Source organism: Flavobacterium sp. LC2016-12, from assembly GCF_015351595.1.
Lineage (GTDB): Bacteria > Bacteroidota > Bacteroidia > Flavobacteriales > Flavobacteriaceae > Flavobacterium.
In genome coordinates this window covers 1-230686 of the sequence record NZ_JADKPT010000003.1, presented here as the reverse complement: position 1 = coordinate 230686, position 230686 = coordinate 1, and the positions used below count along the sequence as shown (strand labels likewise).

General features: G+C 35.1%; 159 protein-coding genes (1 of these 159 cut by a window edge). 115 read left to right on the top strand and 44 right to left on the bottom strand.

Annotated elements, in window-relative coordinates:
• Window positions 1-220, bottom strand: partial view of a sensor histidine kinase gene (locus tag IRZ99_RS07450; protein ID WP_194656668.1) — the start only. The gene continues 839 nt to the left of window position 1, outside the view; only the first 220 of its 1059 coding nucleotides appear in the window; its start codon is at window positions 218-220; its stop codon lies off the left edge, out of view.
• 429 nt (window positions 221-649) lie between these two features.
• Here IRZ99_RS07450 and IRZ99_RS07445 point away from each other — a divergent pair, with 429 nt between their 5' ends.
• The 8 genes from IRZ99_RS07445 to IRZ99_RS07410 all read left to right on the top strand — a co-directional run bounded on the left by IRZ99_RS07445 (window position 650) and on the right by IRZ99_RS07410 (window position 14161).
• On the top strand, window positions 650-2527 hold the full coding sequence (locus IRZ99_RS07445) for a sodium:solute symporter family protein (protein WP_194656667.1): 1878 nt from the start codon (window positions 650-652) through the stop codon (window positions 2525-2527).
• A 195-nt stretch (window positions 2528-2722) separates the two neighbouring features.
• Window positions 2723-3688, top strand: a complete 966-nt coding sequence (locus tag IRZ99_RS07440) for a glycoside hydrolase family 130 protein (RefSeq protein WP_228519043.1) — start codon at window positions 2723-2725, stop codon at window positions 3686-3688.
• 7 nt (window positions 3689-3695) lie between these two features.
• Window positions 3696-4763, top strand: coding sequence for a carbohydrate-binding family 9-like protein (locus IRZ99_RS07435; protein WP_194656666.1), 1068 nt, complete (start codon window positions 3696-3698; stop codon window positions 4761-4763).
• A gap of 6 nt (window positions 4764-4769) precedes the next feature.
• Window positions 4770-5852, top strand: a complete 1083-nt coding sequence (locus IRZ99_RS07430; protein WP_194656665.1) for a putative glycoside hydrolase — start codon at window positions 4770-4772, stop codon at window positions 5850-5852.
• A gap of 216 nt (window positions 5853-6068) precedes the next feature.
• On the top strand, window positions 6069-9206 hold the full coding sequence (locus IRZ99_RS07425) for a glycoside hydrolase family 2 TIM barrel-domain containing protein (protein WP_194656664.1): 3138 nt from the start codon (window positions 6069-6071) through the stop codon (window positions 9204-9206).
• Window positions 9207-9210: 4 nt separating this feature from the next.
• Complete coding sequence (locus tag IRZ99_RS07420) at window positions 9211-11532, top strand: beta-N-acetylhexosaminidase (protein ID WP_194656663.1); 2322 nt, start codon at window positions 9211-9213, stop codon at window positions 11530-11532.
• A gap of 31 nt (window positions 11533-11563) precedes the next feature.
• Window positions 11564-13798, top strand: a complete 2235-nt coding sequence (locus IRZ99_RS07415; protein ID WP_194656662.1) for a GH92 family glycosyl hydrolase — start codon at window positions 11564-11566, stop codon at window positions 13796-13798.
• Between the two features lie 72 nt (window positions 13799-13870).
• Window positions 13871-14161: a hypothetical protein gene (locus IRZ99_RS07410; RefSeq protein WP_194656661.1), complete on the top strand. Its 291-nt coding sequence runs from the start codon at window positions 13871-13873 to the stop codon at window positions 14159-14161.
• 117 nt (window positions 14162-14278) lie between these two features.
• Here the strand turns inward: IRZ99_RS07410 and IRZ99_RS07405 are convergent, their stop codons facing one another.
• The 4 genes from IRZ99_RS07405 to IRZ99_RS07390 form a co-directional block, all read right to left on the bottom strand.
• Window positions 14279-16402: an alpha-L-fucosidase gene (locus tag IRZ99_RS07405; protein WP_194656660.1), complete on the bottom strand. Its 2124-nt coding sequence runs from the start codon at window positions 16400-16402 to the stop codon at window positions 14279-14281.
• A 15-nt stretch (window positions 16403-16417) separates the two neighbouring features.
• Complete coding sequence (locus IRZ99_RS07400; RefSeq protein WP_194656659.1) at window positions 16418-17866, bottom strand: alpha-L-fucosidase; 1449 nt, start codon at window positions 17864-17866, stop codon at window positions 16418-16420.
• Between the two features lie 32 nt (window positions 17867-17898).
• The gene (locus IRZ99_RS07395; RefSeq protein ID WP_194656658.1) at window positions 17899-18906 is read right to left on the bottom strand and encodes an isoaspartyl peptidase/L-asparaginase family protein; all 1008 of its coding nucleotides are present in this window, start codon (window positions 18904-18906) and stop codon (window positions 17899-17901) included.
• Window positions 18907-19035: 129 nt separating this feature from the next.
• Entirely contained in the window at window positions 19036-21492 is a 2457-nt protein-coding gene (locus IRZ99_RS07390; RefSeq protein ID WP_194656657.1) for an alpha/beta hydrolase-fold protein, read from the bottom strand.
• A gap of 267 nt (window positions 21493-21759) precedes the next feature.
• Here IRZ99_RS07390 and IRZ99_RS07385 point away from each other — a divergent pair, with 267 nt between their 5' ends.
• The 9 genes from IRZ99_RS07385 to IRZ99_RS07345 all read left to right on the top strand — a co-directional run bounded on the left by IRZ99_RS07385 (window position 21760) and on the right by IRZ99_RS07345 (window position 37063).
• Window positions 21760-22635: an AraC family transcriptional regulator gene (locus IRZ99_RS07385; protein WP_194656656.1), complete on the top strand. Its 876-nt coding sequence runs from the start codon at window positions 21760-21762 to the stop codon at window positions 22633-22635.
• 417 nt (window positions 22636-23052) lie between these two features.
• The gene (locus IRZ99_RS07380) at window positions 23053-24477 is read left to right on the top strand and encodes an alpha-L-fucosidase (protein WP_194656655.1); all 1425 of its coding nucleotides are present in this window, start codon (window positions 23053-23055) and stop codon (window positions 24475-24477) included.
• A gap of 83 nt (window positions 24478-24560) precedes the next feature.
• Window positions 24561-24908, top strand: coding sequence for an L-rhamnose mutarotase (locus tag IRZ99_RS07375; protein ID WP_194656654.1), 348 nt, complete (start codon window positions 24561-24563; stop codon window positions 24906-24908).
• Entirely contained in the window at window positions 24895-25749 is an 855-nt protein-coding gene (locus IRZ99_RS07370; RefSeq protein WP_194656653.1) for an amidohydrolase, read from the top strand. The genes IRZ99_RS07375 and IRZ99_RS07370 overlap by 14 nt, the downstream gene beginning before the upstream one ends.
• A gap of 24 nt (window positions 25750-25773) precedes the next feature.
• Window positions 25774-26553, top strand: a complete 780-nt coding sequence (locus IRZ99_RS07365; protein ID WP_194656652.1) for an SDR family oxidoreductase — start codon at window positions 25774-25776, stop codon at window positions 26551-26553.
• Between the two features lie 491 nt (window positions 26554-27044).
• Window positions 27045-28391 (top strand): alpha-L-fucosidase, encoded by a 1347-nt coding sequence (locus IRZ99_RS07360; protein ID WP_194656651.1) that lies wholly within the window; start codon window positions 27045-27047, stop codon window positions 28389-28391.
• A gap of 59 nt (window positions 28392-28450) precedes the next feature.
• Window positions 28451-31120 carry a glycoside hydrolase family 3 C-terminal domain-containing protein gene (locus tag IRZ99_RS07355; protein WP_194656650.1) on the top strand — a complete coding sequence of 890 codons (2670 nt, stop codon included), beginning with the start codon at window positions 28451-28453 and terminating at the stop codon, window positions 31118-31120.
• Window positions 31121-32123: 1003 nt separating this feature from the next.
• The gene (locus IRZ99_RS07350) at window positions 32124-35459 is read left to right on the top strand and encodes a SusC/RagA family TonB-linked outer membrane protein (RefSeq protein WP_194656649.1); all 3336 of its coding nucleotides are present in this window, start codon (window positions 32124-32126) and stop codon (window positions 35457-35459) included.
• 32 nt (window positions 35460-35491) lie between these two features.
• Window positions 35492-37063 carry a SusD/RagB family nutrient-binding outer membrane lipoprotein gene (locus IRZ99_RS07345; RefSeq protein WP_194656648.1) on the top strand — a complete coding sequence of 524 codons (1572 nt, stop codon included), beginning with the start codon at window positions 35492-35494 and terminating at the stop codon, window positions 37061-37063.
• Window positions 37064-37463: 400 nt separating this feature from the next.
• Here IRZ99_RS07345 and IRZ99_RS07340 read toward each other — a convergent pair whose 3' ends face one another.
• The 3 genes from IRZ99_RS07340 to IRZ99_RS07330 all read right to left on the bottom strand — a co-directional run bounded on the left by IRZ99_RS07340 (window position 37464) and on the right by IRZ99_RS07330 (window position 41615).
• The gene (locus IRZ99_RS07340) at window positions 37464-38432 is read right to left on the bottom strand and encodes a M20/M25/M40 family metallo-hydrolase (RefSeq protein WP_194656647.1); all 969 of its coding nucleotides are present in this window, start codon (window positions 38430-38432) and stop codon (window positions 37464-37466) included.
• Between the two features lie 70 nt (window positions 38433-38502).
• Window positions 38503-39834 (bottom strand): alpha-L-fucosidase, encoded by a 1332-nt coding sequence (locus tag IRZ99_RS07335; protein WP_194656646.1) that lies wholly within the window; start codon window positions 39832-39834, stop codon window positions 38503-38505.
• A gap of 107 nt (window positions 39835-39941) precedes the next feature.
• Window positions 39942-41615: a GLPGLI family protein gene (locus IRZ99_RS07330; protein WP_194656645.1), complete on the bottom strand. Its 1674-nt coding sequence runs from the start codon at window positions 41613-41615 to the stop codon at window positions 39942-39944.
• 350 nt (window positions 41616-41965) lie between these two features.
• Here IRZ99_RS07330 and IRZ99_RS07325 point away from each other — a divergent pair, with 350 nt between their 5' ends.
• The 14 genes from IRZ99_RS07325 to IRZ99_RS07260 all read left to right on the top strand — a co-directional run bounded on the left by IRZ99_RS07325 (window position 41966) and on the right by IRZ99_RS07260 (window position 65908).
• Window positions 41966-42706 carry a GntR family transcriptional regulator gene (locus IRZ99_RS07325; protein ID WP_194656644.1) on the top strand — a complete coding sequence of 247 codons (741 nt, stop codon included), beginning with the start codon at window positions 41966-41968 and terminating at the stop codon, window positions 42704-42706.
• A 71-nt stretch (window positions 42707-42777) separates the two neighbouring features.
• Complete coding sequence (locus IRZ99_RS07320) at window positions 42778-44559, top strand: class I mannose-6-phosphate isomerase (RefSeq protein WP_194656643.1); 1782 nt, start codon at window positions 42778-42780, stop codon at window positions 44557-44559.
• Between the two features lie 88 nt (window positions 44560-44647).
• A complete protein-coding gene (locus tag IRZ99_RS07315) occupies window positions 44648-46039 on the top strand; it encodes a sugar porter family MFS transporter (RefSeq protein WP_194656642.1) in 1392 nt (463 codons plus the stop codon).
• 27 nt (window positions 46040-46066) lie between these two features.
• Window positions 46067-48448 carry a GH92 family glycosyl hydrolase gene (locus IRZ99_RS07310; protein ID WP_194656641.1) on the top strand — a complete coding sequence of 794 codons (2382 nt, stop codon included), beginning with the start codon at window positions 46067-46069 and terminating at the stop codon, window positions 48446-48448.
• Between the two features lie 47 nt (window positions 48449-48495).
• On the top strand, window positions 48496-49785 hold the full coding sequence (locus IRZ99_RS07305) for a hypothetical protein (protein WP_194656640.1): 1290 nt from the start codon (window positions 48496-48498) through the stop codon (window positions 49783-49785).
• 302 nt (window positions 49786-50087) lie between these two features.
• Window positions 50088-53018 (top strand): glycoside hydrolase family 2 protein, encoded by a 2931-nt coding sequence (locus IRZ99_RS07300; RefSeq protein ID WP_194656639.1) that lies wholly within the window; start codon window positions 50088-50090, stop codon window positions 53016-53018.
• A 333-nt stretch (window positions 53019-53351) separates the two neighbouring features.
• Window positions 53352-55508, top strand: coding sequence for a glycoside hydrolase family 3 N-terminal domain-containing protein (locus tag IRZ99_RS07295; RefSeq protein ID WP_194656638.1), 2157 nt, complete (start codon window positions 53352-53354; stop codon window positions 55506-55508).
• Between the two features lie 108 nt (window positions 55509-55616).
• The gene (locus IRZ99_RS07290) at window positions 55617-57875 is read left to right on the top strand and encodes a GH92 family glycosyl hydrolase (protein WP_194656637.1); all 2259 of its coding nucleotides are present in this window, start codon (window positions 55617-55619) and stop codon (window positions 57873-57875) included.
• 322 nt (window positions 57876-58197) lie between these two features.
• The gene (locus tag IRZ99_RS07285; protein WP_194656636.1) at window positions 58198-59103 is read left to right on the top strand and encodes a metallophosphoesterase; all 906 of its coding nucleotides are present in this window, start codon (window positions 58198-58200) and stop codon (window positions 59101-59103) included.
• Window positions 59104-59227: 124 nt separating this feature from the next.
• The gene (gene fucP, locus IRZ99_RS07280; protein ID WP_194656635.1) at window positions 59228-60517 is read left to right on the top strand and encodes an L-fucose:H+ symporter permease; all 1290 of its coding nucleotides are present in this window, start codon (window positions 59228-59230) and stop codon (window positions 60515-60517) included.
• A gap of 52 nt (window positions 60518-60569) precedes the next feature.
• Complete coding sequence (locus tag IRZ99_RS07275; protein WP_228519042.1) at window positions 60570-62189, top strand: UxaA family hydrolase; 1620 nt, start codon at window positions 60570-60572, stop codon at window positions 62187-62189.
• A 24-nt stretch (window positions 62190-62213) separates the two neighbouring features.
• On the top strand, window positions 62214-62978 hold the full coding sequence (locus tag IRZ99_RS07270; protein WP_194656633.1) for an SDR family NAD(P)-dependent oxidoreductase: 765 nt from the start codon (window positions 62214-62216) through the stop codon (window positions 62976-62978).
• A gap of 194 nt (window positions 62979-63172) precedes the next feature.
• Window positions 63173-64027: a fumarylacetoacetate hydrolase family protein gene (locus IRZ99_RS07265; protein WP_194656632.1), complete on the top strand. Its 855-nt coding sequence runs from the start codon at window positions 63173-63175 to the stop codon at window positions 64025-64027.
• 249 nt (window positions 64028-64276) lie between these two features.
• Window positions 64277-65908 carry a beta-N-acetylhexosaminidase gene (locus IRZ99_RS07260; RefSeq protein ID WP_194656631.1) on the top strand — a complete coding sequence of 544 codons (1632 nt, stop codon included), beginning with the start codon at window positions 64277-64279 and terminating at the stop codon, window positions 65906-65908.
• 153 nt (window positions 65909-66061) lie between these two features.
• Here the strand turns inward: IRZ99_RS07260 and IRZ99_RS07255 are convergent, their stop codons facing one another.
• Genes IRZ99_RS07255 through IRZ99_RS07240 form a run of 4 tightly spaced genes read right to left on the bottom strand, consistent with a single transcriptional unit; the run spans window position 66062 to window position 78214 of the window.
• On the bottom strand, window positions 66062-66910 hold the full coding sequence (locus IRZ99_RS07255) for an outer membrane beta-barrel protein (RefSeq protein ID WP_194656630.1): 849 nt from the start codon (window positions 66908-66910) through the stop codon (window positions 66062-66064).
• 51 nt (window positions 66911-66961) lie between these two features.
• Entirely contained in the window at window positions 66962-76426 is a 9465-nt protein-coding gene (locus IRZ99_RS07250; protein WP_194656629.1) for a T9SS type A sorting domain-containing protein, read from the bottom strand.
• A gap of 15 nt (window positions 76427-76441) precedes the next feature.
• The gene (locus IRZ99_RS07245; RefSeq protein ID WP_194656628.1) at window positions 76442-77578 is read right to left on the bottom strand and encodes an ABC transporter substrate-binding protein; all 1137 of its coding nucleotides are present in this window, start codon (window positions 77576-77578) and stop codon (window positions 76442-76444) included.
• A gap of 54 nt (window positions 77579-77632) precedes the next feature.
• On the bottom strand, window positions 77633-78214 hold the full coding sequence (locus IRZ99_RS07240; protein ID WP_194656627.1) for a phage tail protein: 582 nt from the start codon (window positions 78212-78214) through the stop codon (window positions 77633-77635).
• Window positions 78215-78579: 365 nt separating this feature from the next.
• Between IRZ99_RS07240 and IRZ99_RS07235 the strand changes: the two genes are divergently transcribed.
• The 9 genes from IRZ99_RS07235 to IRZ99_RS07195 all read left to right on the top strand — a co-directional run bounded on the left by IRZ99_RS07235 (window position 78580) and on the right by IRZ99_RS07195 (window position 88150).
• Window positions 78580-80724, top strand: a complete 2145-nt coding sequence (locus tag IRZ99_RS07235) for an alpha-N-acetylglucosaminidase (protein WP_194656626.1) — start codon at window positions 78580-78582, stop codon at window positions 80722-80724.
• A 318-nt stretch (window positions 80725-81042) separates the two neighbouring features.
• On the top strand, window positions 81043-82329 hold the full coding sequence (locus tag IRZ99_RS07230; RefSeq protein ID WP_194656625.1) for a HAMP domain-containing sensor histidine kinase: 1287 nt from the start codon (window positions 81043-81045) through the stop codon (window positions 82327-82329).
• Between the two features lie 14 nt (window positions 82330-82343).
• Entirely contained in the window at window positions 82344-82772 is a 429-nt protein-coding gene (locus tag IRZ99_RS07225; protein WP_194656624.1) for a response regulator, read from the top strand.
• Window positions 82773-82956: 184 nt separating this feature from the next.
• Complete coding sequence (locus IRZ99_RS07220) at window positions 82957-83526, top strand: Crp/Fnr family transcriptional regulator (RefSeq protein WP_194656623.1); 570 nt, start codon at window positions 82957-82959, stop codon at window positions 83524-83526.
• A 141-nt stretch (window positions 83527-83667) separates the two neighbouring features.
• A complete protein-coding gene (locus tag IRZ99_RS07215) occupies window positions 83668-84447 on the top strand; it encodes a type 1 glutamine amidotransferase domain-containing protein (protein ID WP_228519041.1) in 780 nt (259 codons plus the stop codon).
• A 106-nt stretch (window positions 84448-84553) separates the two neighbouring features.
• A complete protein-coding gene (locus tag IRZ99_RS07210; protein WP_194656622.1) occupies window positions 84554-84859 on the top strand; it encodes a putative quinol monooxygenase in 306 nt (101 codons plus the stop codon).
• Between the two features lie 109 nt (window positions 84860-84968).
• Window positions 84969-86363 (top strand): aldehyde dehydrogenase family protein, encoded by a 1395-nt coding sequence (locus IRZ99_RS07205; protein WP_194656621.1) that lies wholly within the window; start codon window positions 84969-84971, stop codon window positions 86361-86363.
• Between the two features lie 465 nt (window positions 86364-86828).
• Complete coding sequence (locus IRZ99_RS07200) at window positions 86829-87578, top strand: LuxR C-terminal-related transcriptional regulator (protein ID WP_194656620.1); 750 nt, start codon at window positions 86829-86831, stop codon at window positions 87576-87578.
• A 113-nt stretch (window positions 87579-87691) separates the two neighbouring features.
• Window positions 87692-88150: an RNA methyltransferase gene (locus IRZ99_RS07195; protein WP_194656619.1), complete on the top strand. Its 459-nt coding sequence runs from the start codon at window positions 87692-87694 to the stop codon at window positions 88148-88150.
• Between the two features lie 7 nt (window positions 88151-88157).
• Here IRZ99_RS07195 and IRZ99_RS07190 read toward each other — a convergent pair whose 3' ends face one another.
• The 3 genes from IRZ99_RS07190 to IRZ99_RS07180 form a co-directional block, all read right to left on the bottom strand.
• On the bottom strand, window positions 88158-88517 hold the full coding sequence (locus tag IRZ99_RS07190; RefSeq protein WP_194656618.1) for a hypothetical protein: 360 nt from the start codon (window positions 88515-88517) through the stop codon (window positions 88158-88160).
• Between the two features lie 198 nt (window positions 88518-88715).
• Window positions 88716-90437, bottom strand: coding sequence for a M48 family metallopeptidase (locus IRZ99_RS07185; RefSeq protein ID WP_194656617.1), 1722 nt, complete (start codon window positions 90435-90437; stop codon window positions 88716-88718).
• Between the two features lie 67 nt (window positions 90438-90504).
• Window positions 90505-91371, bottom strand: a complete 867-nt coding sequence (locus tag IRZ99_RS07180) for a class I SAM-dependent methyltransferase (RefSeq protein WP_194656616.1) — start codon at window positions 91369-91371, stop codon at window positions 90505-90507.
• A 312-nt stretch (window positions 91372-91683) separates the two neighbouring features.
• Here IRZ99_RS07180 and IRZ99_RS07175 point away from each other — a divergent pair, with 312 nt between their 5' ends.
• The 9 genes from IRZ99_RS07175 (at window position 91684) to IRZ99_RS07135 (ending at window position 107415) form a co-directional block, all read left to right on the top strand.
• The gene (locus IRZ99_RS07175; protein ID WP_194656615.1) at window positions 91684-91839 is read left to right on the top strand and encodes a hypothetical protein; all 156 of its coding nucleotides are present in this window, start codon (window positions 91684-91686) and stop codon (window positions 91837-91839) included.
• 187 nt (window positions 91840-92026) lie between these two features.
• A complete protein-coding gene (locus IRZ99_RS07170) occupies window positions 92027-92539 on the top strand; it encodes a PRC-barrel domain-containing protein (RefSeq protein ID WP_194656614.1) in 513 nt (170 codons plus the stop codon).
• Window positions 92540-93225: 686 nt separating this feature from the next.
• Window positions 93226-93759 carry an RNA polymerase sigma factor gene (locus IRZ99_RS07165; RefSeq protein WP_194656613.1) on the top strand — a complete coding sequence of 178 codons (534 nt, stop codon included), beginning with the start codon at window positions 93226-93228 and terminating at the stop codon, window positions 93757-93759.
• Between the two features lie 86 nt (window positions 93760-93845).
• The gene (locus IRZ99_RS07160; RefSeq protein ID WP_194656612.1) at window positions 93846-94967 is read left to right on the top strand and encodes a FecR family protein; all 1122 of its coding nucleotides are present in this window, start codon (window positions 93846-93848) and stop codon (window positions 94965-94967) included.
• Window positions 94968-95090: 123 nt separating this feature from the next.
• Window positions 95091-98603, top strand: a complete 3513-nt coding sequence (locus IRZ99_RS07155) for a TonB-dependent receptor (protein WP_194656611.1) — start codon at window positions 95091-95093, stop codon at window positions 98601-98603.
• Window positions 98604-98634: 31 nt separating this feature from the next.
• The gene (locus tag IRZ99_RS07150; RefSeq protein ID WP_194656610.1) at window positions 98635-100629 is read left to right on the top strand and encodes a RagB/SusD family nutrient uptake outer membrane protein; all 1995 of its coding nucleotides are present in this window, start codon (window positions 98635-98637) and stop codon (window positions 100627-100629) included.
• A gap of 563 nt (window positions 100630-101192) precedes the next feature.
• Complete coding sequence (locus tag IRZ99_RS07145) at window positions 101193-104387, top strand: glycoside hydrolase family 2 TIM barrel-domain containing protein (RefSeq protein ID WP_194656609.1); 3195 nt, start codon at window positions 101193-101195, stop codon at window positions 104385-104387.
• 282 nt (window positions 104388-104669) lie between these two features.
• Window positions 104670-105878, top strand: a complete 1209-nt coding sequence (locus IRZ99_RS07140; RefSeq protein WP_194656608.1) for a Gfo/Idh/MocA family protein — start codon at window positions 104670-104672, stop codon at window positions 105876-105878.
• A 109-nt stretch (window positions 105879-105987) separates the two neighbouring features.
• Window positions 105988-107415 carry a Gfo/Idh/MocA family protein gene (locus IRZ99_RS07135; protein WP_194656607.1) on the top strand — a complete coding sequence of 476 codons (1428 nt, stop codon included), beginning with the start codon at window positions 105988-105990 and terminating at the stop codon, window positions 107413-107415.
• Between the two features lie 89 nt (window positions 107416-107504).
• Here the strand turns inward: IRZ99_RS07135 and IRZ99_RS07130 are convergent, their stop codons facing one another.
• A complete protein-coding gene (locus IRZ99_RS07130) occupies window positions 107505-108872 on the bottom strand; it encodes a DUF1080 domain-containing protein (protein ID WP_194656606.1) in 1368 nt (455 codons plus the stop codon).
• Between the two features lie 528 nt (window positions 108873-109400).
• Between IRZ99_RS07130 and IRZ99_RS07125 the strand changes: the two genes are divergently transcribed.
• From IRZ99_RS07125 to IRZ99_RS07015, 23 genes are all read left to right on the top strand, one after another.
• Window positions 109401-110087 (top strand): SGNH/GDSL hydrolase family protein, encoded by a 687-nt coding sequence (locus IRZ99_RS07125; RefSeq protein WP_194656605.1) that lies wholly within the window; start codon window positions 109401-109403, stop codon window positions 110085-110087.
• Between the two features lie 290 nt (window positions 110088-110377).
• Window positions 110378-111316: an ROK family protein gene (locus IRZ99_RS07120; RefSeq protein ID WP_194656604.1), complete on the top strand. Its 939-nt coding sequence runs from the start codon at window positions 110378-110380 to the stop codon at window positions 111314-111316.
• Between the two features lie 36 nt (window positions 111317-111352).
• Complete coding sequence (locus IRZ99_RS07115) at window positions 111353-111868, top strand: phosphoheptose isomerase (protein ID WP_194656603.1); 516 nt, start codon at window positions 111353-111355, stop codon at window positions 111866-111868.
• A gap of 217 nt (window positions 111869-112085) precedes the next feature.
• Window positions 112086-113111, top strand: a complete 1026-nt coding sequence (locus tag IRZ99_RS07110; RefSeq protein WP_194656602.1) for a LacI family DNA-binding transcriptional regulator — start codon at window positions 112086-112088, stop codon at window positions 113109-113111.
• Window positions 113112-113608: 497 nt separating this feature from the next.
• Complete coding sequence (locus IRZ99_RS07105) at window positions 113609-116695, top strand: TonB-dependent receptor (RefSeq protein WP_194656601.1); 3087 nt, start codon at window positions 113609-113611, stop codon at window positions 116693-116695.
• 12 nt (window positions 116696-116707) lie between these two features.
• The gene (locus IRZ99_RS07100) at window positions 116708-118333 is read left to right on the top strand and encodes a RagB/SusD family nutrient uptake outer membrane protein (RefSeq protein ID WP_194656600.1); all 1626 of its coding nucleotides are present in this window, start codon (window positions 116708-116710) and stop codon (window positions 118331-118333) included.
• A 28-nt stretch (window positions 118334-118361) separates the two neighbouring features.
• On the top strand, window positions 118362-119486 hold the full coding sequence (locus tag IRZ99_RS07095; RefSeq protein WP_194656599.1) for a SusE domain-containing protein: 1125 nt from the start codon (window positions 118362-118364) through the stop codon (window positions 119484-119486).
• A gap of 57 nt (window positions 119487-119543) precedes the next feature.
• Window positions 119544-120725 (top strand): glycoside hydrolase family 76 protein, encoded by a 1182-nt coding sequence (locus IRZ99_RS07090; RefSeq protein ID WP_194656598.1) that lies wholly within the window; start codon window positions 119544-119546, stop codon window positions 120723-120725.
• 145 nt (window positions 120726-120870) lie between these two features.
• Window positions 120871-122676, top strand: coding sequence for a glycoside hydrolase family 2 protein (locus IRZ99_RS07085; RefSeq protein WP_194656597.1), 1806 nt, complete (start codon window positions 120871-120873; stop codon window positions 122674-122676).
• 10 nt (window positions 122677-122686) lie between these two features.
• Window positions 122687-124987, top strand: a complete 2301-nt coding sequence (locus tag IRZ99_RS07080) for a GH92 family glycosyl hydrolase (RefSeq protein ID WP_194656796.1) — start codon at window positions 122687-122689, stop codon at window positions 124985-124987.
• 29 nt (window positions 124988-125016) lie between these two features.
• The gene (locus tag IRZ99_RS07075; protein WP_194656596.1) at window positions 125017-126447 is read left to right on the top strand and encodes a glycoside hydrolase family 125 protein; all 1431 of its coding nucleotides are present in this window, start codon (window positions 125017-125019) and stop codon (window positions 126445-126447) included.
• Between the two features lie 28 nt (window positions 126448-126475).
• On the top strand, window positions 126476-128656 hold the full coding sequence (locus IRZ99_RS07070) for a GH92 family glycosyl hydrolase (RefSeq protein ID WP_194656595.1): 2181 nt from the start codon (window positions 126476-126478) through the stop codon (window positions 128654-128656).
• Window positions 128657-128719: 63 nt separating this feature from the next.
• Window positions 128720-130681 (top strand): glycoside hydrolase family 97 protein, encoded by a 1962-nt coding sequence (locus IRZ99_RS07065; protein WP_194656594.1) that lies wholly within the window; start codon window positions 128720-128722, stop codon window positions 130679-130681.
• Window positions 130682-130723: 42 nt separating this feature from the next.
• Complete coding sequence (locus IRZ99_RS07060) at window positions 130724-133411, top strand: alpha-L-rhamnosidase (RefSeq protein WP_228519039.1); 2688 nt, start codon at window positions 130724-130726, stop codon at window positions 133409-133411.
• 57 nt (window positions 133412-133468) lie between these two features.
• A complete protein-coding gene (locus tag IRZ99_RS07055; RefSeq protein ID WP_194656593.1) occupies window positions 133469-134794 on the top strand; it encodes a sugar porter family MFS transporter in 1326 nt (441 codons plus the stop codon).
• 354 nt (window positions 134795-135148) lie between these two features.
• On the top strand, window positions 135149-136387 hold the full coding sequence (locus IRZ99_RS07050; protein WP_194656592.1) for an AAA family ATPase: 1239 nt from the start codon (window positions 135149-135151) through the stop codon (window positions 136385-136387).
• Window positions 136374-137018, top strand: coding sequence for an HNH endonuclease (locus IRZ99_RS07045; protein ID WP_194656591.1), 645 nt, complete (start codon window positions 136374-136376; stop codon window positions 137016-137018). Before IRZ99_RS07050 ends, IRZ99_RS07045 begins: the two co-directional genes overlap by 14 nt.
• 172 nt (window positions 137019-137190) lie before the next feature.
• Complete coding sequence (locus IRZ99_RS07040; protein ID WP_194656590.1) at window positions 137191-137619, top strand: hypothetical protein; 429 nt, start codon at window positions 137191-137193, stop codon at window positions 137617-137619.
• A 238-nt stretch (window positions 137620-137857) separates the two neighbouring features.
• Entirely contained in the window at window positions 137858-138637 is a 780-nt protein-coding gene (locus IRZ99_RS07035) for a hypothetical protein (RefSeq protein ID WP_194656589.1), read from the top strand.
• A 183-nt stretch (window positions 138638-138820) separates the two neighbouring features.
• Entirely contained in the window at window positions 138821-139624 is an 804-nt protein-coding gene (locus IRZ99_RS07030; protein ID WP_194656588.1) for a hypothetical protein, read from the top strand.
• Window positions 139625-139785: 161 nt separating this feature from the next.
• Window positions 139786-140292, top strand: a complete 507-nt coding sequence (locus IRZ99_RS07025) for a hypothetical protein (RefSeq protein WP_194656587.1) — start codon at window positions 139786-139788, stop codon at window positions 140290-140292.
• Between the two features lie 160 nt (window positions 140293-140452).
• The gene (locus IRZ99_RS07020; protein ID WP_194656586.1) at window positions 140453-140908 is read left to right on the top strand and encodes a hypothetical protein; all 456 of its coding nucleotides are present in this window, start codon (window positions 140453-140455) and stop codon (window positions 140906-140908) included.
• A gap of 264 nt (window positions 140909-141172) precedes the next feature.
• Window positions 141173-141862, top strand: a complete 690-nt coding sequence (locus tag IRZ99_RS07015; RefSeq protein ID WP_194656585.1) for a hypothetical protein — start codon at window positions 141173-141175, stop codon at window positions 141860-141862.
• A 161-nt stretch (window positions 141863-142023) separates the two neighbouring features.
• Here IRZ99_RS07015 and IRZ99_RS07010 read toward each other — a convergent pair whose 3' ends face one another.
• The 10 genes from IRZ99_RS07010 to IRZ99_RS06965 all read right to left on the bottom strand — a co-directional run bounded on the left by IRZ99_RS07010 (window position 142024) and on the right by IRZ99_RS06965 (window position 152396).
• Window positions 142024-142896, bottom strand: a complete 873-nt coding sequence (locus IRZ99_RS07010) for a sugar phosphate isomerase/epimerase (protein WP_194656584.1) — start codon at window positions 142894-142896, stop codon at window positions 142024-142026.
• 15 nt (window positions 142897-142911) lie between these two features.
• Window positions 142912-143805, bottom strand: a complete 894-nt coding sequence (locus IRZ99_RS07005; protein WP_194656583.1) for a hydroxypyruvate isomerase family protein — start codon at window positions 143803-143805, stop codon at window positions 142912-142914.
• 21 nt (window positions 143806-143826) lie between these two features.
• Window positions 143827-145056 carry a nucleoside permease gene (locus IRZ99_RS07000; RefSeq protein ID WP_194656582.1) on the bottom strand — a complete coding sequence of 410 codons (1230 nt, stop codon included), beginning with the start codon at window positions 145054-145056 and terminating at the stop codon, window positions 143827-143829.
• 41 nt (window positions 145057-145097) lie between these two features.
• Window positions 145098-145808 (bottom strand): DUF1080 domain-containing protein, encoded by a 711-nt coding sequence (locus tag IRZ99_RS06995; protein WP_194656581.1) that lies wholly within the window; start codon window positions 145806-145808, stop codon window positions 145098-145100.
• 23 nt (window positions 145809-145831) lie between these two features.
• Window positions 145832-147295, bottom strand: a complete 1464-nt coding sequence (locus IRZ99_RS06990) for a Gfo/Idh/MocA family protein (RefSeq protein WP_194656580.1) — start codon at window positions 147293-147295, stop codon at window positions 145832-145834.
• 7 nt (window positions 147296-147302) lie between these two features.
• Window positions 147303-147662 (bottom strand): c-type cytochrome, encoded by a 360-nt coding sequence (locus IRZ99_RS06985; protein WP_194656579.1) that lies wholly within the window; start codon window positions 147660-147662, stop codon window positions 147303-147305.
• Window positions 147663-147680: 18 nt separating this feature from the next.
• Entirely contained in the window at window positions 147681-148733 is a 1053-nt protein-coding gene (locus IRZ99_RS06980; protein WP_194656578.1) for a sugar phosphate isomerase/epimerase, read from the bottom strand.
• Between the two features lie 184 nt (window positions 148734-148917).
• Window positions 148918-150072 carry a Gfo/Idh/MocA family protein gene (locus IRZ99_RS06975; protein ID WP_228519038.1) on the bottom strand — a complete coding sequence of 385 codons (1155 nt, stop codon included), beginning with the start codon at window positions 150070-150072 and terminating at the stop codon, window positions 148918-148920.
• Between the two features lie 18 nt (window positions 150073-150090).
• The gene (locus tag IRZ99_RS06970) at window positions 150091-151794 is read right to left on the bottom strand and encodes a GMC oxidoreductase (RefSeq protein WP_072973413.1); all 1704 of its coding nucleotides are present in this window, start codon (window positions 151792-151794) and stop codon (window positions 150091-150093) included.
• A 41-nt stretch (window positions 151795-151835) separates the two neighbouring features.
• A complete protein-coding gene (locus tag IRZ99_RS06965) occupies window positions 151836-152396 on the bottom strand; it encodes a gluconate 2-dehydrogenase subunit 3 family protein (protein WP_194656577.1) in 561 nt (186 codons plus the stop codon).
• A 726-nt stretch (window positions 152397-153122) separates the two neighbouring features.
• On the opposite strand from IRZ99_RS06965, the gene IRZ99_RS06960 reads away from it, so the two are divergent.
• The 19 genes from IRZ99_RS06960 to IRZ99_RS06870 all read left to right on the top strand — a co-directional run bounded on the left by IRZ99_RS06960 (window position 153123) and on the right by IRZ99_RS06870 (window position 185265).
• Window positions 153123-154265, top strand: coding sequence for a glycoside hydrolase family 76 protein (locus IRZ99_RS06960; RefSeq protein ID WP_194656576.1), 1143 nt, complete (start codon window positions 153123-153125; stop codon window positions 154263-154265).
• 33 nt (window positions 154266-154298) lie between these two features.
• Window positions 154299-155435, top strand: a complete 1137-nt coding sequence (locus tag IRZ99_RS06955; RefSeq protein WP_228519037.1) for an aldose epimerase family protein — start codon at window positions 154299-154301, stop codon at window positions 155433-155435.
• Between the two features lie 131 nt (window positions 155436-155566).
• The gene (locus IRZ99_RS06950) at window positions 155567-158116 is read left to right on the top strand and encodes a beta-L-arabinofuranosidase domain-containing protein (protein WP_194656575.1); all 2550 of its coding nucleotides are present in this window, start codon (window positions 155567-155569) and stop codon (window positions 158114-158116) included.
• A gap of 64 nt (window positions 158117-158180) precedes the next feature.
• Entirely contained in the window at window positions 158181-159002 is an 822-nt protein-coding gene (locus tag IRZ99_RS06945) for an alpha/beta hydrolase family protein (protein ID WP_194656574.1), read from the top strand.
• Window positions 159003-159042: 40 nt separating this feature from the next.
• A complete protein-coding gene (locus IRZ99_RS06940) occupies window positions 159043-161394 on the top strand; it encodes a GH92 family glycosyl hydrolase (RefSeq protein ID WP_194656573.1) in 2352 nt (783 codons plus the stop codon).
• 1191 nt (window positions 161395-162585) lie between these two features.
• Window positions 162586-163134, top strand: a complete 549-nt coding sequence (locus IRZ99_RS06935) for an RNA polymerase sigma-70 factor (protein WP_194656572.1) — start codon at window positions 162586-162588, stop codon at window positions 163132-163134.
• A 134-nt stretch (window positions 163135-163268) separates the two neighbouring features.
• Window positions 163269-164432: a FecR family protein gene (locus IRZ99_RS06930; protein ID WP_194656571.1), complete on the top strand. Its 1164-nt coding sequence runs from the start codon at window positions 163269-163271 to the stop codon at window positions 164430-164432.
• 162 nt (window positions 164433-164594) lie between these two features.
• A complete protein-coding gene (locus tag IRZ99_RS06925; protein ID WP_194656570.1) occupies window positions 164595-168179 on the top strand; it encodes a SusC/RagA family TonB-linked outer membrane protein in 3585 nt (1194 codons plus the stop codon).
• Between the two features lie 18 nt (window positions 168180-168197).
• Window positions 168198-169658 carry a RagB/SusD family nutrient uptake outer membrane protein gene (locus tag IRZ99_RS06920; RefSeq protein ID WP_194656569.1) on the top strand — a complete coding sequence of 487 codons (1461 nt, stop codon included), beginning with the start codon at window positions 168198-168200 and terminating at the stop codon, window positions 169656-169658.
• A gap of 29 nt (window positions 169659-169687) precedes the next feature.
• Window positions 169688-170860, top strand: coding sequence for a TlpA disulfide reductase family protein (locus tag IRZ99_RS06915; protein ID WP_194656568.1), 1173 nt, complete (start codon window positions 169688-169690; stop codon window positions 170858-170860).
• 148 nt (window positions 170861-171008) lie between these two features.
• A complete protein-coding gene (locus tag IRZ99_RS06910; RefSeq protein ID WP_194656567.1) occupies window positions 171009-173801 on the top strand; it encodes a pitrilysin family protein in 2793 nt (930 codons plus the stop codon).
• A 132-nt stretch (window positions 173802-173933) separates the two neighbouring features.
• Window positions 173934-174380 carry a protein-disulfide reductase DsbD domain-containing protein gene (locus IRZ99_RS06905; protein ID WP_194656566.1) on the top strand — a complete coding sequence of 149 codons (447 nt, stop codon included), beginning with the start codon at window positions 173934-173936 and terminating at the stop codon, window positions 174378-174380.
• Window positions 174381-174396: 16 nt separating this feature from the next.
• The gene (locus IRZ99_RS06900) at window positions 174397-176355 is read left to right on the top strand and encodes a protein-disulfide reductase DsbD (RefSeq protein ID WP_194656565.1); all 1959 of its coding nucleotides are present in this window, start codon (window positions 174397-174399) and stop codon (window positions 176353-176355) included.
• A 5-nt stretch (window positions 176356-176360) separates the two neighbouring features.
• The gene (locus IRZ99_RS06895) at window positions 176361-177368 is read left to right on the top strand and encodes a TlpA disulfide reductase family protein (RefSeq protein ID WP_194656564.1); all 1008 of its coding nucleotides are present in this window, start codon (window positions 176361-176363) and stop codon (window positions 177366-177368) included.
• Window positions 177369-177392: 24 nt separating this feature from the next.
• Window positions 177393-178913, top strand: a complete 1521-nt coding sequence (locus tag IRZ99_RS06890; RefSeq protein ID WP_228519036.1) for an aminotransferase class V-fold PLP-dependent enzyme — start codon at window positions 177393-177395, stop codon at window positions 178911-178913.
• 456 nt (window positions 178914-179369) lie between these two features.
• Window positions 179370-180317: a thioredoxin-disulfide reductase gene (gene trxB, locus IRZ99_RS06885; protein ID WP_194656563.1), complete on the top strand. Its 948-nt coding sequence runs from the start codon at window positions 179370-179372 to the stop codon at window positions 180315-180317.
• Window positions 180318-180398: 81 nt separating this feature from the next.
• Complete coding sequence (locus IRZ99_RS06880) at window positions 180399-182969, top strand: M1 family aminopeptidase (RefSeq protein WP_194656562.1); 2571 nt, start codon at window positions 180399-180401, stop codon at window positions 182967-182969.
• 80 nt (window positions 182970-183049) lie between these two features.
• Entirely contained in the window at window positions 183050-183613 is a 564-nt protein-coding gene (locus tag IRZ99_RS06875) for a Crp/Fnr family transcriptional regulator (RefSeq protein ID WP_194656561.1), read from the top strand.
• Between the two features lie 149 nt (window positions 183614-183762).
• Entirely contained in the window at window positions 183763-185265 is a 1503-nt protein-coding gene (locus tag IRZ99_RS06870) for a family 43 glycosylhydrolase (RefSeq protein ID WP_194656560.1), read from the top strand.
• Window positions 185266-185342: 77 nt separating this feature from the next.
• Here the strand turns inward: IRZ99_RS06870 and IRZ99_RS06865 are convergent, their stop codons facing one another.
• Window positions 185343-186239, bottom strand: coding sequence for an AraC family transcriptional regulator (locus IRZ99_RS06865; protein WP_194656559.1), 897 nt, complete (start codon window positions 186237-186239; stop codon window positions 185343-185345).
• Between the two features lie 162 nt (window positions 186240-186401).
• Here IRZ99_RS06865 and IRZ99_RS06860 point away from each other — a divergent pair, with 162 nt between their 5' ends.
• The 12 genes from IRZ99_RS06860 (at window position 186402) to IRZ99_RS06805 (ending at window position 198529) form a co-directional block, all read left to right on the top strand.
• A complete protein-coding gene (locus IRZ99_RS06860; RefSeq protein ID WP_194656558.1) occupies window positions 186402-187256 on the top strand; it encodes an aldo/keto reductase in 855 nt (284 codons plus the stop codon).
• Window positions 187257-187264: 8 nt separating this feature from the next.
• Window positions 187265-188407 carry an aldo/keto reductase gene (locus IRZ99_RS06855; RefSeq protein ID WP_194656557.1) on the top strand — a complete coding sequence of 381 codons (1143 nt, stop codon included), beginning with the start codon at window positions 187265-187267 and terminating at the stop codon, window positions 188405-188407.
• 30 nt (window positions 188408-188437) lie between these two features.
• On the top strand, window positions 188438-189421 hold the full coding sequence (locus tag IRZ99_RS06850; RefSeq protein ID WP_194656556.1) for an aldo/keto reductase: 984 nt from the start codon (window positions 188438-188440) through the stop codon (window positions 189419-189421).
• Window positions 189422-189456: 35 nt separating this feature from the next.
• Window positions 189457-191052 carry a carboxylesterase/lipase family protein gene (locus tag IRZ99_RS06845; RefSeq protein WP_194656555.1) on the top strand — a complete coding sequence of 532 codons (1596 nt, stop codon included), beginning with the start codon at window positions 189457-189459 and terminating at the stop codon, window positions 191050-191052.
• 14 nt (window positions 191053-191066) lie between these two features.
• The gene (locus IRZ99_RS06840) at window positions 191067-192152 is read left to right on the top strand and encodes an alpha/beta fold hydrolase (RefSeq protein WP_194656554.1); all 1086 of its coding nucleotides are present in this window, start codon (window positions 191067-191069) and stop codon (window positions 192150-192152) included.
• 20 nt (window positions 192153-192172) lie between these two features.
• A complete protein-coding gene (locus IRZ99_RS06835) occupies window positions 192173-192802 on the top strand; it encodes a flavodoxin (protein WP_194656553.1) in 630 nt (209 codons plus the stop codon).
• A gap of 14 nt (window positions 192803-192816) precedes the next feature.
• A complete protein-coding gene (locus IRZ99_RS06830) occupies window positions 192817-193524 on the top strand; it encodes a carboxymuconolactone decarboxylase family protein (protein ID WP_194656552.1) in 708 nt (235 codons plus the stop codon).
• A 17-nt stretch (window positions 193525-193541) separates the two neighbouring features.
• Complete coding sequence (locus IRZ99_RS06825) at window positions 193542-194591, top strand: alpha/beta hydrolase (RefSeq protein WP_194656551.1); 1050 nt, start codon at window positions 193542-193544, stop codon at window positions 194589-194591.
• Between the two features lie 11 nt (window positions 194592-194602).
• Complete coding sequence (locus IRZ99_RS06820; RefSeq protein ID WP_194656550.1) at window positions 194603-195103, top strand: cupin domain-containing protein; 501 nt, start codon at window positions 194603-194605, stop codon at window positions 195101-195103.
• Between the two features lie 130 nt (window positions 195104-195233).
• Window positions 195234-195701 carry a (2Fe-2S)-binding protein gene (locus tag IRZ99_RS06815; protein WP_194656549.1) on the top strand — a complete coding sequence of 156 codons (468 nt, stop codon included), beginning with the start codon at window positions 195234-195236 and terminating at the stop codon, window positions 195699-195701.
• 23 nt (window positions 195702-195724) lie between these two features.
• Window positions 195725-196339, top strand: a complete 615-nt coding sequence (locus IRZ99_RS06810; protein ID WP_194656548.1) for a hypothetical protein — start codon at window positions 195725-195727, stop codon at window positions 196337-196339.
• A gap of 27 nt (window positions 196340-196366) precedes the next feature.
• Window positions 196367-198529: a molybdopterin cofactor-binding domain-containing protein gene (locus IRZ99_RS06805; RefSeq protein WP_194656547.1), complete on the top strand. Its 2163-nt coding sequence runs from the start codon at window positions 196367-196369 to the stop codon at window positions 198527-198529.
• 191 nt (window positions 198530-198720) lie between these two features.
• On the opposite strand, the gene IRZ99_RS21290 is transcribed toward IRZ99_RS06805, so the two are convergent.
• The 3 genes from IRZ99_RS21290 to mnmE all read right to left on the bottom strand — a co-directional run bounded on the left by IRZ99_RS21290 (window position 198721) and on the right by mnmE (window position 201542).
• A complete protein-coding gene (locus IRZ99_RS21290) occupies window positions 198721-199161 on the bottom strand; it encodes an IS3 family transposase (protein WP_194656791.1) in 441 nt (146 codons plus the stop codon).
• A gap of 6 nt (window positions 199162-199167) precedes the next feature.
• Window positions 199168-199884, bottom strand: coding sequence for an IS3 family transposase (locus IRZ99_RS06795; RefSeq protein ID WP_194656546.1), 717 nt, complete (start codon window positions 199882-199884; stop codon window positions 199168-199170).
• Between the two features lie 257 nt (window positions 199885-200141).
• Entirely contained in the window at window positions 200142-201542 is a 1401-nt protein-coding gene (mnmE, locus tag IRZ99_RS06790; RefSeq protein ID WP_026983996.1) for a tRNA uridine-5-carboxymethylaminomethyl(34) synthesis GTPase MnmE, read from the bottom strand.
• A gap of 183 nt (window positions 201543-201725) precedes the next feature.
• On the opposite strand from mnmE, the gene IRZ99_RS06785 reads away from it, so the two are divergent.
• Window positions 201726-202559 (top strand): universal stress protein, encoded by an 834-nt coding sequence (locus IRZ99_RS06785; protein WP_194656545.1) that lies wholly within the window; start codon window positions 201726-201728, stop codon window positions 202557-202559.
• Window positions 202560-202624: 65 nt separating this feature from the next.
• Window positions 202625-204397, top strand: coding sequence for a DNA mismatch repair protein (locus IRZ99_RS06780; RefSeq protein WP_194656544.1), 1773 nt, complete (start codon window positions 202625-202627; stop codon window positions 204395-204397).
• A gap of 198 nt (window positions 204398-204595) precedes the next feature.
• Here the strand turns inward: IRZ99_RS06780 and IRZ99_RS06775 are convergent, their stop codons facing one another.
• Entirely contained in the window at window positions 204596-205225 is a 630-nt protein-coding gene (locus IRZ99_RS06775) for a DsbA family protein (protein ID WP_194656543.1), read from the bottom strand.
• Window positions 205226-205493: 268 nt separating this feature from the next.
• Here IRZ99_RS06775 and IRZ99_RS06770 point away from each other — a divergent pair, with 268 nt between their 5' ends.
• Entirely contained in the window at window positions 205494-206144 is a 651-nt protein-coding gene (locus IRZ99_RS06770; RefSeq protein WP_194656542.1) for a hypothetical protein, read from the top strand.
• Window positions 206145-206330: 186 nt separating this feature from the next.
• Here IRZ99_RS06770 and dnaN read toward each other — a convergent pair whose 3' ends face one another.
• From dnaN to IRZ99_RS06745, 5 genes are all read right to left on the bottom strand, one after another.
• Window positions 206331-207449, bottom strand: a complete 1119-nt coding sequence (gene dnaN, locus IRZ99_RS06765; RefSeq protein ID WP_026984000.1) for a DNA polymerase III subunit beta — start codon at window positions 207447-207449, stop codon at window positions 206331-206333.
• Window positions 207450-207555: 106 nt separating this feature from the next.
• The gene (gene gldG / locus IRZ99_RS06760; protein WP_194656541.1) at window positions 207556-209241 is read right to left on the bottom strand and encodes a gliding motility-associated ABC transporter substrate-binding protein GldG; all 1686 of its coding nucleotides are present in this window, start codon (window positions 209239-209241) and stop codon (window positions 207556-207558) included.
• Window positions 209241-209966 (bottom strand): gliding motility-associated ABC transporter permease subunit GldF, encoded by a 726-nt coding sequence (gene gldF, locus IRZ99_RS06755; RefSeq protein ID WP_194656540.1) that lies wholly within the window; start codon window positions 209964-209966, stop codon window positions 209241-209243. The genes gldG and gldF overlap by 1 nt, the downstream gene beginning before the upstream one ends.
• A 203-nt stretch (window positions 209967-210169) precedes the next feature.
• A complete protein-coding gene (locus IRZ99_RS06750) occupies window positions 210170-210466 on the bottom strand; it encodes a putative quinol monooxygenase (protein ID WP_194656539.1) in 297 nt (98 codons plus the stop codon).
• A gap of 295 nt (window positions 210467-210761) precedes the next feature.
• On the bottom strand, window positions 210762-211589 hold the full coding sequence (locus IRZ99_RS06745) for an S-adenosyl-l-methionine hydroxide adenosyltransferase family protein (protein ID WP_194656538.1): 828 nt from the start codon (window positions 211587-211589) through the stop codon (window positions 210762-210764).
• A 183-nt stretch (window positions 211590-211772) separates the two neighbouring features.
• Between IRZ99_RS06745 and IRZ99_RS06740 the strand changes: the two genes are divergently transcribed.
• The 7 genes from IRZ99_RS06740 to IRZ99_RS06710 all read left to right on the top strand — a co-directional run bounded on the left by IRZ99_RS06740 (window position 211773) and on the right by IRZ99_RS06710 (window position 218988).
• Window positions 211773-212723, top strand: coding sequence for a PhoH family protein (locus IRZ99_RS06740; protein WP_026984005.1), 951 nt, complete (start codon window positions 211773-211775; stop codon window positions 212721-212723).
• A gap of 156 nt (window positions 212724-212879) precedes the next feature.
• Window positions 212880-213365 carry a hypothetical protein gene (locus tag IRZ99_RS06735; protein WP_194656537.1) on the top strand — a complete coding sequence of 162 codons (486 nt, stop codon included), beginning with the start codon at window positions 212880-212882 and terminating at the stop codon, window positions 213363-213365.
• On the top strand, window positions 213362-213724 hold the full coding sequence (locus IRZ99_RS06730; RefSeq protein ID WP_194656536.1) for a DUF1801 domain-containing protein: 363 nt from the start codon (window positions 213362-213364) through the stop codon (window positions 213722-213724). The genes IRZ99_RS06735 and IRZ99_RS06730 overlap by 4 nt, the downstream gene beginning before the upstream one ends.
• A gap of 139 nt (window positions 213725-213863) precedes the next feature.
• Complete coding sequence (locus tag IRZ99_RS06725) at window positions 213864-214694, top strand: Cof-type HAD-IIB family hydrolase (protein ID WP_194656535.1); 831 nt, start codon at window positions 213864-213866, stop codon at window positions 214692-214694.
• 119 nt (window positions 214695-214813) lie between these two features.
• A complete protein-coding gene (locus tag IRZ99_RS06720; RefSeq protein WP_194656534.1) occupies window positions 214814-215401 on the top strand; it encodes a hypothetical protein in 588 nt (195 codons plus the stop codon).
• Between the two features lie 153 nt (window positions 215402-215554).
• Window positions 215555-217903, top strand: coding sequence for a prolyl oligopeptidase family serine peptidase (locus tag IRZ99_RS06715; RefSeq protein WP_194656533.1), 2349 nt, complete (start codon window positions 215555-215557; stop codon window positions 217901-217903).
• 128 nt (window positions 217904-218031) lie between these two features.
• A complete protein-coding gene (locus IRZ99_RS06710; RefSeq protein WP_194656532.1) occupies window positions 218032-218988 on the top strand; it encodes a phosphoribosylaminoimidazolesuccinocarboxamide synthase in 957 nt (318 codons plus the stop codon).
• 61 nt (window positions 218989-219049) lie between these two features.
• On the opposite strand, the gene IRZ99_RS06705 is transcribed toward IRZ99_RS06710, so the two are convergent.
• A complete protein-coding gene (locus IRZ99_RS06705) occupies window positions 219050-219589 on the bottom strand; it encodes an SRPBCC family protein (RefSeq protein WP_194656531.1) in 540 nt (179 codons plus the stop codon).
• Between the two features lie 326 nt (window positions 219590-219915).
• Here IRZ99_RS06705 and IRZ99_RS06700 point away from each other — a divergent pair, with 326 nt between their 5' ends.
• The gene (locus tag IRZ99_RS06700) at window positions 219916-220287 is read left to right on the top strand and encodes an ankyrin repeat domain-containing protein (protein ID WP_194656530.1); all 372 of its coding nucleotides are present in this window, start codon (window positions 219916-219918) and stop codon (window positions 220285-220287) included.
• A gap of 83 nt (window positions 220288-220370) precedes the next feature.
• On the opposite strand, the gene IRZ99_RS06695 is transcribed toward IRZ99_RS06700, so the two are convergent.
• The 7 genes from IRZ99_RS06695 to IRZ99_RS06665 all read right to left on the bottom strand — a co-directional run bounded on the left by IRZ99_RS06695 (window position 220371) and on the right by IRZ99_RS06665 (window position 229848).
• The gene (locus IRZ99_RS06695) at window positions 220371-220979 is read right to left on the bottom strand and encodes a DUF2238 domain-containing protein (RefSeq protein ID WP_194656529.1); all 609 of its coding nucleotides are present in this window, start codon (window positions 220977-220979) and stop codon (window positions 220371-220373) included.
• A 129-nt stretch (window positions 220980-221108) separates the two neighbouring features.
• Window positions 221109-224207, bottom strand: coding sequence for an efflux RND transporter permease subunit (locus IRZ99_RS06690; RefSeq protein WP_194656528.1), 3099 nt, complete (start codon window positions 224205-224207; stop codon window positions 221109-221111).
• 3 nt (window positions 224208-224210) lie between these two features.
• Window positions 224211-225296: an efflux RND transporter periplasmic adaptor subunit gene (locus tag IRZ99_RS06685; RefSeq protein ID WP_194656527.1), complete on the bottom strand. Its 1086-nt coding sequence runs from the start codon at window positions 225294-225296 to the stop codon at window positions 224211-224213.
• Between the two features lie 12 nt (window positions 225297-225308).
• Entirely contained in the window at window positions 225309-226556 is a 1248-nt protein-coding gene (locus tag IRZ99_RS06680) for a TolC family protein (RefSeq protein ID WP_194656526.1), read from the bottom strand.
• A gap of 107 nt (window positions 226557-226663) precedes the next feature.
• Complete coding sequence (locus IRZ99_RS06675; protein WP_194656525.1) at window positions 226664-228022, bottom strand: HAMP domain-containing sensor histidine kinase; 1359 nt, start codon at window positions 228020-228022, stop codon at window positions 226664-226666.
• Window positions 228019-228699: a response regulator transcription factor gene (locus tag IRZ99_RS06670; protein WP_194656524.1), complete on the bottom strand. Its 681-nt coding sequence runs from the start codon at window positions 228697-228699 to the stop codon at window positions 228019-228021. The genes IRZ99_RS06675 and IRZ99_RS06670 overlap by 4 nt, the downstream gene beginning before the upstream one ends.
• Window positions 228700-228759: 60 nt before the next feature.
• Window positions 228760-229848: a M42 family metallopeptidase gene (locus IRZ99_RS06665; RefSeq protein ID WP_194656523.1), complete on the bottom strand. Its 1089-nt coding sequence runs from the start codon at window positions 229846-229848 to the stop codon at window positions 228760-228762.
• Window positions 229849-229929: 81 nt separating this feature from the next.
• On the opposite strand from IRZ99_RS06665, the gene IRZ99_RS06660 reads away from it, so the two are divergent.
• The gene (locus tag IRZ99_RS06660; RefSeq protein ID WP_194656522.1) at window positions 229930-230610 is read left to right on the top strand and encodes a DUF4294 domain-containing protein; all 681 of its coding nucleotides are present in this window, start codon (window positions 229930-229932) and stop codon (window positions 230608-230610) included.
• Window positions 230611-230686: the final 76 nt, after the last annotated feature.

Below are 230686 nucleotides of genomic sequence, written 5' to 3'. Positions count from 1 at the left end.
TGTATTTCTTTCTATAAATAAGATAGGGCATAAAAATCAAGATATTCAAATAACATAAAGTCATGTGAATTGGAAAACCCAGCAAATTTGTTTTTAAGGAATACAAGTAATCATTGAAATAGCTTCCCCATCTAAAAGTATTAAATAGAAAGTAAGTAAGCCAAAAAAGAACGTGATAACGCAATGGTATCCTATAAAGTTTGTCAGAACTGAAATTCATAATATGAGTGTTTTTTGTGACTTTTTTTGATGTTTATCTTCGTTTATATGTCGTCCGTCTAAAATAGTTTTACTGAAAATCAAAATTTGTTTAGATTTAGAGTTAAATTAAGATTGTTTATATCTGAAGAAATCTGTCTTTTATTTTACTGCCAATTCTGATTGCAAGTTGTGAAATAAAAGTGTACAAAAATAAAAGTAGGTAAGTTTTTTTTAAACTCCGTTTTCTTCACTAAATCGATTTATATAAAAAATAATTGTATTATGTTAACGAAGAAGCAATATCGCATCATCAACAAGTTTTTCCTGAGGTTTCTAAAATCAATCTAGATTTTAGTTTATCCCAAAGATTTGCAAAAAAAATAACCAATCAGATAAAAGTCTGAACCAACAATAAAATTAACTAACCAACAAATAAATAATAAAATTAATGGATATCATTGACGTATCGATCATCGTAGCCTACATTCTGCTTTCAGTAGGAATAGGAATTTGGATTTCAAGAAAAGCATCAAAGGGATTAGATGATTACTTCCTTGGCGGAAAAACAATCAAATGGTATTTTTTAGGATTAAGTAACGGATCAGGAATGTTTGATGTTTCAGGAACTTCCTGGATGATTGGCGTTCTGTTTTTATATGGCGTAAAAAGTTTCATGTTTATGTGGCTTTGGCCTATTTGGAATCAGATTTTTGTGATGATGTTTCTCGCAGTCTGGATCAGAAGATCAAAGGTAATGACAGGTTCTGAATGGATTTTAACCCGTTTTGGAAACGACAGAGCCGGAAAAGCATCTCATATTATTGTGGCTATTTTTGCTATCATTTCTACCATTGGTTTTATTGCTTACTTCTTTGAAGGAATTGGTAAATTTATCACCATTATTCTTCCTTGGGATTTAACGCTTCAATATGGCGATTTAATTCTATTGACATCAGAGCGTTCTTATGCCTTAATAATCATATTCTTAACTACAATTTATACCGTTAAAGGAGGTATGTTTTCTGTTGTTGCGACAGAAGTGGTACAATATTTAATTATGATTATTGCCAGTGTTTTGATCGCAGGTTATGCTTTTGTAAATTATACTGATATTCAGATTAACTCTGTAATTAGCGAAGAATGGAAAAACGTTTTCTTTGGATGGCAGTTTGAAACCCAGTGGAGCGAAAAGTTTCAGACTTTCAATAATTTAATTGATTCTGAAGGTTATAAAATGTTTGGCGCTTTTATCGGAATGACATTATTCAAAGGATTTTTCGCCAGTGTTGCGGGACCTACGCCAAGTTATGACTTACAAAGAATTCTGTCTACAAAATCGGTAAAAGAAGCGGCATATATGAGTGGTTTCACAAACTTAATTTTGTTCATTCCAAGATACTTATTAATCACCGGAATTGTGGTTATCGCTTTGATAAACCTGGCGCCAGAATTAAATGCAAATACAGGTTTAACTGGAGCTGATTTAGAATTATTAATGCCAAAAGTGGTTAATTTATATCTGCCTGTTGGAATAAAAGGACTTTTACTTGCCGGTTTATTGGCGGCATTTATGTCTGGATTCTCAGCCTTTGTAAATGCAGGACCAGCTTATATTGTAAATGATATTTATAAAAAATACTTCAAACCGGTTGCTACAAACGCACACTATATTAAAGTAAGCCAAATCTCTTCTTTCGTGGTTGTAGGTTTGGGTGTCTTTATGGGATTTTTTGCAGATTCTATTAATTCCTTAACGTTATGGATTACCAGCGCCTTGTACGGCGGTTATGTGGCGGCCAATTTCTTAAAATGGATTTGGTGGCGCTTTAACGGCTGGGGCTATTTCTGGGGAATGTTTGCCGGCTTAATCGTTGCTTCTTTGCAGTTTGTTTTAGGACAATATAAAGGAACTTTTACTGAAGGATCATTTTTATATGATTTGTCAGAAGTACAGGCTATTTACTTATTTCCCGTAATATTTGGTTTCTCCATTTTAGGTTGTCTTTTAGGAACTTTCCTGAGCAAACCAACGGAAATGGATGTTTTGCGATCTTTCTACACCAATGTTAGACCTTGGGGATGGTGGAGTCCGGTTTATAAAACATTAAAACTAGAAGATCAGACTTTCGAAAAGAACAATGATTTCTGGAAAGATATGCTGAATTGTGTTATCGGAATTGTATGGCAGTCGAGTATGATTTTGCTTCCGATATACTTTGTTATTAGAGATTATCCAAAGGCTATTGCGGCATTGGTTGTGTTTTTAGTGACAACAACCATTTTGAAATTTACTTGGTTGGATAAGGTTCGTAAAATAGCGGATTAGAAAATAGAGAATAGAAAATAGAGAATAGACAATAGACAATAGACAATAGAATAATATTAAAACGCATAGGACATAGAACTTCAATTGTGAAAAAGAAACTAGTTTCCCACACATAGCTATGTTTTTTTTAGCATCTATGTTTCTATGTGTTTTTAAAAGAAGAGAATAAACAAAAAACAACAAAAAATAAAGAAGATGAGTACTATTCCTTGGCAAGACAGACCCGAAAACAGCAAAGATGTAATGTGGAGATATTCTGAAAATCCTATTATTGACAGATATGCTATACCATCGTCAAACAGTATTTTTAATAGTGCAGTAGTTCCTTTTGGAGATGGCTTTGCGGGTGTCTTCAGATGTGATAATAAGGCAGTTCAAATGAATATTTTTGCTGGTTTCAGTAAAAACGGAATCGATTGGGACATAAATCATGAGCCAATTGTAATGCAGTCCGGTAATACCGAAATGATCGAATCGGCATACAAATACGATCCTCGTGTTGTTTTTATCGAAGATCGTTACTGGATTACCTGGTGTAATGGCTACAACGGACCAACAATCGGAATTGGATATACTTTTGATTTTAAAGAATTTTTTCAATGTGAAAATGCCTTTTTGCCTTTCAACAGAAATGGTGTTTTGTTTCCACAGAAAATCAACGGAAAATACGCGATGTTAAGCCGTCCAAGTGATAACGGTCATACGCCTTTTGGAGATATTTGGATTAGCTACAGCCCGGATATGAAATATTGGGGTGAACACCGTTTAGTAATGAAACCAACTCCTTTTGAAGACAGTGCGTGGCAATGTACAAAAGTAGGAGCTGGACCTATTCCAATCTTAACTAACGAAGGCTGGTTAATGATTTATCACGGCGTTATTAACACCTGCAACGGTTTCCGCTATGCAATGGGATCGGCGCTTTTAGATGTTAATTCTCCGGATAAAGTAAAATACAGAACACAGCCTTATTTATTAGGACCAGCAGAACTTTACGAAATGGTTGGCGATGTACCAAATGTGGTATTCCCTTGTGCAGCTTTGCACGATACCGAAGAAGATAAATTGGCTGTTTATTATGGTGCTGCTGATACAGTTGTCGCTATCGCATTTGGTAAATTAAGCGAAGTGGTGCAGTTTACAAAAGATAACAGTTTATAGAAAAAATATGTGTTTAAAATCTAAATGTTTAGTAGTTGCTTTAGGGATGCTTTCGATAAGTGGTTATTCACAATCGAAAAAAGCCGTTGTGCCAAAAACGTATGTAGCTGCTAAAACTGCAACTCCAATTGCAATTGACGGGGAGGAAAATGATGCTTCTTGGAATAAAGTAGAATGGACTGCCCTTTTTGAAGATATCTCAACTGATGTAAAACCAAAATATGCAACTAAAGTAAAAATGCTTTGGGACGAAACCAACTTTTACATATTGGCAAAAATGGAAGAACCGCATGTTTGGGCTAATCTAAAACAACGGGATACCATTATTTTTTATAATAATGATTTTGAAGTTTTTATAGATCCCGACAGCGATACTTTTAACTATTATGAATTAGAAATTAATGCTTTAAATACAGCTTGGGATCTATTTTTAACAAAACCATACAGAGAAGATGATAAGGTTGTTCTAAACGATTGGAATATTCCGGGTTTAAAATCGGCTGTAAAAATCAACGGTACGTTAAATAATCCAAATGATACTGATGAAGGCTGGGTTTTAGAAATGGCAATTCCGTGGGCATCATACAAAACAACTTTTTTTGATCAAAATGTTCCTGTAGATAAATTCTGGAGAGTTAATTTTTCCAGGGTAAACTGGCAGCATGATATTAAAAATGGCAGTTACGAACGCAAGAAAGATGCGGAAGGAAAATTTCTTCCGGAGTACAACTGGGTTTGGTCGCCAATGGGTGTAATCAATATGCATGAACCTGAAAAATGGGGTTATGTTTATTTTTCTTCAAAAGAAGGAAAAGACAGTTTTGAAATCCCACAAGATGAAAAAGTCAAATGGGAATTGTACACACTTTACCGCGCACAGAAAGAATATTACAGCAAAAACAAAACCTGGGCAAAATCCCTATCAGATCTTACTAAGAAACCGATTACTGTTGATGGAAAAGTATTAAAACCAGTACTTGAAAATCATACAACCGGATTTAATATAGCTGTAAAAAGTCCATTTTCGAATAAAACTTTAATTATAGAAGAAGACGGCAAAATAATATCAAAATAAACCACTATGAAACTACCAAAACTATTACTTTTTTTACTGGCACTTAGTATTTTTTCATGTGCTAAAAAAGAAGAACAAACCACTTTTAAATTTGGAGTATGGACGACGGCAGATGCTAAAAAATCTGACGCGGATTACACAAAAGAATTCAAAAAATACAAAGAGGGAGGACTTGACGAAGTATTAATTAATACAGGAACTGATCCAAAACTTCTAACAAGAATAGCACCTTTAGCAGCAAAAGAAGGTCTAAAAGTTCATGCCTGGATTATGGCTATGAACAGACCTGGAGATTCAATCGCTTTACGACATCCTGATTGGTACCAGGTAAGTAAGGAAGGAAAATCTTGTTTTGATAACCGTCCGTATGTAGATTATTATCAATGGTTATGTCCAACCAGAAAAGAATCAAGAGAACACGTTTTGCATTTAGTGGAAGAACTGGCAAAAGTAGAAGGTATTGAAAGTGTTCACTTAGACTACATTCGTTTCCCTGACATCTTTTTACCAATCAGTTTATTACCAAAATACAATTTGGTTCAGGACGTAGAATTACCTCAGTTTGATTTTTGTTATTGTGATGAATGTGTAAAAGCATTTGAAAAAATCCATCATAAAAATCCAAAAACAAGTCACAACACTTCTATCGATATGGAGTGGAAAAACTTCAGACTAAATGCGATACAAGCTGTGGTTAATGACGCTTACAAAATTGTACACAAACACAATAAAAAACTAACGGCAGCGGTATTTCCTTATCCTGAAATGGCCGATCATATGGTGCGTCAGCGTTGGGATAAGTGGGATATTGATGAAGTTTATCCAATGATTTATCATAGTTTTTATGATGAAGAAATTGACTGGGTTGGTTACGCTACCAAACAAGGTGTAGCCGATTTACAAGGCAAACAAACGAAAGTGAATACCGGAATTTATATTCCAGGATTAAAATCAGACAAAGAATTAAAGGAAGCCATTTTACTAGCAAAAGAAAATGGTGCAATAGGAGTTTCTTTCTTTGATGGAGGTGCTTTATCGGAAAGCAATCTGAAAACAATTAAGGAAACAAAAGCAAGTTTAAATAATTAGTGGTTTTTTTGTTAAATCCGGATATCTGCTGAGTTGGTTAGTGCAGATATTCGGATTTTAATTAAAAGTAACTTTATATTTATATCCTGAGCCATAATAACAATTATGGTTCTGTTTGTTTTATTATAGTATGTGTTTTTATTTCGTAAGAAGAAGTGTTTTATTATTTTTCTCACGGAATAAAATTTAAGAATTTACAAGAGTAAAAATCAAATAATGAAAAAAAATATATTCATTGCCGCACTCACCATAGTTTCTATATTTTCTGTTCAGGCACAGGAAAGTACTCTTTTTTGGCAAAATGAAAAAATAAATGAAGATAATAGAGAGCCAATGCACTCGGCCTATTATGTTTTTGAGAATGAAAAATTAGCAGCAAATAACGACTGGCGCTCATCAAAAAACTATTTAGACATTAACGGAGCCTGGAAATTTAAATATGTTGACAGCCCGGCAGATCTTCCAAAGGAATTTGAAAAAAGTAATTTTAACGACCAGTCTTGGGATAATTTTAAAATTCCGGCAAGCTGGGATGTAAATGGTTATGGTTTTCCTGTGTATACCAATACAACATATGATTTTGCAAAATACATAAAAGTAAATCCACCTTTTGTTCCTACAAATTACAATCCGACTGGGGTGTACAGACGCGAAATCACAATCGATAAATCGTGGGAAGGAAAAGATATTTTTCTTCATATTGGAACTGCAAAATCAAATCTTACGGTTTGGGTAAATGGTGTTTATGTAGGTTATGGTGAAGATGGAAAATTGCCATCTGAATTTAATCTTAATAAATATGTGAAAATCGGTAAAAACACGATCGTTTTAAAAGTGATGAAATGGAGTGACGGTTCCTATTTAGAATGTCAGGATTTCTGGAGATTTAGCGGTATTACAAGAGATTCTTATTTGGTTGCACGTAACAAAACACATTTGAAAGATTATGAAATCGTTCCGGATTTAGACGCTTCTTATTTAAATGGAAGTTTAAAAATCTCCACTGAATTTTCTGCTGTAAATAAAAAAGACAATTATGCTTTAGAGGTTCAATTGAAAGAGGGTGATAAAATTATTACTTCTAAAACTATTTCCGCTTTAAGCGAAAAACAAACCTTTGACTTTGCTGTAAATAATCCGAAGAAATGGAGTGCTGAAATTCCGAATTTATATCAGGTTAGTTTCCTTCTGAAAAATAATAAAGGAAATATTATTGAAGTTATTAATCAAAATATTGGCTTTAGAAAAGTAGAAATTAAGGGTGGACAGCTTTTGGTTAACGGAAAAGCTATTTACATAAAAGGAGTGAATCGTCATGAAACGGACCCTGTTACAGGGCAAACAGTTTCAAGAGAACGCATGGAAGAAGATATTAAATTGATGAAAGAATTTAATATTAATGCCGTGAGATTGGCGCACTATCCAAACGATGAATATTTTTATGAATTATGTGATAAATACGGAATCTATGTGGTAGATGAGGCGAATGTCGAATCTCATGGAATGGGTTATGATCTTACCAAAACCCTTGGTAATAAACCGAGTTGGGAGCTGGCGCATTTACAACGCATGCAGCGCATGGTAGAACGTGATAAAAACTATCCTTCCATTATTATCTGGAGTATGGGGAATGAAGCGGGTAACGGTTATAATTTTTACAGAGGATATTTGTGGATAAAAGACCGCGATAAATCAAGACCTATTCAGTACGAAAGAGCGACTGCCGGAGCATGGGACGGAAAGGATCTAAAATACGAATGGAATTCAGATATTATTGATCCGATGTACAGTTCACCTGATAAAATGGAAGAATATATATTAGCAAACCCAAATCCGTCAAGACCTTACATTATGTGTGAATATGCGCATGCCATGGGAAATTCGATGGGGAATTTCAAAGATTATTGGGATATTATCAGAAAATACCCAAATTTTCAGGGCGGTTTTATTTGGGACATGATTGACCAGTCGGTTTATAAAACACAACCAGACGGAACGGTAGTATTGGCTTACGGAGGAGATTTTGGACCTAAGGATACACCAAGTGATAATAACTTTTTGGACAATGGCGTTTTTAGCCCGGAAAGAAAACCAAACCCGCATGCTTTTGAAATGCGAAATGTGTATCAAAATATCCTGACTTCTTGGGGAAATAAAGAAACGGCGACTATAAAAGTCTACAACGAATTTTCATTTAAAGATTTAAGCAATGTGAGTTTGCATTGGAAATTAATCCTGGATGGAAAAGAGACTGAAAGCGGTGTTATTGATGATTTAGAAATAAAATCTAATGAATCGAAATCGTATAAATTACCAGTTAATTTAGATGGAAAACAGTTTCGGGAGGCTTTCATAAATGTGACGTATCATATTAAACAAGATGAACCATTTTTACCAAAAGGTTTCCAAATTGCAACAGAGCAACTGGCATTTAAAGGAAGCTGGAAAAACGATATTAAAATCGAAGGCACTTCAAAAATAACGGTAGAGAAGAAGGAAAATAGTACCGTTTTTAAAAGCGATAAAATGGAAATTGCTTTTGATAAAAAAACGGGTTTTATAAATGGTTATTTCTTTCAAAATCAGATAATTATAAAAGAAGGTTATCAATTACGTCCTAATTTATGGAGGGCACCAAACGACAATGACTTTGGAGCTTATCTTCAGGAAAAATTGAAACCATGGAAAGATGCAACAGAGAACCCTACTCTTATAAATTGGTCTTATGTAGCAAAAGACAATAAAATTATTGTTACGGCAACGTATGATTTACCTCAGGTTGTTTCAAAATTAGTTTTGAATTACGAACTTAGCGGCAACGGAGAATTAAGCGTGAAAGAACAATTAAACATTGAGAAAACAAAAGAACAACCAATGCTGCCAAGATTTGGTATGGAAATAATTGTTCCGAAAGATTTTAGCAACATGACATATTACGGAAGAGGCCCACACGAAAATTACATTGACAGAAATTACAGTTCGCAAGTAGGGCTTTATACACAAACAGTTTCAGAACAGTATTATCCTTATATCCGCCCGCAGGAAACCGGAAATAAAACGGATATTCGTTGGGTTGAATTAGCAAACGATAAATTGAAATTAACAGTAAAATCAGATAATTTGTTGTCAATAACCGCTTTGCATTATTTAAATGAAGATTTAGATGACGGGTTGAAAAAAGATCAAAGACACGCAGCTGAATTAAAGGAAAAAGATTTAACCAGTTTGAAAATTGATTACAAACAAATGGGTGTAGGAGGTATTGATAGCTGGCAAGCGTGGCCAATGGAAAAATACCTTTTAAAGGACAAAAATTGTCAGTATCAATTTAAAATTACACCATCTTTAAAATAAATTTATGAGGACATTAAAACCATTATTTGTCTTAATCTTCTTAGCCGTTTTAACTGCGGGTTATAGTCAAAAAGTGTACACGGAAAAAGACATTAAAATTATTCCGAAACCAACACAATTAGTAATAAACAAGGGCGTATTTGAATTTTCTAAAAGCACAAAATTTATTGCTGTAACTGATTTTCAAAAAGAAATCTCCAATGCGCTGATAAGTAAGTTTGAAAAAGCAGGAGGATTTCGTCCTGAATTATCGACTGCGATTCCGAATAGCAATTATGTGCAATTTAAAGTAGATGAAACTTTAGAGAAAGAAGCCTATATATTAGATGTAAATTCGAAATTCATTACTATTACAGCCAAAGGGCAAGCCGGTTTTATTTACGGATTAGAAAGTATCAGACAATTGCTTCCGGTTGTAATTGAAAGTAAAAATGTTATTCCGAAACAAAAATGGCAAATTCCGAGTTTGCTTATTAATGATAAGCCTCGTTTTCAATGGAGAGGTTTAATGTTGGATTTATCACGTCATTTCTTTGATAAAAACTATATTCTGGCTACGATTGATCGTTTGGCAATGCACAAAATGAACGTTTTGCATTTGCATTTAGTAGACGATCAGGGATGGAGAATTGAAATCAAAAAATATCCAAAATTAACCGAAGTAGGAGCATGGAGAGTCGATCAGGAAAGTTTATCCTGGAATGCCAGACTTACCACAAATCCAGATGAAAAAGGAACGTATGGAGGCTTTTTAACTCAGGATGAATTAAAAGAGATCGTAAAATATGCTGCATCAAAAAATGTTGAAATTATTCCTGAAATCGAAATGCCGGCACACGTAAGCAGTGCTATTGCGGCATATCCTGAACTGGCTTGTTTTGATCAGCGCATTGGAGTTCCGTCAGGAGGTTTATGGCCCATTACTGATATTTATTGTGCCGGAAAAGAAACAACATTTGAGTTCCTTCAGAATGTAATCGATGAAGTGGTTACCATTTTTCCTTCAAAATACATTCATATTGGAGGTGATGAAGCGACTAAAACCAATTGGGATAAATGTCCGAATTGTCAAAAAAGAATGCAGGAAAATGGTTTGAAAAATAGCCATGAATTGCAAAGTTATTTTGTAAAAAGAATGGAGAAATACATCAATTCTAAAGGCAAAAAACTAATTGGCTGGGATGAGATATTAGAAGGAGGTTTAGCTCCTGAAGCCACTGTAATGAGCTGGAGAGGAACCAAAGGCGGTATTGAAGCTGCGGAACAGGGTCATGATGTTATTATGACACCGGAATCGCCTTGTTATTTCAATTTTTATCAGGGACCTCAAAATGAAGAACCTTTAGCTTTTGATGCTTATAATCCATTAAATAAAGTGTACGAATTTGATCCTGTGGTTTCGACGATGACACCAGATCAGGCAAAGCATGTATTAGGTGGACAGGCGAATTTATGGGCAGAATTTCTTTCGAGTCCAAGTGCTTCAGAATATATGATTTTCCCGAGATTGGCTGCTTTATCTGAGACTCTATGGAGTCCGAAAGAAAGCCGCAACTGGAATGATTTTACGACAAGATTAACGTCATTATTACAGCGTTATAATTATTTGGGAATCAATTATGCAAAAAGTGCTTATTTGGTAACGGCTTCTTCAACGGCAGATTTAGCTCAAAAACAAATTAATGTTACTTTGAAAAATGAATTTCCAAATCCTGATATTCGTTATGTTTTGGGCAATAAACCATTGGATCAACAGGCTTTAAAATACACAAATCCAATTCCGTTTAACGGAACAACGATCCTAAAAGCATCCTTATTTCAAAATGACAAACCAGTTGGAAAAACATTTACAGATACAATTGTATTTCATAAAGGAGTTGGACATAAAGTAAGTTACCTAACACCATACAACGGTAATTACAAAGGTGACGGACCTTTTGGAATGGTGAATGCAATTCGTGGTTCTAAAAACTTTCATGATGGGCAATGGCAGGCATGGTTAGTAAATGATATGGAAATCGTGATTGATCTTGAACAACAACTAAATATTCAACAGGTAATAGTTGGAACTTTGGAAAGTCAGGGAGCGGGAATAAATTTTCCGTTACAAGTAAAAGTCTTAGTTTCAAACGATAGCATCAATTACAAAGAAGTAGGAAAGGTGAATCGCACTTATGCATCAAATCCTGTATCGGAATTAAAAGATTTTATAATTACTTTTGACAAGCAAAATACCAGATTTATCAAGATCATAGCAGTTAACTTAAGAAAGAGCCCAAAAGGAGACAGTTCATGGTTATTTGTAGATGAAATTTTAGTCAATTAAAATAGCTGAAGTAATAATAGCTAAAAAAGAAATGAGAAATACAACAATCCAGACAGCATGCTTTTTTTGCATGCTGTTTTTTAGCATAAACACATTTGGACAAGAGCCTGTAGATTTTGTAAATCCGTTGATCGGAACTTCAAATTATGGTGCTGCTTTTCCGGGACCAATTGCGCCACGAGGAATGGCAAGTATTAGTCCTTTTAATGTGGCGGGACCTCAAAACCGACCTTTAGAAAAAGACAGTCAGTGGTTGTCGAATCCATACGTAAATGAAAACACTTTTCTGACTGGATTTAGTCAGGTGAATTTAAGCGGCGTAGGCTGTCCTGATTTAGGTGTGTTGTTGCTAATGCCAACAACTGGAGCGGTTGAAACCAATCATTTGAAATACGGTTCTACTTATTCTAAGGAAGTTGCCAAAACGGGTTATTACAGCGTTGATATTGATAAATATAAAATTAAAGGAGAATTTACAGCTTCGAAAAGAGTAGGAGTCAGCAAATTCACTTTCCCGAAAGGAAAATCTAATATCTTACTAAATTTAGGTTTAGGATTAACAAATGAAGAAGGCGCCATGTTAAAAGTGGTTTCATCAACAGAAATTGAAGGAATGCGTTCTGTAGGTTCGTTTTGTTATAATAGTCCGGAAGATGCTTATCCGGTTTATTTTGTGGCCAAATTTTCAAAACCGGCCAATCACTTCGGAGTTTGGAAAAAAACACCAAAATACGAAGGTACAGAAGCACAATGGATGGGTTACAATGGTAAAACCCGAATGATGAAAAACACCATTAAAACGGTTGTTGGAGATAGTATTGGAACTTATTTTTCCTATGAATTTGATAAAAAAGAAACAGTCGAAGTTAAAATAGGAGTTTCTTATGTAAGTATTGAAAATGCCCGTGAAAATTTAGAAAGAGAAACCGGAGGTAAATCATTTGATGCTGTTTATAAAGAAACATATGATGAATGGAACAAAGAGCTTTCTAAAATTTTAGTTGAAGGTGGTTCTTATCAGGATAAAGTTATATTTTATACCGCCTTGTACCATACTTTAATTCATCCTAACACTTTAAATGATGTTAATGGAGAATATCCTCAAATAAAACGGACCAAGATTGGAAGAACCACAGACACACGTTATACGGTATTTTCTTTGTGGGATACCTATCGAAATATGCATCCGTTAACCTCTCTGGTTTATCCAAAACAACAATCGGACATGATTAAAAGCATGTTGGAAATGTATGATGAAAACGGCTGGCTGCCCAAATGGGAATTAAATTCAACCGAAACATTTACCATGGTTGGAGATCCGGCGAGTATCGTTATCGTAGATGCTTGTTTAAGAGGGATTCAGGATTTTGATATTTATAAAGCGTATCATGCCATGCTAAAAGGGGCAGACCAAATTGAAGAGAACCCTTTGCGTCCGGGCCTTAAAGAATATTTGGATAAAGGATATTTATCAACCAATTATCCTGGACCGGTTTCTACAACACTTGAATATAATACTTCAGACTATGCGATTTCACTTTTAGCGAAAGCTTTAGGCGAAAAAGAAGATTATAAACGTTTTACTAAACGCTCATTATCCTACCGAAAATTATATGACAAAGATTTAAAACTACTTCGACCAAGAACCGCTACAGACAATTGGTACGAACCTTTTGATCCTATAGCAGGAGCTAATTTTCAGGCAAATGTTGGATTTATCGAAGGCAACGCCTGGCAATATGCTTTTATGGTTCCTCATGATATCAGGGGATTGATAAAATTAATGGGCGGTGATAAACCTTTCTCTGATCAATTGCAAAAAGTTTTTGATATCAAACAATTTGATATGGCAAACGAGCCGGATATTGCGTATCCTTATTTGTTCAATTATGTAAAAGGTGAGGAGTGGAAGAGTCAGGAAATGGTGAAGAAGTTAGTAAGAGAGCATTTCAAGAATGAGCCAAAAGGATTACCTGGAAATGATGATACAGGAACGATGTCGGCATGGCTGGTGTATTCCATGATGGGATTCTATCCAATATCACCGGGAGATCCAATTTATACGCTTACAACGCCAATGTTTGATAAAATAACGATTCAATTAGATCCAAGATATTACAAGAAAGAAAATATCGTAATTCAGCGCGAAGTCAATAGTGACGGGAAAATCAAAGAAATTCAGTTAAATGGAAAAACCCTTAATAGTTTCTTTATTTCACATGATGATTTTGTAAACGGAACAACGCTGAAAGTGATTCAGGAATAATATTTCTATATTTGTTTTCGCGTTCGTATTAGCGATGGAAAAGGGCTGTAATAATGTTTTAAAAATCAGGTTATGAGCTACGAAAATGTCAGAGAAGAATTTATTAAAGATGCAGAAGAATACATAAACGCAAAGCGACAACCGTTCGAAAAATTGTCAGGTACCGAATTGGATCTTGCAAAGTATCAATATCTGGAAAACTTTCAAGACTATATTAACTTTCTTAATTTTCGAATAATTGCCAGACTTGATGAAAATTTGATATCTTTTAAAAGCCTCGAAGAAGCAACTGCTTTTCAGGATTTTTTGAAGCCGACATTTGAAGTAGTTGCAAGAAAGTATACAGAAGGACTGATGGATTAATAGCACACAACCTTTGTAGCGGAATAAAAGTTTCTTTATATACATGATACAAAAAAGTCCATTCGATGCATCGAATGGACTTTTTTGTATTGTTTAATTTTGTAAAGGAAAATAGGATTATTGTGTTTTTATACCAATTTCTGCGATAGAAATATATCTTCCGTCTACACTGGTTTTTCCAATAAACTTAATATATCGGGCTTTCGCCGATGTTTTTAAAGTGATGTTTTGCTCCACCGGATTACTTTTGATATTAGCAAATTCACCTTCAGCAACCGTTCTCCAGTTTATACCGTCAGTGCTTATTTCCCATTGGTAATTTTTTACAATTCCACCTGTTCCGTTATGACGAGGCAAATAAGATAAGGTTGTGAATTCCATTTCCTGTCCCATATCAAGAACTATGAACTGAGGTAAAGGCGTTAATGATGTGTTATCAGCTGTACTCCAGAAAGTTTCGGCATTTTCATCAATAGCGTTTAATGCTGATTCCTTTTCCTCATTTTCAAAAGAGACAGTAACTATTTTCCAGTCTTTTTTATAAACGTTGAAGGATTGAATGGCAGTTTCACCAGATTTCATATCCGTTCCAAAAGATTTGGCTTTTATATCACCTGATGTTAAAAATGGAAATGGGCTTACAAAAATTGGAGATTGTGCAGTAGGTTCCGTTCCGTCAATGGTGTAACGAATTTGATTTACGTTTGTTTCCGTAGTGATCGAAACATTCCCATCCTTGTCTCTTTTAATTTTTGGAAGTGGCAATAGTTCCGGCTCTCTAAAAACACCAATATCACTTAAAGCAATACAAACAGGAGATTCTTTAATAGTAATTCTCAATTTTGTAGTTGTGATATAATTTGATAAACGTACCAGTCGATTGGCGCCAATACTTGTAGCTTCGCCTACTTTTTTCCAAATTCCACCAATAAAAGCATCAATTTCCACTTTCTCAATACGCTGACCTAATTTGATGTTTTCTCTTAAACGAATGATATTAAAGGTTTGTTCTTTATGCCATTCTAATGTAAGGGTTGCTTTTTTTACTTCATCACTGGTTGCCCAATAGGAATAGCGATCATTGTCTGTAAGATTTTTGGTTCCGTAAAAGATCTGATTTTCGCCTCGAACTTCAGAAGCCGTAATCACAGCCGATTGCGCAAGATTATCTGCGAATAATTTCTTTAGAAAGGCACCAAAATCTTTCAAACTCTTAACATCATTCTGATGCAATAAACCTTCTGTATTGGGCGAAATTCCGATATCCATTCCAGCACCTCTTCCAACTGATTTCAAGTAAATTTCGAATAACTCCGAAACAGATTTTACATTGTTATCTTCATTGGCATGATAAAACCATCCATTTCTAAGCGGTACATCACATTCAGCCGGTTTCCAGTACTTACCGTTTCGCGTCCCGCCCTGAGCTTTATCAGAATCCGTTTCTCCTGGAACAGCCACTGTTTTGCCTGCTATTGGTTCCGGAGTAAAAGTTGCCCATGAAGTTTCATTTGCAAAACCTCTTTCGTTCCCGACCCAGCGCACATCGCCATTATCAGCAAAAATAACAGCTCCGGGTTGTAATTCACGGGATATGCCCCATGTTTTATCCCAGCCGTAATAAGTTGCTCTGTCAATATTTCTTTTTTCATTTTTACCACCATAATAACCGTCTCCACCATTGGCACCATCAAACCAGGTAATAAATAAGTTGCCATAATTCGTGTACAATTCTCTCAACTGATTTCTGTATTTTTCTACATATTCAGGTTTTCCGTAATCTTCATTATTTCGATCCCAAGGCGAGCAATAAAGACCGAATTTCATTCCGGCTTTGCGTGCTGCCACTTCAAATTCTTTCACCATATCGCCTTTTCCATCACGGAAAGGGCTTGCGCTGATGTTGTAAGCAGTGGTTTTGGTTGGCCATAAACAAAATCCATCGTGGTGTTTGGCAACAAAAATAACGCCTTTAAAACCGCCATCTTTGGCAGCATTCACAATCTGACCTGCATCAAATTTTGACGGATTGAAGATTTTAGGATCTGCATCACCATAACCCCATTCTTTATTTTGAAAAGTGGTTGGTGTAAAATGTACCAATACATATTGTTCCAGTTCCTGCCAACGCAATTGCGGTTCAGTTGGCAAAGCTCCATAAGGAGCTGGTGGACCAATTTTCTGCGCTGTCATTGACAAAAAGGTAAAACAGGCTAAGAAAGTTAATACTAGTTTTTTCATTTGATCTTGTATCAATTATTGTGTTACTTTAATTACAACCGCTTCCTGATTGGCTAATGAAGTTCTCAATTCATTTGGGATTGTAACAACGATGCCACCGTCTACTTTTTTACTGGTCAGTTTTTGTTTGTTGTTTAGCAAAGAAGCCTTTAGATTGCCTTTAATAGCCGTTTTGATAGTAATTTCCGTAGGTAATTCTTTTTCGTCTTTGGCAGGCATATAAATTCCGTAAATTGACTTTTCCTTCTGCGTATAACCCACTTTTCCATCTAAGTAAGGCGCAACCGGTTTGGTGTCATAAATAGCTTCACCATTTACTGATAACCATTTTCCAACTTTAGCTAAAGTGGTTTCAATTTTAGGGTCAAATTCTCCTTTTGCATCTGGTCCAACACCTAATAATAGATTTCCGCCTTTTACTACAATACTTGTCATCAATTGAATTACTTCTTTTGAAGATTTATAGTGGTCGTTTGGTACCCATCCCCAGGCTCCGCCAAGAGTTATACAACTTTCCCAAGGCACACTTAATGGTTTCTCAGGTGTTTTTTGCTCAGGCGTTAGATAATTCTCGTATTCACTCGGAACCCAGCGGTCTACAACCAGCATTCCAGGCTGTTTTTTACGGGCTGTTTCTGAAACCAATTTCATATTGATATCCATATCATAAGGATATTTACAGAACTCTTCTACTTTTTTGTTGATGGTTGATAACGGACGAACCCAACATCCGTCAAGCCAAAGAATATCCACTTTTCCGTAGTTTGTAGTCAATTCGTTCAACTGATTTTGAGTGTATTGTACATAACTTTGCCATCTTTCCGGGAATTTTTTGATGTCATAAGTTGGGTTTCTGTCTTTTGGAGGATAATAAGACCACCAGAAATTTTCTGTTGTCCAGTCTGGTTTTGAGAAATAAACACCAACAGCCAAACCTTCTTTTCTTGAAGCATCCAATACATCTTTTAATACATCTGCCTTTGGATTTTTGGCGTATGGCAATTCTGGATTCGTGATTTTAAAATCAGTAAATTTCGAATCATACATACAGAATCCATCATGATGTTTCGAAGTGAAAATCATGTATTTTGCTCCTGCATTTTTGAACATTTTTGCCCATTTTTCGGAGTTTAAATTCGTCGGATTTAATTTGAATTTGGTGTTTCTGTAATCCGTAGCATATTTATAATAGTCGTCGTATCCATCTCTGCTAACCCAATCTTCCGGAGCTAATCCCCATGATTCTACAATTCCCAATTGCGAATAAAGTCCCATATGAATTAAAACCCCAAATTTGTAACCCTGCCATTTATCCAAATTAGCTTTCACTAAGGGATCTTTTGTCATAACGTAGCCTTCTTCTTCGGTTTTGTCAGCTTTCATACTGAAGTCACCCTGTGCATGCATTGAAAGCGCACTAGCGCACACAAATGCCGTATATAATAATTTGAATTTATTTTTCATTGTATGGTTTTTTGGTAATTAGTTATAACGGATTATTTTAGGAAAAACTCAGGGTTAATCAATTTGTTCCCGGTTTCATCATAAACAGCGTAGTTAAAACCACTTTGAACGCAATAAGAACCATAATCGCCTTTTTTGTTCAGGGCAATAAATCCAACCTGAATATCTTTTAAATCTTTGTTTCTGTTTTTCATCAGTTTTACCACTCTCAAAACAGCTTCCTCACAAGCTTTTTGCGGCGATTTTCCCTGACGCATCAATTCAACAACCAAATGACTTCCTGAAATTCTAATCACTTCTTCGCCATGACCCGTTGCAGTTGCAGCACCAATTTCGTTATCAACATAAAGACCCGCACCAATGATAGGAGAATCGCCTAAACGTCCGTGCATTTTAAAAGCCATTCCGCTTGTTGTACAGGCTCCCGAAAGATTTCCAGCAGCATCCAAAGCAATCATTCCAATAGTATCGTGATTTTCAATATTAGCAATTGGTTTGTATTCTGAAGTTTTTAACCATTCTTTCCATTCTCTTTCAGAATCCGGAACCAATAGATTTTCTTTTGGAAAACCTTGTGCCAATGCAAATTGAAGCGCTCCGTCACCCACCAACATTACGTGCGGTGTTTTTTCCATTACGGCACGAGCAACAGAAATAGGATGTTTAATAAATTCCAGACAACCAACAGAACCAATATTAGACATTTCGTCCATGATACAGGCATCTAAGGTCACTCGTCCGTCTCTGTCAGGTCTTCCTCCGTAACCAACACTTCTTTCTGTTGGATCACCTTCCGGAATTTTTACTCCTGCTTCTACAGCATCCAAAGCGCGTCCACCTTTCTTCAATACTTCCCAGGCAGCTTCATTGGCTTTTAAACCAAAATTCCAGGTAGAAAGTACAATTGGTTTTCTTATTTTTCCATCAGAAAGAGTGTTATCATGTTCTTCATTCTCTTCTGGTTTTCCAGTGAAAGAACTTAGCGCTACGGCGGCCGAAGCCATTGCAGCTGTTTTTAGAAAATTTCTACGATTGTTCATATTGTTAGTGTCTTTTTATTTGCTTTGGTTGTTAAAAATAAGTGTTTTTATTTAATTCCTAAATCGTATTAGTAAATAAATTTCGACACTATTTTTAACTCAGAGATTTTAGTTTTTAGTTTTTATTTTTTAATTAAAAAATGCCAGCGTTGTGGCTGACCAGTCATTATCAAAGAAACCGGTTACTTTCATAGCTGGTAACCCATTCAAAAGTAAATCTGCTTTAAATATCATTACATCTGGAAATCCGGTAATTCCGGAAATATAATTGTTTGCCCAGGTTGCTTTCATTCCTTTCTCAGAAGTTCCTCCCACAACACCGACCATTGCAGTTTTACTGTCATTTCTTGGTACGACAAAATAGGCAGCCAAGTCATCTCCTTTTAGGGTTTTTTCACCCACTTTTATTTGTTGATTGTCAATCTGAATTGGAGCATTTTGCAAAAGTAATTTCCACGCGCTATTGTTTAATGCATTTCCGTAAAGCACCACATTTCTGTCTTTGTATTTTTCTAATGAAAATTCTTTGTCTGAAATCACGTCGATACTTCCATTTCCTCTATAATAGAAAGTCTCTGAGTCAAAACGGGCTCTGTTTAAATACCATTCACGATCTGATTCAGAACCGCCCGTTGCATAGACAAAAACGACGTTATTATCAAAGGCAAATTTAAATCCGCCCTGACGTTCTGCGTACTTTTCGGCTGTGTTGATTTCGTTTATCAAAGCCCATTTTTCGTCTTTCAAATTCAGAATTGCTTTTTTATCTGAAGTTGTTTTTACCAGCTGATCATCAATATTTAATGTGATTTCTCCTTTTAAATCTAGTGAGGCCAGATCAAGTTCCATTATAGAAACATTTACCGTTTTGATGTTAATTTGTTGTTTATCAATTTTCGCATTGATATTGGAGAAATCGAAAGGTTTTATTTGCTGTTGTAATTTTATCCAGTAATCGGTTGAAGAAACAGCCGGAGTCGCAGTGTGAAAATCAATTTCTTTAACTTCTTTGTTTGCTGGAATCGTTTGACGTTTGAAGAATTCAAAAATCGGAAACCAGTCTACAGAATGATCGCCATACCAATGCTCACCTCCAGGATATTCGTAATAACAAAAGTTAGGATGAAAGGTACCTAAAATCTGGCGCATTTCACGTACTTGCGAAATTGGCACGGTCGAATCGGCATCGCCATGCAGCATATAAACGCCTCCTTGTTTCAGATTTTGTACAATGCTTTTAACGCGTCCGGAATTAGCCGAACGTTTGATTGGTTCGAAAGCTTTGAACATATCATGCATTTCATCTCCTTTGTCAGATCCGTACATTGAAATATCAGGATAGGAAGCACAAGGAGCAATGGCCGCAAATTTACCGGGATAGGTTGTTCCTAAAAACCAGGTACCATGACCGCCCATAGAGTGACCGGTTAAGTACGTTTGAGCGGGAATAGTGTTGAATACTTTTTTGGCTTGAGCCAAAACTTCGAGAGCATCAATTCTTCCCCAATCTTCCCAGTTAAAACCAAAAGGACGTCGATTGGTAGCCGCAACAATATGAACCCAGTCTTTTTGTTTGTAAGCTCTTGCCTGATTTCGGGCTTCAACAGAAGCGCCGTGAACAGAAAGAACAAGTGCTTTTTGTCCGCTTCCCAAAGCCGGAGCGATACTGTAATATTGAACGCTGTTATCTACTTTACTCACAAAAGTGCGTTCATGATGCACAGTCGCAGCGCGTTGTTGGATTGAAATTTCAGTTTTGTCGATTATTTTTCCGTTTTTGTCAGCGAGCGTTAGTTCCATTTTTAATTCTCCTGTAAAATCAGCTTTTGCTGCAGGAACTTTAAATTTTACTTTTCTCACAAACATAGGCATGATAGCATCCGTGGCATAAGTGGCTTTTTCTCCGCTTGATAAAGTGGCAGTGATGACAAGGTTTTTCAATTCTTTTTCAGTAGCGTTGATTACACGAATGGAAGCCCATTTGTCGTCTTTTTCGCCATTAATAACATCTGGAAGCGTCAAGTCTCGTTTGGTAAATTGAATGCTTTTTGAAGGAACAATGATTTTAGATTTTACACGTCCAAAACGACCTTTGGTGTAAACAAACTCGTTGACACCTTTTTTAAGTTTAAACGGAATCAAAGTATAACCAAAATCATAATGATCGCCTTCGTGCGGCAGACCATTTATATAGGTACGCGTACCACCTGTAGTTTCTAAAAGGACAATTTGTTCTTTTGAAGCATTATATTGTGTATAAAGAAAAGCGGAGCGCATTGGCTTTCCACTGAAAACCTTAGCAGAATCAACATGGATTTCCTGCCAGTCTCCTTTTTCTTTATTAGGATTCACAAATTTCCCTACCGCATATTGCCAGGCTATCGGATCTTGTCCGTTGAAAAGTGTACCTGTTCTGCTTTCGGTTTGAAGGGTATAGCCATTTATGAAATGATACAAGACATTTCCTTCGGCAGTGGTAATAATTTTTTCTTTACCAAAATATTCAACTACATTTCCGGTTGTTTTTGTCTGTGCAATCGAATTTATGCACAACATAAGAGAGAAAATTAAGAGTCTTTTTTTCATTTTTCGGGGTTTATTTTTTCTAATTTATTCCAACTTTTCAGACTTTTACTAAATCGATTTAATAAAAAAACGGCAAAACTGATGATTTAACAATTTATTTCCGATAATTTTACGTTTTTTTAAATTTGTTAAGCAGATTTAGGACTGCCGTAAAGATTTTTTGCTATTTTTGTTTTTTAGGGAATATAAAATTATATCTAAAATAATTTAGTAAATACTCCAATTTTATCCTTATTTAGTTATTAATTATCATTGTTATTCTAAAAAATGAAAATTGTTAAAACAAATATCGCTTCTTATACTAATACGTCGCTATCTGTGTTTTCACGTGAGGAATCTTTTTTTCAATCGCCTTTTCATTCACACCCGGAATTTGAGTTGGTTTATATTTTAGAAAGCCACGGAAAACGTATTATTGGAAACTCGGTAGAATCTTTCGAATCTGGGGATATGGTTTTTCTAGGAGATGATATTCCGCATGTTTGGCTTAATGATGAAATTTTTTATAAGGGAATAAATAGTTTAAAAGCTAAAGCCATGGTGATTTACTTTAGCAGAGATCTTTTTGGAAACTCTTTTTACGAGTTGCCGGAAGCTCAGGAGGTTAAAAAATTTCTCTCGCAGGGTGTAAAGGGAGTTTCGATTACGGGACAAACGAATGCAGTCATTGCTAAAAAGATGGAAAAATTACTAAAAAAGAAAGGTTTTGAAGTTGTCATGGGACTTATTGAAATTTTGTTTCTTTTATCAAAAAGTAAAGATCTCAGATATATTAATGACGATTCTTATGTTTCTGTTAGTGATGAAAATAAAAATGATCGGCTTGCAGCTGTTTTTCAGTATGTAAAAACAAATTATAAGGAAGAAATATCATTGGATGAAATTTCTAAAATTGCCAATCTGACACCTACATCATTTTGCAGAATGTTTAAATCTAAAACCAAAAAAGCATTTGTAGAATACCTAAACGAAATCAGAGTTTCAAATGCTTGTAAATATTTGATTGAAACCGATTTGGGAATTTCTGAAATTGCCTACGAATGTGGTTACAAAACAGCTTCAAACTTCAATAAGCTCTTCAAGAAATTAATTGGAACAACTCCAAAGGAATATAGAAGAAATGCTCTGGTTCAGGCTTTTTAAACTTCTTCTTTATTAATCTATAAGATTATTTCTGTCTTGTTTTTACACAGAATAATAAGTACAACTTTTAATTTAATAAATCGGGTTTATTTTAGTGCAAGCTACAGAGGTGCTTTTTGCGTTTTTATTCCATAAGTGAAATATTTTTTTTCAATCAATAAATTTATTCCTGGAATGCGAAGCTTTTTTGGGCTTTTTTAGGGAATTAATTATAAAGATAATAAATGCTTAATTAATGATAATTTTGAGCTAAAATTAAACTTAATAATGCAATAATTTTATTTTCTTTAGATTGTATCACAATGCTGTGTTCGAAAACTTAAAACGTTTTAGTAGATAGAGTTATTTTTTTAGACCAATCCGTTTTTAGCTCACTTTTTAAGAGATAATCTTTTATAGAAAATAAAAATATATAATATGAGAAGCAGAATAAAATTAGTTTTCACAGCTTGCTGTTTTGCGATAGGAGCTTTATCTCACGCGCAGGGCGATGTTATGGCGGAAAATGAAAAAATACCTGGTGACACTTATATTGGTCCAAAAGATCAGGCGGTAAAAGACAATCTGGCTAAGTGGCAGGATTATAAATTTGGTGTCTTGATTCATATGGGATTATACAGTCAATTAGGGATCTGTGAATCGTGGGGATTAGCACCTGAAGATTGGGTAACACGCAACGGCTATGATGATTATGATTCTTTTGCTTCCGATTATCGCGGTGCAAGATTTAGTTTAAATCCAACACAACTTGATTCGGAAAAATGGGCGAAAATGTTCAAAAATGCCGGAGTAAAATATTTGATTTTTACTTCAAAACATCATGATGGATTCTGTATGTATGATTCGAAATTTACAGATTTCAAAATTACAAATCCGAATTTGCCAAGTGCTAAAAACCCAAAACCGGATGTATTGAAAAATGTTTTGGATGCTTCAAGAAAAGAAGGATTATCAGTTGGAATCTACTTTTCAAAACCAGACTGGACTTCGCAGGATTTTTGGTGGAAATACTATCCGCCGAAAGACAGAAATCCTAACTATGATATTAAAACGTATCCTGAAAGATGGCAAAATTTCGTGAAATACACCCAAAACCAGTTAGATGAATTGACTACTAATTATGGGAAAGTAGATGTTTTATGGCTTGATGGAGGATGGGTTCGTCCTTCAGAAAAAAAAGGACGCCAGAATCTGGATATTAATATGAAACAAATTGCAGAAATGGCTCGTAAAAAACAGCCGGGCCTTATAGTCGTAGATCGTTGGGTTCCGGGCGAATACGAAGATTATCTTACTCCTGAACGAAAAGTGTTGGAAAAACCAATTCCGGTGCCATGGGAAAGCTGTGTGACACTAGGAAATGATTGGGGATGGGTACCAAATGATAAGTACAAATCAGGAACAGAAGTAATTCAGCTATTAACCGGAATAGTTTCTAAAGGTGGAAATTTATTGCTTGGCGTTGGTCCTGATGGTAAAGGTAATTTTGAACCAAAAATTGAGCAGGCTTTAGCCGAGGTAGGTAAATGGCTTGATGTTAATGGAGAAGCAATTTACGCTACCAAACCAATTGCTCCTTATTCTGAAGGTAATTTGTATTATACTTCAAAAGGTGAAAAAACGGTTTTCGGAATTTATCTTCCAAAAGTAAATGAAAAAGAAATACCCGCTGAAATCGTTATTAAAAACAATTTAAAAGGAAAACTAAATGTTATGCTTTTAGATAGTAAAACAAAACTAAGCTATAAAAATGTTGCTGAAGGAATTGCTGTCACAATACCAAAATCTTTAAGAGCAGAGCTGTCAAAAAAAGCTGGAGTGGTTATTAAAGTGGCCAGTTAATAATTTGATCTTTATCTTGAATGATTTTGTAAATGATAATGTCTAATTTTAGGTTTTTAACCTTCAGTTTTAAATAAAATAATATGGTTACTCAAAAACATTGTCTCGCATTAGATTTAAATGAGGATCCCGTTTTAATCGCGGAGTATAAAAAGTATCATGAAAAAATCTGGCCTGAAATCACAGAAAGTATTGTTAGTGCAGGTATTGAAAATCTTGATATTTATTGCGTTGGCAACAGATTGTTCATGATTATTGAGGCCAATGAAACTTTTACTTTTGAAAGAAAAGGGGAGATGGATGCCAATAATGCTGTGGTGCAAAAATGGGAAGAATTGATGTGGAAATATCAAAAAGCAATACCGGGAGCAAAAGAAGGTGAAAAGTGGACGATGATGGAAAAAATATTCGACTTGCATGAAAATAGATAGCCACCAACATTTTTGGAAATATAATCCTGTAAAAGATGCCTGGATCAATGAAGAAATGGAAGTTATCAGACGGGATTTTTTACCTGCTGATTTAAAACCTTTATTGTTTGAAAATCAGTTTGCAGGGTGTGTGGCGATACAGGCTGATCAGAGTGAAGAGGAAACTCGTTTTCTTTTAGATTTATCAAAAGAAAACGAGTTTATAAAAGGCGTTGTTGGCTGGGTTGATTTGCGTGCAGAAAATATTGAAGCGCGTTTGAACGAATACAGTAAATACGAAAAACTAAAAGGCTTCAGACATATCATTCAGGCAGAATCGGATATTAATTTTATGCTGCTGGAAAGCTTTCAGAATGGAATTTCGAAATTGGCAAAATACAATTTCACATATGACATTTTGATTTTCCCAAAACATTTGGAAAATGCGGCCAAATTGGTTGCAAAATTTCCAAAGCAAAAATTCGTTATTGATCATTTGGCAAAGCCGGATTTTAAAAATAAAGAATTTACGGAATGGGAAAAAGGCATTAGAGCAATTGCAAAATTTCCAAACGTAATGTGTAAGGTCTCAGGTTTAGTAACCGAAGCAGACTGGAACAATTGGAATGAAACAGACTTTTTCTATTGCCTAGATGTGATTACAGAAGTTTTTGGAATTGATCGCCTGATGTTTGGTAGTGACTGGCCGGTTTGCTTGCTTGCTGCTTCGTATTCAGAATCATGTGCTATTACAGAACACTATTTTTCGAAATTTTCGAAAGCAGATCAGGGTAAATTCTGGAGCAAAAATGCTATACAATTTTATCAATTGGAAGAAGTTTTACTTATTGAAAATTACTAACTATTCAACCAAAATAATAAACAAATGAATCTTAATCTTACTGACAAAATAATTATTGTAACAGGTGGCGCCAAAGGTATAGGATTGGGTATCTGTAAAGTTTTGGCCGCTGAAGGCGCTATTCCCGTAATAGTAGGAAGAGCTGAGGCAGATAATCAAATCGCTGTTAAGGAAATCGAAGCTGAGGGAGGAAAAGCATTGTCTGTTGTAGCAGAGTTGACAAATCCGGAAGCTTGCAAAAGTGCTGTCGATCAGGTAGTGGCGCTCTGCGGTCGTATTGATGGATTAATCAATAATGCGGGTGTAAATGATGGTATAGGTTTAGAAAGTGGAGATTATGAAAAATTTGTCGCATCGATACATAAAAATTTGGTACACTATTATTTGATGGCGCAACATGCTTTGCCAGAGTTGAAAAAAACAAAAGGGGCAATTGTAAATATTGGTTCGAAAACTGCTGATACCGGGCAAGGAAATACATCAGCTTACGCAGCTTCAAACGGTGGGCGTAATGCTTTAACCCGCGAATGGGCTGTTGAATTATTGAAATACGGAATACGTGTTAATTCAGTTATTGTGGCTGAATGTTATACGCCATTATACGAAACGTGGATAAATACCTTGGAAAATCCAGAGCAAAAATTAAAAGAAATCACAGCTAAAATTCCGTTAGAAAACAGAATGACAACGGCTGAAGAAATCGCCAATATGGCCGCATTCCTATTGTCTGATAAATCAAGCCATACTACAGGTCAGTTGATTTATGTGGATGGTGGTTACACACATCTAGATCGTTCGTTGTAATCTACAATTGTATGTTGTTTAAAAGGATATTTTGATTTTATTTTTTCATAAAATCAAAATATTCAATAACATAAAGGTATACGATTTGAAAAATCTGGCCTTTTTATAAAAAAGGAATACCAATAAGCACCAGAAATAACTTCCCTCTCTAAAATTATTAAATAAAACGTCATCAAGCCAAAAAAGGGCATGATGCGACAACAGTATGTAACAAAGTTTATCAAAACTGAAATTCATAATAAAAGTGTTTTTTGTGATTTTTTTTGATGTTTATCTTCGTTTACATGTCGTCCGTCTAAAATAGTTTTGCCAAAAATCAAATTTGTTTAGATTTAGCGTTAAATAATGATTGTTTTTATTTTAAAGAAATCTGCCTTTTTTTTAATACCAACTCAGATTACAAGTTGTAAAATAAAAATCGACAAGATTTAAGGAAAACATAATCAATCACTTTACTAAACATCAAACCAAAATAATTAAACCTAACCAATATGAATCGAAAGATTAAAAATATAATCTTAACTGCCTTAGTTGTCGGAACAACTATTACCGGAACAGCCCAGAACAAAATTGCGGCAGCGGATATTGCTCCAAAAATGAAATGGTTTGAAGACGCAAAACTAGGAATCTTTATTCACGCCGGAATTTATTCCGTTGCCGATGTTTCTGAATCATGGAGTTTTCACAATGGAAAAATTTCTGTTGAAGATTATATGAAGCAGCAAAAAAGCTACACTTTGAGTAATTATGATCCTGCAGCCTGGGCTGAGATGATCAAAGACTCTGGTGCAAAATATGCTGTAATTACAACGAAACATCATGATGGTGTAGCGATGTATGATACCAAATTAGGTAAACTGAGTTCGGTAAAAACGACTCCTGCTAAAAAAGATATGGTGAAGCCTTTTTTCGAAGAATTACGAAAAAGAGATATTAAATGTGGAGCTTATTTCTCGTTGATCGACTGGACACATAATGATTATCCGGGCTTTTTGAAAGACAAAGCCCGTTACGATATTAAAAAAGAACCAGCACGTTGGGAACGCTTTCAAAAGTTTTTCCAGGGACAAATCAAAGAAATTTCAGATTGGTATAATCCTGATTTATGGTGGTTTGATGGAGACTGGGAGCACAGTGCTGAAGAATGGCAAGCAGAGAAAACACGTAAAATGATGTTAGACAGAAATCCGAATACGATTATTAACGGACGCTTACAAGGATATGGAGATTATGATACTCCGGAACAAAATTTTCCTGTCGTTCGTCCAGCTTATAAATGGTGGGAATTGTGTATGACGATGAATGAAAACTGGGGGTACCGTGTGAGCGATACCAACTGGAAAACACCTTACGAAATTATCACGATTTTTGTTGATGCGGTTTCAAATGGAGGAAATTTATTATTAGACATCGGGCCAAAACCTGACGGAACTTACCCTGATACGGTTGTTTCTACATTGAAAGAATTAGGTGACTGGAACAGAAGAAATGGTGAAGGTATTTTTGGAACTATTCCGGGAATTCCGTTAGGACATTTCTACGGACCGACTACACTTTCTAAAGATTCTAAAACACTTTATTTATTTGTTCACGGAAAAACTTCGGGACAATTAATGTTGAAAGGGCTTGATAACAAAATTCAGGATATAAAGGTTCTGGGTTCAAATGTAAAATTGACTCATAAAGTGGTGGGTAAAATTTCATGGAGTGCCGTTCCGGGATTAGTTTACATTGATTTGCCGGAAACTGCTGATGATAAATATGTGACTTGCATCAAAGTTACATTAGATGCGCCAATTAAATTATACAGAGGTCATGGTGGTTTTTTAACAAATTAATATTTCTAAAATAAAAGATTATAATTTTCATGCCTTAGTGGTATTTCAATAATACGATTATGAACAAAAAAGCATTTTTAATAGCTTTATTTTTTGGAGTTCAAGCCTTGTTTTCTCAAAGCACTCCAAAATATAAAAACCCAAAATTACCCGTTGAAGATCGCGTTCAGGATTTATTGTCCCGAATGACGGATGAGGAAAAATTTTGGCAAATGTTCATGATTCCTGGTGATTTATCTGATGGTGCAGAAAATTATAAAAATGGAATTTTTGGTTTTCAGGTAAGTGCCAAAGGAAGTACTGATGCGAGCAACCAAATTTTAGATTACAGTGCGGCAAGTAATGCGAAGGAAACAGTAAAACTGATTAATAAAATTCAGAAATATTTTGTAGAGAAAACGCGTCTCGGTATTCCGATTATTGCTTTTGATGAAGCTTTACACGGATTAGTGCGAGATGGTGCAACCGCTTTTCCTCAGTCTATTTCCCTGGCTGCAACATTTGATCCGGCTTTGGTAAAGAGAGTTTCGACTGCTATTGCAATGGAATCGAAAAGCCGAGGAATTCGCCAGATTTTATCACCTGTTGTAAATCTTGCTTCTGATGTGCGTTGGGGAAGAGTAGAAGAAACCTATGGTGAAGACCCTTTTCTTTCTTCAAAAATGGGAGTGGCTTATGTGTCTTCTTTTGAGGAAAGAGGCGTGATTACAACACCAAAACATTTCCTTGCTAACAGTGGAGACGGTGGGCGTGATAGTTATCCAATTGATTACAACGAACGTTCTTTAGAAGAATATCAGCTTCCACCTTTTCGTGCTTGTTTTACCGAAGGAGGAAGCAGAAGTGTTATGACTTCGTACAATTCTTTAAACGGAAGTCCCTGTACAGCCAACGATTGGTTATTGAATAAAAAATTAAAAGGAGAAATGAATTTTAAAGGATTCATTATCTCAGATGCGAATGCTGTTGGAGGTGGAAATGTATTGCATTATACAGCAAAAGATTATCCTGAATCAAGTGCAAACGCCATTAATAATGGTTTGGATGTGATTTTTCAAACTGCCTTTGACCATTATAAATTATTTCAACCGCCATTTTTGGACGGAAGAATTGATATGAAAAATATCGATGAATCTGTAGCGAGAGTTTTGAGATTGAAATTCGAATTGGGATTGTTTGAAAATCCATATGCCGACGAAAAAGAGACAAACAAATGGAACGGAAATCCGCTTCATAAATTACTATCAAGAGAAACAGCTGAAAAAGGAATCGTTTTATTGAAAAATGAAAACAATGTTTTACCGCTTAAAAAGTCAATTCAATCAATTGCCTTAATAGGAAATGATATTACCGAAGCACGTTTGGGCGGTTACAGCGGCCCGGGTAACGGAAAAGTAAGCATGCTGGAAGGAATCAAAACGAAGTTAGGAAAATCGGTTGCGATTAATCTTGCTGAAGGTTGTGCAAGAAAAAGTACAGATTATACTGTGGTACCTTCAGCTAATTTATTTAGTGTTGAAAAAGGAAAATCAGTAAATGGATTAAGTGCTGAATATTTTAATAATGTACAACTAAGCGGAAGTCCCGTTGTAACAAGATTAGATAATGCCATTAATTTTGACTGGACCTTGTATTCTCCTGATCAGGTAAAAATCAACTATGATTTTTATTCGGCTAAATGGAGCGGAAAAATCAAATCTCCGGTAACGGGAAATTACAAAATAGGTTTTGAAGGGAATGACGGTTATCGATTGTATTTAAACGGAAAACTAATTATTGATAACTGGAAAAGCCAGACGTATTCAACAAAATTAGTCGATTTCAATTTTGAAAAAGATAAAGAATACGATATAAAAGTGGAATTTTTTGAATCGCAGGGTTATGCTAAATTCAAGTTGGTTTGGAATGTTGGCGTAAATAACGATTGGCAACATAAAATTGATGAAGCTGTAGCTGCTGCAAAAAAATCTGATGTAGCCGTAATTGCTGCGGGAATCGAAGAAGGAGAATTTAATGACCGTGCTTATTTAGGTTTGTTAGGACATCAGGAAGAATTAATAAACGCAGTTGCCGCAACGGGAAAACCGGTTGTAGTGCTTTTGGTTGGTGGAAGCGCCATTACCATGGACAAATGGATTAACAATGTACCATCGATTTTAGATGTTTGGTATCCTGGCGAAGATGGAGGTAATGCTGTAGCGAATATTTTGTTTGGAGATAAAAATCCTGCAGGACGTTTGCCTATTACTTTCCCTGTTTTTGAAGGTCAATTGCCATTGGTTTATAATCACAAACCAACAGGCCGTTCAGATGATTATACCAATTTAAATGGTGCGCCCTTATTTCCTTTTGGACACGGACTAAGTTATTCAACTTTTGAATACAGCAATTTAAGATTTGATAAAAAACAAATAGGGAAAGCTGAAACGACAAAAGTGTACTGTACGATAAAAAACACCAGTAATGTGGATGGGGATGAAGTAGTTCAGTTTTACGTTAGAGATGTTTTGGCCTCAATTGCACAGCCAATCAAGCAGATGAAAGGCTTTCAGAGAATTTCGCTTAAAGCAGGAGAATCAAAAGAAATAGCATTTGACATTAACAAAGAAACGTTGCAAATGTTAAACCAGGATATGAAATGGGTAGTTGAACCGGGTGATTTTAGAATTATGATTGGCGCTTCGTCGAGGGATATTCGATTGAGAGAAGTTCTTACGGTGACAGAATAAGCGTTTAATAATGGGTGAATTAATTTTAATATAACAGATTATCTGTTTTGTGCTTTTTTAAAGAATTACGGGGAAATTAAATATAAGAAAATACCTTGTTTTTAAGTACTGCTAAAAAAGATAAAATAAGAGAAAAAAAAGGGTTAATGAGGTTAGATTCTTCAATTAGAAAAACTAGAATAATTTTAGTTCTAAAAAAATAAAATGACGTGTTTTTAGTATGTTATTTGATTTTTTAAATAAAACAAAATTCATGTTAAATAAATCATAATTTTAACATTTTTATTCTGTTCTTTTTATGGGATTGATTAATATTCAAATAGGTGTTTTTTATTACTCATTTAATAAGAAATAAACTTGAATTTAAAAACTATATGTGATTTATATACAGATAGTTGACTGTGTTTAATTAAAATATTTGTTTAAAATGTTAAAATTAAAAGAAGCATTAAAAAAAAGCACTAAAACGTTTTTGTTAATTGATTTATTAGATTTATATTTGCTAAGAATAATTAACGAATCTTTAAGAAAAAGTTAACGTTTTTAAAAATATTTAATATCAAAAAATGCTCTTAGACAACAAATGAATTAGTCAATCGTTTTCATTCATTCCGGATGTTAAAGTAGAAGAAGTTTTTAAAAATATTGGCGGTATTAAATGAAATGAAGAAACAGAAAAAAGGTAGTGTAAATTATAAGATAGATTGTCTTTAATAATCGAGAAAAACTTTTTTTAAAACCAAAAAAATAAAACGTTATAGTTACAAGCGTTCGAAAATAAATTCAAAAAATGACTAAGAAAACTGAAACAAATTATTAAATAAACAAGAAGCTTATGATGTAAAAAAAAAAACAGAGTATTAATCAAGGGAATTATTGCCAAATTCTGATAAGGAGAAAACGGTAATTTGAAATTAAAGGTTTTAGTATTCAATATTTTTTAGAAATCGGAAATCTTTCAATTTAAACAAAATTTAAAAACCAAACCAAACTAATATTAATTATGAGAAAACTGTTATATGAATCGCTGTTAGTTTTTCTAATGGTATTGTGCTTTCAAAATGCGAAAGCCCAAAACACAACAATCTCTGGGGTAATTACAGACAATACTAATGCACCCGTTCCATCAGCGATTGTTAGAGAAAAAGGGACGAAAGTAGAAACAATTACAGACGAGAACGGAGCATTTTCAATCTCTGTAAGAGAAGGTGCTACTCTTATTGTAAGTTCAATAGGGTACAAAACAGCAGAATTAAAAGCTGCTGATGGAATGAAAGTCAGATTAGCGAGTGGTACCAACGAACTTGATGGTGTTACCGTTACTGCATTGGGGCAATCTAAAAAGAATAAATCAATTGGTTATGCTACAAGTATAATTAAAGCAGATGCGATAGTTAAAACGGCATCTCCTACAATTGCCAACTCATTATACGGTAAGGCACCAGGTGTACGTATTTCTTCTACTCCGGGTGGAGCAGGAGCAATTAACATCCAGATTCGTGGTATAAACTCGATTACAGGTAGAAATCAGCCGCTTATCATTTTAGATGGTGTGCCAATTCGTGATCAGGAGATTAAAAACGATGACTACTGGAATGCACCACGTGTTAAAAATAATGGTTTAGCAGATATTAACCCTGAGGATATTGAAAACATCTCTATTCTTAAAGGTGCTTCTGCTGCTGCATTATACGGTTCTGAGGCAGTAAACGGAGTTGTATTGATTACTACTAAATCTGGTAAAGGAAAAAAAGGTTTAGGTATTGATTTCAGTACTAGTTATTCAGGAAATCAAATTGCTTACTTGCCAAGATTTCAATACGAAAGAGGTCCGGGTTATGCCAATCCAGCCTTCAATCCATCAGCATACCAAGCGCCAGATGGTTTTGCACATAATGATAGAAATGAGGATGGTGTTACTGATATGAGAGAGGTACCTGCTAGTTCAGTTAACTTTGGTAACTGGTTTGATGGACAGCCGATTAGATCTTGGGACGGTACTATACGCCCATATTCAGCTCAAAGAGATGGATACAAAAACATGTTCCAAAATGCCTGGGATGCAACGACAAACTTTGCCATTACAAACAGTACAGATAATAGCAATGTTCGTTTCTCTTATACACATATTGAGTCTGAAGGTTTAAGTATGGGTAACCATAACAAAAAGAACAATTTTAACCTTAATGCATCATTCAAAACAGGTAAATTGAAAACAGATGTTATAGTAAGTTATTTAAATCAGAGTATAAATAACCGAGCTTTTGGTATGGATCGTCTGGTTAATAACTTTACTGGTATGATGAGCCCATTCGATAATGGTGATTGGTACAAAGCCAAATATAAAACCAGTTTAGGATATAAATATGTTACAGGATTATCAGGACAAAGTTTGACTCCGGATGAAAATATTATTTATAATGGTTTTAAAGCTGACATTGGAGATTATTTTTGGAACACAAATGCTAAACAGCAAACAGAGGTTACAAATCGTATAATTGCGAGTGTGACAGAAACGCTTTCTATTACTAAAGATTTAGCTTTGCGTGGACGTATTTCAACTGATTTAAGTGCAATAAATATTGAAGATAAAAATCCTGTAGAAATACCTTTGATTTATAAATTTGGAGGAGATAGCTCAGGTTCATTTTCGATGGAAGGACAGGACTATAATATTCTTTACGGTGATTTATTATTGACCTACAATAAAAAAATCAATGAGGATTTTGGAATAAATGCTGTTGCTGGTTATTCAGGTACACAGGATACTTTTAGAACGATATCGCGTTCTACCAATGGAGGTTTAAGTGTTGAAGGATGGTATGACATGAATTCATCTATAGGAACACCTACTAGTACTTCCAAAAGAGAAAAAACGATTAAAGATGCGGTTTTTGGAACTTTAAGCGGAAGCTATAAAAACTATTTGTTTGTTGAAGGAACGATCAGAAGAGATAGAACTTCTACAATGAATCCAAACAACAATGCATTTACTTATCCATCTGTAAATTCAAGTTTCGTACTGTCAGATGCAGTTGAGTTGCCGGAATTCATTAGTTATGCGAAAATGCGCGGTTCTTGGGGTATAGTAGGTAACTATCCGGATCGTTACAGAGCTAATGTTGCATTCAACCAAACAACTTTGGGATCTCAAGGGACTGTTAGTCCAGTTTTGATAACAACTTCAATGGATAAATACGGAAATGAGTCAATCAAACCTGAAATGAAAAATGAGTTTGAGCTTGGTTTTGAAACTAAATTCTTCGATAGGAGATTAGGATTAGATTTCTCTTACTACAATGCTAAGATTAAAGATCAAATTCTTGATTTGTCTTTAGCGCCAACTACTGGGGCAAGTGTAATATTGGCCAACGTAGGAGAGTTGAGCAATCAAGGTTTTGAAGTTGCTCTTACCGGTTCTCCATTTAGAACAGAGGATTTTTCATGGGATGTAACTTTAAACTGGGCAAAAAACACAAATAAAGTTGTGAAATTAGCTAACGGTGCAAATGAATTATTACATAAAGATTATGATGGATCTGCTGCACAGTTAAAATCGGTAGTAGGAGAACAGATGGGAGGAATTTACGCTCACCCGGTAAAAACAGATGCAAGTGGTAATAAAATGGTTGATGCAGATGGTTTTTATATGCTTGATGGAGACAAGTGGGAAAAATACGGATCAGCTATGGCTAAAGGCGTGGGAGGTTTGTTAAACTCATTTACCTACAAAAGTTTTACATTAGATGTAAGTATCGACTATTCTTATGGGGGTTATTTAATGCCTACGGGTCTTAGCTGGATGAATTCTAGAGGTTTGACCGAAGAGACTTTGAATTATAGTACTAATGAGCGTGGTGGTTTGACTTATTATTTGGATGGTGGAAAAGGAGTGCAGGTTCCTAATAGTGCTACTACAGGACCAGCCGGTCAACCATTGTACCGTGATGGTATGTTGATGGATGGTATTGCTCCAGATGGTACAAAAAATACAAATGTCGTTTCTCAGGCAGGTTATTATGCTCTTACTTACAACTGGGGTGGTCCTCAATATGGCAGTATTTCTCGTTATGAGTTGTATATTCAAAAGAATGATTATGTTAAATTAAGAGAAGTTTCTCTTGCTTTTAATGTGCCATCATCATACGCTAGTAAAATTGGAGCTACCAAATTAAGTTTGTCTTTCTTCGGACGTAATTTGTTTTATATCTACAGAACCATTAAAGATATGGATTCTGAAGCAACTACTTCAGGATCAAGATGGACTGAAAATGTGAACAATGCAGGATTAGGGCCATCAACCAGAAGTTATGGTGTAATGTTGAGAGCATCTTTCTAATTTTATAAATTATAATTAAAAAAATAGATAACATGAGAAAATTATTATATATATCATTAGCAACAGCAGCAATTTTTCTGGGCTCTTGTTCAGATGAGGATTTTGCAGATGCTTATAGAGATCCATCTACTGTAACACAGACAACTGTGCCTAAACAGTATGCAGGATTTATGAAAATTAACTTTGAGGATGTAATTCCGGCATATTGGAATTATTTTACAGTTCTAAGATCAACTTCTCTAAGTTATACACAAGGTCACGGATTTACTAATATCACTGGACGTTACGTTCCAGGTGCAGCTGTAAATGACAGATGGAGCAGATATTACAAATTTATTACCCAATACAGAGAGTTGGAAAAAGTTATGGCATCTTTGTCTCCAGGAGATCAGGCAGCTAACAGAATCTTCACAGTAACTTCAACGATTTACTTGTACGATCATACTGCAAAAATGATCGATAATTTTGGAGATATTCCTTTCTCTGAAGCAGGTAAAATCAGCTCGACAGGTGGAGATTATACTTTAGCATTAGCTAAGTATGACAATCAGACAGAACTTTATGTGAAGATGCTGGATGATTTGAAAGCTTTTTCTACTGAACTAAATACAATAACTTTAAATGAGGGAATAGAAACATCATTCAAGAATCAGGACCTTATAAACAAAGGAAATCTGGTAATGTGGAAAAACTATTGCAATTCTTTGCGTTTGAAATTACTGAACAGAGTTTCTGCTGTCCCTGCCTTTACTGCAAGAGCCAATAGTGAAATTGCTGAAATTATTGCTGAAGCGAAAATTGTAGATGAAAGTGCAGAAAATATTGCATTTAAAGTGTATACTCAGGATACAGATTTAGATACTTCTGGATTCTTTGATGCTTTAGAAGCAGCAGGTTATAATAACAATCTTGCTCCAAAACCTATGATTGACCATATGAATGCGAATAGTGATCCTCGTGAAGCCTGGTTGTTTGAAAAAGGAACAACAGCTACAGAATATACTGGACTTGATCCCGCATTAGGATCAGCAGCTCAGGATAATTTAATAAGCACAGGGAAAATTGCGATTTACAATAGATCTGTAATTAGTAGAAACGACTGGTTGCCAGGTACTTTGATCAATGCTGCGGAAGTTAACCTAATTCTTGCTGAGTATTATGCAAGAAGTGGAAATGCTGCTACAGCAAAAACACATTTTGAGAAAGCTATCAGACAATCTATCGAATATTACGTAAGATTAGGTGATAAAGCAGATGACACTCAATTTAAGCCAACTGTTGAACCAACGACGGCAGAAATTGATGCATATATTGCTAAAATTAACTTTGCAGGAGCTACAACACCTGTAACTCAATTGGAATTGATTGCTTTCCAAAAGTATATTCATTACAATATCATGCAGGTTGATGAATCTTGGGCTGAGCAAAGAAGATTAAAATTACCAGCTTTAACTTTCATGGAAGACGAAACAAGTCCTACTAGAAAAACGCCGCCAACACGTTGGACTTATCCAGCTTCTGAAAGTATTTATAATACAGATAATTACAATGCAGTTAAGGATAAAAATACTTTAGGGACCAAAATTTTCTGGGACGTAAAATAAGCTCCTTATAGATTAATATTTTGTTATTAGTGAGAAACCCCAAAGTCCCGAAATTTCTGGACGATGGGGTTTCTCTATTAATGTCAAATATCAATATCAATGGCAAATGTCAATGGCAAACGTCAATGTCAAACGTCAATGGCAATTTCAATGTAAATAGCAATGACAATTACTGTAAATAGCAATAACAATTGGTAATAAGACAGAGCTTGAAGCTTTATTTGATAGTAGTAAGATATTTTTTAAATATTGAAAACTATATTCCATAAAAAAAATCGACGAATTTGCAGTTTATTTCACTGCAGTTCGTCGATTTTTTATTTTAAAGATTCTATGCTGTTTTTTGTTGACGATTGCTCTAGAGAGCTAAAAAAGGCTCTTAAGGGAAAACGTTGTTGTTTTAATTTTGCTTGATAAAAGTTAGCGGTTGATTGTAATTAGCAATTGCACTTAAAGCATTATAAATGTATCTGCTAACTAAAATGCCTCCTTCGCTGTTAATTAAAGCAGTATCATCTTCAGGTGTATGATACTGGGGATGCCCTCCTGTGTGTAATCCTATGGCTGAAATGTCATTTTTATAAAAAGTAACGTGATCAGAACCACCTACATCTCCGGCAAAAACAATTGGATTTAATCCGCTGCCTTCGCCTAGTTTTTTCATCAGTTCGACACCGCCCGGAAAAGTTCCGGCACCGCCCATATAAAGCTCTTTCTTATCGTTTAAGCGACCCACCATATCCATGTTAATCATCACTTTTACCGCATTTTTAGCTACAGGAAGATGGTTAACAAAATACTTTGAACCCAATAAGCCTTCTTCTTCCGCACTAAAGGAAATAAAAATAATACTTCTTTTAGGTGCTGTTTTTTTGTGATGAAACTCTTCTAAAATGGATAAAAGAGCCGAAACTCCTGAAGCATTATCATCTGCTCCATTATGAATGGCAAGCGTATCTTTTTTCTTGCTGCCGGAACCTTTTCCGCCCCAGCCCCAATGATCATAATGTGCTCCAATTACGATATATTCTTTTTTTAGATTTTCATCAGAACCTTCAATATATCCTACAACGTTTTGAGTTGATACACTATCTGATTTCATTTTGTTGATATCGGGTTTTATGAAGATTTTAAAAGGCTGATAATAGTTGTCGTTAAATTTTTTCAAGCCATATTTTTTAAAATATTTCCTGATGTAAGCCGCCGCTTCGTTATTGCCTTTTGTTCCGGCAAGACGCCCTTCTAATTTATCTGAAGCTAAATAAGTATCATGTTTAAGAAATGTTTCAGATGAAAATGTTGATTGCGCGGTTCCCTTTTCAGTGGCAATAAAAGCTACAACAGAGAGGAAAAGAGTTTTTTTAAACATGTAATTAATCATTAATTTATTGAAATAAAATAGAAACCCATAAGGTTTGGATTCTTATGGGTTGTAAAATTTATTGTATTTGCATTTCGATTATCGTATCGATTGCATCGATTTTGGTGCCATCAAGGTACACAAAAGTACCTTCAGGTTGTTGTTTGAATTTCAGTTCTTTTTTACTGTCCATTAAATAACATTTTTTGATTTTTTGTTTCATCTCAGGAATAAAAATATATTCAGCCTGTTTTGGTGTTTTTATAATGTGCGCAAACAGGGTTTTGTCTTTCGCAGTAAATACCCCCCAATCTTGCTGTGGCATTACATTGCCTCTTGTTCCGTATATACTTTTTCCATTTTTATCCATCCAAATTCCCATTTCTTTCAATGTTGCAACAAATTCAGGTTGAATTGTTCCGTCTGCCATCGGCCCGACATTCAAAAGAAAATTAGCATTTAAACTTGCAGCATTAATCATATAATGCAGTAAATCTTTAGTCGATTTGTATTTTCTGTCGTTGATGTCAAAACCCCATGAATTGTTCATCGTTTCGCAGGTTTCCAAAGGCAATTGAGAAACAGATTGTCCTCCAAATCCAGTTGTGTTTCCTCCTGGTAAATCTTTTTCAAAGGCTTGAAAATCTTCTCCTTGTATCGGTAAAAGATGGTGGTTGTTTGAAATCAGACAGTTAGGCTGAAGAGAGTGAATCAATTTGTAAATTTCATCATAATGCCAGTTTACTTTAGACGATAATGTTTTATCCGTATCGTTATCCAATTGATCCCAATGTCCGTCAAACCAAATTCCGCCAATTTCTCCGTAATTGGTAAGTATCTCCGTTAATTGCCCTTTCATGAATCGAATGTAACTTTCCCAATCACTTTTGGCAGTTCTTCCTGTTCCTTTTCCGGTTTTTCCTGTTTCGTATTGATAGTCGGTTCTTGTCCAGTCTAAAAGTGAATAATAGCAGAATAATTTGATTCCTTCTTTATGGCATTCGTCAGCCAACTCTTTTAATAAATCTCTTTTGAAATGTGTATTTGTGATTTTCCAATCGGATAATTTGGTATCGAAATTACTGAAACCGTCATGGTGACGTGTAGTAAAAGTGATGTATTTCATTCCGGCCGCTTTAGCAGTGCCAACCCATTTTTTGGCATCAAAATCCTGAGGGTTAAAAACATTAATCAGTCTTCCGTATTGCGTTACTTTGATATTTTCATTGTTCATGACCCATTCTCCGTGGCCAAGAACACTATAAGGACCAAAGTGAATGAACATTCCGAATTTATCATCCTGAAATTCTTTTCTGTTTTTTAGGTTTCCTTCAGTGGGAGTGTAGGTTTGTGCCAACATTTTTAGGCAACTCATCGAGAAGAACAGCAGGAAAAGTGTGGTTTTTTTCATGTTTTTTTTAAGTTAGGTGGTTTGATAGTAACGTTTTAATCGTTTTTGAAATTTAAAAATATAAAGCCTTAAATAGTAAGTCGATATTATCTAAATTTAATTATCAATTACCTTTCTCCAATCAAAAATCCGGATACATTCCAGGCGCTGCTACTTGTTCCTTCTGGTTTACCAAGTGGAATTGATACGCGAATCGTGTGTTTTCCCGGTGAAAGATTTCCTAAATCAATAAGATTTGGATTGGTTGTAGTTCCCGGACACCAGTTGGAACGGCTTAAATCGGATGAAGATAATCCGCTGCCAAAATTCCCCGAAGCCGGATTACTCAATCGGTACGAACCACAATCGGTTCGCCATGGCGTAAATCCAAAGACTTCTTTTCCATCGATAAGAATACTATTTTTTTTCTGTAGAAATTCATCGCCATTATCCCAGCCTCCGTGGCCGGTTGTAGTGTAACTCAATTTGAAATTTTTATAACCTTCGGGTGCATCAAAAGTCATTTCCAATCCTTTTTCGTTGTCAAACATCGTAGCATATTCTTGTCCTGCCATTTCCATTACGTTAACCGTATTGAAAAGCGGTAAAATAAAATCGCCTTTACGATTGTTATCTTCGCCTTGGTGAATAGAAATATTCAAACTTGCCTTGTGTCCGCCCGCATCATAATTTCCAATAAACATTCCGATATATACTTCCTGATTACTCAATTTTGGCTGTAATGATGAAATATCCTGACGATAGAAAACGCTATCCTGCCAAACCTTGTTTTTTTGCTGTAAATAGTTGAAATGCTTCACACCAAAAGGAGTAAAGAAACGCATCAATTCCAATAAAGGTGTGTATTCATTTGTTGCTACAACACCCTGGTATTTTTTACCATTTCCATTTTCATAAACAGGCAATGTGTTGACTCCATTTTTTAATCCATCTAAAAAAGAGCTTTTTTTGTCCATTGGAATCATAAAAACGGATCCGGTTCTGTCGTAAGCATCACCATTTGATTGTTGGGTTACATCGACATAAACAGAACTACCTTTTTTAATTTCAGGGAATTTTACTTTTCGAACAATTACGGTACCGCTTGCGTATCTAAAAATGCTGTCATTCGATTTGGCATCACCTACAAAATGAATTTGTTCTTTGTCGAAAACAGAGATATTTACAAATCGGCTTTTCCATAAAAGATCTTTATAAGTCAATTGATCGACTTCAGAAACCTTTGGTAGGGTTAAAATTGCTGGTATCGTTTTTAAATTCTCAATTTTAGTAGCTGTCATAGAGCTGTTCCCGTTACGAATGGTTTCCAAAACTAAACCTAGATCCTGACCCAGAACACTTGGTCCGCCTTTTAGCCCCAATTCGTTGGTATACCAAATTTCTATTTTATTGGAGTTTACGGTGGTTATCGCTTTTTTACAGGTGAAATTCAGGATTTTTTTGGTCTCATCTGTAAGTTCAAATTTTTGTTTTCCCAAAGCTTCAGCATCGTGGTTCAGAATCGATTTGCCTGCTTTTAGATTTGCTAATTGGGAAATGGTTTTAGAATCAAAAGCCACAAAAGTCTGTTCGAAAGGAAAATCCGCTTTTTGTTGGATGATTTTCTCTGTTGTGATCAGACTCAAATCTTTAGACGTATATAAAAACAGTGGATCCTGATTTGGGATTATTTTTCCATTAGAACTTCTTTGGTACGTAACTTTAATTGCTTTAGTAGTCTTCTGTGCAAAAGTCAAAGAGATAAGACAAAAGGCAAAGCATGTAAATAAAATTTTCTTCATGTTATGATTTTGGTTGTTTAAGCGTATCGTCAATGTTACTAAATCGATTTAATAGAAAAACAAATAAAAAAACAGTGTTATTAAGTTTTAGCATTAAAAAATTGGGAAATACAATTGATTATGAGATGGTTTTATAAAAAGCTAAGATAGAAATTTTTGAGTTGTATTAGGAACATACTATTTCTTTTTTGATAAAATTACAGTGATTTTGATCTCAGTGCTTGATAATCAGTTATTTTGCTATATCGTTTTAGTAAATATCGTTATTGTTTAAAATCAGCTGCTTACATTTTTATTGAAATATTTTTTTGTTTAAATAAAAAAACTACATTTGTCATATGTATGAACATATGAACAAAATACCGTTATTAGATCACGACAGTAAAATTCCGTTGCACAAACAAGTAGAGGAATTATTACGTGAACTAATCAAACATCCCGATTTTAAGGATGGTGAATTATTTCCGAAAGAAGTGGATTTGGCCAAACGTTGGGGGATTTCCCGCAACACACTGCGTCAGGCGATTGCTATTTTGGTAAACGAAAAACTATTAGTCAGAAAAAAAGGTTCAGGCACCAGAGTTTCGCAAAGCAGAATTACCACCAATCTGAACAATTGGATGAGTTTTACGCATGAGATGGAGGATATGGGACTGGAATTTAAGAACCTTTCCTTGCATGTAGAAATGGTTCAGGCCACTGCTAAAATTGCTAAACATTTGCAAATTAATGAAGGAGATGAAGTGCTGCTTTTACAACGTACCAGGAGTATAGACGACAGTCCGATGGTTTATTTTGAATCTTATTTTCATCCCAGAATTGGCCTTTCAATTGATGAGAATTTCGAAACTCCTTTGTATGAAATTCTGGGGAATAAATACAATGTGGTTCCGGTGTATTCTCAAGAAGAACTTAAAGCTATTGCGGCCGGTAAACGAATTGCTGGTCTTCTTAAGATTGAAAAAGACCAGCCTGTTTTAGAAAGGAAAAGGGTAGTATTAGATACCGCCAGAAAGCCAATCGAATATAATATTTGTTATTACAGAAACGACTGGTTTACCTACACTATAGAGATTAAACGCACAATTTAAATACAGTAATTCATTAGCATAAATCAAATAAGATTTTCTGTGGAGAACATTTTAGAAAACACAAATCACAAATGAAGCAAACAATTCAGACTCAAAGGAAAACTTCACAGCCTTTATTACCCATAAATGCAATTGTTAAAACAAATGCGGAATACAATGTTTTTCCATCATTCAGCACAAATTCTGAGATTTTCACAGGATTTAGATCGTTGGCAAATGCTATTTCTAAGCAAAAAATAGTTGTTATTGACGGATTTGGCGGCGTGCTGTGGGAAAATTTTAGAAGCCATTTGAATGCCGTTTTGGTTGAGAAAAATTTGAATGTCCTTTGGTCAGATATTAATTCCTGTTTGAAATCATCGACAGAAATTAATGAAATGATTAAGCCCAATCTAAACGGAGATGATCCGGTTTTTGGTAAAAGATATTTGGGTGAACTTTCGGATTTTTTCGATAGTAAAAAATTGAATTCACTTCAGCCTGATACTACTGCTGATATTTGCATAGTTTACGGAACAGGAGCATCTTTAGCCAATTGGACAGGAAAATTGATTTATGTTGATGTTCCTAAAAATGAAATTCAATACAGAATGCGAGCAGGTTTAACCAAAAATATTGGTTGTACCGATACTTTGGCTTACACTCAAATTTACAAAAGATTATATTTTATTGAATGGCCAGTGTTAAATGCTCACAAAGCATCTTTACTGCCAAAAATAGATTTTATTATTGATGAACAGCGCATTAATGAAATTACCTGGATGCAGGGAACTGATTTTAGAAACGCGTTAGATTTGATGCTCGAAAGTCCGTTGCGTGCCCGCCCTTGGTTTGAAGCTGGTGTTTGGGGCGGTCAATGGATGAAAGAACATATTAAGGACCTGAATCAGGACGAGGTAAATTATGCCTGGTCGTTTGAATTAATAACTCCTGAAAACGGAATTGTCTTAGAAGGGAATAACCACTTATTAGAAGTTTCTTTCGATTATTTAATGTTTCAGGACAACAAGAAAGTATTAGGAAAAGCAGCAGCCCGTTTTGGAAATGATTTTCCAATTCGTTTTGACTATCTCGATACTTTCGACGGAGGAAATCTTTCGGTACAATGCCATCCGAGGCCAGATTATATCAGAGAAAATTTTGGTGAAACATTCACACAAGACGAGACTTATTATATTTTAGATTGTACCGATGATGCCGATGTTTATTTAGGATTTACAGAAGATATTAATCCGGAAGAATTCAAAAATGCTTTGATCGAATCGCAAGAGAAATCAGAAGCGATTGATATTGAAAAATACGTACAAAAATTCCAGGCGAAAAAACACGATTTATTCCTGATTCCAAATGGAACTATTCATGCTTCGGGGAAGAATAATATGGTTCTTGAAATAAGCAGCACCCCTTATATTTTTACTTTCAAAATGTACGATTGGGTTCGCCCGGGATTGGATGGGAAACCACGTCCAATCAACTTAGAGCACGGTTTTAAAAATGTTTATTTTGATAGAAAAGGCGAAAGGATAGTGGATGAATTTATTTCAAAACCAGTTGTCGAAGCAGCATTTTCGAATGGAATAAAAATAAGTCTTCCAACTCATGAAGATCATTTTTACGCCGTTGATCGTTACGAATTTACGGGTGAAATCGAAATCGAAACGTTTGGCCAATGCCACATCTGTATGTTGGTTGAAGGCGATATGGCCGAAGTATCCGCTGGAGAAAACATTCAAAAATTCAAATATGCAGAAACTTTTGTAATTCCGGCCAATGTTCCGAAATACAAGATTAATCACCAAAGCGATAAAAAAGCATTTGTTGTGGTTTCGTATGTAAAAGATAGCTGGTGTTAAAGCCGTAGAGTAACGTTAAATGAACCACCATTGTTGCTCTTTTACTATTACTATTAAAAATAATTTCTATTAATAACCAAAAACTTTTATGAAAACAAAAGGAACAAAATATTTTATATTTCTCATAACGCTTATAGCGGCATTAGGAGGTTTTTTATTCGGTTTTGATATGGCCGTTGTAAGCGGAATTATCGAACCATTAAAACTACAATACGGATTATCATCTGCTCAGGAAGGATTATTTGTTTCCTGTGCTTTATTAGGTTGTATTGTTGGTGTAGCTTTTTCAGGTTATCTCAGTGATAAAATCGGAAGAAAAAAAGTATTAGCAATCTCAGCCGTATTATTTTTAATCAGTGCCGTTGGTTTTGCCTTTTCGGAGGCTTATCCAATATTGATTTTGTTTCGTGTTTTGGCAGGTATGGGGGTTGGTGTAGCCTCAAATGTGTCTCCGCTTTATATTTCTGAAGTTGCTCCTTCACACAAGCGTGGACAATTAGTAGTGTTTTACCAACTCGCCATAACCATTGGAATTTTGGCTGCTTATATCAGTAATTTATTTTTGCAAAGATATGCTTCTTCACACGCTGGAGAGGGCGATGGATTGATACATTGGTTGTTTGTCGAAAATGTTTGGCGCGGAATGTTTCTTGTAGGTGTTATTCCCGCAACAGCATTTTGTCTGTTATTAATGATAGTTCCGGAAAGTCCGCGTTGGTTGGTACAATATGAAAAAAATGAAGAAGCCTTAGGTATTCTTACTAAAATTAACGGAGAAGAAACAGCACGATTAGAGTTGAACTCCATAAAAGAAATGGCGAATCAAAAATCAGGAGGTTACAAAGAATTATTGCGTATGCCATTACGTAAATTACTAACATTGGCTATGGTACTTACTGCTTTATCACAATTTAGCGGTATTAATGGTGTTATTTTTTATGGACCTACTATTTTAAAATCGGCAGGTATTGTGACCAGTGATGCACTGTTTTATCAGGTGATATTAGGATCGGCAAATATGCTTTTTACTTTTATAGCAATCTTTAAGGTTGATAGTTGGGGACGAAGACCTTTGTATTTAATAGGCTCTTTGTGTGCTGCTTTTGCATTGGCATTGACAGGCTTTTGTTTTCTGATGAATATAACAGGCTATTTCATGTTATTTAGCATCATTTTATTTCTTTTATTTTTTGCCTTTTCGCTTGGCCCATTAAAATTTGTGATCTCAACTGAAATATTCCCAACACATATTAGAGGAACAGCTTTGTCTATGTGTATCATGACAATGTGGGTTTCTGATTGGGTAGTGAACTTGTTGTTTCCTATGTTGAGAGATGGATTGGGCATTGCAGTTACATTTTTTATTTTCTCTTTCTTCTGTATTCTCTCTTTCGGATATGCCAAAAAGAAGTTGTTTGAAACCAAAGGAAAAAGTCTGGAGGAAATCGAGAAAGAATGGAATGCTGATTTGAAAGCATAAAAAATCAATGGAACTAAAATAAAATCAATGAAAACAATTTCAAGAATAGTTTCGCTGCTGGTAATGACCATTTTCTTTTTTTCGTGTTCAAAGAAAAAAGACAGTTTCAATCCGGCTTCCTGGGTAGATCCGCAAATTGGATCGGTACACGGACGTTGGTTTTTTTATACACCGGCTTCTTTGCCTTTTGGAATGGCAAAATTAGCGCCGCATACCAATGCTTACGGAAGTATAGGAAGTTGGGAACCTTGCGGTTATGATGATCGTCATACCTCGATTGAAGGTTTTGGTCATTTTCATGAATTCCAAATTGGTGGTTTGGTTGCCATGCCGGTAACAGGAAAATTGCAAACTACTCCCGGAACTTTAGAAAAACCGGAAACCGGCTATAGATCGACTTTTGATAAAAAAACCGAACACGCTGAGCCGGGTTATTATTCCGTTTTCCTGAAAGAATATGGAATTAAAGCCGAATTAACGGCAACGGAAAGAGTCGGTTTTCATCGTTATACTTTTCCTGAATCTAAACAATCACGTATCATTTTTGATATCGGTCATCGTCAGGGCGAAAGCAGCGGTGTGACAGAAGCGACAATGAAACTTTCAGGTAAAAATACATTAGAAGGAACAATCGAAACCTATCCTGAGTATTTGAAATTCTGCGATCCTGAAAAACGCGTGAAAATGTATTTTGTGATACGTATGAATAAAACACCTGAAAGTTATGGTTCATTTGTTGAAGATAAAACCTTTGATAATCAAGCTGAAACAAAAGGAATTGGAAACGGAATGTATGTGAATTTTGCGACCAAAAAAGGAGAAGTGGTGGAGATGCAGGTTGGACTTTCGTACACCAGTATTGAAAATGCAAAATTAAATTTGAAAGCGGAAGCAGATGGGCAAACTTTCGATGCCGTAAAGCAAATGGCACACGAAAAATGGAATGAAAAACTAGGGCGAATCACAGTTCAAACCAGGAATAATATCAATAAAGTAAAATTCTACACGGGTTTATATCACGCGCTATTAGGCCGTGGATTAGCAAGTGATGCAAATGGAAGTTATCCGAGAAACGATGGAAAAATTGGTCATATTCCTTTAAATGCAGACGGAAAACCAAAATACAATCATTACAATACGGACGGAATTTGGGGCGGATTCTGGAATCTGAGTCAGCTTTGGGCATTGGCATATCCTGATTATTTAAGCGAATACATTCAGTCGAATATTGATTTTGCAAAAGAAACAGGCTGGCTGCACGATGGAGTGGCTGCGGGCGCACATTCTAATGGTGTGCAAACGAATTGTTTCGGGTTGATGATTGCTTCGACATATAATTGTGGCATTCGCGATTTTAATGTAGAAGAAGCCTATAAGATTGCTTATAAAAATGAAACAGGCTACAGCGGTCGTCCATTTGGTTCAGGAAAATACGATCTGGCTTATTTTGTAAAAGAAGGTTATATTCCTTCAAAAGATACACTCTTGGCTAACGGATGGACATTTAATTTTGGAGCGTCACATACTTTGGAATTTGCTTACACTTCTTATGGCGTTGCGCAATTTGCAAAGGCTTTGGGTAAAAAGAACGATTATGATAAACTGATGAAACAAGCAGGAAACTGGAAAAATATTTTTGATCCGGAAACCAAATTCATTCGTCCAAAATATGAGAATGGTAAATTCATAGAAAAGTTCGACCCAATGCAGGCCTGGAGAGGTTTTCAGGAAGCAAATGGTTACCAATATACCTGGTATGTGCCACAAGATCCTGCGGGATTAATTAAAATTCTGGGTAAAGATTTATTTAACAAACGACTGGAAACAACATTTGAAGAAAGCCAAAAATCAACTTTTGGTGGCGGAAAAGGAGTGGACAGTTTCTCTGGATTGGAAATGCTTTATAATCACGGCAATCAGCCTTGTCTGCACCATTCTTTCCTGTTTAATTATTCAGGAAAACCCTGGCTGACACAAAAATGGTCGCGTACTATCTGCGATGAATTTTATGGCACAGAACCACTACACGGTTATGGATTTGGTCAGGATGAGGATCAGGGACAATTGGGAGCCTGGTTTGTAATGGCTTCAATGGGATTGTTCGATGTTCAGGGACATGCAGCAATGGACCCAACTTTTCAATTTGGAAGTCCATTGTTTGATAAAGTAACGATTAAACTGGATAAAAAATACTATGAAGGCAACGAATTGGTGATCGAAACCAAAAACAATTCAAAGGCAAACAGATATATTCAATCGGCTTCTTTTAACGGAGAAAAAGTTGAAAATGCCTGGATCTATCGCAAAAAACTAACAGATGGCGGCACTTTAATTTTTGATATGGGGGCAAATCCAAACAAAAAGTGGGGTATTAAAACACCACCGCCCTCGATGAGTACCAGTAAATAAAGAAATACTAACTTCTATATTCTAATCAAAACAATTTCGATTAACACATGAGAAAAATTCTTTCTTCAATAGCAAGTCTTGCATTTGTATTGACCACTATAGCACAACAAAAGCAGGTGATAGATAAGACATTATCAGATAAAATAAAAAACGATCAATACATGCCATTTGTAAAAAATAAGGCATTGGAAGTAATGAAAACAGGAGTAAATGCCGGCGATGGTTATCGCGAAGTCTGGATTCGTGACTACAATACTTTTATAGAATTGGCAGCGCAAGTCTCTAAAAAAGAAGATATAAAAGAAAATCTATTGGTGTTTTTCCGAATGCAGGGCGAGGATGGAAACATCATTGACGGCTATACGCCTAAAGAACAAATTGGTGCAGGCGAAACGGATTTCTCTTATTCAAAATTAGAACCAAGATATGCCGCTCATAAAAATACGGTCGAAACAGATCAGGAAACATCATTGGTACAAGCGGTTTACAAATACATTCAATTAACGGGTGACACCTCTATTTTGACAGAAAAAGTGGGAGATAAAACCGTTGCAGAAAGATTAGAGTGGTCAATGGATTTTTTAATGAAAAACCGTTACACTGCAAAATACGGACTAATTACCGGAGCAACAACGGCAGACTGGGGAGATGTACAGCCGGAAGAAGGTTATGGGGTTGATATAGATGGACATACTCATGTGGCCTGCGATATTTATGACAATGCAATGTTTATTGTGGCTCTGAATAACATGATGGAAATTATGCCATCAACTAAAAAGAAATGGGATAAAATCAGAAAAGACGTGGCAAAAAACACTCGCACTTATCTTTGGGATGCCAAAAAGCAAAAATACATTCCACATTTGTATTTGAATGGATCGCCTTTTCCTGCTGATTTTGATGAAGATAATATTTTCTATTTTGGAGGCACAACTGTAGCAATGGAAGCGGGCTTATTGAGTAAAAAAGAAGTAAAAGCTTCTTTAGACGAAATGGTAAAAAGAGTAAAAGAAGCGGGAGCGCCTTCTATTGGCTTAACGCTTTATCCTCCTTATCCTAATGGTTATTTCGTAAACAAAATTATGAATCCAGTTTACAGTTATCAAAACGGTGGCGACTGGACTTGGTTTGGAGCCAGAACGATTCAGCAATTAATTAAATACGGTTATGTTGAAGAAGCTTACAGAGAAGTGCAACCAATGTTGAAACGGGTAAAAGATAACAATGGTTTCTTTGAATGGTATTCCATAAAAAATGAGCCAAGAGGTTCAGGTACTTTCAGAGGCGAAGCTGGTGTTTTGTATACCGCAATTGTAATGTTTGAAAATCTGAAATAAGAAATAAAATTACCTAAAGGTGAAGTTGATAAAATAGCAAATCAATTTCACCTTTTTTGTTTTACTGGAATGAATACAAAAGCAAACATAAAGATTAAAGCCAATTCAAATTTCAAAGAATTAAAGAAAAAGTATCATATCCTTTTTTTGCCTCAAATTATATGAAAATGATTAAAATAGTTTAAGTATCCGTTAACGGAGCGTAGTTCCTCAACAAGTTTATGATGTAATTTCGAAAAAGTTTTTAAGAACAAAAAGAGATTAAAAGTAAAATTGATACTTACAATTAAACAGAATAATAAATGAAAAAGATTTTTGTATTTCTACTTTTCACAGTCATGGCTTCTGCCGTTAATGCGCAACAATTTATAGCAGAGGGCAGGAAGGCGCTCGCGGTAATTCCGTCAGAAACCAGTGCTGTACCAAAAGCTAAAGTCAGTTTAAACGGTTCTTGGGAAATAAGTATGAATCCGGGTAATGAGGTTTGGAAAAATGATTCAGGAAACTGGCAGAAAATTCAGGTACCAGGCGAGCCGGCGATGCAAGGCTTTAAAGTAGAAAACGACAAAGAATTCTTTTATAAAACAACAGTTAATGTTCCCGCGAGCGCGAAAAACAAAACGACTCTTATCCGTTTTAATGGTGTTTACAGTTATGCAAGGGTTTTTGTAAATGGTCATTTTGTGCGAGAGCATTTTGGAGGATTTACCGCCTGGGATGCCGATATCAGTGCATTTGTTGAACCCGGAAAACCTGCAATTGTCTATGTTGGCGTTACAGACAGAGCCGATGATATTTCATATGCTTCCGGTTATGCATTTCATCCTATTGGCGGAATATTGAGAGAAGTTCAATTGCTTGTAGTTCCTACTGATTATATCAATCGATTTTATGTGCAAACTGATTTTGAGAATGATTTTAAAGAAGCAAAACTTTCTCTTACTGTAGCCAAAAGCAAAGCCAAAGGGAATAGTAAAATTAAATTTCAATTGTATGACGCTAGTGGTAAAGCAGTTTTAAATCAGTCACAAACTTTTGATTTGGCAAATAATGGAGAAGGTAAATTTTCGGTTACTGTCTCAAATCCTATTTTATGGAATCAGGAACAGCCTTATTTGTATACGTTGAAAGCCGAATTAATTTCAGCTGGAAAATCAGAAGAAAAAATTGAACAGAAAATAGGTTTTAGAAAAGTTGCTGTAGACGGAAAAAGGGTGCTGGTAAACGGTCAGCCAATTAAACTTCGTGGGGGCTGCAGGCATGATATGCATCCTCTGTTAGGAAGAAGCACGAATCGATATTATGATAGTCTGGATGTTGCAATGGCCAAAAAAGCCAATTTGAATTTTATTCGTACCTCACATTATCCGCCTTCGCAGGACTTTCTGGAATTTGCTGACAAATATGGAATTTATGTTCAGGAAGAAACTGCTATTTGCTTTGTGAACGACTGGAGAGAAGGCGTTTATAAGAAATTAGGAGAAACCAGTAATGACCTTGCATTTACTTCAAGATATTTAGGACAGTTGAGCGAAATGATTGATCGTGACAGAAATCACGCAGCTGTTATAATGTGGTCAATAGGTAATGAAAGTGACTACGGAATTAATTTTCAGAAAGAATATGAATTCGTAAAATCTGTTGATTTGTCAAGACCAGTTTCGTGGTCATGGCCGGCGACTGCCTTTAAAGAAAATAAAAGATGTTTTGATATAGCTGTTGCACATTATCCCGATTTTAAAGGTAAAGACGAAGAAAATTTTGGGTTGGCAATTAAAAACATGGAACACGAAAGTTTGCCCTTATTAAGCGATGAGTGGGCGCACGTGGCCTGCTACAACACAACTTTATTAAAAGCTGATCCCAACGTAAAAGATTTTTGGGGGCAAAGTTTAGACCTAATGTGGGCCAATCGTTTTGATGTACCCGGAAATTTAGGTGGCGCTATCTGGGGAATGACAGATGAAACTTTTCACTTAAAAGACGGCGTAACAGGTTATGGACCATGGGGATTTATAGATGTGTGGCGAAGAGAAAAAACAGAATTCTGGAACACTAAAAAAGCGTATTCGCCTATTAGAGTTTTAAAAACAAAGTTTGAAAGCACAGAAGCAAATGCGTTCTTAAATGTTCCCGTTAAAAATAGATTTAACCATATTTCTTTAGATCAGATCCGATTGAAAATTACGATCAGCGGTAAAAGTTTTGATCAGCCAATGCCAGCCTTAAAACCACACGAAGAAGGAATAATCAAAGTGGCCATTAGCGACACAAATAATCCAGTTCTGTTACAGTTTTATGATTCGCAAAATAATCTGATCGATGAAGAGCAACTTACATTTAACAAACCAATAGCGCTACAAGCAAAAACACTTAAACTTAAATGGAATGTAAAAAAGACCGATAAATTAATTGCATTAGAAAGTGAGGGATTAACAGTAAAACTAGATGCTGTTACCGGAGAACTTTTAAGCTCTGAAATAAATGGAGAAAAAATAGTAACAGGAGCAACCAGAGTAATTGTAAATAAACCAAAACAACCGGATGCTTTTAAAGAGACGCCAGGTATCTATTCAGGTGAATACAAAGTCAAAAGTGCAATGGTAAATACGGATGATAAAAGTATAGTTACAGTTACATCTGAAGGTACAATAGATGATTATCCTGTAAAAATGACGACTGTTTACCAGGCCGATGGCACAATAAATATAGAGTATGAGATAGAGAATGTTCCGGAGTACACTTGGCAAATAGGATTGGCTTTGCCAGTAGCGAATACTTTTGAAACTATAGAATGGAAACGAAAAGGATATTGGAGTACTTATCCGTCGAATCATGTTTCCGCTAATGAAGGTAAAGCCAAACGTTTTTCAGATATAAAAGAAACCTACCGCGTTCAGCCTGCTTATGATGTTTCGCAAGGTATGTATGATTATTATTTAAAAAGCACTATTGATCCTGCAAAAGCAGATATGAAGGGAACTGAAATGTACAGAGGAACAAAAGAGAATATTTTGTCTGTGGATTTGACTTCAGGAAATAAAAAAATTGAAGTGATTTCAAATGGATTGCAAGCTGCAAAAATGAATATCCTGGAATCAGGTCAGCAGGAATTGCTGATTATGGATAAATCAGATTACTGGAGTTTGAGCTGGGGAAATTTTGCGGGTACCAAAAACAATTCGAAAAGTTTAAAAGGAATAGCAATTGTAAAATTAGTTCAAAAAAAATAAGCAGTTTGAATATCTCATTTAGGAGAATATCTGAATAAAAAATTGTAATAAAGTGGATTGGTTAATGCTAAAAAAGGGATATTTCTTATGAAGTATCTCTTTTTTTTCTTTAGTAGAAGGGCAAATAATAATTAAATAAAGATAATATCGACCTATTATATAAACAGAAGTAATTATATCTTTAAATTTCTAAAAATAATACAAATTTGGCAGCAAATAGGCAAGAATGATTTTTGGCTTGTCAGGAAAAAATTTGTTTTTAAAGCATCCTATTTTTTAGTTTTAATATAATTATATATGAAAATGAATTGTTTAAGAAGCTACAAGTTTATAATGATTTTTTGTTTTTCTGCTGGAATAATGCAGGGCCAGCAAAAAACGGTTGCTTATAAAAATCAGAATTTACCCGTCGACAAAAGAGTTGAAGATTTACTGAAACAATTGACTACGGAGGAGAAAATTTCTTTGTTGGGATTTGAAAGCAAAGCGATAAAAAGATTAGATATTCCACAATACAATTGGTGGAACGAATCTTTACACGGCGTAGCGAGAGCAGGAAAAGCGACTGTTTTTCCGCAAGCTATTGGAATGGCGGCTTCTTTTAATGATGAGTTGTTGAATGAAGTGGCAAACGCAATTTCAACCGAAGCAAGAGCGAAGAATAATATGGCTGTAGCCAAAGACCGTCGTTTGCAATATATGGGACTGAATTTTTGGTCACCAAACATAAATATTTTCAGGGATCCACGTTGGGGAAGAGGACAGGAAACCTATGGTGAAGATCCTTTTCTTACCGGAAAAATGGGAACAGCTTACATCAAAGGTTTGCAGGGAACAGATCCAAAATACATGAAAACAGCGGCTTGTGCTAAACATTTTGCCGTACATAGCGGGCCTGAGAAAACCAGACATTCTATTGATGTAATTGTAGATGAAAAAGATTTAAGAGAAACGTATTTGTACGCTTTCAAAAAATTGGTTGATGCAAAGGTTGAAACCGTAATGTGTGCGTACAATAGAGTGAATTCTGAACCTTGCTGCACCGGAAAAACATTACTTCAGGATATTCTAAGAAAAGAATGGAAATTCGGCGGACATGTAGTAACCGATTGTTGGGCATTACAGGATATTTACGAAGGACACAAAACATTACCAAACAGTGTAGTTGTTGCTGCTGAAGCCATAAAAAGAGGCGTAAATATGGATTGCAGCGGGTTGTTGCAAAAAGATGCTATCAATGCCTTAAACCAAAAATTAATTACCACTAAAGATATTGATAATGCGTTGGCTCCAACTTTACGCACCCAGTTCAAACTTGGGTTTTATGACAAACCGGAAGATAATCGGTATCGAAAATATGGTATTGACAGTATAGCAAATTCTTACCACAGAAATCTTAGCCGAAAAATGGCCGAGCAAAGTATGGTTTTGTTGAAAAATGGAGAAGTAGGTGAGAAGAAAACAAAGTTACTGCCTCTGAAAAAAGAGAATTACAAATCGCTGATGGTAGTAGGGCCAAATGCAGGTTCTTTGGATGCTTTGTTAGGGAATTATCACGGAATTACAGATAAAGCTGTAAATTTTGTTGAAGGAATTGCCGGCGCAGTTGATCCTGACACTCGTATAGAGTACGATATGGGTTGTGATTTTACGGATACAACCAATTTTGGTGGAGTTTGGGCAGCTTCTATGGCTGATGCAACGATTGCCGTAATTGGTTTTACACCGGTTTATGAAGGCGAAGAAGGGGATGCTTTTTTGGCTGACGGAAAAGGGGATAGAAAAAATATGGATTTGCCAGCTTCGCATATTGCCTATATTAAAGCACTGCGAAAAGGAACTAAAACTCCTCTTATAGCGGTAATCACCGGAGGAAGTGCTGTTGATATTTCAGCAATTGAACCTTATGTTGATGCGATTGTTTTTGCCTGGTATCCGGGAGAACAGGGTGGAACAGCTTTGGCAAATCTTCTTTTCGGAAAAGTATCTCCATCAGGACATTTACCAATTAGTTTTTATAAATCTTTTAGCGATTTACCTGATTATAACAGCTATGCGATGGCCGGCAGAACTTATCGTTATTTCGATAAAGAAGTACAATATCCTTTTGGTTTTGGATTAAGCTACACCACTTTTGGGTACAATTGGGTTCAGAAACCGGAAAACACCAAAACGTCTTCTGATAAAATTTCAATGCAAATAAAAATTGAAAATACTGGAGATTATGATGCTGATGAAGTAGCTCAGGTTTATATTGAATATCCAAATATAGACAGAATGCCATTAAAAGAATTAAAGGCTTTTAAAAGAGTATCTATTGCTAAAGGAAATTCTAAAACAATTACGTTGGAAATTCCATTGTCAGAACTTCAAAAGTGGGATGATACTAAAAAACAGTTTAAAATTTACGAAGGACAATATAAAGTGAAAATCGGTTCGAATTCGAGAGATATGATGTTGAAAACGGGTTTTGAAATTTTGAAATTTTGAAATAGAGAATAGAGAATAGAGAATAGAAAATAGAGAATAGAAGAAAGAAGAAAGAGGCAAGAGGCAAGATTTTTATCGCTTTGCTCTTTATATAATAACAGAAGAAAAATGAAAAGAAAATTTAAATCAGCATTTTTTGCAATTTTAGGGGTTTGTACGCTGCAATTGCACAGTCAGGTTTCTAAGCAAAATTTGACGCAATATGTAGATCCTTTTATTGGAACGGGATTTCACGGACATGTTTTTATGGGGGCGAATGTGCCTTTTGGGGCGGTTCAGTTGGGGCCGGTTAATATTTCACAAGGTTGGGATTGGTGTTCGGGGTACCATTATTCTGATCCAACGATTATCGGATTTTCGCACACGCATTTAAGCGGAACGGGAATTGGTGATCTTGGTGATTTTCTTTTTATGCCTGCAGTTGGTAAAATCAACCTTAAGAAAGGGACTGCTAAAGACATGGAAAATGGCTATATCTCCGGTTTTGATCATAAAGATGAAGTGGCTAAACCAGGTTATTATTCGGTTATTTTGAAGAAAAATGGAATCAAAGCTGAAATGACGGCTTCTGAAAGAGTGGGTTTTCAAAAATATACTTTTCCGGCTTCAGATAAATCGCATATCATTTTAGATTTAGTCGAAGGAATTGGCTGGGATAAAGCGGTTGATACGTACATCCATGTAAAAAATGATACTTTGATTGAAGGCTATCGTTTCTCAAAAGGCTGGGCAAATGACCAACGCATTTATTTCGCAGCAATTTTGTCAAAACCGGCAAAAAAAATTCAGTTGTACAACAGTACAAAAGAGATGATAAACAAAGTGGTTTTGGGTGACAGTGCCAAAGCCGTACTTCAATTTTCAACTTCAAAAGATGAAGTAATTAAAATTAAAGTTGTAATCTCGGCAGTGAGTACTGAGAATGCTTTAATGAACATTAAAAAAGAAATTTCAGGTTGGGACTTTGAAAAAACAGCAGCTCAGGCTGATGAAAAATGGAACAAAGAGTTGAATAAAATTTCGGTAAAATCGAATGATGAAGCCAAATTGAAAACATTCTACACCGCTTTATATCACACGATGATTGCCCCGTCTACTTACAATGACAGTAACGGCGATTATTACGGCTCAGACAAACAGGTTCATAAGGCTGCAGGATTTACAAATTTGACGACTTTTTCTTTGTGGGATACATACAGAGGAGCAAACCCTTTGTTTACTTTAACACAGACGGAAAAAGTTTCGGATATAATCAATTCAATGTTGGCAATTTATCAGGAAACAGGCCATCTTCCGGTTTGGCATTTGATGGGGAATGAAACCTATTGTATGCCGGGAAACAGTGCCATTCAGATTGTGGTTGACGCTTATTTAAAAGGTATAAAAGGTATTAACGCAGAGTTAGCTTTTGAAGCGATAAAAGCAACCGCTATGCAGGATGATCGCGGATTGAACTTCGTGAAAAAAATTGGTTATATTCCGGCAGATAGTTTGAGAGAATCAGTAGCTATCGGAATGGAATATGCTATCTCTGACGGAGCAATTGCCATGATGGCTAAAAAAATGGGTAAAACCGAAGATTACAATTATTTCTATAACCGCTCAAAAGCCTATAAAAAATATTATGATGCTTCGACCACTTTTGTGCGTGGTAAAGTAAGCGATACGCAATGGAGAACACCTTTTGATCCGTTTAAATCGGCACACATGAAAGATGATTTTGCTGAGGGAAATGCGTGGCAATATACCTGGTTAGTACCTCATGATGTTGAAGGACTGATCGCAATGTTAGGAGGAGAAAAGCCTTTTGCAAAAAAACTGGATAATTTGTTTGTGGTGAAAGGAGATATGGGTGCTGAAGCGTCAAGCGATATTACGGGTTTGATTGGGCAATATGCACACGGAAACGAGCCAAGTCATCATATTACCTATCTCTATAATTTCGTAGGACAACCTTGGAAAACAGCGGAGAAAGTACGCTATATCGTTGATAATTTATACAGCGATAAACCAGACGGATTGTGCGGAAACGAAGATGTCGGCCAAATGTCGGCCTGGTATGTTTGGAGTACTTTGGGAATGTATTCTGTTAATCCTTTCAATGGGATTTATGTTATCGGCAGTCCAAGCATGGATGAGTCGGTATTGAATTTATCTGATGGAAAAAGTTTTACGATAAAAGCTTTAAACAACAGTCCAAAAAACATCTACATTCAAAAAGCAACCCTGAACGGAAAAGCATATACAAAAAGTTATCTGCTTCATTCGGACATCATGAAGGGAGGAGAATTGATTTTTACTATGGGTGAAAAGCCTTCTAAAACCTGGGGTGTTGCAGTTAAAGACAGACCTTATTCTGCCGAATAAATCTTTCTATTGAACACTACTCATTTTAAGTAGTAAAAAAATAATTGCTTAATTAATTCAAGTTGCTAGTTTAATAATTCAGGAATCTGCAAACTCAAAAAAAGATTAGGTATAATCCCTACGGGATATTTTTATCCGGCGGTTCTCTTTTTGTTACCAATATTTAAATCCTAAAGGATTATATCTCGTAGAGATTAAATATTGGTAACAAACAGTTAGAAGCAGATTATTTGTCCCATAGGGACTATACTTATAGAGTAATTCAAATTTTCAGGCAAACAATTTTGTAAAACAGTAACTTGAATTAATTATCAGATAGAAAATGAAAAGAAGAGAATTATTAAAATATATTGGTTTAACAGCAGGGACAGTTGCATTGAGTGGTTCGGCATCCATACTTTCGGCTGCTGAGAAAAATCCTAAATCGAAAAGAGTGCTGCGTATTGCACATATTACTGATGTGCATATCCGACCAGAAGAAAATGCACCGGAGCGATTTAAACAATGTTTAGAGGAAATCAAGAAACACAAAGTCGATTTTTTTCTGAATGGAGGAGATTCTATCTATGCTGCAGATTATGATAATATTACAAGAGAGAGAGTAAACGAATTATGGAAAGTTTGGAGCGAAACTACTAAAGAAATTAGTGATTTTGAAATGCACAGCTGTCTTGGAAATCATGATATGTGGTGGGCTGCTCCCGATAAACAAGATTCAATGTACGGAAAAGAGCATGTTGTAAAGCAACTTGGAATTCCAAATCGTTACTATAGTTTTGATAAAAAAGGATGGCATTTTATAATATTGGACAGTAATAATGGTGGTGGTTCTTTAGACGAGAAACAACGTTTATGGTTAGAAAAAGACTTGCAAGCTATTGCTGTTGGGACACCGGTTGTTTGTATGAGTCATTATCCTATTCTTGCCGTATGCACCCATGTCGATGGAGGAAACCACACCGATTCTATATACATCAGCGATCTTTTCTATAAACATAAAGACAAAAAAATCACTTGTATTAGCGGACATATTCATTTACTGGATGAAGCGGTTTACAATAATGTTCACTATTACTGCAATGGTGCTTTGAGTGGTTTTTGGTGGGAGCCAGGTGATAAAGATTCAGCCGGAAAGAGTTTTTATAAGCAAACGCCACCCGGTTATGCCATAATCGATTTGTTTGAAGACGGTTCGGTTAAAAATCAATATTTTCCTCATTCTTTTTAAATGCAATCACTTTTTAGAAAAAAAGGTAATTCCTAATTAAACAAGGGTAAAATTGAATTAATAATTATACTGCAGGTATTATATTTTTATATTTCTAAAAATGTATAAATTTAATAAAAAACATATGGCATTAATAACTCAGGTAGATATTGAAAAGGATGTTAGTTCTAAAGAGAATAAAAAATGGCTTTTTCCTTTTATATTGGTAACCAGCTTGTTCTTTTTCTGGGGATTTGTACACAACTTAGATCCGATACTTATTCCGCATCTAAGAAAAGCATTTAATCTTACAGACTTAGAATCTTCTTTAATCGATTCTTCTGTTTTTATAGCCTATTTTGTTATGGCTTTGCCAGCAGGTTATATCATGAGAAAATACGGTTATAAATCGGGTATCATGATCGGATTGGTTCTGTTTGGTATTGGCTCTATTTTATTTGTACCAGCTGCTAATTCACTGCAATACATTTATTTCTTAGGGGCTTTGTTTGTTATCGCTTGTGGACTTACGTTTTTAGAAACAGCAGCGAATCCTTATGTAACCATCTTAGGGCCATCTGAAAGCGCTACTAAAAGATTGAATTTTTCACAATCGTTCAACGGATTGGCTGCTTTTATTGCACCAGCTTATATTGGACCAATGATTCTGTCGGGTAAAAACTTAACTAAGATTGAGTTAGATGCCATGTCGCCTGCTGCATTACACGCGCATATTTTAGAAGAAGCGGCAAGTGTAAAAATGCCTTATTTAATATTAGGACTGATCATTTTATCAGTAGCCGTAGTTTTCTATTTTACCAATATGCCCGATGTAAAGGACGAAGATAAAGAAGGAATTGAGGGAGCTAGTTTTGCCGGAGCCTTAAAATCAATGCGATTAAGATGGGGAATTTTAGCGCAGTTCTTTTATGTGGGAGCACAGGTTTGTGTGGGGAGTTTTTTCATCAAAATGGCTACCACTTCGGCTGGTTTAAATGAAGATATAGCTGCCAAATATTTAGGTTTTTATGGTCTGGCATTTATGCTAGGTCGTTTCGCCGGAACATTCTTCATGCAATATATTCAGCCAAGAAAATTATTGATTATTTATTCGATTATCACGATGTTATTGTCGGTAGTGGCGATAGTCGGAACGGGAATGTTAGTGGTGTATACTTTAATAGCGATTGCATTTTTCATGAGCATCATGTTCCCTACGATTTTTTCAATGGGAATTGACGGACTCGGACATAATACAAAAATAGGATCTTCATTGATCGTAATGTCAATAGTTGGAGGAGCTTTATTACCTCCGGTTTTAGGATATATTTCAGATGTTACAGGAAGTATTCAGAATGGTTATATAGTTCCGCTGATCTGTTTTTCAGTAATACTATTGTTCGCCTTTAATGGACATAAAACAAATAAAGCATAAATTCTATTTATATAATATGTTAGAAAACGGAGTTAAAAGATTAGTAGTAAAAATGCACCCACAAGATAATGTGTTGGTGGCTTTAACTGATCTGGGAAAAGGAGAAAGTGTTGCTTTTGAAAATGAAACGTACAATCTGCAGGACACTATTAAGGCAAAACATAAATTTTATACTACTGATTTGAAAGCAGGAGCTGAGATCATCATGTATGGTGTTTTGGTTGGTAAAGTGCAGAATGATGTTGCAAAAGGAAGTCTAATGACAACAGAAAATCTTAAACATGCTGCAGAACCGTATCAGTATCGTGATGTTGATTTTACATGGCAGGCACCAGATGTTTCCAAGTATAAAGACAGAACTTTTAATGGATATAAAAGAAATGACGGCCGTTTTGGAACTGCTAATTACTGGTTATTTGTTCCAACAGTATTTTGTGAAAACAGAAATCTCGATGTAATACGCGAAGCCTTGCATAATGAGTTAGGTTATTCAGTAAGTGATAAATACACGCAGTATACCCATCATTTACTTGAGGCTTATAAAAAAGGAGAAAGCCTGGATGCAATTGATGTACAACTAGCCCCGGATCATAATGAGCATAAGGTTTTCAAAAATGTAGATGGAATCAAATTCTTAAACCATCAGGGAGGTTGCGGTGGTACACGTCAGGACGCTTCTACATTGAGTGCTTTACTGGCTTCGTATGCCAATCATCCAAATGTGGCGGGAATAACAGTTTTGAGTTTGGGATGTCAACACTTGCAAGTACAGGATTTTACAAATGATGTAAAAAAACAAAATCCTGCTTTTGATAAACCTATCTTTATTTTTGAGCAACAACAGTCAAAAAGTGAAGAACAATTGATTGCGGATGCCATTAAAAAGACCTTTGAAGGATTAATTGAAATAAACAAACAGGAAAGAGTTCCGGCTCCATTAAGCGAATTATGTTTAGGGGTTAAATGCGGAGGAAGTGATGGTTTTAGCGGCGTTTCTGCTAATCCGGCTGTAGGTTATACTTCCGATTTATTAGTAGCTTTGGGTGGTAAAGTATTACTGGCTGAATTCCCTGAATTATGCGGAGTAGAACAGAATCTAATTGATCGCTGTATATCAGAACCGGTTGCTAAAAAATTCATCGATTTAATGCAGTCTTACGATGCATTGGCACATAAAGTGGGTTCGGGATTTCATATGAATCCATCCCCGGGAAATATCAAAGATGGCTTAATAACTGATGCTATAAAAAGTGCAGGAGCAGCTAAAAAAGGAGGGACAGCACCAGTAGTTGATGTTTTAGATTATACAGAACCGGCAACAAAAGCAGGTTTAAGTTTGGTTTGTACACCAGGAAATGATGTTGAAGCTACAACTGGTAAAGCGGCATCAGGAGCAACCTTAATATTGTTTACAACAGGATTAGGAACTCCAACAGGTAATCCGGTTTGTCCGGTTATTAAAGTGGCTACAAATTCTATTTTAGCCAAAAAAATGAGCGATATTATTGATATCGATTGTGGTCCGATTATTAGCGGAGAAAAGTCTATTGAAGAAATGGGAGAAGATATTTTGGAATATTGTATTAAAGCAGCAAGTGGGGAAATTATTCCAAAGGCAGTTTTATTAAACCAGGATGATTTTATTCCGTGGAAACGAGGAGTTTCACTATAATTATAAAATTTAAAATAAAAATACATGTTTTCATTACAAAATAAAAAAGCGGTTGTTACTGGAGGCGGTAGCGGAATTGGGAAAGCCATTTCGGTTTTATTTGCAAAACAAGGCGCTGAAGTTCATATTATTGAATTAACAGAAGAAAGCGCTAAAACGGCTGTTGAAGAAATACAGGCAATTGGCGGAAAAGTATTTTCGCATGCCTGTAATGTGGCCAATCAGGAAGAAGTTTTAGCAACATTCGAAAAAATTGGGAATATCAATATTTTGATCAATAACGCCGGAATCGCGCATGTTGGAAAAGTTGATACTACTCCGGCAGCTGATTTTGATCGTGTTATGGATGTGAATGTAAAAGGAGTTTACAACTGTTTATTTGCTGCGATTCCACAATTGAGACTTTCAAATGGTGGTGTTATTGTAAATATGGCCTCAATTGCTGCCTGGGTTGGAATTCCGGATCGATTTGCATATTCAGCTGCGAAAGGAGCTGTTATGGCCATGACTCTATCTGTAGCAAAAGATTATATAAAAGAAAATATTCGTTGTAATTCTATTTCACCTGCACGGGTTCACACGCCTTTTGTAGATGGTTTTATTTCGAAAAACTACGCTGGTAGAGAAGAAGAAATGTTCGAAAAATTATCTCAGTCACAACCAATAGGAAGAATGGGAAAACCAGACGAAATCGCAGCCTTAGCTTTATACCTATGCAGCGACGAAGCCGGATTTATCACAGGTAGTGATTACCCAATCGACGGAGGATTTATTAAGTTAAATAACTGAGAAAAGGGGCTAAGGTTCTGAGATGCTAAGATTCTAAGGTTTTTTTAGACTTAGAACCTCAGAACCTTACTTCCTTAGAACCTTAAAAAAAGAAAAATAAATAATTTAAAAGAGGTACTAAGGTACGAAGATGCTGAGAAAAAAACCTTAGCACCTCAGAACCTTAGCACCTCAGTACCTTAAAAAGAAAAAAAATGAAATTAATACGTTTTGGAGAAATAGGAAAAGAAAAACCAGGAGTTTTAATTGGTGAAAAGAGATATGATGTTTCGTCAATTGTAACAGATTTTAACGAAAGTTTTTTTGAAGAAAATGGTTTAGAGAAACTGCAGAAAGCATTAGATAGTAATCCGACTTTACCAGAAGTGGATGTAAATGTACGTTTAGGATCTCCGGTGGCGAGACCTTCAAAAATAATCTGTATTGGACTGAATTATGTAGATCATTGTAAAGAAACAGGAGCACCAATTCCAGCGGAACCTATCATCTTTTTTAAATCGACTACTTCTTTGTGCGGACCAAATGACAATTTAATCATTCCGAAGAATAGTGAAAAAACTGACTGGGAAGTAGAGTTAGCATTTATAGTGGGCAAAAAAGCAAGTTATGTAGAAGAAGCGGAAGCTTTGGATTATGTTGCAGGTTATGCTTTGTTAAACGATTACAGTGAAAGAGCATTCCAAATCGAGCGTGGCGGACAATGGGCAAAAGGAAAAGGAAGTGATACATTTGCACCTCTTGGACCCTTTTTGGCTACAAAAGAGGAAATAAAAGATGTTGATAATTTATCAATGTGGCTGACTGTAAACGGTAAAAAATTCCAAGACAGTAACACGTTAAATTTAGTTTTCAAGATTCCATTTTTACTACATTATTTAAGTCAGTTTATGACTTTACTTCCTGGCGATATCATCAGCACAGGAACACCTCCGGGAGTTGGTTTGGGAATTAAGCCAGAACCAATTTATCTTAAAGCAGGTGATGTTGTAGAATTAGGAATTGAAGGTTTGGGTTCTAGTAAACAAACTGCAATAGCCTATACAAAATAGATTAATATAACCCGTTGGGTGAAATTAATTGTGTCACATAGAAACATAGGTTTTTAAACTTTCAGAAAAGGCATTTCACTTGTTTAAAATACGCAAAGCTAATTTTGTACAAGAAATGGATTTCTTTTTATTTTTAGTCAAAAATCTATGTTTCAATTTATTAAGTAATTTATTGTAAATTGTATTTAAGGTGTTATCGTACACACGACGGTTTTTTAGTTTTAATAATAATTTAATTAAATAATAAACATGGTTAAGTCATTTTTCTTTTCGCTTCTTTTGTGCACGACATTGTCGTTTGCACAGGAAGTAAATATCATTCCGCAGCCTGTAAAGGTTGTGAGGAATACCGGAAATTTTGTGATTACTTCACAAACAAGTTTGGTTGTTACCAATAAAGAAGATAATGCTACAGCAGCTTTTCTGAATGGTTATTTATCTAATTATTATGGTTTCGTATTGCCTATTGCAAAAAAAGCAAATACAAATTACATCAAATTAACAAGTCAGAAGAATATTAAAGGGCTTAAAAGTGAAGGCTATACTTTTAAATCAGATAAAAATGGTGTTGAAATTACAGGAAATGCTGCCGTAGGAACTTTCTACGGAATGCAAACCCTTATTCAATTACTGCCTGTTGAAAAAAGTAAAAGTCTTGCCATTGCAGCAGTAGAAGTGAAAGACGAACCTCGTTTTGAATACAGAGGAGCAATGCTGGATGTTGGACGTCACTATTTTCCGGTTGCATTTGTAAAGAAATATATTGATTATCTGGCGTTGCACAAAATGAATTATTTTCATTGGCATCTTACAGAAGATCAGGGATGGAGAATCGAAATCAAAAAATACCCTAAGCTTACTGAAATAGGTTCTAAAAGAAATGGAAGTATTATTGGAAGTTATCCTGGTAAAGGAAGTGATAATACACCAGAAGGTGGTTTTTATACGCAGGAAGAAGTAAAAGATATTGTTAAATATGCTTCAGACCGATTTATTACGGTAATTCCGGAAATTGAAATGCCAGGACATGGTAGTGCTGCAATTGCAGCTTATCCCGAGTTAAGTTGTTTCCCTGATGAGAAAACGCAACTTCCTGATAATATGATTTCAGCTAAAAGTAAACAGGAAATGGCAAACGGAAGAAATAAAATTGTTCAGGAAACCTGGGGAGTTCATTCGGATGTTTATGTTCCAAGTGAATATACCTTTAAGTTTTTGCAGGATGTTATTGATGAAGTAATAGTTTTATTTCCTTCTAAATACATTCATGTTGGGGGTGATGAAGCTCCTAAAGATGCCTGGAAAAGAAGCGAATTTTGTCAGCAATTAATAAAAGAAAAAGGGTTAAAGGATGAGCACGGTCTCCAGAGTTACTTTATTCAGCGTATGGAAAAATACATCAATGGAAAGGGAAGAACTTTAATTGGCTGGGATGAAATATTAGAAGGTGGTCTTGCTCCCAACGCGATAGTAATGAGCTGGAGAGGAGAGGAAGGCGGAATTGCAGCTGCAAAAGAAAATCATAAGGTTATTATGACACCTGGAAGCCACGTTTATTTAGATCATTCGCAAACCAAAAATGAAAAAGAAGTCACTATTGGCGGCTATTTACCAATAGAAACAGTATATGCTTATGAGCCAATTCCGAAAGAATTAAACGAACAACAGGCAAAATATGTTTTAGGGGCTCAGGGAAATGTTTGGACAGAATATATGGCCAATCCGGCTAAAGTAGAGTATATGATATTTCCTCGTTTGAGTGCCTTGAGTGAAGTTTTGTGGTCTCCAAAAGAAAATAAAAACTGGACTGAATTTCAAACCAAAATTGAAACCATGAAAAAACGATATACTATTTGGGGAGCTAATTATTTTAAAGAGTAAAGAGTAAAGAGTAAAGAGTAAAGAGTAAAGAGTAAAGAGTAAAGAGTCATCAGTAAGTAGAAAAAATGGTATAAAAAACGAGGAACTTATGTTCCTCGTTTTTTTTGATTGAAATCTAAAAGAATTTAAGTTGATGCAATGTTTATCTTTTAATTAATGCAAAGCATATCTTAATTTGATACCATAAGAAATCAATATCACGTCGGAGGAAAGTGATGAATCAAGTATAGAATTATAACCTAACTGTACCGGTAGTTCCGGATTATATTGAATCAAATTTTTTCCTACCTTTTTATCATAGATATTATTTAATCCATAATCTAAATAAGCACCAATGTAAAGGGAACTTTTTGATCCGATCTTTTGTTTTAGACCCGTTTCAAAAGTAGCCGAATAGGATACATCAGTATCAAGATCCTGTTTATTTGTTTTGATATTATCTGTATTTGCAAAACCAGCAAATGAGGGAGCGAATAATTCAACATTATACTGCGGATAGTAGCCGCTTGTAGTTAGATTTTCAATTTTTGTTTCGTATTTTCCGTTTGCTGCAAATCCAATTTTAAATCCACCGGCAAGATATAATTGTGATGTTCCCGGAGTTTCATATTGAATACCAATTGGAATATTAATATATCCTAAGTTTTGTTCTTCTCTTAAATTGGTAGCTTTATATCGAAACTGAAAAGCTTCATTCTCAGCATCTGTAGTCATATATTGGCCTGAGAGAAAAGACGATTTTGAATCGGATCGATAGGTTTGATATTCTACACCTATACCAATGCTGATAGTTTCATTTAGATAGTAAGAATAACGAAGTCCTGCACTAAATCCATTACCGTCAACTAATTCACCGGCTGCGGAATAATCTAAATATGAAAATGGACCACCTAAGGATATGGATATTTCTTGTTTTTTATCCTGACCATAACTATTCAGGTATATAACTAAAAGCGCTACCGTTGCCAATGATTTTATAGACTTGCTTATATTTTTTTTCATCTTAAAGTTAAATTATGCCAGTACTATTTTCATTTAGTACTGGCAGATTATTTATTTTACAATTACTTTGAATGATTTTGTTATGTTACCAGTTTCAAGAACAACAAGATACATATTGCTTCCTGCTGTTTCAGGTAATTGTATTTCAGTTATCACACTAGATGACTTAACAGTTTTGACCAGTTTGCCAGATACCGAGTAAAATGTTATTTGCATATTTTGTAACTCTTCCTGAGGAAAATCAGCTTCAACAGTAATAACTTTTCCAACTTCAATTGGATTAGGATAAAGTTTGGCTTGTAAAGAATTTTGCAATACAATATTAGCGTCGCATGTTTGCAGCACTTTTCCATCTAGAGTAGCCATTTTTACACTATATATAGCCAAAGGATCTAATGTAGAGTTTGGGTCATTTCCAGCTGAATAATAAGGACCGGTTCCTACCAGTTGACCATTTTTAAACCATTGAAAAGAAACAAATACATAGCCACCATTTGTTAGCGGATTATTGTTCACAAGAAGTATGTTGTTAAACTTCTGTTTTACAATGTCGTAAAAAGCAAATGGTTTTTCTACTTTGATGTTGTAGGTGGCCGTTGCAGTTCCGTCTTGCGAGGTAATCGTTACATTTTTTGTGTAAATCCCTGGTTTAGGAGTTGCAATAGAGAAATTAGCTCCCGGTGTAATAGTAGCGTTTGTTTGATTTACAATTGCAATATTAGGATTATTCTCTCCACATGACATTAGATAAGTAATATCTTTTGAAGGATTATTGTAGACTTTACTTCCAATGGTAATACTTTGAACCGTTATATCATTGTTTTTGATTACCAAAAGTTGCGAAACATCTGCTGCAGGAAGGTAATTTTCATTTCCATCCTGATGAGCCGTAATTAGCAATTCTCCCGATCTTAACATATTTACTACACCACTTGCAGAAACATTTGCTGGTGGTAAGGTAGAAGTGTAAGTAAATGAAAAACGTATTGGTAAACCTGAATTAGAAAGAGCCTGTAAATTAAAGTCGTTATTAGCTCCAAGAATTCTTGGCAGTAAAGCTCCGAATGTAATTTGTTGCGCTGCTTTTTTAATTGTAAGATTGGCAGTTAAAATTACTGGTGAGCAATTTGGTGCAGCAGCTGATGGAGATATTGTTGCTGTAACCGCATAGACACCGGCGTTTGTCGCCCCATTATTTGTCCCTGTTGTTGGAAAGGTAGAATAAACTACGCTTGCTCCCGCAGGAAGATTGGCCACCTGTATTGTATGGGTATTGGCATCAAAGGTATACTCTGCATTACTGAAAGTTACCAGATTGATAGGAGAGCTTATAACTTTAACTGTTTGATTTTGTGTCGAAATATTTCCACTACCATCATCAAAACGCCATGTAATAACATAGCTTCCGTCAGTTGTATAATTCAGAGGACTGGATGTTGTTCCATTAATAGTTCCGGCACAATTGTCTGTTGCTGTTGGAATTGGGATTTGAGATGATAAAACAGAGCAATAACCAGTGATTTCCGGAAGATTTGCGACAGTAGGAACTGGCGAAGTTACATCTGGAACTGTAAGTATTGTTACAGATTGTGTAGCAGAACAATTATTAGCGTCAGTAATTGTTAGTGTATAAGTACCAGCAGCTACGCCACTAATATCTTTTGTTGTACTACTATTAGACCACAAATAGGTATAAGGAGTAACACCACCAGTAATATTAATAATGGCCGCTCCATTACTTAATCCACTACAAGAAACATTAGTTTGCGATGCAATATTCGAAGCTAATACACTTGGTTCCGTAATTGTAAAACTTTGCGTTGCAGTACAGCTGTTTGCATCTGTTACGGTTACTGTATAAGTTCCCGGGCTAAGTCCTGTTGCTGTTGGAGCCGTTCCACCTGATGGAGCCCAGGCATAAGTATAAGTTCCGGTTCCACCAGTTACGTTTACAGCTGCAGACCCATTGTTAAGTCCGTTGCAGGTAACATCAGTTTGACCTCCCACTGAAGCGACTAATTGAGATGGTTCCGTTAGAGTAACGGTTTGAGTTGTCGTACAACTATTGGCATCTGTAACATTTACTGTATAAGTTCCGGCAGTAAGTCCTGTTGCTGTTGCAGCAGTTCCTCCAGAAGGTGCCCATAAGTAGGTATAGGTGCCACTTCCTCCAGTTGCATTTACTGTTGCAGCTCCTGTGGTTCCTCCGTGACAGCTCACATTTGTTGGCATTATTGTAGCAGTAAGTACATTAGGTTCTGTGATTGTAACGCTTTGGGTTGCAGTACAATTATTGGTATCAGTAATGGTTACGGTATAAGTTCCTCCGCTAAGTGCTGTTGCTGTTGCAGCATTTCCACCTGATGGAGCCCATAAATATGTATATGTTCCAGTTCCTCCAGTTGGAGTTACTGTTGCAGATCCATCGGCTTGACCATTACAAGTAACATTTGTTTGCGCAGTAATAGAAGCAGTTAATAGAGCTGGTTCTGTAATTGTAAAACTTTGCGTTGCAGTACAGCTGTTTGTATCTGTTACGGTTACTGTATAAGTTCCGGGACTTAGTCCTGTTGCTGTTGGAGCCGTTCCACCTGATGGAGTCCAGGCATAAGTATAAGTGCCAGTTCCGCCAGTTACGTTTACAGTTGCAGACCCATTGTTAAGTCCGTTGCAGGTAACATCCGTTTGACCTCCCACAGAAGCGACTAATTGAGATGGTTCCGTTATAGTAACGGTTTGAGTTGTTGTACAACTATTGGCATCTGTAACAGTTACTGTATAAGTACCCGCAGTAAGTCCTGTTGCTGTTGCAGCAGTTCCTCCAGAAGGTGCCCATAAGTAGGTATAGGTGCCACTTCCTCCAGTTGCATTTACTGTTGCAGCTCCTGTGGTTCCTCCGTGACAGCTCACATTTGTTGGCATTATTGTAGCAGTAAGTACATTAGGTTCTGTGATTGTAACGCTTTGGGTTGCAGTACAATTATTGGTATCAGTAATGGTTACGGTATAAGTTCCTCCGCTAAGTGCTGTTGCTGTTGCAGCATTTCCACCTGATGGAGCCCATAAATATGTATATGTTCCAGTTCCTCCAGTTGGAGTTACTGTTGCAGATCCATCGGCTTGACCATTACAAGTAACATTTGTTTGCGCAGTAATAGAAGCAGTTAATAGAGCTGGTTCTGTAATTGTAAAACTTTGCGTTGCAGTACAGCTGTTTGTATCTGTTACGGTTACTGTATAAGTTCCGGGACTTAGTCCTGTTGCTGTTGGAGCCGTTCCACCTGATGGAGTCCAGGCATAAGTATAAGTGCCAGTTCCGCCAGTTACGTTTACAGTTGCAGACCCATTGTTAAGTCCGTTGCAGGTAACATCCGTTTGACCTCCCACAGAAGCGACTAATTGAGATGGTTCCGTTATAGTAACGGTTTGAGTTGTTGTACAACTATTGGCATCTGTAACAGTTACTGTATAAGTACCCGCAGTAAGTCCTGTTGCTGTTGCAGCAGTTCCTCCAGAAGGTGCCCATAAGTAGGTATAGGTGCCACTTCCTCCAGTTGCATTTACTGTTGCAGCTCCTGTGGTTCCTCCGTGACAGCTCACATTTGTAGGCATTATTGTAGCAGTAAGTACATTAGGTTCTGTGATTGTAACGCTTTGGGTTGTAGTACAATTATTGGTATCAGTAATGGTTACGGTATAAGTTCCTCCGCTAAGTGCTGTTGCTGTTGCAGCATTTCCACCTGATGGAGCCCATGAATATGTAAATGTACCAGTTCCTCCAGTTGCGGTTACTGTTGCAGCTCCATTGGCTTGACCATTACAAGTAACATTTGTTTGCGCAGTAATAGAAGCAGTTAATAGAGTTGGTTCTGTAATTGTAAAACTTTGCGTTGCCGTACAACTGTTTGCATCTGTTACGGTTACTGTATAAGTTCCGGGACTTAGTCCTGTCGCTGTATCGGTAATTCCACCTGATGGAGTCCAGGCATAAGTATAAGTGCCAGTTCCACCAGTTACGTTTACAGTTGCAGATCCATTGTTAAGTCCGTTGCAGGTAACATCCGTTTGACCTCCCACTGAAGCGACTAATTGAGATGGTTCCGTTAGAGTAACGGTTTGAGTTGTCGTACAACTATTGGCATCTGTAACATTTACAGTATAAGTTCCTGCCGTAAGTCCTGTTGCGGTTGCAGCAGTTCCTCCAGAAGGTGCCCATAAGTACGTATAGGTACCGGTCCCTCCAGTTGCAGTTACGGTTGCAGCTCCTGTAGTACCTCCGTTACAGCTCACGTTTATTGGGGCTATTGTAGCAGTAAGAGCATCAGGTTCTGTGATTGTTACGCTTTGAGTTGTAGTACAGCTATTGGCATCAGTAACGGTTACAGTATAAGTTCCTGCACTAAGTCCTGTTGCTGTAGCGGCAGTTCCACCTGATGGAGCCCAGGCGTAAGTATAAGTTCCAGTTCCTCCAGTTGCGGTTACTGTTGTAGCTCCTGTCGTTCCTCCATTGCAAGTAATGTCCGTTTGACCTGTGATAGAAGCACTTAAAAGAGTTGGTTCTGTAATTGTAAAACTTTGCGTTGCCGTACAACTGTTTGCATCTGTTACGGTTACTGTATAAGTTCCCGGGCTAAGTCCTGTTGCTGTTGGAGCCGTTCCACCTGATGGAGCCCAGGCATAAGTATAAGTGCCAGTTCCACCTGTTACATTTACAGTCGCAGATCCATTGTTAAGTCCGTTGCAGGTAACATCCGTTTGACTTCCCACAGAAGCTACTAATTGAGCCGGTTCTGTTAGAGTAACACTTTGAGTTGTAGTACAGCTATTAGCATCTGTAACTGTTACGGTATAAGTTCCTGCCGTAAGTCCTGTTGCTGTTGCAGCAGTTCCTCCAGATGGTGCCCATGAGTACGTATAGGTACCGGTCCCTCCAGTTGCAGTTACGGTTGCAGCTCCTGTAGTTCCTGCGTTGCAGCTCACGTTTGTTGGAGCTATTGTAGCAGTAATAGCATTAGGTTCTATAATTGTAAACGATTGTGTAGCCTGACATAAGTTAGCATCTGTAATAGTTACTGTATAAGTTCCTGCAGTAAGTCCTGTTGCAGTTGCAGCAGTTCCTCCTGATGGAGACCATGCATAAGTATAAGCACCGGTTCCTCCAGTTACGCTTACAGAAGCTTGTCCTGTGGTCGCACCATTACATAACAAATCGATTTGAGATGGAGTAACAACTAAAGCCACTGGTTCTGTAATTGTAAAGTTTTTTACTATTGAACAACCGTTAGCAGAAGTTATTGTTACACTATAATTACCCGCAGTAAGATTACTTGCTGTATCGGCAGTTCCACCTGATGGAGCCCATACATAAGAAAAAGGTCCTGGAGCTCCTGATGGGACAACTGAAGCCATACCTGTATTAGCCCCATTACATAAGACATCAGTTTGTGATGTAGCGGCAACTAAGGTATTTGTGGTGGTGATAACGAAGTTTTTAGTAAGAGTACATCCATTTGCGTCTGTAATTAAACAAAAGTGGCTTCCAGCACTTAATCCGGTTGCTGTCGCTGTTGTTTGACCAGATGGTGACCATAAATAAGTGTAAGAACCTGCTCCGCCGCTTGGAGTTACAGTTGCTTGCCCACCGACTATACAAGTAGAATTTATTTGGCTTGTTGTAGCAGTTAAGATTGTAGGCGCACCAATAGTAACTGATTCAGTTTTGAAACAACCGTTACCATCAGTAATAGTGCAAGAATAGTTTCCTGTAGCAAGTCCTGTTGCTGTAGCAGCAGTTCCGCCAGTAGGTGACCATACATAGGAGTATGTACCAGTTCCTCCAGTTGCAATGACTGTTGCAGTTCCTGTTGATCCGCCATTACATAAGACGTCAGTATGAGAAATCGTAGTAGTTAAAACAGTTGGTTCATCTATAGTAACAGGTACTACTAATGTACAAGTATTCGCATCTTGAATAGTCACAGTATAATTTCCTGCTGTAAGTCCTGATGCAGTACTAGCATTCCCGCCGGTAGGTGCCCATAAATAGGAGTATCCGGCAGTTCCACCAGAAGCAGTTACGGTTGCAGATCCGTTAGAACCTCCGTTACATGAAACGTCTACTTTTGATATTGTTCCGGATATTTCAGTAGGAGTACCTACATTAATCGTTTTTGCTAATGTACAACCTTTTGAATCTGTAATAGTTACTGTATAATCTCCAGCAGAAAGTCCTGAAGCACTAGCTCCGGTTCCTCCTGAAGGTGACCATGAATACGTATAACTTGGAGTTCCCCCAAATACTGTTACACCAGCCGTTCCATTTGTTCCATTAAAACAGCTAACCGCAGTTGATGCAGTTGATGCCGAAAGGGCTGCTCCTGGTCCGGAGATATTGAAATTTTCTGTAGCCGTACAGCCATTATCGTCTGTAACAGTTACAATATAACTTCCGGCAGTCAATGCTGAAGCTGTAGCTCCTGTACCACCAGACGGTGACCAAGAGTAAGAGTAAGAACCAGTTCCTCCTGCAGCAATTACAGTAGCTGATCCGGTTGCTTCTCCAAAACAGTTTACATTAGTAACAGTTCCTTGCGCAGTACTTAATGCATTAAAGGGTTCTGTAATAGTAATTGTTTCTGTACCCTGACAGCTATTAGCATCTGTAACAGTAACCGTATAGGTTCCTGCAGTTAACCCTGAAGCCGTAGCGGCTGTTCCTCCAGTTGGTGACCATGAATAGTTATAAGCACCTGTTCCTCCTGTGGCAGTTACACTAGCACTGCCAACTGCATCTCCATGGCATAATATATTATTTTGCGTAGATGTGACTACTATTGCAGCTGGTTCTACAAGAGTAAATGATTGTGTTGCAGTACAGCCTTTTGCATCTGTAACTGTAACAATATATGTACCGTCTTCAAGACCTGAAGCAGTAGCTGCAGTTCCTCCAGATGGTGACCATGAATAAGTATAAGGTAAAGTTCCTCCCGAAACTGCAACAGTTGCAGATCCGTTTGTTCCAGTATTGCAACTCGGATTAGTAAATGTATCTTGAGAAGCTACTAATAGAGGTGGTTCAGTAATAGTAAAAGCTTGTGTTACCGAGCAAGATAAAGAATTAGTAATAGTTACAGAATAATTTCCTGCCAATAAATTTGATGCTGTGGCTGAAGTTGCACCATTACTCCAAAGATAAGTATAGGTTCCCGACCCTCCTCCTCCGGTAGGAGTAACTGTTGCAGAACCATTATTACCTCCATTACAACTTACATTTACTTGTGTTGGAGTAGGATTTATAGCTGTTCTTGTTCCTACAAAGATATTACTTATAGTTCGGCTACATGCATTAGCATCAGTAACTGTAACACTATAAGTTCCAGTGACAAGTCCAGAAGCTGTTGCGGTAGTAGCTCCGTTTGACCATAAGTAGGTATAATTTGGAGTACCTCCAAATGCAGCAACAGTAGCAGTACCATTAGCACCTCCAAAACAAGTAACTGAGGTAGTAGTTATACTTCCATTAAGAGTTCCTGTTGGTCCACCTACAACAATTCCAGTAACAGTAGTTGGGCAGCCATTATTATCTGTGATAGTAACGCTATAAGTTCCAGATCCAAGATTAGAGGCCGTTGCTCCGGTACCTCCAGATGGAGACCATGAGTAAGTATATCCTGGAACACCTCCTGATGCAGTAACTGTAGCACTACCATTATTTGCTCCAAAACAAGTAACCGGTGTAGTAACATAAGTTCCGCTAACAGCGGCTGTAGGTCCTCCTACAACGATTCCGGGTATAGTTACAGAACATAAATTTGCATCTTTGACTGTGACACTATAAGTTCCGGCTGCAAGTCCTGTTGTAGTAGCAGTTGTAGCTCCGTTAGACCATAGATAGGTTCTCACTCCTGTTCCTCCAAATGCAGAAACAGATGCAGTACCATTACCACCTAGAAAACAAGAAACCGGTGTTGTAGAAGTTGTTGCTGTCAGAGCGGCTGTAGGCCCTCCAACACTAATACCGGGAATAGTTTTTGAACAAGCATTACCATCTGTAACAGTAACACTATAAGTTCCGGGTGCAAGCCCCGAAGCAGTAGCAGTCGTAGCTCCGTTAGACCATAGGTAAGTATATGATCCAACACCTCCCGATGGAGTAATAGTTGCAGTACCATTATTTAATCCAAAACAAGTTTCTGCAGTTGTTGAAGGTGTTCCAACAATTACTGCTGGTTCTGATATTGTAAAATTTCTGGTAATTTGTGATGCTTCAGTATCAGTAATAGTTACTGTATAGGTTCCGGCAGTAAGAGAACTTGCAGATGAACCAGTACCTCCGGATGGGAACCATGAATAGGTATAAGTTGGTGTTCCACCAGTTACATTAACAGTGGCTGAACCAGTATTACCGCCATTACAAAGTATGTCAACTTGTGGAGTCGATGAGGTACTTAAACCTGCACCAGTAGTCAATGTTAGTTCTGTACCGTAACTGGTACCGGCACTGTTAGTACTGTAAGCTCTGTAATGAATAAGCGTTGCCGAAGGAAGTCCTGTAATAGTAGCACTAAATGTACCTATTCCAGTTCCATTTTGAACTTTATTATTAGAAATGGTTGGAGCTGCTGTTGTAGCCCAGACGATTCCTCTTTGCACTGTTGCGTCACCGCCAGTTGCACTTAGGTTACCGCCCATTACGGCTGAAACAGCTTTAACACTTGTTGCTGTAGCAGTTGTAACTGTTGCAACTACCACAGTGGATACTGCAGGTGCAGGATAACCTACAGGAGTTATTCCTAAATCAGCAGCTCCGGTACTATGTGACCAATATGAAGCTGAGGGGTTATTAATTTTAGCCAATAATTCAGCAACACTACCTGTTAAGGTACCTATGTATTTACTGTTAGCTTGTTCCATCACCCCGGGAAATAATGAAATACAATTTACACCATTGGTTAAACCTGGTGGTAAAGAACTTTCAGATCCTCCACCTGAAGCTGCGCTGTCTACTGTATTCCATGTTGTTATCGGATCATACTTTGAAGAGTTGTAATCTCCATGTATACCTGCAATAAAGGTAGGAGTAGTTGCAGGTTCTGGCCCTGTCAGAGATTGATAAGCTAATATTTGATCCCCGCCTAAAAGATTAAAACCTGAGCCAGTTGCAATTGTAATTGAAGCTGTTGTTGTTCCTGTTACTGTGAAAGTATCAGCTGTGGCTGCTTCAACAATGGAAATTATAGTACCAGCGGGTGTGAAGGCAGGTACAGTCCACAATAAGTGTGTTTCGGGAGTAAGCGGAACCCAGGTTCCATCACCCCATCCGTTTTCAGTAAAATACACCATTGTTCCCATACTCATATCTTTAAGAGTAATAAAAGAGAAACCATCAGTTGTGGTTCCGGTTTGATAACCAATAAAGGCTATATCACCAGGTGCTAAAGTAGTCTGGGCTTTAAGATTTTGTTGTACAAAGAAGGTACACAAAAAGATGATAAATGTGAGTAATTTTCTTTTCATAACATTTAGTTTAGTTTAATGACATAAATAGGCATTGTGCCAACCGCCTACTATTTCAGGCTTTTTGGCCGAAGCAAAAACTTTAATAAAATGTCCGTCATTTACAAATGTTTCAATTTTATTAAAGCATATATCGTTAGAAGAATCAATATTTAGTTCATACATATAATGATTAAATAATGTTCTGTTTGTGTCTTTATCAAATTCAATATTCCCTCTGGGTCCTGCAATTTTCAATTTACCAATTTGGTCAATTAAAGAACTTATGCTGAGATTATTTTCTGTTTTAAGTAGAAGGTTCTCTAATATAAGTCCGTTTTCAAAGCCCAAAATAGAAAAGATAGTTGGATCCTCTGAATATCTATTTTTATAGTCGTCCGTAAAGTTGGTGTTATCGCTATCATTTTGCATCCATGAACTTACTACATAAAGATCGTGAGGCTCATTTTTATAGTCCTCGAGAATTTTATCATTAATAAAAAACGGAGTGACATAAAACGGATACTTTTTAGTAATTTTATTTTGGCTCACAAAATCAGCGTTTTCTCCTGCATACAAACCACTGTAGAAAGCAAAGACAGCATCAGGTTCATACGAGTTAATAAACTTTCCCATGCATTCCGATTCATCTTCTCTGGGCACAAAAGGAGTTATGTAATGGCCTGAAAAAATAGGTTTTTCTTTAAAAGCATATTCAATTGCCGCCAGCATATCATAACCTGAATCATAAAATGAAGTTGAGGTTACGACTTTTTGATAGTTTTTTGCAGTTAAATAAGTTCCTAAATGATAACAGGACTCAGTTAATCCAAAAGAATTTATGTAAACCCCCTTATAAGCAGCTGTTTCATAAGGTATTGCTGCCCCGGTATCTGCCGCAAGCAATAGAATATCGTTTTTTGAGGTATAGTTATAAACTTCAGACATATTATAATGCCCAAAAAAGCCTATGATAATAAATACATCTTCTTGAAAATTTAATTTTTGTATTTTATCAATTATCATTTTTTCATCAGCGCCAATACCAATACTTTCCACAAAAAACTTTACATTAAGATTATTAAGTTTTAATCCTCTCATAAAATCTTTGTCTAACGTAGGGTATTGTTGTGATTTTGGAATTAGAATTCCTATTTTAGTAGTGTTTTCCATAAAAAGAGATTAATAAAACAGAGGTTTAATGACCTCTGTTTTATTTTAATTTTATTAATTTCTACTCGGGAAAATTCCAGATACAGCGATACAGTAATTTATACCTAGATAAGGATTTCGTATGCTAAATGGTTGACTGCCTCCGGCAATACCAGTTGTGCCGCCAATTGCCGAAGTTATGCCTCCAACACCATTAGATGTTCCTCCGGGTTCACTATAGATATTTGGAGTATTACCACTGGCTCCAAACGAATTATTGCCACTATCAGGATCATTGGTGATTGTAGTGCCACTTATTGCATTTAGAACTGTAGTAATAGTAGCCTGACCCGGCACAAGAGCATGTGTATGAGCAGGCATGTTGGTTATTAGTAATGAGGTGTTTTCGGTCCCACTCATTTCTCCTGGAACAATGGTACTTAATCCAATTCCTTGTCCTTGTCCTATAAGAGTTCTCCCTCTTAAATCAGGTAAACCAAATGTGCTTTGCCCATCTCCGCCAAAGGTTGTTCCAAGTAGGGAGAAGAGCGCACTGTTTTGTGATATTGACATAAGTTGTCCTAAGCATGGTTGAAATCCTCTTGGTGTGAAGCTAAATCCAAAAGCTAGAATTGTTCCTAAATAAGTCTCGTTCATGGTGTTTTTGTTTAATTGGTTAATGTTAGTGTATATGTCAGTAATTCAATACAATACAAAATTAGGTTATATCAAAATTGTAGGAATAGGTACTTATACCTGTTTTTTCATCGCTTTTTAGTTAAATAGCCTTTAACTCTGTTAAATAACAACTTTACTACTATTTGTTACTTTTAAATAGGGCATTTTGATGGTTGTGTTAAAGATTTTAAATTTCTTTGTCTTACAACATTAAGTAGTTATAACTGAAGGCTTCCCAAAAGAATTAAAATCTTTAATTTTATCGAAAAGATCCTGATGTAAGTATCAGAATATGTCTTTAGATAAGAATTGCATAATAATTTAGAATAAATAGTTTACAATAAATGAAAGTTAAAAAATTAGTACTAGTACTTATCTGCATCGTATTTGGTTTTTCTTTAAAAGCACAATCTTTCAAGACAGTAAAAGAATTAGCAGACAGGCGCATTCCATGGCTTGTCGGTAAATTAAATTTTTCACAGATACCAAAAGAAGAAGGAAAAGATGTATTTGAATTATCTTCAAAAAATGGGCTTATATATATTGCTGCAACTGATGCAAATTCGGCTTCAGCTGCTTTAAATTGGTATTTAAAATATTACTGTTATCGCAATATCTCTCATATGGGAGATAATATGGAACCTCTAAAAAAGATACCGATAGTTGATAAAAAAATTAGAATTGTTTCTCCGTATCGTTTTCGCTATGCCTTAAATTATTGCACGATCAATTATACGATGAGCTTTTATACCTGGAAAGACTGGGAACGCGAATTGGACTGGATGGCCTTAAATGGTGTGAATTTAATGTTGGCTCCTGTAGGGGTCGAAGCCGTTTGGCAAAATACGATGGCGCGCCTTGGTTTTACTCAAAAAGAAATTTTTGATTTTATTCCGGGCCCGGCATTTAGCGCATGGTGGCTTATGGGCAATATGGAAGGCTGGGGTGGACCGGTTTCTCAAAATATGATTGATCAACAGGCTTTATTAGAAAAAAAGATTTTAAAGCGTATGAAGGAGCTCGACATTCAGCCAGTAATGCAAGGGTTTTATGGAATGGTGCCGACATCATTAAAAAATAAAGAAAAAGTAAACATCATCGATCAGGGAAAGTGGGCAGGCGGTTTTACCAGACCTGATTTTTTACTACCTACAGATCCTTACTTTGAGAAAATCTCCGGTATTTATTACTCAGAAATGAAAAAATTATACGGCAGTGATCTTCATTTTTTTGGAGGTGATCCTTTTCATGAAGGAGGAAATTCAAAAGGCGCTGATCTTACAGTTTGCGCTAGGGAAATTCAAAAACAAATGCAGCTTTCTTTTCCTTCCAGTACATGGATACTTCAGGGATGGCAGGAGAATCCCTCAACGAAGTTACTAGCCGGCTTAGATAAATCAAAAACTTTAATTATTGAATTGTTTGGTGAAAATACTGCGAATTGGGAAACGCGTAAAGCTTATGATGGAACTCCATTTATTTGGTGTAATGTGAGTAATTTTGGAGACAAAGTAAGTTTATACGGTAAAATGCAACGATTTGCAGATGAGGTATATCGTGCAAAAACAGGTTCTTATAATACTTTTTTAAGCGGTATTGGGATTATTCCTGAGGGAATTCACAATAACTCAGTGGCTATTGATTTTATGTTAGAATTGGGTTGGCATAAAGAGAAAGTCGATACTAAAGAATGGATCAAAAATTATGTTAAATATCGCTACGGAAAAAGTAATGATACAATTCTAGCTGCCTGGCAAGGATTTCTTGAAACCATATATAGTAGTCCCTCAATTAATCAGGAAGGTGGTTCAGAATCCATTTTTTGTGCGAGACCTGGTGTAAATGTACAAAGTATATCTTCATGGGGAACGAGAAAAAGAAACTACGATGTAGCAAAATTCGCTGATGCCGTTAAACTTTTTGTAGCCGCTTCAAAAGAATTTGAGGAAAGCGAAACTTACCAGGTCGATAAAATTGATTTAGTAAGACAGGTTAATGCAAATAAGGGCGACATAATCTATCAAAACATGATTGATGCTATTAATAAGAAAGATGCTGTTGCTTTTGAAACCGCTTCAAAACAGTTTCAAAAGATGATTGTTCAGCAGAATGATTTATTAAATTGTAACCCGCACTTTTCACTCCATACCTGGCTAAAACAAGCAACTGATTTTGGAACTACACCACAAGATAAAGAGTTGGCATTGCGCAATGCAAAAGAACAAATTACGATTTGGGGCCCCTATGATCCTACTACAAATCTGCACGATTATGCTTTTAAAGAATGGGGTGGGATTTTAGGATCTTTGTATTTGGACCGATGGAAGCTGTTTGAAAAAGAACAATTAGGACATCTCAAAAGTCAAACAATAACTCCCTCTAATTACTTCGAAATGGAAAGAAAATGGACAACAGAAAAAGATTTGTTTGTGCCTCACGTATTGACAAACGAAGAACAAAACTCTTTGATTAATGCTATCTTAAACTAGAAGTTGTATTTTTTTTGTTTAATGTATTCACTGACCATAAAAGATAACAATAGGTAATTTTTTTTATGTTATTTTTTTTTAAACTTATGTAATGTAAAATAAACAAGGGATTCCTGTTTTTAATTTTATGATAATTTTTTAAGAATACAATAACCTTATTGCTGAAAGAGGAGGTGTTTATTAAACACTTCTTAATATTTTTAGAACTGTTGTTTAATTCAGGAAAAATTACGAATAATTGTGTGATATATTCAATTATAGTTTGTTGTTGTCATTTTTTTATATAATTTGGTAAGATCCCAAATTGCAATAATTAAAATGAAACAAGACATTAAAGACCTGGAAGAATCCCTGCATATTCAGGATTTTCTTTTTATAATAAAGCAAAAATCAGATCACTTAATTAATTATTTTCTTTTCAGTTTCTTTGTCGTCGGATTGCTTCTTGCATTCTATTATGACACCTGGCAAATTGCAGTAGGAGTGGGAGGACTATTACTTATAGCTTATTATTCCACAAAAATAGCATTGCCTAAATCAAATTTATATCAATATGTTCTCAGTGTTGTACTGGGGATTTATATGGCGCAGTTTATTTACCAAATGCATGGAATGTTTGAAATGCATTTTATGGCATTTATTGCCAGTGCAATACTTATTACGTATCAGAACTGGAAACTCCAGATACCACTGATGTTGGTTGTAGCAATTCATCATGGATTATTTGGTTATTTTCAGTACAGAGGTGTTGACGAAGTTTATTTCTCTCAGTTAGATTATATGCCCTTGCAGACTTTTGTCATTCATATGATATTGGCTGGTGTTATATTTTCAATTTGTGGTTTATGGGCCTATCAGTTTAAAAAATATAGTGAAGCACACATAGACTTAATTTTTAATAAAGGGGAAATAGAAAATCAGGCATTAAAAACAGCCAACTATGAACTTGATCGTTTTGTTTATAGTACTTCTCATGATTTGCGCGCTCCACTGAATTCGATGCTTGGTTTGATTGAAATAGCCAAAGATGATACTGCTGAAGAGATAACACGGGAGCATCTTAAAATGTTGAACAGAAGCGCCAAAAAACTGGATGGTTTTATTTGTGACATACTTGATTACTCGCGAAATTCCCGCATGGAAGTGAATATGGAGCAAATTAATTTCACAAAACTTCTTAGTGATATTACCGAAAATTTAAAGTTTATAGGAGATAATAACAGACCGATTGAATTTATCATTGAAATCTCAGGTGAAACTTCTATTTACTCGGATAAAAATCGACTAATTACCATTTTAGGAAATCTTATTTCAAACGCGATTCGTTACCAAAATACGAAGGTTTCAAATCCTTTTGTTCGTATTAAAATAGAAACATCTCAAACTGAAACAAGAATTACTATTGAAGACAATGGGATCGGTGTTTCTGAAGAAGTACATTCAAAAATATTTGACATGTTTTACCGCGTATCTCACGAATCAGTGGGTTCAGGACTAGGATTGTACATTGTTAAAGAAGCAGTAAATAAACTCAATGGAGAAATAAAAGTTCAATCGCAGACAGGCGTCGGAACGACTTTCTTAATTAAATTACCAAATAAATAACCAATCATTTTTAAATGAATCAAGAAACTACTCAATCATCTTTCAAAAAAATTCTGGTAATAGACGACAATCCAACAGACCGTTATATTGCAAAACGAATGGCTGAAAAATACCATTTTGCAGAAGAAATCATTTTACAGGAATCTGCTCTTGAAGCTCTCGTTTATATTAGATCACTAGAAGCTACTCCTGATTTGCTTCCGCAGTTGATTTTCTTAGATATCAATATGCCTGGCATGAACGGTTATGAATTTCTGGAAGAATATGCTAATCTCTCAGAAACAATAAAAAGTAACTGCATTATTCTAATGATCACAACATCATTACATCCTGATGATTTTAAACGGGCAGAAAATGATCCTGCCATATTTCGTTTTTTAAATAAACCGCTTGATCAGGAAAAATTCAGACTTATTGAGTATGAGTTTTCTTTAAAAAAATAATAGTGTAAGATAATTTTCAAACCTCCAAAAATATTTGCTTTTTGGAGGTTTTTTTGATTTGGGATATTTGAACTGGTTCCTCTTAAATAGTATTGATAAATTTGGAAGAACAACTATTTTAAAGATTCTGGATATTATTAAACAGCAATAAATCTTTTATCTTTGATTTTGTAAAAATATATTTATGGAAAAGCTTAGAAAGCATATTGAAGAAATTATCCCAATAACCGATGAAGAGTTTGAGTCTATAAAACCGTTTTTTACAATTAGAAGAGTATTGAAGAATCAATATCTTATTCAGCAAGGCGACGATGCTAGATATGAATATATTATTATGAGCGGTATTTTCAGGGTTTTTTATCTGGATGAAGATGGAAAAGAACATATTGTACAATTTGCTACTGAAAATTGGTGGATGTCTGATTATATTGCCTATTTCAATCAAAAACAGGCAAACCTGTATGTGGTATGTATGGAACCTGGTGAAGTTTTGTGCTTAACACTTGAAGGCAGGGAAGAACTTTCTGCTGTGCTCCATAAAATGGAGCATTTTTTTAGAATAAAACTTACTAAAGGTTTCATAGCCCTTCAGCAAAGAATAATATCCTTACTTTCCAGTAATCCGCAACAGCGATACAAAGAATTTGCAGATCTTTATCCGAGCTTAATGCAAAAGATTCCTAAAAAATATATCGCAGAATATCTCGGAGTCAGCCGCGAAACCCTCAGTAGGCTTTACTCCAGTAACAAATAACATAGCTATTACTTCTAAAAGTGTGATTTTCGTCACACTTTTTTTGTGACTTTTCTCCTCGTTTTGAGGAGGAGAGCTGGTATAAATTTGCCCTATAAATAATTCATTAACCAACAAAAATTTATAAAAATGAAAAGACTTATGATTTTAACCCTAGCAATTGTTTTTGCTTCTAATGCACAAACTAAGAAAGAAAACACAACAGTAAAACAACAAACAAATCTTAAAAATGAATCCACAATGAAAAAGAAAATTTTAATTATTGTATCTAATGCCAATGCAATTGGACCAAATAACAGAAGAACAGGAACTTTTCTTCCTGAAGTAGCGCACCCTTATGCCGAATTTGAACGAGCAAATTATCAAATAGACTTTGCCAGTTTAACTGGGGACACTCCTTATTTAGATGCTCTAAATTTGGCAAATGATTCTGATAACCTTGCTTTTCTAACAGGAAAGGGCTGGGAAGCTATGCAAAAAGCAGTTAAACTATCCAATGTTGAGGTTAGTCAATACGATGCCGTTTTTGTTCCGGGCGGATTAGCTCCAATGGTTGATATGCCGGAAAACGAACTGCTAAAAAAAGTAATTAAAGAAACCTACGAACGTAATGCTGTTGTAGGGGCTGTCTGTCACGGTCCGGTATCTTTATTAAATGTAAAATTAAGCAATGGAACTTATCTTGTAAATGGGAAAAACATAACATCATTTACAGATGAAGAGGAAAGAGGTTACGCTATTGCGGATGTTCCATTCTTACTAGAAACTGCACTAACAAAACAAGGAGCAAAGTTTCATGCAGCTGCGGTATGGTCAGCGCACAGCATTGCTGATGGTAATTTGGTTACGGGACAAAATCCTGCTTCTGCAAAAGGAGTAGCCGAAAAAATGATTGTTATTTTAGAATCTTCTAAAAAGTAATGATGCAATTGTGTTGACCTTCTAAAAAAAAGAAGGTCAATATAATTTTATTACTGCATAATTCTCCTTAATAATTGAAAATTTAAAAATTTAAAAATAAATCAAAATGGAAAATCAAAATCCAATTCATGTTTTTGCTACATGGAAAGTAAAAGAAGGTCAGATTGAAAATGTTTTACAGTTGCTAAAAACTGTACATCAGGAAAGTATTAAAGAAGAAGGTAACTTGTTTTATAAAATTCATCAAAGTAATTCAGATTTGAATACAATAATTTTATTTGAAGGATATAGTAATGAAGCGGCTGTTGCAGAACATAGAAATTCTTCCTATTTTCAAGATTTGGTCTTGGGAAAAATTGTTCCATTATTGGATAACCGGGAAATTGTTTTAGCCACTCCTCTAGAATATTAACTTCAAATTGTGGTTTTAGCCATGGTAATCAGTGATAATTTGATTAAATTTAAAGTACATATCATGAAATTGCTTCAAATAGTAAATTTCATGTCCTAAAAAAATAATTATGGAAAACACCACAAAAATAATATTCCCATACGATCAAAGTTTTGTAAAAGAGTTACCGTTGATCACTAAAAATGATATTGATATTATACTGGAAACCGCTCAGAACTTATTTGATGATCAATCTAATTGGATTCCGGCTTTTAAAAGAATTGAGATATTAGAAAAGGCCGCTTCAATAATGAATGACAGAAGTGAAGAGTTGATACATTTGGCTATCAGCGAAGGAGGAAAGCCTTATAAGGATTCAAAAGCAGAAATACTTAGAGCCATCAAAGGAGTAAAATTAGCAGCTGAACATGTATCACAAATAAAAGGAGAACAGATTCCGATGGGACTTACTGAAGCTTCTTTAAACAGAATTGCTTTTACTTCGAAAGAACCTATTGGAGTTGTGGTTGCCGTGAGTGCATTTAATCACCCACTAAATTTAGCAGTTCATCAAATTGCTACTGCTGTTGCGGCAGGTTGTCCTGTTGTTTTTAAACCATCAAGTAATACGCCATTATCAGGTATAGCATTGGCGGCTATTTTAAAAGAAGCCGGTTTGCCAGATGGGTGGCTGCAAGTAGTTTTGTGCGACAATGAAACGGCAGAACTACTGGTTACAGATTCGAGAGTTCATTTTTTCTCTTTTATTGGTTCAGCAAAGGTTGGCTGGTATTTAAAAAGTAAACTGTCTCCAGGAACGAGATGTGCATTAGAACACGGCGGAGCAGCACCCGTAATTGTAGAGCGTGATGCCGATTTTAGCGAAATGATTCCAGATTTGGTAAAAGGAGGATTTTATCACGCAGGACAGGTATGTGTTTCAGTTCAGAAAATTTATGTGAATCAGGAAATTTGTGACCGTTTTCTTGAACAGTTTTCTGAAGCAACCAGTAAATTAATTGTTGGAAATCCATTTGATAAAGAAACAGATGTAGGTTCGCTTATTACAACAAAGGAAGTTAACCGTGTTGAAGAATGGGTTAACGAAGCTATTGAGGAAGGTGCTAAAGTGATTGCTGGAGGAAAAAGAATTTCGGATACTTGTTTTCAGCCGACAATTTTGTTTAATCCTTCAGAAGATTCTAAAGTATCAACTAACGAAATTTTCGGTCCTGTTGTTTGTGTTTATCCATTTACAGATAGGGAAGAAGCAATAAAAAAAGCAAACGCATTAGATGTGCATTTTCAGGCCGCTGTTTTCACAAAGAATATTGATAGTGCTCTGGACACTGCCAAAAAACTAAATGCAACTGCTGTCATGATTAATGATAATACCGCCTTTAGAGTAGACTGGATGCCGTTTGGCGGTAGAGATTCTTCAGGTTTGGGAATTGGTGGTATTTCGTACACTATAAATGAAATGACAAGAGAAAAATTAACTGTTTTTAAAAGTAAATCATTGTAAAGCACTTAACGTGCAAGGTGTGGTGTGTTTTTATTTCATAAAAAAAGCAAAAAAGCATTTCGATTGGAATGCTTTTTTGCTTTTTTATAGTAAGATGATGCGTTTAATATACTCCTTTTGGTGTATTTCAAATGGTTTGTATATGAAGTAAGTTTGTTGTGTACAATAGGTATTAAAAAATGGCAGTGTATCAGAGGTTTTGGATAATTTATAAAGGCATTTTAGAAATTTAATACTACACGAAAATGATGATCAGAATTATACTTTATTTGTTTTTAGCTTTAATGCTTGCTGTCAGTATAAGAGAATTCTATAAGAGCAGGGATTAAACAGTTTGATGTAACCGAAACAACAAACGATGTTAGAAGTAATGCTTCTAATCACTTACTATTCAATTAATTTGATTTAAACGTTTTTTTATGTTAATTTGCTTTAACAAACGTTTAATAAAATTACTTGTTTATTATGCTGCCGGAAATACAAAATCTTCATAATGTTTGGGAGTCAAATAGGACTGTCAAAACAACTTCTCATCAAATCTCTTTTGATGAGCTTACGAATTCGATTATTAGCACAGGCCCATTTTCTTTTTATATAATAGATTTTTTTGATATGTCGCTTTCACATATCAGCCAATCTCTCTACGAAATGCATGGATTTAGCCCCGAAACCTTAACTTTTAATGATGTTTTGGGCGCAATTCATCCGGAGGATATTGAGTTTGTAGTAAAAGCAGAAGCCTTTTTGACAAATTTTTTTTATGAAAATATTGGGCGCGAAAAACTATTAAGCTACAAAATAAGTTACAGTCACAGATGCCGAATAGAAAATGGTGATTATGTATTGTTTAATCATCAGGCGCTAATGCTGACAATGGATGATAACGGTGGATACGGTAAATCATTAAATATTCATACACGCATAGACCATTTAAGCTCTTTTAATACCTATAAAATTTCACTTATTGGACTTAATGGCGAACCATCTTTTATGAATTTGAGCCTTGATTTAGATGTTAAAGGATTTGAATTTTCTAAAAGAGAAGTTGATATTATTAAAGAGATAGGGAATGGCTTAAACAATACTGAAATAGCCGAGAAACTTTTCATCAGTCCATTGACAGTAAAAACACATCGCAATAATATACTTGCTAAATCTGGTTCTAAAAATACTGCTGAACTGATAAAGAATTGTATTATTCAGGGAATAATTTAATCAGCTGTAGAAAACGAATATTTAGTATTAAAAGGAATAACAAATAGTGGGTTTCCTTTTTTCGGATCAATAAAAAATTGATTTATCTGCTTACAGTTTGTACTTTTGCATTTATGAATGATAATTTTATAAATGAATATTTTGGGATCGGGATACAAAATGGTAAAACACCTGAAAATTTGGGTGTTTTGTGGCGATCGGCTCAAAATTTAGGTGCTACTTTTATATTTACCATTGGTAATCGATATGCAAAACAAGCCTCGGATACTCATGATGCAGTAAAAGCGATTCCCTATTTTCATTATGATACTTTTGAAGCTTTTTTCGAAAACTTACCTAAAGGCGCACGCTTGGTTGGTGTTGAATTAGATGATAAAGCTTCAGATTTAGAAACCTTTGAACATCCAAGACGTTGTGTTTATTTATTGGGAGCAGAAGATCATGGTTTATCCAAAAAAGTAATGGATAAATGCCATCATCTGGTAAAGTTTAAATCAGTAAAAAGCTTAAACGTGGCAATAGCAGGAACTATTATTATGTACGACAGAAACTTACCGAAGCCTCGTTCTTAAAAAATATTTAGTTTAGCCTCTCAATACTTTCCATTCTTAAACAATATTCCGTTCCTAAATAGAGAGGATTTCCGTGTTTTTCAGACCAGAATCCATCCAATACATCTTTAGTTACGCATCGGTAAACAGCAACTCCTTTAAAAGTTTTATTGTTTTCTCCTTTGTAGTTAAAATTAATGACCAGAATATTGTCTTTAAAGAAACCGTAACCTTTTTGTTCTTGTGTGTTATTAATAACCCAATGCGCAATAATTCGGTTGTTTTTATCTAACGATAAAGTCAAAATACCTTTATATGTTAGTTCCTGGCTTTCATCCTGATTGCTTCCGGAAATAGAATAAGTGCCAATTAAATCTTGTATAGTCATTTATTTGATGATGCAGAATTAGGGAACTAATTAAGATGAAACAGAAACAAGTTAACTTTATTCTTTTTTAGTAGAAATTAGGATCTAGTTAAGTTGTAATAAAATCTTTTTTAAGAACACATTAATCTATTAGTTGGAACAAATTTATAAAAATATATTTGACAGAAGGTATGTACGGCATTTTGAACTAATTTAGTTTTACAATATTCTTGAAGAAGTAATTTCAATATCCGCATATTTCCAGGCATTATTAAAGCGAATTTTTGCTTCGTTAGACTTATTTTTGTCATCAAGTTTTTCAAAAGCAATAGCCAGCCCTTTTAAAGCCCAGCCGTTATTTGGGAAGTTTTTTAAATCATCTTCATATATTTTTACAGCATCTTTATATTTTCCTGCACTAATCAAAACAGCACCTAAATGATGACGAACAGAAAAAAACCAATCTGGCGGTTCATTATAATTTAGTGCATCTTCTTTTCTTACAGCTTCTTTTAAAAGAAGAATTGCCTGATTGTATTTCTTTTCTCTGGCGTAAATTTCTCCTTCCAAAGTTTTCGAGGCAATTTCGCATAAGTCAAATACACTGTTGATACCCCAAATTGTTAAATCTTTTATTTTAGGATCGTTCATTATTTTTTTCATAGAGGCAAGGTGTTTTTTTGCTTCGATTGTTTGACTTTTAGATAGCATTGCCATTCCTTGCGCATAATGCCAAATTACCAATGGGTATTTTAATTCTTTTTCAGGCGGCGGAGCACTTAGGATCTCTTGCCATAAACCAAGTTTTACCTGAACATACCAGGGTATAGCGTAATAATGTTGTAAAGTGGACCATGCAGGGTCAAGAAGTAGTTTTTTATGGGCATGATTAGCCGTTGCAAACGCCCCTTTTATAGCAAGTTTACTTTCTCCGCTTAGTGTGGCGCAGGCCGAAAGAAAATGATAGTTGTGAGGATAATAGGCAAGGGGATATGCTCCCTGGGCATGACATGCATCAATATACAAGCTGTCAATTTCAACGGCCTTTTGATTAGCAGTGACACCATCATGGTAACGCCCTGTTCTTATATAAATGTGAGACGGCATATGTACCAAATGTCCGGAGCCCGGAACTAAATTGTAAAGCAAGTCGGCACTGCTTTCTGCATTTTCAGGATGTTGAGACATTTCTTCAGCATGTATATAAAGATGGTTTGCGCCAGCATGTTTTGGTTCTATCACCATACATTCTTTAAGTACTCTTATTATTTCTGGTGTCCAGGGCTGCGGTTTTCCGTCTTTATTCCATAAATCCCAAGGATGTTGATCCATTATGGATTCTGCAAAAAGGGCGCCTATCATGACATCTTTAGGATATTTTTTATATACTTTTCGCATTGCGGCAGCATAAGATGAATCGAGTACTGATCGTACAATTGTCGTATCTTTAGAATACCGTTGTATTAAAGCATTAATCAAATCTTTTTCTTTTTCAGTACAAGATCCTGAATATGCCTTTGCTTTTTTTACAGCGTCGAAAGCCCGTGTAAAATTATCTTTTTCCATGCCGGCATTATAATTTGGACCAAGTACATAGGCATAACCCCACCATCCCATTGCGCACTGAGGTTCCTGTAGTGTAATTTCAAAAAATGAACGCGCCGCTTCGGCATGATTAAACCCGAAGGAAAGCATTAATCCTTGATTGAAATATTTTTGGACTTCTGTGTTTTTTGTAGATATTAGAAAATTAAATCCATCCAGGCCTCTAAATAAAGGTGCTTTTTTACCTGATGAATACCAACTTTTGTCTGAAACCTCGGGTATACTGCAGTTGTAGTTAGTACTTACGCTACTTGTTTTAATAGTTTTATTTTTTGCATCCCGATTGCAGGAACAGTAAATTAAAATTGAGCAAAATAAATAGAAAATGTTTCGCATAATTTCATTTTTTAAGTTCTTGAATTTATAAAACACTGCTGGAGTCAATAATTCATTTTTTCTATTTTCATTTTTTTTCTCCCATTGCCACAATCATCTCGCAAGGGCCGACAAAACGGTTATCTGATTCAAAACTTTTAAGTTCTTTTTCGATTTCAAGCCATACAGATTCTTTCTCCGGATCTGGTAAACTGCTTAACATTTGATGCAAGGCACCAAAAGATTCTTTTTCAAACTGAACACATTCTGCAGCCGAAGATAAATATAGGGGTGAATCTACAAGCTCAGATTTTACATTAATAAATCCGGCATCAGTAAAAGCTTTCTCTATAACACCTTCAGAACCTAAACTAAAAGGACCTGGTTGACCTAAGAGTGGTGGAGGTAATTTCGCGCGGTTTCGAATAATGGAAACAGGGATTGAGAAAAATTTATTTTTTTCTGGTGTCGAATAAACAATTACTGCTACTTTTCCACCTGGTTTTAATACTCTTAAAATTTCTTTTAATGCTCTTTGCTGATTGGGAAAATAAATCAAACCAACCCTTGAAATGACAGCGTCAAATGATGCATCATCCAGTTCCAGATTCTCACCATCCATTACCTTTGTTTCAACATTATGTAAGCCATTCTCACTAAACATTTTTTTTGCATATTCAAGAATATTTGGAGAAATATCCGTTGCTAAAACATAACCAGATGTTCCAACTTTCTTTGCGGTAGTAATGGTTTGTTCCCCAGCTCCGGCAGCGATATCCAGCACGTGATTACCTTTAGTAATGTCAGCAAGTTCCAGCATCCTGTCAGTTGAAGGTCCAAGCCATTGATGAAGCGTATCACTCCAACGGTACCATGCATTGGCGGCTTCTTGCCATTGTTCTCTCGTTGTGGTTTTATACTTGATAGGGTCAAATTGCATGTTATTCGTTTCCATAATATCAGTATTTTACATTAAAGTTACGTTAAATTGATTATTGTTGATTTAAAATAAAGATGAAAACGTTTGAATTATTAAAAATTAGATTGATCCTATCTAATTCTGTAAGACTTGTTGTGTAAAAAATAAGATGTTATTATCCTTTTATCTTTCATTGGTTTTAAATCTGAACTTTTAGATATTAATTCAAAACATTTAATCTGCTGGGAATTGTGTAACATCCTGTTGAAATTAAATACTTCTTAATCTGGTGTCCTTTGTATCTTTAATATTGAATTAAAACTATTTTACAATCATAAAAAATAAGTTATGGCAGAAATTAAAATTGAGAAAAAGAAACCAATATGGCCTTGGATTGCTGTATTGTTAATAATCGCGGGACTTATATATTACGTCTATTTTACAGATCATGAAGCGCACGGTGAAAGTAGCATAGAAGTCGAAAATACTACAAGTGCACAGTAAGACATAATAACCGAGGATCCAATAGGACTAATATTTTTTTCGCGCACTAAGAAATTTGAAAATATGCTTGATACAGTGTAGATTATGCAATTAAAAATTTATTTGTGGAAATGCTGAATGATATGGATTAGTTTCCTGCAGTTATACCCAGCAGAAAAAAACAGTATATAATATTATTTAAAAAATTATGGAAAATAAAGACAAAAACTTATACAGACTGGACGAACTATCCAATTATAAAGTAGCTTCAGATTATTCTGATGTAAGAGGATGGAAGATAGTAGACGCAGAAAACCATACAATTGGTAAAATTGATAATCTTTGGGTGAATAAAGATATGCAGCGCGTAGTTTATCTGGACGTAAAACTAGATAAAGGATTATTAGAGGACAATCGTAATGAAGTGCGTGATGTTATAGCGAATGACAATGGGAGAGAGTTTATCTATAGAGAAGGAGACAGCCATATTATCATACCAATTGGATCTGTAAATATAAACAAAGATACCAAAATTGTTATGGCTAATAGTATAGGATATGATACCTTTCGAAGCACAAGCAGATACAACAGAGAAAATAATTTTGACAGAAATTATGAGCGAAGTGTAATGAAATCATACTATCCTGAAAATGATTCTAGTCTTAATTATGATAGTGAGGATGACAGTTTTTACAAACGCAGAGAATTTGACAATCACTAATTCTACTAGTTGGAGGTGTCATATAAGATAAAGATCAATCTGGTAAATTGATTCCAAAAAAAGATCAGACATTAATTTATGTTTGATCTTTTTTGTATAAATATAATACGCGTTATGGAATAAATAAATTTATATAAAATACTAGGTTAGGAAAGCCCAATATGTTTTGTATGGTTAATTTCCGATGCAGAAAACTAAAAAAGAATATTTTAAATTTTTAAATTGAAAATTTCGAAAAAACCGCCTTAAGTTTTTGTAGCAAAATTAGAGACATTTTTTATGTTTGTTAAATACGCCATAAGTGAAAATCGGGTAATATAAATGAAAAAGAAAATAAAACCTCAATCTTATAATTGTTGAAATACAAGCGTTTTTATAAAAAAAATCGATATAAAAATTCTTACGAATATTATTTTTTCTAATATTTAGTCTGCGGAAAAATATTGCGGAAAAATAGCAGTATCAGCTTTTGTGTTAGTAATTGTTTAAAATTTGGATTATAAAAAATACTTTATGTTTTTTTATAATAAAAATAATAAGAAATGTATAATTGTTTGGTTTTTTACTAAAACGTTTTATTATGTTTGTATATTAATTATTAAAATATTCCTTAGTCTGAAATTTGTCTCTTTAATTTAGCCGCAAATTTCGAAAATAAGTCATTAGTTATGCTTTAATACACTCTTATGATAAATAGGTTTACTTTAAACAATATAGAAACATTATTTCATACTCACTATCGAGAATGGTGTTTGGTTGCGTACAGCTATTTAGAAAATATGGATGAGGCGGAAGATGTAGTTCAAGATGTGATTGAAAAGGTCTTAAGTCAATTAGATGCTTCAAATGAAATTTTAAATCTTAAAAATTATATTTTTATTTCAATAAAAAATAATAGCCTTAAAAGAATAAAAAAGAGTAAGAAAATAACCAAGATTATCGAAAGTGATATTTTTGAAGTTTCTCATGAAGAAAATTTAATTGATTTTGAAAAAAGCACTTATATTTTCGAAATGCTGGGTACTTTGCCAGATCAGTCTAAGCGTGTGTTTGAGTTATGTGTATTGGAAGGACTCAAATATGAAGCAGCTGCTGAAACACTTAATATTTCAATAAATACCGTAAAGTATCATTTAAAAAAGGGTTATAAAACTTTGCGTTCTATACTTCAGGATCAGTATCTTATGCTCCTTATTACCGCAGTCTGCACCATTTTATAAAAAAAAATAATTTTTTTTTACTTTTTCACTACCCGTTTTCTAGTATAGAGGATCTTTATTTAAGACCTACACTAATATTATTTAAAATGGACATAGCAGAAATTATTATTAAAAAATTAAAAGGGCAACTCAGCGTTACAGAACAAGCGACTTTTATTGAGTGGTTCGAATCTTCGCCTGAAAACAGAGAGCTCTTTAATCGTCTTGAATTGATCAAATTAAAAACCGGAAATCTTCCCGATATTGAAAATTTAGATCCTACTGCAGCATTCAATAGAATACTATCAAAATCAAATTCTAAAACAAAAAAACGGCTGGCAAGATCCATTATGAAATATGCTGCCGTTGGTATAATTTTTATTATTGGAGGGTATAGCGTATGGCAATACTCTAAACCTGATGTTATTATGGATCCCTACGCCGTGACGCTTGATTTGGGAAATGGGGAAATTATTTCGCTTTCTAACCAAAAACAGCAAAACATAACAGACAATGACGGTAATATTATCGGTAAGAGTACTCAAAACGAAATAACCTATAACAAAGCTGCAAACAAACCAACTGATATCGAATACAATTTATTAAGGGTTCCAAACGGAAAAACTTTTAATGTAAGATTGTCTGATGGAACTTTAGTGCATATGAATGCTGGTTCTTCTTTAAAATACCCTTCTGCATTTTCTCTAAAAGGTTTTAGAAACGTAACACTTACCGGGGAAGCTTTCTTTGAAGTGAGTAAGGATAAAAAACATCCTTTTATAGTAAGTGTAAATAAACTGAATATAACTGTTTTAGGAACCAAATTCAATGTTAGTTCTTATCCGGAAGATATTTCTGTTAAAACGGTTCTTGTTGAAGGATCTGTAAAATTAGCTGAAAAAGGAACTAAAGCTCAATTTTTAAAACCTGGATATGAGGCAGACTGGCACCCAAACAGTAAAAATATTCAATTTTCAAAAGTAGATACTTCAATTGCCACAAAGTGGATGGAAAAAGGCTTGGTAATTAGAGAAATGCCATTTGATAAAGTAATAAGAAAACTAGAAAGATACTATGGCGTTACCATAGAAAATAAAAATAAAAAGTTAAACGAAGAGGTTTATACAGCAGAATTTAAGGATCAAACTATCGACGAGGTTTTAAGTACTTTTCAGTTTGATACTGATTTCAATTATAAAATAGAAAACAAAAAAATCACTATTTATTAACCTAAAAAAGAAAACTGCCTATGAGGAAAAACATGACTAAGTAAAATCGGAAAATTCGCCAAAATTTCCCGATTTAAATAAATAATCAACTCTTGCAAGTTAACTAACTAAAAAACCAAAATTATGAAAAAAAACAATAGCATAGGTATGAAAATACTCTATTGCCTGCAATTACATAAAACCATGAAATTGACAATATTATGCCTAATGATTTCTGTTTTTCAAATTCACAGTAATACCTATTCGCAAAATAGTAAAGTGACATTGAATTTAGAAAACGTAAAAATCCGTACTGTATTTTTAGAAATACAGTCACGTACAGATTATAGTTTTGTTTACAACAATAAGAAAATAAATGATGAAGAATTGGTAACAATTAAGCTGAAAAACAAACCTATTTCAGCGGTCTTAGATTATTTATTTAAGAATAAAGGTATTTCATATGTTATCAAAGACAAGCTAATTTTATTAAAAACCAATGCGGATAATGAAATTAAGCCGGAAGAACCTAAAAAACAAGCTCAGGCAATAAAAGTAACAGGAAGTGTTACCGATAAACAGGGCATTCCAATTCCAGGAGTAACTATTATAGAAAAAGGACTTAAAAACAGTGTGGGAACTGATTTTGATGGAAAGTATAGTATTGATGTTAAAAGTAGCCAGGCAGTACTTGTATTTTCTTATATAGGTTTTAAAACCCAGGAAATACCTGTTGGTGATAAATCAAAAATAAATGTCACTTTACAAGAAGACACCAACATACTAAATGAAGTTATTGTTGTGGGGTATGGTACTCAAAAGAAAACTAATCTTACAGGAGCTGTGAGTCAGCTTAATGGTGAAGAATTACAAAATCGTCCGGTAGTGAATGCAACGCAAGCGCTGCAAGGATTAGTAGCTGGTTTAAACATTACCACAGATGGCGGGGCTTTAGACAGCAGGCAGAATATCAATATTCGTGGAACAGGAACTATTGGTGACGGATCGAGTGCTAATGTATTGGTACTTATTGATGGGGCTGAGGGTGATCTAAGTTCAATCAATCCGAACGATATTGAAAATATTTCGGTATTAAAAGACGCTGCTGCTTCTTCTATTTATGGTTCAAGAGCTGCTTTTGGTGTCATTTTAGTAACTACTAAAAGAGGAAAATCAGGAAAAACTATTGTAAATATAAATACAAGTACGAGAGTCAGCTCCCCGGTTATCCTTCCTGATATGTTAGATTCTTACTCTTTTGCGACTTATTTTAATGATGGTTTTAAAAATAATGGTCAGAATCCATTTTTTAATGATGAGCGTTTGCAGCGTATTAAGGATTTTCAGGATGGAAAGATAACGACAACAATAATTCCCCGTCCAGGAGATCCTACTAAATGGGGAGATGGGTATGATCACGGAAATGATAATGTAGACTGGTATGATGCAGTCTTTAAGCCTTCTGTAATTTCTCAACAAACAGATTTAAATATAAGTGGAGGTAAAGAAGGCTTAACGTACTATTTATCAGGAGCATTTGTGGATCAGCCTGGTTTTATGAGATTTAATGGCGATCAGTTTAAAAGATATAACACATCATTGAGAATAAATGCTGATTTATTTAAATGGTTATCTCTAACGTATACCAATCGTTTCATTAGAGAAAATTATGCAAGGCCAACAAACATGACTGATGGCTTGTTTAACGATTTGGCTCGTCAAGGGTGGCCCGTATTGCCGTTGTATGACCCTAATGGCTTTTTGTATGATAGTCCTTCACCGGCGCTACCCCTTAGAGATGGTGGGCAGCAGAATAAAATAAAGGACACTTTTGTACAGCAATTAAATTTGGTTTTTAAATTAACTCAGGATTGGAAACTAAAATGGGATTATACTTATCGTACAATTAATGAATTTCAGCATTGGGATCTTCAAACTACTTACAATCATGACGTAGCAGGTAATCCTTATGTGGCGGATAGCAAATCCGAAGTTCATGAACAAGCTTATAAAGAAGATTATTGGAACTCTAATATTTATACAGACTATAACAAAAGCTTTGGTAATCATCATTTTACAGGATTGTTGGGAATGCAGGCTGAAACTACTAATAATAGAGATTTAGGTGCGACGAGACAGGGAATCATAATACGTGATATTCCTGTAATTGACGCTACTTCAGGTACAGATTATTATGGAAAGATTGTACCTCCAAATGTTAATGGTAGATACGGTGACTGGGCGCTAAATGGTTATTTTGGACGTATCAATTATAATTATGATGGTCGATATCTAATAGAAGGTAATCTGCGTTATGATGGTTCTTCCCGTTTCCGTACAGATACCAGATGGGTGTGGTCACCTTCTGTATCAGTTGGTTGGAATGTTGCTAAAGAAGCATTTTGGAAACCTTTAGAAAGTGTGGTGGGAATGCTGAAATTTAGAGCATCATACGGTTCATTAGCAAATCAGGATACTAATAACTGGTATATAACTTATGTAACACAGCCTATTGGAATTGCCAATGGAAATTGGTTGGTAAATGGAACCAGACCTAATACCGCTACTGCTCCAGGATTAGTTGACCCAGATCTTACTTGGGAAACAGTAAAGACTTGGGATGTCGGTGTAGACTTTGCCTTATTTAATAATAGACTTACGGGAACGTTCGATTATTTCAAACGTACTACAAATAACATGGTTGGTGATGCTCAGGAATTGCCGGTCATATTAGGTACAGCAGTTCCTAAATCTAACAATACTGATTTGGAGACCTATGGTTTTGATATGAATATATCATGGAAACAGCAATTAAACAATGGTTTTGGTTATAGTATAACAGCATTGCTTGCCGATAATCAAACTAAAATTACAAGGTTCCCAAATTTAACTAATACTTTTGATAAGCGTATTGCCGGGCAAATGGAAGGTGATATCTGGGGGTACCAAACTATTGGTATTGCAAAGACACAGGCAGAAATGGATGCTCACTTGAGTTCTTTGCCAAATGGGGGTCAGAATGGCTTAGGGAATACGTGGGGAGCCGGAGATATAATGTATCAGGATGTAAATGGGGATGGCGTAATTAATAATGGTTCTAATACACTAAATGATCATGGGGATTATGTGAAAATTGGAAACAATAAAGCTCGTTATACGTACGGCTTAGATTTGGGAGCGAACTACAAAGGATTTGATTTTAGAGCGTTTTTTCAAGGTGTAGGCAAAAGAGATTATTGGAACAATACAGCTCTTTTCTGGGGAATGAAAGGAAGTGTTTGGGGGTCTACAGGATTAGCAGAGCATTTGGATTATTTCAGAGACGATGCAAACAGCCCTCTTGGGGAAAATCTTGATTCCTATTATGCACGTCCGGTAGTTGGAAGTGATAAAAACCAAAAAACGCAATCAAGGTATCTTATCAATGCTGCCTATATGAGGCTTAAGAATTTGCAGTTCGGATATTCTTTACCGAAACAAGCACTTGAGCGAATTGGTGTAAGTAATGTGCGATTCTTTTTTTCAGCAGAAAACATTTGGACAGTAACTGATGTCCCAGGAATGTTTGATCCTGAGAGCCTTGATAAAGTGGGACAAGATGGTAACGTTTATCCATTGTCTAAGACCTATTCTCTTGGCTTAAACATTTCACTTTAATAAACGATAAAAAAACTAAAATATATATATAATGAGAGCAAATATAATCAGACTATTACTAGCGGTGTTGACTATTGTCTTTGTTTCCTGTGAAGATGACTTCCTGGAAAGAGAGCCCTTATCTCAAATTACACCCGAAAAGTACTTAAACGAAGAATCTCAGCTTGCCGCATATACTATTGACTTGTATGGCGTTTTTCCGGTGATGGAGGCATATGGTAGAGACAGCGGTACAGATACTCAGGCAGATCGTGGTTATGATAACCGTTATGTTCCGGGTCAATGGCTTGTACCTTCTTCTGGAGGCGATTGGGATTTTCAGAATATTTACAAGTGCAATTACTTTTTGAAAACTGTTATCCCAAAGTGGAAAAACAATCAAATTGCCGGTAGTCCTGCGAATGTTAATCACTACATTGGTGAAATGTACTTTTTAAGAGCTTATATCTACTATCAAAAATTGGTAGCACTAGGTGATTTCCCAATTGTTAAAACTACTCCGGATTTGGACTTGAATCAATTGATAAAATTAAGCGAAAGGGCGCCAAGAAATGAAGTTGCCCGTTTTATAATTTCAGATTTAGATTCTGCAAGTACTTTGATGAGTAATTCAAGCATTGACGGAAAAAGTAACAGATTATCCAAACAGGTGGCACAATTGATGAAATCCAGAGTTGGACTTTATGAAGGTACGTGGGAGAAATATTTTAAAGGGACTGCGTTTGTTCCTAATGGTCCGGGATGGCCAGGAGCTGAAAAAGCATACAATCAGGGATATCAGTTTCCGTCAGGAAGTATAGACGGGGAGATTGATTATTTTTTAACACAGGCTATGGACGCTGCAAAGACTGTTGCGGACCAGGTCAATTTAACTCCAAATACACAAAAAACGGAGGTTGCAGGTGAGTCTTACTTAGATCGTGCCGAAGCAAGTAATGCCAATCCTTTTTTAAAGATGTTTAGCGATGTTGATTTAAGCAAATATAATGAAGTATTGCTATGGCGCGCATTTGATGTTGGTCTTGGTGTCAGTAATTCATACGGTATTTCTATACAAAGTGGGGGAGCCGGTTATACAAGAGGTTTTGTAGACAGTTGTTTAATGGCTAATGGTTTACCAATCTATGCATCTGGATCCGGATACGTTGGTGATGATTATATCGCAGATGTAAAAAAGAAAAGGGACATGCGTTTAAATCTTTGGTTATCAGAGCCTGGACAAATAAATATTCTGTATGCATCACCTTTAAATACACATGGTACAACTGTAGCAATTATTCCAGACATAGTAAAGTCAGATGCGGATCGTGATCAGCCTACAGGCTATCACCATGCCAAAGGAAATAATTATGATGGAGCAAATTATGGTCAGCATACCGGAAGTTCTATGGGAAGTATTGCTTTTAGAGGGGTAGAAGCTTATTTAAATTACATAGAAGCAAGTTATGAAAAGAATGGTGCTATAGATGCTACTGCTGGTAGCTATTGGAAAAAAATAAGAGAAAGAGCCGGTGTAGATACTGACTTTCAAAAAACCATAGCGGCAACGACTATGAGTAAGGAAGCCAAAAATGATTGGGGAGCTTATTCTGCTGGTGTATTGATTGATGCTACCTTATATAATATACGTAGAGAACGACGTGTAGAAATGCTGGGTGAAGGTTTTCGTCTGGATGACTTACGTCGCTGGAGAGCTATGGATCAGATGATTTCAAATCCTTATCAAATTGAAGGGTTTAAATTATGGGGGCCTATGCAAGAATGGTATGCTCCAGGTAAATTAACCTATGGAATAGGTGATCAAAGTACAGTTTCAGATCCATCTCTTAGCCCTTATTTACGTCTTTATCAAAAGAACCCTTCAATTTTAGCGTATAATGGGTACCGTTGGACAATGGCACATTACTTAAATCCTATTGCGGTACAGCATTTTTTAATTACATCTCCAAATAATGATGTAGCATCGTCACCAATTTATCAAAATCCAAATTGGCCAACGACAGCGAATACAGGCCCAATAAACTAATAGTTTAACAATTTAAAATAAAGTATGGTTCTGGGAAGAGAATTCATTGGTAAACAATTTCGATTTCCGGAACTATACTTTTATCATATTGAAAGACAAGTGTTTTTCTTAGATGCTTTTTGAGGATAAGCAAACAATAATAAAATACAATAATGTAGTGGAAGAAAATTTTAGAACTGTGGTAGTTTTAGACCTTGTTGAAAATACAGCTTTAAAAAAAGCAATACTCAGGTAGCCAGATCGAAAAAATAAAACATTCAGTTATAATTCTATAGTAAGAAAAATGAAAATATTGTAAAATAACGGTATGATAAAAAACAAAAGTCCTAATATTAAAAGACCTTTAAGGCTCCGGAAACTGCCTGTAAAGTGGTCTGGATAATGCGGGTGAATGTCTTCCGGATATGTGGTTAGTGTACTAAAGACTTTACCCGCTGAATCCTGCCATCACAAAAGAAAATACTAAAAAAACAAATAAAAAGGATTTCTTTAAATCATAAAAATAAATACTAAAAACTAAGACCCTGTCGATTACTGTTAATTTTCATAACACAAAAACTATCATGATTCTGCAATTATTCAAAAAACAAACCGTCAAAATTTTACTTATTTTAATTCTGGCATTCATTCAAAACCCTTGTTTTGCCTTTCAAAAATTAGAGCATAACTTTTCAGCTCAGGATACTGCCAAAGTTCCTAAAGAAATAGAAGATCCTGAAATTATCGGAATTAATAAAGAGGCTGCCCACGCAACCTTAATGCCATATGCTTCGCTTAAAGAAGCCCTGACAGCAAAAAGACATTCTTCTTCTTTTAGCCAAAGCTTAAATGGCATGTGGAAATTTAATTGGGTCGACTGGCCTCAAAAACGACCTGTAAATTTTTATAAGACAGATTATAATGTATCAGCCTGGAAGGAAATTAAAGTCCCTTCAAATTGGCAGGTACAAGGTTACGGAACACCAAACTACAGTAACTTTACCTATATTTTCAAAAAAGACTTTCCACATGTAATGGGAACTCCATCTGAAAAATATACCAATTTTACAGAGAGAAATCCTGTGGGCAGCTACAGACGTGATTTTACACTTCCTGAAAACTGGAAAGGCCGACGTATTTTTATAACTTTTGATGGAGTAGATGCTGGTTTTTTCCTTTGGATAAACGGTAAAAAAGTAGGCTATAGCGTTAACAGTCGTAATGCTGCCGAATTTGACCTGACTAAATATGTAAAGCCTGGTAAAAATGTCGTGGCTGTTGAGGTATATCGTTTTACAAGTGGCAGTTATCTTGAAAATCAGGACATGTGGCGACTTAGTGGTATCTTCAGAAACGTAACGTTATGGAGTGCTCCACAACAGCATATTCGTGATTATTTTATCAAAACCAACTTAGATGATCAGTATCGCAATGCTGAAGTAACTGTAACAACTAAAGTGAAAAATTATGGCACAACGGCTACAAAACCATCAGAGCTGAATGCTGCTCTATATGATGGAACAACAGCAGTTAATACAGCAGCTGGAATAAAAATGATTCCCGCTTTAAAGCCTGGTGAAGAAGTATCGGTAACTGTAAATTTTCAAGTAAGCAATCCAAAAAAATGGACTGCTGAAACGCCAAATTTATACACAACTGTTCTTACTTTAAAAAGCGGCAAAAACACCGTAGAGACTTTGTCTTCACGTACTGGTTTCAGAGAAATTCTAATAGATGGCCGTTTATTTAAGGTTAATGGTGTTGCAATAAAATTAAAAGGTGTTAACCGTCACGAAAATTTCCCGGATGTTGGTCATGCTGTCACAGAAGAGCAAATGATAAAAGATATTACACTTATCAAACAAACGAACAGCAACCACGTTCGTACAAGCCATTATTCTGACGATCCAAGATGGTATGAGCTTTGTGATGAATACGGAATTTATCTTGTTGCAGAGGCCAATGTAGAATGTCACGAAGAACAGAATCAATTCAATGAAGTTCCAACTATAAAAGCGGCGATTATTGATCGAAATGTAGCTAACGTTCAAAATTTTAAAAACCATCCTTCCGTTATTATTTGGTCATTGGGTAATGAAAACGGAAATGGGGGGACTAATTTTAGAGCGGCTTTAGCTGCAATCAAAGCAATTGATCCTGATCGTCCTACACATTATGAAGGTTTTGGTATTGGTACAAAAAATCCTGCTGATATTGACAGTCAGATGTATACGCAGATAGCACCTATGGAAGAACATGCGAAAGACAATTCGCTTACTAAACCTTTTTACTTATGTGAATATGCACATGCAATGTTCAATTCAATGGGTTCAGTAGATCTTTATAATGAGATGTTTGACAATTATCCTCAATTGCTAGGCGGTGCTATTTGGGAATGGCAGGATCAGGGAATCTATAACAATCGTGATCCTAAACATCCTATTACTGCATTTGGCGGCGGATTTGGTGAATTTCCAAATGATAGATATTTCATTCATAAAGGAGTAGTTTTCTCAGACAGATCGCCAAAACCTCATTTTCCGGAATTAAAACATGCTTATCAATGGATCAGTATTCGAGATAAAGACATTAAAAATGGAATGGTAACAATAAAAAATCGTTATCAGTTTCTTAACCTTGATGGTTTAGCTGCTAAATGGGAATTAACAGAGAATGGTTCTCCAGTATCTTCTGGTAATTTAGAAGTAGGAACAATCAATCCTGGTACAGAAAAAGATATAAAAATACCATTTACTATTACGCCGAAACCTGGTGCTGAATATTTTGTAAGAGTTTCATTTTATCTGATAAACGATCAGAATTGGGCGAAAAAAGGGTTTGAAGTTGCCTGGCAGCAATTTGAATTAAATGTGCCGGTACCAGCTGCGAAGAATACAGCCCAAGGAGGCAAATTAACTTTAAGTGAAACTAAAGAGAATATCAATATAAAAGGGAACGATTTTAGTCTTGATTTTGATAAAGAAAAAGGAACATTTACAAAATTAGAGAAAGGCGGGGAAAATATCCTGCAAGAAGAAGGCGGACCAAAACTTCATTTATGGCGTGCTCCTCACCAAACGGATGATATGTGGGCTTATCGTGACTGGGAAAAATACGGTTTGAAAAATATTAGCTGGGTGACAAATGAGGTAAAAAGCAAGCAGGTTTCTCCAGATGTAGTTGAAATTACAGTAAGTTTAACCGGTAGAGGCAAAGAAAATTTTAAGGTAGAACATAAAGCGGTTTACACAATTGATGGAACTGGAACTATAAGAGCTGCAAACAATGTTAGCTTTAACGATCCTAAATTAATTTTGGCAAGAATTGGTGTTCGTATGTTTCTGAAAAAGGAAATTGACCAATTCGATTATCTAGGTCGTGGTCCAGTGGAAAATTATGCCGATCGCAAAAGCGGATTTGATGTGGGGCATTATAACAGCACTGTCGCTCAACAATTAACACCTTACGAAAAACCAATGGAATGTGGCAATCATGAAGATGTTCGCTGGGCAAATCTTGCTTCAGGAAAAGGAACAGGAATAACTGTAAAACAAGTTGATTCGTTTCTGCAGGTTTCTGCACTTCCTTACAGTGATGAGGAAATGGATCCGGTTGAATATAAAATTGATCTTCCAAAAAGTAAAGGCACGGTTTTATGCGTTAGTCATAAAACGCTGGGAGTTGGTTCTAACGGATGTGGACCAAGACCATTAGAGCAATATATGGTATATGCCAAGCCAACTTCTTTCAATTATCAAATTCAGTTAAGCAAAAAGTAAAAGCTATTTATAAAAATAAAAGCCTCCAAAGACATTAGATTTTGGAGGCTTTTTTACCGATCTGGAGTTCGTGTTTACACTGACTTTTAATTTTTAGTAATAGGTATCTCCGTCTGCTATCTATCGTAAAAAACTTTTTAGTGGTATTATTTATAGTATGTTTTTTATAAAATATTTTTACTACTCCATTTTTTGAAAGTATTAATTTCTATATTAGAAGGACAATTTATTATAGCCATAGAGCAAGTCTTGCTTTTTTAATTTTTTAATCTTGTTTACTATATGAAGCGCAGGAATTTTATTCGCCAATCAGGTTTATTTACAGCTGGACTTTTATTGCATCAGCAAATGCTGCAGGCATACTCTTTTACAGAAACAGCAAAAATTATTTCAATTGGAATAATTGGCTGTGGAGACAGGGGCAAAGGTCTGGGGAGTGTAATTAATAATATGCCAGAAGAGTTTCAATTGAAATCGGTTTGCGATGTATTGCCATTTCGTTTGGAGCAGGCTAAGACATTGGATAAACAAAATAATATCCGTTACGAGAAAGATTACCGAAGATTGCTGGATGATAAAACAATTGATGCGGTAATTATTGCGACGCCTCTTTACAATCATTACGAAATTGCAGCCGCCGCTATCAAAGCCGGAAAGCATGTATATTTAGAAAAAACAATGACGTATAATGCAAAACAGGCTCTTGAACTTGTTGCGCTGACAAAGGAAAATCCCAATCTGATTTTGCAGGTTGGTCATCAATATCGCTACACACCACTTTATTTTAAAGTAAAACAAATGATTGATAGCGGTTATCTTGGTAAGGTGACACAGATTGATTGTCGATGGGATCGTAACGCAAACTGGAGAAGAACTGTACCTGCAGGTTATACAGATCAACAAATAAACTGGCGAATGTACAAGGAATATTCAGGCGGTTTGCCGGCGGAATTATTATCCCATCAGGTTGATTTTATTAACTGGGCTTTTAATACCCATCCTGATGAAATATTGGGAACCGGCGGAATTGATTTTTACAAAGACGGAAGAGAAACTTTTGATAATGTACAAACCATTCTTCGTTACAATAAAGAAGGAATGATCGGAAATTTTGGTGCTACCTGCGCTAATGAAAAAGACGGCTATCTTTTTAAATTAAAAGGAACTAAAGGTACCATTGAATTGTTGATGGATGAAGGACTATTTTATCCAGAAAAGCAAACGAGGAAGGAACTTGAAACAGTTGATGGTGTTACCGGCGCTTCAAAAATTGAATGGAACAAGGATGGTGGTACTCCTATTCTAAAAGAAAAATCAAAAGATGGAAGCTGGTATGCCTTACAAGAATTTTATAAAAGCATCACAACAAATGCTACGCCCGTATCTAATGTTATAACTGGTGCCAAAACAGCTTGTTGCGTGCATCTTATGAATAAAGCAATTTATAAGAATGGCATTGAAAAATGGCAGCCTGAATTTAATCTGGTTTAAAAAGCTAAAAAACAACGGGCATTTTTTTTATTAAGTTTGTAGTACTACGATGCTTTTTATTTGATATTGAGTTTGTTTAATTTTTATATTTTAAAAAAATCACTTTTATATGTCTGACAATAATTATTCAAGAAGAAAGTTTTTAACGCAAGCCATTTTGGCATCAGCGGCAGTTGCAACACCTGGTTTTTTGTTTGCCAATGAGCTAAAGTTTTCTGGTTTTGGAAGTGCTGAAAAAGTAAATCTTGCCTGTGTTGGAATTGGCAACAGAGGTGGAGAGATTATTCGTGAGCTCTACAAAACAGGATTAGCCAATATTGTAGCACTGTGCGATGTAGATATGGAAGCACCTCACACTTTAGAAATATTAAAAGAGTTTCCAAATGTACCCCGGTTTAAAGATTTTAGACAAATGTTTGATAAAATGGGCAATCAGATAGAAGCAGTTTCTATTGGTACACCTGATTTTTCTCATTTTCCAATTACAATGATGGCGATTGGACTTGGCAAACACGTATATGTAGAAAAACCAATGGCCCGCAGCTTCAACGAAGTAGAGCTGATGATAAAAGCGGCCAGAAAACATCCAAAAGTGGTTACCCAAATGGGAAATCAAGGACATTCTGAAGCTAATTATTTTCAGTTTAAGTCCTGGGTTGACGCTGGAATAATAAAAGATGTAACCGCTATTACGGCACACATGAATTCTCCGAGACGCTGGCACAGCTGGAACCCGAAAATTACTTCATTTCCACCAGCGCAACCTATACCAAGCACACTTGATTGGGAGATGTGGCAAATGCAAACCCAGGGACATCAGTATAACAAAGACTTTGTAAATGGTCAGTGGCGTTGTTGGTACGACTTTGGCATGGGGGCATTAGGCGATTGGGGAGCGCATATTTTGGATACAGCTCACCAGTTTCTTGACCTCGGTCTTCCTTATGAAGTTGATCCAATTAAATTAGAAGGGCATAACGACTTTTTTTATCCTATGTCTACAACACTGTCATTCAAATTCCCTAAACGCGACAGTATGCCGCCGGTCGAAATTAAATGGTATGACGGAGTAGATAATCTTCCGCCAATACCGGCAGGATATGGAGTACAGGGACTTGATCCTAATATTCCGCCACCAAGCAATGGAGCAATTGCTCCTGCAAAATTAAATCCAGGCAAAATTATTTACAGCAAGGATTTGACTTTTAAAGGAGGTTCACACGGGAGTACATTGTCAATTATTCCTGAAGAAAAAGCAAAAGAGATGGCTTCTCGTTTACCTGTTGTTCCGGAAAGTACATCGAATCACTTCGCTAATTTTCTAAAAGCATGTAAAGGACAAGAAAAAACACGTTCTCCTTTTGAGATTGCGGGGCCTTTAAGCCAGGTTTTTTGCCTTGGAGTTTTAGCGCAATGGACAGGCGAAAAAATTGTTTTTGACAGAAGTAAAAAAATAATTACCAGTAGTAAAAATGCAAATGAATTATTAGTGGGGCCGCCACCACGCAAAGGATGGGAACAATATTATAAAGTATAATTTTTCACATAATTTGATAAAAAAGAAACCCAATCTTAAACGGATTGGGTTTCTTTTTTATTATTTACAATTTAGTTTCAGTCGAAGTACTATTTCAATTCTCTGATTTTAATACTTCTAAAGCTCACTTCATTACCGTGATCTTGTATCAAAATATGCCCTTTTTCTGCTTCACCAAAGTTTGGCCAGACTTTGTATTTGCTTTGGGCAACTAAGTCACGGAATGCTTGTGAACCTCTGTCATACTCCAATACTTTTACACCATTTAGATAATGTTCAACATGGTTATTGGGATAAACAATAACACGACCCGTATTCCAGTTTCCAGGTTTACGGAAGAAACGTTCTGTTTTTTGCGCTTTGATTAAATCATATAATGAACCAAGTGTACGATTACCATCTCTGCCTAATTTTGCATCCGGATGTAGCACATCATCAAGCAATTGATATTCTAAACCTATAGCAGAGCCACTGTTTTTCTCGCTCAATGTTACGAAATATTTGATACCGCTATTGGCACCATCTGTCAATTTAAAATCAAATGACAAATCAAATGCAGCATACTCTTTTTGAGTGACAATATCACCGCCATTTGTCGATTCACTTCCGTTTGAAGACAATACTTTTAAAAGGCCGTCTTTCAATTCCCATCCTTTATCAGGAAAAGAGTTTTTGTAAGCGCCAACCCATCCTGTTGAAGTTTTTCCATCAAACAATAATTTCCAATCGCTCTTTTCTTCATACGGGGTAAGTTTATTTGGGATAAAGTTAGCAACATAAATACCTTCCGGAAAGGCAAGTGGTTTAATATTCTTTGTCTGAACTCTGATATTCTTCCAGAATATTTTAATACCTGCATCTTTAGCTTTGCCAATAGAATGTACTTGTAAGGCAAGGATACCTTCGTTGCTTGTTATAGAATCTGCGAGATAAGAAACCGGAGTTCCGTCTAACCATGTTTTTACCGTATTGCCAATACATTCTATACGGACTTTGTGAAACACATTTGGGGTGAAAAGTAGCTGACCTTTTGGATTGTTTGATGCGGGATATAACCATTCTCTTCTTCCTTCATCATAGATTCCACCACTCCATTTACGATCAGAAGGATCTAATTCGTACTGATAACCGTAGACACGTCCTTTGCCATCATTGGCTTTTGTATCAAAATTACTTTTAAATTGTATACCTGAGTTGGTGTTTGCATCTGTCATCATGGTTTCCATTTCCAATACAAAATCACTGGTTAAGCGTTGGTCACTTACAAGAAAAGAATTAGGTGATTTATCTACCGTTGTGCCAACGATCATTCCGTTTTCTGCTGTATAAATAGCCGATCCGGTGAGCTGTTTCCATCCCTTAAGCGTTTTTCCATCAAATAAGGATTGCCAGTTATTTGATTGCGCACCAGAATTAAGTGCGATCAATAAAATAAAGAGTGTTGTGATTTGTTTCATTCTTCTGTGGTTTAGTTACTGAAAAGGTTAATAGTATAGCGGTATAATTTACTAGAACATACTGTTTAAAGATAAAAGAATTAGTAAAACGATTTAGATTTACTAAAATACATCTTTAATGCGATTTTTGATGTTCTTTTTTTGACAACAGGGTATCTAATTGTTAAAAACTAAAAAGAGCAATAATAATTTAGTAATCCGAAATGATTTTTCAAAATAAATATAGCAGATTTTATAGTATTATTTCCGGAAATAGTTGAATGCTAAATTATTGATAAATAAAAGAATTATATTTTTCACAAAATAGACAGTAAAAAAAAGCGAAAATGTTTTTTTTGCTAAAACGTTTTAGTATATTTGCTTCGAAATTACACATTCTTATTATTATTTTGTAATTGTTTTATCGATTGTTATTTATATCGTTAAAATTTTAAATAATAATTTTTTATTAACACAAAAATATTTTGAATACAATATTAGTGTGTGAATCTTAAATCTATATTTTAATTTAATCTTTTTAGTTTTATAATGAAAATCAAGAAATCCTTTTATTTAGCCTTTCTCATTTCTTTATGTAGTATTTCATACGGCCAGGATTGGCCAAATTTAAATCGGTATAAAGAAGAAAACGCAAAGATGCAGGTTCTAAATTCTAAAGATCATAGTCGAGTGGTTTTTATGGGAAATTCAATAACGGAAGGCTGGCTAAGTAAAAGACCTGACTTTTTTTCTGCCAATAAATATATTAACAGAGGTATAAGCGGACAGACTACCCCGCAAATGCTATTGCGATTTAGACAAGATGTAATCGCGTTAAAACCTTCAGTAGTGGTTATTTTAGCAGGAATAAATGATATAGCACAAAATACGGGGCCTTACTCTCTTGGGGCAACATCAGGAAATTTATTCTCGATGTATGAGCTGGCAAAACAAAATGGTATAAAAGTTATTATTTGCTCTGTTCTTCCTGCAGCAGATTTTCCGTGGAAACGTGGTTTAGAGCCCGCTCAAAAAGTTATTGAGCTAAATAAAGTTTTAAAAGAGTATGCAGAAAAAAACAAACTTTTGTATGTCGATTATTTTTCAGCTATGGTTAATGAAAAATGGGGTTTAAAAGAAGAATTAGGAACAGATGGTGTACATCCTAATGAAGCCGGGTATGCTATAATGGAGCCAATTTTACAAAAGGCTATTTCAAAGGCACTCAAAAAGTAATGTGATATTCTTCTCAATTAAAACATAATCAGCTATTTATTTTTAATATAAAAGAGGCTTTTTTTAGAGTCTTACAGGGAGTTTGTAGTATAATGGTAAAATGTTTTACCAGTTAGGATAAAAGTATTGTCTTTTGACAATATAGTATTGGATGTCGAAAATCTTTCTTTTTAGGTTTGAATATTATTTTAAATCCGAAAAACGAAGAACCCATAATCAGCTTAGAGTGTAAGTGATAATGAATTTAATGAATTGATTATTAAATAAAAAATATTTAAAAGGAATAAAAAATGGCAATAACAATAGGGGTAGATATAGGAGGGAGTCATATTAGTAGTGCTGCAGTAAATGGTGATAATTTTAAGGTAATTTCAGGAACGTATTTTAGCGGTGCTGTAGACAGTAAAGCTTCTAAAGAAATAATTATTAAAAAGTGGGCCGAAATAATTAATCAAACTATTCAGGCGATCGGGGAAACACAGGAATTAAATGGAACAGTTGGAATTGCCTTTTCCATGCCCGGACCTTTTCAATACCAAAGTGGAATTGCAATGTTTGAAGGAAATGATAAATATGAAGCTTTGTATAAAGTTTCTGTATCAGATGAGCTTTTAAGGTATTTAAGTAAAAAGGATGTTAGTTTTAGATTTCTAAATGATGCCAGCTGTTTTGGAGTAGGCGGAGCACTAAAACAAGAATCAAACGCAGATACAAATAAAGTGATTGCAATTACTTTAGGAACTGGTTTTGGGGCGGCTTTTTTAGATAATAAATTGCCTGTAACACAAGGAAGTAATGTTCCTCATAACGGTTGTTTATGGGATAAAAAATATAAGGATAATATTGCAGATAATTATTTTTCGACAAGATGGTTTTTAAATCAGTACGAAAAGAGCACAGGTGAAAAACTTACAGATGGCGTAAAAGAAATTGCGAGTATTGAGAATTATGCAACAGCAAAAATATTTGATGATTTTGCAAATAATTTAAGCGAATTCCTAACTCCGTATATTGTTGAATTTGAAGCCGATTTGTTAGTAATAGGCGGAAATATTGCCAAATCTAATCGTTTGTTTTTGAATAAACTGGAAGAAAATTTTAAGAAGCAGAACATTAGTTTACCAATAAGTATTATAGAAAATACAGAAGAAACCAGTATTTTAGGTTCAAGCTATCTTTTTAACGAAGTTTTTTGGGAAAAGTTAAAAGCAGAATTGCCATATTTTTAGATTATAGATAATTTATTATTTTAAAATATATAACAAATGAGTATACAAATATCTGATACAGATAGCAAAGCCGACGTTTTTGAAAAGGTTAGAAGTGAAATAGAAAAACACAATTTTACTATTATAAATGAGGACCAAACCAGACCATGGGGTGGTTTTTTTGTAATTGATGAAGATCAGGCAAATGAGTTTATAAAAACCTTTTTTTCGCATTTAAAACTTGACGAAGTTCAAATCACAAATAAGTTAAGTCCAAAAATATTAGTGGTAGCCCCAGAACGTAGGCTTTCCTGGCAGTATCATTTTAGAAGATCTGAAATTTGGAAAGTTGTTAAAGGTCCGGTAGGAGTAAAAATTAGTGATACAGATGTTGAAGGAGAATTAAAAACGCTTCATGATCAGGATTTTATAAAGATGGAAATAGGAGAACGCCATCGCTTAATTGGTTTAGACTCATGGGGTGTTATTGCTGAAATATGGCAGCACACAGATCAGAACAACCCTTCTGACGAAGAAGATATTGTTCGTCTTCAGGATGATTTTGGTCGTTAAAATTGAAGTGTATGTTGCTTAAAATTATTTTGTAAACGTTTTATTGTAAAAGATCCAATTCTAAAAAGGGTTTTTATCTTTATTATCTGATTCAATGAGTATTAAATGTAAAAAATACACTAAAATATCAAAAGATGATTGCCCTAATTTTAGGCTACAATAATAACTTTACTATATTTGACGAAAATTTGTGAGTGTAAATTAAATTGATTTTCAAATGAAAAAAAAACCTGTTTCGATTAGAAATATTGCTGATGAATTAAAGATATCTGTAACTACAGTATCTTTTGTATTAAATGGCAAAGCAAAAGAAAAACACATTTCTAAAGAACTTACAAAAAAGGTTTTAGATTATGCAAAATTAATAAATTACAGACCTAACCAAATTGCACAAAGTCTGCGAACCGGAAAATCAAAAATCCTGGTTTTTATGATGGAAGATATTTCTAATAATTTCTTTTCAAAACTGGCTCGTATCTTTGAAGATATTGCGTACGATAAAGGTTACAAAGTTATTTTCTGCAGTAACGAAAATGACGATGAGAAATCGAATGAACTAATCACTTTGTTTAACTTTCGGCAAGTTGACGGTTTTATAATTGTACCGTCGCCTGGGATAAAAGATACCATCGAAAATTTAATAAATGACAATATACCTGTAATTTTATTAGACCGTTTTTTTGAAGGATTAGATTGTAATAGTGTTGTTATTGACAATGAACAGGCTTCTTTTGATGCAACATTACATTTGATACAAAATAAATTTAAAAACATTGGTTTTATTACAACAGCATCTGATCAAACACAGATGTTAGGTCGTCTTTCCGGCTACGATAAGGCAGTTTCTCAAAATAATCTAAAATCGATTACGCTTCAAATTCCTTATAGTGAAATCAATAAAGGAAAAAGCAAAGAATATATTAAGGAGTTCCTTGATCAAAATCCTGACTTAGACGCCGTCTTTTTCGCTACTAATTATCTTGCGCAGAGCGGACTGGAAGTTTTTAAGGTAAAAAACCCAAAATTAATTAATGAGATCGGTATTATCGCATTTGACGATAATGATATGTTCAAAATCTACGACCCGGCTATTACTTCTGTTTATCAGCCTTTAAATGAAATAAGTACTGCTTTAATGGACGTAATGTTGCCGCTTTTAAAGAAAAAAGATGTAGCAGAAATTACACATCAAATTGTGTTAAAAACAGAATTAATTGTACGGGAATCTTCATTGCCTAAATAAAAATTACTCTATATTTTATCGATAAATACTAAAACGTTTTATCTTCTTAAAACTAATCTGAATGTCAATACTTTCAATTGACATTCAGATTAGTTTTTTTTTAGACGTTTCTTAAATATATTACACCAATTTTTCTGACAATTTGTTTATTGGTCAATTTTATCATTCTTTTTATTTTGCATCGTTTTATAACGTTTTCGTGAAAATAAATTGCATTATATTTAAAAAACTACTTCAATTAAATTCATTTCTTATAAAATTAACATTAAAATTATACATAGTAAAAAAAATTTTTTTATACTAAAACGTTTTAGTATGTTTGTTAGGAATTAAATAATATAGTAACTGTATAATTTTTATCAATTGAGATTTTCCGGAGCATTTTAAGGGATAAAAGCTTATTTAATTCATTACCATAAAAGTTTGAGAAATTCGATTTCAATGACTTTTAAATTTCACTTATTATTTTACTAAGTAGTAACTAACCAAAATTTTTTATGATGAAACAATCAGATTTCAAAAAGAAAAAAATGCTGTATACGCATTTCTTTTTCCTAATTATTCTCATTTGTTCGGGGCATATGTACGCCCAGACTCAAAAAATCCAGGTCACTGGAGTTATCATCGGTGTTTCCGATAACTTATCTCTTCCTGGAGCTACCGTAGTCGATGTGAGTAATCCTAAAAGCGCAGTTAGTGCTGATTTTGATGGACACTATACTATAGCAGTAACCAATCCCAATGCAACTTTGAGATTCTCTATGATTGGGTATAAATCAGTAGAGGTTAAAGTAAACAATAGAAGTACTATTAATGTTTCTTTAGATCTGGATGTATCGGCTTTAGACGAAGTAGTTGTTGTAGGTTACGGTACACAAAAGAAGCGTAAAGTAATTAGTGCTATTGATCAGGTTGGCAGCGACGCTTTTAAAGGCAGGCCAAGTGTTAATGCAACTCAGGCTTTACAGGGAAAAGCTCCCAGCTTAATTATTCAGCAAAACAACTCTGAACCGGGTGCTGGTATAAATCTTAATATTAGGGGTATAAGCACATTGGGAAATAATAGCCCATTGATTGTAATTGATGGAATTGTGGGAGGGGATATTAATACCTTAAATCCTGCGGATATTGAAAGTGTTTCCGTGCTTAAAGATGCAGGTAGTGCCGCTATTTACGGTTCGCGAGCTAATAATGGTGTTGTTTTAATTACAACTAAAAAAGGAAGTAAAGGAAAACCGATGACTGTACAGTATAGTAGTTTGGTTGGATACAACAATCCATTTTTCTTTACTAAACCTGTACATGGTTATGAAAATGCAATGCTAAGAAATGAAGCTGCATACAATTCAGGTGAGGCAAACGCAGTTTTTACTGCAGAACAAATTGCTAAATTAAAAGCAGATGGAGATACAGAATGGTTTGCTGAAGAAATTGTAAGACCGGCACTGCAATTAAATCAGAATCTTTCTGTTTCAGGAGGTAATGAAAACTCTACTTATTTGGTTTCATTAGGATATGTAGATCAGGAAAGTAATTTTGTAGGACCAAAAAAAGGTCTGGAGCGTTACAATTTCAGAATTAATCTTACCAATGAATACGGTAAATTCAAATTGACTTCCAGTCTTGCCTATGCAAAACAAAAAATTTCAGATCATTCGTCCAGTACCGGTACATTAATGGTAGATGCTTTCAGGGTTCCACTTTATTATAAACAAAAAGATGAAAATGGCAATTACCTGACAAATGATGTACTGCAGCAATTTAACTCTTTAGGGATATTAGAGCAGGGCGGTTTTAGAAAATATGACAATGATGACCTTTTTGGATCTTTAAATGCTGAATTCAAGCTTACTAGTTTCCTAAAACTAAAAGGTATTTTTGGAGGACGCTTGTGGAACGGAAGTATGTACAGCAGAACAAAACAAGTAAATTTTTTGCCACAAGGCGTTTATGGAGCTGATCGTGATACCAATGACGAAACCAGAAAAGCTCTTGACTTAAATACGCAATTTTTGGTTGAGTTTAATAAAACTTTTGCAGGAGTTCATAACGTTGGTGCCATGGTTGGTGTCACAAATGAAAATCATTCAGACAGAGGAGTTGGTGTATACAAGAAATTTACTGATCCCGATTTAGGAACTCCAACGAGTGAAACGGTAATAGGAGATAACACATATAATTCGAATAGTGGAGCAGGTAAGAATAGTTTAAACTCTGTTTTAGGCCGTGCAACATACGATTACAATGATAAATATTTTGCTGAATTTACTTTTAGATATGATGGTTCATCCAAATTCAGAGAAGAAATTAGATGGGGATTCTTTCCATCAGGAACCGTTGGTTATGCGCTTACCAAAGAAAACTTTATGGAAAATTACAGGGATAAAGTGGGTAACCTGAAGTTTAAGGCATCTTATGGAATTGTAGGAAATCAAAACGTTAACAATTTTCAATATCAGACCACTTACTTTACTTTTCAGAATGGATACGGATTTAATAATTCTGGCGTAAGCGGAACGGGATATGATTTTGCAAATGCTGATCTCCAATGGGAAAAAGCGGCAACATTTAATATTGGTCTTGAAGCTGATTTCTTTAAAGGAGCTTTAAATTTCTCATTTGATTACTTTGATAAAGTAACTTCAGATATTCTTATTCCACCACAAGTGCCAGGAGTATTTGGAACAGATCTTCCTGATTTTAATGATGGTAAAGTGGGTAATAGAGGATGGGAAATAAGCGCCACTTATACACATAAAGGCAAAGATTTAACCCAAAGTTTAACAGTAAATGTTGGAGACTCTAAAAACAAAGTACTAGAATATAGCGGTGGTGAAGAAAGATTAACCGGAGTAGAAGAGTTACAAGTTCTGCTTAGAGAAGGTATGCCATTTAATTCTTATGTTGGTTTAAAAAGAGACGGATACTTTCAAAATTGGCAGGAAATTGAAGGAGCTGCTGTTCCTGAAGGTTTAACTGTACAGCCTGGTGATAACCGCTATGTAGATGCCAATAAGGACGGTAAGATTGACGATAACGATAAATTTATTTTTGGAAACCCTTTTCCACGATATACATTTGGAGCGACCTACACTGCAGATTACAAAAATTTTGATCTGAGTATTTTTATACAGGGTGTTGGAAAAAGAACCATGATGATCAGAGGAGAATTGGTTGAGCCATTTCACTATAATTATGGTATGACGATGTATACACATCAGCTTGATTACTGGACACCTCAAAATCCTGATGCACGTTACCCGCGTTTGGCAAATAATGGTACCCAGTCTAATACGAATAACTTTAGAAGAGGTTCAGATATGTATTTATATGATGGTGCTTACGCCAGGCTTAAAAACGTACAGTTTGGTTATTCATTACCAGCTGATGTTGCAGAAAAATTAGGCATGAGCAGATTCCGTATGTATATATCAGGGCAAAATCTTCTTACGTTATCTAAAGTGAAATTTGTTGATCCTGAACTTTCTGAGTTCAATAGTAGTATGTCGCCTTCTGGGGCTAACAGCGGAAGAGCCTTTCCAACGCAGGCTTATTACGGAATGGGTCTTGATATTAGCTTTTAAAAAAAAACGAAAATGAAAAATATACTTAAACACATAAAATTTATACCGGCTGTATTATTATTGCTGGTAAGTTGTGAAAGCCTGGATCTTGCACCAGAGGATAGATTTACAGATTCTAATTATTGGACAAGTGTAAACAAGGCTCAGACTTTTTTGAACACTGCTTATTCACAAATGCAGAACAGTTCGAGATTCTTTTACAATGAAGCACTTTCTGATAATGCTTATAACGGAAGAGGAGATAACGAAGGAGCGGCATCTATTGCGGCAGGAATTTATGATCCTTCTTTAGGAAGAATAAAAGGCGAATGGAACGATCGATATTCAGGAATTAAAACCTGTAATTTAATTATAGAAAATATCGGACGCGTACCAGATGCAGATCCTGCTGTAATTGCCAGAATGACTGCTGAAGCGCGTTTTATTCGTGCATTTCAACATTTTCAGTTAACTACGTGGTTTGGAGATATTCCGTTAGTAAAGAAAGATCCTTCTCTTGAAGAGGCTTCCACTATTAGCAGAACGCCACATGCTGAAGTGGTTGAGTTTATATTAGATGAACTTGATGCTGCAATTCCAGCGCTTCCTAAAAATACGCAGTTAGTTCCTGCTGAAAGAGGAAGAATTACTGTAGGAGCTGCAGTGGCCTTAAAAGCAAGAGTCCTTTTGTATGAAAGCAGATGGGCAGAAGTGGCACAGGTGACAGAACAGTTTATGGCGAACACCTATGGTCAATATGCATTATTTGGTTCTTATGAAGGTTTGTTTGCAACACAAAACGAATACAGTAGCGAAGATATCTTGAGTTTGCAATATGTACCAATTGATAGAATGTGGGGAGAGTTTTTTGATATGGCACCAATTTCTGCCGGTGCAAGATTAAATGGCTTAGCACCAACTCAGGAATTAGTTGATAGTTACATAATGACTAACGGAAAAAGAATTAATGAAGCTGGTTCAGGTTATGATGAAAATAATCCTTATGCAAACAGAGATCCAAGACTTACCGGAACAGTAGTGTATGATCAATACAACTGGAAAGAAGCAGATGGAAGCTCTAAAACTATTTATATTAAACCGGGTTCTGATCCAAATACTGCTGCGCCTGATGAATATGCACAAGGATCATCAAAAACGGCTACAGGATATTATACGCGTAAATACTATGATTTACAGCATACAACCTCTTTAAATTCTGGTTTAAATTTAATGCTTTTCCGTTATGCTGATATTTTGTTGATGCATGCTGAAGCTAAAAATGAGTTGAACCAAATGAACAGTACAGTTTGGGATCAAACCATTAAGGCTTTAAGAACGCGAGCAGGATTTACAGATGGTGCAGCTTTATCCTATAATGCTTCACTAGGACAAACAGGACTTCGTGAAGTGATTAGAAATGAACGCCGTACAGAATTTGGAATGGAAGGTCTTAGAATATTTGATATCAGAAGATGGAAGATAGCTGAAGATGTTTTAAATGGTTATGCGCATGGAGCACAATTTGGTGTTTCTTCAGTAGATAATGGATACTTAAGAGTTAATTTAAGAACTTTTGATCCGGATAAACACTACTTATGGCCAATACCAAGAGACGAACGTTTGATTAATTCAAATTTAACTCAAAATCCAAACTGGTAAAATAATATCAATCTAAAAAAACAATAACATGAAAAATATATATTCAAAACTATTAATAGTTATTTGCGCAATATTTCTTGTAAGCTGCGACAACGACGAAACAATGAGCCACACGAATGTAAGTGCAGTTAATGCTCTTTATTCACCAGCTGATAATAAATTTTTTGATCTTGGAGCGCAAAGTTCTGCTATTTTTGAGTGGGAAGCTGCAAAGGCAGAAGATAACGGAGCGGTACTTTACGATGTAGTTTTTGATCGTGAAAGTGGCGATTTCTCTAAACCGGTTTACACAATCCCTTCAGATGGAAAAGGATTCCAAAATAAATTGAACATTTCATTTACTGAGCTGAACAAAATTGCTGAAATGGCTGGAATTCAATCTGAAAGTATTGGAAAATTAAAATGGACGGTTTATTCTACCAAAGGATTAAATGTTCAAAAATCTTCAGTATCAGGTATTATCGAAGTTCAGAGACCAGGCGGTTTCCCAACTCCGGACCAGTTGTTTATTACAGGTACAGCTTCTGAAAATGGAGAAACTGTTGCAGATGCACAGGCTTTCAAAAAAACTGGCGCTACTTCATTTGAAATTTACACAAAACTAAAGGCAGGTAGCTACAAATTTATAACAAGAAAAAATGGAACTCCTGAAGTATTTTATATCAGCGAAGCTAAATTAAAACAAGATGGAGCTACAACGTATGCCGGAGAAAGTAAAGTGTATAAAATAAAAGTTGATTTCAGCGATGGGTCAACAACTATGACCGAAATTAAAAAAATTGAATTGTGGTTCCCGCCACTTAGTTCTTATTTATTTGAATATACTTATTCTGGTGGAGGTATTTGGAAAGCGGCTAACAAGCACATTGATTTCAAAGTAGAATCATGGGGTAAAGATGAGCGTTATAAATTTAAGTTTACAGTTGTAAACGGTGATACAACATCAGAAGAATGGTATGGCAGTGTTAATGGAGACAATAACAGACCAGATGCCAGTACTGCGGCATCATACTGGTATATGGTACCGGTTACTAATGATTTCTGGAACAACTGTTTCAAATTTGCTACTGCAATTGATAATAGTGATGTAAATGCAGAAATTAATTTTAGCGCAGCTGCAACAGCATACACACACAGTTTTACAATTTTATAAATAATCAAGACGTCTCTCAGGGATTGTCTTTGAGAGACTTTTTTAAATAATAATAGTATGAAAAGATTTTTTTCAAAAAGTTATAGTATCCTGTTTTTGTCTATTGCCGGATTGGGGTTATTGACTGCATCTTGTGATGATGATCCAATTCCGTTACGTGATCCTAATGGGGTCGTTGCTCCTGAATTCGAATATACATGGGCGAAAACAGCAGATTCTTTACAGCTTGCTACTACTAATACTTATTTAGGTTCTAACGGAACTTATATCCAGAATAATACCGGTAATAGCACTTTCCATTATTGGCCTAATGCTCACGTATTGGATGTTCTTGTTGATGGATATTTAAGAACGGGTAATGAAAGTTACATTCCTAAAATGAAAGCTTTGCTACAAGGAATTAAAGTAAAAAACGGAAACACGTATAATAACGTTTTTAACGATGATATGCTTTGGCTTGCCAATTCTAGTCTTCGTGCCTATGATGCAACAAAAGACGCAGAATATAAAGAAGTTGCTGATTTTTTATGGGAACGAATAAAATTAAGCTGGAGCGATGTTTTTGGAGGTGGTATCACATGGAAACAAGATACTCCAATGCAAAAAAATGCAGTTTCTAATGGTCCTGCTGCTATTCTTGCCATGAGACTGTATGAAATTGACAAAGATCCTGAAGATTTAGAATGGGCCAAGAAAATTTATGCCTGGCAGAAGAAGAACCTTGTTGATCCTGTTTCCGGATTGGTTTGGGATAATATTTCAGAAACTAATGGTGTAATTACCACTAATAAAGACTGGGTATTTACCTACAATATGGGAACCTGGATTGGTGCTGGATTAAGATTGTATAAAGCAACAAATGATCAGACGTATCTTGATGATGCAGTTAAATCTGGAAGATCCGTTTTAACAAGCCCAAAATTAGTTTCAGAAGGTATTTTAAAAGATGAAGGCCAGGGAGATGGTGGTTTGTTTAAAGGTATCCTGGTAAGATATTTTACTGAGTTGACACAACAAGAAACTATCAACTCTACCGATAAAGAAAAATTTGCTGATTTCATGAAGTTCAATGCTGAAACATTCTATAAAAAAGGAATTTTAAGACCAGCTATGCTTTCAGGAAATAATTGGAAAGTTGCGCCTGCAGCTGGTGCCAATGTAGATCTTACCACTCAATTAAGCGGCGTAATGCTTATCGAAGCTGCAGCTAAGCTTGATAAAGATGGATATTTTGATTAAGTAAGTAAGTTTGTTTGTTTAGTAATTTTTGTAACACCTGAAGGAAATAAACATCCTTCAGGTTTTATATTATTTTGCCTTATTATTTGCTAAGAAAAAACACATTTTTAGGATACTTCTAAAAATTCAAAAACATAATTTCATAATGAAGAATAAATTAATAGTTATACTTTGTCTTTTTGTTGGATTTACCTCTTTTGCACAATGGAAACCACAGGGAGATAAAATAAAAACCAAATGGGCAGAACAGGTAGACCCAAATCATACGTTGCCTGAATATCCAAGACCTATAATGGAAAGGAATCAATGGAAAAATCTTAATGGTTTATGGAATTATTCAATACAGCCAGTAGGACAAACAGCACCAAAAGGATACGATGGAAAAATACTCGTTCCGTTTGCTGTTGAATCAAGCCTTTCGGGAGTAATGAAATCTGTAGGATCAGAAAAAGAAGTTTGGTATGAAACCAATTTCACAATTGATAGTAATTGGAAAAATCAGGATATTTTATTGCATTTTGGTGCAGTAGACTGGAAAACAGAAGTATGGATCAATAATGTAAAAATTGGTACGCATACAGGAGGTTTTACACCTTTTACATTTAATATAACACCATTTTTAAATGGTAAATCGCAAAAATTGGTTATTAAAGTTTGGGATCCAACAAGTGACGGAACACAACCACGAGGCAAACAAGTTAAAAACCCGGAATCGATTTGGTACACACCAGTTTCTGGTATCTGGCAAACAGTTTGGTTAGAGCCCGTAAATAAAAAACACATCACCAATTTAAGAACAACTCCGGATATTGATCGTAATACAATTAGTATTAATGCAGAATTAGAAGGAAATACAGCCGAAGATATCGTTGAAGTTACCGTATTGGACGGAACAAATGTAGTTGCTTCTGAAAAAGCGGTTGCAGGTCAAACGTTGGATATTGTCCTGAACAATCCAAAATTATGGTCACCGGATAGTCCGTTTTTATATGATGTTAAAGTAAAATTTAGCAGCAAAGGAAAAATTGTGGATGAAGTGAAAAGTTATTTTGCAATGCGTAAGATATCTTCTAAACGTGATGCTAATGGTATTGTAAGAATGCAGCTCAACAATAAAGACTGTTTTCAGTTTGGGCCTCTTGACCAGGGATGGTGGCCTGATGGATTATACACTGCTCCGACTGATGAAGCTTTAAAATATGACATAGTTCGAACTAAAGAACTAGGTTTTAATATGATTCGTAAACACGTAAAAGTAGAGCCTGCAAGATGGTATACACACTGCGACAAACTCGGAATTATGGTTTGGCAGGATATGCCAAGCGGTGATGAAGGTCCAATTTGGCAAATGCATAAATATTTTGAAGGCACTGAACTAAAAAGAACAGCTCAATCTGAGGAGACATACAAAAAAGAATGGCGCGAGATTATGGATAATTTATATTCTTATCCAAGTATAGTAGTCTGGGTTCCATTTAACGAAGCCTGGGGACAATTCAAAACGGTTGAAATTACAGAATGGACAAAAAACCACGATCCGAGCAGATTAGTAAATTCTTCAAGTGGAGGAAATCACTTTCAAACCGGAGATATTTTAGACATTCATCATTATCCGGGACCGGAATTGAAATTATACGATGCCCGAAGAATTACGGTTTTAGGAGAATATGGCGGTATAGGCCTTCCTGTAAAAGATCATCTTTGGCAAACCGATAAAAATTGGGGATATACTCAGTTTAAAAATACAGATGAAACAACGGCTAAATATAAAGAGTACGCTGATCAGTTAATTAAATTGGCTAAAGTAGGATTTTCGGCAGCTGTGTATACACAAACAACTGATGTTGAAGGAGAAGTAAACGGTTTTATGACCTACGATCGCAAAGTAGACAAAATGAATTTTTCTGAAGTAAATAAAATAAACCAAGAAGTAATTAATTCTATTAAATAATTGAATTTTGATAAAAACTAAGTACATCAGCGTTATTAAGATTGCAGTATTACTGGCTTTTGGTTCGGTAAATGCGCAAAACTCAGAAATAATAACGCCACAGCAGCCTGTTGACTGGGTCAATCCATTAGTAGGAACAGATTCAGATTATGGAGTATCAAATGGTAATACCTATCCTGCCATTGCAATGCCATGGGGAATGAATTTCTGGACACCACAAACTGCCGGTATGGGTGATGGTTGGGCTTATACTTATAAATCAACGAGAATTAAAGGATTTAAGCAAACACATCAGCCATCACCATGGATGAATGATTACGGTCAGTTTTCGATTATGCCCGTAACAGGTGAATTAAAATTTAAGGAAGAAGAAAGACAAAGTTGGTTTTCGCATAAATCGGAGACAGTGACACCTTATTATTACAGTGTCTATTTGGCTGATCATAATGTTACAACTGAAATCACTCCAACTGAAAGAGCTGCAAGATTTAGATTTACTTTTCCGGAAACGGATAAAGCATACGTTGTTATCGACGCTTTTGACAAAGGATCTTACGTGAAAATTATTCCTTCTGAAAGAAAAATTATCGGCTACACAACTAAAAATAGCGGTGGAGTTCCAGAGAATTTTAAAAACTATTTTGTTATCGTTTTTGATAAAGATTTCCAGATAAATTCAACTTTTAACGGGAATGTTTTAGGAGCAGCTCTGGAAATGAAAGCTGATCATGCCGGAGCCGTAATTGGTTTTAAAACAAAAGCAGGCGAAAAAGTAAATGCTAAAGTTGCCTCTTCTTTTATAAGCCATGATCAGGCTGAACTGAATTTGAAAGAGATTGGTAAAGACAATTTTGATGAGTTAAAAGAAAAAGGAAAAGCAGTCTGGAACAAAGAATTAGGAAGAATTAAAGTAGATGGAGGAACACCGGATCAAATGGGAACTTTTTATTCCTGTTTGTACAGATCACTTCTTTTCCCAAGAAAATTTTATGAATTCGATAAAAACAAAAAAGTAGTGCATTACAGTCCGTACAACGGAAAAGTTTTGCCTGGCTATATGTTTGTCGATACCGGTTTTTGGGACACTTTTAGAGCTTTATATCCATTTCTTAATTTGATGTATCCGGAATTGAACACTCAAATGCAGGAAGGCCTGTCAAATGCTTTTAATGAGAGCGGCTGGCTTCCGGAATGGTCAAGTCCTGGATTACGAGATATTATGGTAGGAAATAATTCGGCATCAATTGTATCTGAAGCGTATTTAAAAAGCGGTAAAGTAAAGAATTATGATATCGAAAATTTGTATAAAGCGGTTATACATGGCGCGAACAATGCAGGTCCGCTAAAAGCGGTGGGACGCGCCGGTGTTGCGTCTTACAATTCTCTGGGTTATGTGCCTCATGACGAAATCAACGAAAGCGGCGCCAGAACCCTGGAATATGCCTATGACGATTTTGCTATCTATCAATTGGCAAAAGCGTTAAATAAACCACAGGCAGAAATTGATTTATACAAAAAACGCAGTTTAAATTATAAAAACCTTTTTGATCCGAAATACAAATTAATGCATCCTAAAAATAAGGATGGGAAATTTATGGAACCTTTCGATCCTTTTCAATGGTTTAATGGATTTACAGAAGGTAATAGCTGGCAGTATTCATGGTCAGTTTTTCATGATGTACAGGGTTTAGTTGATTTGATGGGAGGAAAAGAGAGCTTTATTTCTCAATTAGACAACGTTTTTTCTTTGCCACCCATTTTTGCTGAAAAAAATTTTACAGGCGGTATGGTTCACGAAATGAGAGAAATGCAAATTGCAAACATGGGACAATATGCACACGGAAACCAGCCTATTCAGCATATGATTTACCTTTATAATTATGGAGGAGAACCGTGGAAAGCACAATATTGGGTTAGAGAAACGATGAACAGAATGTATCATGCGACACCAGATGGCTATTGCGGTGATGAAGATAATGGCCAGACTTCAGCATGGTATGTTTTTTCCTCTTTAGGATTTTATCCGGTTACTCCGGCTTCAGATCAATATGCATTGGGGGCACCACTGTTTAAAAAAGTTACAATTCAGCTTGAAAACGGTAAAACCATAACAATTAATGCTGCTGCCAATAGCGATCAGAATAGATATATTAAAGACATGAAATTGAACGGACAGCCGTATACAAAAAACTGGCTGAGCCATTCTGAATTAATGAAAGGTGCGACACTTGATTTTGACATGTCAGAAACACCAAACAAGAAAAGAGGAATAAACAAAGAAGACTTTCCGTATTCATTATCAAATGAATAACGAAAAGCTAATCTTTTAAAATACACAAAATGGAAAGAAGAAAATTTATCCAAAACACCGTTTTATTTAGCAGTTTAGCGCTCATAGATCCTATGGAAATAGTTGCTGGTACAAAAGCGATTAAAGAGTTCCCTATTGTCAGGGTTGCTAAAGACAAAAGAAATTTTGAAAGCGATTTTATTGAAAAAACAATCGTTGAGTTTCAAAAAAATGTAAAAGACAAAGAATTAGGATGGTTATTCAATAACTGTTTTCCAAATACCCTTGATACTACCGTAACGTATTCGCAAAAAAGTGGGCGACCAGACACTTATGTTATAACGGGTGATATTGATGCCATGTGGTTAAGGGATAGTTCTGCCCAGGTTTGGCCTTATATGGCTTTCGCCGGAAAAGATGCCAAACTGAAGAATCTTATTGTCGGTGTAATAAACAGGCAGACAGAATACATTTTGAAAGATCCGTATGCGAATGCATTTTATAACGATCCAAATAAAAAAGGGGAGTGGACAACAGATCATACCGATATGAAACCGGGTGTTCACGAAAGAAAATACGAAATCGATTCGCTTTGCTACCCAATCAGACTGGCATACAATTATTGGAAAAATACCGGAGATGTTGCTCCATTTGATGAAAACTGGGTAAGGGCAATTAAAAGCACTTTAAAGGTTTTTAGAGACCAACAGCAAAAAGACGGAAAGAATCCTTATACATTTCAAAGAACGACACAGTTTGCTACTGATACACGACCTTTAAAAGGTTATGGTTATCCGGTTAAACCGGTTGGCCTGGTTTGTTCGGCTTTCAGACCGAGCGATGACGCAACTGTTTTTTCTTTCCTGATTCCGTCAAACTTTTTTCTTGTAGCCAGTATGAATCAGGCTGCAGAAATGTTGGACACCATTAAAAAAGACAATGCAACTGCAAAAGAATTAAGAGATTTAGGAGCAGAGGTTTCAAAAGCTATTAAAGAACATGCAGTAGTTAAACACCCTAAATACGGAGATATTTTTGCATTTGAAGTGGATGGTTTTGGAGGTCATTTATTAATGGATGATTCTAATGTGCCGAGTTTATTAAGTTTACCGTATTTAGATGCGATTGATGTTAATGACCCGACGTATCAAAATACCCGAAAATTTATTTTCTCAGAAGATAATCCGTTTTTCTTTAAAGGAAAAGCAGCAGAGGGAGTTGGCGGACCACACGTTGGTATGGATATGATTTGGCCTATGTCGCTTGTCATGCGAGCGTACACCACTTCTGACCAAAATGAAATAAAAGAATGTATCAGAATGTTGAAAGGCTCACATGGCGATACCGGTTTTATGCATGAATCTTTTCATAAAGATGATCCTAAAAATTTCACCAGATCCTGGTTTGCATGGACAAATACCTTATTTGGGGAATTGTTGTGGGACACCTATAAAAAGAATCCAAAATTACTTGAGTTATAGTTTTTAACCGATTTTAATTTTTTATAAAATGATAAAATTTAACAAGAATATAGTTCTTGCGGCACTGTCTATGTCAATTTTTGGCTTTAATGCGGCAGCTCAGAAATCTGGAGGAGGTCTTTCAAAAGGAAAATACACAGCTTTGGTAAATCCGTTTATTGGAACTGCGCCTTTACTGGACACTAAAATAATTGGTTATACACCACCAGCAAATATGCGTGTCTGGGCAGGTTTGGTATTTCCGGGATCTTCTGTTCCAAACGCAATGGTACAGCTAAGTCCAATGACAAAATACAGATCCGGTGCGGGATACGAATATGAAGATACAGAAATTTTAGGTTTTACGCATACCAACAAAGGACATTGGAATTTGTGTCATATTCCGCTTTTACCAGTTTCGGATGGCGCTTCTTTTCCTTATAAATCATCCTTTAGCCATGATCAGGAAAAAGCAAGTCCGGCTTATTATGAAGTATATTTAAAAGAGTATGATGTTCAGGTAAAACTGACTTCAACGCTACGTTGTGGTGTACACGAATATACTTTTAAAAACAACAAAGGCAGAAAAGTGCTTTTTGATCTCGGAAAAGCAAACAATCGTGTAGACGACTGGCAAATTAAGATGGAAGGCGCCAATGCGGTAAGTGGTTTTCAAAGAACCGGAGGCGAAAAAATATATTTTTATGCGACTTTGAGCAGTCCAATTGAAAAATTAGATACCAAAGATATCGCAAAAAGCGGCGGTTATACTTTAGTAAATATTAAAGACGGCGATACTAAACCGGTTACGGTTAAAATCGCACTGTCATTTGTAAGTACAGAAAATGCAGCTGAAAATCTAAAAACTGAGGTAGGAGATAAAACACTGGCAAAAGTTTTTGATGAGGGAAGTACCAAGTGGGAAAACATGCTTTCTAAAATTCAAGTCAAAGGCGGAACAGAACAACAAAATGTTATGTTTTACAGCATGTTGTACAGATCATTTTTATGGCCTGCTTTACGAAGCGATGTAAATGGCCAGTTTATAGATGATGCCGGTAAAGTACGTAAAGAAAATTACCACTATTACACATTACCTTCCTTATGGGATGATTACAGAAATAAACTGGTTCTGCTAAGCATTTTTTCTCCGGATGTTACGGCTGATGTAATCAGTTCGATTATTAACGAAGGTGAAATAAAAGGTTTTATTCCGACATTCTTTCATGGAGATCACGCAGCCTCTTTTATTGCAGGTTCGTATATGCGAGGAATCAGGAATTATGATGTTAAAAAAGCGTATCAGTTATTATTGAACAACGCTTACAAAGAAGGCGGAACAAGGCCTCATATTGCGGAATATATTGCTAAAGGTTATGTTCCGGAACAAGATATTAAAGATCCAAAAGTAGAAACAGTAGCAAATGCCGCTGTTACTAAAACCTTAGAATATGCTTACGACGATCACGCACTTTCACTATTGGCCAAAGAGTTGAATGATACAGAACATTATAATGACTTGGTTAAACGTTCTAAAAATTATGCAAACGTTTTTGATAAATCAACCACTTTTATGAGAGGAAGATTAGCAGACGGTTCATGGATAACGCCTTTTAATCCTGAGTTTCCATATTATGAATATATGTACAGAGAAGCAAATGCATGGCAGTTATCCTTTTTTGTTCCTCATGATATGCCAGGCTTAGTGCAGCTTTATGGAGGGGCAAAACCTTTTGAAGCAAAATTAGACGAGTTCTTTACAAAACCTTGGAATCCAAGTTATATTGCGTGGAATATCTCTGGATTTATTGGTCAATATTGCCACGGAAACCAGCCGGATCATGAAGCGCCGTTTTCTTATTATTTTGTAAACAAACCTGAAAAATCGCAAAAAAGAATAGACGAAATTTTAGATACAATGTACGGAATTGGGCCAGAAAAACTGGCTATGAGTGGTATGGATGATGCGGGTGAAATGTCCTCGTGGTATGTGTTTGGTGCATTAGGACTTTACCCGTTATCGCCTGCCGATCCTGAATATATTGTTACCGTTCCTATTTTTAAGGAAGTAGCGTGGACAACTCCTGCAGGAAAAAAAGTAACAATAAAAAATCCTAACGGAAAAAGAGATTTAGAAGCCATTAAAGTAAACAACGCTAAAATTGATGGCTATTTCATTTCACACGATTTGTTTAAAAATGGTGGCGAAATACAAGTCATAACGAAGTAATAGATAGTAATAAAATAACGTCCCATTTTTCGTGGGACGTTATTTATATAAAAAATGTTTTTGATGAAAAATTTAAAATTATTTGCTTGTTTATTTTTGCTTTTTGGGCTTTCTAATACCTATTCGCAGAAAACAAATTTTGAAGTTGCATCACCAAATGGTGAATTAAAAATAGCCATCACTTTAAGAGATAAAATCTATTATTCGATTGCAGCAGGAAATGAAGAATTAGCCACAAAGAATCATTTGGGCTTAGTACTTAAAAATGAAACTTTAGGACTAAATCCGAAGTTAGCAGGAAGCAAAACCGGAAAAGTAAATGAAGTTATAAAACCGGCCATTCCGCTTAAATTTTCAACCGTAGCAAATGTTTATAATTATTTGCTGCTGAATTTTAAAGGAGGATATTCAGTTGAATTTCGTGCTTTTGATGAAGGTGTGGCGTATCGATTTATAACGGCCAAAAGAGGAGAAATTGAAATACTAAATGAAGATTTTACGGTTAATTTCCCAACAAATTATCTGCTTCATTTGCAACAGGCAGGAAGTTTTAAAACTTCTTATGAAGAAGAATATTCACATATTAATGCAAGTGATTGGAAATCTTCTGATAAAATGTCAACACTTCCTGTTTTGGCAGATTCAAAAAAACAATACAAAATATTAATCAGCGAATCGGATTTGTCTGACTATCCTGGAATGTTTTTAAAAGGAACCGGAAGCGGCGTTGTATCAACATTTCCAAAAGCACCTTTAGATTTTGGACCAGACGGCGACAGAAGTCTTAAAATTTTAAAAGAAGCAGATTATATTGCAAAAACGACCGGAACGCGACATTTTCCGTGGCGTTATTTTGTCATTACTAAAAATGACAAACAACTTATTGAAAACACAATGACTTTAAAATTGGCTCCAAAAAGTCAGGTTCAGGATCCTTCCTGGATAAAACCGGGACAAGCCAGCTGGGAATGGTGGAACGGTGCAACACCATATGGTCCGGATGTGAATTTTGTGTCTGGTTATAACTTAAATACCTATAAATATTTTATTGACTTTGCTTCAAAATTCGGTATTGAATACATCATTATGGATGAAGGCTGGGCTAAAAGTACAGAAGATCCTTATTCGCCTAATCCAAATGTTGATGTTCAGGAATTGATTCGATATGGGAAAGAAAAAAAGGTTGGAATCGTATTATGGTTAACATGGTTGACGGTAGAAAAAAACATGGAACTTTTTAAAACTTTTAAAGAATGGGGAGTAGCCGGAGTAAAAATTGATTTCATGGATCGCAGTGATCAGGTGATGGTTAATTATTATGAAAAGGTAGCTAAAGAAGCGGCAAAATATCAAATATTGGTTGATTTTCATGGTGCGTTTAAACCGGCTGGTTTAGAATATAAATACCCAAACCTGATTTCGTATGAAGGCGTAAGAGGAATGGAGCAAATGGGAGGCTGTAAACCAGATAACAGTGTATATCTTCCTTTTATGCGCAACGCCGTTGGCCCGATGGATTATACACCCGGAGCTATGATCAGCATGCAGCCTGAGGTTTACAGGTCTGAACGACCTAATTCTGCGAGTATAGGAACACGTGCGTATCAGCTTGCTTTGTTTGTAGTTTTTGAAAGTGGTTTGCAAATGCTTGCTGATAATCCAACCAATTATTACCGCGAAAAAGAATGTACCGAATTTATAACCTCAGTTCCAACAACCTGGGATGAAACGGTTGCTCTGGAAGCGCAAGCCGGTCAATATGCCATTGTAGCCAAAAGAAAAGGTTCAAAATGGTTTATTGGCGGAATAACCAACAACGCTGAAAAAGAACGAAATTTCAAATTAAATCTAAACTTCTTAAAAGCTGGAAAATCGTATAAAGTAACTTCATTTGAAGACGGTATCAATGCAGGATATCAGGCCATGGATTACAGAAAAAAGAACTTTACTATTAAAAGTAATGAAAGTATTGAAGTTAAAATGGTGAAAAATGGCGGTTGGGCCGCTGTTTTAGAAGAAATTTAAATGGAAATATTGCATTACAATTCAAAAGAATAAAATTTAATAATGATACAACACAAACGCACTATATTTTTCCTTTTTCTATTAATAAATTTAGTGGGCTTTTCTCAAACGCCTGTAAATCTCAATTGCGAACATCTTGTAAATCCATTGGGAATTGATGTGCCGCAACCCAGATTTTCATGGCAATTAAAAAGCAATAAAGATGACGTAGTGCAAACGGCCTATCAAATAGAGATAGCAACGGATTCGATCGCTCTTATTAAAGAAAAGGCATTGGTTTGGACTTCTGGAAAAGTAGCTTCAGAAGCTATGTTAATTTCGTATAATGGAGCAGTTCTTCAATCTTTTACAACTTATTTCTGGAGAGTAAAAGTCTGGAGCAATAAAAACAAGATGGAAGTTTCAAAAATAAATCGTTTTGAAACCGCCATGTTGCAAGCTAGTGACTGGAAAGGAAACTGGATATCAGATTCTCATGATAAGAATTATAAGCCGGCACCGTACTTTAGAAAGGAAATTACAACAGCAAAAACGATTAAAAAGGCTCGTGTGTATGTCACGGCAGGTGGATTATATGAGTTTTATATCAATGGAAAAAAAGTTGGAAACCGAATGCTGGATCCGATGTTTACAAGATATGATCGTCGAAATTTGTATGCTTCTCTAGACATTACAGCTTATTTGCAACAAGGGAAAAACGCTTTTGGATTGTTATTAGGAAACGGTTGGTACAATCATCAATCGACCGCGGTTTGGAATTTTGATAAAACAAATTGGCGAAACCGTCCGGGTTGTCTGGTCAATATCAGAATTACCTATTCGGATAACACTACTGAAACGATAGTAACAGATGAAACCTGGAAAACAGCAGATAGTCCTGTAATTTTCAATAGCATTTATACGGGCGAGCATTATGATGCCCGAAAAGAAATAAAGGACTGGAACAAACCTAATTTTGACGATCACAATTGGAATAAAGCGATACTTGTCACATCTCCTTCCTCCAAACTAGTGTCACAACAATTGCATCCTATTCGGGTAGTTGCGAAGTTAAAACCCGTTAAAATCAACAGAATAAACGATACTTTAAGTGTTTATACATTCCCACGAAATATTGCGGGAACGGTTGAAATTTTAATAAAAAAGGCGCTTCCCGGAACTGTTTTCAGAATAAAACACGCTGAACGTTTGTATAAAAACGGCATGGTCGACCTTTCCAATATCGATTTACATTATCGACCTACCGACAATTCAGATCCTTTTCAAACGGATATTTTTATTGCAAAAGGTAATGCGAAAGAGAGTTTTTCTCCAAAGTTTAATTATAAAGGATTTCAGTTTGTAGAAGTAACATCAAGCAAGCCTTTTAAATTGGATGAGGATAATCTATTGGCATTAGAAATGCACAGTGACGTTCCGGCTGTGGGGAAAATTAAAACTTCTAATCCCGTTTTTAATAAAATATGGGAAGCTACAAACAGCAGTTACCTCGCCAATTTATTTGGTTATCCAACCGATTGCCCGCAACGCGAAAAAAACGGATGGACAGGAGACGCCCATACGAATGTTGAAACTGGATTGTATAATTTTGACGGAATTACCATTTACGAAAAATGGCTTGCAGATCATCAGGACGAGCAGCAAAGTGATGGTGGAATTTCAAATATTATTCCGAATCCGGGAGCATTTGGTTATGAATTTGCGACAGGTCCGGATTGGACCAGTTCGATTGCTATTATTCCATGGAAAATATATGAGTTTTATGGAGATGACAGCCTTTTATCAAAAATGTATCCGAATATAAAGCAATATGTAGATTTGATTGATAAACGGTATCCAACCGGAATCACCGACTGGGGATTAGGAGATTGGGTTCCTGTCAAAAGCACAAGTTCTAAACCGCTTACTTCTACCATGTATTATTATACAGATGTGATGATTTTGGCCAAAACAGCAAAACTGTTAGGAAAAACAAGCGATGCAGATCACTATTTTAAATTGGCAGACAAAATCAAAAATATGTTCAACGAGCAGTTTTTGAATAAATCAACTTATTTGTACTGCAGCGGCACTCAGACAGAATTATCCGGTCCGCTTTATTGGGGATTGGTTCCCGACGAATTCAGGCAAAAAGTAGCCGATAATTTATATAAAAAAGTTCAGGAAACTAATTTTCATCTTGACGTTGGTTTACTCGGAACTAAAGCGATACTGAATGCATTAAGCGAAAACGGCTATGCAGATGCCGCTTATAAAATGGCTTCACAAGAAGATTTTCCGTCCTGGGGTTATTGGATAAAAAATGGAGCTACTACCTTATTTGAAAATTGGCCACTAAATGTGGAGAAAAATGACGCTTCGATGAATCATATTATGTTTGGAGAAATAGGCGCATGGATGTATAAAGGAATAGGAGGGATTTTTCCTGACGAAAATGTACCGGGCTTTAAACATATTATTTTAAAACCAAATTTTGTAAAAGGACTTGATTATTTTGAATCAGAGCATACATCGCCTTATGGAAAGATTGTATCCAACTGGAAAAGAAAAAAGAAAAAAATAATTTACAAAGTAACTGTTCCGCCAAATGCTACCGCAACGCTGTATTTAGAAAAGAATAGTACTGTTAGTTATAATTTCAATGCTATAAACGGCACTAGCGAAGAAGGATTAAATAAAGTTATTCAACTTAAATCAGGTACGTATTCCTTCAAAATTGCCACAGAATAATTTCTTAGGTTCTGCTTAGCCAAATCGTTCTATTACTTAACTTTTAAAAAACGTATTATGAATAAAATATTATTATGGTCTGTCACTGCTGCTTTAGCCGGGTTTTTATTTGGATTTGACACGGTTGTAATTTCCGGTGCCGATAAAAAATTACAGGAAATATGGCATACATCCGATGTTTTTCATGGATCAGTCGTAATGGCGATGGCCTTATGGGGGACGGTTGTAGGAGCCATTTTTGGCGGAATTCCAACGAATGCCTTAGGGAGGAAAAAAACGCTTATTTGGATTGGTGTTTTGTTTTTAGGATCTGCTATTGGTTCCGCTTTCGCTGAAGGTCCCTTGACGTTTGCCTTTTTTCGTTTTCTCGGCGGACTCGGAATTGGTGCATCCACTATAGCTGCGCCGGCTTATGTCTCTGAAATTGCTCCCGCAAAAGACCGTGGAAGATTGGTTTCCCTGTATCAGTTTAATATTGTCTTAGGAATTTTGATAGCCTTTTTATCGAATTATTTGTTGAGAGATGCAGGTGAAAACGCCTGGAGATGGATGATTGGTATAATGGCTTTTCCGGCCTTTTTTTACACCATTATCGTCTTTACAATTCCGGAAAGTCCAAGATGGCTATTATCAAAAGCAAGGATAGCAGAAGCTAAAACGGTTTTAGAAAAAATAGATCCACAGGCAAAAATTGAGGATCTAATGCAGGAAATGCATTTAGGAGCAGGTGAAAATGAAGATAAAAAAGGAGAAACCATATTTTTAAAAAAGTATAGATTTCCTTTAATGCTCGCTTTTTTAATTGCATTATTCAATCAGTTTTCAGGAATCAATGCCTTTTTATATTATGCGCCAAGAATTTTTGCCGAAGCAGGATTAGGCGAAAGTGCTGCCTTAATGAGCAGTGTAGGAATTGGAATAACCAATCTGGTATTTACGCTTTTTGGTGTGTTTCTAATTGATGTCCTGGGAAGAAAAGTCCTTATGTATATTGGTTCAATTGGCTACATTATTTCATTAGGACTTGTATCAGCAGCTTTTTTTCTAAAATGGGAAGGAATGCAGGTTCCTATTTTTTTATTCTTGTTTATAGCTTCACATGCAATAGGGCAGGGTGCCGTGATCTGGGTTTTTATTTCAGAAATTTTCCCGAATCATTTAAGAGCCAGTGGTCAGGCTTTCGGCTCTTCCACACATTGGGTGTTGGCTGCTATTATTCCATCAATGATTCCGTTTCTGTTTTCTACAATTGGTGCCGGCGTTGTGTTTTTGGTTTTTGCTATAATGATGGTGTTTCAATTACTTTTTGTAATTTTTATAATGCCGGAGACAAAAGGAAAATCTTTAGAAGAACTGCAGGAAACTGTATTTAAAAAGCAATAACAATGACAATTACAATAACAATGACAATTACAATGACAACGGCAATAACAATGGCAATGTAAAATAGCAATATCAATAATAAATAACATTAGCTTATTGTATCTTAAAGTAAAAGCTCCAAAATCAATTGATTTGGAGCTTTTTTTGCATAGCCACTCCTTCCTGTAAATGCTAAAAAACATCAATCAAATTAAAAGTCTTTTGGATATTTTATAGTCAAAAAAAATATATATTTGAAAATAAATAAAGTATGACGTTTGTCATTCATATCTATCCACGATTGGGTGGCTTTGTATGATTTGGTCATACATATATACTAGTTGGGCATAATTTTAAAAACACACAGACAACATAATGAAATTCAATAAATTAATAATTAACGATTGGAAACAATTTGAGAAAATTGAAATAGATTTCCATCCCAATTTAACAGTTTTAACTGGAGCAAATGGTTCTGGAAAAACAACAGTTTTAAACCTTCTAGCTAGACATTTTGGATGGACAATTAATGAATTAGCAACACCAGCGAAAGATGAAAAAACTGGTTTTTTTAGATTTTTTAGTAGATGGTTTAAAACTGATAATGAAAAATCATCTAATGAACTTGGTCTAATTACTTATTCAAATGATGTAAAAAGCTCATTAGTTTTGCCCACAAATAATGATCAGGCACAATACAATATTCAAATAACAAATATGCAGGAAATGAAAGGGTTGAATATTCCTTCACATAGGCCAGTATTTTTTTATCAACCTGTGCCTCATATATCAACTCAAAAAAGAACTAAAGAACAGGCATATCAACTCGCTTATCAAAGCTCGTTTTATAAAAACTATTCTGAAAATTCAGGAATGAAAACTACAAATTATTATATTAAAGAAACCCTATTAAATTGGGCAATGGGTGGTAATGGAAATGAATTCATAGAACCTGACCATGAATTGAGGGAACACTTCATAGGTTTTGAAAAAATACTTTTAAAAATACTTCCAGAATCTATTGGATTTGAGAAAATATCAATTAGGAATTATGAAATAGTTTTAATAACTAAAACGGGAGAATTTATGTTAGATGCTGTTTCTGGCGGTATTAGTGCAATAATTGATTTAGGTTGGCAAATATTTAATTACTCGGGCAAAGAAAACCAACAAATAACTGTGCTAATAGACGAAATTGAGAATCATTTACACGCTACTCTTCAACGTTCAATTTTACCTTCCATAATTGAAGCTTTTCCAAATGTTCAGTTTATAGTTTCTACTCATAGCCCCTTAATTGTTGGTTCAGTTAAAGATTCGAACGTTTATGCATTTAGGTATAATCAAAATAACAAAATCTACAACGAATATTTAGACTTAATTAATAAAGCAAAAAATGCGAATGAAATTTTGAATGAGGTTCTTGGTGTACCATTTTCTATGCCTATTTGGGTTGAAAACTCTTTGAACGATATTGTAGAAAAATATAGTAATTCTGAAATTTCACCAGATATTTTTAAAGCAATGAGAACAGAATTAAGAGAACTTGGACTTGAGAATTTAATGCCTACTGCAATGGATAAAACAATTGAGAAGTTAGATGGTAAAAATTAATAAATCAGCAGAACCAAATATATTAACTTTAAATAAAGTTAATTGGACAACAGACCTTTTAGGTTTTATAAATAGAAATGAAAAAGTACCACCAAACGTTTCTAGTAGATATAATCAAGATGATATCAAAAAAACATTAAGGGATGAATGCAATAATAAGTGTATGTACTGCGAAAGTACAATTGCACACGTTTCATATGAACATATTGAACATATAAAACCAAAAGCTAAAACAAAGTTTCCTGAGCTTACATATGAATGGATGAATTTGGGTCTTTCCTGCCAAATTTGCAATATGAATAAAGGAGATGAATACGATTTGAACCTTCCGTTTATAAATCCATATTTAGAAAATCCTTCTGACTTTATTTTTGCACTCGGTCATTTTATATATAATAAACCCGCCAATACTAAAGGAGAATTAACTAAAAGACAATTAAAATTAAACAGACCTGAATTATTAGAAAGACGTCAGGAACGACTAGAATCGATAATACGATTAATTGAAAGATACCACGCAGAAACTAATCCGACCTTGAAAAATGCAATTAGGTCGGAAATAGAATTTGAAGTAGGTTACGAGAAACCTTACTCATTGTGTGCAAAATCAATTTATGATGCGATGATGTAAAAAAAACTATGCCCAACACACGCTACAAGCAATTTGGGCAGTTGACATAATGGAAAAATTGGTTTGTATTTGGCAAATTTGGCAAATCCGAAGATAAGGCTTAATTAATCCCAAACTGCTTGTAGCGCGAGAACGTTATGGGTAACTTTAGGAAAACGTACAAATAAAGAAAATGCACAGAATAAATTACAATAAGTTTAATGTTATACTATACTTTACTGGCGGAATATTATTTTACGTTGCACCTACAGTTTTATTATTTTTAAATGCAACTAAATCCCTTAGTTTTATTCCACCAATAATTTTGATATTAATTGGAGGTTATTTCTATTTTAGAATCACAAAAGCTTTTCTTCATATAATCATTAATAAACCAATGATTGTGTTTACTAAAGAAGAGTATATTGATAATTTTAACGGTGTAAATGTAAAATGGAAAGATATAAAACTACTTTCATTTGAGGAAAACAAGTCACCATTTGTTGTTTTTTATTTAGACCAAAATTCATTATTCTACAATCAAATAACAAATCCTTTAATACTTTTATTTTATAAGTTTGAAGCTTATTCTGGAAAGTCTTTCCGAACAAATATTTGCTAAAGGAAAAAACTCTGAAATCTACAAAGAGATTGAAAAAGAATATCAAAAATCAAAGAAATAAAAGCTACCCATAACAGCCACTACAACGGATTTGGGCAATAGGCTCAATGGAAAGTTGGTTTTGTATTTGGGATGATTTGGCAAATCCGAAGAATGGGCTTAATTTAGTCCCAAACCCGCTGTAGTGCCAAGAGGTTAGTGGCTAGTTTCACATAAATCGCATAAAAACAGAACTTAAATGAATAAACTCATTTATATTACGACTTTCATATTGTTGTCTTTTACCTTAAAAGCACAGACAAAAATTAACTTTGAAAAAACTCTTAAAATAGAACATATTTATGGAGATGAAAGTTATGTAGCAGAAGAAATGAAGTTTGAAATTAGAAATGGAAAAATTTATGGTAAAATTACCAATCCTAATAAGGATGCTTTATTAAATTCTGAAACTAAACTAAACGAAAACGATATTAAAACTTTAAACTCTTTTTTGCAATTAGTTGATAAATACCAAAATAATTGCCAAGAAAAATTCACAAGCTCTTTTGTACAATACTATACAATAACTAAAGACGGAAAGGAAATAAAAATATATAAGTTTTGTAACTGGGAAAATCTAAAATATTCTGATATTAAACAAAATATTTTTGGAGAATATCTTAAAAACCTTGAAAAGAAAAAAGAAGTCTTAAATAATGAACTTTTCACTTTTCTCAACGGTTATTGGAAAGGAAACATACGATTTGACAAAGTAGACAATGGGCCAGAATACAAAGTAGAAAAAATTCAAAATATTAATTCTAAAGAAGAATATTTTGAGTTCAAAAAAAACAATAAATTGTTGCTTCATCTAAATCAGAAAACTGTTTTTTATGAATATAGAATTGATTTTCTCGATGGAAAAAAATATTTAAGCATGTTTGGGGACGGAAAAAAAAATGGCGAAGAATTTGTTTATGGTCACAGATTTTTAATTATGTCGTTAAACAAAAATGAAATGAAACTGAAACGCTCGTAAAAAAAACCAGCCACTAACACACGCTACAAGCAATTTGGGGATTAGGCTTAATTTGAAATTGGTTTTGTATTTAGAAGATTTGGCAAATCCGAGAATAGGGCTTAATTTAGTCCCAAACTACTTGTAGCGCGAGAACGTTAGTGGCAAGCTAACGGCAGAATTGAATAAATAAAAATCATATTTATGGACAAAATTAGAGGAAAATTCGAAGTCATTTTAGGTTTCGTTACTCTTGTGGTTTCTTTAAGTGCATTTAAAGATGAATTAGCACTCGTTGAAATTGAATTAGGTTATTCTACTATAACATTAGCAAAATACTTATTATATTCAGTTTATGGTTTCTCTATTTGTTTGTATTTGTATACAATCGAACTAGTCGTAAGAGAAACTAAAATTGGAAGTTGGAAGATTTTTAATTATTTTTTATGGATTGCTTATGTTTTATTCGCCTTTATTCTAATCACTCCTATTTTACTTCTTTTTAATATAATTGCTTTTAAATTGTACGTTAATTATATTAACCAAAATAATATTAAAGCAGAAAGTTTTAGTAAAATTTCTTCAATAATCACTCTTAGTATACAATTGGTTATTGCAATCGCAACAGCTATAACATATAGAAAAGAGCGGAAAATAAAAACTCAACAAAGTATTGAAAATCAAGAAATCATAGAGCTTGACAATGCAAACAAACTTTTTAGCGATGGTTATTATTCAAATTCAATTTTAGAATCATTCAAAGTATTAGAAACTCATCTTTACAAAAAACTTACTGATAAAGATTACAGAATACCACGTCATAAAATAAATGATATTATAAAGATTGCGATAAAAGAAAACATCATTACCCAAGAAGATATTCCTGCAATAAATGATATACGCGGAATGAGAAACGCTACTGCTCATACAGACATAGAACACACTAAACAGCAAGCGGAATTTTCACTTGAATTTGTAAAAGAATTAATTAAACGAAATGGAAAATAGCCAGCCACTAACAGCTACTACAACGGATTTGAGCAATTGGCTTAATGGAAAGTTGTTTTTGTATTTGGGATGATTTGGCAAATCCGAAGAATGGGCTTAATTTAGTCCAAAACCCGCTTATTACCAGAATGTTATACCATATTTTAAACACGTAACTGCAAATGGAAGAAATAGCAGAACAAAGATTAATAATCGATATTGAGCTTGCGCCAAATGTAGACGATGTTTACACAGGAAAGTGTCTTGTAGCAAACTCTGAAATAGTTATGCTTCTAAATTTTGATGAAGAAAACGGAGAGTTTGACGGATATACTATTGTAAAAAATAGTGACGTTGAAAAATATAGAACTTGGGAAGAAAAAAATTACGCAGAGTTGAAAAAAGACAATTCAGAAAGTTTGATAGCTAACATTAATTTGAATGAATTTAAAGATTTAGAGAAATCATTGAAAAGCTTAGTTTCAGAAATAGTGTCAATTTTTACATATGATGATGATGATTCATTTCTTGTTGGTAAAATATTATGGGCTACAAATGATTCAGTTGAATTACATTTAATTGACGAAGATTCGAATTGGAGTGAAAACGAAATTATAAAACTAAGTGATATTAGTTATCTCGGTTTTGATACAGAATACGAAAGAAAAATAAAGAAAAACGTGGTATAACAGCTACAACGGATTTAGGCAATTGGCTTAATTGAAAGTTGGTTTTGTATTTGGGATGATTTGGCAAATCCGAAGAATGGTCTTTAGTTTAATCTTAAATATATTGACTGTTAAAGAGTTAGAAGTGATTGTTCCGAAATTGGACTTTTAAAAAAAAACTATGAAAAAAATATTATTTATCTGTTTGATTTTTCAATTCCAAATTTCTTTCGGGCAAAATGTTAGTATAGAGATTTCTGATCACTATCGTGAGCTTGATGGGAAAGCATATGCAACATATCAATTTGTTTGTGCAAGTTATAGCTCTTCAAGACCAACTTTAGTCATTTTAACTAATAAAGATTTATCATTTGAACTTTCGGATAAATTATCAATTTTATACAAAGCAAAACAGGAATATACAGATGTTTGGATATTAGGAATAACTGATTTCAATCAGAAAAATGCTTCAGAAGTCGACAAGAAAATAATTGATAAGTTTTTAAAACAAATAATAAAATATCGTTCAGACAATAATTTACCTCCAGATACGCTGGAAAGTTTGGAAACAGACAAGATTATTATTGAAAAGAAAGAGGAAATCTGTAAATACTTGATGTGTAAAAACAAAATATAAAAGCGCCTGCAAAAATGGGAAGCCAAAAAATCGGAATCTATGACAGAAATTAATATTAAAATCTCTTAGTCGAGTTATTGTCGAATTTCAATACTTGCCTGCATCAAGTGTCACAACGTCGTCTAACAGATACAACGGATTTGAGCAATTGGCTTAATGGAAAGTTGGTTTTGCATTTGAATGATTTGGCAAATCCGAAGAATGGGCTTAATTTAGTCCAAAACCCGCTGTCGTACCAAGACATTAGCTGTAATTTTAGAAAAAATGGTAGATAAGAAAGATATTGAAAAATTAATTATTCAAAGTAAAAAAAGCAATCTTATAACTCACTTTAAAGATTCGCAATCGTATAATACTACCAAATACAGTGGAGAAATTAGAAATAATGAAATATTAATTTGGAGATCTGCATACTTTATTAGAGGTGTCTACCCAATATTTCATTTAACTTTTGACCAAAATAATAAATTGAAGGAAATCAAAATGGAAAAAAATCCATTTAATATTTTTTTGGACAGAGTAACTATCGTGGTATTAATTATATTAATTGTAACAGTATTTATTTCAACTAACTTGATAACTACAATTTTTGCAATTCTTGCGATTACTTTAATTGGATTTTTAATGCGATTACTTCTTTCAAAATCTAAAATATTTGAAACTAAAATTTTGATTGAAGAATTAAAAACAACAATAAATAATTTAGAAGGATTAAATAATTCCAAACAGAAAAAAGACCAAAATTTAGAAAATGAAAAAGTTAATGAATGGTCTTTTTCAAAGATAATGTCAAGGATTCTAATTTATCCATTTTGTGTAATTCTTATATGGTTATCGGTTACACTTATGATACCAGAAGGGAAAATTATAGAAGGAATATTTGCAATCATTGTAGGTTTAGCGTATCCAATTTCTGACTTGCTAATAATAATAAATAAAAAAAACTACAGCTAGTAGCTACTACACCAAGTTTGGACAATTGGCTTGATTTTATCTTTGAAATGAGTTGGTAAATTCAAAACTTAGGAGCTTAGTTTAGTCTTAAACCCGTTATATTTCCAAAAATAAAGAGACTCGAAAGTCTCTTTTGTAATTAATATATTGTCTAAAATATTTTAAACTAATTGTTTAGAAACAAAATCCAAGCTTGTTTTAATAGATTCCATTGGATTTGGAGAGTAATTTGTTTCTTGCTCTACAAAGAAATGTTTCATTCCGGAAAGTTTAGCTTCAGCAAAAATAGCTTTGAAATTGATACTTCCTTCACCAATCTCGGTATTCCATTCTGCTTTTGATTTATCCATATCTTTTACATGCCACATCGTGAATCGGCCTGGATTAGCTTTAAATAAGGCTAACGGATCGTTTCCGGAGCGAACAGCCCAATATAAATCCAATTCAAAATCTACTAATTTTTTATCTGTTTCCTGCAACAGAATATCATATCCTGTTTGATTTCCAAATTTTTTAAATTCAAAATCATGATTATGATAAGCCAATTTCAAACCTGACTTTTGGCATAAAACTGCTGCTTCATTTATTTTTTGAGCGATTCTTTTAAAGGCATCCAAATCACTTCTTAATTTTTCATCTAAATAAGGAACCGTAATATATTCGCTTCCTAATTGATTGGCACATTCAATAGCAGACTTTAGAAAATCAGCATTATTGTCTTTTATAAAAGAATTAAAATCATAATGTCCGCTAGAAGCTTTTAGGCCATTATCGCTAATTATTTTTTTGAAATCTTTTGCAGAGGTGCCAAAAAAGCCTTTTTCGGCTGAGTATCCATATGTTTCAACGTCTTTGTAACCGGTCTTGGCTACATGCTCTAAAACGCCTTTTACGTTTTTAGAAAATTCATCTCTTAACGTATACAATTGAAGGCCAATATTTTTTGGCTTAGCCGAAAAGGCAAGGGAAGGAGCAATTGCTAATGCACCTAACGCCAAACCGCTGCTTATTATAAAATCTCTTCTCTTTATCATAATTTTTATTTTTTATTAAATATCACAAATCTCAATTGCCTTTTTTAAGGATGCTATTTTGTCTTTTTGTTTCGGAATAAATTCCTGACCAACAAAACCAGTAAAACCCGTAGCAGCAATTGCTTTCATTATAGTGCTGTAATTGAGTTCCTGCGTTTCATCAATTTCATTGCGTCCGGGAACTCCGCCAGTATGATAATGTGCAATGTATTTGTGATTTTCTCTGATTGTTCTGATTACATCACCTTCATCAATTTGCATATGGTAAATATCATAAAGCAGTTTAAAGTTTTCCGAATTGATTCGTTTGGCTAATTCAACTCCCCAGGAGGTTTTATCACATTGGTAATCTTTGTGGTCAATCTTGCTGTTTAGCAATTCCATAACCAGGGTTACCTGATGTTTTTCGGCTATCGGAATTAATTTTTGCAGACCAAGTACACAATTGTTCCAGCCTTCTTCATCTGTTTTGCCTCTTTTGTTTCCACTAAAGCAAATCAGGTTTTTGTAGCCTGCTTTTGCAACAAGTGGAATCATTTCTGTATAATTTTTAATCAGCTGCTCGTGAAATTTTTGATCATTGAAACCATCCACAAGATTTAATTCGGCACCATTGCACATAGTCGAAACAAGATTGTGTTTCTTTAGTATGGGCCAGTCATTTGGACCCACCAGATCAATACCGGTAATGCCAATTTTTTTAGCTTCCACACAAAGCGTTTCAATATCAAAATCGCTAAAGCACCAACGGGCTACTGAATGATTAATTTTTCCTTTCAACGTATTCAAATTTAATTTAAATGCTTTCGGAGAATCGGCGAAAGCCAATAAATCGGATGGAATTCCAAAAGTTACTGTTCCTGCAAGAATACCTTTTATGGCCGTTCTTCTATCAAAAGTTGTACTCATTTCCTTTGTTTATTAAAGTACTTAAATTTCATTTGCCAGCTTATTTTTATCCTTAAATAAAAGTGCAAAAATTAAGAAGACAGCAAAGGCGATTCCGGCTGGAATGATCCAAACCATTAACCAGTTGATCGCTCCTTCGACAGTTTTGTAATTATCAGTAATCCAGCCCGCCACTGCAAAACCAATCAGCATTCCGATACCGTAGGTCGCTAATGTTATCAAGCCCTGAGCAGCACTTTTGTATTTTTCTCCTGCTTTTGAATTCGTATAAATTTGTCCTGAAACAAAGAAAAAATCATAACATATTCCGTGCAAAGCAATTCCGGTAATGAGCATAAAACTCAAATCGCCACCATTTCCATAGGCAAATAAAACATAACGAACGGCCCAGGCAAGCATTCCGACCAAAATGGTTTTCTTAAATCCAAAACGGGCAAAAAAGACCGGAATAAATAATAAAAATAAAGCTTCGGATATTTGACCAATAGCCATTTTTCCTGTCGGATTTTCAACTCCGGCAGCAGTCAGAAAAGGATGTGCATTTTGGTAATAAAAAGCCAATGGAATGCAGATCAAAATAGAGGAAATAAAAAAGATAAGGAAATTTTTGTCCTTTAAAAGCTTTAAGGCATCAAGGCCAATAATATCCCCAATTTTAATTTTTTCCTCACTAACTTTTGGTGGTGTTTTCGGTAATGTAAAACTCAATAAACCTAAAGTCAAAGCTGCAATTCCAGCCAAAAGAAAGGTGTTTTTAAGTAATCCGGTAGAAACAGCTTCAGCAGAATCCCAATGAAACAAGAAGCTGATGGCTAAACCAGCTAAAATCCAGCCTATTGTTCCCCAAACTCTAATGTTGGCAAACTCTTTTTCCGGATCTTTCATCTGGTTAAAAGCAACTGAATTTACCAAAGCCAGTGTCGGCATATACAAAACCATATAACTCAAAACATAGATATAAAACAATCCGATATCTGTTGACTGATACATTTGATACATTAAAAAGGCGCCTGCGATATGCAGAATGCCTAAAATTTTCTCTGCATTAAAATAACGGTCTGCAATTAAACCAATGATAAAAGGTGCGATGATAGCCCCCCAGGATTGCGTAGAAAAAACGGCAGCAGTTTCAGATCCTGAGGCCTTTAAATTGTTTCCTAAAAAAGTACCCAGCGTGACAAACCATGCCCCCCAGATAAAAAATTCGAGAAACATCATTAGGGATAATTTAATGCGGATTGTTGTATTCATAAAGTGTGGTTGGTTTTTGGTTATTTAGTTTTTAGGAGCAATTATTTACAGCCTGTTGTAGTTTCCATGGTATTCCATTCTTTGATGGAAATGTTACGGTACCATACACTATTACCGTGATCCTGTAAAGCAATATGACCTTTCTTGAAAGTTCCAAAACCTGGCCATCCTGCGAATTTACTTCCTGCAACTAGTGCTTTAAAGTTATCGTCCCAAAGTACCGTTTCAACAATAATAACACCGTTTAAAACTAAAGTAAGTTTTCCGTTTTTACAAACAACTTCAGCTGTATTCCATTCGCCAACAGGCTTAACCGGTTCAGATTTGCTTTGGATTAAATCATACAAATCTCCTGCACGGTGTTTGGTTATTTTTCCATCAGGGTGACCATCATTGTCTAAAACCTGCATTTCAAGACCCGTTTCGTACGTATTTTTATATTTTGTCGGATTGTCATTAACATAAAAAATGATTCCGCTATTAGCATTGGGAGCTACTTTCCAGTCTAATTTTAAATGGAAGTTTTCATATTCAGCATCGGTTACCAAATCACCTCCCTGACCATTTTTCGCCGCTTCGGGATCAAAATGCAATACTCCGTCTTCGACTTTCCATGCGGAACTAGCCGAAGCTTTGCCGTAAGTATGCCAGCCTGTTGTAGTTTTTCCATCAAAAATAGGTTTAAAACCTTTCTGAGCGTTTATGGTTTGTAAAAATGCGAATACTGCTACTATTGTGATTATTTTTTTCATGATTTTGTGTTTAATTTTATAATTTAAAAACTTAGGTTTTTCCAGCCTTCTCTATAATTGCGTTTTACAAATTGATTTACATCATCGACATTGGTTACTTTTTTGGCATCATTATCCCAAAGCAATTTAACCGAACGTCCCGGATATACATCTTCGCCTAATACCTCCTTGTGTAGGTCATAACCTCTTACGGCAAGATTCGCCATTAGCAAAGCTTCGGTTAAAGGACCGGCAATTTCAAAAGGAGAACTTAATTCTTTTTTACCGTAACCGGCAATACAGCCTTCTATCCATTGTTTGTAATGTCCGTTGGCGCCGTCTTTTACACGCGGATATTTCTCTGCTATTTTTAGATTTTCATTACGGCTTAAAGGCAATAATCTTGGATTTTCGCTATAGGTATCACAAAGCATTTTTCCTTTTGTTCCAATGAATAGTGTACCATTTCCTCCATCACCAAAAATTTCGTTCGCACCTAATTCTTCCGGACGGTCCGGCTGAATACCACCATCCATCCAATGCACTTTCACATCGCCTTTTGTTTTATTCGTTTTCGGGAAAGTTAAGGTAACGTGGCTTGAAGGAGGGCAGCTGTCAGGAAAATATCCTTTTTTGAACTCATCTACATAAACGGAACCAACACTGCATTGTACATCTTTGGCATATTTTAGATTTAAGACCGAAAAAGGGGCTTCCATCAAATGGCATCCCATATCTCCTAAAGCACCGGTTCCATAATCCCACCAGCCACGCCAGTTGAAGGGCACTAACTTGTCAACATAGTTTTTATTAGGAGCAGTTCCAAGCCATAAATCCCAATCTAATTCTTTTGGGATTTCTGTTTTTGCTGAAGGCCACGGAATTCCCTGAGGCCAAACAGGCCTGTCAGTCCAGGCATATACCGTGTGGACATCACCAATTAAATCGGCATCGTACCATTCTTTTAGAAGTCGGGTACCATCATTAGATGATCCCTGATTTCCCATTTGTGTTACCACTTTATATCTTGCTGCGGCTTGCGTCATCATATGTGCTTCGTAAATATCATGTGCCAAAGGTTTTTGCACATACACATGTTTACCTAACTGCATAGCCGAAAATGCCTGAATAGCATGATTATGATCGGGTGTAGAAACGGAAACAGCATCGAAATTTTTGTGTTCTTTGTCCAGCATTTCACGCCAGTCTTTGTAGAATTTTGCTTTAGGATACGCTTTTACACTATTAGCAGCTCTTCGGGTATCAACATCACATAAGTACGCTATATTGGCGATACCGCTATTGTGAAATGCTGAAAGGTCTGAACTTCCTTTTCCACCAACACCAATACCGGCAACTAGTAGTTTGTCACTTGGTGCTGTAAAACCTCTTCCCATGACGTGTCTTGGAATAATCATAAAAGCAGCAGTAGCTAATACTCCTTTTTTCAGGAAATCCCTTCGATCATTAGATTCTGGTTCTTTATTTTTATTTAAATCTTTATCCATAGGTTATTTATTTTTTCAATGATAGAATGTAAGTTGCGATCTTTTTGGCATCGTCTTTTTTCATTGCAGTATGAGCAGACATGGGTACGGCGCCCCAAACTCCTGAACCTCCTTTTGTGATTTTTTCAGATAAATATTTGATATTTTTATCATTCATTGGATATTTTTTGGCAATATCCAGATAAGATGGCCCAACAACTTTTTTGTCTATTTTATGGCAGGTAGCGCAATCTTCTTTCTTTATTAGTGCCTCTCCTTCAGATGACTGGATTTCTGTTACGGCGCTATATCCTGAAGCTGATTCATACTTTGTAAATGAGCTTAAGCTAGTCAGGGTTATAATGGCGGTTAAAATTTTAATTTTCATTATAGTGATGTATTTGTCTTATATTCCTAAATTTTTTCTATTCAGCTGTGTGTTTGTTTCTACTGCTGCAAAATCATCAAAAGCCTTATCCGTCACTTTGATAATGTGTTTTTTTATAAATTCAGCACCCTCACGAGCACCATCGTCCTGATTTTTTAAACAGCATTCCCATTCCATTACGGCCCAGCCTTTATAATCGTATTGTGCCAATTTGCTAAAAATGGTTTTAAAATCAATTTGGCCATCACCTGGCGAACGATAACGCCCAGCACGATTTACCCAACTTTGATATCCGCCAAAAGTGCCTTGTTTTCCTGTTGGGTTAAACTCTGCATCCTTCACGTGGAAAGCTTTGATTCGTTCGTGATAAAAATCGATATACTGAATATAATCCAACTGTTGCAAAACAAAATGCGAAGGATCATAAAGGATACAGGCACGCTCGTGATTGTTTACTGCTTTAAGAAACATTTCATACGTTTCACCATCAAATAAATCCTCTCCCGGATGAATTTCGTAACAAACATCCACACCGTTTTTATCAAATTCATTCAGGATTGGGAGCCAGCGCTTAGCCAGTTCTTTGAAACCGTCTTCGATTAATCCGGGTGGTCTTTGAGGCCATGGATGAAAATATTGCCATAATAAAGAGCCGCTAAAAGTAGCATGTGCATTAAGTCCTAAATTTTGAGAAGCTTTGGCTGCATAATGTAATTGCTGCACCGCCCATTCTTGTCTTGCTTTTGGATTGCCTCGCAAAGCCTGCGGAGCAAAGCCATCAAAAAAATCATCGTAAGCAGGATGAACAGCAACTAACTGCCCTTGTAAATGAGTAGAAAGTTCCGATATTTTCAATCCGTAAGAAGCAACAATTCCGGTGAGTTCGTCAGCGTAGGTTTTGCTTTGTGCGGCTTTTTGTAAATCGATAAAACGGGAATCCAGCGTGGGTATTTGGATTCCTTTAAAATCGAGATTGGCAGCCCATTGACATATTCCTTCTAAAGAATTAAAGGGTGCCTCATCAGAAATAAATTGTGCCAAAAAAACGGCAGGTCCTTGCATTGTGGTCATTTATTGTTTTTTTAATTAAGTTTTTAAGATACTGAGGTTCCAAGGTACTGAGGTACTGAGTATAGAAAATATAATTTTACATCCATTTTAGTATCAATTTGTTCTTATACGGTATTTTTTTTCGGAATACCTTACCATTTAGGTATCTTAGATCAGTAGCTCAGAATCTTAGTGCCTTAGCGCCTTAGATACTAAAAGCAGTCCATTTTTCAGATGATTTTCCGGAAGCGATTACATTTTCTATAAAAGCCATTCCCCGAACGCCATCTTGTACGGTTGGAAAATCCAGCATTAATGCTGTTGGTTCTTTCCCGTCTAATTTTGATTGTAATGTCAGTGCGAAATTTTTATATAAATTTCCAAATGCTTCTAAATATCCTTCCGGATGCCCGCTTGGAATTCGGGTATTAAAAGCAGCGGCAGCCGACAAATAACCATTTCCGGTACGATACAACTGAGCAGGGGAGTCCAGCCATTTTACAATTAAAGTATTAGGTTCCATTTGATGCCATTCCAGACCGCCTTTTTCTCCATACACTTTAATTTTTAAGCTGTTTTCTTCACCGGCAGCAATTTGGCTTGCCACTAAAATTCCGTTAGCACCGTTATCAAACTTCAGTAATACATTTCCGTCATCATCTAATCTTCTGTTCGCTACAACAGTATTAATATCGGCACAAATTTGAGTGATTTTCAATCCTGAAATGTATTCCGCTAAATGGGCAGCATGAGTTCCAATATCTCCCATACAACCACTAATGCCACTTTTAGAAGGATCTGTTCTCCAGGCGGCTTGCTTATTTCCTTCGTTTTCAAAGTCGGTACTCAACCAGCCCTGAGGATATTCGACCATTATTTTTCGAATCTTTCCTAAATGATTTTCAGCTATCAGACTTTTGGCTTGCTTTACCATCGGATATCCGGCGTACGTATGGGTTAAACAGAGATATAACCCTGTTTCTTTTACTTTTTGTTCTAATAATTTTGCTTCAGCCAGACTTAAAGTCATTGGTTTGTCCAAAACAACATGAAAACCATTCTCTAATGCCAGCATGGCAGGAGCAAAGTGGGCATGATTTGGGGTTACTATTGAAACGAAATCCATTCTTTGTTCAGGAGCGAGTTTTGCTTCCGTTTCTATCATTTGAGTATAAGACTCGTAGCATTTATCTTCAGATAAACCCAATTCTTTACCCGATTCTAGGGATACGTCAGGATTAGAACTGAAAGCACCGCAATGCAATTCGATTAATCCATCCATGTTGGCAGCGATACGATGAACAGCTCCGATAAAAGCATTTTTGCCACCGCCAATCATTCCCATTTTTAATTTTCTCATAATTGAATATCCTTGGATCTATATATTTTTTTTCTTCAATTCTTTTACAGCGTAATCGCAAGCTCTGGCCGTTAGCGCCATATAGGTTAACGAAGGATTCTGGCAGGCACTTGAAGGCATGCAGGAACCGTCAGTCACAAATACATTGCTCACTTCATGCATTTGGTTCCATTTGTTCAATACAGAGTCTTTAGGGTCATTCCCCATACGCGCTGTTCCCATTTCATGGATTGTCATACCAGGATAACAACCATTATCGTAGGCTTTTACATTTTTGACACCTGCGGCTTCCAGCATTTCAGCTGCATCATACATCATATCCTCACGCATTTTAGCTTCATTCTCTTTGTATTCACAGTCGATTGCCAATACAGGTTGGCCCCATTTGTCTTTTTTAGAATGATCGATATATACTTTGTTTTCGTAATACGGAAGCATTTCTCCAAAACCGCCCAGTCCCATAGTCCATGAATCAGCAGGTCTTGACAAAATTTCTTTGAAATCGCCACCAAAGTCTAATTCAGCTACTTCTTTATGCCAGTTACCTCTGCTTGCTGCTCCCTGATATCCAAAACCACGTAAGTAATCTCTTTTATCGTCTTTAAAATTTTGGTATCTCGGAATGTAAATCCCGTTGGCTCTTCGTCCATAAGTATATTTATCTTCAAAGCCCTCAACGGTTCCTTCAGCACCACATCTAAAATGGTGATCCATTAAATTGTGTCCAAGTTGTCCGCTTCCATTGCCTAAACCATTAGGATGAGCCTCAGAAGTCGAATTCAATAAAACAAATGTTGAACCTAGAGTGGAACCGTTTACAAAAACAATTTTGGCGTAAAATTCCATAGTTTCGTTAGTCTGAGAATCAATAACCATTACGCCCTTAGCTTTTTTTGTATCCTTATCATAAATGATATGATTGACAATGGAATAAGGTCGAACAGTTAGTTTTTTTGTAGCCATAGCAGCCGGCAACGTAGAAGACTGCGTACTGAAATAAGCTCCAAAAGGACAGCCTCTGCTGCATAAATTTCTGTATTGACAGCTTCCTCTGCCTTCATGAGGTACCGTCAGGTTTGCAGTACGGCCAATGGTTAAAATACGAGATTTGTTATAGTGCTTTTCAATACGTTCTTTTACGGATTTTTCAACGCAGTTCATGTCCATTGGAGGTAAAAATTGACCGTCCGGCAGTAAATCCCAACCTTCATTTTGACCACTTATTCCGGCAAATTTTTCTACATAATCATACCATGGAGCAATATCTTTGTATCGGATTGGCCAGTCATTTCCATGACCGTCTTTGAGGTTATCTTCAAAATTGTGATCACTAAAACGGTAGCTTTGACGTCCCCACATTAAAGATTTTCCACCAACGTGAAAACCTCTGTACCAGTCAAAACGTTTGTCTTCTGTGTACGGGCACTCCAAATCGTTTACCCACCAGCTTTCATTTGCCTGAGTATAAGGATAATCTCTGGTTTGAACAGGATGCGTTCTTTTTTGTTCTTCGGTCAATTTTCCGCAATACGCAATTTCCCAAGGCGCTTTCATTGCAGAGTCATAATCTTTAATGTGTTCGATGTTTTCCCCGCGTTCTAACATTAAGACTTTTAAGCCTTTTTGGGTCAATTCTTTGGCAGCCCATCCGCCACTTATTCCTGAACCTATAACAATTGCGTCATAAGTATTTTGCTTTTTTAGATCAGTATTGATATTCACGAATGTCTTTTTAGTAATTAATAATTAAAAAGGGCTTGTCTTTATATTGCCCAGGCTTTTTGTCCCGGAACGTAATCGACATTACCATCATATTTACCCGGTATCGGTAAATACTCTCTGGCGATTGTACAGCCAATTTCTGAAGAGAAATAACCCAATAGCGTTAAGTCTCTGGCAATCAAAAAGAATGAAGGTTCCTTGTTGTTATCGATAGACTCTTGCCTCAGATCAGTCACTAATAATTTTTTTTCTTCACTAGTAAGGCTTAAGAATTCTTTGTTGAATTTAGTTTTACTTTTTGCGAGCATATTATCAAATCCATTTTTAAAGACTTGTTGCAATTCCGGAGGATAACAATCTTTTATAACTAATGGAATAAAGGCACCAACTCCAGCTGCTTTCGCTCCGGGAGAGTTTGTAGTTGTTGGTAAAATTATTTCTGAAAATTCAGCTAAGATTTCTTCATCTGTAGCTGAAAACGAATACGTGTTGTTTAGGGGGTCAAATACAGTAAAACTTTCAAATAAAACGCCCATTGTCGTGGCAGAAAGTGCTCCACCCAACAAATAAGCAAACTTTTTAAGTGCTTCTCTTCTTTCCATTATAAAATATTAAAAAGGATGATTAATTATTGAAGATAATTTAATTATCAATCAATTACAATAATAGTAAAAAAACTGTTGTATTAATATTGTATATATTAAATAAATGGTAAAAATTTATAATTATCATTTAATAAAACGTTTTAGTAAATATTTTTTAATGCAAATTCAATCTCGTGATAATAAGTTAGGAAAATGCAAAATTTTAAGATTTAATTTTTTAAATCAAATCTTAAAGCATGTTATTTTAATCAAAAAAATCTTATTATTTTAAAATAAATTGAACTGTTTATGCTGTGTTTGAAAAAAAACAGTGCGATTACTCTTAAGGAATAGTCCAAAACTTCTCTAAATAAAAAATGTCCTAACCTGAGATAGTAATCATATAAAAACATAAATTATTATTGTTTATATAATAGGTATCTTTTCCTCTTTAATTTAAGTATAAAAAGAAAATTGATTTCGTATTTATGGCGAAAGGATAAAATATCTCATTTCATTACTAAATGTGCAATTATACCGTTATAAGATATTGTTTAGTTATAAAATTATAAATAAAAATAAATTTATTTAAAATTTATAATAAAAATTATATCAAATCTGTAATTTTAATTCTAATTAGTAAAACGATTTAGTAAGTTTGTACAGCAACTTAAAAATAGAAGCGTACTTATATATTTACGTCAAAAGAATAAAATCAAAAACCTAAATTAAAATATTTTACAGATGAATAAACTAAATAGGAGTATAATACTTATTGTGGCAGCGGCGCTTTTTTCGAGTTTTGCAGTAATAAGAAGAAGTGATAATTCAAAGAACAATTATTATAAAAGTGAGATGGAAAAACTTCATACTGCAATTGAAAGTAATTTTCACGATAGCGTTTCTGGTTATTATTTCGTCGATTTAGATCGTGCAAAAAGAGAAACAAAATTTGGACACAAAAGAGAGTATAGCTGGTTATGGGCACTTTGCGCTATGTTTGAAGCTACAAATGAAATTGAAAAAGTAGACAAGAAAGCAGCTTTAGTTGATAATATTTTCAAAAGTATGCAACCGTATTACGATCCGGCTCCGCCAAAACCGGGATATGGAGAGTATATCGTAAATCTTAGCAAAGGACAAAGATATTATGATGACAACCAATGGATTGGTATAACCAGTTTGGATATTTACGAAAGAACTGGAAATAAAGCTTACTTTGATTTAGGAAAGTCAATGTATGATTTTATGATGACAGCATCGGACAATGCGCTTGGAGGTGGATTGTACTGGAGAGAAAATGATTTTGAAACGAAAAACACCTGTTCAAACGGACCAGGAATTATTGTTGCACTTAAAATGTACAAAGCAACAAAAGACAAAGTTTACCTTGAAAATGCTGTAAAAATATATAACTGGACGTATGAAAAACTACAAACACCTACAGGTTTATTTTATGATAATATAAAAGTAAAAGATGGTAGTATTGGCGAAGCCGTGTTTTCTTATAATTCAGGTACAATGCTTCAGTCAAATGTTTATTTATATGAAATCACAGGTGATAAAAAGTATTTGGAAAGAGCGAATAAAATTGCAGACAGTTCGTTGGCCTATTTTTATTCAGGTGATAAATTTAGAGACGGTTACTGGTTTAATGCCGTGTTATTGCGTGGGTATCAGCATCTTTTAAAATATAATAAAGATTTAAAATACATCTCCGGATTTAAAAAGTGTCTGGACAATGTCCTGAAGGAAAACAAAAATGAAAAAGGATTGTTTACAGGAAATGATGGTGTATATAATTTAGTAGAACACGGCGGAATGCTTGAGATTTTGGCTCGATTTGCTTATCTGCAAGACCACTATAATCTAGCGGCTAAAAAATAATGTTATAGACGTTTTATACAAAATAAAAATATCATGAATAAATTGCAATTGATTGTTTTTCTGTTTTTTTTATCGTTAACCTGTTTAGTAACGGAGAATGTATTTTCTCAAAATTCGAATGCTGCTAAAAAATCTTTTATCAGTAAAGAGCAAATCGGGCAGGTTCAGGGACAAGATGTTTTTCAATATACCTTGCAAAATAAGATAGGGATGCAGGTTCAATTAATTACGTATGGAGCAGCAATTACCAATATTGTAACACCTGATAAAAAAGGTAAAATGAGCAGTGTGGTATTGGGTTTCGATTCGCTTTCTCAATATGCAGGTAAAGATAATTCCCTGATGGGGTCAACTGTTGGTCGTGTTGCTAATCGAATTTCAAATAAGAAATTCACGCTTGACGGTCAAGAATATACGCTGTCATCAGACATTCACGGCGGTGTAAATGGTTTTGATAAACGCGTTTGGAAAGGCAAAGAAATATCAAAAAAGAATGAACTTGCTGTTGAAATGACTTATTTAAGCAAAGATGGAGAAGAAGGTTTTCCTGGTAACTTATTGGTTACGGTGACTTTTACACTCAAAAATAATAATGATTTGGTTATTGATTACAAAGCAACTACTGATAAAGCAACTCCGCTTGTGTTAACGAACCACACTTATTTCAATCTTTCTGGCGGACAAGACAGCAAAGCATTAAATACAGAATTAACCGTTCTGGCGGATCAATTTTTGGAATACGGAGACGGTAGTATGCCAACCGGAAAGATTCTGGAAGTGAAAAATACCCCATTTGATTTTACTTCAGCCAAAACAATAGGAAAGGAAATAGAAAAAGTACAGCAATATACGCACGGTTACGATGTAACTTTTACTTTACGAAACCAAACAGGCAAATTAGCTTTAGCAGCAAAAGCTTACGAACCAGTAAGCGGAAGAGAATTAGAAGTTTACACCACCGAGCCGGGCGTGGTCTTTTATTCTGGAAATTGGCTGAGTGAAAAAGTAAAAGGACGTAATGGTGTACCTTATACTAAAAATGGAGCCTTCTGTTTAGAAACACAACATTATCCAAATTCCATTAATACGCCAGCTTTTCCAAATACTGTAGTACGACCAAATGAAACTTTTACGTCTCAGACCATTTATAAGTTTCTTGTTAGGAAGTAATATGCCTCGTCTTTTCATTGTCAACGCCAAATTGGAATGATGAATTTGTACATCACTTTTTGATAGTGCCTTTATGATTAATAGTGACAGCTGCCGATTTAGTAAAACGATATTAAATTAAGATTGAAAACATGAAAAATAATAAAACTATATTCCTATTGTTAATACTGTTATCATTAGGTTCTTCTATTATAAATGATGGCTTTTCGCAAAAACTGCAGTCGGATTTATATAACTTCAATCGTGCTCCTCTAAAACAAAATGTATATGCGCAGCTGCCTTTAGGAAGTATAAAAGCAAAAGGCTGGCTTCTTAAACAGCTTGAATTGCAAAGAGATGGTTTTACTGGTCATGCAGAAGAATTGTATCCCGGCAAGGATGATCTTGGTAGCGATGCTGACTGGCTTGGAGGAACGGGCAAAAGTTGGGAAAAAGCCCCTTATTATCTTAAAGGACTTGTTGCTTTGGCATATACTTTAGATGACGCTTCACTAAAGAAAAAGGCGCAGAAATGGATCGATTACACGTTGAATAAGCAGCAGGAAAATGGTTTATTTGGACCGAAAAATATGAAAGACTGGTGGCCAAGAATGCCGTTTATGTATGCGCTGCAGTCCTACTACGAAGCTACTAATGACAATAGAGTTTTGCCTTTTTTATCAAAGTACTTAAAATATGAGTTGGATAATCTGGATGCCGATCCATTAAAGGAATGGGGTAAATCCAGAGCTGGTGATAATATAGAAATAGCTTTATGGGTTTACAATAAAACCGGAGAAAAGTTTTTATTGGATCTTGCTAACAAGTTAAAAGAACAGTCCTATCCATGGGCGGACATATTTAATAAAAATCAGTTTGATTATTTTGGAAATGATTATCAGCCTAAACATATGGTTAATGTTGCTCAGGCCTTAAAATTTTCTCCGGTCTATTCTCAGATTGATGCTTCTTCTTATTATGAAGATGCTTTGCAAAATGGTATTAAACATCTTTTATCAGAACATGGGCAGCCACATGGAATTGCAGCTGGTACCGAGCGTTTGTCAGGTAAAAGCTCAGTGCAGGGAATTGAAACATGTACTGTTGTAGAATGGATGCAAAGCTTAGAAACGGCTTCGCGTATTATTCACAATGCTCAAATTGGAGATCAGCTTGAAAAGGCGGCCTTTAATGCGCTTCCTGCACAGTTCGGCAAAGACTTAAAAAATCATACTTATTATACGTTGCCAAATCAGGTGCAAAACCTTCCGGGACCACATGGGTTCAATCAGGATTACCATAATGGTATCGTGCCCAGCCCATACTCAGGATTTCAGTGCTGTAGGTATAATATGCATATGGGATGGCCTTATTTTGTTAAGAATAGCTGGGTTGCGACACCTGACGGAGGTTTAGCAGTAACAGCATATGGTCCGATGGAGGTTAACGCTAAAGTCGGGAATAATGCAGTAGTGAAAATTGATGAAGACACTAACTATCCTTTTGAAGAGCAAATTCGTTTGAATATGTCTTTAGATAAATCGGTCTCTTTTCCTTTAACTTTAAGAGTTCCTTCCTGGTGTGTAAAACCACAGATACGAGTAAATGGAAAACTTTTATCAGATGTTAAGGCCGGAAAGATGATTATAATTAACAGAAACTGGAGCAATGGAGATAAAATTGTTCTTGACTTTCCGATGCATATCGCTGTTAAAAAACAAGTTAACAATGCAGTAAGTATTGAACGTGGTCCACTTGTGTATGCACTTGAAATCCAAGAGTCACAGAAAAATGTAAAGGAGTTTGATGTAAAAGGATTTTATGAGACAGAGATTACTCCGGCGTCTCCGTGGAATTACGGGTTAGTACTGAATAACCAATCAATTGATAGCAATATTGCCGTAGTAAAAAGCGCTATGCCTGAGAATCCATTTGTTCAGGATGTCACACCTGTGAAATTGAAAGTTAAGGCAAAACAGATACCTTTCTGGACTTTGGATTATAATAAAACAGCAGCGTTCGATGTGCCTTATAGCCCGGTCAGTTCCAATGAACCTGCAAAGGAAATTACTTTAGTTCCATTTGGTTCAGAAAGCTTGCGACTAAGCATTTTTCCAACAATCGGAAAACCAAATTTTATAACAGACCGTTACAAAGAAAACTTTGATAATCATCCGATAAAAGATTTAGTTATTTATGGAGGCGCATGGTTTTATAAAGACAACACCATTCAATGTGCTTCAAATGAAGACGGGCGATCTGGAAATGGCACTATGATTATTGCGACGGCAACTAAATTTTCAGACTTTGTTTATAATGCGGATATAGCGGTAAATACAGCGGGCGATGCAGGATTCGTATTCAGAGTCACCGATCCTGCCATAGGTTCTGAAGCCTACAAAGGATATTACCTTGGACTAAATGCTGAAACGGGAACGGTTCAGTTAGGGAAGTCAAGTAATGGGAAATGGATTGTAATTGCTTCGGCAAAATATTCCTTAAAACTGAAGGAGAATTATAAACTGAAAATCACTGCTGTCGGTAACAAGTTTGAGGTGTTTGTTAATGGCGATAAAAAGCCGGTTATTACAGCTACTGACAGCGAATTTGCAGAAGGCTGTATTGGCTTAAGAGCTTACAACGCATTGACAACGGTAGACAATATTGAAGTAATGAGTTTAAAAGCAAAGGCAATCAAATAGGTAGCTGGTGAAGTGTTTTTGAATTAAAAAACATGTGGATAAAATCATTTTAAAATTAATAATAATGAAGCTCAAAAATTTACTTTTCCTATTTATACTTTGTACAAGCAGTCTGTTGAAAGCGGCGGTTGTTGATACTGTTCAGACATTCAGCACTTCGATGAATAAACAGATCAAAGCTGTAGTAATTACACCTGACACTTATTCAAAAGGAAAAGAATTTCCGGTTGTTTATCTATTGCACGGCTTTAGTGACAACTATAAAGCGTATGTTGACAAAATGCATGGAATTGAAAACTGGGCGGATCGTTATAACATAATAATTGTATGTGCTGACGGAGGATTTAGCAGCTGGTATTTTGATAGTCCAGTTGATAGCAAAATGAAATATGAAACCTATATTTCTAACGAGTTGATAAGCTGGATAGACAAAAATTATAAAACAATCAAAAATAGTAAAGGCCGCGCCATATGCGGTTTGAGCATGGGCGGGCACGGAGCACTTTATTTAGCATTGCGTCGTCAGGATGTTTTTGGCGCTGCCGGAAGCATGAGTGGAGGAGTTGATATTCGCCCATTTCCTGATAATTGGGATCTCTCTTTACGTCTCGGAAAGTATTCAGAACATCCTGAAAATTGGGAAAAAAATACAGTGATAAATTTATTGAATTTGTATAAGCCAAACGGTTTATCGTTGCTAATTGATTGTGGAACGGAAGATTTTTTTTATCAGGTAAATAAAAATCTGGATGAAGAATTAAGGCGCAGAAATATTCCACATGATTTTATCAGCCGCCCTGGATCCCATGATTGGAATTATTGGAATAATGCCATAAAGTTTCAATTACTATTTTTTTATAACTTCTTTTCAAAGAGTGCTTTATAATCATTAACTAAAAAATAAATTACCTAAAATATATTCTATAATGAAAAAGATTTTAAAAATAGTGCTTATCAGTACATGTTTTATTTTCAATACAGCTTATTGCCAAAAAGAACAAAAAAAACTATCCGATTACGTAAATCCAAACATAGGTACAGCGCATAGCAGATGGTTTTTTTATACCCCGGCCGCAGTGCCTTTTGGATTGGCAAAATTAGCACCTTCTACTAATGCTCACTATGGTAATGAGCAAGGTTGGGAAGCAACAGGTTATGATGATCGTGACACTTCTATTGAGGGCTTTGCCTGTCTGCATGAATTTCAGGTTGGAGGAATAGTCCTTGCACCTTCTGTAGGCAAATTACAAACAATTCCAGGAAGTCTTGAAAATCCGGATGAAGGTTATCGTTCCCGATTTGACAGAAAAGAGGAATATGGGACTTCCGGATATTATTCGGTTTTACTAAAAGATTATAAGATAAAGGCAGAACTTACTGCTACAAAAAGAGTAGGTTTTCAGCGTTATACTTTTCCAAAATCAAGTGAATCTCATATTATTTTTGATATAGGAAACAGGCAGGGTGAAAGTGGCGCAGTAAAAGAATCAAAAGTAATGATGACCGAAGATGGTCGTATTGAAGGATATGTAATTACCAATCCTGAATATGTAAAAAAATATCAGGCTGGTGCCGAAGTTGCCATGTATTTTTCTGCCATACTGGATAAGAAACCGAAAGCTTTTGGTGTATTTAATAAGCAAGAGACACAAGCTGCCAAAAAAGAGATTTCCGGAGTTGGAGCTGGTTTATACTTAACTTTTGATACCAAAGAGAATGAAACAATTACGGTAAAAGTTGGACTTTCTTATACTTCAATTGCTAATGCCCGCTTAAATTTAAATTCCGAGGCTAAAAACACCAATTTTGATAAGGCAAAAAAAGAAGCATTATCTACATGGAATGAATATTTAGGAAGAATTACTGTTGAAGGGAAAAATGAAACAGATAAAATTAAATTCTATACAGGCTTATATCATGCGCTTTTGGGAAGAGGATTATACAATGATGTCAATGGAGCTTATCCAATGAATAATGGGAAAATTGGACAAATACCTTTAGATAACAACGGAATTCCTAAGCACAATTGTTACAATACAGATGCAATTTGGGGAGGATTCTGGAATTTAACACAATTATGGGCCCTGGCATATCCGGATTATTATGCTGATTGGGTACAGGGTCAGCTACTTGTTTATAAGGATGCCGGCTGGCTTGGTGACGGACTCGCAAACAGTAAATATGTTTCGGGTGTTGGTACAAATTTTACAGGATTAGCAATTGCTTCGGCTTATAATTCGGGTATTCAAAATTTTGATGTTACGCTAGGTTATGAAGCAGCATTAAAAAATGAAATTACCTGGAAAGATAGGATTGAAGGTGCTGGAAAAATGGATGTGAAGCAATTTATAGAACATGGCTACTCACCGCAAATAGACGATATCGGTTTTAATACTATTACGGAAGGTTCAGGATTTTCAGCATCCCATACATTAGAATATTCCTACAGTGCTTTTGCAGTGGCACAATTTGCAAAATCATTGGGAAAAACTAAGGACTACGAGCAATTAATAAAATTATCCAAAGGCTGGAAATTATTGTACGATAAAGAAAGCAAATTTATACGCCCTAAATATGCCAATGGAAAATTTGTCGATAATTTTGATCCTGCGCAACCCTGGAGAGGTTTTCAGGAAGGAAATGCATGGCAATATACTTTTTACGTTCCTCACGATATAGAAGAATTGGTACAAACGCTTGGTAAAGATACTTTTAATGACCGATTAGAAAAGATTTTCGAAGCTTCTCAAAAAAATGTATTCGGAGGCGGTACTAAAATTGATGCGTTTGCAGGATTGTCAGGACTCTATAATCATGGAAATCAGCCTAATTTACATATTTCATGGTTGTTCAATTTTTCCGGGAAACCCTATTTAACTCAAAAATGGGTACATGCTATTTGTGATGAATTTTATGGAACCGAAGGAATTCATGGTTATGGTTACGGGCAAGATGAAGATCAGGGACAATTAGGATCGTGGTACGTAATGTCATCTATTGGTTTGTTTGATGTTAAAGGTCTTACCGAGATAAATCCGTCCTACCAGATAAGCAGTCCGATGTTTGATAAGGTAACGATTAAATTACCAAAATCATTGAACAGAAAAGACTTTACAATTCAGGTAGCTAATAATTCTAAAAAGAATGTTTATCTGCAAGAAGCTAAGTTTAACGATGCAGATTTAAAGAATTTAAAAATAAGTCTGGAAGACATCAAAAAGGGTGGAATTATAAAAATGGTTGTAGATGAAAAGCCAAGTCAAAAATGGTCTAACTAAATTTTTTCAGCAAAAAAAAATGCATTTTTATGCTGTTAATTCCATACGCTATGTACCATAATTGGGCAAAAAAATATTATTTTTACCTCACATTTTCGAGGTAAAAATTTAATCAAAACCTTCCATAATATCCAAAAGAAAAAGGAATTAAAAATCGAGTTAAAGTATTATATATAAATGCTTTAACTCGTTTATTTGTTGCTATTTTGCCTAATTATATCCTGCTATTTTCCGATGCAGAAATTAGAAGTCCAGTATTTACTGAGGTTCACAGATCTTGAGGTACAATTAAGGTACAGATCTGAACAAAATATCGCAAAATATTAACAAACAAACCTTGAATTTTAAATTAGAATGTGGAGTTGTTAAACTGTATAACATCTTTTTTAAGAACACATTAATCCAGTGGTTGTAGCAAAATTATGAAATATATTTGATTTAGAGATTTTTTTATATTTTAAATTTAGATTCAGAGCAGGATTCGAACTTTATGTGCTGAGATCCCGTCTTTGCTACGTTTTTATAAATGTCTTGAACCTAATGCACCGATTCTGCACCCAATTCAAATTTCAATTTTTCAATATTAAATCATCACAAAAATTAAAATACTAACTAATTAACAGACAGTAGTATTATTCTTTTTTTTGTATTACAAATATATTTGAAAATACTAGATTCTATAATCATTTATTTAAGTGAGAAATGATACATAAATTATGCTTTCGATCAATTAATTTGTTTTTTTAGCTAATGTAAGTTGAAAATGATATTGTTAAACTGTTATTTTTTTTACATTAAATGCGCGACAAATCCGTAGTAGGGATAGATATTTCAAATTTGAACAGGCATTTTTTTAATCTTTTACTCACATATTTTACTTGGAATTTTTTAAAATTCGAAGAAATGTAGAAAAAAATAGAAAAAAAATATAGACATAGTAAAAATTAAAATGATGCGATATTTTAATACAATCTTAATTCAGAGTAGTAATTAATTTAAAATCTACATTTTGATAATGTTATTTTATTAATTATATAATTATGTAAATCTGTTTTTTTAGTCACTGAGCTAAATTAGAGGGCTTAAATTTTGAAATTAATATTTTGTAATATCTTAGCACCTAATTAAAAAAGTAAACGAAAGTTAATATTAAAATAACTTATCAGGCTTTAAAACACTTCTACGGAAAATATGGAAATACATGCTTTAACATTAAAAGAGTATAAAAGTATATTTGATACTATGTACTCTTCGTTATGTTTATTTTCCAATAAATATGTAGAAAGCCTCGAGATTTCAGAAGACATAGTACAAGAGGTTTTTATTAAAATATGGGAAGATAAAGTAGAATTTCAGAATGAAAATACAGTAAAATCATATTTGTATACTTCTGTAAAAAATCGCTCTCTTGACTACCTTAAAAGTAAATATGTTAAATCAACACAGTCACTTGTAAAAGAAGATATTGCAGATTGGGAGACAGATCCTTTTTTTCTTCGTGAAGTGGTTATCTCAGAAACATCAATTATACTAGAGAAAGCCATAAGTACGCTTCCTAAAAAATGTGCTCAAATTATAAAAATGAGTATGAAAGGAATGACTAGTTTAGAAATTTCAGAAGAGTTGAGCATTTCCCTAAACACAATAAAAGCTCAAAAGAAAATTGCCTACAAACGTCTTAAACCCCTGTTAAAAGACTATTTTGTCCTGCTTGCATTTATATTTGAAATCAGAAATTAATGACTTTTGTGTAAGTAATTTTTGATTTCGTTGCGAATATTTAACCTTTAAGTAAAATACTTTAAAAAAAAAGTCATTTTTTTTTAACCCCCTGTTTAGTTTTTGTCGTCTTAGTATAAAATACCTTCCATAAGATGACCATTTTTAATAAAATAGTAAACCTTTCAAATCAGATTGCTTCGTCACTACTAAAAGGTGAAGAGCCAAAGTCGCTTCATGAGTCCGATCTTTTTGAGGAAAAAGACAAGCACTATATTTTGCAAAATATAACCAAGCCTGACCTACTTAAAGAACGTGCTCAGCAACTTTCAAAAGTTAACAAAAAGAAAGGATGGGAAAAAATACAACAAAAGATAGACACTCCTGTGCGCAAACTGGTTTTTTGGAGATATGCAGCAGCAGCATCTGTCGTATTATTTTGTGCAACATTTTATTTTACCAAAGGTGAATTATCATTTGAATCTGAGAAGTCAGAATCAACAATAGTGAAAGCTACAATTGTGCCAGGTACCGATAAAGCAACACTGGTATTGGCAAATGGACAGACTGTAATTTTAGAAAAAGGGCAAAAATACAATTCGAACAATGTTCATAGTAACGGCAAGGAAATAATATATGATAATGCCCCATCTTCAAAGAATACAATTGGTTTCAATTATCTTACTATCCCAAGAGGCGGACAATTTTTTATAAAGCTTCCTGACGGTTCGCAGGTTTGGTTAAATTCTGAATCACAGTTAAAATTTCCAACCAGTTTTAAAGAAGGAGAGACAAGACAGGTTGAGCTGGTGTATGGAGAAGCGTATTTCGATATCTCACCAAGTACTGCACATAAGGGAGCTCGTTTCGATGTTGCAACTGCAGGCCAAAACGTGGAAGTTTTAGGAACCGAATTTAATATAAAAGCCTATCAGGATGAAAACAATATCTTGACAACTTTGGTAGAAGGCAAAATTAATTTATCAAATAGTGTTGTGTCGAGAATCTTGGAGCCAAGTGATCAGGCTGTTTTAAACCGTTCAAGTCATAATGTGGTTATGAACAGGGTAGATGTGTATAATGCAATTTCTTGGAAAGAAGGAGTTTTTACTTTTCAGGATATGACGCTTAAGGATATTATGAAAGTACTCTCAAGATGGTATGACGTGGATGTAGTTTTCAAGAATAAGAATCTTGAGAAAATCACATTTAATGGAATATTAGATAAAAATCAAAAAATAGAAGAAATCTTAACAATAATAAATAAAACTAACAAGATCCCATATGAAATAAAAGACAAGACAATAACATTTAATTAAAAAATGTAAAGGGAAAAGCGGCTCGGATCTGCAAAATACAAACCTAACTTTCCCCTAGGCGGCCAGTAATTAATCAAATTAACCAATAACCAAAACAAATTTATGGAATTTAAATTAACCAATGCTTTTTCCAATAGGAAAAACGGCATCAAAATTTTTATTATGCGAGCACTGATTCTCTTCCTATCGCTAATATTTTTCAGTTTTGCACCTGATACAATGTTATCTCAAAACGCAAAAATTGTTATTAAAAAAAATCGTAGTGCTACAGTAGATGAGGTCTTTGAACTGATCAAACAACAAACAGATTATAGATTTATCTACCGTTCTGATATGTTCGAAAATGTACCAAAAGTACAGCTCGAAAAAGGAGTTTTAAACGTGAAAACTCTTTTAGAAATGACGTTATCAAAAGGAAATTTCCAATTTGAAGAGTCTGCAAACAATACGATTATTATTAATGAGCCTTCTAAGAGTATTTCTTCTAATAAGGTTTTTGAGCCAATAAAGATTAAGGGAAAAGTTGTAGATTCGAAAGGAATGCCTGTCCCTGCAGTGAATGTCATGATAAAGGAAACGAAGAAAGTTGTGGTCACAGACTTCGATGGTAGTTTCACTATTAGTGCAGAAAAAGGGCAGACTCTGGTATTTACTTTTGTGGGATATAAAAGCCAGTCTGTTAAAATTGAAACTGCCAAGGAATTAAATATTATTCTGGCGGAAGAAGTAAGTGAATTAAATGCTGTTGTCCTTACAGGTTATTATAGTCAATCTAAAGACAGGGCAGCGGGTTCATTTGCAAAACCGGATATGGATATTGTACAGGAGCGCTCTTACAGCATGAATGTCCTTCAGAGAATGGATGGATTAGTTGCAGGTTTAACTATTAATAATGCTCCAAGTTCTTCGCAAAATCCATTCCTTATTAGAGGATTGTCAAGTATTGGAGTTCAGGATCCAAATGATCCAACCTCTTATATTGGAACTAACAGAAATCCGTTAATTGTAATTGATGGTGTTGCTTATGATGATGTTTCTTTCGTAAATCCTCAGGATGTTCAGGATATCACAGTTTTAAAAGATGCAAGTGCAGCTTCTATCTGGGGGGCAAGAGCTTCTAATGGTGTTATTGTTATAACAACAAAAAAAGGGAAAAACAGCCAAAAATTAAAAGTAAGATATGATGGATTTACAAGTTTTCAAGGTAAGCCGGATTTAAATTATCTGCCCGTGTTAAACAGCCAACAGTTTATTCAAGCAGCAAAAGATGTATTTGACCCTGTATCATATCCTTACAGTCAGGTTTCTGCATTTACAGGTACTGCGGGTAAAGGAATTTCTCCCCACGAACAGATCTTATACGATCAGAATAGAGGACTAATTTCTGAAGGCCAGGCAAACGCGCGCTTAGACAGTCTAGGTTCCATAAATAACGTAAGGCAGATGGGAGATCTGTTTTATCGAAACGCAATGCTTACCAATCACACAATATCACTGTCAGCGGGGGGAGACAAGCACTCCTTTTACGGCTCTATTTCTACTACCAACGAACAGAATAGTAGTCCAGGGGACAAAAACAACTCCTATAAAATAAATCTTAGACAGGATTTTAAATTCAATGATAATATCAACATGTATTTAATTACTGATCTGACAAATAACGTTTTATCGTCTAAAAGACCTTTAGATATTGATAGCCGTTTCCTGCCATATCAGCTATTTAGAGATGCAAGCGGAAATAATATTTCTATGCCGTACATGGGGATTTTAAGTGAAGAAAACAGACTTGATTATGAGCAGCGCAGCCGTATCAGTTTAGATTATAATCCGTTAAATGAGCTTGATTATGGTTATTCAAAAACCAATTCATTATTAAACCGAATTATTGGAGGAGTAAATATCAATATTTTTAAGAACTTAAAGTTTGAAGGCGTTTACGGATTTATCAAAGGTTACAATGATAGTAAAATATACGATGATACTCAAAGTTACGCAGTTAGAAGTCAAGTTGTAGAGTTTACTGTTGCTCCGACAGTAGGATCAACCCCTGTTTATTACTTACCTGCTGAAGGAGGAAGATATTCAGTTGAGAATCTTAATCAGCAAAATTGGACTATTAGAAATCAACTGACTTTTAATAAAAGCTGGCTTGATGATAAACATAATTTGACAATTCTAGCCGGACATGAATCCCAAGAAAGGACAGTAGGAACAAACAGAAGTACTGTTCGTGGTTATAATCAGGAACTTTTAACTTATGGATCTGTAGATTATGCAACTCTTGAAAATACAGGAGTTTTCAATCCTGTAATGCCAAATGAATTTGGCAGAAGCATTCTGCGAAATGATAGTTTTAATGAAACAGAAAGCATTTCAAGATTTGAATCTTTTTATTCTAATGGATCTTACATGTTTAATAAGAAATATGCACTTAATGGCAGTTTTCGTATTGACCAAAGTAATTTATTCGGCATTGACAAATCGGCACAAAATCGTCCCGTATGGAGTGTAGGCGGTAAGTGGATTATGAGCAATGAATCCTTTATTGGCCAGTCAAGCCTCCTTGGCAATTTGGCTTTGCGTGCTACCTATGGTATTACGGGTAACTCTCCTCTTCCAGGCATAGCATCTTCATCAGATATTTATCAGCCAGTAAGAGGTACCTTTTTACCAGGCGGAGTAGGTTTATCACTAGCCACACCAGCCAACAGAAAATTGACATGGGAAAGTACAGAGAACATAAACATTGGAATTGATTTTTCTATGTTCAACGGTCGATTGAATGGAGCTGTTGATGTATATCGTAAAAAAACGCAGGATCTTTTGGGAGAACTTCCAACAAATGCTTTCGCAGGTTATTCGTCTGTAATTGGTAACTACGGAGATATGGAAAATAGAGGAATTGAATTAACCCTTAATTCTACAAACTACCGAAATAATAATTTTTCATGGTCTACTATTTTCACGATGGCCTACAATAAAAATGAAATTACAAGTCTAAATAATATGAATCCTATTACTACTGGAGCTCAAAGGATAGGACAGTCATTTGCTGAAGGTTATTCAGCATTTGCAGTATTTGCTTATCGTAATGCAGGTCTTGATGCTGTGGGAGATCCTTTGGTCTATTTAGCTGATGGATCAACTACAAAAGATAGAAATGTTACAACTCCAGATGATGTAGTATACAATGGAACTTATCAGCCAGTTTGGGCAGGTGGATTGTCTAACACGTTTACCTATAAGGATTTTGGTTTAAGCGTTAATGCAATTTACAATTTAGGTCATGTAATGAGAAGAGATGTAAACCAATTTTATACAGGAAGACTTAATGGACAAAGTGCGCTTTACGGTGGTTTTACCACAGGCAATGTTAATTCAGAGTTTGACAGCAGATGGAGAAATCCAGGTGATGAAGCAACTACAAATATTCCATCTTTTGTCTCAAATTCAGCAATAAGCGATTCCAGAAGGGACGTGTCGTATTATACTTTGTCTGACATTAATGTTTTGGATGCATCCTATATTAAGTTAAGGGATATTACTCTATCCTATAATTTGCCATCAATATTAATGAAATCAATTGGTGCAGATGCTATTTCTTTAAGACTTCAGATGTCCAATATCATGCTATGGAAAGCAAATGATGCAGGAATTGACCCGGAATTTCAATATGCTAATTATGGTGTAAGAAATCTTAAGACGAATCAGGAAAGTTTAACACTAGGAGCTAACATATCGTTCTAATCCTTAAAAAAAATAAAGATGAAAAGTAGAATATTACATATAAAATCCATTTTATTTCTAGTAATGATATTAGGATTTGTCTCTTGTGAAGAAGAGTTCTTAGAAATAAACCCAAAAGGAAGAATAATTTTAGAAACAACAGCAGATTATAACCTTGCGCTATCTAACCAGAATTTAATTAACATTGACTACGGTTTTGGAGTTAGTGCTTCGCAAGTAATTATGGGCGATGAAATAGTAGCTTATAAACCTTATTTTGATGGTACAACGCTTCGTCATCAGAGATTTTTTCGTTATGAGGGAGATGTTTACCAGCCAGACGAAGATGCTATGGAGATGGGAAGTCTTATGACGAATATTTACGCCTATAATGTTATTATTAATGGTGTTCTTAGCTCAACACAGGGCACAGATCAGCAGAAAAGATCGCTCCAGGCTGAGGCAATGTCAGGCAGAGCATGGACTTATTTTTTGCTTATTAATTATTATGGTAAACCGTATAACGATGCCACAGCTGCAACAGATCCTGGATATCCTATTGTAACAGATGCAGATGTTACACTTACTGCATTCAATAGAGGCAGTGTACAGCAAGTTTATGATTTCATTATCAAGGATCTTACAGATGCGATTCCTAGTCTTCCAACAGAAAGCACTTCTCGTATTCGTATGACAAAAGCGGCTGCAGAAGGAATATTAGGAAAAGTATATGTTTTTATGGGACGTTTTGATCAAGCCTTACCACATTTAAATGCATCAATTGCCGGTCTTTCTTCAGGATCAATTCCTTTGGGACTTCATAATTACAATCAAACTTTTGCCAGTGACGGGGAATTCCAGCCTATAACTATTTTTGGTCCAACTTATCCAATTCTTCCTAATGATAAGGAAATCGTTTTTGGAAAACAGTTTGTGAACAGCAATACTTTTTTTAATAATGAATTTGTATTGTCACCAAGTGCGGCGGCTCTTTTTGGTTCGTCAGATTTAAGATTAAACTTCTATTCACCAAGTGCCTTTTTTGCAGAAGATTATCCAATTGGTATGTTAAGACGTGTAAGTCCATCCAATACGCAAATTGGGGTGATTATACCAGATTTGTATCTTTTAAGAGCTGAATGTAAGGCAAGATTGAATGACCTGGCCGGAGCAGTAACAGATGTTGAGACATTGAGAAAAAACAGAATGCCTCTTGCGGATATGGCTGTTCCTTCGGATGCAGCTGGAAGTCAGCAACCACTTGTTAAATTCATATTGGAGGAACGTATTAGAGAATTTGCTGTTCAAGGCTACAGATGGTTTGATATGCGCAGACTTTCTGTCGACCCAGTGTATAAGCAGACTATTAATTTTACTCACACATTATATGATGCTGATGGTAGTGTAAGTGAAACATATCCACTTTCAGAAGACAGACTAGTGTTGAAATTCCCTCAAAAGGTGATCAATCAAAATCCTGGGATGGAGAATAATCCGTAATTAAGTAATAATTAAATAAACTAAATATCATGTTCAAAAAAAATAAATACATCATTCTGATTGCTTTATTTTCTGTTTTCAGCGTCTTTGCGCAGCAGAAAAAAACAGATGGTTATGTAGTAAAAGTAAAACTTAAAAATGCTGGCAATTACAAAATTGGGCTGACTTACTATAACGACGACAAAATAGTTGTTGATTCCAGTGCTACAATTGAAAAGGGATTTATAGTACTTAAAGGAAAAGTTAAAGAACCAACAGTTGCCTACCTAGGCTGGAAAAATAATCCAGCCCTCTCTATTACTATGGAGGGAGGGGTTATTCCAGGACCTGTTTTAAAATTCTTTTTATCTAATGAAGTGATAACCATTGAAGGTGAAGCCGATAAAATTTATGCAGCTACTGTAAAAGGAGGCGTTGCCAATGCCGACTGGTCTAAAATTAGAGATAAAGAAGGTGCGCTTACTGGTGAACAATGGGCAGCAACCAAGGAAATTTATCCTGGAAAAACAAATGATACAGTGGCTGTAATGAAGTATTATGCTCAGAGTACTAAAATTTACGAAGAAAGTAATAAGATGCAGGACCAGTTCATTAAGGATTATCCGAATTCGCACTTAAGCATGTACTTTTTAACCAGCAAAATTAATAATGTAAACATAGATGTTTTACAAGCGGAATTTGATCGTCTTGGAAACGAATACAAAAGTGGTTACTATGGAAGAATGATTGCTGATAAAATTAAAAGTGTAGAGGCGACCAACATAGGAAAAACTGCTATTCCTTTTACTAAAAAAGATATAAACGGCAACATTGTAAGTCTTGAAACTTTAAAAGGTAAATATGTTCTTCTAGATTTTTGGGGAAGCTGGTGTGGTCCATGCAGAGCCAGTCATCCACATTTAAAAGATTTGTATGCGAAATACAAAGGTAAAGGATTTGAAATTTTAGGAATTGCTTATGAGCAAGGAAAAACCCTCGAAGCAAATAAAGAAAAATGGAAGAGTGCAGTTACTGCTGATGGAATAACATGGCTTCAGGTTTTAAATAACGAAGATGTGGAAAAGATGGATGTGGTAAAAGCTTATGGAGTAAGTGCTTTTCCAACAAAAGTTCTATTGGACCGCGATGGTAAAGTTCTGGCCCGATATGTTGGTGAATCTAAAGAACTGGATGCAGTACTTGAGAAGATTTTTGCTAACTAATCTATTTTATATTAATAACCCAATTTCTGCAGCAGTGTCAAACTGCTGCAGAAATTTAAAATAAATTTTTACTTCTCAATTAATGGACGTTTTGGTGGTTGGAGCATAACAATCATTGAGTACTTCGCAAATCAAAAAAAAAACTAAAATGAAAAAATACATCTTTCTGGGCTATTGCTCACTAGCTTTCTGTACCCTTATTTCAGCGCAAAATAGTGCTGTTAAATTTAAGAAAATCAAAGAATTAGGTGGTATTGAAGAGTATCTTTACGAGCCAAACGGCATGAGTGTACTGTTGCTTCAAGACAATGCTTCTCCTGTAGCAACCGTACAAATTGTGTACCGCGTAGGGTCTAAACATGAAGTACTTGGAAATACCGGATCTACCCACTTGTTAGAACATTTAATGTTTAAGGGAACTCCAACTTTTAATAAAAAAAGCGGGTCAACAATTACAGATGTACTTCAAAATACCGGTGCACAGCTAAATGCTACGACATGGTATGACAGAACAAACTATTACCAAACCCTTCCAAGTGATAAAATTGCACTTGCACTTCAGATTGAAGCAGACAGAATGCGTAACTCTTTATTGCTAAAGGAGGATAAAGATGCTGAAATGACAGTGGTACGTAATGAATTCGAAAGAGGAGAAAATAATCCTAACAGCGTACTAAGTAAAGAAATTTGGTCAACGGCTTATATTGCACATCCCTATCATCATTCAACTATAGGCTGGAAATCAGATATTGAAAATGCACCGATTGAGGTTCTTCGTAATTTTTACAATACTTATTATTGGCCAGATAATGCGACATTAACGATTATTGGTGATTTCAAAAAGGAAAAGGTATTTGATATGATTGACACCTATTTTGGTAAAATCACCAAGGCACCTCATAAAATGCCTCAGCCTTATACGGAAGAGCCACAGCAGTTCGGACCACGAAAAATCATTATTAAAAAGCCTGGAGAGTTGGGAGTAGTTTACAAAGCTTATAAAATTCCAGGGGCCCTGCATCAGGACTTACCGGCTTTGATTATTTTATCAGATATAATAAGTGCTGGCCCTTCTGCCGTACTGAACAAAACCTTTGTGGACAGCCGTATGGGGATTTATGCTTTCTCAGATCCAGCCAGCTATCAGGACGCAGGCCTATTTACCATTGGCGTAGGATTTCCAATGAGCACTACACACGAGGATATCGACAAGAAACTAAATGAGGTTGTTGCTCAAATTCAAAAATCAGGTGTAACGCAGGAGGAAATAAATCGTGTTGTGGCAAAGATCAGTGCACAAACCATTCTTAGCAGAGACGGTTCGGGAGTTATCGCTTCTTCATTGACAGAAGCTATTGCAGTGGGTGACTGGACAGACTATGTTAACAGCGTTGAAAGACTTAAAAAAGTTACACCTGCAGATGTACTTCGTGCTGCTCAAAAATATCTTGTGGAAGATCAAAGCACAACAGGATATTTTATTCCAAAGCAGTCAGGTTCAAATGCAGATCAGGCTGTTGGTTCTGCTCCTAATTTTACAGCTGATAACGGGCCGTTTTACTACAGAGATGGAAATCATTTACATACAGAAGAAACTGTTGTTCCTGACAAAACATTAAACTTGAATATTTTCACTGACAATACTAATTATTCAGCGGGAGATTCTAAGTCAGCCTCTCCTTACAAGCGTGAAAAAGTTGCAGGAATTGATGTTGTTTCCGTGCATAGTTCAGCTAAGGATTTTGTAACAGTGCAAGGGAGTATTTCTCTTGGAAATTTCAAAAATGAAACACCAAATGCAATGATATCATCATTAACAACTGAAATGTTGTCTAGAGGAACATTACTAAATGATAAGTTTAAATTTTCTGAGAAACTGCAAAAATTAGGAGTAGATATTAGTGTTCGGGCAACTTCAGCAAAAATCAATATCGGATTTAAATGCTTAAAAAAGGATTTGGATCAGGTTGTTGCATTACTGGCAGAAGAATTAAGACAGCCTTTATTTGATAAAACAGAATTTGAACAAGTAAAGCAGCAGTTTACTGGAAATATTCAGCAAGCATTAAATGACCCTAGCGAAAGAGGAAGTATTGCTTTGACGCAGTCTATTTATCAGAAAGGGAATCCAAATTACGAATTAAATGTTGAAGAGGAATTAGCAAATATTCAAAAAGCTACTCTTGATGAAGTGAAAAGCTTTCATAAAAAATATTTTGGGCCGGCATCAATGCATTTAGTTATTGTAGGTGACACGGAAGGCGCTAATCTAAATACCGCTTTAAAGAAATATTTTAAAAATTGGAATGGAGGCTTATCAGAGAGCCTGAAATCTGAAGTAATGAATAAAGCTGCAGGAAAAACTCAGGTAATTACTATAGCAGAGAAACCAAGTGCTGAATTACTATTAGGACAGTATACAGGTTTAAAAAGAGCAGATGCGGATTATCTTCCATTTTATATTGGGAATTACACTCTGGGTGCAGGTTTTGCAGGACGTTTGATGCAAACAGTAAGAGATAATGATGGTTTGACTTATAGTATCGGATCCAATATGGCTGGTATAAATAGTACTGGCGGATATTGGTACCTAAATGCCTCATTCAATCCTTCTTTATTTCAAAAAGGACTTGATGCCACAATAGTTCAGGTTGATAAATGGGTAAAGGATGGAATTACTAAAGAAGAATTAGAAAATAAGAAAGCAAACTTAATTGGAAGCTTCAAGGTAGGAATGTCTACGACAGGAGGCACGGCAGGCACTATATTAAATTTTTTGGAATTAGGTTTCGCTCCTGAATATGTGGAGCAGTTTCCAAAGGATATCGAAAAAGTTACGCTTCAGCAGGTTAATGATGCGATCAAAAAATACATACAGTTAGACAAAATGATTGTCATTAAATCGGGCTCCTTAAATCAGGATGGCCAGCCCTTAAAATAAAATTTACCAGTGTCTTTTAAATTTAGATTTTGAATTAGTACTCTTTCTTGCATTAAAGACATAAAAGAGCTGCTGAAAAGCAGCTCTTTAATAAAAGAACGAAATATCAAAAAAGAATCAAAAACAATTTTTATGAAGAAGTTATTATTATTCCTTGCATTAACAATGTTCAGTTATGCGCAGGCCCAAATTGTTGAACCGGTAAAATGGACAGCTTCTGTGAAAAAAATATCGGCTACCGAGTATGAGCTTATTGCAACTGCAACTATAGAAAAAGGTTGGCATCTGTATTCACAGACCGTTGCCAAGGACGGCCCTGTTGCCACCAGTTTCACATTTCAAGGAAACAACAGTTATCTTAAAAAAGGAAATACTTCAGAAGAAAAAGGACATACCGTAAAGGATCCTATTTTCAATATGCAGATTAAATATTTTGAAAATAAAGCAACATTTAAACAGCGTGTTAAACTTAAATCTAAACCAGGCTTTAAAGTAAATGCCACAGTGGAGTTTATGGTTTGTGATAACAGCCGTTGTCTTCCTCCATCAGAAGAAGATTTAGTATTCAATATTAAATAACCCATCAGGAAAGAGAATGAAAAAATTACATTTTATAGTTGCATTTTTATTTGTTTCACTTTTTTCATCAGCACAAAAGGCAAGTCCTGTAAAATGGTCAGCTTCAGTTGAGAGAATTTCAGAAACGGAATATAAATTGACCGCAAAGGCCACTATTGAAAAAGGCTGGCACTTATATTCCCAGAATGCAACAGAGGAAGGACCTGTACCTACCAGTTTTATTTTTGATGATAATGGAGGGGCTTTTAAAATCATGGGTAATACCTCTGAAGAAGAGGGGCTGACTACCCTTGACCCCGTTTTTAAAAAGACGGTAACATACTTTGAGAACAATGCTGTTTTTGAGCAGAAAATTGAAGTGCTAAATAAAAAAAATAGTCTTACCGCTACAATTGAATTTATGGCCGGAAATGCTGAGAAATGCCTGCCAGCGCAAGAAGAGCAGTTAACATTTAAACTTGATGAGGCAGCTATGGCTGATTCAAAGCAGGCTTCAACTCCTTCCGATATTCATAAAAAAGACACTGACGAGACGGAAAAAGGCTTGTGGTCTATTTTCTTTTTGGCATTTTTATCAGGTTTTGCAGCCTTACTTACTCCTTGTGTATTTCCAATGATCCCCATGACGGTTAGTTTTTTTACCAAACAGAGTAAAAACAAAGCTCAGGGTATCCGAAATGCAATAATATATGGATTGTCAATTATTATCATTTATGTTTTACTAGGATCTATTGTTACAGCTGTTTTTGGTGCCGATTCGCTAAATGCGCTGTCCACAAATGTTTGGTTTAATATCATATTTTTTATTCTTCTAGTAGTTTTTGCTGTGTCTTTTTTAGGTGCTTTCGAAATTGTACTTCCCAATTCACTTGCCAATAAAGTTGATTCACAGGCTGATAGAGGAGGGCTTATTGGAATTTTCTTTATGGCATTGGCCTTGGCAATTGTATCGTTCTCTTGTACAGGGCCTATTGTAGGAACTCTTTTAGTTCAGGCGGCATCTAAAGGGGGAATAGCCCCTATAGTGGGAATGTTTGGATTTTCATTTGCTATTGCATTGCCATTCTCGTTATTTGCAGCATTTCCAGGCTGGCTAAACGCACTTCCTAAATCAGGTGGCTGGCTAAATACCGTTAAGGTAGTATTGGGTTTTCTGGAGTTGGCTTTAGCCTTTAAGTTTCTGTCTAATGCTGATTTGGTTATACAGGCCCACTTATTGGAGCGTGAAGTATTTTTAGCTATTTGGATTGCCGTTTTTGGAACATTAGCCTTTTACTTATTTGGAAAAATCACCTTGCCGCATGATTCTCCTTTAAATCACATTTCTGTAGGAAGGCTTAGTTTAGGTCTTGTTGTGTTATCGTTTACAATTTATATGATTCCAGGTCTTTGGGGAGCTCCGCTAAATCTAATAAGCGCTTTTCCTCCTCCCCAGCAGTACAGCGAATCTCCTTATGGTGTAGGATCTTCTAAAGGATCAGACAGTAACGCGGGGCAGGTACATGCTGATTTACCAGATGGAGCCCATCTTCTGGCCCCTCATGATATTCCAGCTTTTGATGACTATGATAAAGGGCTTGCTTATGCAAAAAAGGTTGGCAAACCGGTTATGATTGATTTCACGGGATGGGCATGTGTGAACTGCAGAAAAATGGAGCAAAATGTCTGGCCTGATCCAAAGGTTTTAAGTATCCTGAAAAATGATGTTGTTTTAATTTCCCTGTATGTGGACGATAAAAGAAAATTAGAGGCTGATGAAATTGTAGAGTCCCAATTAATTCCAGGCAAGAAACTTAAATATATTGGACAGAAATGGAGCGAAATGCAGACTTTAAAATACAAAGCTAATTCACAGCCATTTTATGTGCTTATTGATACTAATGAAGAAAATCTGATTACCCCAACAGCTTATACTCCGGATGTTACTGAATATTTCAGCTGGTTAAAAGAAGGTATTTCAAAATATAAAAAATAAAAAAGATGAAAAGAATAATCCATGTATTGTCATTTGCCTTTGTATTGGCATCAGGCGGGGCTTATGCTCAAAAAAACTATGCCTCTATCTCAGGAAAGATTTTAAACAAAAACTCAGACTCATTAATGGTTATGAGTGATAAATACCGAAAAAAAATTACCATTAAGCAGGATGGTACATTCTCCGATACGCTTAAAGTAGCAACTGGAATGTATTTTTTGTATGATGGAAAACAGCAAAAATATATCTACCTGAAAAATGGGTTTGATCTAAAAATGTCCGTTGATGCTAAAAAGTTTGATGAAACAGTTGCCTACAGTGGTGCTGGAGAAGATGCCAATATTTATTTAAGCAAGTTAATCTTGCTCAACAATACCCAGGATGAGACGATTCTTGATTTGAATCAGGTTGATTTTGAGAAAAAAGTTAACGAAATAGCAGGCAAGTATGAAACACTTTTAAAGAACACCAGAAATCTTGACCCAGATTTCATTACACTACAGTCACAGCAGATCACTGATTACAGAGTATACCTCAAAAGTGCCTATGATGAAAAACAATTTATTAAAAACAGCCTGGCAAAAGGATCATTGTCTCCAAAATTTATAGGTTATGAAAACTACAAAGGAGGTACTACTTCTTTGGATGATTTAAAAGGGAAGTATGTTTATATCGATTTTTGGGCGACCTGGTGTGGACCATGCAAAGCCGAAATTCCGTCACTAAAGGAACTTGAGAAAAAATACCATGGCAAAAATATTGAGTTTGTAAGTATTTCAATTGATGTAGAGAAATATCATGACAAATGGAAAACTATGGTAAAAGATATGGAATTGACAGGCATACAGTTAATAGCGCCGAAAAGCGTTGATTCTGACTTTTTAAAAGCTTATAAAATTAATGCAATTCCGCGATTTGTTCTTCTTGACCCAGACGGTAAAATTGTTGACGCATCGGCACCAAGACCTTCTGAAGAAAAATTAATTACCTTATTTAATGATTTAAAAATATAAGGTTTTTCAAATGAGCTGATTGCTATGGAATACACAAATAATATTATACAGGAATTAATGAAATCAAATAATGACGCTGGAGAACTTGAGAATTATTTTTCTCAATTTCGCCAAAACATTGTTGGGGTAAATCAAGAATTTGAATCTCTTTACGGTATTCAGAAGATTATTTACGCTGATTGGACCGCCAGTGGAAGACTCTACAGACCAATTGAAGAAAAATTACTTCAGGAGGTTGGTCCGTTTGTTGCCAATACACATACTGAAACTGCAGTTACCGGTTCAGTGATGACATTAGCATATCATGATGCAAGGCAGATAATCAAGCAGCATGTTAATGCATCAGATGATGACATATTAATTACCGAAGGGACGGGAATGACAGGTGTGATCAATAAGTTTCAGCGTATACTGGGATTAAAGGTCAGCGAAAATTTAAGAAAGTACACAGATGTTCCTGAAACCTTAAGACCAATTGTTTTTGTTTCCCATATGGAGCACCATTCTAATCAGACTTCATGGCTAGAAACGATTGCGAATGTTGAGGTTATTCCTGCTGATGAAAAAGGATTGCCTTGTCTTTACAGTTTAGAGTTGTTGCTAATTAAATATAAGGAGGTTCCGATAAAGATTGCCGCTATAACTGGGTGCTCGAACGTAACAGGAATAAGAACAAATTATCATGCTATAGCTGCTGTTATGCACAAGCATGGGGGACTCTGTTTTGTAGATTTTGCTTGCTCGGCTCCTTATGTCACTATAGATATGCACCCAGATGAGCAGAGTGAATATTTAGATGCTATTACATTTTCTCCTCATAAATTCCTAGGTGGTCCTGGTTCCAGCGGTGTATTGATATTTAATAAAAAGTTATATAAGAACTTAATTCCGGATCATCCAGGCGGAGGAACGGTTTCTTACACTAACCCATGGGGAGACAGGGATTATATCGATGATGTTGAAACAAGGGAAGATGGAGGTACTCCCGGATTTCTCCAGACCATTAAAATCGCTTTAGCAATAAGGCTTAAAGAAAAAATGGGAGTGGAGAATATTCTTGCCAGAGAGCATGAATTGAATGCTATTATTTTCGAGAAACTGTCAAAAATTGACAACTTGCATATTTTAGCTAAAAATCACACAAACCGTCTTGGGGTATTCTCATTCTACATTGAGAAAGTACATTATAATTTGGTAGTGAAGATACTAAATGATCGTTTTGGAATACAAACCAGAGGAGGATGCTCATGCGCTGGTACCTATGGACATTATTTATTGAATGTTGATGTTTCCTTATCAAAATCTATTGAGCAGCGCATTTTGCAAGGTTCATTAATGGAACGTCCGGGATGGATTAGGATGTCGATTCACCCGACAATGACAAATAGTGAGGTTGAACTTATCTGTCATGCTATTAGTGAAGTGGCAAAAAATGTTGATCACTGGCAAATGGCATACCAATACGATAATTTAAAGAATGAATATGTACACCTTGCTGGAATATCTGGCGAGAAAGAAATAACTAAAGAGTGGTTTAACTTGTAAAGTATTGTATCATGAATCAATTGATAATATTTAAAAAGTATTGGAGAAAGCAGAAAAATTTCAGCCAGTACACAGACGAAGAAGTATTAAAAATGATCCGTGACAAACCCACAGTGGTTATGACCTCCATATTTACTAAACGCAAATGGTTTAATATGTAATGTCTTTAGTACTGTACATTAAAAGAAGGAATGGTATTTCCTTAATTTTAGTTTTTAGTAGTTGTCTTTCAATTACTTTCCTTTTTTTGAGAATTGCGTTGTTGATTTATTGAAAGACGTAAAGAGCTGCTTTGCCAGCAGCTCTTTTTATAACATCAAGTTTTTTTTAAGTAATATAAAACAGATTAGTTTTAATTAGCAGCGTTATACTTAGTGAAAAAAATAATATTATGAAGTATTGTAATATTATTATCGTCATTAAATTATGGGCTCAATTTTAATTTCCATATAAAATATGTCACATACAATTGAAAAAATTAAATGCCTGATTATAGGTTCTGGACCAGCAGGTTATACCGCCGCAATTTATGCTGCCCGAGCAAATATGAATCCGGTTCTATATCAGGGAATGCAGCCTGGAGGACAGTTGACTACCACAAACGAAGTCGAAAATTTTCCGGGTTATGTTGATGGAGTTACAGGACCAGAAATGATGATTCAGCTGCAGGATCAGGCAAAACGTTTTGGCGCAGATATTCGTGATGGCTGGGCAACTAAAGTTGATTTTGGAACAAATATTCATAAAGTTTGGATTAACGATAGTATCGAATTACACTGTGAAACGGTTATTATTTCAACAGGTGCTACGGCCAAGTATTTAGGATTGCCATCAGAGCAGCATTACCTCAATATGGGCGGTGGTGTTTCTGCCTGCGCGGTTTGCGACGGCTTTTTCTACCGCAATCAGGAAGTGGTAATTGTTGGAGCAGGAGATTCTGCCTGTGAGGAAGCGCATTACTTATCTAAGCTTTGTAAAAAAGTAACCATGCTGGTAAGAAGCGAGAAATTCAGGGCTTCAAAAATTATGGAAGAACGCGTTCGCAAAACAGAGAATATCGAGATTTTAGTGAACCACGATACGGTTGAAGTTTTAGGAGACAGTAACGTTGTTCATGCTATAAAAGCTTTAAATAAAACTACTGGTGAAGTTATCGAAATTCCTGCAACAGGATTTTTCGTAGCAATTGGTCACAAACCAAACACAGATATCTTTAAAGATTATATTACGCTTGATGAAACGGGTTATATCATCAATACTCCGGGAACATCTAAAACAAATGTTGAAGGTGTTTTCGTAGCCGGGGATGCTGCAGATCATGTATACCGTCAGGCGATTACTGCTGCGGGCACAGGTTGCATGGCCGCTCTTGATGCCGAGCGATATCTCGCAGCCAAAGAATAATGAAAATCACTAAGGGTAATGCTTAAGTGAAATTTAAAATCAATATCTTATGCGCTACCTTATAATTTTAATTGTTAACAGATGAATTTTTTTTACAGCTTCCTATTTTTTCTTAGTTTCAGTATAATTGGATTTTCTCAATCAAAGCCACAAGAAAATACTATATTAGATAGTGGTGTTTCTGAGGGTTTGGCACATTTTAGAAAACAGCAAATATCAAATGTTACGTATGAACTTTCATTTGAAATTCCCAAAGAGAAAAGCCAGGACATCAGTTCAAATCTAAATATAAACTTGAATTTAGCTGATTTAAATCAGCCATTAATTTTAGATTTTAAAGAGAAAACTCAAAATATAAAATCAATTTCGGTAAACGGAAAAAGCTTAGGAATTGTTCATCAAAACGGACATATTGTTATTGCTGCGTCGTCTTTGATTTTAGGAAAAAATAATGTTTCTATTTCCTTCAGTGCAGGCAATTTATCATTAAATAGAAATGATGATTTTCTATACACTTTATTAGTTCCAGACCGTGCAAGTACTTTGTTTCCATGTTTTGATCAGCCTGATATCAAAGCAACCTATAAATTGAGTCTTTCTGTTCCTAAGGAATGGACTGTTCTGGCTGGAGCCGATGTCAAAGATAAAACGGATAAAGGCAATTTTACTGTTTACACTTTTGGAGAATCAGATAAAATGAGCACTTACTTATTTTCTTTCGTTGCCGGAAAATTCAAAAGTGTTACACAGAAGCCTGGTTTAGAAATGACCATGTTGTATCGCGAGAATAATCCTGAAAAAATAAAAGTCAGTACCGATACAATTTTCAAACTGCACCAGCAGTCGTTAGATTTCTTGGAAAAATATACCAATTATAAATTTGCGTTTCAAAAACTAGATTTTGCTTCAATTCCAGTCTTCCAATATGGAGGAATGGAACATGTTGGTGCGATTCAATACAGGGAATCAAGTATATTTTTGGATAACAGTGCAACGGACAGTGAAAAGTTAAACCGGGCCAAACTAATAGCCCATGAAACTTCTCATATGTGGTTCGGGGATTTGGTAACAATGAAATGGTTTGACGATGTTTGGATGAAAGAGGTTTTTGCGAATTTCATGGCCGATAAAATCATGAACCCAATTTTTCCAAAAGTCAATCATAACCTGCAGTTTTTTACAGCACATTATTCAGGTGCTTTTGCCGAAGACAGGTCATTGGGCACGCATCCGATAAAACAGCATCTGGCCAATTTAAAAGATGCAGGTTCATTGTATGGAGCAATTATTTACAATAAAGCGCCAATTATGATGCGTCAGCTTGAAGCTACAATGGGAGCCGAAGCATTTCAGAAAGGAATCAAAAAATATATTCAAAAATATGCCAACGATAATGCTGACTGGAATAATTTGGTAGAAATTCTAGATGCTGAAACACCGCTTGATATGAAAAAGTGGAGTGAGGTTTGGGTTAACAAATCAGGAAGAGCCATTTTTACAGATAAGATTCAATACGATTCAAAAAACCGAATTGGCAAGTTTGAAGTTTATCAGAAAGCTGAAGATAAATCCAATAATATTTGGCCTCAGATTTTTCAGATTGGTTTAGTTTACCGAGATAATGTTAAGGTTTTAACGGCAAATTTTAAAGGAAAAAATTTGGTTTTAAAAGAAGCTGTCGACCTTGAAAAACCACTTGCAATTATTTACAATTATAATGGTTTTGGGTATGGTGTTTTTCCAATTGACGGAAATAATTTAAATTACATTGCAAATCTCACAGATGAGACTGCAAGAGCTTCAAGCTACAGTAATCTTTATGAAAATACATTAGTTGGAAATGTTCCGCCAAATATTGCGTTTGACTGTTTTTTAAAAGCAATTCAGACTGAAGAAAATGAACTGGTTTTAAGATTGGCGTCTGGGAGTTTAAACAGTATTTATTGGAGATTCTTCACAGAGAAGCAACAGCTTAAAGTTCAACATCAGCTTGAGGATATTCTCTACCAGCGTCTTGAGGCTAATCTGCCCTCTAATATCAAGAAAACGCTATTCGGTTTATTCAGTTCAGTTGCCTATTCGGACTCTGCGAAGGCAAAATTATATCAGATTTGGAATAAAGAAATAGTGATTGCAGGCTTAAAATTAAACGAAGATGATTTTACCAATATAGCCATGAATCTGGCTATTTTCAAACATGAAAAGACAGGAGAAATCTTAGAAAAAACAAGAACGACAATTACAAATCCGGATAAACAAAAGCGCTTTGAATTCCTGCTTCCATCTTTGTCAAATGAAGAATCGGTTCGTGATGCTTTTGTGGAATCTTTAAAAGAGGATAAAAACCGTGAAAAAGAATCTTGGGTTTCGGTTGCTCTAAGTAATATCAATCATCCTCTTCGTCAGGAAATTTCGCAAAAATACATTAGGTCTTCATTGGATTTGGTTGAAGAAATACAGCGTACGGGAGATATTTTCTTTCCCAAAGACTGGCTTGACAACACTATTGGAAGATATTCGTCAAAATATGCTTTTGATGAAGTACAACGATTCCTGAAAGAAAATCCAAATTTCAGCCCTATTTTAAAAAGAAAGTTATTACAGGCAACTGATGGTTTATATAGGGCACAAAACATAAAAAAGAAAAATTAATAATTGTACTGGAAGTACTGGTGTATATAGTAATATTATACTTGTAGCATAAATAATTATGCTGGACTAATACTAATGAAATGAGCATGCAGGAAACGCTTAAAGAACATATAAATAAAATAGTGCAGATTACACCTGAGGAGTATGAAGATATAGAATTATACTTCTATAAACAATCGTATAAAAAAGGCAAATTTTTGATTGAAAGCGGAAAAATAGCCCCTTATGAATTTTTTATTTTAAAAGGATTGGTGGTATCCTCGCACCTTAATGATATAGGAAAAAATCATATAGTACAGTTTGCCGGCGAAGGGGACTGGATTTCTGATATCAAATCATTTAATACAGGATGTTCCAACAGCATCGATATTAAATGCCTTGAGGATACTGAGCTGTACTGTATATCTTATGAGGACAAGGAAAAACTATGCAACAGTTCGAAGAAAATGGAATACTTTTTCAGAAAAAAAAGCAGTATTACAAATGTAATGCTTCAGAAGAGAATTTTACTGTTTATGTGCGCCAATTCAAAGGATCGTTATGCACAGTTTATAAAGGATTATCCAAAAATACACCTCAGGGTATCCAAGATATTAATTGCGTCCTATCTTGGAATTACCAGAAAAACATTAAGTCAGATATAATATAAAATATGTCAGTACAGTATTTTTTTTATCAGCTTATTCATTTTACTTCTGAGACTAAACATACCAGTATGTTTTCTTATGGTTAAAAAGACTATAAGTAACTTTCAAATTGTATATTTGTGTTTCATTCATCTATAATTTAACCAATGAGAAAAACGCTATTATTTCTGCTGATCACATTCTTTGCCTGTAAAAGCTATGCACAAAACCAGCCAGAATCCATGACCAGTAAGTCAACTTATCAAAATCCGATTTTTGGAGGGGATTATCCAGACCCGAGCCTGCTGCGTGATGGAAAGGATTATTATATTGTACATTCTTCTTTTGATTATTATCCAGGACTTACTATATGGCATTCTCAGGATTTAATCAACTGGGAGCCTGTTACGAATGCCCTGCAAAAATATGTAGGCGATGTTTGGGCACCTGATTTGGTAAAATACAATAATAAATATTACATCTATTTTCCTGCCAACAAAACCAATTTTGTGGTTAGCGCTGATAATATAGCAGGTCCATGGAGCGAGCCGATAGATTTAAAAATCGGCAATATTGACCCAGGCCATGTTACAGATGATCAGGGCAACCGATATTTATATTTCAGTAATGGAGATTATATAGGCTTATCAAAAGATGGACTTGCGACCACGGGAGAGGTTAAGCATGCCTATGATGGCTGGAAAATTCCCAGAGAATGGTCTATTGAATGTTTCTGCATGGAAGGCCCAAAACTTTTTAAAAAAGGAGATTATTATTATTTAACAGTTGCCGAAGGAGGAACAGCAGGACCTTCAACAAGTCATATGGTTATTTCAGCCCGTTCCAAGACTCCATTCGGACCATGGGAAAACTCTCCCTATAATCCGGTAGTGAGAACCAAAAGCAGCGATGAACGCTGGTGGTCAAAAGGACACAGTACGATCTTTGAGGATCACAACGGAAAATGGTGGATGGTAATGCACGCCTATGAAAAAGGTTTTTATAATTTAGGTCGTCAAACCCTTTTGCAACCGGTAGAATGGACTAAAGACGGCTGGTATAAAGTTCCTGATAATATACAGACGGATAAACCTATTACCAAACCAAAAGGTACAGCAGTCGCTCGTTTTTCACAAAGTGATGATTTTTCGGGTTCGGCGCTTAAAGCGCAATGGAAATTTTTTCAAGGGGTTGATGATTCCCGCTTTAAAGTAGCCAATAACAGTTTAACAATAAAAGGCAAGGGTGGCGGCGTTGGAGATAGTTCTCCATTGGTGTGTGTGCCTTCAGGTCACTCATATACTGCTGATGTAGAGATGGAAATTGAAGGTAAAGCCGTCGGCGGACTGGTGCTCTTTTACAATGGAAGCTACTTTTCGGGTATTTTGGCAGACCAGGAAAATATATTAACAAATCTCCGGGGATGGCAGTTTGTGACAGAAAAAAAAGTCCATAAAAGACATGTATATCTTCGACTTAAAAATTTTGAAAATAATGTGGATATGTATTACAGTCTGGATGGCAAGAAGTGGCTTAAAACCGAAAATTCTGCTGAAGTTTCCTCATATAATCATAATGCACTCAGCGGATTTTTGGGTCTTAGAATAGGCCTTTGCTCAATAGGAGAAGGAAGTGTTACGTTTAAAAATTTTAATTATACCGCTCTTTAGTTAGTCCTGTAATTATAATGCAAAAGGCAGTTTCTAACTTGAAACTGCCTTTTTTAATTTGCTTTATATTAGTAGATTTAATTCAAACTCCTGTATTCATTTGGAGTATTGCCAACATGCTGTTTAAAGAAACGAGTAAAATGCTGCGGATATTTAAATCCAAGCTCATAGGCGACTTCATTTATCGTCTTAGAAGAATCGAATATTTTGTTTTTGGCAGTATCAATAATTTTGTTTTGGATGTATTCCTGAGCAGATTTTCCGGTTTCTTTTTTTATCAGGTCACCAAAATAATTGGGAGATAAATTAAGTTCACTGGCGTAGTAAGCAACAGAAGGCAATCCTAAAACATGAGGTTTTTCAGAAGAAAAATAACTGTTTAACAGTTCCTCAAATTTTTCGACAATTCCTTTATTTGCATTGTCTCTGGTAATGAACTGACGATCGTAAAATCTTTCACAGTAATTAAAAAACAGCTCAATATTTGATGCAATCAGTTTTTTACTATGCTTGTCAATAGATTGTTTTAATTCAATTTCTATTTTAGCGAAACAATCCAATACAAGCTGTCTTTCTTTTTCAGACAAATGCAGTGCTTCACTGGTATTGTAGCTAAAAAAATTATAGTCATTAATGCCTTTTGCAAGTGATGTTCCACGAATTAAATCGGGATGAAAAACCAGTCCATGGCCGGCCGGCTGATAAATGTCCACTTTATTTTCAACGTCGATAGTCTGGCCTGGCGAAACAAATACTAAAGTTCCTTCCTGATAGTCGTAATAATTACGGCCGTATTTTAGGTCACCGCAATTTACCTGTTTTAAAAATATACAATACAGTCCAAAATTCATCGTGGAACCTGTTCTGGGTTTTGCTTTTGAAAAATCAATTATACTCACTAATGGATGCAGCGTTTCATGATTGTTAAAATCATTATACTCGCTAATGGTTTCAAAGTTAAATACTTGTGCCATGTCTTTTTTTGTTTGTACTACAAATTTAAGTAATTGATTGTAGTTTTTAGACTATTGTTCTCTTAATCAGTAATCTTGGTAGGAGAATCCGTAATCCGTATACCAAAACCCTCACATTTAGTTCGGAAATTTGTAATAATAGAATTATAAAAATTAATTACAATGCATACTATAAAATTAAATAACGGAATTGAAATGCCTATTTTAGGTTTTGGAGTATTTCAAATGCAGGACATGGCAGAATGTGAGCAGGCAGTTATAGACGCAATTGAAACAGGTTATCGATTAATCGATACAGCAGCTTCTTATATGAACGAGCAGGCAGTTGGAAATGCAATTAAAAAAAGCAATGTTGCAAGAGAAGATCTATTTATTACAACCAAACTTTGGGTAAGCGATGCTGGATATGAGAATACGCTTAAAGCTTTTGATAAATCTTTAGAATTATTGCAGCTGGATTATCTGGATTTGTACTTGATCCACCAGCCTTATGGGGATGTCTTTGGTTCATGGCGTGCCATGCAGGAATTGTATAAGCTTGGAAAAGTAAGAGCAATAGGCGTTTCTAATTTTCAACCTGACAGAGTGATGGATTTAATCAGCAATTCTGATTTCATCCCCGCAATTAACCAGATAGAAACACACCCTTTTCACCAGCAAAATGAAACCCAGAAATTTCTTCAGGAAAACAACATTCAAATTGAATCCTGGGGACCTTTTGCAGAAGGGAAAAATGATATTTTCACAAACCAGGTGCTTACTGCAATTGCATCCAAATATAATAAATCGGCAGCACAGGTTATTTTGAAATGGTTAACGCAAAGAGGAGTAGTTGCGATTCCTAAATCGGTTAGGAAAGAGAGAATGGCAGAGAATTTCAACATATTTGATTTTGAATTGTCATCAGATGATATCATTGCTATTCAAACTTTGGATACCAATGCAAGTTTGTTCTTTGACCACCGCGATCCTAATATGGTGAAATGGCTAAGCGAACGTAAACTCAATGATAATTAATAAAAAAAATGGATAGAAGATCAATATTAAAGACAGCAGGTTTAGCATTGGCAACAAGCGCCTTGCTGCCTTTCAGTTCTCTTGCCCAATCAGGCATTACAGATGAAAAAATTCAAGATGGAAATAATTTTCCTTTGACTGCACCAGGAAAACGAAAACTTGGTAAACTGGAGGTTTCCAGTATTGGATTAGGTGTTCAGAATATGAGCCGTAATTATCAGACAACAATACCTTCGCGACCTGAAATGCACCGAATTATACGCTCAGCTTTTGACAGTGGTGTTACTTTATTTGATTCTGCGGAAGCTTATGGACCATTTCAAGTAGAAAAAATTCTAGGTGAGGGTGTTGCCACCTTCCGCAATAAAATTGTTATTTCTACAAAATTTGGGTGGAATATTGATCAGGAAACCGGAAAACGATTACCGGGTTTAAACAGTCGCCCTGAGCATATTAAGATAGTAGTCGAAGGAATGCTGAAGCGTCTTAAAACCGATAGAATAGATTTATTATATCAGCACCGCGTTGATCCTCAAGTACCGATAGAAGATGTAGTTGGCACTATACAAAACCTGATTAAAGAAGGAAAACTGCTTCATTATGGACTTAGTGAACCGGGGCATGAAACAGTTAGAAGAGCTCATGCGATTCACCCGGTTACTGCTATTCAAAATGAATATTCTCTTTTATGGAGAGGCCCTGAAAAAACGATTATTCCGCTTTGCGAGGAACTTGGAATCGGTTTTGTGCCATGGAGCCCGCTTGGTGTTGGTTTTCTAACAGGAGCAATTGACAGCGCAACGCGTTTTGCCCCTGGAGATATTCGCGGTATTGAATCAAGATTTTCACCGGAAAACCTTCCCGCAAATATGGCACTTGTTGAGCTGCTAAAAAAATGGGGCGAACAGAAAAAAGCAGCACCAGCCCAAATTTCTTGTGCGTGGCTTCTTGCGCAAAAGCCTTGGATTGTACCAATTCCAGGTACAACACAAATGGCACACATGTTAGAGAATACTGGCGCATCTCAGGTAAAATTTTCAGCAAGTGAATTACAGGAATTCAATACAGCATTAAATGCGATTAAGATTGTCGGTGAGAGATTACCTGCAGGAGTGTTGGCTTTTTCAGATGTTGAAGCTCCAAAAAAATAAACGAATTCAAATGATTAAAGGATATAAAAAATGAAAAAGAGAATTTTAGGAAATAACGGACTTGAAGTTTCCGCGTTAGGATTAGGCTGTATGGGACTTAGTTTCGGTTATGGCAAGGCGACAGAAAAAAATGAAGCCATTGCACTGATCAGGGCAGCCTTTGAAAAAGGGATTACTTTTTTTGACACAGCAGAATGTTATGGTCCTTTTATAAACGAAGAATTGCTTGGTGAAGCTTTAGCACCATTTCGCAGTGAAGTTGTCATTGCAACCAAATTTGGTTTTCAGGATGGAGATTCTACAAAAGGATTGGACAGCAGTCCGGCAAGAATAAGAGAGGTTGTCGAAGCTTCACTTAAAAGATTAAAAACGGACTCAATAGATTTGCTTTATCAGCACCGGGTAGACCCCAACGTTCCCATTGAAGAAGTTGCCGGAACAGTTAAGGAATTAATTCAGGAAGGTAAAGTAAAACATTTTGGGCTTTCAGAAGCTAGTGTTGATACCATTCGTAAAGCGCATAACGTGCAGCCTGTTGCCGCATTGCAGAGCGAATATTCTTTATTCTACCGTGAACCGGAAAAGGAAATTATTCCCACTTTAGAAGAACTAGGGATTGGTTTTGTGCCTTTTAGCCCATTAGGAAAAGGTTTTTTAACCGGAGCTATAAATGAAGACACAAAATTTGAAGCCTCAGATTTTAGAAATATCGTTCCAAGATTTTCTGAAGAAAACAGAAAAGCCAACCAAACCTTAGTGGATTTAGTTAAATCAATCGCTGGAGAAAAAAATGCAGCACCTTCGCAAATTGCCTTAGCGTGGTTATTAGCGCAAAAACCTTGGATTGCGCCCATTCCCGGAACTACAAAACTGAATCGATTAATAGAAAATATTGGAGGAGCAGAAATTAATTTAAGTAAAGAGGAATTAGATAATATCGAATTGGCTCTTAAAAATATAGAAATTGTAGGCGCGCGTTATCCGCAGCAGCTGCAGGATAGAGTTGGAAAATAATTTCTAGACTATTCTTACTTTCAAAACCTTTAGAAATGAAAAAAATATTTATCGGAGTTTTCTTTTTAGTGAATGTAGCAATCTTCTGGGCGCAGACGACACCTAAAAATAACTTGGAAGTAACCACAGTTTCAGGACCTATTCGCGGAATAATCGAAAATGATGTTTCGGTTTTCAAAGGTATTCCTTATGCAGCGCCTCCCGTCGGTGCAAATCGCTGGCGCCCTCCACAAGCAGTACAATCATGGAAAGACGTACGAGATGCAGGTAAATACTGCGCAGATTGTCCGCAGGCGGGATGGCCGAGAGGTTCGGGAATGTCAAAAACTTCAAATGAAGATTGTTTGTTTCTAAATGTTTGGAAGCCAACTGTTACAACAAGCAAATCAAAACTGCCTGTAATGGTCTGGATTCATGGCGGAGCATTTGTAGGAGGCAGCGCTTCTGGTTATAGGGGAAGTGCATTTGCAAAACAAAATGTAATATTGGTAACGATCAATTACCGTTTGGGGCGTCTAGGTCATTTTGCATTTCCGGCTTTAAGCAAAGAAAATCCAAATGAACCCAAAGGAAGTTACGCCTACATGGATCAAATTGCTGCATTAGAATGGGTTCATAAAAACATTCAGGCTTTTGGAGGAGATCCTAAAAATGTAACCCTATTCGGAGAGTCTGCAGGAGGCGTTTCCGTACATTCCTTATTGACAATTCCGTCAGCAAAAGGATTATTCCAAAAAGCAATTATTGAATCTGGCGGAGGCCGTGACGGAGTACTCACTGCAAGGCCAATTGATAAAGAAAATGCAGACATTCATTACCCGGTTTCTGCCGAAACTATTGGAGTTAATTTCGCTAAAAGATATACTATTGAAGGTACAGATACTGAGGCACTTCAAAAATTAAGAGCACTCAGCGCATCAGAAATTGTCGATGACGGACAGGAAAGTGCACCAAACGGTTTGCCAACTTATTCAGGACCTATTCTTGACGGAATTTTGGTCACTGAAACAGCTGAGAGTTCTTATAAAAGAGGGAGACAGCCGAATGTTTCTATAATTATAGGGTCGAATAGTGCTGAAGTGCCTGCGGGTTTTGTAAATGCTGCTTCCAAAGAAGAATTGATTTCTTTTTTTGCAAACGTAAAAGAAGAATTTTCTAAAGCCTACGATCCGGATGGTAACGCCGATTTTGCCAAAATGCTTACTCTTGTCAATACAGATAAAGTCTGGGCAGAGCCTGCTCGTTTTACCGCAAGAATTTTTATCGCAAAAAAAACACCTGCGTACTTATATCTTTTCTCCTATGTATCTGAATCAATGAAGGGCAGAATGAAATACGGCGCATCTCATGCTTCCGAAATCCCTTATGTGTTTGATAATCTTACAGATCAATATGGATTTAAAGCTGATGCAAAAGATAAAGAAGTTGCCAAATTAATGAATGCCTATTGGATCAACTTTGCCAAAACAGGTAATCCGAACGGGAAGGGTTTGCCAAAATGGGAAACGTACAAAACCAATAAAAATGAAGTATTCGAATTTAAAACCGATGGGTCTGCAAGTACTGTAAACGACAATAGAAAAGCGCGTTTGGATGTAATTGAAAAATCATTGGATAAAGAACAACAGTAGAAAAATAAAATAGGATGAAAAATAAAATCATTAAATCCGGAATGATGTATTGCTTGCTATTGATAATAAGCAGTACCGCGATTACAGCACAGAAAAAAGTTAAACAAAAGCCACTTATCATAGAAGAACAGGGAAGTTTTGCTGTTGGAGGTTCTGTTATTGAGAATCCCGGGACATTTGATCCTTATAATATTACGCCAGCCGGACAAACATTTAGAGGAGATCATGCCTATGTTTTTTATCAGGTTCCTGCTAACGCGCACAAATACCCGTTAGTAATGTGGCATGGTATAGGACAGTTTTCCAAAACATGGGAAACCACGCCAGACGGACGTGAAGGGTTTCAGAATATATTTCTTCGAAGACAATTTCCGGTTTATATAATAGATCAGCCCAGAAGAGGAAATGCGGGGCGAAGTACGGTAGAAGCTTCTATAAAACCAATTCCAGATGAACAGCAATGGTTTGGTGTTTTCCGGGTGGGAATTTGGCCTGACTATTTTGATGGCGTTCAGTTTGTACGTGATAAAGAAACACTTAATCAGTATTTTCGTTCAATGACACCAAATTTAGGAACAATTGATTTGAATGTTACAACAGATGCGGCTTCGGCGCTTTTTACTAAAATTGGTCCCGCCATTCTCGTAACACATTCTCACTCTGGTGGAATGGGCTGGATGACGGCCATTAAAAATCAAAATGTAAAAGCAATTGTTTCGTATGAACCCGGCAGCGGATTTTTATTTCCAGAAGGCGAAGTTCCGTCACCAATAGCAAGTTCTGCGGGAGCTCTGGAAGCAACGACAATTCCTTTGAAAGATTTTATGTTGTTGACCAAAATTCCGATCATAATTTATTACGGTGATAATATTCCGGAAAAACCATCTAAAAATTCAGGTGCTGATGGATGGCGTGCACGTCTTCAAATGGCAAGATTATGGCGCGATGCCGTCAATAAAAAAGGAGGGGATGTAACAGTAGTGCATCTTCCCGAAATTGGCATTAAAGGCAATACGCACTTTCCATTTTCTGATTTAAACAATATTCAAATAGCCGATCTTATGTCGAAATGGTTAAAAGAAAAAGGATTGGACAAATAAAAATCATCAAATAAAACAAAATGAAAAATTCAGCAATCTTTTTATTTCTAATAACAACAGTAATTTGTCTGTTTTCAGGCTGCAGTAAAGCGCAAGAAAAACTTCAGGATGAAAATGTATCTCAAATGAATAAAAATATTTTGATTGTGTATTTGTCACGCACTAAAAATACAAAAGCGGTGGCGACGATAATTCATAAAAATGTGGGCGGATCGTTAGTGGAACTTGAACTGCAAAATCCTTATCCCGAAGATTATAAAACAATAGTGGCTCAGGTTGCTAATGAAAATGAAACGGGTTTTCTACCTCCGCTAAAAACGAAAATTGAAAATATTGAAAAATTTGATGTGGTTTTTTTGGGATTTCCAACCTGGGGAATGCAGCTGCCACCACCAATGAAAAGTTTTTTGAAACAATACAATTTAGAAGGAAAAACAATTGTACCGTTTAATACAAATGCCGGTTATGGAATAGGAAGTACTTTTCAAACCGTTAAGGAGCTATGTCCTAAAAGTAAGGTACTGGAAGGCTTTTCTACAAAAGGCGGAATAGAAAGGGACGGTGTATTGTATGTAATGGAAGGTGAAAAAGAAAAAGGGGTACAGCTTGAAGTTCAAAAATGGCTGAAGAAAATTGGATTTACGAATTAAAAAAATAAGAGGAAATGAAAAAGCTTTCAATTATAGTTATGACAGTAATAGCTTCTGCAACGATTAATGCACAAGCTGTTAAAGATTTAAGTAAACAACAGCAGGCAATCATAAAGATTAGTGCAGTTACTGCCAAAGGTGATTTAGAAAAGTTGAAAACGGAATTAAATTCTGGATTAGATTCAGGTTTAACTGTTAATCAAATTAAGGAAGTTCTTGTTCACTTGTATGCATATTGCGGCTTTCCACGAAGCATTCGCGGTCTGCAGACTTTTATGACGGTTTTGGGAGAACGCAAAGCAAAAGGAATTACGGATAAAATTGGCGCAGAAGCATCACCCATAAAAGCAGAAGGAACTAAATACAATCGTGGTAAAGCAGTTTTAGCAGAACTGACTAAATCCTCACAAGACGGACCAAAAACAGGTTATTCTGCATTTGCACCAGAGATGGATGTTTTCCTAAAAGAGCATCTTTTTGCAGATATTTTTGAACGTGATGTTTTGACTTATAGTGAAAGAGAACTCGTAACAGTATCTGTAATTGCCAGTATTGGTGATGCAGAACCTATGCTGCAATCGCATTTAAATATTTGCCTGAATGTGGGTTTAAGTTCAAATCAATTACAGGAATTTGTGAGTGTAATTAAAACTACGATTGGCGAGAAAGAAGGTGGTGCTGCACAAAAAGTTTTAGAAGAAGTACTTAAACCTAAAAAGTAAAATTTAAAATATAAAGAATGAAAAAATTAGCAGTAATAACATTAATAACAACAATTATGATGGCAAATGCACAGACTACTCAAAAAAAGTATGAGCAAAATCCATTTACTTTAGTATATGACGGAGCGATAACCAAGAATGAAAAAGGAAAAGTAAATATACATCCTGTTAAATATAAACTTAACGGAATAGAAATTGCGGCCAACGTCTATACACCGGCCAATTATGATTCATCAAAGAAATATTCGGCAGTGGTTGTAGCACACCCCAACGGTGGTATTAAAGAACAAACTTCCGGACTATATGCACAGCGCTTAGCAGAAGCAGGTTACATAACAATTACTGCCGACGCTGCTTATCAGGGAGGAAGCGGGGGAGAACCGCGCCATACCGATAAACCTGCAAGCCGAGTTGAAGATATTCATGGCATGGCAGATTTTATTACCCAATATGCTGGAGTCGACGGAAACCGTTTGGGAGTTTTAGGAATTTGTGGCGGCGGAGGTTACACTTTAAAAGCGGCACAATCAGACAAACGTTTTAAAGCAGTTGCAACCCTAAGCATGTTTAATTCTGGAGAAGTGAGACGCAACGGTTTTCAAAATTCTCAATTAAATACAATTCAGGAACGTTTGCAAAAAGCTAGTGAAGCTCGCGGGCAGGAAGTTTCAGGTGGTAAAATGATTTATGCTGGTGTGGCTAGTATAACAGATGAAGAAATCGCTAAAACGCCGACAGATTTATATCGTGAAGGATATGAGTATTATTACAGGTCTCATGCACACCCAAATTCAACTTTCTTGTATACTATGAGCAGTCTTCTGGATTTAATGACCTGGGATGCTACAACTAATATGGATTTAATTAATCAGCCACTACTCATGATGGCTGGTAGCAAAGCCGATACGAAGTATATGACTGATGAAGCATTTCCAAAAGCTGTAAATGCAAAAAGCAAAGAACTTTTTGTTATCGAGGGGGCCACACACATACAAAGTTATTGGAAAGCTGAGTATGTATCAAAAGCTGTTAATAAGTTGGTAAGTTTTTATCAAAGTAATCTTTAAAATTATACCTTATGAAGAAAATAAAATTAATAGGATTTGCTGTTATAGCTTTTAGTACAATTGGATTAATATCCTGTAATGATGGTCAAGTAAAACACCCTGATACTGAAAAGGCAGATACAAACCTGATTTTCTCAAAAGGTGAGAAAGTGACCAATACTAATTTTACAGGGAATGTCTGGCTCAATAATTTGGTGAAGGCGGATAGCATTAACCAGAATGCCGTTGGGAGTGTAACCTTTGAACCAGGTGCAAGAACCAAATGGCATAGTCACCCTGCTGGACAGATTATATTGGCACTTGATGGAATAGGATATTATCAAGAGAAAGGGAGTCAAAAACTTATTGTAAAAAAAGGCGATGTTGTAAAATGTCCCGCTGATGTAAAACATTGGCATGGCGCCAGTAAAGATTCAAAATTTATTCAGGTAGCCATAACCGGAAGAGAAAAAGGAGAAACAGCTTGGTTTGATTCGGTAACAGATGACGAATACAATACAGAAGTAAAGTAGTAAGTAAAAGAGGTGGTTTTTGATTTTAAATGATTAATAAACAAATTCTTGCATTTTTTTTGTAAATTAGAAAATAGAAAAAACAAACATACTCCCAAAATAACTGTCAATCTTAAAAACAGACTTTAGTATGATACAATTAACTGTTAATGGCAAGACCGAAAAACTAGATGTCAGCCCCGATATGCCACTACTATGGGCATTACGAGATACATTAGGACTTACTGGAACCAAATTTGGCTGCGGAGTTGCACAATGTGGTGCCTGTGTTGTGCATCTTGATGGAGAAGCCGTTCGTTCGTGCGTTACTAAAATGAGTCGTGCGGAAGGTAAAAATGTAGTTACGATCGAAGGATTATCTCAAAATAACGATCACCCGGCACAAAAAGCCTGGCAGGAAATTGACGTCCCTCAATGTGGCTATTGTCATTCCGGACAAATTATGTCGGCTGCTGTTCTTCTGCGTGAAAATCCAAATCCGACCGATCAGGATATAGATGATGCCATGGCAGGGAATATTTGCAGATGTGGTACGTATCCGCGAATTCGCAAAGCGATACATCTTGCTTCAGAAATACAGGGAAAAAGCAGAACATGATTTATAAACAGAAAACAAAACTCATGTCAACAAAAACTAAATTTATATTGATAGCTGTAATTCTAATTTCTGCAATTGGACTGGCTTTTACTTTTTCGATGCATCGTATAACAGAAAAGAAATATATTAGCATTGTTCCCGTAAAAAAGGACAGCGTAACATCAATAGCGGCTTTTAAGCAAGTATACAAAGTACTTATGAGCCCTCGTTGTGTAAACTGTCATCCCATAGGAGATATTCCGCTTCAGGGTGATAATAGCGTTGTGCACAGCATGCAGCCCAAACGTGGTAAAGATGGAAAAGGAGTTTATGCAATGAAGTGTGCCAATTGTCATCAACAAACAAATAGTCCCGGATTGCATACACCTCCTGGAAATCCGGAATGGCATTTACCGCCTGCTGATATGAAAATGGTATTTGAAGGAAAAACGGCTCATGAACTGGCCAAACAATTGGTTAATCCTGATCTGAATGGACATAAAGATCTGCAAAAACTCATTGCTCACGCCGACGATGGTTTGGTAAAAGCCGGCTGGAATCCCGGAAAAGGAAGAACAGTTCCGCCTTTAACACACGCACAATTTAAAAAAGCCTGGATTACCTGGCTGCAAACTGGCGCTTATGCTCCTGCTAAATAGTATTTCATTAATTTTAATGACGATCTGATGACTAAAAATAATAACATAGATACTACAAGACGAAATTTTCTCAAGCTAACCGGATTAGGTGGCGCGGCGCTTTGTCTTGGCTTTTATTTTCCGGCAGATGGGGTTCCAACACTCGTTACACCTTCTGAGTTAACTGAATCAGAAATTGAGCTATGTCCCTGGATCATTATAAGTCCGTCAGGAAAAGTAACAATTGTCAATCACAGGGCAGAGATGGGGCAGGGGTCTTATCATTCGGTGCCACAAATCGTAGCAGAAGAATTGGAAGTTGATATGAATGATATCAATGTTATTTTTGCAATTGGAAATGAAAAAAAATACGGTGGACAGGTTACGGGAGGTAGTTCTACAATCCGTTCTTCCTATAAAAATTTGCTTAAATTAAGTGCAGGCGCGCGCGAAATGCTAATTGTTGCTGCCGCCACAAAATGGAATGTTCCCGTTGCTGATTGTTATGCAGAATCAGGACATGTAATTCATAAACCGTCTGGCAAAAAAGCGCATTATGGGGAACTTGCCGTAGCAGCCTCAAAACTCGAACCCCCAAAAGAACCAAAGCTTAAGAAAATTTCAGAATATAAGTTAATTCGAAAACCGCTCCGCAGAATTGATACACCGTTTAAAACAAACGGAACATTAATTTTTGGATTAGACAAAAGGATTCCGGGAATGTTATTTGCTTCGGTAGAACGCGATCCCCGTTATTTTGGAAAAGTAAAAAGTTTTGATGCAACGGGCGCCTTAAAAGTTCCGGGAGTTAAAAAAGTCTTTAAAGTTGATATGGGTTACTATGCTTATACACGCGAAGGTGTAGCGGTAGTCGCAGATTCCACTTGGGCAGCTCTTGAAGGCAGAAAAGCTTTAAAAGTAGAATGGGATACCAGCGGTTTTAAACACTGGAGTACTCCCGAAATATATAAAACGCAGGATGATTTATTGCAAAGTCAGGAAGGTATGATCCTTAAAACGCAGGGGAATCCAACTGAAATGCTGGCACAATCAACTAAAAAACTAGATGTTGTATATCAAACTCCGTATCAATCTCACGTTGCTATGGAGCCTATTAATTGTATTGCTCATCACAAAGGAGATTCCATTGAAATTTGGGGACCTATACAAGCACCAGGATGGATTCAGGACGATATCAGCAAACAGTTTAAAATTGACAAAGAGAAAGTAATTGTAAATATGACTTTTCTGGGAGGAGGTTTTGGAAGAAAAGCCATGATCGATTATCCAAGTGAAGCCGTTGGTATTTCGAAAATCATAGAAGGACCGGTTCAGGTAATCTGGACACGTGAGGATGACGCCACATTAGGACCGTTTCGCCCGGGAATATCTTATCGATGCGAAGGAATGATTGCTAATGGAAAAATTGAAGCCTTGAAATTCAGAATGGCAGGGCAGAATAACGATCACTGGCGTGGAGGGCCGAAAGATAAACCCAACAGAAGTACCAGCGAAGGGTTTTTGAAACCATATTATGAAAGTATTAAAAACATGAGCATTGCAGATGTTCTTTTTGAAACTACGATTCCTACCAGTTTCTGGCGTTCGGTTTATGCTTCTACAAACGGATTTGCTTATGAAAGTTTTATTGATGAAATGGCGCATGAAGCAGGAAAAGATCCTTTGGATTTCCGTCGTGAACATTTACAGGAAGAGCGTTGTCAAAAAGTAATCGATAAGATGGAAGAAGTTTCAGGCTGGAAAAACCGCTCAAAAAATGAAGGTTATGGTGTAGCCATAACCGAATGTTTTAATTCTACAGTAGGACATGTTGTAAAAGTTTCTAAAGATCCTCGAGGTGGTGTCAAAATTGATAAAGTCTGGGCTGTTATGGATTGCGGTTGGTATGTTAATCCAGATATTATCCATGCTCAGGTTGAAGGTTCCATTGTCATGGGATTAGGTGCAGCAACTACACATCAGATTACATTTAAAGATAATGTAGTGGAACAGCATAATTTTTATGATTATCCAATGCCGCGAATTAATGAAATTCCGCCTATAGAAGTATATATAATAGATAACGAGGCAGATGCAGGTGGAGTGGGAGAACCAGGACTTCCTCCTTTTGCTCCGGCCTTAACTAACGCTATCTTTGATTTAACTGGAAAGCGAATAAGAACATTACCATTTAAACTTTACGAAGTCTAAAAAAAATATGTTCAGCTTTAGCATAATGATATTGTTTTTAGCAAGATGTAATTTCTCTTGATTTCATTGTTCTATGCAGTTGTGTTTTATTTGTTTCTTGATTGTACCACAAATCGCTTCAGTTCAAAATATCACGCAATTTAAATTCTTAGGAAAGTAATTAGCAAAATATTTCAGATTTAAAAAAAAAATCAATTTCCCTTCACTAATTGTTGATACTCAAAAATACTAAGGTTATGTAAATGTTTGTGCCTTCTATTGGTATTGTAAAATTTTTCAATGTATTCAGAAATCGCGAGATCAGCTTTATGTTTGTTTCGAAAGCGATTCTGATAAATTAATTCAACTTTTAAAGTTTTAAAGAAACTTTCTGCTACTGCGTTATCCCAGCAGTTTCCTTTTCCTGACATACTTCTGGTGACTGATTTGTGATTACTTAATTCACCAACAAATTCCCTGCAGGCATATTGGATTCCACGGTCGGAATGGAATATAAGGGGAGAATTCTCAGTGATAGGTCTGTTAGCATGAGCCATTCTGAAAGCACTGATGCTGGTATTCCTTGCGGTTATTGAAGTGGAGAGAGCCCAACCGATTACCTTTCTGTCAAAGAGATCGATTACTGTTGTCAGGTATAGTCACCTTTTTGCAGTCCTGATATAGGTTATGTCGGATACCCAGGTTTGATTTTCCCTTTGCACAGTAAATTCTCTATCCAGCTTGTTTTCTGCAACCGGGTAGGTATGTGAAGAATCAGTAGTTATTTTGAATTTTCGTTTAAAGACACTCTTTAAGGATGCCTGCTTCATTAGTTTTCGTATTAGTTTTTCTGACACATGAAAACCGCAGGCCAGTAACTCTCTTGCTATTCTTGGACTGCCGTATCTTTTTTTGTTGCGCTCATGTATAATTTTTATCCGTTCGATCAAGGCGAGATTTCGTAGTGCTCTATTGGATGGCTTTCTATCATTCCAATAATAATAACCACTTCTGCTCACTCCGAGTATTTGGCAGATTTTCTCAACAGGATAACAATCTGTATGCTGTTTTATGAATTTAAATTTATTGAGTACATCATTAGATGAGATGTGTGTGGCTTTTCTTAGGATATCCCTTTCCATCTTTACTAATTTAAGCTCTTTTTTGAGCTTTTTTAATTGCAGGAATATATTTGGTATCGCCTGCTTTATTTTATTTCCAAGTAATCCATCTTCAAGCTTGCTTTTCCACCGTCTGATATTCTCTGGACTTGTACCGAGTTCTATAGCTGCACGTATTGTACTATTGTATGTATAGCTTAGGTCTACTGCCTTTTGCTTGAATTCTAATGTGTACTTCTGCCTTGGTTTTTCCATTTCATTTGTTTTATCACCAAAGGTCTTGTGTTTCTGTGTCCAATTTTAGGTATGAACTCCAGTGTCTAGGCGTGCCATAATTTGGCCAAAAAAAAATATTATTTGTACCTCACATTCTCGAGGTACAAATACGGTACAAATTTAATCAAAACATCACATCATATCCAAAAGAAAAAGGAATTAAAAAACGAGTTAAAATATTGTTTATCAATACTTTAACTCGTTCATTTATTTTTGTTTTGCGTTATTTTGTCCTGCTATTTTCCAATACAGAAATTAGCAAAAATATTCCCAAGTAATTCATCATTAGAAACCTGACCTGTGATCAACCCAAATTGATACAGAGCTTCGCGAATATCAAGTGCAATTAAGTCGCTTGAAAGATTTGTTTCTAGACCAAATTTTACTTTTTGTATTTCATCTAAAGCTTTTAATAAAGAATCGTAATGTCTTGTATTTGTTACAATTGTTTCGTTATTTCTTAAAGCTCCGGTATTAACAAAAGAAAGCAATTGATTCTTTAATTCATCAACTCCAATGTTTTCTTTTGCGGAAATTTTTAAAAGTTTCAAGTTTAAAGTTTCAAGTTTTTGGTTGATGTTTTCGATTTCATTTGCGTTTAATAAATCAACTTTATTTATAACAACCAAAATAGGTTTAAGCGGATATTTATTTTTTACTTTTTCGATTTCGACAATATAATCAGAACCTGAAACCTGAAACCTGAAACCATCAAACAAAAAGATTACAACTTGTGCCTGTTCTATTTTTTCAAAAGTTTTTTTGATTCCGATACTTTCTACGACATCTTTAGTTTCTCGGATTCCTGCAGTATCAATGAATCTAAAGCCTATTCCGCCAATAACTAATTCATCTTCGATAGTATCTCGTGTTGTTCCGGCAATGTCTGAGACAATGGCACGCTCTTCGTTTAATAAAGCATTTAATAAAGTTGATTTTCCCACGTTTGGTTCTCCAACAATCGCAACGGGAATACCGTTTTTAATAACATTTCCAACAGCAAACGAGTCGATTAAGCGTTTCAGTACAAATTCAATTCTGTTTAATAATTCATGAAATTGAGTTCGGTCTGCAAATTCTACATCTTCTTCTGCAAAGTCTAGTTCCAGTTCAATTAGCGACGCAAAATTTAAAAGCTCTTCACGTAGTTTGGCAATTTCATTACTAAAACCACCACGCATTTGCTGCATTGCAATTTGGTGCGAAGCTTCATTATCTGATGAAATCAAATCTGCAACTGCTTCTGCTTGCGATAAATCCAGCTTTCCATTTAAGAAAGCTCTTAAAGTAAACTCTCCCGCATCAGCCATTCTACAGCCTTTTCTCAATAGTAACTGAATAATTTGCTGCTGAATATAAGTTGATCCATGACAAGAGATTTCTATAGTGTCTTCACCTGTATAAGAGTTTGGCCCTTTGAAAACAGAAACTAAAACTTCATCCAGTGTTTTTGAATCATCTATTATATGACCCAAGTGCAAAGTATGCGTTTTCTGTTTGGTTAAATCTTTGTTTTTGATGGATTTAAAAACCGAATTTCCGATAGTAATAGCCTCGGAACCTGAAATACGAATGATAGCAATAGCACCTGCTCCGGATGGAGTGGCCAATGCAACTATAGAATCTTGATTTATCATGGTGCAAAGGTATAAAAAAAGGCATAAAGTTCTAAAGTGGAAGTCGGGGAAGATATCTTGTTTTTTACTTTTATAAGTTGATATTTTAAGGAATTAATAAATGTTAAATTACTGATAATTATCAGGTTGTTTTGTTTTTAGAATGATTAAATTTGAGAAAACAATACTTTAATCCTTAGCAAAATGAAAAAGATATTATTTCCCACAGATTTTTCTGAAGCAGCTACTAATGCATTTGTTCATGCTTTAGAATTTGCAAAAATTGTCAATGCCGAACTGGTTTTGTTACATACATTTGAAATTCCGGTTTATGATAGTCAGTTTTTTCCAGAAAATTACGCTTCGATTTACAGCTCAATAGAGTTAGCTAAATTTGAAATGTTTAAGGATGAAATTCCTAAACTTAGAACTATTGCTATCGAACGAAACTTAGAGGATATCGTGATAAAACATCGCTTGATGGATGGCGATTTAATTTATAATTTGAAAAATGCCGTTGAAGAGGATAAGATTGATTTTGTTATTATGGGAACTTCAGGCGTTTCAGACTGGACTAAATTTTTTACGGGATCAAACACAAATTCAGTAATTTCTGAAGTTAAAGTGCCAGTTTTATGCATTCCTGTTACTGCAAAATTTCATAAAATAAAAATTATTGGTTTTACTACCCGTTATCGTGAAAAAGACAAAACAGAACTTCGTAAAGTGATTGAAATTGCTAAAAAAACAAATGCAAAAGTAAAATGTTTATATGTTAAAACTTCTAATTCAGATGTTTCTAGTGCCACAATTAAAGATTGGGAAAATGAATTCAAGGGCGATCATGTTGAGTTTTTAGTATTGCCAAGCGATGAAGTTAAAGAAACTATTCTTGATTTTATTCTTTATAAAGACATTGATATTCTAACCACAATTACACATAAAAGATCTTTTTTCGAAAGTATCTTCGAATCTAGTTTTACTAAAAAAATTGCCAAAGAAGTTTCGGTTCCAGTTTTAGTAATGCATGAAACTTAAAATTCGTTTTTTTAGATTGATTTTATGATGCAAAACTTATATTTGTATCTCATCAAATCAATACAATGAACTCATATCAAAATAAGGTTACTCATTATTCAGAACTTTTTAGTAAAATCAATAAAAGATACAATAGCATAAGTTTACTGCGTTTGTTAAGTGTTTTTCTGTGTTTGTTTATGATGTTTTATTACATCAAAACCAATGAAACCTTTTATGTAGTCTTTGCTTTTCTATCTTTTGTTGTTTTTATTTTTTTAATGAGAATCCACTCCGGATTATCTTTTCAAAAACAACTCACAACCGCACTTTTAAAAATCAATCAAAACGAAATTTCCTATCTAAAAAGGGAAAAGATTCCTTTTGAAAATGGAATTGAATTCAATGATTTTCATCATCCATATGCTTACGATCTGGATATTTTTGGTGAACATTCATTGTTTCAAAATCTGAACAGAACTGCTACTTACATCGGAAAAAAGACATTAGCAAACCAATTGTTAATACAACTTCCGAATGAAGTAATTCTTGAAAATCAGGAAGCAATAAACGAACTGAAAGCTAAAATCGATTGGAGACACGATTTTCAGGCATTAGCGACAATTAGTAATGATTCAAAAGCTTCTTATGATTCTATATTGTATTGGAATTCATTTAAGAATAATACTTTATCTAAAGTTTTAGTTGTACTGTCATTTGCGCTTCCAGCTTTGTTTTTCGGCGTTTTAACTACTTATTTCATTACTTCAAAAACTATTTTATTATCCTGTCTAAGTTATATTTTTATTGCCAATTTGATGGTCGTGGGAAGATCATTGAAAAGAATTCAGTCCGAAATTGCGAAGGCAGATAACGTTGATAAAATTATAAAACAATACAGTTTATTGGTTCAGAAAATTGAAATCGAAACTTTTCAATCAAAAAAGTTAAAAGATTTACAGCAGCAGCTTATTTTTAAAAATGCCACGGCGAGTGTACATTTGAAACAGTTGTCTGAGTTGTTTTCCAGAATGGATACGATTAGCAATCTTGTAACAGCACTTCTGTTTAATGGAACGTTTTTGTTTAATCTTCACGTTTTAAGAGCGCTTTTAAAATGGAAAGAAAATTATTCTGAAGAATTTGAAAAATGGATTGCTATTATTGGTGAGTTTGAAGCCTTAAACAGTTTAGCAAATTTGTCCTATAATAACCAGGATTTTGTTTTTCCTGAAATCAATTCAGAATATAAAATTGGTTTTAAAAATCTAAGTCATCCGTTATTGAATCCGTCAACCAGAGTAGGGAATGACACTCATTTTTATCCTGAATCTTTTATGATTTTAACGGGGTCTAATATGTCTGGAAAAAGTACTTTTTTAAGAAGTTTAGGAGTGAATATGGTTTTAGGCGGAATAGGTTCAGTTGTTTGTGCTTCAGAAGCTAATATTCACCCACTTCCAGTTTTAGTTTCAATGCGATTATCTGATTCCTTAGCAGATAGCGAATCGTATTTCTTTGCCGAAATTAAACGTTTAAAGCAAATTATGGATGCCTTAGAAGAGAAACCGGCCTTTGTTTTATTAGATGAAATTTTAAGAGGAACAAATTCTGATGATAAACGAAATGGAACGATTGAAGTAGTAAAAAAGATCATAGGTAAAAATGCAATCGGAGCAATAGCAACACACGATATTGAAGTTTGTCTCACAACAAATGAATATCCGGATATTTTAACGAATCAATGTTTCGAAGTTGAAATTCAAAACAATGAATTGCATTTCGATTACAAATTGAGAAATGGGATTTGCAAAAATAAAAGCGCCACTTTCTTAATGCAGAAAATGGGAGTTATTTAGGATTTTAGATTTTAGAGTTCAGATTTTAGATTGCTGAAATTAACCGCAAAGAACGCAAAGGTTTTACGCAGGGTTCGCAAAGATTTACATAAAGCTTTGCGAACTTTTTTTATCTAAAAAGGTCACTAATATCTTTTCGTTCTTTGCGGTAAAATCTCAAAGTTCACTAATCTAAAATCTGAACTCTAAAATCTAAAATTATTTCTGTACTTCTTTAATTGTATTTACAAAAGCCTCAACCGGCTGAGCACCAGAAACAGCATATTTCCGATCAAAAACAAAAAACGGAACTCCTTGCACACCAATTTCCTGAGCTTCTTTAATATCGCCTTTTACATCTCTTAAATAAAGGTTTTCATTCTCTACGACTTCCTTTACTTCATTTGAATCTAATCCAGCCTGAATTCCCAGTTCAATTAAAGTTTGAGTATCATTTAGATCTTTTCCATCAGTGAAATAAGCTTTAAAGAAAATCTCTTCCATTTCATCGCCTAGATTTTTAGCTTTCGCCAAATGGATAATACGATGTGCTGTAAGTGAATTTGAAATAATAGCTTTGTCAAAATGATAATCCAAACCAACGCTTTTTGCGCGTTCTACTACACCTTTATGCATTTCTATAGATTGTTCAACTGAAATACCTTTTCGTTCGGCTAAAAACGTATAAACGTCTTTTCCTGATTGCGGTGTAATAGTTGGATCAAGTTGAAAGCTTTTCCACTCAATTTCAAAATCATTTCCGGGAAACTCCTTTAAAGCGGTTTCCAATTGTCTTTTTCCGATATAACAAAACGGACACATGATGTCCGACCAAATTTCTATTTTCATATATCAAAGTTAAAAAAAAAGTTTCAGGTTTTTGTTTGTTTCAAGTTTCAGGTTTCAGACTTTGGTTTTTATTTTCGTTTTTTTGTTTCAGTTTTGTCATTTCGACGAAGGAGAAATCCCCGCAAGTAGCTCGACAAAGTATTTCAGAATTTAAAATGCAAAATCATTTAGCAGAATGATTTATCAGGTAAATTAAAATAAAGTATTTTAGTACAAAAATATCAGTAAAAACTAATTTATTGATTTAGAGTAAAATACGATTCTCGGTATGAAGAAAACTACTTTTTATTTTCTATTTGTTTTATTTTCGGTTAGTTTGAACGCTCAGGTAAGAGCTTTTGCTGGTGGAACTTATTATCGCCATACTGATTTTCAGGAATCGGGTTATTTAGAAGTAACATCAGGAGTTGATGTTAGAGTTTATAAATTTTTTAAACCTGAAGCTTCCGTAAGCTATTATTTTGGAAGATTAGAGGATTATAATAAATTAGATCAGACAGGAAATACGATAAGTATTTCAGAAGCAAATGCAAGCGCTTTAAATTTTGGTTTTACATCAAAAATATGTCTTTCTTGGGGTGAGTATGGTGCTGGAGATGCAGTCTTGCAAATTTTACCTCGTTATAATATATCCCGAATCGAAGCACAGCAAAATTACACATTAATCAATCAGAGTAATCCTGCTCAGTCAAAAACTCAAAAGGATATAGTAACCGATTGGCAACATTCTTTAGGAATTGGTCTTGGTCTGGATATTATACTATCAGATAAAAATTATGATTCTTTAGCAATTAACATATATTATACGGGTGTAGATATGGGTGAAGCTTTGACTGATGTAAAAAAGTCAAATTCCCATTATGATAGTACAACACTTGGACTTGGAATGAATTATTATTTTGGGTTTAAAAAGAAATAAAGAGCAAAGAACAAAGAACAAAGAGTAGCTTTAAAATCGATTCAATAAAAAACCGCAAATCTTTTAAAAAGAATTGCGGTTTCTAGGTATAAAAAATGGTTGGTTAATAGCGATATTTTTTTTTACAATGATATGTCTTTAATTCGAAACTAAAAAAAATCCCTGTAACAAAAAGAAGTTTTGATGTTAACTATTTAACATTACAGGCATTACCAACATTGTAACAGTTTCTCCTTCTTCTAAACCGTCTACTGGCGTAAGAATCCCTGCTCTGTTAGGCAATGACATCTCTAACATGATCATGTCAGATTGCAGGTTAGTCAACATTTCAGTTAAAAAACGTGAGTTGAAACCAATTTGAAGATCATCTCCTTGATAATCACAAGTTAATCTTTCTTCTGCTTTGTTTGAGTAATCAATATCTTCTGCAGAAACATTCAATTCAGCTCCGGCAATTTTTAAGCGAATTTGGTGCGTAGTTTTGTTTGAGAAAATGGCAACACGTTTAACTGAACTTAAAAATAAAGAACGGTCAATCATTAATTTGTTTGGATTTTCTTTTGGAATTACCGCTTCGTAATTTGGGTATTTTCCATCAATCAAACGACACATTAGGATATAATTGTCAAATGAGAAAGTCGCATTTGAATCGTTGTATTCAATTTTTACTTCAGCGTCAGAACTTCCTAAAATACTTTTTAAGATATTCAAAGGTTTCTTTGGCATAATAAAATCAGCTACCTGAGATGCTTTTACATCTGTACGTGCATATTTTACTAATTTATGAGCATCCGTAGCAACAAATGTCAAACCTTCTGGCGAAAACTGGAAGAAAACGCCAGACATTACCGGACGTAAATCATCGTTTCCGGCAGCAAAAATAGTTTTGCTTACTGCAGTTGCCAAAACATCAGCAGGAACTAAAGTTACAGATGGATCTTCAAGATTTACAGATTTTGGAAATTCTTCTCCAGCTGCATAGGCTAATGCATATTTCCCTGAATTAGAACTAATTTCAACTGTATTATTATCTTCAACTGTAAAAGTTAAAGGTTGTTCTGGAAATGTTTTTAAAATTTCAAGCAAAAGTTTTGCAGGCACAGCTACGCTTCCTTTACTTTTAGAATCGATTGATAATGTAGCCGACATTGTAGTTTCAAGATCTGAGGCCGAAACTGTCAACGCATCATTGTCTAGTTCAAATAAAAAGTTGTCTAAAATAGGCAACGTGTTGTTACTGTTAATTACACTACCTAAAACTTGTAATTGTTTTAATAAGTACGAACTCGATACTATAAATTTCATCTGTTTTGTTTTATTTTTTGATGTGTTTTTTAGCAATTAGAGGCTAAATATACGGATTACAAATATATCGTAAACTATCTTAGTTTTGCAATTTTTTTATTAACATCTATTTGCTGTATTTTCTTTTTCTCATGTAAGTAAATACGAGTCCGAAAACCAATAAAATTAGAATTGGAAGTCCGATAGTTATGAATTGCGTCATTGTATAGTTTTCATAAACTTTATCCTTATCTAATAAAGGCAAATCAACATCTTTACTTCTAATGTTAATAAGTCCGGTATCGTCTAACAAATAATTGATGCAATTCATCATAAAATCTTTGTTGTCGTATAAATTTCCGGTACGCTGATCATAACCTAATTCGACAGGCATCATGTTTTTATCCAATTGATTTCGCGCTAAATCTCCATCAGCAATTATAATCATTTTGTTTGTTTTTCCCTTTGCCTGAAATGCATTTTCTTTGAAAGGTAAAACACGATTCTCGAAAGCCGAATGAAAATCTCCTTCTAATAGAACAGCTAAAGGTGAGTTTCCTTTATTTAAATATTCTTGAGGAGTAGTTTGCTCTGTTACAATATTCAAATTGATTTCGGTCGGAGTTCCAATTTTCTTGGAATATTGAGACGATTGTAATAAAACCGTTTTCTTGATTCCGTTTTTCAAAGTGTCAATCGGGCTGGCAAAATCAAATTTAATTTGGCCTAAATTTTTAACAATTGGGTGTTTGCTTGAAGATATTACAATAGGAGCGTATTTCCATTTGAATTCCTGATATTGCGTTGCGCTTCCTTGCTCTCCGGTGGCCAGTTTGATTGGACTTCCGTATTCGTCTTTTACTAAATCAGGATTAATTCTGAATCCGTATTTGAAGAACATATCGTTCAGATTCAAATCTCTTGGATAGGCCAGAGTAGCGCCAGATTGATTGTATAAACTGTCCATATCAGCAGAAACCTGATCGATTAACCATAGTGTTTTTCCGCCATTCATGATAAACTGATCCAAAACCTGTTTTTCTTCATCAGAAAAAGTTTCCGTTGGTTTTGATATAATAGCCAAATCATATTTTTTAAGAGCGTCTAAAGTTCCGGTTGGGTTTTTAGAAACTGAATCTAATGTGAATGGTCCAATATAATAGCTTTCTTTAATTTGCCTCAACATTTTCGCGACATGAACCTCGTTCATTTCACCATTTCCTTTTATGAAAGCGACTTTCTTTTGTTTGGCTTTGGTAATTTTATTGATAGCATCTGATATAGAATATTCTAAATGCTGAATCGAACCGATAACTTTTTGTTCAGTCGAAGCACCCATAATGTTTTTCAACAGCGGAATATTCACTTCTTTGCTATCATAAACGGCAATTGCCCAAGGAAAAACCATCGCTTGAGATTGTTTTCCTTTATCGTCAACTGTGATGTTTATTGGCGTTAATCCTTTTTGATAAAGAGATTTTACCATTTCCATACTTTCGTCTTCGTTTTCCATCGGATTTACAAATTCGAAAACAATATTGTTGTTATAAGCTTGGAATTCTTCTAATAATTGTTTGGTTTCTTGCTGTAATCGTCTGAAATCTGCAGGAAGATCACCCTGCATATAAATCTTAATCGAAAGCGGATTCCTTACTTGTTTTACAATTTGCAAAGAAGTCTCAGATAAAGTATAACGTTTGTCTTTGGTTAAATCAAATCGTTGGAAAAACAATGTTCCCAATACATTTAAAACAATTAAAACAAAAACGGTAATACCTAAAGCTTTGATATTTTGTTGAGTAGATGCTTTCATTATGCTTTAAAAGATTTTAATTGATAAACAGTAAAAGAGAGGAATAATACTGTGATACTTAAAAAATAAATTACATCACGAGTATCAATCACGCCTCGGCTCATACTTTTAAAGTGATCCTGCATACCAAATGCTGATACAATATTAAAATCTCCAGGAATCAAAGAAGCCAACCCCTGAAAGCCGAAATAGAAGAAGAAACAAAGAAAAACAGCAATAATAAATGCCACGATTTGATTCTCTGAAAGGGTAGAAGTAAAGATCCCAATTGCAGAATAAGAAGCAACCAAAAATAATAATCCGAAGTAAGAACCAATCGTACTTCCCATATCGATGTTTCCTTCTGGTAAACCCAAATTCGAAATCACTTTCACATAAATAAAGGTTGGTACAATTGCTAAAACAATCAGGAATAACGAACCTAAAAATTTTCCGTTTACTATTTCCCAAATTGATAATGGTTTGGTTAAAAGCAATTCTAATGTTCCCTGTTTTTTTTCATCAGAAAAACTTCTCATAGTTACAGCAGGAATCAGGAAAATCAAGATCCATGGCGCTAAGGTGAAGAACGGGGTTAAATCTGCATAACCGGTATTTAATATGTTATAATCCCCTTCAAAAACCCATAAAAAAAGTCCGTTGCTAATTAAGAAAACAGCAATGACCAAATAGCCAATAGGAGATCCAAAAAAGGATTTTATTTCTCGTAAAATGATTGATTTCATGTACTTAATTTTGTTTCAAGTTTTTCTTGTTTCAGGTTTCAAGTTAACAAAGCTTTGCGAACTTTGTCTTTTCTAAAAACCTTATAAATATAATCTTTGCGCCCTTTGCGGTTAAATTTAGTTGTTTTTATTGTTTCAGGTTTCAAGTTGCGAACTTTGCGTAAATCTTTGCGAACCTTGCGGTTAAGTCCATGAATTTGAAACTAATTTAAACTAACTATTTTATCTACGCTCCACGCCTCAGGTTTTGCATTGAATAATTGTTTTGTAAAACTCCAAACAGAATTAAAAAGTTCAGATTGTCTGTAATTTTCTAAATCTTCTTCCGTTTCCCAGTAACTGTAAGTAAAAAAGATGCATTTGTCATTTTTATCCTGATACAATTCTAAAAAACGATTTCCATCGGCATTTCGTATTTTGTCTTTTACGGTTTCAAAACTCTCCAGAAAGTCCGGGATTTTTTCTTCGTGAAAACTCATTTTTACTATTCTAACGAACATATTATGCAATTTTAGATTTCTGATGTTAGATTTTAGATTTACTAAAACCCTAATACGCGCGCAAAAGTATCAAAATTGATTGTTCTTTTTATTAAAAAATAAAATATTCTAAAACTATAGTTTTTCTACAATCTTGTCAATTTCGACGAAGGAGAAATCCTCGCAAGCAACTCCGTAACGATAATCTAATCTTTGTTGAGCTTCTCGCGAGGATTTCTCGTGCCTCGAAATGACAAAAAAAAGGCGAATTCAGCACATCAAAAATCTAAAAACTGAACTCTAAAATCTAAATTTTCTAAAGAAACTGAATCGTAATAACATCACGATAATTCAATCCTAACAAACTATTTGCAGAGCCTACTTTTGAAGGATTACTCCTAAAAATAGCAATTTCAAGAAAACCAGCTTCATTAAAAATGGCCAATTTTTCACCTTCATAAGTTTTAATTGGATATTTGTCAGATGTTGCAATCGCTGAGTAATTCGGTAGAATGGTTTTGATACTTTTCGGTTTCATCACAATCTCATACGGGCGCCCTTTGGCAACCTCTATAAATTGCTGTTTTGAGATGTTGGTCACAATATTTCCAAAATGGTCAATGTAAATAACATATCCTTTTAGTGAATTTCCATCGTTGGCAACTACTGCTTGTAATTCAGTAATCTGTTTAATTCCGGCAACTTCTTTGCCAATAACATTCAGTAAACCGCCTTTTGCAATATGGCAGGCCACTTGTATAAAAATATCCAAATCGCTGAATTCAGCCGGAAAACGGTCGTGAATGTTGATTTCGACAATTTTCTGCGGAACGATTTTCTGCGTAAGCATACTTAGAATTCCGTTATCAGCACAAATAAAATAATGATCGTTCCATTGCATAGCAATATGCTGATTTTCTTTATTACGCTCAATATCAACACCTATAAGGTGTACGGTTCCTTTAGGAAAACTTAAATAGGAAGCACCAATAACATAACTTGCTTCGGCAGTATTAAACGGATCTATATCATGCGAAATGTCAACAATTTGAACCTCTGAATATTCAGAAAGAATCTTACCCTTTAGCGAACCAACAAAGTGGTCTTTTAAGCCGTAATCAGTAGTAAGGGTAATTATTGACATAATTTTGTTTATAACTATTGGTAGTATTTAAATCTAATTTTCATTAAATTTGAGAAATGCAAATCTAATAATACTAAATACAAATTGAAAGAAAGAAAAGACAATTTGCATTTAAAGATATGAACATACCCGACAACCACCGATTTATAAAACTGATTTATTTTTAATTTAAAACTACTTCATTTGAACGAAAGAATTATCGAGCTAATAGACATCGCTCCAAAAGACTTTTGGGGCGCTCAAGACTCTCATCTTGAAATAATTAAAAAGTACTACCCAAAGCTTAAAATAGTAGCGAGAGGGACGACTTTAAAAGCATTTGGCGAAAAAGAAGTTTTAGATGAATTCGAAAAAAGATTTCAAAGGTTAATGCTGCATTTTACCCGATACAACAACATTGATGATAATGTAATTGAACGCGTAATTATGAGTGATGGTCAGGATGAAAAAAAATCATACGATCATGACAAAATATTAGTTCATGGGGTTGGAGGTAAAATAATTAAGGCCATGACGCCTAACCAGCAACTGCTGGTAGATACCATCAAAAAAAATGATATGGTATTTGCTGTTGGTCCTGCCGGAACCGGTAAAACTTATACCGGTGTAGCAATGGCGGTTAAAGCGCTTAAAGACAAAGAAGTTAAAAGGATCATACTTACCCGACCAGCGGTTGAAGCAGGAGAAAATCTTGGTTTCTTACCCGGCGATATGAAAGAAAAACTAGATCCGTACATGCAACCTCTTTATGATGCTTTACGCGATATGCTTCCGAACGAAAAACTCGAAGATTACATTTTAAAAGGAATTATTCAGATTGCGCCGCTGGCATTTATGCGTGGGCGCACACTTGATAATGCTTTTGTAATTCTCGATGAAGCTCAGAATACAACCCATTCACAAATGAAAATGTTTTTGACCCGTATGGGGAAAAACGCCAAATTTATGATTACGGGAGATCCTGGACAGGTCGATTTACCACGCAGAACTATTTCTGGTCTTAAAGAAGCTATTTTGGTTTTGAAAGACGTTGACGGAATCGGAATTATTTATCTGGATGACAAAGATATCGTACGTCACAGATTAGTGAAAAAGGTAATTGATGCCTATAAACAAATTGAAAATCACGATTAATTTTATAAAATGTCAAATGTAAATCGTGAAATGTGTTTTGACATTTATTAATATTCGTTTTCTACATTATCTTTAATAGGAATGTGGAAAACGAATATTTTTTTTGAATTAGAAAATTAGAAAACTAGAAAATTAGATTTTAATATAAGCTTCCGAATGACAATTAGAATATTTATTTTTTTACTCTTGATATGTTTGATCTCTTGCAAAAAAGCAGAAATTCCTGTAAATAAATTTGTTGGAACATGGTATGATACAGAATATATAGTTCCTGGTAGATCAAAAATTAAAATTAATAAAGACAGTTCTTTTTCTTATCGAAGTGCTGGCTGTGATTGGAGGGTATTATCAAAAGGGAAGTGGAAAATAATTGGAGATTCAATAGAGTTAAATAGCACAAGTAGTGATACATGTTATAGAATGTTTCCTTTTATTGAATGCATTCCTGTTGGAAAATACAAAAGAAAAGATCTTTTGACAATTCCTAACTTTGATCCTAAAATTGATGCTTCTTTTGCAATTTTCGATAAAGAAATATTTTATATTAAAAATGATTCTCTAGTTTACAAATTAAAAGCAAGCTCTAATTGTCCTGATACTTTGAAAATAAAGTACGCAAGAACTCAAAAGATTAGAAAATGAAACAACTAGATGATTTCTATCTAAAACAAGAAGAGCCCATAAAAGGCGTATTTCTTGCATTAAGAGAAATTATTCTAAAACAAGATCCAGAAATTACTCATGTTTTAAAATACGGGATGCCCTTTTTTTGCTACAAAGGAAAAATGTTCTGCTATTTATGGATTCATAAAAAACACAAACAACCTTACGTCGGAATTGTGGAAGGAAAACATTTTGATGAAACATTTTTACTTCAGGAATCGCGTTCGAGAATGAAAATTATGTTGTTTAATCCTAATGAAGATTTGCCATTGGAACAAATTGAAACGGTTATTCAGAAAGCATTAAATTTATATAAATCGGGAATTATAAAAGTTTAAATTATTTATAATTCAATATTTAACGAAATAGTTAAATAAATAATAAACTTCGCTCTTTTCGGGCTTTTAAGCTTTGTAATCTTTGCTCTTCTGAGCCTAAAGCCGTAAATTTGCATTATATAAATACTTGATTTTTAATATGACTAAGCTTAGAAATATAAAAGTTGTAGTAAGTGACCTTGACGGAACTTTACTCAACCCTCAACACAAAATTTCAGATTATACCAAATCCATTTTTCAGGAACTTCACAATCAAAATTATCTTATCGTTGTTGCTACAGGCCGTCATCATCTTGATGCTATGGCTATTATTGAAACACTTGAAGTTCCGGTTTATTTAGTGAGTTCAAACGGAGCGAGAATTCATTCGCCGGAAAAAGAAGAACTTTTTTCATTCAACTTAGACAGTGAGGTTGTGAAAAATGCTTTAAATGTTGATATTGACCCTGCTATTACGGTAGTTTTATTCAAAGAAAATGTTTGGCAAACCAATAAAATAAATGAAAAATTAAACGCTTTTCAAGCTGAACTAAAATATCGCCCGGAATTAGTAGATTATAAAACATTGGAAGATTTTGGTGCAATAAAAATTTTCTTCTCCTGCGATGATCATGAGAAATTAGTAAAGTTGAAAGATGCTATTTTGGCCAATTCTTCAGAACATCTACATCACGCTTTTAGTTTGCCGACTTGTTTGGAATTTATGGATAAAGCTGTAGACAAAGCGGTTGCCATTGAAAGAGTTTTAGAAAAAGAAGGATTTACTTTAGAAGAAGCAGTTTCTTTTGGAGATGGTTTCAATGACGTTCAAATGTTGTCTGTATCAGGAAAAGGCCTAATTATGGGAAATGCTCCTGCTTTACTAAAAGAAACTTTACCTAATTTAGAAGTTATTAAAACGAATGCCGAAGATGGTGTGGCTAGATATATTTCTTCAAAAATATTAGATAAAGAATTTGTAATTGGTTAATTTTTAAATATTTACCGATAAAACATGTTGTTGATTAAAGCTAAATTTATAAATTTATAGGAAATTTACCAGATTTCGGTATAGGCCTTTTATAAGATAGTAACTTAATCTTTAGCATTATGAACAAATTTTTACTTCAGCTTCAAAAAAATTGTATTTCTGGAATTATCCTTTTATTACCTCTGGTTGTGTTTTTTATGATACTTGAGAAAGTTTGGGGATTTTTTCGAAAGTATGGTGATAAAGTATCTCACATATTACATTTAGATAAAGTGTTAGGTCCAATAGGGAGTGATATTCTGGGAGGATTATTTCTGATTTTATTGATTTATTTTAGCGGTTATTTAATGCAATTCTCTTTCTTGAAAAGATTTACAGAATGGATTGACGATAAATTAATGGTTTTCTTACCTGGTTATGAAAAGAATAAAAAATTAGCTGAAGAAAAATTAGCTCATAAAGTTGAAAAGCCAAAAACAGATTTGCCTATTTTATTAAAACAAGGTGATTACTGGCAACCTGCACATTTAATTGAAGAAAATGAAGATGGAAATGCGGTAGTATTTGTACCAACAGCACCTGCTAAAGACCAAGGGCAAATTTATGTTGTAAACATAGCAAGTATAAAGAAACTGCCAGACACTACTTTAGGAAATCTGGACGCATCTATTAAATCATTAGGAAAAGGAATTTTAGATTTTAAATAATTCTTTTACAACTACAGATATGTAATCCCTGAAAGTTTTTTCAGGGATTTTCTTTTTTAATTAAGTACTATCTAAGACCGGAAGATCAATAAAGAAAAACAATTTTTTTAATAACTTTCAAAGTGTATTTTTGTTTTCTCAAAACAACTCCCCATGACAAAAAACATTTTTATACTTGCCTTTTTATTTCTTTCAATTACTGGAAAAAGCCAAAACCTAAAATTAGAAGAAATAATGAAAGGTGAATCTTTTATTGGAAATCAACCAACAAACGGGCGTTGGTCTTTAGACGGAAAAAAGGTTTATTTTGAATGGAATCCGAAAAATGAATTAGGAACAAGTACTTACTTCTGGCAGAAAGGAATGAGTAAACCAGAGCTAGTTTCTCCAAAAGAAGAAGCTTTTTCTCAAATGGATTTTAAAACAAAACCTGGATCAGATGTTGTTTATTATCTGGATAAAGGAAGTTTGTATTCCTATTCCATTCAATCTAAAACTTCAAAGAAATTAATTCAGCAATCTACCCCAATTTCTAATTTGCAATTAGGAACTCAAAGTGGAGTATTGTTTTTTGAACAAAATGATAATATTTTTAAATACAATACTAAAGACGGGTCGCTTTTACAAATAACCAACTTTAATAAAGGAATTAAAAAAGAAACAAAACCGGAAAAAGAGAACTTTTTAAACACGCAACAAAAAGAATTGTTCCAATTTATTAAAGATAAGGAAGCAAAAAAACAATGGAATCTTGCTAAAAGCAAAGCAGTAAAATCTGATTTTGCCAAAGAGTATTTTTATGGTAAAGACCAGTTTTATAATCTGAAACCGAATCCAAATGGAAATTTTGCTACTTTTTTATTAGTTGAGGAACCGGAAATAAAAAAGGAAACGATGGAAGTTTTTATTACTGCTGACGGCTATAATCAAACTCCGGAAACAAAAGAGAAAGTTTCTACAGCCAATTTTGTTAAAACTAAATTTGGAATTTATTCTGTTGTAAAAGATTCAGTTTACTACCTAAATTTTTCGACTTTAAGTCATATTCAGGATGCACCAAAGTATTATGAATTGTATGATAATTTAAAAAACAAAGCTAAAGAAGACAAATTGATTGTTCCTCAGGCTCCCGTTTATAATGAAGACGGTTCATTAGCGATTGTCGAAATCAGAAGCCAGGACAACAAGGACAGATGGTTGGTAAACTTAAATTTAGATAAAGGGACTTTTGAAGAAATTGAATATCAGCATGACGAAGCCTGGATAGGCGGGCCTGGTATTCCGGGATATTCTTTTGAATCAGGAACTCTTGGTTTTTTAGCAGATCAGGAAACTATTTATTTTCAATCTGAAGTTACAGGATATTCTCATTTGTATACTTATAATGTAAAATCTAAAAAGAAAACACAACTGACAAAGGGAAATTGGGAAGTTCGTGATGTTACTTTATCAAAAGATAAAAAAGCATTTTATTTAACGACAAACACAACTCATCCCGGAAATAGAAATTTCTACAAATTAGCTGTTGCTGATGGTGTTTTACAACCCATTTTAACTAAAGATGGAGCACATGAAGTAGTACTTTCACCAGATGAAAAGTCACTATTAGTTCGATATTCCTATAAAAATATTCCATGGGATTTTTATTTAGCTGATAATAAGAAGAACACTACCTTACAGCAAATATCTTCTTCAACTACAGAAGCTTTCAAACAATATCAATGGAGAACTCCTGAAGTAATTACATTTAAAGCGCAAGATGGAACTCCTGTTAACGCACGAATTTATACGCCTAAAGCAGAAGTTTCCAATAAAGCTGCTGTAATTTTTGTGCACGGAGCAGGATATCTTCAAAATGCTCATAATTTCTGGAGCAATTATTACAGGGAATTTATGTTTCATAATTTATTGACCGATTTAGGTTATACTGTTTTAGATATCGATTATAGAGGAAGTGACGGTTATGGTAGAGATTTCAGAACCGGAATTTATCGTTTTATGGGAGGAAAAGATTTATCTGATCATCTCGACGGAAAGAAACTATTAGTTGAAAAATATGGTATTGACGCCAATAGAGTAGGAATATATGGAGGTTCATATGGTGGATTTATTACTTTAATGGGAATGTTGACAACTCCAGGCGAATTTACTTCGGGTGCAGCGTTGCGTTCTGTTACAGATTGGGCACATTACAACCACGGATATACGGGAAACATTTTGAATTTTCCAGAAACTGATCCGCAAGCTTATAAAAAAAGCTCACCAATATATTTTGCGGACAACTTAAAAGGAAACCTTGTAATGCTCCACGGAATGGTTGATGATAATGTTGAGTATAAAGATGTTGTGCGTTTGTCTCAACGTTTTATAGAATTGGAGAAAAAGAATTGGACTTTGGCTTCATTCCCTGTAGAATCACACGGATTTAAAGAAACCTATTCGTGGATTGATGAATACGGCAGAATCTTAAACTTATTTAATTCAACGCTTCTGAAAAAATAGTTTACAGTTACGGTTTTCAGTCAAAGCATCAAAACTGAAAACTGTGACTGAAAACTGGATACTTTCTTGTTTGCTCTTTTAATTAGTTTTAAATTTGCATTCATAAAACAACAACACAACTTAGGATAATGAGCAATACAATTACAACAACAAATTTTAATTTCCCGAATCAGAAATCAGTTTACCGCGGAAAAGTTAGAGAAGTTTACAATATTAATGACGAACTTTTAGTAATGGTGGCAACCGATAGACTTTCAGCTTTTGATGTGGTTTTACCAAAAGGGATTCCGTACAAAGGACAAATTTTGAATCAGATTGCAACCCGATTTATGGAGTTAACAGAAGATATTGTTCCCAATTGGTTGATTGCCACACCAGATCCAAACGTTGCTGTTGGACATTTATGCGAGCCATTCAAAGTAGAAATGGTAATTCGTGGTTATGTTTCAGGACACGCCGCTCGTGAGTATGCTGCAGGGAAAAGACAAATTTGTGGTGTAACTATGGCAGAAGGGCTAAAGGAAAATGATAAATTTCCAGAGCCAATTATTACGCCGACTACAAAAGCTGATAACGGTTCTCATGATGAGGATATTTCTCGTGAGGATATATTAGCAAAAGGAATTGTTTCTGAAGAAGATTATATTGTTTTAGAAAAATATACACGTGATTTATTTCAAAGAGGAACTGAAATCGCTGCAAGTCGTGGTTTGATTTTAGTTGATACAAAATATGAATTCGGAAAAACGAAGGATGGCGTAATTGTTTTGATTGATGAAATCCATACTCCGGATTCTTCTCGTTATTTTTATGCTGATGGATATCAGGAAAGACAGGAAAAAGGTGAGGAGCAAAAACAATTGTCAAAAGAGTTTGTACGTCGTTGGTTGATCGAGAATGGTTTTCAAGGTCAGGAAGGACAACAAATTCCTGATATGACAGATGAATATATCGAATCTGTATCAGAGAGATACATTGAATTATACGAGAATATTTTAGGAGAAAAATTTGTTAAAGCTGATATTGCAAATATTGATCAGCGTATTAATAAAAATGTATTAGAATATCTTTCTACTAAAGCTTAATTTTTAGTTTTAAACTTATATGAATAGCCCCGGATTAAATTATTTTAATCCGGGGCTATTTTTATTGCTCCATTTTAGTTTTCAAATTCTCAAGTCCCTTTTGTAGATCTTTGCCAATCATTTCATCCATTTTCATCATGGGCATCATAATATTCATCGGATAGGGAAAAACACCGTTGATTCCCCATTTTACTTTTGTTTGATTTGCTGAGATGGCTTCTGTAGACATAAAACCAACCGCAGTATCATTCATAGGTTCCTTAAAACGAAGAGCAAAGTCAATACGTTTTCCTTCTGTTACCTTAGTAATTTCCTGTTCACCAACTCCTACATCTTTTACCTTACTTTCCCATGCAGAAATGGCACCAACAGATCCGTCAGTTCCTTTATAAGTTAACTTCATTTGGGGATCTATATTAGCCCAAACACTAAAATCGTTTTGATTCTTCAGGTATCTAACATAACTAAAAACACTATCAGATGGTTTGTTGATAGTAATTTCTCTTTCTACAGCATAGTCTTTGGGCATAAAATAAGCTGTAATTAATACAACTGATACAATTAAGATCAGAATAAGTAAAATTCTTTTGATGATTAGCATAATCGGTGGTTTTAAGGTTAGTACTAGTTTATTTCGCTAATATTTAATAGTAAAGTTAAAAAAGTAAAGAATTGATTTTATGGTATTTTAATTTTTTATAAGATTTTTTATATTTTTTTTAATTCAAACTGTAACATATTGAATAAATGAGCGTCTATATATGAAACGGTAAATTAACATTCAAATATGTTTATTAGATAATTATTAAATGAATGTTAAGAATTAGTTAAAACAAGGTACTTGGCAATGCATAATACAAAAATAGAATTACATTTACATAGAATTTAAAAATCATCAATAATCAATCAATTTAACAATCAATCAACATGAAAAAATCAGTAATTATCTTAGGAGTAGCTCTAGTAGCATTTGCCAATGTTTCAATGGCAGCAGGTCACATGAACCCAAAATTTGAAATTTTAAATAGTTCTGCAGGTCCATTGCATGTAGCAATAAGTAAAGGAGATGTAGAAATAGTAAGAAAATTTATTGCATACGGTGCAAATGTAAATGAACAATCTGAAGACATGACACCTTTAATGATCGCAGCTCGATACAATAAAGTTGAGATTATGAAAATTTTATTAGAAAATGGAGCGCGTCCAAATGATAAGAACGAAAAAGGTTATACAGCTTTGAAATATGCAGAAATATCAAATGCAACTGATGCAATTGCTATTTTGAAAAGTTTAAAATAACAGTTTGTTTAAATCTAGTTTGAGTTAGTATAAAAACGGCCTTCCTTGAGCAGAGGGCCGTTTTTTTATTTTCTAGTTTCAAATTAGTTTTCAAAATCTATTTGCTGAATTTCCTTGTCCTGAATTTTTGAAAACAAGATCAAAGCTGTAATTGCTCCAATAGTTGCAAACAACATATCAGATTGCGTATCCCAAACATAACCTTGTGTTCCAAGAAATGAATCCCCACCTTCACCAGTTGCCAGCGAAACAAACCATTCAATAAATTCATAAGCGGCACTAATCGCCAGACAAATGCTGACAATAATGAAGTTGAAAAAGCTTTTATTATTGATTACTTCTTTTCGAATAAATAATTCCCTGATAATCATTGCCGGAACCAATCCCTGAGCAAAATGTCCTACTTTGTCATAATTATTCCTGCTTTGATGGAAAATTTCTTTTATATAATCAAAGAATGGAACTTCAGCATAAGTATAATGCCCGCCAATAAATAGAATAATACAATGAATTAAGATCAGTGTATAAGTGAAATTTGTAAAGCGGAATTTTTTAAAAGTAAAAGCTAAAACGAGGAAACCAATAATGGCTGGAATAATTTCAAGAAAACAAGTAAATCCTTCTTTTGGATTAATGACAGAAGCCAATAGTGAAATTAAAAAAAGCGTTATTAAAAAATAGATATATTTCATGAATAGTTTAATTGATTTGATGCAAGATATTAAACTAAAATGTAATGGAATCAAAAAAGCACCATTAAAAAATAATGATGCTTTTTCTTTAACCAAATTAACTTAACCAATTAATTTATTTTAAAATCCTTATTCAATAGGAACATGTTTTTTGCGATTGAAAATCCAAAATATAATTGGGAAAACCAAAAGCGTTAAAATAGTTGCTGTTATCAAACCTCCAATAATTACAATGGCCAAAGGTTTTTGTGATTCAGAACCAATTCCGGTTGAAATTGCTGCCGGCATTAAACCTATCGATGCCATTAAAGCAGTCATAACAACGGCTCTTGTTCTGGCTTTAACTCCCATAAATATGGATTCTTCCAATGTGAATTTGGCTTTCAGATTATGATGGAATTCAGAGATCAGAATTACTCCATTTTGAATACAAATTCCCAAAAGAGCAATAAAACCAACACCAGCTGAAATTCCAAAATTCATTCCTGTAATATGTAGTGCCATAATTCCACCAATAATCGCAAACGGAACATTCGCTAAAACAAGGAGTGAATCTTTAATATTTCCGAATAAAATAAACAGCAATACAAATATTCCGATTAAACTGATTGGCACAACCTGAGCCAAACGCGCGCTGGCACGAACCTGATTTTCAAATTCTCCTGTCCATCCGGTTGTGTAACCGTTTGGCATTTTCAATTCGGCCACTTTTTTCTGTGCTTCTGCAATGGTACTTCCTAAATCGCGATCACGAACAGAGAATTTAACACCAATAAAACGTTTTGTATTGTCTCTGTAAATGAAAGCCGGACCAGTTACGGTTTTAATGTCGCAAATTTCTTTCAACGGAATTTTAGCACCGCTAATGGTTGGAACTTTAAGTTCTGCCAAATCCTCTTCATCTTTTCGGTATTCTTTAGAAAAACGAACTCTCACATCAAATTTTTTCTCATCTTCATATTTTTGAGTTGCCGTTTTCCCGCCAAAAGCTAATTCTAAAACAGCTTGTGCGTCATTCAATGTAACACCATAAGCGGCCATTTTTTCTCGATCCAGAATTACACTAATTTCTGGCTGACCAACATTTCTCAGAATTCCGGCATCTTTTATACCTGGAATATCTTTAATTTTTGCCAGAACTTCATTTGATAATTCATCGAGTTTATCTAAATCATCTCCATAAATTTTTACAGCGTTTGAAGCTTTAAAACCAGCTACAGATTCGGCTACGTTATCAATAACGGGCTGAGAATAATTATAGGTAATTCCCTGATGTACTTTCAGTTTATTGTCCATTTCATTAATCAGGTCATCCATACTGATTTTTCGGGTCCATTCTGATTTTGGTTTTAAATCAACCTGAAGCTGAATAAATCCAAATCCATTCGGGTCTGTTCCGTCATTGCTACGACCTGTTTGAGACAACACATTTTTTACTTCCGGAAAGCTTTCAAGATCTTTACGAATCATTGCGGCGGTTTGCACACTTTCAGGAAGCGAAGTACTCATTGGTAACTCTGCAGTTACCCATAAAGCTCCTTCATTTAATTGTGGCAGGAATTCAGTTCCTAAAAAAGTTGACGAAAAGAATATAGAAGCAACAATTGCTATAGAAGCAATCAGCGTTTGTATCTTATGTTTAAAAGTCCAGGCGAATCCTTTTCCAACAATTCTATCCCAGAAGTTAACAAACGGATTGTGTTTTTCTTTTACATTTTTATTTAAAAGAATATGGGATAAAACCGGTACTAAAGTCAAAGTGAACAGTAAAGCTCCCATTAACGCAAAACCTAAAGTGTAGGCTAGGGGCGAGAACATTTTTCCTTCTACTTTCTGGAATGAGAATATCGGCAATAAAGCGGTAATAATGATTAATTTAGAAAAGAAAATAGCTTTACCCATTTCAGTTCCGGTTTTTTTAATCAAACTTCCTTTGGCAATTTTATTGTAAGCAGTCATTCCCAATTGATGCGCCCGGTGGTCCAATACCACAAACAATCCCTCGACCATCACCACCGCGCCATCAATAATAATTCCGAAATCGACTGCACCCAAACTCAGTAAGTTGGCACTCATTCCCATCATCTTCAGACATAAAAAAGCAAACAATAAGGATAATGGAATAACAATCGAAACTGTAAAAGTAGTTCGCCAATCGGCCATGAATAAAAACACGACACAAGTAACCAGAATAATTCCTTCAAATAAATTGTGCATTACCGTTTCGGTCGTGAAATTCATCAAATTATCACGATCGTAAAAGGTTTCAATTTTAATATCTTTCGGAAGAACATTATCATTTAAATCTTTGATTTTATCTTTAATTAAGGCTAATGTTTCCTGAGCGTTTTCTCCTTTTCGCATTACGACAATTCCTTCAACAGCATCATCGTTTTTGCCAATTCCGGTTTGCCCGACTCTCGGCATAGAACTTTCATAAACCGAAGCGACATTTTTTACTAAAATCGGATTTCCTCCAGCATCATCAACAATAATATTTTCAATATCCGGAATCGATTTTAAAAGCCCAACACCGCGAACTACAAATGCCTGACCGTTTTTCTCAATAATATCTCCACCAACATTTAAGTTTCCGGCATTAACAGCATTGTAAACTTGCAATGGTGTAATGTTGTATTTCGCTAATTTGATAGGATCAACACCAACTTCATACGTTTTAGTTTGTCCTCCAAAAACGTTTAAATCGGCAACACCAGGAACGGAACGAAGTTGTTTGTCAATTACCCAGTTTTGGTAAGTCAACAATTCTCTACTGTCTCTGCTGTTACTTTTTACAATATATCTGAATATTTCTCCTGTTGGTCCATACGGAGGCTGAACATCGGGTTCAACATCTTCCGGAAGAGAAACATTTTTCAATAAATTATTGACCTGCTGACGCGCGAAAGTGTCGTCGACTCCATCATCAAAAATGATTTTGATTACAGATAATCCAAACATGGTAATACTGCGAACGCTTGTCTTCTTTTGAACAGAGTTCATCGAGATTTCGATAGGAGAAGTCACAAAACGTTCAACTTCTTCAGCACTTTTTCCATTCCATTGTGTAATGATAATAATCTGAGTATTCGTTACATCCGGAAAGGCATCAATTGGCATATTTTTGAAGGAAATAAATCCGGCAACCGCCAATAATCCCACCCAAAAAAAGGTGAATGCTTTATTCTTAAGCGAAAAAGCAATAATATTTCTAATGAATTTGTTCATGACTTATTCGTTTAAGGCGCGATAAATAAATAACTGATTGTTAGTAATGACTTTTTCGTTTTCTTTTAAGCCACTTTTAATATAGGTAGTGTCTCCAACAACACTATAAACTTCAACTTGTCTTGTCTCGATATTGTGACGATCTTTAAAAACCATTACAAAGTTTTTACTTTTATCGAAAACAATGGCATCACTCGGAATAGCTATCAGAGATTTATCTTCTTTAAAAGATAATTTGATATTGGCATTCATATCAGGTTTTAATAAATAACCGGGATTTTGCAGTTTTATACGTGCCTGCATCGCTTTGGTCTCCGGATCAATTACGTTGAAAATTTTATCTACTTTTCCTTTAAAAACTTTATCGGGATAACTCAAAGTGGTTACATCGGCGTCAATTCCAAGTTTGACTTTGTTTATGTCCACTTCATTAATATTAGCCATTGCCCAAACTTCGCTGATTTCGGCAATATCAAATATGTTTTCAGAACGGTCACTTCTTAAAAGCATATCCTGATTAATACTTTTCTGAATGATAAAACCACTAATTGGTGCCGTTACTTCATAAATAGAGCCTGCTTTGATATTATAGATTTTATAAGTCTCCTGGATTTTTCCTAATTGTGATTGTGCTTTGTTTACTTCAGATTTTGCCTGAAGAACATCACTTTCAGAATTTAATTTTCCATCAAATAATTCCTGAGCCACTTTCAAATTGTTTTTTGCCACTAATAGATCACTTTTTGCATCAAGAGATTGTTTCTCAAAATCGGCGATATCAGTACTTTTTATGGTTGCTAAAACTTGTCCTTTGTGTACGTAATCTCCAAGTTCGACATTTACTTTAATAACATTTCCACCAACAAGCGGATATACGTCAATCATTTTATTATTGTCAGCTGTTATTTTTCCGTAAAAACTCAATTCGTTTTTTACAGGTTGTGTTTGTGCAACAGCCGTTGTAGTGGTTTTTAGCATTGAATCACTTAATGCAAAAGAAGTATTGGTCTGTGGATTTTCAACTTCTTTTTTACAGCTTGCGAACGTCAGACTCACAATTGCAATTACTATTATTAGTTTATGTTTCATCTTTATTTAGTTTTAGAATAAGTCTTTGTTAATGGTGCTGTTTAATTCTTCTCCTGAAAGTGCTAGTTTTTTCTTCAATTCATTAACCTGAACTGTTGCCTGATTGTAGCTTTCCATAAAATCTGTAAATTCTAACAAACTCACGTTTCGTTTTTGAAAATTGGTTAGCATTCCGTTGTAAACGGCATCAAAGTCTGCATTCACAGTTGGTTTTATAACCGCGTAGTTTTTTCGGGATTCATCCCATTTATTCCAGGCTGATGTGATTTCTGTTTGCAATTGCAAATCAAAATTTTGTTTCTCAACTTTAGACTGATCTAAAATGGTCTGAGCATATTTTATGTTTCCTTTATTTTTATTCCAAAGCGGAAGCGGAATACCAAGCGTCAAATTAGCTTCTTTATTAAAGGCGCCACTTCGTTGATCGTAGGTCGCGCCAACAGTTATATCCGGAACTGAAAGTGATTTTTGCCATTTAACATTAATTTCGTTGGCATCAATTTCTTTTTGTTTTGCTAAATAATCAGGACGATTGGCGATCGCTTGCTCTTCAAAAGATTTTAAATCAAAATTGATAGTTTTAAGATATTTATTGAATTCTGTATCAGATACAATCGGAACTATAGTTTCAGTTGAATTCAATAATAATTTCAAATTCGCTTGTTCTTCAATATTGTTATTGACCACTTCCATTCTTTCATTTTTGAAATTCAGATAAAGAGATTGTAGACGAACAACATCTTTCAAAGGAATATTTCCTTTCTGTGCCTGAATAGAGTAAGAGTTGATTAAATCTTCAATATGAGCCAATTGTTTATCAGTAGTTTCAAGAGTTTTGGTGTTGTAATAAACTGTGTAGAAGCTCTTGCGCAATTGCAATTTTAAGGTTCGTAGTAAATCATTAAATTGCAATTCAGCCAATTGCTCATTAGTTTGAGCCAGTTTTACTTCATTACGTTTTTTTCCGCCTAAGTAAATAAGCTGTTCGATACCAAATGCTTTTTGTCCGTCTTTTCCAATATCAAAATATTGATTTCTTTCAGGATTATAAGCATTTAATTCTGCCGTAATGGTCGGATTATCCCAAATACGTGCCTGAATGGTCAGCGCTTTTGAGGCATCAATATTATATTGGGAGGCCAGTAAAAATAGATTGTTTTTTAAAAATTGGCTTTCACAATCTTCAAGAGTGACTGTTTTTTGAGCAAAGCCTGCCTGACTTGCCAAAATCAGAAATAGGAGTGCAATTAACTTTTTCATTGTATCGGTTTTATTTGATACAAAGATGCTATCGCAAGACTTTAAGAGACCTTAATAATCAACTTAAAAAGACCTTAAAAATGATTTATATGGAAGTAAAAATAATCTTAGTGAAAAATCAATTGAAAGAGATTGGTGTTTTTTTGAGGAATACTGTATTTGATTTTAGCATTGTGGAGCGTTAAAATACGATTGACAATACGCAATCCAAGTCCAAAGCCAGCAGTACCTTTTGAGTTTTCGCCGCGCATGAAAGGCTGAAAAAGATTTTTCTGCTCGTTCTCACTCAAAGTATTTCCGGTATTTGAAATTGAAATAATAAGATGATCATTTTTACTGCTAATTTTTACGTTGGCTTGTTTGTTGTCCGAGTAAATACAAGCATTTTTTAGAACATTACCTATGGCAATTTCGAGTAAATTTTTGTTTCCTTTAATTTCTAAAGCAGTATCTAAATTGTCATTTTCTTCCATTTCAAAAAGAATGACGAAATCAGGAAAGCTTTTGTTTAAGTTTTCAATTGCCGAAAACAGAATTTCATCTATTCGTTGTACTTCATGATTTTCAAGATTTTTATTATCAATTTTAGAAAGAATCAATAGCGAATTAATAAGTTCGGTTAATTGATTGACATCTGTTAAAATTGTTTTTAAGAAAGATTTCCCTTTATCAGATGTTGAGTCATCTATAATGGTATTTTCAATCTGCGAAGTTATGCGAGACAACGGAGTTCTGAGCTCATGCGAAGCATGCGCCGTAAATTCTTTTTGTTTTTGATAGGAAACTTCAATTCGGTCCATCATGAAATTAAATTCATTGGCAATCAAATCGATTTCATTTTTAGTACTTTTTGATTCTATACGAGTGTCAAGATTGTTCTCATTTATGTTTTTTATTTTTTGATGGAAAATACTAAGCGGACTCATTGCTTTTTTTACCATAAAGGAAGTTAAAACCCAACAAATACAGGTAAAGAATATATAAGAAACAATTAAAGTATATCTTAGAAAAAGCAATTTTCGTTTTCCATAATCATCTGTTGCCGATATTAAAGCGTAAAAATCTTTGTCTTTTGTATCATAGAAAACGCCATAAACTTCATAATTACCTTGTTGTTTAAAAAAGGTTTTATGTTTTTTAAGGTATTTTAAATCATCAATAGACCAGTTTATTTTGGCATCGTCAATACTGCTGTAGATTAATTTGTAATTAGAATCAAATACTAATGTTTTTTCGTCATACAATTTATTGATGGAGTTTTGATCAATCATTTTCAAAAGCTGATCATCAACTTCTTTTACATTGACCAAAAGTTTAATATTAGAAAGAGCTTTAATTTCCAAGCGATCACGAAATTCCTCTTTTCTAAAATTAGAATACAAAACAAATATCACAGTAGATGCCAACCCAAAAAGGATTGTAAACAGCAAACTAACTAAAAGTGATATTCGGTTTTTTAAAGTCATTCCTGATCGCTTAAATAATATCCGTAACCAATTTTGGTCCGAATCAGTTTTACTTCATGGTCTTTATCAATTTTCTTCCTTAAAAAATTAATATAAACTTCAATGGTATTTTGATTGGTTTCAATATGATAGTCCCAAAGTTTCTCTGCAATAAATTGTTTCGATAAAACTTTTCCTTTGGCTTGAGCCAAGATCAGAATCAATTTAAATTCTTTTGGAGTCAATTTGATTTCTTCGCCTGAACGAAAAACTTTCATATCATCTTCCAGAATTTCTAAATCTTCTATGATAATCTTATTTTCGCTTTGCTGCGGAATATCTTTTCGTCTTAATAAAGAAGAAATACGGGCATACAATTCCTCAAAATGAAATGGTTTTACCAAATAATCATCGGCACCATTATCAAATGAAGCCAATTTATCTTCAATTTCACTAAAAGCAGTTAGCATTATAATAGGAGTCTTTTTATCAATTTCCCTAATTCCCTTACAGACATCAATTCCATTAATTCCAGGTACATTAATATCTAGAATAATCAAATCATATTCCTGCGGAAGGTATTTCTTCAATAATAAAGAACCATCATAATATGGTATACACTCGAATTCTTTTGAAGTAAAGAATGCAGAAATTTCTTTAGATAAAGTAAAATCGTCTTCGAGTAGTAGTAGTTTCATGCTGTATTTTATTAATCCATTCGGCTAATAATCACCGAATGGACGTTTTAAATTTCTTTCTTATTTAAAATAAGAAAAAGTCTCATTATTTTCAATTTTCAATAACGATTCATAAATCAACTGAATGACATTTTCAACATCTTCTCTGTGAACCATTTCAACAGTCGTATGCATATAACGTAAAGGTAACGAAATCAGTGCAGACGCCACACCGCCATTGCTGTAAGCAAAAGCATCGGTGTCAGTTCCCGTTGCTCTTGAAGTAGCGTGACGCTGAAACGGAATTTCATTTTCCTCAGCCGTATCCACAATTAAATCGCGTAGTTTATTTTGAACTGCCGGAGCATAAGCAATAACTGGTCCTTTACCCATTTTAAGATCACCCTCTACTTTTTTGTCAATCATAGGAGTAGTGGTGTCGTGGCAAACATCAGTAACAATTGCTACATTTGGTTTAATGGTTTGTGCAATCATTTCAGCACCTCGCAAACCAATTTCTTCCTGAACAGAGTTTACAATATACAATCCAAACGGAAGTGTTTTTTTATTTTCATGCAATAAACGAGCAACTTCAGCAATCATAAAACCACCCATTCTGTTGTCGATAGCACGACAAACGAATTTATTCTCATTCAAAATCATGAATTCATCAGGATAAGTAATTACACAACCTACATGAACGCCCATTTCAAGAACCTGTTCTTTAGTTTCACAACCCAGATCAATAAAAATGTTACTCAATTTCGGAATTTCCTCTTTGTCACGCAAACGAGTATGAATCGCCGGCCATCCAAAAACACCTTTTACAATCCCTTTCTTAGTATGAATATTAACTCTTTTTGACGGTGCAATCTGATGATCGGAACCACCGTTACGTATTACATATAGTAAACCATCATCTGTAATATAGTTTACGTACCACGAAATTTCATCCGCATGACCTTCGATTACCACTTTAAAAGCGGCATCAGGATTTATAATTCCAACTGCTGTTCCATAAGTATCGGTAATAAATGTATCAACGTAGGGTTTCAAATAATTCATCCAAAGTTTTTGTCCTTCACTTTCATATCCGGTAGGCGAGGCGTTATTTAGGTAGCTTTCAAGAAAAGCAATTGAGGTATCTTTTAAGATAGATTCAGTACTCATAAAAATATTTTTTTGCTAATTTATAAATTTGGTATTAGAGTTGTGTATAAATATATAATTTTACATTTAAATTATGACTCGATGAGATTTACCTACATTCTTTTATTTTTTATATTGATTTCGTTTTCAAGCCAGGCTCAGGTTACACCAAAAGAAAACCAGCAAATGGGCTACGTACTAACAGAACGGGATTCTATTTTGGGCGATACGATCGAATTGCCAGAGATTATTATTACCAAAGAGAAGCTCGATCCCGAAGCGCAAAAGCAATTCATGATTCTGCAGAATAGAGTTTATAAAGTGTATCCGTACGCAAAATTAGCTGCAGATAGATTGACCGCTTTAAATCAGGGAATGGCACGTCTGAAAACCAATCGTGAAAAAAAGAAGTATTTTAAAATTGTAGAAGACTATCTAAATAATGAATTCGAAGCAAGACTAAAAAAGCTTTCGCGTAAACAAGGTCAGATTCTAGTAAAGTTAGTTCACAGACAAACGGGAATTACAACCTATGAATTAATTAGAACCTTAAAAAGCGGTTTCAAAGCGTTCGTCTCAAACACTACTGCCAGTTTGTTTGATATTAGTTTAAAAAAAGAATACAAGCCATATGAAGTCAATGAAGACTATTTAATAGAAACAATTCTACAAAGAGCATTCGAATCCGGCCGATTGGTAAATCAGAAAGCAGCAAATCCCCTAAATTATAATGATCTTATGAATCATTGGGAAGAAAAAGCAAAAGAACCCAAAGGGAAATAAGGCTACGTATATAGTATAACAAACCCGACAGTTTATTAAAATCTGTCGGGTTTGTTTTTATACATATATATAAGAT

What these genes read in the sequence shown, in the direction of transcription:
- IRZ99_RS07210 (WP_194656622.1), top strand. Translation starts at nt 84,554, where the DNA reads ATGGAAAATCAAAATCCAATTCATGTTTTTGCTACATGGAAAGTAAAA.
- IRZ99_RS07420 (WP_194656663.1), top strand. Translation starts at nt 9,211, where the DNA reads ATGAGGACATTAAAACCATTATTTGTCTTAATCTTCTTAGCCGTTTTA.
- IRZ99_RS06805 (WP_194656547.1), top strand. Translation starts at nt 196,367, where the DNA reads ATGACTAAAAATAATAACATAGATACTACAAGACGAAATTTTCTCAAG.
- IRZ99_RS06950 (WP_194656575.1), top strand. Translation starts at nt 155,567, where the DNA reads ATGAAAAATAATAAAACTATATTCCTATTGTTAATACTGTTATCATTA.
- IRZ99_RS06865 (WP_194656559.1), bottom strand. Translation starts at nt 186,239, where the DNA reads ATGGCACAAGTATTTAACTTTGAAACCATTAGCGAGTATAATGATTTT.
- IRZ99_RS06965 (WP_194656577.1), bottom strand. Translation starts at nt 152,396, where the DNA reads ATGGAAAGAAGAGAAGCACTTAAAAAGTTTGCTTATTTGTTGGGTGGA.
- mnmE (WP_026983996.1), bottom strand. Translation starts at nt 201,542, where the DNA reads ATGATAAATCAAGATTCTATAGTTGCATTGGCCACTCCATCCGGAGCA.
- IRZ99_RS07265 (WP_194656632.1), top strand. Translation starts at nt 63,173, where the DNA reads ATGAAATTAATACGTTTTGGAGAAATAGGAAAAGAAAAACCAGGAGTT.
- IRZ99_RS07250 (WP_194656629.1), bottom strand. Translation starts at nt 76,426, where the DNA reads ATGAAAAGAAAATTACTCACATTTATCATCTTTTTGTGTACCTTCTTT.
- dnaN (WP_026984000.1), bottom strand. Translation starts at nt 207,449, where the DNA reads ATGAAATTTATAGTATCGAGTTCGTACTTATTAAAACAATTACAAGTT.
- IRZ99_RS06910 (WP_194656567.1), top strand. Translation starts at nt 171,009, where the DNA reads ATGAAAAAATACATCTTTCTGGGCTATTGCTCACTAGCTTTCTGTACC.
- IRZ99_RS07310 (WP_194656641.1), top strand. Translation starts at nt 46,067, where the DNA reads ATGAAAACAATTTCAAGAATAGTTTCGCTGCTGGTAATGACCATTTTC.
- IRZ99_RS06990 (WP_194656580.1), bottom strand. Translation starts at nt 147,295, where the DNA reads ATGGATAAAGATTTAAATAAAAATAAAGAACCAGAATCTAATGATCGA.
- IRZ99_RS07060 (WP_228519039.1), top strand. Translation starts at nt 130,724, where the DNA reads ATGATACAACACAAACGCACTATATTTTTCCTTTTTCTATTAATAAAT.
- IRZ99_RS07090 (WP_194656598.1), top strand. Translation starts at nt 119,544, where the DNA reads ATGAAAAGATTTTTTTCAAAAAGTTATAGTATCCTGTTTTTGTCTATT.
- IRZ99_RS07430 (WP_194656665.1), top strand. Translation starts at nt 4,770, where the DNA reads ATGAAACTACCAAAACTATTACTTTTTTTACTGGCACTTAGTATTTTT.
- IRZ99_RS06785 (WP_194656545.1), top strand. Translation starts at nt 201,726, where the DNA reads ATGAAAAAGATATTATTTCCCACAGATTTTTCTGAAGCAGCTACTAAT.
- IRZ99_RS06945 (WP_194656574.1), top strand. Translation starts at nt 158,181, where the DNA reads ATGAAGCTCAAAAATTTACTTTTCCTATTTATACTTTGTACAAGCAGT.
- IRZ99_RS07040 (WP_194656590.1), top strand. Translation starts at nt 137,191, where the DNA reads ATGCACAGAATAAATTACAATAAGTTTAATGTTATACTATACTTTACT.
- IRZ99_RS07385 (WP_194656656.1), top strand. Translation starts at nt 21,760, where the DNA reads ATGAAAATTGTTAAAACAAATATCGCTTCTTATACTAATACGTCGCTA.
- IRZ99_RS07375 (WP_194656654.1), top strand. Translation starts at nt 24,561, where the DNA reads ATGGTTACTCAAAAACATTGTCTCGCATTAGATTTAAATGAGGATCCC.
- IRZ99_RS07045 (WP_194656591.1), top strand. Translation starts at nt 136,374, where the DNA reads ATGGTAAAAATTAATAAATCAGCAGAACCAAATATATTAACTTTAAAT.
- IRZ99_RS07325 (WP_194656644.1), top strand. Translation starts at nt 41,966, where the DNA reads ATGAACAAAATACCGTTATTAGATCACGACAGTAAAATTCCGTTGCAC.
- IRZ99_RS06845 (WP_194656555.1), top strand. Translation starts at nt 189,457, where the DNA reads ATGAAAAAAATATTTATCGGAGTTTTCTTTTTAGTGAATGTAGCAATC.
- gldG (WP_194656541.1), bottom strand. Translation starts at nt 209,241, where the DNA reads ATGAAAGCATCTACTCAACAAAATATCAAAGCTTTAGGTATTACCGTT.
- IRZ99_RS07015 (WP_194656585.1), top strand. Translation starts at nt 141,173, where the DNA reads ATGGTAGATAAGAAAGATATTGAAAAATTAATTATTCAAAGTAAAAAA.
- IRZ99_RS07165 (WP_194656613.1), top strand. Translation starts at nt 93,226, where the DNA reads ATGATAAATAGGTTTACTTTAAACAATATAGAAACATTATTTCATACT.
- IRZ99_RS06820 (WP_194656550.1), top strand. Translation starts at nt 194,603, where the DNA reads ATGAAGAAAATAAAATTAATAGGATTTGCTGTTATAGCTTTTAGTACA.
- IRZ99_RS07400 (WP_194656659.1), bottom strand. Translation starts at nt 17,866, where the DNA reads ATGAAAAATAAATTCAAATTATTATATACGGCATTTGTGTGCGCTAGT.
- IRZ99_RS07075 (WP_194656596.1), top strand. Translation starts at nt 125,017, where the DNA reads ATGGAAAGAAGAAAATTTATCCAAAACACCGTTTTATTTAGCAGTTTA.
- IRZ99_RS07035 (WP_194656589.1), top strand. Translation starts at nt 137,858, where the DNA reads ATGAATAAACTCATTTATATTACGACTTTCATATTGTTGTCTTTTACC.
- IRZ99_RS06690 (WP_194656528.1), bottom strand. Translation starts at nt 224,207, where the DNA reads ATGAACAAATTCATTAGAAATATTATTGCTTTTTCGCTTAAGAATAAA.
- IRZ99_RS07270 (WP_194656633.1), top strand. Translation starts at nt 62,214, where the DNA reads ATGTTTTCATTACAAAATAAAAAAGCGGTTGTTACTGGAGGCGGTAGC.
- IRZ99_RS06840 (WP_194656554.1), top strand. Translation starts at nt 191,067, where the DNA reads ATGAAAAATAAAATCATTAAATCCGGAATGATGTATTGCTTGCTATTG.
- IRZ99_RS07315 (WP_194656642.1), top strand. Translation starts at nt 44,648, where the DNA reads ATGAAAACAAAAGGAACAAAATATTTTATATTTCTCATAACGCTTATA.
- IRZ99_RS06725 (WP_194656535.1), top strand. Translation starts at nt 213,864, where the DNA reads ATGACTAAGCTTAGAAATATAAAAGTTGTAGTAAGTGACCTTGACGGA.
- IRZ99_RS07355 (WP_194656650.1), top strand. Translation starts at nt 28,451, where the DNA reads ATGAACAAAAAAGCATTTTTAATAGCTTTATTTTTTGGAGTTCAAGCC.
- IRZ99_RS07370 (WP_194656653.1), top strand. Translation starts at nt 24,895, where the DNA reads ATGAAAATAGATAGCCACCAACATTTTTGGAAATATAATCCTGTAAAA.
- gldF (WP_194656540.1), bottom strand. Translation starts at nt 209,966, where the DNA reads ATGAAATCAATCATTTTACGAGAAATAAAATCCTTTTTTGGATCTCCT.
- trxB (WP_194656563.1), top strand. Translation starts at nt 179,370, where the DNA reads ATGTCACATACAATTGAAAAAATTAAATGCCTGATTATAGGTTCTGGA.
- IRZ99_RS07200 (WP_194656620.1), top strand. Translation starts at nt 86,829, where the DNA reads ATGCTGCCGGAAATACAAAATCTTCATAATGTTTGGGAGTCAAATAGG.
- IRZ99_RS07100 (WP_194656600.1), top strand. Translation starts at nt 116,708, where the DNA reads ATGAAAAATATACTTAAACACATAAAATTTATACCGGCTGTATTATTA.
- IRZ99_RS07065 (WP_194656594.1), top strand. Translation starts at nt 128,720, where the DNA reads ATGAAAAATTTAAAATTATTTGCTTGTTTATTTTTGCTTTTTGGGCTT.
- IRZ99_RS07155 (WP_194656611.1), top strand. Translation starts at nt 95,091, where the DNA reads ATGAAAAAAAACAATAGCATAGGTATGAAAATACTCTATTGCCTGCAA.
- IRZ99_RS07240 (WP_194656627.1), bottom strand. Translation starts at nt 78,214, where the DNA reads ATGAACGAGACTTATTTAGGAACAATTCTAGCTTTTGGATTTAGCTTC.
- IRZ99_RS07145 (WP_194656609.1), top strand. Translation starts at nt 101,193, where the DNA reads ATGATTCTGCAATTATTCAAAAAACAAACCGTCAAAATTTTACTTATT.
- IRZ99_RS07230 (WP_194656625.1), top strand. Translation starts at nt 81,043, where the DNA reads ATGAAACAAGACATTAAAGACCTGGAAGAATCCCTGCATATTCAGGAT.
- IRZ99_RS07095 (WP_194656599.1), top strand. Translation starts at nt 118,362, where the DNA reads ATGAAAAATATATATTCAAAACTATTAATAGTTATTTGCGCAATATTT.
- IRZ99_RS06810 (WP_194656548.1), top strand. Translation starts at nt 195,725, where the DNA reads ATGTCAACAAAAACTAAATTTATATTGATAGCTGTAATTCTAATTTCT.
- IRZ99_RS06915 (WP_194656568.1), top strand. Translation starts at nt 169,688, where the DNA reads ATGTTCAAAAAAAATAAATACATCATTCTGATTGCTTTATTTTCTGTT.
- IRZ99_RS07220 (WP_194656623.1), top strand. Translation starts at nt 82,957, where the DNA reads ATGGAAAAGCTTAGAAAGCATATTGAAGAAATTATCCCAATAACCGAT.
- IRZ99_RS07330 (WP_194656645.1), bottom strand. Translation starts at nt 41,615, where the DNA reads ATGAAGAAAATTTTATTTACATGCTTTGCCTTTTGTCTTATCTCTTTG.
- IRZ99_RS07120 (WP_194656604.1), top strand. Translation starts at nt 110,378, where the DNA reads ATGGCAATAACAATAGGGGTAGATATAGGAGGGAGTCATATTAGTAGT.
- IRZ99_RS07215 (WP_228519041.1), top strand. Translation starts at nt 83,668, where the DNA reads ATGATTTTAACCCTAGCAATTGTTTTTGCTTCTAATGCACAAACTAAG.
- IRZ99_RS06875 (WP_194656561.1), top strand. Translation starts at nt 183,050, where the DNA reads ATGAGCATGCAGGAAACGCTTAAAGAACATATAAATAAAATAGTGCAG.
- IRZ99_RS06930 (WP_194656571.1), top strand. Translation starts at nt 163,269, where the DNA reads ATGACCATTTTTAATAAAATAGTAAACCTTTCAAATCAGATTGCTTCG.
- IRZ99_RS07010 (WP_194656584.1), bottom strand. Translation starts at nt 142,896, where the DNA reads ATGATAAAGAGAAGAGATTTTATAATAAGCAGCGGTTTGGCGTTAGGT.
- IRZ99_RS07205 (WP_194656621.1), top strand. Translation starts at nt 84,969, where the DNA reads ATGGAAAACACCACAAAAATAATATTCCCATACGATCAAAGTTTTGTA.
- IRZ99_RS07425 (WP_194656664.1), top strand. Translation starts at nt 6,069, where the DNA reads ATGAAAAAAAATATATTCATTGCCGCACTCACCATAGTTTCTATATTT.
- IRZ99_RS07395 (WP_194656658.1), bottom strand. Translation starts at nt 18,906, where the DNA reads ATGAACAATCGTAGAAATTTTCTAAAAACAGCTGCAATGGCTTCGGCC.
- IRZ99_RS06770 (WP_194656542.1), top strand. Translation starts at nt 205,494, where the DNA reads ATGAAGAAAACTACTTTTTATTTTCTATTTGTTTTATTTTCGGTTAGT.
- IRZ99_RS07160 (WP_194656612.1), top strand. Translation starts at nt 93,846, where the DNA reads ATGGACATAGCAGAAATTATTATTAAAAAATTAAAAGGGCAACTCAGC.
- IRZ99_RS07290 (WP_194656637.1), top strand. Translation starts at nt 55,617, where the DNA reads ATGAAAAGAAAATTTAAATCAGCATTTTTTGCAATTTTAGGGGTTTGT.
- IRZ99_RS07275 (WP_228519042.1), top strand. Translation starts at nt 60,570, where the DNA reads ATGCACCCACAAGATAATGTGTTGGTGGCTTTAACTGATCTGGGAAAA.
- IRZ99_RS07190 (WP_194656618.1), bottom strand. Translation starts at nt 88,517, where the DNA reads ATGACTATACAAGATTTAATTGGCACTTATTCTATTTCCGGAAGCAAT.
- IRZ99_RS06705 (WP_194656531.1), bottom strand. Translation starts at nt 219,589, where the DNA reads ATGCTAATCATCAAAAGAATTTTACTTATTCTGATCTTAATTGTATCA.
- IRZ99_RS06735 (WP_194656537.1), top strand. Translation starts at nt 212,880, where the DNA reads ATGACAATTAGAATATTTATTTTTTTACTCTTGATATGTTTGATCTCT.
- IRZ99_RS06870 (WP_194656560.1), top strand. Translation starts at nt 183,763, where the DNA reads ATGAGAAAAACGCTATTATTTCTGCTGATCACATTCTTTGCCTGTAAA.
- IRZ99_RS06985 (WP_194656579.1), bottom strand. Translation starts at nt 147,662, where the DNA reads ATGAAAATTAAAATTTTAACCGCCATTATAACCCTGACTAGCTTAAGC.
- IRZ99_RS06900 (WP_194656565.1), top strand. Translation starts at nt 174,397, where the DNA reads ATGAAAAAATTACATTTTATAGTTGCATTTTTATTTGTTTCACTTTTT.
- IRZ99_RS07245 (WP_194656628.1), bottom strand. Translation starts at nt 77,578, where the DNA reads ATGGAAAACACTACTAAAATAGGAATTCTAATTCCAAAATCACAACAA.
- IRZ99_RS06880 (WP_194656562.1), top strand. Translation starts at nt 180,399, where the DNA reads ATGAATTTTTTTTACAGCTTCCTATTTTTTCTTAGTTTCAGTATAATT.
- IRZ99_RS06700 (WP_194656530.1), top strand. Translation starts at nt 219,916, where the DNA reads ATGAAAAAATCAGTAATTATCTTAGGAGTAGCTCTAGTAGCATTTGCC.
- IRZ99_RS06905 (WP_194656566.1), top strand. Translation starts at nt 173,934, where the DNA reads ATGAAGAAGTTATTATTATTCCTTGCATTAACAATGTTCAGTTATGCG.
- IRZ99_RS06680 (WP_194656526.1), bottom strand. Translation starts at nt 226,556, where the DNA reads ATGAAAAAGTTAATTGCACTCCTATTTCTGATTTTGGCAAGTCAGGCA.
- IRZ99_RS06925 (WP_194656570.1), top strand. Translation starts at nt 164,595, where the DNA reads ATGCGAGCACTGATTCTCTTCCTATCGCTAATATTTTTCAGTTTTGCA.
- IRZ99_RS07225 (WP_194656624.1), top strand. Translation starts at nt 82,344, where the DNA reads ATGAATCAAGAAACTACTCAATCATCTTTCAAAAAAATTCTGGTAATA.
- IRZ99_RS06855 (WP_194656557.1), top strand. Translation starts at nt 187,265, where the DNA reads ATGGATAGAAGATCAATATTAAAGACAGCAGGTTTAGCATTGGCAACA.
- IRZ99_RS06670 (WP_194656524.1), bottom strand. Translation starts at nt 228,699, where the DNA reads ATGAAACTACTACTACTCGAAGACGATTTTACTTTATCTAAAGAAATT.
- IRZ99_RS06850 (WP_194656556.1), top strand. Translation starts at nt 188,438, where the DNA reads ATGAAAAAGAGAATTTTAGGAAATAACGGACTTGAAGTTTCCGCGTTA.
- IRZ99_RS07105 (WP_194656601.1), top strand. Translation starts at nt 113,609, where the DNA reads ATGATGAAACAATCAGATTTCAAAAAGAAAAAAATGCTGTATACGCAT.
- IRZ99_RS07410 (WP_194656661.1), top strand. Translation starts at nt 13,871, where the DNA reads ATGAGCTACGAAAATGTCAGAGAAGAATTTATTAAAGATGCAGAAGAA.
- IRZ99_RS07150 (WP_194656610.1), top strand. Translation starts at nt 98,635, where the DNA reads ATGAGAGCAAATATAATCAGACTATTACTAGCGGTGTTGACTATTGTC.
- IRZ99_RS07335 (WP_194656646.1), bottom strand. Translation starts at nt 39,834, where the DNA reads ATGAAAAAAACCACACTTTTCCTGCTGTTCTTCTCGATGAGTTGCCTA.
- IRZ99_RS07030 (WP_194656588.1), top strand. Translation starts at nt 138,821, where the DNA reads ATGGACAAAATTAGAGGAAAATTCGAAGTCATTTTAGGTTTCGTTACT.
- IRZ99_RS07305 (WP_194656640.1), top strand. Translation starts at nt 48,496, where the DNA reads ATGAGAAAAATTCTTTCTTCAATAGCAAGTCTTGCATTTGTATTGACC.
- IRZ99_RS06665 (WP_194656523.1), bottom strand. Translation starts at nt 229,848, where the DNA reads ATGAGTACTGAATCTATCTTAAAAGATACCTCAATTGCTTTTCTTGAA.
- IRZ99_RS07340 (WP_194656647.1), bottom strand. Translation starts at nt 38,432, where the DNA reads ATGTTTAAAAAAACTCTTTTCCTCTCTGTTGTAGCTTTTATTGCCACT.
- IRZ99_RS07170 (WP_194656614.1), top strand. Translation starts at nt 92,027, where the DNA reads ATGGAAAATAAAGACAAAAACTTATACAGACTGGACGAACTATCCAAT.
- IRZ99_RS07260 (WP_194656631.1), top strand. Translation starts at nt 64,277, where the DNA reads ATGGTTAAGTCATTTTTCTTTTCGCTTCTTTTGTGCACGACATTGTCG.
- IRZ99_RS06995 (WP_194656581.1), bottom strand. Translation starts at nt 145,808, where the DNA reads ATGAAAAAAATAATCACAATAGTAGCAGTATTCGCATTTTTACAAACC.
- IRZ99_RS07115 (WP_194656603.1), top strand. Translation starts at nt 111,353, where the DNA reads ATGAGTATACAAATATCTGATACAGATAGCAAAGCCGACGTTTTTGAA.
- IRZ99_RS06960 (WP_194656576.1), top strand. Translation starts at nt 153,123, where the DNA reads ATGAATAAACTAAATAGGAGTATAATACTTATTGTGGCAGCGGCGCTT.
- IRZ99_RS06780 (WP_194656544.1), top strand. Translation starts at nt 202,625, where the DNA reads ATGAACTCATATCAAAATAAGGTTACTCATTATTCAGAACTTTTTAGT.
- IRZ99_RS06685 (WP_194656527.1), bottom strand. Translation starts at nt 225,296, where the DNA reads ATGAAACATAAACTAATAATAGTAATTGCAATTGTGAGTCTGACGTTC.
- IRZ99_RS07020 (WP_194656586.1), top strand. Translation starts at nt 140,453, where the DNA reads ATGAAAAAAATATTATTTATCTGTTTGATTTTTCAATTCCAAATTTCT.
- IRZ99_RS07440 (WP_228519043.1), top strand. Translation starts at nt 2,723, where the DNA reads ATGAGTACTATTCCTTGGCAAGACAGACCCGAAAACAGCAAAGATGTA.
- IRZ99_RS07435 (WP_194656666.1), top strand. Translation starts at nt 3,696, where the DNA reads ATGTGTTTAAAATCTAAATGTTTAGTAGTTGCTTTAGGGATGCTTTCG.
- IRZ99_RS06825 (WP_194656551.1), top strand. Translation starts at nt 193,542, where the DNA reads ATGAAAAAATTAGCAGTAATAACATTAATAACAACAATTATGATGGCA.
- IRZ99_RS07175 (WP_194656615.1), top strand. Translation starts at nt 91,684, where the DNA reads ATGGCAGAAATTAAAATTGAGAAAAAGAAACCAATATGGCCTTGGATT.
- IRZ99_RS06815 (WP_194656549.1), top strand. Translation starts at nt 195,234, where the DNA reads ATGATACAATTAACTGTTAATGGCAAGACCGAAAAACTAGATGTCAGC.
- IRZ99_RS06745 (WP_194656538.1), bottom strand. Translation starts at nt 211,589, where the DNA reads ATGTCAATAATTACCCTTACTACTGATTACGGCTTAAAAGACCACTTT.
- IRZ99_RS06940 (WP_194656573.1), top strand. Translation starts at nt 159,043, where the DNA reads ATGAAAAAGATTTTAAAAATAGTGCTTATCAGTACATGTTTTATTTTC.
- IRZ99_RS07365 (WP_194656652.1), top strand. Translation starts at nt 25,774, where the DNA reads ATGAATCTTAATCTTACTGACAAAATAATTATTGTAACAGGTGGCGCC.
- IRZ99_RS06890 (WP_228519036.1), top strand. Translation starts at nt 177,393, where the DNA reads ATGGAATACACAAATAATATTATACAGGAATTAATGAAATCAAATAAT.
- IRZ99_RS06975 (WP_228519038.1), bottom strand. Translation starts at nt 150,072, where the DNA reads ATGAGAAAATTAAAAATGGGAATGATTGGCGGTGGCAAAAATGCTTTT.
- IRZ99_RS07085 (WP_194656597.1), top strand. Translation starts at nt 120,871, where the DNA reads ATGAAGAATAAATTAATAGTTATACTTTGTCTTTTTGTTGGATTTACC.
- IRZ99_RS06920 (WP_194656569.1), top strand. Translation starts at nt 168,198, where the DNA reads ATGAAAAGTAGAATATTACATATAAAATCCATTTTATTTCTAGTAATG.
- IRZ99_RS06955 (WP_228519037.1), top strand. Translation starts at nt 154,299, where the DNA reads ATGAATAAATTGCAATTGATTGTTTTTCTGTTTTTTTTATCGTTAACC.
- IRZ99_RS06720 (WP_194656534.1), top strand. Translation starts at nt 214,814, where the DNA reads ATGAACAAATTTTTACTTCAGCTTCAAAAAAATTGTATTTCTGGAATT.
- IRZ99_RS07000 (WP_194656582.1), bottom strand. Translation starts at nt 145,056, where the DNA reads ATGAATACAACAATCCGCATTAAATTATCCCTAATGATGTTTCTCGAA.
- fucP (WP_194656635.1), top strand. Translation starts at nt 59,228, where the DNA reads ATGGCATTAATAACTCAGGTAGATATTGAAAAGGATGTTAGTTCTAAA.
- IRZ99_RS07350 (WP_194656649.1), top strand. Translation starts at nt 32,124, where the DNA reads ATGAGAAAACTGTTATATGAATCGCTGTTAGTTTTTCTAATGGTATTG.
- IRZ99_RS06935 (WP_194656572.1), top strand. Translation starts at nt 162,586, where the DNA reads ATGGAAATACATGCTTTAACATTAAAAGAGTATAAAAGTATATTTGAT.
- IRZ99_RS07025 (WP_194656587.1), top strand. Translation starts at nt 139,786, where the DNA reads ATGGAAGAAATAGCAGAACAAAGATTAATAATCGATATTGAGCTTGCG.
- IRZ99_RS07380 (WP_194656655.1), top strand. Translation starts at nt 23,053, where the DNA reads ATGAGAAGCAGAATAAAATTAGTTTTCACAGCTTGCTGTTTTGCGATA.
- IRZ99_RS07285 (WP_194656636.1), top strand. Translation starts at nt 58,198, where the DNA reads ATGAAAAGAAGAGAATTATTAAAATATATTGGTTTAACAGCAGGGACA.
- IRZ99_RS06710 (WP_194656532.1), top strand. Translation starts at nt 218,032, where the DNA reads ATGAGCAATACAATTACAACAACAAATTTTAATTTCCCGAATCAGAAA.
- IRZ99_RS07235 (WP_194656626.1), top strand. Translation starts at nt 78,580, where the DNA reads ATGAAAGTTAAAAAATTAGTACTAGTACTTATCTGCATCGTATTTGGT.
- IRZ99_RS07405 (WP_194656660.1), bottom strand. Translation starts at nt 16,402, where the DNA reads ATGAAAAAACTAGTATTAACTTTCTTAGCCTGTTTTACCTTTTTGTCA.
- IRZ99_RS06660 (WP_194656522.1), top strand. Translation starts at nt 229,930, where the DNA reads ATGAGATTTACCTACATTCTTTTATTTTTTATATTGATTTCGTTTTCA.
- IRZ99_RS07055 (WP_194656593.1), top strand. Translation starts at nt 133,469, where the DNA reads ATGAATAAAATATTATTATGGTCTGTCACTGCTGCTTTAGCCGGGTTT.
- IRZ99_RS07320 (WP_194656643.1), top strand. Translation starts at nt 42,778, where the DNA reads ATGAAGCAAACAATTCAGACTCAAAGGAAAACTTCACAGCCTTTATTA.
- IRZ99_RS06750 (WP_194656539.1), bottom strand. Translation starts at nt 210,466, where the DNA reads ATGTTCGTTAGAATAGTAAAAATGAGTTTTCACGAAGAAAAAATCCCG.
- IRZ99_RS07130 (WP_194656606.1), bottom strand. Translation starts at nt 108,872, where the DNA reads ATGAAACAAATCACAACACTCTTTATTTTATTGATCGCACTTAATTCT.
- IRZ99_RS07185 (WP_194656617.1), bottom strand. Translation starts at nt 90,437, where the DNA reads ATGCGAAACATTTTCTATTTATTTTGCTCAATTTTAATTTACTGTTCC.
- IRZ99_RS06695 (WP_194656529.1), bottom strand. Translation starts at nt 220,979, where the DNA reads ATGAAATATATCTATTTTTTAATAACGCTTTTTTTAATTTCACTATTG.
- IRZ99_RS07050 (WP_194656592.1), top strand. Translation starts at nt 135,149, where the DNA reads ATGAAATTCAATAAATTAATAATTAACGATTGGAAACAATTTGAGAAA.
- IRZ99_RS06830 (WP_194656552.1), top strand. Translation starts at nt 192,817, where the DNA reads ATGAAAAAGCTTTCAATTATAGTTATGACAGTAATAGCTTCTGCAACG.
- IRZ99_RS07140 (WP_194656608.1), top strand. Translation starts at nt 104,670, where the DNA reads ATGAAGCGCAGGAATTTTATTCGCCAATCAGGTTTATTTACAGCTGGA.
- IRZ99_RS07110 (WP_194656602.1), top strand. Translation starts at nt 112,086, where the DNA reads ATGAAAAAAAAACCTGTTTCGATTAGAAATATTGCTGATGAATTAAAG.
- IRZ99_RS06980 (WP_194656578.1), bottom strand. Translation starts at nt 148,733, where the DNA reads ATGACCACAATGCAAGGACCTGCCGTTTTTTTGGCACAATTTATTTCT.
- IRZ99_RS06895 (WP_194656564.1), top strand. Translation starts at nt 176,361, where the DNA reads ATGAAAAGAATAATCCATGTATTGTCATTTGCCTTTGTATTGGCATCA.
- IRZ99_RS06715 (WP_194656533.1), top strand. Translation starts at nt 215,555, where the DNA reads ATGACAAAAAACATTTTTATACTTGCCTTTTTATTTCTTTCAATTACT.
- IRZ99_RS06775 (WP_194656543.1), bottom strand. Translation starts at nt 205,225, where the DNA reads ATGAAAATAGAAATTTGGTCGGACATCATGTGTCCGTTTTGTTATATC.
- IRZ99_RS06730 (WP_194656536.1), top strand. Translation starts at nt 213,362, where the DNA reads ATGAAACAACTAGATGATTTCTATCTAAAACAAGAAGAGCCCATAAAA.
- IRZ99_RS07070 (WP_194656595.1), top strand. Translation starts at nt 126,476, where the DNA reads ATGATAAAATTTAACAAGAATATAGTTCTTGCGGCACTGTCTATGTCA.
- IRZ99_RS07390 (WP_194656657.1), bottom strand. Translation starts at nt 21,492, where the DNA reads ATGAAAAAAAGACTCTTAATTTTCTCTCTTATGTTGTGCATAAATTCG.
- IRZ99_RS07295 (WP_194656638.1), top strand. Translation starts at nt 53,352, where the DNA reads ATGATTTTTTGTTTTTCTGCTGGAATAATGCAGGGCCAGCAAAAAACG.
- IRZ99_RS07345 (WP_194656648.1), top strand. Translation starts at nt 35,492, where the DNA reads ATGAGAAAATTATTATATATATCATTAGCAACAGCAGCAATTTTTCTG.
- IRZ99_RS07415 (WP_194656662.1), top strand. Translation starts at nt 11,564, where the DNA reads ATGAGAAATACAACAATCCAGACAGCATGCTTTTTTTGCATGCTGTTT.
- IRZ99_RS07005 (WP_194656583.1), bottom strand. Translation starts at nt 143,805, where the DNA reads ATGAGTACAACTTTTGATAGAAGAACGGCCATAAAAGGTATTCTTGCA.
- IRZ99_RS07445 (WP_194656667.1), top strand. Translation starts at nt 650, where the DNA reads ATGGATATCATTGACGTATCGATCATCGTAGCCTACATTCTGCTTTCA.
- IRZ99_RS06860 (WP_194656558.1), top strand. Translation starts at nt 186,402, where the DNA reads ATGCATACTATAAAATTAAATAACGGAATTGAAATGCCTATTTTAGGT.
- IRZ99_RS07195 (WP_194656619.1), top strand. Translation starts at nt 87,692, where the DNA reads ATGAATGATAATTTTATAAATGAATATTTTGGGATCGGGATACAAAAT.
- IRZ99_RS07125 (WP_194656605.1), top strand. Translation starts at nt 109,401, where the DNA reads ATGAAAATCAAGAAATCCTTTTATTTAGCCTTTCTCATTTCTTTATGT.
- IRZ99_RS06795 (WP_194656546.1), bottom strand. Translation starts at nt 199,884, where the DNA reads ATGGAAAAACCAAGGCAGAAGTACACATTAGAATTCAAGCAAAAGGCA.
- IRZ99_RS06675 (WP_194656525.1), bottom strand. Translation starts at nt 228,022, where the DNA reads ATGACTTTAAAAAACCGAATATCACTTTTAGTTAGTTTGCTGTTTACA.
- IRZ99_RS07135 (WP_194656607.1), top strand. Translation starts at nt 105,988, where the DNA reads ATGTCTGACAATAATTATTCAAGAAGAAAGTTTTTAACGCAAGCCATT.
- IRZ99_RS07180 (WP_194656616.1), bottom strand. Translation starts at nt 91,371, where the DNA reads ATGGAAACGAATAACATGCAATTTGACCCTATCAAGTATAAAACCACA.
- IRZ99_RS07300 (WP_194656639.1), top strand. Translation starts at nt 50,088, where the DNA reads ATGAAAAAGATTTTTGTATTTCTACTTTTCACAGTCATGGCTTCTGCC.
- IRZ99_RS07255 (WP_194656630.1), bottom strand. Translation starts at nt 66,910, where the DNA reads ATGAAAAAAAATATAAGCAAGTCTATAAAATCATTGGCAACGGTAGCG.
- IRZ99_RS07360 (WP_194656651.1), top strand. Translation starts at nt 27,045, where the DNA reads ATGAATCGAAAGATTAAAAATATAATCTTAACTGCCTTAGTTGTCGGA.
- IRZ99_RS06835 (WP_194656553.1), top strand. Translation starts at nt 192,173, where the DNA reads ATGAAAAATTCAGCAATCTTTTTATTTCTAATAACAACAGTAATTTGT.